The following is a 189911-nucleotide window of genomic DNA, read 5'->3' as shown; positions in this document are numbered from 1 at the left end:
CGTCTCTCGTCTCTCGTCTCCCAAAAACAAAAAAGGCCGATACCTAAGTATCAGCCTTTGTTTTAAGCCTAATTATTTTTAGTGATGCTCACGATTGTAGATGCACAGCATATCTAGATAAGCGCTAACGAGCGTTGATAGCTCAGCTTCGCTCTTAGAGCGGTTCGCTTGCACGAAGATAGAGTAGCAAATACCGTGGAACAGATTCGCCAAATGTTCCGGTTCATGTTGGTCACAAACTTCACCACGTTCGATCGCTTTGATGAACATGTTTTGCACCAATAGTTGGTTTGTACGGTTTGTGGTCACGAACAACGGCCATACTTCATCACGTGTCGATGCGCTCCACTCAAACCAAACCTTCAACCAATGGCAATCTTGACTTACTAGCTCAATCATTGCATTAGTGATGTTGGCGATGTTTTCGCGTGCATGGATATCTAAGTCGATGTTATCAGACAAGAAGTTCGAGAATTGACGAACAACGTGGTTCAGAACTTCATCCACTAAGTCTTCACGAGTAGGGAAGTAGTTAAATACTGTCGCAACAGAAACTTGAGCGATCTCTGCAATATCTGCGTGACCACCACGACCAATGCCGCGACGAGCAAACACTTCAAGAGCGATTTCCATCAGTTGCTGTTTACGTTTTAGAGGGGAAAGCCTAGTACGAGGTCTCTTTGCTATTGAGTCCATATCCATTTTCCTTGCCATTTGAGTTGATGTTTTGGGGATGATCCCCTAATTGATTATTTTAATAGTTACTTAAAGTATTGATAAGTGTAATGATGCATATGTACAAGGTCAACATCTGATGCGTAATTTATAGACAGTAATGTCATTATTGATGTTTCATTCAACTAGATAAGTTCTAAAATTAAGACTTTCATCCAAGAATTCAATGGAATGGGAAGCGGCTTTTAACCCATGGTGCGGGGTGTTACACTACACGCTGCAAGATAAGGTGATCGTTTGCGTACGACCAACCTCAACCCACAAAGAAAATTGAGCACAGTATGAAACATACAATAGAAGTGATGATTTCTGAGCAAGAAGTTCAGGAACGTATTCGTGAATTAGGCAAACAAATTACTGAACGTTACCAAGGTAGCGAAGATCTGGTAATGGTTGGTTTGCTGCGTGGTTCATTTGTATTTATGGCAGATTTGGCTCGTGCAATCGAACTGACTCACCAAGTCGACTTTATGACCGCTTCTAGCTACGGCAACACAATGGAAAGCTCTCGTGACGTGCGTATCCTGAAAGACCTAGATGACGACATCAAAGGCAAAGACGTACTGATCGTAGAAGACATCATCGACACAGGTAACACACTGAACAAGATCCGTGAAATCCTATCTCTACGCGAGCCTAAGTCTATTGCGATTTGTACACTGCTAGACAAGCCGTCACGTCGTGAAGTTGAAGTGCCAGTTGATTACGTTGGTTTTGCTATTCCTGATGAGTTCGTTGTTGGTGTGGGTATCGACTACGCTCAGAAATACCGTCACCTACCGTTCATCGGCAAAGTGGTACCTCAAGAGTAATCATTACTCTTTTGCAAAGAATACAAAAACGCCCGTTAATCACTTAACGGGCGTTTTCTTTTATTCAGTCTGGCTGATACTTCTCAACTCATCGACACAGTAGTTTGTTATCTGTGTTCAGGATAGTAGAGAGTGCTTTTTGGTAAGACGCTTCCACCGTTTCTTTCGAGTTTGAGCGAATGCCTAAGTACTCTAAGCGACCATCTTCAATCCCATATACCACGCCATGAATCTCTACGTCTTGCCCACGCTCCCATGCGTTTTGCATGATGGTCGAGTTACCCAAGTTGTAAACTTGCTCTGCAACGTTGATTTCACCAAGTTTGTCAGCTCTGTCTTCAAGCGGCATTTGGTCTAGGTAAGGGCGGTGTTTAAAGTAAAGATCACGAATGTGAAGTAGCCAGTTGTTGATGAGGCCAAGTTGAGGGTTATCAATTGCAGCGTTGACGCCGCCACAGCCGTAGTGACCACAAACAATAATGTGCTTCACTTTTAATACGTCGACCGCGTATTGCACCACAGATAGGCAGTTTAGGTCGGTGTGGATGACCTGGTTTGCAACATTTCGGTGAACAAATAACTCGCCCGAGAACAGCCCTGTTAGTCGCTCTGCAGGAACACGACTGTCTGAACAACCAATCCATAGAAAGTCGGGCTTTTGACCTTCCGCTAGTTTTGCGAAATATTCTGGGCGATCAGATTTGATTTCTTCTGACCACTTAGAGTTATTTTCGAATAATTGTTTAATTTCCGGCATCTGACATCTACTTCCCTAAAAATTAAAAAAACCAACCACTCACCAGTGCTTATAAAGCGATCAGCGCTGTAACTATACACAATGTTACAATTTCGATCCCGTTAAATATTCATTCAAGATGACTCATCTGACTAGTTCTCGCTGTGAAAATCATAAAATATGCAGACATCATTCAGTATGCGAATAAGCCTAGCGAATTCGTGGTTTTATTGTGTTTTTTTCTTTGACGAAATATTTGTTAGATTGATGGCATTTTGTCTTTTTAATGCAGGGAGCAAATTCAATGTTCGGTAGTCGCTTTAAGGATATCAACTTGAAAGGGGATCTGTTTGGTGGCGTCACCACGGCCATTATTTCACTTCCTCTTGCGTTAGCCTTTGGTGTCGCATCTGGTGCTGGCGCAGAAGCAGGCTTATGGGGTGCGATCATGGTGGGGCTTTTCGCTTCGCTGTTTGGTGGCTCAAACACCCTGATATCGGAACCAACCGGTCCTATGACAGTGATCATGACCGCCGTACTGACCAGCATGATGGCCAAGTACCCTGAAACGGGGATGGCAATGACCTTTACCGTTGTAATGATGGCGGGGGCATTCCAGATTGTGCTCGGTACATTAAAGCTCGGTAAGTACGTTACGCTGATGCCTTACAGTGTCATCTCCGGCTTTATGTCGGGTATCGGTGTCATTCTGATTATCTTGCAACTCTCGCCTCTATTAGGTCATGCCGCGCCCTCTGGTGGGGTTATCGGGACGCTATCGGCATTACCAGACACCATTTCTAACCTGAAGTTTAGCGAGTTATTTTTGGGCTTGCTGACGCTAGGTATCCTGTTTTTCTTCCCTAAGCAGTACCGTAAATACGTCCCAGCTCAGTTAGTGGCATTGGTTGCAGTCACCTTGCTTTCGGTCATCCTATTTGATGCTGAAGATATTCGCCGAATTGGTGAAATCCCAGCAGGTTTGCCGTCTTTAGTTGTGCCGCACATTGATCCGGCGATGTTTACCGAAATGGTCATTGATGCCTTAGTGCTGGGCACATTAGGTTGTATTGATACCTTGCTCACGGCTGTTATTGGTGACTCTTTGACGCGTAAAGAGCACGACTCAGACAAGGAATTGCGCGGCCAAGGCTTGGCAAACATGATTTCTGGTCTGTTTGGTGCACTGCCTGGTGCTGGCGCGACAATGGGAACCGTAACCAACATTCAAGTTGGTGCCCGCTCGCCCTTATCTGGTGTGATTCGTGCTTTGATTCTTGCGCTGGTGGTATTGGTTGCAAGTGGGTTAACCGAGCCGATTCCGATGGCGGTGCTAGCGGGTATTGCGGTGTATGTTGGCTTTAACATTCTTGACTGGAGCTTTATTCAACGCGCGCACAAGGTCAGTTTCCCGGGCATGGCCGTGATGTATGGTGTAATGCTATTAACGGTGTTTGTTGATTTGATTGTCGCCGTTGGCCTTGGTGTATTTATCTCTAACATCATCATCATTGAACGTTTGAGCCGTGAGCAAGCACGCCAAGTTAAGGCGATCAGTGATGCGGATGAAGACGATGTACCGCTGACAGACAGCGAGAGAGGATTGTTAGATAGAGCCAATGGCAAAGTATTGTTCTTCTATCTTTCTGGGCCAATGATCTTCAGCGTTTCGAAGGCGATTTCGCGTCAGCACTCCAGTATCTCGGATTACGAAGTGATGATTCTCGACCTGACGGATGTCCCTATGATTGATGTGACCGTTGGCTTGGCGCTAGAGAACGCCATTAAAGATGCTTTGGATGCAGAGTGTGAAGTTTATTTACTGTGTCCAAACCAACGTACGCGTGAGCAGTTAGAGAAATTCCACGTGATTGATTTGGTACCTGATGAGAACACCTACAAGTTCCGCTACGAAGCATTGAATGCAGCGGTAAAACATGTAGAAACCGATGAACATCAAATGCTAACCATGTAGTTTAAGTGACTTATTTAAAAGCGCTACCAGAGAGATTTGGTGGCGCTTTTTAGTAAATGGAGTCGAGGATTTATAGTTATTTCTAATTTTATAGAAAGGTTTATTTGTATTCATCGTTATTCAACGATAAACTAATTCAACTTCAGTGCAATACCGCTTTCGACTCTTAAGTCGCTATCAATGATCCCCAACGGTATTGGCATTCACGATTCATCAACAGATGGCAATTATTACGCAATGTACGCATTAGAAATTGAACAGCTTCGCAAGACCTATGCGGGCGGATTTGAAGCGTTGAAGGGCATCAGCTTACAAGTCGAAAAAGGTGACTTCTACGCGCTTCTAGGGCCGAATGGTGCAGGTAAATCAACCACTATTGGCATTATTTCTTCTTTGGTAAACAAAACCTCGGGTACGACTAAGGTTTTTGGTTACGACATCGATACGCATCTTGAATTAGCGAAGCAGAACCTAGGCTTGGTGCCGCAAGAATTCAACTTCAACCAATTTGAAACGGTTGAGCAAATTGTAATGCAGCAAGCGGGCTACTATGGCGTATCCAAAGAGCTTGCTAAAGTTCGCGCGGAAAAATACCTAACCAAGCTCGATTTGTGGGAAAAACGCAAAGAGCGCGCACGTAATTTATCCGGTGGTATGAAGCGTCGCTTGATGATTGCCCGTGCTTTGATGCATGAGCCTCAGCTGTTGATCCTTGATGAACCAACGGCGGGTGTTGATATCGAATTGCGCCGCTCTATGTGGGACTTCTTGAAAGAGATTAACCAAGAGCAGGGCATTACTATCATCCTAACAACCCACTACCTTGAAGAGGCAGAAATGCTGTGTCGCAACATCGGTATCATCAATAAAGGTGAGCTGATCGAGAACACGACGATGAAAGCGCTGCTAGGTAAACTTCGTGTTGAAACCTTTATTCTCGATGTCGAGTTTGAAGGTGAAATGCCGATGTTAGAAGGGGTAAATAGCCAGATGATGGTGAACGGCTCTTTAGAAATTGAGCTGGATAAGAGCCAAGGTTTGAATTCGGTATTTAGTCAGCTTTCTGAGCATGATGTGAAAGTGCTTTCAATGCGTAACAAAGCCAACCGTTTGGAAGAGTTGTTTGTCAGCATTGTACGTGGAGGTAACCAATAATGTATAAGTTGTATTGGACAGCTTTCTGTAGCCTGTTGACCAAAGAGATTAACCGCTTTACACGAATTTGGGTGCAAACCTTAGTTCCGCCAGCGATCACTATGACGTTGTACTTCATCATCTTCGGTAGCTTGATTGGCTCTCGTATTGGTGAGATGAACGGCTTTAGCTACATGGAATACATCGTGCCGGGTTTGATCATGATGTCGGTGATCACTAACTCGTATTCGAACGTCGCATCGTCATTCTTTAGCTCCAAATTCCAGCGCAATATCGAAGAACTACTCGTTGCACCGGTACCAAACTACATCATCATTCTTGGTTTTGTTATGGGAGGTGTGGTTCGTGGCCTGCTGGTGGGCACCATCGTTACTTTCGTGTCGCTGTTCTTTGTTGATCTGCAAGTTGACCATTGGGGCATCATTATCGCAACGGTGTTTATGACATCTGTTGTGTTCTCACTAGGTGGTTTGATCAATGCGGTTTACGCAAGAACGTTTGATGATATCTCTATCATCCCTACGTTTGTTTTAACGCCGTTGACCTACCTTGGTGGTGTATTCTATTCAATCAGCCTATTGCCTGAATTCTGGCAAGGCGTGTCTAAGCTGAATCCAATCGTCTACATGGTGAATGCGTTCCGCTACGGTTTCTTAGGTGTGTCTGATGTGGGTATCGTCACCTCATTTAGTGTTCTGACCGTATTTGTTATCGCACTTTACGCTGTGGCGCATTACCTCGTGACTAAAGGTATTGGCTTAAGAAGTTAATCCGAACAAAGTTTGAAAGAGCAGCCAGAGAGCTGCTCTTTCTTTATGCACATCGATACATTCCCATACAAATTTTCGACTTCTAACATGCTAGGTTTCATTCAACTGTTGTAAATGCATTTGATGCAAATGAGTGAAGCCATGAATATTGTCCCCTCTCCATCTTTTTCCTTTAAATTGCTTCTTCCTAAATACTGGTCTGTTTGGTTTGCCTTTGGTCTTTTGGCGCTGATCGTCAATCTACTTCCATACTCAGCCTTGCGTTTTCTGGGGCGAGGTATCGGCTCGCTTGCGATGCCGGCCATGAAACGTCGTAGAGGCATTGCCAAGCAAAACTTAAAACTCTGCTTTCCCGAATACAGCGCTCAAGAATGTGATGAGTTGGTAAAGACAAACTTTAAATACACGGGTATGGCGCTCATCGAGACGGGAATGGCTTGGTTTTGGCCTGATTGGCGAGTGAAGCGTCTAGCCAAGGTGGTCGGAAAAGAGCGTTTACTTGAGCAAGAGAGAAATGGACGAGGAGTGCTGGTGGTGTGTAGTCATCACCTTAACCTGAAAATGACGGCGCGTATTTTTAGCCAGTTTGCGAAAGGTTATGGGGTGTATCGACCGAACTCGAACCCAGTTTATGAATTCGTCCAGCATCGTGGACGCACTCGCTGTGGGCACCAAATGATTGATCGAAAAGACGTGAAATCGATGCTCAAAGTTCTGAAAAATGGTCAGCGATTGTGGTACTTACCGGATCATGATTACGGGGTAAATAATTCTGTTTTTGCACCGTTTTTTGCGGTTGAACAAGCGGCAAGTACCGTGGGTTCGAGCGTGTTGATTGATGCGACTAAGTGCGCTGTGATGTCCGGAGTGACGGTCATGAGCGGAAACCAATACACGCTTTATATCGGTCATGACCTTAGCCAGCAGTTTGAGCGACGTAATCCTGTCAAAGCGGCCAGTATTTTGAATCAAGAATTAGAAGGAATGATCAGAAGAGATATTCCAGCATGGATGTGGCTGCATAAGCGATTCAAGACGCGTCCTGAAGGGCTTGAATGTGTTTACTCATAAATCCATTCATGAGACATAAAAAAGGTCGGCGTAGTGCCGACCTTTTCGTTTATGCATTTCGCTTATTCAGCGTTTGCTGAATTCGCTTCGCTTGATTCTTCTTCTTTGGCTTCTACAACCATATCAACCGTTTGGTTGTCGATTAGGCGTGCTTTACCTAAGAATGCAGACATCAAGATCACCGCTTGAGTGGTCTCTGCAGTAATAGCTTGAAGTGTACGAGCATCACGAATGAAGATTTCATCAGGCTGTAGACCTGCTGCACGCAGTTGGTCGTTCGCATCTTCAATCACAGAAGCATAATCGTCACGGCCGCCGCGCATAGCACTGCTAATCCAACGCATAGTGCGAGCTAAAACTGGAGCACGTTGGCGCTCATCAATCGTCAGCAGACCATTACGAGAACTCATCGCTAGGCCGTCCATTTCACGTACGGTTGGTACGCCAATGATTTCGATGTCCATTGCTAGGTCATCAACCATCTTGCGAATCACAGCAAGCTGTTGGAAGTCTTTCTCACCAAAGCAAGCCACATCAGGCTGAACGATATTGAACAGCTTGTTTACGATGGTGGTAACACCACGGAAGTGACCCGGACGAGAAGCACCTTCAAGGATGGTTGATAAGCCTGGTACGTCAACAAACGTTTGTTTGTCCAAGCCTTCTGGGTAGATGATTTCTGGTGTAGGAGTGAACACCATTTCTACGCCTTCGCCACCTAGCTTGCTTAAATCTTCTTCTAGAGTGCGAGGGTAGTTATTTAAATCGTCTGCACGGTCAAACTGCATCGGGTTTACAAAGATGCTTACGACAACGACATCAGCGTATTCACGAGCTTTACGAACAAGCGTCAAGTGACCTTCGTGTAGATTGCCCATGGTTGGGACAAACGCCACTTTGCGACCTTCACGCTTAAAGGTTTTCACCTGTTCACGAATCGCTGAGATTTCCGCAAAAGTTTGCATGCATTTATCCTCTAGGCAATAGTGTGAGCTGCGTCTGGGAATGCACCGCTTTCGACATCAGCCATGTATTGAGCCACGGCTTTGCGCATATCGCCTGTTTCAGCAAGGAAGTTTTTCGAGAATTTTGGCATGTAGTTCGCCGAAATTCCAAACATATCGTGCATTACAAGAATTTGACCATCAGTCACGTTACCAGCACCGATACCAATCACAGGTACATCAAGTACTTGAGTAATACGGTCCGCCAATTCAGCTGGAACGCACTCTAGCAAAACAATTTGAGCGCCAGCTTCTTGCAGTGCCAGTGCGTCTTTCACCATGCGATCCGCTTTTTCTTGGTCGCGGCCTTGTACTTTGTAACCACCAAAGATGTTTACAGATTGAGGTGTTAGGCCTAGGTGAGCACAAACAGGAACTGCACGTTCAGTTAGCATCTTAACCGTATCAACTAACCAATCGCCGCCTTCGATTTTTACCATATTTGCACCAGCACGCATTAACGTTGCTGCGTTCTCACACGCTTGCTCTGGCGTTGCGTAGCTCATGAATGGCATATCAGCCATCAATAGGCAATTCGGGCTACCAGCGCGTACACAGCGCGTGTGATAAGCAATATCTTCAACAGTTACCGGTAATGTATCGTTTTTACCTTGCAGAACCATGCCTAGAGAGTCACCGACCAATAGAACAGGCATTTCTTGGCTTTCAAAAAGTTGGGCAAAGCTTGCATCGTATGCAGTTGAAGTAGCAAATTTACGACCTTCTTGCTTCCACTTAATCAGGTCGTTAATGGTCATTTTTTTCATTGTTTTATCCTCACTAGGAGTTGGCTATGACTGCCAAATATTGAGGCCGTTACGATCTACTTGTGCAAGTAGTGACGACACCTCGGTCCCGTCTGGGAGTTGTAAACTTGGTGCAATTTCCGCAAGAGGGTAGAGTACGAACTCGCGCTCTCTCATTCCATAGTGTGGAACTGTCAGTCTTTCGGAATCGATCACCTCATTGCCATAAAGAATCATGTCGAGGTCCAAAGTTCTTGGACCCCAGCGTTCATCTTTACGGACACGCCCTTGCTCTTGCTCAATCGCTTGGGTGCAATCGAGCAGCTCAAGAGGCGTCAAATTGGTTTTTATCGCCACAACCGCATTGATGTAATCCGGTTGGTTTTGTGGTCCCATCGGTGTACTGCTGTAAAGTGATGAAGCCTGAACAAACTCAGAGTTTGGTAATGTTTTAAGGGCTTCGATCGCTTTCTTCGCTTGGCTGACAGGATCAGCCAAGTTACTGCCTACCGCAATGTACGCTGTGATCATGACTTTGGCTTACTCTTTTTCTTGCGGTAAGTTTTACGGCGACGTTGACCGGTTTTAGGCGCTTGGCCGTCTAGGTCCGCAGCCATAGCTTGGCGCATTTCTCGGCCAGCATTTTGGAAAGTTTCCCACCACTTGGCAAGCTTCTGAGTATCACCGCCTTCAATTTCACCGCGCATTTCAAGAAAATCAAAGCCAGCTCTAAATTTGTTGAGCTCCATTAGGCGGAATGCACGTTTACCGTTGCGTCGTGGAAGGCGTAATTGCAGCTGCCAAATTTCACGAATCGTCGCTGTGTGACGGCGTGGAATGGCAATGGTACGAACTTGGTCATCAAGAATGATGTTGCTCGCTTCCATGATGGCATCGTAATGGCACAGGTTACGCTGTTCCATGAGTTTATCTGCCATGGCACATAGCGGGTACCACAGCATCGCTGCAAACATGAACGCAGGATTGATGCGCTTGCCTTCTTCGATTCGCATATCGGTCGAATCAAGCACTAAATCTAGCATTTGTTCGGTATGAGATTCGTAATCTTCAGTGAAGTGCTCAGCAATTACAGGGAACAACTGTTGGAACAGGTTGTATTCGCGCAGTAGGTGATAAGTCTCTAGACCGTGACCAGATTGAAGCATCTTCAACGATTCTTCGAAAAGACGTGCTGATGGGATATCACGCAGTAGCGGTGCCATCTCTTCAATCGGTGCTGCGGTGTCTTCTTCGATATCGAAGTCGAGTTTCACAGCGAAGCGAACAGCACGCAGCATGCGAACAGGGTCTTCACGGTAACGCGTTTCTGGATCACCGATTAGACGAACAAGGCGGTCCTCTAGATCTTCAATACCACGAGCGTAGTCGTGAATAGAGTAATCTGCGATGTTGTAGTACATCGAGTTAATCGTGAAGTCACGGCGCTCTGCATCTTCATCAATAGTGCCGTAAACATTGTCACGAAGCAGCATGCCTTCTTTTGACTGCTGGGAAACGTTCTTGTTCTTTTGCTCTTGGTGGTGACCGCGGAAGGTCGCAACTTCGATGATGTCTCGGCCAAACATAATGTGGGCAAGACGGAAGCGACGGCCAATCAAACGGCAGTTTCTAAACAGTTGTTTGATTTGCTCTGGTGTCGCGTTAGTTGCGATATCAAAGTCTTTTGGTTTTTGTCCAAGCAGTAAGTCTCGAACCCCGCCACCCACAAGAAAAGCATCGAAACCGGCACCGTTTAGTCGGTATAGCACCTTCAGTGCATTATCACTGATCTGCTTACGCGAAATGTTGTGCTCTTCACGAGTAAGTACATTGAGAGCGAGTTCTGGGATCATGGCAGATTCGCTTGTTGTATTGTCGTTTGTATTCATGTGCATCTGGCAATAACTGGGTTTAATCCAATCTTGCTTTGGTTAGTTTTTATGCCTCTAGGGCCAATTTTGCGGCTAATGATAGCCTACACAGTGCCGTTTGAGAATCACGGTGTGATCTCGATCTCCGCTGGAAGCTGTTGCAAACGCCAATTTTCGCAGCCCCAACGTAGGATTTCGTCTACGTTAGCGGTTCGAATATCGTCAGGAATATCGAATCCTAAAAACGTCATTGCATGCAGCAGAGCTGGCTTCGGATTAGCGACATCAATGGCTGTCGCATGGTTTTGTTTCGACAGTTTGTTGCCGTTAGTGTCCATCGCCAATGGTAAATGCAAGTAGCTAACTTCCGGTTGTCCAAGAATTTGGTACAAGCTGATTTGACGACCTGTGGGCTCAATTAAGTCGGCACCACGGACGACTTCAGTCACCCCTTGGTCGATATCGTCTAATACTACCGCAAGATTATAGGCAAATAATCCATCTCGACGTTTAATAATGAAATCTTCATTTACTAACGCTTCAGGAATGGTTATCAAACCATGCTTCTGATCGAGGAAGTTGGCGATGGGCTTGGTCATTTTTAGGCGAATCGCACCTTCTTTCAAGCCTTTGTCGCGGCAAGTGCCGAGATAATAACCACCATGTTCTTTTATTTGCTTACGTGTACATTGGCAATAATAAGCATCGCCATTCTCCAACCACGCATCAATTTGTGCTTGATATAAATGGTGTCGTTCACTTTGATACACCACTTCACCATCCCAGTGGAGTTGATAAGCTTGGAGCGCATTAAGAATATCTTCTGCCGCACCAGGCATTTCTCTCGGTGGGTCAAGATCTTCGATACGAACGAGCCAAGTCCCTTGATTGGCTTTTGCTTGAAAGTAGCTGCCAAGAGCGGCAACTAAGGAACCAAAATGTAATGGTCCTGAAGGGGATGGGGCAAATCGACCTACATAGCGTGTCATGCGTGTATCTCGAAAGTATTCGGGTAAAACTAGAAGTTTAGCGCTAAAAAGCTAGTCAAAACAAAAAGGGAGCCTGAGCTCCCTTTCAATAATCATAATGCGTGGTTGATTAACCTTGCATCTGTTTCTCTTTGATTTCTGCAAGTGTTTTACAGTCAATACAAAGGTCAGCAGTTGGACGCGCTTCTAGGCGACGAACACCAATCTCTACGCCACAAGATTCACAGAAGCCGAAATCGTCTTCAGTAATTTTGTCTAGAGTCTTTTCGATCTTCTTGATCAGGCGACGCTCACGGTCACGGTTACGCAGTTCTAAGCTGAACTCTTCCTCTTGAGAGGCACGGTCAACTGGATCTGGGAAGTTCGCTGCTTCGTCCTGCATGTGGTGTACAGTGCGATCGACTTCTTCCCTGAGCTGATTACGCCAAGCTGTTAAGATCTTTGTAAAGTGTTCAACCTGCTCTGGTGACATGTATTCTTCACCAGGCTTTTCCTGATATGGCTCCACACCGGCAATGGCTAGGATGCCTATCGTTTTCTTCTTTGATTCTGGCATACAGCATCTCCTACTTACACCTAGTCAACTGCATCGCAGTCAATTTAAGGCGGGTATCTATAGCAAAAAGAGGCGGTGCAGGCAATTACTGAATCGCAAACTTATCGTCAATGTGAAGACGACATCATTTTTTCTCTCAATTGATAAATTCAATAGCAGAGATTAGCTTGACTTCAGTGTTGCTCAGTTCGGCTTTGTAGCAGAGAACTTCTACTCCAGCGTCTTGTGCTTGTTTTAGTAACGTTGAATATTTCGCGTCTATATGGTGCGCCGCAGATACTTTTTCAATACCTGAATGTAAAACAGTGAATAAAAGTATGGCTCTACTTCCAGTTTGTGCCATTTCTGTGAGCTCTCGCAGGTGCTTTTGTCCTCGCGTGGTCACGGCATCAGGGAAATAACCTTGTCCCGATGAACTTTCCTCATCAAGTAGGGTGACGCTCTTCACTTCTATATAACACTTTGATTTATCACTTGCGCTGAGCAAGATATCAATTCGGCTATTTTCATTGCCGTATTTCACTTCAGTTTGAAGTTGGTCATATCCCGACAGTTCCGAAATGACATTATTTTCAATTGCTTCTACCGCTAGTTGATTGGCACGAGCAGTATTTATACAAATACGATGCCCTTGTGGCGTTTCGCTCAGTTCCCAACTGTTTGGGTATTTGCGTTTTGGGTTATCAGAAGTGGAATACCAAACTTTATTGCCCGGAGTGGCACAGCCGGTCATTGCACCGGTGTTTGCGCAGTGGATAGTACGAATTTCACCGTTATCCAATTCGATATCGGCAAGGAAGCGTTTGTAGCGTTTAAGTAGAGTCGCTGACTCTAGAGCAGGTTCGAATTGCATTTGCTTATTTAGCCAAGAGTGTTTTTATGTACAATGTGCCCAACATTACAACATAGGGTATTTCCTTTGTCACAATTGCCGATCGAAGCCGTGATGCCACAATTACTTACGGCGGTCAAACATCAACACCAAGTGATCCTCAAGGCAGCTCCTGGTGCCGGTAAATCCACTTACTTCCCACTACAACTTCTTAAAAGCCAAGCCATGACGGGCAAGATTGTAATGCTAGAGCCTCGTCGTCTTGCTGCGCGCAATATCGCACGTTATTTGGCGCAGCAGTTGGGAGAGCAAGTCGGAGAGAGTGTGGGTTACCGAGTGCGCGGCGAGACAAAAGTGAGTAAGCACACTCAACTTGAAATTGTGACGGAAGGGATCATGACGCGCATGATCCAAAGTGACCCTGAATTAAACGGCATCGACCTACTGATTTTTGATGAATTTCACGAGCGTAGCATTCACGCCGATACCGCGTTAGCGTTCAGTTTAGAAGTTCAAGAAGCACTGCGAGACGATTTAAAGCTGGTGGTGATGTCGGCAACGCTTGACCAAGATGCCTTGCAATCCTTATTACCGGAGGCGGTTTACATTGAGTCGGAAGGTCGTAGTTTTGAGGTAGAAACGCGTTATTTACCACTTGGAGCGAATGATCATTTGCCGACCTCCATGGCAAAAACGATCGAGCACTTGATGAGCAAAGAGTCTGGTTCTTTGCTTGCTTTTCTTCCCGGTGTGGCGGCGATCAAACAAGTCGAAGAGCGTTTGTCCCATCTACCTGATAACGTCGAAGTGTGCCCTCTTTATGGTCAACTCAGCTTCGCTGAACAGCAAAAAGCGATCGCTCCCGCTTCTGGAGGTAAACGCAAAGTCGTGCTCGCGACTAACATTGCTGAAACTTCTTTGACCATTGAAGGTATTCGATTAGTCGTCGATTCTGGATTAGAGCGTGTGGCGCGTTTTGATTTGAAGAATGGACTTACCCGCTTAGAGCAAGTACGAGTAGCGCAGTCGTCTGCAATTCAACGTGCTGGTCGTGCTGGGCGTATTGAAGAGGGCATTTGCGTCCGATTGTATTCGGAAAGCCAATTCAAGCAGCAACCGCAAGTTCCCCAACCAGAAATCCTGTACTCAGATTTAGCAAGCTTAGTCATGGAACTGGCATTCTGGGGAGCAGGGGATATCGCTGAGCTTAAATGGTTGAATATTCCTTCTTCAGCATCGCTTGCTCAGGCCAAACAGCTGTTGATTTCTTTAGGGTTACTTACCGAGCAAGGCCAACTTACTTCTGCAGGTAAAACGGCCCATGCTCTTGGTGTAGAGCCGCGCTCAGCAGCAATGCTGATTCAGACGCAGCAGCGCAGTGAAAAAATGCTAAATACCGCCTTGGCTGCGGTCGCCCTAATTGAAGAGCCTGAGCGCAATGTAACTAACATCGCGCATAGCCTACATCGCTGGGTAAGTGGTACACATGCAAAGAAAACGATATTGCACAAGCGATCTCAAGCGCTGGCGCACAAACTGGATACGGTATTCAGCTTACCTAATGTCGATGAGCGAGTGCTGGCACTAGTATTGAGCTTAGCTTTCCCAGATCGCATCGCGCAGCAGCGTGTAAACCAATATGGTCGTTTTACTTTGTCGAACGGGCATGGTGCTGAGTGTCGACCAGAAGAGACACTCGGTGGTTGTGATTACTTAGTTGCGATTGATTTGATGCGCTCGCATTCTAACTCAAGCCAAATTAACCTAGCTTGTGACTTAGATATCAACGCATTACAAGAAACGTTCGTGCACCTTTTCACGTCGGCTGAGCTGGTTGATTGGGATGAGAAAAAAGGCCGTTTGATTGCAGAACGCCAAATCAAACTTGGTCAACTGGTGATTAAACGCGAAGCCTTGCCGAGTCCGGGTAAAGAAAAAATGACACAAGCTTTACTCACTTATGTCTGCCGTCAGGGCTTACAGAGTCTAAACTGGACGTCGGCAGCGGAAAATTTGTTAGAACGTATTCGCTGCGCAGTGGAATGGTTACCTGAGCAAGCTTGGCCAAGTTTTGATGAGACCAGTTTGCTTAATGGCCTAGAAGAGTGGCTAGAGCCGTACATGAGCACGGTATCATCGGTGAAAGATTTGGCGAAAGTGAACCTAGTGGAAGCGTTGAACGCTCGATTAGGTTGGCCGTTGAATCAACAGATTGATGAGTGGTTGCCAGAAGATTATCGCTTACCAACAGGTTCGAAAAAGCGCATTCGTTACCAATTTGGTCATGAACCTGTGCTGTCAGTGCGTATGCAAGAAGTGTTTGGAGAGAGCACTTCTCCAACTGTGGCACAAGGTCGCAAGCGATTGGTGTTAGAGTTACTTTCTCCAGCACAACGTCCTCTTCAGGTGACAACGGATTTAGCTGCCTTTTGGGCAGGAAGCTACAAAGAAGTGCAAAAAGAGATGAAAGGCCGATATCCAAAACACGTTTGGCCTGACGATCCCGCCACTCATGTAGCGACAACAAAAACAAAAAGACAATTGAATAATGACTGATACTAAAAAGCCCGGTGCAAAAAGAGCACCAGCCAAGAAAACAACGTCAAGTAAAACGACTGCCGCTAAGAAAAGCGGTGCGAAGCGACCGAGAAAATCGCCATCGAAAAAGCCAAGTAATGGCAAGCGGTCTTGGCTTAAGGTCATTTGGTCATTTAGTTGGAAAGCGGGTGTCGCGCTTGCGGCGGTATTGCTGTTTGTCGGTATTTATCTCGATAGTGTGGTGAAAGATCGCTTTGACGGCCAGCTGTTTGATCTGCCAACTGTCGTTTATGCGCGTATCCTCAATTTGAGTCCGGGTGAGAACATTACCATCAAAGAGATGCGCAATGAGCTTGATGTATTGAACTACCGTAAGGTAAGTCAGCCTCGTTATCCGGGTGAATACTCTTCTTCTTCAACGCGTATTGAGCTTATTCGTCGTCCGTTCGAGTTTGCTGACGGTCCTGAGCCTGATCGTCACGTCATGCTGCATTTCTCAAGCAGTGGTTTACAACGCATTCAATCTCTGGAATCCAAAGGCGATCTTGGTTACCTGCGTATTGAACCTAAGATGCTAGGGATGTTGGAAAAAGATCAGAATGAACAGCGTCTGTTCTTACGTCGAGATCAATTCCCAGAAGTGCTTGTCGATGCACTGTTAGCAACTGAAGACCGTGATTTCTATCAGCATGATGGCGTTTCGCCGCTGGCGATTGGTCGTGCCCTTGTTGCTAACATCAAAGCGGGTCGTACTGTTCAAGGTGGTAGTACACTTACTCAGCAGCTTGCGAAAAACTTATTCCTGACACGTGATAAAACCTTGTGGCGAAAAGTCCGTGAGGCGTACATTGCTCTGATTCTGGACTACCGCTACAGCAAAGACCGTATTCTTGAAGCTTACCTGAATGAAGTCTACTTGGGTCAGAGCGGTGGTGATGCAATCCATGGTTTTGCTTTGGCATCACGTTACTACTTCGGTCAACCGATTCAAGAGCTTCGTATCGACCAACTCGCTATGTTGGTGGGTATGGTGAAAGGACCGTCTTACTACAATCCAATTCGTTACCCTGAGCGCACCAAAACGCGTCGTGACTTGGTATTGCGTTTGTTGATGCAACAAGACATGTTAACCGCGCAGCAATACGAACAAGCGGTAAATCGCCCGTTAGATACACAAAGTAAACCTCGTATCGCGAGTCGTCAGCCAGCGTACTTCCAACAACTGAACATTGAGCTGAAAGAAAAAGTAGGTGACAACTTCAAAGCTGAAACAGGTTTACGTTTGTTTACTTCTCTCGACCCTGTATCGCAAAGCAAGTTAGAGCAAGCGATCGCGAAGAAAGTCCCTGAGCTTGCTAAACGTGCAGGTAAAGAGCTCGAGGCTGCAGCGGTTGCGGTTGACCGTCATAGTGGCGAGATTCGCGCTATGGTCGGTGGTAAACGTGTTGGCTATGAAGGTTTTAACCGTGCTTTGAATGCAAGTCGTCCAATAGGTTCTTTGGTTAAGCCTGCGATCTATTTAACCGCGCTAGAGCAGCCAGAGAAGTACAACCTTGCAACTACGCTTCACGATACTCCGCTTAGCTTGAAAGGCAGTAAAGGCTCGGTTTGGTCGCCACGTAACTTCGACCGTAAGTTCCGTGGTGATGTGCCGCTGTACTTAGCGTTGGCGAAATCACTCAATGTGCCAACCGTGCGTTTGGGTATGGAGCTGGGTATTCCAGAAGTATCGGCTACGCTAGAGCGTTTGGGCGTGGATAAGAATGAAATTCGTCCAGTGCCTTCTATGTTCCTTGGTTCCTTCTCGTTGACGCCATTCGAAGTCGCGCAGATGTACCAGACTGTCACTAACTCAGGTAAGCGCGCCAAGTTATCGGCATTACGCTCTGTGATCGACATGGATGGTAACGTGCTTTATCAATCGCTACCTCGCTCATCTCAAGCGGTGGACCAACAAGCGGCTTGGTTGACGACTTACGCGATGAAGCAAGGTGTTGCTCAAGGTACAGGTCGATTCCTACAAAGTCAGTTCGCATGGGCTGCTCTTGCAGGCAAAACCGGTACCAGTAATGACAGCCGTGACAGTTGGTTTGTGGGTGTCGACGGCCGTGAAGTGACAACCGTTTGGCTTGGCCGCGACGATAACAAGTCGACCAAGCTAACTGGTTCAAGTGGTGCACTGCGTGTCTACGCGGAATACCTTAAACAACGCATTCCTGAGCGACTAGAGTTGCCTTGGCCAAAAGAAGTGACCACATTAGGATTCCAAAAAGCCGCTAATGGCGCGCTGGAAATGAACTGCCGCAGTGAATACAAGCTGCCAGTGTGGGACAAGTCTGGGCAAATCAAACAGCAGTGTGAGAAAAAATCTAATTGGTTGAATAACCTATTTGATTGGTAAGACCACCAAAAACGCCATCACTGACTTGTGAAGTTGTTCAAATCTTAGTAAAAGTAGGTGTTCAATATTCAGTAAAGGAAGAAGTGAATGTTCAAAAAGTCGATCTCAAACCCATGGAAGCGTTGTGTTGCGCTCTGGGTCTGTTCCTTTTTGATTGCAACGCCTTCCTTTGCTAAGCAAGTCAGTGATGACCAATCTCGTCCTAAAGTCGCCGTCGTACTGGCTGGTGGTGGGGCAAAAGGAGCCGCTCACATCGGGGTTTTGAAGGCTCTGGAAGAGATGAATATTCCCGTCGATATCATCACCGGGACTAGCATGGGTGCCTATGTTGGTGGTCTATATGCCACGGGAATGAGCGCCGATGAAATCGAAAGCTTTATCTACAGTGTCGATTGGAACAGCGGTTATCGAGACCGTGTCGACCGCAGCCAACGTCGCGTCCGCGATAAAGAATACGAAGACCGTTACCAAATCACCACTGACCTAGGTTTGAGGTTTGGTGAAGTGCGTTCGCCAACTGGCGTGGTGCAAGGCCAAAACATGTTGCGCATTCTGCGTGAAACCACAGGCAATCTTGGCCGATTTAACTCCTTTGATGATCTTGCCATTCCATACCGCTCAGTTGCGACGGATATCGTCGAGCTAGAAGAGGTCGTCCTAGATAACGGTTATCTAGTTGATGCCATGATGGCGAGTATGTCAGTGCCTGGCGCGCTTCCTCCATACGAGCTGAATGGTCATATGCTGGTGGACGGCGGGGTAGTCAATAACATGCCTGTTGATGTTGCTCGCGCAATGGGTGCCGACGTGGTGATTGCCGTTGATATTAGTACCGATTACAAAAGTGAAGAGGACTTTACTGGCTTATTTGCCGTAGCAGACCAACTCTCCAACTACCTAGTTCGCCGCAGTACTCAAGAGCAAGCCGAAACGCTAAGCGGTGATGATGTCTACATTCGTCCTGATGTTGGGCAAATGGAAACGGTAGAATTCGAAAAAATGCCAGACGCTTTTAAAGCGGGTTATGAGATCACTCGAGGACTAAAGTCAAAACTTGAAGGGCTGAGTGTATCGAATGCGGAGTACCAGAAATACATCGAGCATAAACAAGACATGCGCAAGAACCTTGAGTATGGGGATGAGCGCGTCGTCGACCAAATCGTTCTTGTGAACAATACCCACTACAGTGATGTGCTGTTGACTAACCGACTTGAGTTAGACACAGGACGCCCTCTAGAAACGGCTGAGATCGAAAAAGCGGTAGAAAATCTCTATGCACTGGATCGTTTTGAGCTGATCACTTATCACTTTGAAGAAATCGATGGGGTGAACTTACTCGTCTTTGAAGTGAACGAAAAATCTTGGGGTCCAAACTACCTAAACTTCCGCTTCTTCTTAGAAGATGATTTCAATACCGATAGTCAATATGGCATCGGCATGTCGGCCAATTTTACCAACTTGAACTCTCACGGCGCTGAGCTGACCTTTAATGTGGATATGGGGACGGATAAATTGATTGAGGCGGAGCTTTATTCTCCAGTGCTTTCGAGTCAGCAGTTGTTTGTTTCTAGCAAAGTGAATTACAACACAGAGAACAGAAACCTCTCTGATAACTTTGAAAACCCTGATATTGGATCCGTCTACGATTACCTGCCAGTGTCTTACACCGAGTTTATTACAGAGCTTGCTGCGGGTGTGCAACCTACGCTTTGGCAAGAGTTCCGAGTTGGCGGGCGCTATACCAAAGGGGCGATTGAAGCATCCACTTTTCAGTCTTTCGGTGAGCTTGATTATGAGCGTTTGGGTGTCTTTGCCAATTACCGCCTAGATACCTTGGATGATTTCGCTTTCCCAACGCACGGTATGCTGATCGATTTGGATTACTTAGTTTCTCACGATAAGACTCCAGAGGATTTTCGTCAGTTAAACCCAGACGGTAATATTGAAGATACCGTTTACGAGATTACCGCGCGTTTCAAGGGAGCAGTGACTCATAGTCGTCATACTTTAGTCGGACAAGTGGAATACAGCTTTGTTGAGAGCAAAAACTCGTCTGTGCCTTTAGACCCGCGTGAGCTTGGTGGTTTCTTGAATCTCTCAGGTATTCCACGTAACAGCCTGATTGGGCAGAACTTATTCTATACCAGCCTGGTGTATCGTTATAAATGGATGGATAACGACTTCGGGCTGTTTGAAGCACCTGTGTATTTAGGTGCATCCCTTGAACACGGTGGTGTTTGGTCAGATAACGATCTGAAGCTCAATGAAGCGCCGCTGTACAATGCCGCATCGATTTTCTTTGGAGTAGATTCTCCGATAGGACCGATCATGTTGGCATACGGTCGTACCGAGCAAGATTTAGATGCCGTGTACTTGATCGTTGGAACATCATTTAAATAACCGGGAATAGGACAGCAAGATCTCCGCATATTTAGCCATAATTTACCGGACTTTAGTCGTAAGTTGCTATGTTGGTCAAAATGATGAGATTTTAATTTAACGTTAAATTTGCTATTCTTTCGCCCACAGTTTGGCCTCTACGGCGCTGTTTCTCAATCAGAATTGAATGAAAACAAGGGCAATGGAGAGCCAAGTTTCCAAGGATGTTCACTCCTTTACTTTGAAAAATAGTAAGAAAAAAGGAGGAACCGCAATGAGAGGAAAAAGTCGTGCTTGAAGCCTACCGTAAACACGTCGAAGAGCGTGCTGCCGAAGGAGTTGTTCCTAAACCGCTAGACGCTGAACAAGTTGCTGGACTTGTTGAACTTCTGAAAAATCCCCCGCAAGGTGAAGAAGCCTTTATTCTTGACCTACTAGAGAACCGTATCCCACCGGGTGTAGATGAAGCTGCTTATGTAAAAGCAGGTTTCTTGACGGCTGTTGCTAAAAGTGAAGTGGCATCACCGCTTGTAAGCCGTGAAAAAGCCGCAGAGCTACTAGGGACGATGCAAGGCGGTTACAACATCGCGCCTCTAGTCGAGTTCCTAGATGACGATGCGCTTGCCCCAATTGCTGTAAAAGCGTTATCTCACACTCTATTGATGTTCGATGCTTTCTACGATGTAGAAGAGAAAGCCAAAGCAGGCAATGCATTCGCGAAGCAAGTTCTACAATCTTGGGCGGATGCTGAATGGTTCACATCAAAAGAGAAAGTAGCGGAAAAGATTACCGTTAAAGTCTTTAAAGTGACCGGTGAAACCAACACCGATGACTTATCTCCAGCACCAGATGCTTGGTCTCGTCCTGATATCCCAGTACACGCGAAAGCGATGCTGAAAATGGAACGTGATGGCATCGTTCCAGACCAACCAGGCAGCGTTGGTCCAATTAATCAAATCGAAGAACTGCAAAAAGATGGCATTCCACTAGCGTATGTTGGTGACGTTGTTGGTACGGGTTCTTCACGTAAATCTGCAACGAACTCTGTTCTTTGGTTCATGGGGGAAGACATCCCATTCGTACCAAACAAGCGCACAGGTGGTATCTGTCTAGGTGGTAAGATTGCTCCTATCTTCTACAACACAATGGAAGATTCTGGCGCACTACCTATCGAGTTAGACGTACAAAATATGAACATGGGCGATGTCATTGACATCTTCCCATACGAAGGCGTTGTACGTAAAAACGGCGAAGACATTTCTAGCTTTACGCTAAGCAAAGTACTACTTGATGAAGTTCGCGCGGGTGGCCGTATTCCACTGATCATCGGTCGTGGTTTAACAAGCCGTGCTCGTACTTCTCTTGGTTTAGAAGAAACCGATCTATTTGCTAAGCCAGTTGACCCTTCTGCATCTGACAAAGGCTACACGCTAGCTCAGAAAATGGTGGGTAAAGCATGTGGTGTAGAAGGCGTACGTGCAGGTCAGTACTGTGAGCCTAAGATGACAACTGTAGGTTCTCAGGACACCACAGGCCCAATGACGCGTGATGAGCTAAAAGACCTTGCGTGTCTTGGCTTTTCAGCTGATCTAGTGATGCAGTCATTCTGTCACACGTCTGCGTATCCAAAACCAGTCGACGTAAACACACACCACACGCTACCTGACTTCATCATGAACCGTGGCGGTGTATCACTTCGTCCGGGCGATGGTGTGATTCACTCGTGGCTAAACCGTATGCTTCTGCCTGATACGGTAGGTACAGGTGGTGACTCGCATACTCGTTTCCCTCTCGGTATTTCGTTCCCAGCAGGTTCAGGTCTTGTTGCGTTCGCAGCAGCGACCGGTGTTATGCCACTGGATATGCCAGAGTCAATCTTGGTGCGCTTTAAAGGCGAAATGCAGCCGGGTATCACGCTACGTGACCTTGTGCATGCCATTCCTTTATACGGCATCAAGCAAGGCCTTCTAACAGTAGAGAAAGCAGGTAAGATCAACGAATTCTCTGGTCGCGTACTAGAAATTGAAGGCGTTGAGCACCTAACTGTAGAGCAGGCATTCGAGCTGTCTGATGCGTCAGCAGAACGTTCTGCGGCAGGTTGTACCGTTAAGCTATCTCAAGCGTCTATTGAGGAATACCTAAACTCAAACATCACCATGCTGAAATGGATGATCTCGGAAGGTTACGGCGACCGTCGTACTATCGAGCGTCGTATTACTGCGATGGAAGAGTGGTTGGCAAATCCTGAGCTTATGGAAGCAGATTCAGATGCGGAATACGCTCACGTGATTGAGATTGACCTAGTTGAAATCAACGAACCAATTCTTTGTGCGCCAAACGATCCAGATGACGCTCGTCTTCTGTCTGACGTTCAAGGTACACAGATTGATGAAGTGTTCATCGGTTCTTGTATGACGAACATTGGTCACTTCCGTGCAGCGGGTAAGCTACTTGAGAAGTTCAATGGTCAATTAGACACTCGTCTATGGGTAGCGCCGCCAACGAAGATGGACCGTGACCAACTTACAGAAGAAGGTTACTACGGTATTTACGGCCGCGCTGGCGTTCGTATTGAAACTCCAGGTTGTTCGCTATGTATGGGTAACCAAGCACGAGTTGCAGACAAAGCAACAGTAATGTCGACTTCAACACGTAACTTCCCGAACCGTCTAGGTACTGGTGCAAATGTGTACCTATCTTCAGCGGAACTTGCGGCAGTGGGTGCGATTCTAGGTAAGATTCCAACTAAGGAAGAATACTTAGCGTACATGGAGCAAATTGATGCGACAGCTGCGGATACTTATCGTTACTTGAACTTCCACAAGATGGAACAGTACACCAAGAAAGCAGATAACGTGATCTTCCAAGAGCCAGCGTAATCTTAGCGAGCTCTGTGAATACTTAGTTAAGCGCCCACCTTTTGGTGGGCGCTTTTTTTTTTGGAATGCTGCGCTTCGAGATATTAGAACTACGTCATTTCCTAGACTGAGGGAATAGAAATCTCTTTTAGACAAAGTCTTGAGAGATCCCCAACTCGCTCGTGCCTCACTCTTGAGGATGACGATTAAATAGCTAAGAGTAAAACGATGTCATTCCCGAAAGCGACGAAGGAGTGCAGTCGGGAATCTCTTTTAAACAAGCCATTGAGAGAGCTCTCGTCTCCTGCTTCTCCCATCTCAAATCTCCCTGTATACTCCGCACCAAATTGATACGAAAAGGCGATCACGATGGAATTTGAATTCATCCGCAACACATTGATGGGCGAATACTATGTCAAATGCAGCATGGGGCATGAGATTGTGGGTCGTTGGTTGCAAGAAGAAATAGGCAAAGACCCAGCAAAAATTGCTCAGGTAGAAGCTTTAATTGATCAGGCATTTTCTTCACCATCTCAAGAGCATAGGTTAACTGGTGCAGAGATCAGTTTGATGATCCACGGTGATGAGGTGCTAGTGCAAGAAAACGCACTTGGCCATGAGTATGAAGTGGAAATGGAAAGCGAGTTTGATTTCTACGATGCAGAGAGTACAGCCAGCTGTGGTATAGAAGACTTTTGTGCCTTGATAGAGCAATGGAAAGACTTTTTGAACATTTAATGCACAGTTTTGGGTAGTCAGACTCGAATTGCCTTATATTTGTGAAAAGGGCGCACCGATATGGTGCGCCCTTTTTGTTTATAAGTTTGTTAATTTTACTAATTCTATATAAATCAATGAGATAAAAAGTTGGCACGCCGATTGGATTAATAAAACTGTTTCAGGATGAAAGCTGCGGAGAAGATTCAATGAAAATCATTAATGCCATTATAAAACCTTTTAAGTTAGACGATGTTCGCGAAGCATTGGCTGATGTTGGTATTGAAGGGATGACAGTATCAGAGGTTAAGGGTTTTGGTCGTCAGAAAGGCCACACGGAGCTATACCGTGGCGCTGAGTATCAAGTCGACTTTCTACCAAAAGTAAAACTAGAAATCGCAACCCACGCAGACAATGTGGAACGTGTGGTAGAAGCCATCACAAAAGCGGCGCAGACCGGAAAGATTGGTGACGGCAAAATTTTTGTTTACGACCTGAACCAAGCGGTGCGTATCCGTACTGGTGAAATGGACGCAGAAGCACTTTAAGAATTCAAGGGATTGGAGAATTATCATGGAATTAACAACAACAGTAACTGAATTACGTTACGCACTCGACACCTTTTTCTTCCTCATTTCCGGTGCGTTGGTAATGTGGATGGCAGCAGGCTTTGCCATGCTAGAAGCGGGCTTAGTTCGCTCTAAAAACACAACAGAAATTCTAACTAAAAACATCTGTCTTTACGCGATCGCTTGTACCATGTTCCTATTGGTTGGCTACAACATTATGTATGTCGATAACGGTGAAGGCGGTTGGTTACCATCATTTGGTGCATTAATTGGCACACAAGGTGAAGGTGCAGACCACTCTCTAGAGTCGGACTTCTTCTTCCAAGTAGTATTTGTAGCAACAGCAATGTCAGTGGTTTCTGGCGCAGTTGCAGAGCGTATGAAGCTTTGGTCTTTCCTAATCTTCTCAGCGGTACTGACTGCATTTATCTACCCAATGGAAGGTTACTGGACTTGGGGTGGCGGCTTCCTATCAGAAGCAGGTTTTAGTGACTTTGCGGGCTCAGGTATCGTACACATGGCCGGTGCTTCAGCAGCATTAGCAGGCGTACTATTACTGGGTGCACGTAAAGGTAAATACGGTAAAAACGGTGAAATCTACCCAATCCCAGGTTCAAACATGCCTCTCGCTACATTGGGTACGTTCATCCTTTGGTTCGGTTGGTTTGGTTTCAACGGTGGTTCTCAACTTATGGTTTCGGATTTTGAGAACGCGACTGCAGTTGGTCAAATTTTCCTAAACACAAACGCTGCAGCAGCTGCAGGTGCAATTGCCGCACTATTTGTATGTAAGACAACTTGGGGTAAAGCAGACCTGACTATGATTTTGAACGGTGCGTTAGCTGGTCTTGTTGCTATCACGGCTGACCCTCTATCTCCATCACCACTCTATGCTGTGGCGATTGGTGCGGTATCAGGCGCGCTAGTGGTATTTAGCATCATCGGTTTGGATAAGATTAAGATTGATGATCCAGTAGGTGCTATCTCAGTTCACGGTGTGTGTGGTTTCTTCGGCCTAATGGTTGTGCCACTGAGCAACGGTGATGCAACGTTTGGTGCACAGCTTCTAGGTGCGGCAGTTATCTTTGCTTGGGTATTTGGTGCAAGCCTAGTGGTATGGGCAATCCTGAAAGCGACAATTGGTATTCGTGTATCGGAAGACGAAGAGCTAGAAGGTATGGATATGCACGACTGTGGTGTTGGTGCTTACCCTGAATTTGTTACTGTTAAGTAATAAACAGTTACAAACTAAATGATTCAAAACCTGCTCCATAGAGCAGGTTTTTCATTTTGTAGAATTGTTTTCCTGCGCTACATGCATATAATTAAACCCAGTTGATAACTGTTATCATTATGATTAAGGATATGATAATGAAAAAAATGCTGACTCTTTCTGCACTTGCGTGTGCGACTCTTGCTCCAACAGCAATGGCAGCTGAAGAAGTGAACGTCTACTCTTACCGTCAACCTTTCCTAGTTGAGCCTATGTTCAACGAGTTCACTAAAGAAACTGGCATTAAAGTAAATGTTAAATTTGCTAAAAAAGGCCTAGCAGAGAAGTTGGCTCAGGAAGGCGAATACAGCCCTGCTGACGTTATCCTAACGGTTGATATCAGTCGTCTATCTGAACTGACAGACAAGAAACTTGTTCAAAAAGTTGACAGTGAAGTTCTTGAGAAGAACATTCCTGCTCAACTTCAAGATGACGGCAATGAGTGGTTTGCACTAACGACCCGTACTCGTAGCGTTTACTCTTCTCGTGACCGCGTTGGTAAGCTAGGTGGTGACTTCACTTACCTAGATCTGGCTAAGCCAGAATTCAAAGGCAAGATCTGTACTCGTAGTGGTAAGCACCCTTACAACGTTTCTCTAGTGTCTGCGATGATTGCACATCACGGTGAAGCTGAAACTAAAGAATGGCTAGAAGGCGTAAAAGCGAACCTAGCTCGTAAGCCTCAAGGTAACGATCGTGCTCAAGTTAAAGCTATCAAAGAAGGTCTATGTGACGTTTCTCTAGGTAACAGCTACTACCTAGGTAAGATGGTTAACGACAAAGAGCAAAAAGCTTGGGCGGATGCGGTATACATCAACTTCCCTAACCAAGAGACAACAGGTACGCACGTAAACATCTCTGGTATGGCGATGGCGAAGTACGCGCCAAACAAAGATAACGCACTTAAGCTTATGGAATTCCTAGCGGGTGATACTGCTCAGAGCATGTACGCTGAAGTGAACTACGAATACCCAGTGAAGCCAGGTGTTAAGCCTTCTGAGCTAGTTGCATCTTGGGGTGAGTTTAAAGCGGATACTATTTCTTTAGATGACATTGCATCACATCATGAAGCGGCAACAAAACTTCTAGATGAAGTGAAGTTTGACCTTTAATTTCATGTAGGGGGATTTAATTCCCCTTCTCTTTAATTTGTGAGATGTATTTGCAACGGCAATTGTATTTCATCAAGCCTTGTAGTTTTTAGGCAATGAAAGATAAACACTCTTTATGGAAAACCAGTAGTGGGGTACTTACCCTGCTACTGGTTTTGCCGATCTTAGCGATCTTCTATACCGCCATTGGTGAGACGGATGACTTGTTTACACATTTGATGTCGACAGTCATGCCTACCTATATCTATAACACCATCGCATTGACAACTGGTGTGATGTTTGTCTCTTTGATCTTCGGTATCCCAAGCGCTTGGTTTATGGCGATGTGCAAACTGCCAACCGAGAAATGGTTGCAGTGGGCTTTAGTTCTGCCACTTGCGATGCCGGGTTATATTATCGGTTACATATTTACGGACTGGTTTGATTTTGCCGGGCCAATTCAAATATTTTTGCGTGATATAACGGGGTGGGGCCCGGGAGAATATTGGTTCCCTGATATTCGAACCTTAGGTGGAGCGATATTAGTCTTATCTTTGGTGCTTTACCCATACGTGTACTTGCTTTGTCGTGCTGCATTTATGGAACAGAATGTCTCTCTGCTACAAAGTGCGCGTTTACTGAAATGCTCGCCTTGGGAAAGTTTTTGGCGCATCTCTTTACCGCTTGTAAGACCCTCTATCGCTGTTGGTTTGTCTCTGGTCGCGATGGAAACCATCGGTGATTTCGGAACCGTCAGCTACTTTGCTGTGAACACGCTTACGACTGCGGTTTATGATACTTGGCTTGGATATTCGAACCTCAATGCCGCAGCAAAAATATCAGCGATTATGTTGGTCGTCGTTGTTTTATTATTAAGTGCTGAACGTTACAGTCGACGTAAGCAAAAGCTGTTTCAAAGTCAGTTTAATAGCCATGAAGATTTCCGTTATGAGTTACAAGGTTGGCAAAAATGGGGTGCATTAATCTGGTGTTGGGGCCTAGTTGCAATAGCCTTCATCTTCCCATTGCTACAGTTGATTGATTACGCCATCACTTACTTTGCACAAAGCTGGACTGCTGAGTTTCGAGAGTACGCACTAAACAGCTTGGTTGTTTCCATCACGGCTGCGATTATCGGTGTGGTGATTGCTTTAACAGTGAACTTCAGTCAACGCGTTAACGGTGGCCGCTCGAGTTTAGTGTTTATGCGCTTGTCTTCGATGGGCTACGCTGTCCCTGGTACAGTATTGGCTATCGGCGTAATGGTTGCGGTGCTGTTTATGGATCACCGTGTTAACGATATTGCTAAAGCAATGGAATGGGGCAGGCCTGGGCTTATTTTCTCTGGCTCCATGTTCGCGTTGATTTTCGCGATGGTGGTGCGTTTCTCGGCTGTTGCAATTGGCAGTGTGGAAAGTAACTTAAATAAGATCTCTCCATCGTTAGACATGGCTTCCCGAACCATGGGGTGTACGCCAAATACCATGCTTTGGCGAGTGCATTTTCCTTTAGTTAAGCGTGGCGCTTTGATTGCTGGTCTTTTGGTATTTATTGAGTCGATGAAAGAGCTCAATGCTGCACTACTATTGCGACCATTTAACTTTGAAACCTTAGCGACGTATGTTTACAACTTCGCTTCGGATGAGCATTTAGAGCTTGCCGCACTTCCGGCAGTATTACTGGTTCTCGTTGGGTTGATCCCGCTTGTTGTTGTTAACCGTTCACTGGAGCAAAGTCACTGATGAGCTGCGCATTATCGATTAAAAACCTAACTTGTCAGTATGACGATCAGACTGTTCTGGAGTCGCTTTCTCTGGAAGTTGAACAAGGACAGATTGTCTGTCTGCTCGGCGCAAGTGGCTGTGGTAAGACAACGCTTTTGAAAGCCATTGCTGGGCTGCTTCCTCTGAGTTCCGGTCAAATGAGCTTGAACTGCCTGACTATTGATGATGGTAAAAATTGGCTACCACCAGAGCAGCGTAATATTGGTATGATTTTCCAAGATTACGCTTTGTTCCCACACCTAACAGTCGCTGAGAACATTGCTTTTGGCTTAAAGAACGAATCGGCGCAGCAAAAGCTGATTAAAGTCGAAGAGATGCTCGGCTTGGTTCACCTTAAAGGTTACGGCGACCGTTATCCTCACCAACTCTCTGGTGGTCAGCAGCAGCGCGTGGCGATTGCCCGTTCACTGGCTTACAAACCGGATCTTCTGTTGTTGGATGAACCATTTTCCAATATCGATACCCAAGTGCGTCATGAACTGATCCGAGAGATCCGTAAAATTTTCAAAGAGCAGGGCGTTACCGCTATCTTTGTCACCCACAGTCGTGAAGAAGCGTTTGCTTTTGCCGATAAGATGGCAGTCATGAATCATGGTGTGATCGAGCAGTATGGCACAGCCTCGGAGCTTTACTACCAACCTTCGAGTAAGTTTGTTGCTGACTTCTTAGGTGGTGGCAGCTACCTTGCAGCGAAGCGAATTTCCGACAATGAATACGAAACCCACCTTGGTGTAGTAGAAGCGAATGCTCAGCAGGAAATTCAACGCGATAGTGAGTGTGCATTACTGCTACGTCCTCAGCATGTACAAATTAAGGTTGATGAAGAGAGCGCAGTAAAAGTGCTGGAGCAGCACTTTATGGGGGATCATTGTCGTTACGTGATTGATGTCAATGGTGACCGACTGTTAGCTACCTCAGCTCAAGCATTGAATGTGGGTGATAGCGTGGCTGTAGAAGTTGAAACTCAAGGCGTATTAGCTTTCGCCTAGTTTATGAAGGCCAGATAGAAAAAGGCCCGGCGGTGATGCCGGGCAAGTGTTCTTCACCTATAGGTTATGTGCTCGAAGCGGGCACAAGGTTCAGTTATAAAGACAAGAAGTCCTTAAACTGTTGAAGAACACGTTCCGCAGTGTCCTTATCTTGCATCTCTGCAAAAATTCGTAGTAGTGGCTCGGTGCCAGAGAAACGAGCGATGATCCAACCGCCGTTCTTGAAGTAGACTTTCGCACCATCTTCATAGCTGACTTTTTCGATTTCAAACTCAAACTCAGGCAACTGCTTTTCAACATAAATCTTGTTGAACAGTACGTCTTTTTGCGCCGGTTTGAACTTGCAATCGCCTTCTGCCATGTAGGCATAGCCGTACTTGCCGTAGATCTCATCCAGCAACTCAGACAGCTTCTTGCCAGTTACTGAAATCATTTCTACCAATAGGCTTGATGCGAATACACCGTCTTTGCCTTTGATATGACCACGAATAGTCAGACCGCCAGAGCTTTCACCGCCAATCAGTGAATCGTCAGCTTCCATTTGAGAACTAATGTGCTTAAAGCCGACCGGAACCTCAAAGCATTTCTCGCCATGATCTTCTGCAACTTTATCCAACAGGTGAGTAGTTGCGATGTTACGTACCACTGAGCCTGTCCAGCCTTTGTATTCAAGTAGGTAGTAGTAAAGCAGCAGCAGTACTTCATTTGGATGAATGAAGTTACCTTTCTCGTCGATAATACCAAGACGGTCTGCGTCGCCATCGGTACCGATACCAATGTCATAGCCTTCTTGTTCTACAAGGTGCATCAAGCGGTAAAGCGTTGCTGCACTTGGTGATGGCATCAAGCCACCGAAGTCTGGGTTCTTGCCATCGTTGATTACGTCAACTTCACAACGACCGTTGATCAATACGGTCTGTAGCGCGTTTTTCGCAACACCAAACATTGGGTCGATCAACACACGTAGATTCGCCTTCTTGATCGCTTCGATGTCGATAAAGTCGATGATTGAGTCAACGAATTCGTTCATCGGGTTGATGATGTCAATCAGCTTATCTTCAACCGCTTGTTCAAAATCGACGCTTTTAACATCTTGCGCAGTTAGTGTAGCGATTTGCGATTCGATCTTTTCAGTGATGATTTCATCTGCGTCACGACCGCCTTCAATGAAGACTTTAATGCCATTGTAATCAGCAGGGTTGTGCGATGCGGTAATACATGCAGAGTACGCGCAGCCCATTTCCTTCGCTTTAAACATTACGATAGGCGTTGGGACAAATTTGTCGATAAAGCTCACCACAATGCCGTTTGCTGCTAGAACTTCAGCGAACCAACGACCAGCTTTATCGGAAAGAAAACGACGGTCATAGCCAATCACAAAGCCGCGATCAGCAACCGATTCATTATTCGTGATGTTTGCAACTGCTTGAGCGACCAAACGTACATTATCTTTAGTGAACTCCTCACCGATAAATGCACGCCAACCGCCGGTACCAAATTTGATCATGATTCGATCCTCGATAAGAGCGGCATCCCACCGCCCCTTAAATCTTTGCTAGCGAACCGGTGCACTCATCAAACTCAGTGCATCGGATAAATCAAAAGGGGAGAAGCTCTCCCCTAAAAGATGATTAACCTAGAGTAACGATAACTTCGTTTACTGAACCTTCCGCTTGAACTGGTACAGAGGCACCATTCATTGCCTCACCGTTCACAGTAATCGACTTAACGCCTTTGCTTACTGAGTCTGGGTTAACGACTTTGATGTTGTACGTTGCACCTAGCCATTGGCGAGTCACTTCGAAACCTGGCCAGTTCGTTGGGATACATGGATCGATAGTCAGACCATCAAAGCCTGTACGCACACCAAGGATAAAGTTGGTAACAGCGAAGTAAGCCCAGCCAGATGTACCTGTTAACCATGGGTGGTTTGCACGACCGTGGTCTTGGTGGTCACGACCCATAATGAACTGCACGTATGAGTAAGGTTCTGCAATACGTTTTTCGATGATGTCGTTCTGGTTGTATGGGTTTAGTGCATCGTAGAACTTCATTGCACGATCACCACGACCCAGTTTCGCTTCAGCTACCCAAGCCCATGGGTTTGGATGCGAGAAGATTGCACCGTTCTCTTTTACGCCTTGGTAAACGCGAGTTACGAAGCCGATATCATCATTCGGTGTTGCAAAAGATGGTGAGTTTAGATGCAGGCCGTATTCGGAGAACAGGTTCTCATCGACTGCGTCCATCGCTTTTTCGCCGCGCTCTTGAGATACCGCGCCAGAAAGTACTGCAAGCGTGTTTGACTCTAGATGCACTCGGCCTTCCGCTTGTTGCGCAGTACCGATCTTGTCGCCATTTTTCGTCAGACCACGGATGTACCAACCGCCTTCGTCATCCCAAAGGTGTGTTTCACACGCTTCACGAACGTTTGCTGCCATCACTGTGTATTTTTCAACGTCGGCTTCTTTGCCTAGGTATTTCGCTAGGTCGATGAACTCCTGCAGTGCCCAGAAATGTAGGAACGATACCATTGAAGATTCGCCGCCACCTAGGTTCAGACAGTCATTCCAGTCTGCACGCAGGCCTTTACAGATACCGGTTTGACCGACGTATTCAGCCGAGAAGTCTAGCGCTGCTTTCATGTGGTCATAAACGGTTGCATCACCGCCGTCTGCGTAAGGGATCACTTCGTCAAAGAAGCTGTGCTCACCGGTTTCCATTACGTACTTACAGATGGTTGGGACTAGCCATAGGTGATCATCAGAACATGTGTCTTCGATGCCGTGAATCTTATCTTCGTCAGAAGGTGTTGGAACTACTGTTGGAGATTTAGATGGTTTAACATCTGCTTTCTCTGGATCGAACCAATCTGGATCGAATAGGTGTAGACCGTAACCCGCCTTTACTTGACCGCGCAGTAGGTCAACGATACGTTTACGCGTCATTGCAGGGTTAGCGTGAGGAACTGAGATTGCATCTTGCGCTGTATCGCGGTAACCAAGACCAGTACGACCACCCACCTCGATGAACGAAGCAAAACGAGACCACACCACACAAGTTTCTGCTTGGTATAACGTCCAAGCGTTGATCATGGTGTCTAGACCTTCGTTTGGTGATTTCACTTGGAACTTGCCACAACGCTCATCCCAGTGTGCTTTGATACCCGCAAATGCATTGTCGACTTCTGCAAGGTCTTGGTACTTAGCACGTAGACGCTCACCATTGCCTTTACCGATACCTAGAATGTAAGCAAAGCGAACTTCTTCACCCGGTTGGATAGTAAATTGCTTATGTAGAGAGCCACAGTGGTTGTAACAAGTTTGCGCTGTATTGAAACACTTACCTTGTTCTACCGCTAACGGGTTTGCTTCGTCACGGTATAGGCCAAGGAAGCTGTCACGTTGACCGTCGTATGAATCTGGGTCAAATGTTGAAGCTAGGTAGTAGAAACCTTCGAAATCGTTGGTGTTGTAGTACAGGTCGTACTCAATCACGCCTTCATTGTAAGCCGTACCTGCTGAGTACAGAGACATCTGATGGTTTTGGTTATCAGATTGAATGTGGCTAAATGAGAACTCAACAAATGAGAATGCGCTGATCGTGCGTGGTTTGTCTGAGGTGTTTTTAATCACTACATCCCAGATTTCAGCGTCTTCGCCTTTTGGTACGAACAGAGTTTTCGTTGCGGTGATACCGCTGTATTCACATTTGAACTTAGAGTAAGACAAGCCGTGACGAACTTCGTAGTTTGCTTCGTCTAGGCTTTTCGCAACTGGTTGCCAAGAGATTGACCAGTAATCACCTGTCTCATCATCACGTAGGTAAACGTAGTGTCCTGGGCGATCGAATGTCGCATTTGGACGGAATTTAGTAACACGGTTGTATTCTGGAGAGTTGTAGAACGAGTAGCCCCCTGCGTTGTGCGAGATAACCGTACAGAACTTCTCAGTACCTAGGTAGTTTGTCCATGGTGCTGGTACGTCAGGGCGAGTGATGACGTATTCGCGATTCTCGTTATCGAAATAGCCGTATTTCATTTGTGTATTTCCTTTTTACTAAGCTGCGCCTGCAGCCAAAAATTTAAAAACTCTTTAAGCGTGATGCGTTGGCATCTAGCTTGGTATTACTTCCACGGTTTACGGTAATTCACTCCCTGCAAGTCGAGCAGAGGAAGGTGACCTTTCAAACGTGATAAATAGTCGGTCCAATCGCGGTGTTGTTTTTCAGTCCAACATGCTTCTGCCATGGCAGTCAGGCGAGGGAAAATCATGTAGTCCATGCGCGATGGGTTGTTGATGATTTCGCACCATAGAGCGGTTTGAATGCCCCAAATGCGTTTTCTGATTGGGTCGTCAGCAGGGACTTCTGCTAACGGCTCGTAGTTGTAAGCTTTTTCTAATGGCAGTGGGTTTGCCCAGTCCACGCCCGGTTCTTCAGGTGCGTAGTCTTGGGTCATATCTAGATAAGTAGTTTGTGCCGGTTGCAGCACCACATCAAAGCCTTGGCGAGCACAGTTCAACGCCGCTTCTTCGCTTAGCCATGAGTAGATCACCGTATCTTTACTGACCTTGTTGCCGTGTTGAGCTTCTTCCCAACCCAGCATGCGTTTACCCAGTTTGCGTAGTTTGTCTTCTGCATGACGTAGGAAGTGGCCTTGTAGTTCCTTGTAATCGGTGTATCCCAACTTCTCCATAAACGCTTGGCAAGCCGGACTTTTCGACCACACGCCGTTAGGCACTTCGTCTGCACCAATGTGGACATAAGGAGCAGGGAAGAGCGCCGCGATTTCTTCAAGTACTTTGTCGATAAACTCGTAGCTACCCGGCAGAGCAGGGTTGATGACGTTGTCGTTGTAGTGCTGAATGCTGCGATATTCCGTCGTATCCTCTGCTTCAACCAATAGGTGTGGCAGAGCCTTAATCGCGGCACGACAATGACCAGGTACATCAATTTCAGGAATGATGGTGATGCCACGTTGTGCTGCAAATTCGATGACGTCTTTGATTTCTTCTTGCGTGTAGAAGCCGCCGTAGCGTTGAGACAAATGGGTGTATTGCGGCTCGATGGTTTCATCAATTCCGCGCCACGCACCAATATCGGTAAGCTGAGGAAGAGATTTGATCTCGACACGCCAGCCTTCATCGTCAGTGAGGTGCCAATGGAACGTGTTGAACTTGTAGTGTGCCAATAAGTTGATCAGGCGTTTTACTTGCTCTACCGAGTGGAAATGGCGAGCGCAATCCAGCATCATGCCGCGGTATCGAAAACGAGGGCTGTCTTTGATAGAGCAGCACACTACTTCCATGGTGTTGGTATTCTCGTCTCGTTTTAGTAGTTGCAATAAGGTCGCACAAGCATGGGTAAAGCCAGACGAAGACCCTGCCTCAATCTTGATCGACTCTTCTGACACTTTTAACTTGTAAGCGCCTTCATCTAGCGTTGGGTTGCTTTTAAACAGGATTTTTCCGCTGTTGGATGACGAAAGCTCAAACTGATGAATACGCTGGAGTTCTTCCAGTAACCACGTTTTTGCTGAGTTGGCTAAGTCAGTATAAATTGCCACGCCAGCTTGCTCGTCAAACGTGAACGAGTGGTCGCTGACCTCAATATGATTAGGCTTTGGCAGCAACGGTTGTGCATGGGTTAAGCTTGCAGGAATCTCACTGCGTTCACGGTAAGGTGACGCTAAAACGATAGGTGTTACATCCACTTGTGCGCGCTGTGGATTTCCATCAACGACAAAGTCGATCATCGCTTCATTAAAGCCATCCGAGTAATAACGGAATGGGTTTGAACCAATACTGAATTCACAGTAATAGTGATGGTTGGCAGCCAGTACCATACCTTCCGGTTTTAGTGTGCAAAAGCTACCAATTTGAGTCAGTTGACCATTTGAAACGCTGTCTGGAAGAATGTAACGATCGAAAGCGAAAGTTAAGCTCCAGCTGTTTAGGTCTTGGTCGCTCAAGTTATGAAACGTGAGTCCAAAGCGGCAGTTTTGTTTTTGCTCAGAAAGGACCACTAAATCAACACGATATTCCATGTTCACTCCTACTCAACACTCACGGCGTAAAGGTTATGCTCTGGTTTGCCAGCAAACATAATGGCTCCTTCAATCGCATCAAATTGAGGTTCAACCACCCACTGTTGAACTGGAGGAGACAACCAGTTCAGAATTCGCTCTGCGATACTGCCCATTAGGCAGATACGAGTAGCCCCACGCTTATTCAGCGCGACTAAGAACATTTCTATATCGGCTGCGGTTTGCTTAAGCATTTCAATCGCCAGTGCATCACCCTGTTCCGCATGTTGGAAAATAACAGGAGAAAATTGACCGTAATCGCGAGGCAAAGCCTGTTTAGACCACGCCACTACGTTGTCGATGTCATTTTCAAAATGATTCATGACGTGCGCGGCAAGAGGTGTTTTTTCACGGATGCCATCTTCTGCTAGCAACACTTGTTGGATCAGACGCAACCCCATGACTGCGCCGCCACCTTGATCGGAGATTGGGAACTCACGACCACCAACGACATGTTGCTCGAGACCTTTGAGGAAAATGCCGCATGAGCCGGTTCCTGCAATCATGATTGCGCCATCTTCACCGTTATGCGCACCAATACATGCTCCGTAAGCATCGGTATTGAGTGTCATACTGGCAAATGGGTGCTCTAAAGCCATGAATGCTTGCCAAGAGGTTTTATGTTCAGCGCCCGCAAGTGCTAAGCCAACGTGCATAGAAGCAAAGTCTTGTTGAGAGAGACCGCCTTGTTGTGCCGCTGAAGCGATGGATTCAAGAATCGACGCCATCGCGACTTCTGCACCTAACATAATGTTAGCGCTGCCGCTTTTAGCTTCTCCAACGAAGTTGCCTTGCGCGTCTTTGATACGGGCGCGACAGGAAGTGCCACCGCCATCAATACCTACAAAATACATCCCCATGTTTATTGCTCCTTGAAGGCTTGAGAGTTCGCTAAAGTCGAGATGTGCTGAGCCTGACTCATTACTGCGAGTAGGTACCACGCACCATGCGGGATCCATTGTTCTCCCCAGCGCCAGTTTTGAAGCATGTCGTCTTTCTGTGCTGGTGGATTAAATGCAATGTCTTCCTCGTCTTCGAAACCGCCGGTGATGCCGTTACACACGCCACCTTTTGCATTGAAGAAACCATATTGAGGAAGGTAGTCCGGATTGTTACGACCATGACCGTCCAACATGCACATGTCGTACGGGTTCAGACCCACAATCCAGTTGATAGAATCTTGTGCGAGTTTAGAAAGCTGCTGCTTTAGAGTTTCTGACTCGATAAATGGTTGCACCAAATACGCCATGGTTGCGAGTGAACCTAAGCGAGCATTCTCACCTTGCCACCAGTAACCCGATTCATTGTTGTGTGCCACAAAGAACGCATCACGTTTTGCTTCGTCCACGCCTTTTACATATTGGCGTGGGTAACCAAATGGGTTCTTTACTCTATTGGTGATAGAGACTTCAAACTCACAAGCTTGAGTGATGATTTGTTTTGCTACTGAAGCGCACTCAGAGTCGTCTTCAATCGCCAAGTATTCGCACAGCGCGATAACAGGAAGTCCTGCTTCTGCCGCATGGAAGTAAGGGCGGCTGCCATCTTGATTGGCTGCCCAGAAATGTTGAATGTGCTCATCATTCATTTGACGAGCAGAAAGGCGGTTTGCCCACACGCGGCTTTCTTCTAGGTAGCGTGTTTCTTTGGTGGTCTTAAATAGCTCAACCGCTGCAAGTAATGCGCAGTATTCGTCGATGATGTTCTCTTCACCATCATTTAGGTATTGGGTGTTGTGCTCTTTTAAGTGCCAGTAGCCGTTTTCCGCTGCATTACGGTATTTTTGTTGGTCGAACTCACCATGACACTCTAGACGTGCTGCTGAAGCTAATGCCGCAATGCTAACGCCAGCTCCTTGTCGGTAACCGGCTTGGTAGTCATCAAACTTATGACCAAGTTGGGTTTCGTAGGCACAGATTTCACGTTGAGCTGTGTCTTTACTCCACTTGTCGAACACGGTCATGTAGAAGAAACCTTTTTCGTTTTGCATACGAACAAGGAAGTCTGCACCGAACAGGGCTTCTTCAATAAGGCGAGTAGCAGTGAATTTAGCCAGTTTGTCGTTGCCGTCTAGCAGGGACAAACCTTTCAACATGTTCCACACCACCATAGGGGTCTGCTGTGGGTTTAGGTAGTTTGCGTATGACAAATGGCTCAGATATTTGCTGACATCGCCTGAAGCGTCATACCAACCACCATGAACATCTGCGGTTTCGTCGGAATTTAGCAGTGGAGCCTGACGATCTTGCTGATCGAAAATGCCTCCGCAGCGCTGAGATTTAAAATAATGGATCACATCTGAAAGCGTGCGATCGAAAAGAATATGTTCGCCGATCTCAAAGTGAGATGAACGCAAATGGTCGAAACGAAGGTAATAGTTACCTGGAGTGTTAAACGAAGAAAAGTCGATAAGGTAGAAATGACCTTGATGCCAGTTTGCTACTTTGCCTTGCTTTTCTACCGTCAAGGTTGCAACGGTTTGATGGCTATCGGCACAAACCAACAAAGCCGTATAAGAAGACAGGCGTGGTCGGCTCGTCTGGATGATCGCTTTCTTAGGGCCCAGACGCTCGTAACCAATGTGGTTAGTCAGTAGCAGCATTCAATCTCTCCGGGAAACAATAAAATATAAAGGGAAAAAGGGGTCAGATTGATACCTGACCCTCGTTATGATTAATCTTCGAATAAGTAACAACGAACAAAGTGGTTATCAGATAGTTGCGTCACACCAGGCAGTCGCTCGCGACATTTTTCTGTGGCATGAACACAGCGTCCTGCAAATGGACAACCGACTGATTCAGGCGTCCAAAGTGGGATTTCACCTTTGTTGCCTTTCAACTTCTCGTGAATTGACTTCGATGGATCTGGCACGGCTGAAACCAGTAGTTGCGTATATGGGTGTTGAGGAGCGTGAATGATTTCCTCTGTGTCACCCCACTCAACCATGTGGCCGACGTACATAACCGCAAGATCTTCAGCAATGTAACGTGCTGTCGCGATGTCGTGAGTGATGTAAAGAAGAGACATTTGTTTCTCAAACTTCATCTCTTCCATCAGGTTAAGAACACCAGCACGGATCGATACGTCAAGCATTGATGTTGGTTCGTCAGCCAGTACCACTTCTGCACCAACTGCAATGTTACGAGCCAAGTTCACGCGCTGACGTTGACCACCAGAAAGTTGGTGCGGGAACTTTTGCGCCGTTTCTTTTGGTGGAATCAGACCAACTTGTTCTAGTAGGTCGTACACGCGCTCTTCCAACTCTTTTTTGTTGCCCGGTGATACCTTCTTGTGGATCAGCAGTGGACGAGCAATATGGTGGAAGATGTTGTGTGTCGGGTTTAGCGAGCCAAATGGGTCTTGCCATACCATTTGCACGCCTTCACGGTAAGTCATCAAATCGTGACGAGAAGTGATGTCTTGAATATCACGACCTTTGTACTCGATGATGCCATCCGTTGGTGCATACATTTTCGCAATCATTTTTGCGGTAGTAGATTTACCTGAGCCAGACTCACCTACCACTGATAAACCGCGGCTTTTGTACATTTTGAAAGATACGTCGTTGATTGCACGCATCTTAGATTGTTTGATTGAGTTACTGTTTAAAGGGAAGTCCTTAACGACATTTTTACCTTCAACCAGCAATTCGCCGAATTGTTTGCTCATAATTCTCTCCAGTGTAATTTTCTTCTTAGCTAGCGTTATTTTTTGTTGTTAAACCTTAGCTTGAGCAATCGTGTCGCCATACAAGTGGCAGTTTGAGAGACGACCAGGTTCAATTTGACGCAGCTGAGTTGGTACTCGCGTACAAGCTTCATGGACACGGTCACAACGAGCTTGGAATCGACAACCTTGAGGAACTTCTAATAGGTTCAAAGGGTTGCCTGGAATACCAGTCAATTTGGTCTTAGGACCAGTTAGTGGAGGGAAAGAGCTACCCAAACCTTTTGTGTAAGGGTGGTAAGGACTTTCCAGAATTTGTTTAGAAGGGGCAACTTCAATCAGTTCACCCGAGTACATGATGCCGATGCGGTCAGAGAACTCGACCATCAATGACAAGTCATGGGTGATGAACAGAATCGAGAAGCCAAATTCTTCTTTAAGTGCATAGATTTTTTGCAGAATCTCACGTTGAACTACCACGTCTAGCGCCGTTGTAGGTTCATCCATGATGATCATTTTCGGGTTCAAAGCCAAAGCGATAGCAATAACCAGACGCTGACGCATACCGCCAGAGAATTGGTGTGGGTAATCGCTTAGTCGGCTAGGGTGGATATCAACGATTTCCAATAGACCTTCTGCACGAACTTTGGCTTGAGCGCGAGTCATGTTGGTGTGACGCATGATTACGTCACAGAACTGCTCTTCCATCGTTAGTACTGGGTTCAAAGCGTTCATCGCACTTTGGAATACCATCGACATTTCGCTCCAGCGGAACGACTGCATACGCTCATCGCTGTATTGGAGGATATCTTCGCCATTGAAGATAACCTCACCACCAGTGATAAACGCTGGCGGCTTATGAAGGCGCATTAGCGAGAATGCAACGGTTGATTTACCACAGCCAGATTCACCTGCTAGGCCAAATACTTCGCCTGGTGCAATGTCGAAGCTGACGTTGTTACAGGCGCGGACATCGCCCGCATCTGTAATGTAGTCTACGCATAGGTTACGGATAGAAATTAGTGGTGCAGTCATGATTATTTATCTCCGCTCCATAGTGCATTTTGTGGTGCCAATTCTGGCTCACGTTCTTTCTTGTCTTGTGCTGCCATTTTCTTCCAGCGCTTCATGCCTTTGTGAGAACGAAGCTGCGGGTTAGCAATTTCATCGACTGCGAAGTTCAGTAGAGCAAGGCCAGTAACCAATAGAGTTAGTGCAATACAAGGTGCTAGAACTTCCCACCACGCGCCGATAAGCATCGCTGATGAAGTCTGTACGTTGTACAGCATGATGCCCCAACTGATGGTGTTTGCATCGCCTAGGCCTAGGAACGAAATTACCGCTTCCGTGTTGATTGCTAGCATTACTGAACCGATGAAGCTTGCACCAACGATTGGGATTAGGTTTGGCAAAATCTCAACGAAGATGATGCGAATTGGTGACTCACCCAGTACTTCTGCAGCTTTAACGAATTCTTTTTCTCGTAGTGCCATGGTTTGAGCTCGCACAACACGTGCACCCCAAGCCCAGGAAGTACCGGCGATAATCAAGGCAATGGTGAGCGGCCCTGCCTCCCCGATAAACGCAGCGAGTACGAACAGGAGTGGTAACTGTGGAATAACCAGCATGATGTTCATAGCGGCACTCAGTACGTCATCGACACGGCCGCCGAAGTAACCTGCTGAGATACCAATAACCGTTGCTAGGAAACACACGATAACACCCGCACCAAAACCCACACCCAGAGATACTCGAGCGCCATAAGCAACTTGAGACCAGATGTCACGACCCATACGAGATGTGCCTAGTACGTGGTCCGCTTTTTTCGACATAAGCAGCGTACGACGGTCATCTGCTAGGTTTTTAGCAACCCAGCCATCAGGGTTGTTTTGTGCTTGTTTTACAACAAATCCAGGGTATTCATGTGGGTTACCAGTGCGCTTATCTGGCGCGTGCTGAGTGATCAACGGAGCGGCAACGGCGACAAAGATGAATAACGAGATAATCGCCAAACCAACACGCGCGAACGCGTTACCTAAAATCAGTTTAAATAGTTCTTTCATGATTATTTGCCTCCCTTACGTAGGCGAGGGTCTAGAATCATGTACAGCATGTCAGCCATTAGGTTGAAGCATAGCATGAACATCGTCATGATGATTAGCTGACCTTGAAGTACTTGGTAGTCACGTGCGTGAATTGCGTTTAGAAGAACCGTACCTAGACCTGGGTAGTTGAAGATCATCTCGATGATTAGCTGACCACCGATTGCCATACCTAGAGACATTGAAAGTGCGGTTACACTTGGTAGTAGTGCGTTACGAGCTGCGTAGTTGAATACAACTCGGTTTTCGCTCAGACCCTTACCTTTTGCCATTGTGATGTAATCTTCAGCAAGAAGGTTGATCATGTTGTTACGCATGTTTACTAGGAAGCCACCAATCTGAACAATCGTCGCACAGAACAATGGAAGAATAGCGTGGTAACCCACGTTTTTTAGGAACTCCCAGCTTGTCCAATCTGGCACTGTACCCGGGGTGTAGGCGTAGCCTGATGGGAACCACTTAAGACCGATGGCAAAGATGAACAGCGCTAGCATCGCGATAACCATTTGTGGAATCGCTTGAATGATCAGTGTGCCCGGTGTTACGAATGCATCGTATCGGCTACCACGTTTCCAAGCTGCGAAGATACCTAGTACAGAAGCAATCGAGAACGATAGTACAACTGCAGTACCTGCTAGGAACAATGACCAACCGAATGCGCCACCTAGTAGAGAGTTAACTGAAAGCGGGTAGAACTGGATAGAAGTACCTAGCTCCCAGCTTAGAATGTTTTTGATGTACGACAGGTACTGAATGTAGATTGGACCATCTACGAAACCCAGCAGTTCTTTCATTGCTGCGATTCGCTCTGGCGTTACCTGTACTGATGCGTTAGCAAACATCATGGTAACTGGGTCACCAGGCATTGCTCGCGGAATAATGAAGTTTAACGTCGCTGCAACCAAGAGCGCGACAAGATAGAACGACAAACGTCTTAAAAAATAACCCATAACTCACACCTTACTCACCCAGATTTTTTCCCTGTTTCTGGTTTCAGGTCGCTCCTAGCGAAATTTAGAGCGAAAAATCCCCTGACGACGAGCGCCATATGTTGGTTTAGTAACAAGGGGATTTTTATAGGCGGCACACGGGATGTGTGCCGCTAGAAATGAACTTCTACTTATTTAACTGGTTTTAGGTCCAGTACGTGAAGTAGACGCTCTGGGATACCAGCCCAAATGTTTGGACGGCCCTTAGGATTTTCTTCGTTCCACCAACCAGTGAAGCGAGTTGTGTTGTATTGGTACATGTAAGCACCAGACATCACAGGGATAGTCACTTGGTCTTGAGCGATGATTTGCTGAATACCGTGAGCGATTTCTAGCTGCTCTTGCTTGTCAGCTGTCTTGTAGAAGCTGTTTAGAAGACCATCTAGCTTGTCGTTCTTGTAGAAGTGCATCGCGAAGCGAGGCATACCGTCACCAGATTGTAGTGCTGAGTTGTAAGCACTGTTCCAGTAAGTGTATGGGTCTGCACCGTGGAAGTAGTTGGTGTACGCAACGTCGTAAGTACCTTCAAGCATTGCTTGGTTGTACACAGAGAAGTCTGGTGTACGAGCACGTGCTTTGATGCCTACTTCTGCAAGTTGCTCAACAGCAAGCTGTACAGTGTTGTTGAAGTCAGTCCAACCGTTTGGAGATTGGATTAGTAGCTCGAAAGACTTACCAGATGGCGTGTCAACGAAACCGTCTTTGTTTACGTCTTTAAAGCCCGCTTTCGCTAGAAGTTTCTTAGCGCCTTCAGCGTTGTAAGAGTTGTAACCCTTGAACTTGTCGTGAGTCTTCTCGTCAGACCAAGCTTCGAATGCGTAGCCAAGACCAGATGCGAAGTCGTTCACTGTACCGCCGCCGTAGAATGCAATATCAATGATAGTTTGACGGTCAAGAGCCATAGAGAATGCGCGACGGAAGTCAACGTTAGTTAGTGCTTCGTTTTTCGCTGCATCTGGGTTCTTGAAGTTTACTACGAACGCTTGAGTACCTGCTGGCGGGTACCAGTAGTGGTGTTTAGGGCTCGCTGCTGCGTAAGTGCGGTCGATGTCTGGAACGAATGAAGAAGTCCAGTCCATTTCGCCGTTAACAATCTTACCTAGGAACTGGTCATTGTTCGCGATTTGAGGAACACGCAGACAGTCAACGTCTAGGTTCGCTGCATCCCAGTAGTTCGGGTTTTCACACTGGATGTACAGTTGAGGAGTGAAAGTGTCGATCACTGTGAATGGGCCAGAACCTACTGGGTTTTCGTTAGTGAATGTTGATGGATCTTTCACTTTGCTCCATACGTGCTTAGGTACAACTGGTACTTTAGCAATTTCGTAAGGAACGTTTGAGTTTGCTTCGCTTAGACGGAACTTAACTTGGTAATCGTTAACTTTCTCTACGCCAGTTACCCAAGAGTTGATACCAGATTGGTCTAGTTCTGGCTTCTCTTTAACTAGGTTGAAAGAGTAAACAACGTCATCAGCGGTAAACGCTTCGCCGTCAGACCATTTTACGCCTTTACGGATATCGAAAGTTACGCTCATTAGGTCGTCAGACATTTGGAAGTTTTCTGCTAGACGGAATACTGGCGTGTTGCCGTGCATTTCGTTGAAAACAACTAGTGGCTCGTAGATAAAGTCAGTAGTTGTGTGCAGGTTTGTTGCACCCAAGAAAGGGTTAAAGTTACGAACAAAAGTTGTAAACTCTTTAGGGTGGATAGTCAGTTCACTGCGCTCAGCGGCTGTAGCTACTGATGCAAAACCTGTAGTAGCCGTTGCAATAATTGCTGTTGCTAGTGCTGTTTTTTTAATATTGGCAAGCATAGCTGTTCCTTACTATTTGCTTTCATTTCACTAATGGAATTGAATGTCATCAATTGATAAACACTCTCCAAGGCCCACCTCTTCGCTCCACATTAAATTTGTTTCGCTCTAAGAGTGGCCTGTAGGCCTTAGGCAGGAGTAAGAAAACACCTTATCCACAAAATAATCAAACTCGATTCCCGTTAAAAACGTTAAAAACCGCACCAACTCCGTCATAAACGTCATTTTGTTCGTTTTTAAGCCTGATAAGGCTAAAAATTAAACGTTGATATGCGTCGCAGTTTATATCCACTTAAACTTTGTGTGTTAGTGTTTACTTACTCTTAATCTCTTTTAAATTAATGGCTTTGTGGGCTTGTAATGCTTTGGCGATCTGGCTCACACACGATTTTTTTGTTAATTAACTAGGTGAAATTTAATCTGCCGTTCTGTTGTGATTGACTTCGCAATCTCCATCAAATGTTGGCCTAATTTCCCTTGCTGAGTAAAAAATAGAGGTTTTTAACAGCAAAATTTGGCTGCTAATTATGCTTTTTTTATGAGGGAAATGAAGTGTTTTTAGAGGACTTGAGGGTAATAAATTACGTTTGTAATTATCCAGAAAGTAGCCGCTCAAATTCGTACGTAGAGGGTGTCTAGAATGGCTTTTTTGATAGCTTGCTTCCAACTCTACTTGAACTGATAAAAGATGAGCTAAGTGGGACATTGAGAATAACTGAGTAGGTATAGATTAGAGCTTGAGTGGTCGTCTTGCTATCTAAGTCATAAAGCGTGAGTTTTGTTAGAACATATAAAAAAGCCCCGCTAAATGCGGGGCTGTCATTTGTGTGTTGTGCAGCTAGCTTGTTAAAAGTCTCTGCATTTTGTCGCGCTGAGCTTCAATGTATGCTCGTTCTGGGCTCTGTTCTTTACAGTGCTCCAAGATAAACTCAATCGAGCTTAATACCGTTCTCCAACGTGGTGTTTTAGGTAATGTCTCGATACGCATGTATTTATCTAGGGTACGAGTCTGCAAGGTGCTGCGGTCTAGGTAAACGCGCCACAAGCCACTTTGCTCAGCAAACGCAAACTTGGTTTCTCCGGTAACAGATTCCCAGTATTCCAATGCATGGGTCATGGTATCGACAAGAACCTCACGCAACAGCTCTTGTTTATCTTTCTTGTTACCCAAAGCTTTATCTGCCAAGCGTGTAAACTCTCCACCAAGCTCTTTTAGCTTCTGAAGTTGGTCTTTGTCGCCATCGAATGCGTAGCATGAAAGCACTTCAACAGCCGTCTCTAGGTTGTGGATACGAGCAGCGTTAGCACCGCCGCCGACATTAAAGATGTACATCACATCCAAACCAGAGCCTTCTGGAAGTTTTAGAATGTCGGCTTCGATGTTTTGGCGAATATCTTCAATGTAGATATCAATCTTGCCACAGTAGTGAGGCTGCTTAACCGTCAGGAATTTAGGTGCGATCAATTCGTCTGCTGAAGAGCGCTTCAACTGTTCTAAGCTGCGTTTAAACAGCTTACAGGCCGCTTCATTAGCAAAGCGAATGCGTTGGTCTTCACGAAGACAAATAATAGCTTCTGGTGCAGATTCTAGCTGCTCTAGTAATCGCCCTTGGGTCTCCAACAAGCTCGCTTCGACTTCTGCACGTTGGCGCAGTTCCGACTCTAATAACTTGTTTTCGATGTGTCGCATTTCCGCTTTACTTGCCGTTAGGTGCGCCTGAATACGTGCCGCTAGCTCTTGTTTGTTGAATGGTTTTGTCAGGTAATCATTCGCGCCCGCTTCAAAGCCTCTCACTCGGTCCTCTGTTTGGCTTAATGCGGTCAGCATGATGATTGGTAGCTCTGCATGATCGTAAGTTTCACGAAGCTCGCTACACACTTGGTATCCACTCATCCCCGGCATCATGATGTCCAATAAAAGCAGTTCTGGCTTTTCTTGTTCAATCAACGCCAGCGTTTCTGGACCATCAGAAATTGTACGAACGCGATAGCCTTCCAACCTTAGGAAGCTTTCTAGAACGCGCAGGTTAACTGGTTCATCATCGGCAACGTAAAGCAATGGACCGTCTGGGTTCTCTGGCAGAGACAAGTCATCGTTGTTCTCAAAATTTGCTTCAGGGATTTGGAAGTGCCCGCGAGCAGCTAGGCTTTGTGTCGCTTGGATCTCTTCTTCACTTGCTAGCGGCAGGGTAAAGCTGAATGTGGTGCCTACCATAGGTTGGCTGCTCACATACAATGACCCGCCCATCAGCTCAATAAGTTGACGGCTGATTGATAGACCCAATCCCGCACCTTGACGGTAGTGACTCGCGTCTTGACCTGCTTGAATCAGAGGTTCGAAGATATGTTCTAGATGCTCTGCTGGGATGCCTTGACCTGTATCCACGACTTGCACTCGAACTTGATCGTCAACAACCATTGCTGAAATGACGATCTTACCTTCAGAGGTGTACTTGATGGCATTACCGATCAAATTGTACAGCACTTGTTCTAAGCGCTGAGGATCCGCTGAGACAGCTTTCAAATCTGCAGGCACTTGGTTAATGATGCGGATAGTCTTGTTACCCAATAGGTGACCGGAAAGCTCTAATACTAAGCGTGTGGCACTTGCTAAACTCACTGCTGACTTTTGGATATCCATGCTGCCATAGCGCATCTTGTGGTAATCCAATAAGTCATCAACGAGATTCGCTAGGCGTTGACCACTCTTGATGATGATGTCCAATTGATATTTCTGGCTAGCCGGAATAGCCCCATTTGCGCCAGATACCAAGGTTTCTGCAATACCAACCATGCCGTGTAATGGCGTGCGAAGTTCATGGGAGGTTGTCGCAAGGAACTCATCTTTCAGCTTATCAGCCAGCTGTAATTCTTCGTTTTGCTTTTGGATCAGCTTGATGTTGCTTTCTAACTCTTCATTTTGCTGCTTGATGGTTTGAATCTTTTCACGAATAGAGCGTTGCATACGCTCAAAGCTGATCGCAAGACGCCCAATCTCGTCTTTTCGTTCGGTGTTAAAGGTCGTTTCATCCAAATCGCCTGCAGACACTTTCTCTGCTGCCCAAGTCAGTTTTAGCAGTGGTGAAGTGATGAAGTTCGATAAGTAATGTGAGGCGATAACTACCAATACGATCGCAATTAACATCGCAATCACAAACAGTTTTTCAAGCTGGTGGACACGCGCAAAGGCTTCTTTTTCAGGAAGTTGCACGACTAGCGCCCAAGTTAGGCCACGAGTTTCAATTGGCGTAAACGCCGCAATCATCTCTTCACCTAAGCGGTTACTGTAAGTACCTACTTCAGTGTCACCGGCCAACGCTTTATCCACGATTTCTAAGCTGTTTTGGATATCTTCTTGTTTGGTATTGATGGTTCTAGGTTTGTGGTCACTACCAACGAGCAAGGTTTCAATGGATGAATCACGGTTAATTTCCGCAATAAGCTTGGTAATACCGTTATTTGGCAAACGGAACATTGCGTAACTGTGGAGGTAGCCTTGCTGAACAATAGGCGCACCTAACCAAGCAACTTGCTTTCCGTTTTCGATATCAAAGTCAGACACGACCACTGGGGTGTAATCTTCATTGACTTTTCGGCGTGCACTGACGTCTTCTGATAAACGTTTAAAGGTACGACCTAACGCCGTCTCTTTATAGCGACCGGTTAGTAGGTTTGTGCCGTAGTTGTCATCTTTATTGATGGAGTACGTGACATTGCCGTCAATGTCGACCAACAAAATATCATTGAAATCAGAACGTTTTAGCAGTTCTAAGTACGCCCAATGGTAGCGCTTGTGGAGTAGGCGGTAGCGTTCACTGCCAACATAGTTGGACGATTCCGGCAAAATCGACGTTTTGATTTGATCGCCACTGCCTTGGATGTAGCGATGCTGTGCGTTTTCTCTCGCTTCGTCAATATCGTGCCCTAAACGGCTAAATGCGTTGACCAAGCCGTAGAAGCGTCCGCCACTGGCATAGGCAAGTTCTGAACGTACGAAGCCCATCACTTCCGTTTCTTGCGCAGCGAAGTAGTCAATGATCTGCTGTTGCTTAGTATCACGAACAGAGAGTAGGTGCGATGTACTTTGCTCTTGGAGATCTTTACTGTGTGATTGCAGGAAGAAAATCGCAGTGATCGTCAGGGGCGTAATACTAAGAACCAAAAATGCGGTCATTAGCGTGCTTTGCAGGCGCTTAAATTTCTGCTTTTTGTAGAATTTAAACATGGATAAGATTACAACTCGTTAAAGGGCAGCGACCGATTGGTTGGCACTTGCCAAGGTTCTCGTTAAAAACGGGCAAGAAGTTAAATTCGATAGAATTAACAAAATTAACGAGTTTTTTTTCTTTGACAAGAAAGTTGATTGCAAAGCGTGGGTAGCGACGCAGTTTTTCTTTGAGTTGTGTAAAATTCAGCAATGGATTGCGCAGGAATTCACCTGCGCAAGGAAGTGCTACGATTTTTTAGCGTAGTAGATAGAGAATTTATTGGTCTTATTTAGCGTCTCGCAATTATTGAATGCTTTCTCAATAATTGGCGGATACTGCAAGAAACTGTTCGCCACAATGACCATTTCACCGTTGGCCGTCATATACTTTGGTGCTTGACCTAGCAGAGTTTCTGCTGCGTTGTAGTTTGTGTCTAAGCCACTGTGGAATGGTGGGTTACTGACAATAAAACGGTAGTCTTTAGCCGTGTCTGTGTAGATATCTGAGGCAAAAACACGACCTGATAACCCATTCGCTTTGAGTGTTGCTTGGCTAGAGGTAATGGCATAAGCGTTAATATCACACATCTCAATCGCAATCTCTGGGTTTGCTTGAGCCATAAATGCACCCAGCACACCAGCACCACAACCAAAGTCCAGTACCTTGCCTGAAAGTTTCGGTAAGGTTTCCAGCAGAAGACGACTGCCTAGGTCAAACTCACCATGGCTGAATACGCCAGGTAGACTCTTAACGGTAAGTGATTGTTCACCTAGTGTAATTTCGTAAGATTTAAACCAGTCGGCTTGATTGAAAGGCTTTGGCTGGTTAAGGCAAGTTCCCCAGTAAAATGAACAGCGACGAGCGGTGTCGTACTTCTTTACGGGACCATAGTCTTTGAACATCTTCTCGATGCTTTTAACACCTGAACGGTTTTCACCAACCACAACGATTTCTGTATTGATGCCTAGCTTAGCCATCAACATCGCTAGCAGATATTCCGCTTCAGCTTTAGCTTTTGGCCAGTATAAAAGGACCATGTCTGCTTGTGTTTCAACGTCAAACTCAGATCCAAAATGACTTTTCACTTTGTCAGAGGTTTGAATTTGGCGGTAGTAGCTGTAGTTGGAAGTAAACACTTCTACAGATTCGCAATGCTCCACTAACTCTAGCGGGAACAAGTCTTCAACTTCTCCTGCGACTAGAACGTGTTTTCCGTTGAAATACTCAAGTTGGCGCTGAGCAATTTGGCTAGGTGCGATGTAAGCAGACATAAATTAGGTTCATCAGAAATAATTAGGGGCAGATTTTCGCACAATCTGCCCCAAGCTTGAAGTGCTTAAGCGATGACTAGCTGTTGTCTTGTTGGTTGAGGAAGTCTTTGAACTCTTCTTCGTAGATATTAAACAGCACCATGGTCACGGCAAAGATCAATGGACCGTAGATAAGGCCAATCAAACCAAACAGATGCAGACCACCCAGCAACGAGAAAAAGATCATAAGGGTGTTCATGCCGGCGCTACCTTGCATTAGCAGCGGACGCAACAGGTTATCAATAGAGCCAACCACGACCACGCTCCACACCGTTAGGAAAATGGCCCAAGTGGTATCACCAGTTAGGAACAAGTAAGCGGCTGCCGGGATCCAAATTAACGCAGTACCAACGACCGGAATGAAAGATGCGAAGCCCATCATGGTGCCCCAGAACAGGCCAGGGAAGCCTGCAAGCCACATACCGATACCACCAGCAAAGCCTTGAGCAATCGCGGTTAAGAATGACCCCATTACAGCGGATTTCGAGACTTGTTCAATCTCGGTCAGAATTTTGTCTTCTTGGCTGCGTGAGAGGGGCAGAATATGACGCATTGCTGAAATGATCTTGTCGTGGTCACGTAACAGGAAGAACAAAACGAACAACATTAGGAAAAAATCCATTAGGAAGTTCGTTGCATCACCCAGGATTTTTGCGCTTATAGCTACAAGGTTTGAACCAAATGATGTTGCGAATTGCCCGATCTTTTCTGCGATGGCTTGTGGTTCGATTTTGTCGAAAGGTAAGTACTCATTAACCAACGCTAAACCTTTGACTACCCAAGGATGTTGGAAAATATCTTGGATGCCACCATTGGTTACCCACTTGTAGGTATTTTGCGAAAATACCGAACCTTGCTGCACGATAGCGGCAAAAACAAATAGTAATGGAATCACGATAATAAAGGTTAAAACCACACAAGAGAGCAGTGAGACCAAGTTTTTGTGATTAGGTAGTTTTCGTTCAAACCATTCATGTATTGGGAACATGAGCAGTGAAATGATAAACGCCATGACGATCGAGTTGATGTAAGGTTCGACCAACAAATAGCAGGCAAAAGCAGCGGCGAGCAGTGCAACAACTAGCACTCGATGACTCGACGTGATTTTTACATTATTCGGCATGTGATTAATCCAAATTACGGAATATTTACGTTTACGCCTTATACCACAGCGCAAAATCTTTATTACTTTGCACCGACGATTCTTTCAAGCTTATGACATAGCTGAATTGGGAAGGTGCAGTTGACCTTGTTATAATGACCACAAATCAGGTGGTTATCAATCAAGAGATGGAAAAATGGGTTGTTGTAACAGCGATAAGAAATGCCAGAGCGAAAAGAAGGCCAGACGCATTCCTTGGTTTGGGATTGTTCTTGGGATTCTTGCCATCTTAGTCATCTTTAATTGGCAAGCATAATTCAAATAATAAAAAAGGACCTCGAAGGTCCTTTTTTTGGAATTTATGTTCTGGTAAGGAACGCTTATTTTGATTCTTCTGCCAGAATTGCGAAACAACGATCCGCAGCTTCTAGTGTTGCGTCGATTTCTTTTGAACCGTGAGCAAGAGAAGTAAAGCTTGCTTCGAATGCTGATGGTGCAAGGTATACACCGTGTTTTAGCATTAGGTGGAAGAAACGCTTAAAGCGCTCGACATCGCACTTAGTCACGTCTTCGTAGCACGTTACGGTTTCTTGGTCAGTGAAGAAGAAACCAAACATGCCACCCACTTGGTTTACTACCATTGGGATGCCGTGTTTTTCAGCAAGAGCTTTGAAGCCTTCAGCAAGTTGTTTGGTTTTTGCAGCAAGACGTTTCTCGTTACCTTCTTCTTTTAGCAGGTTCAAACATGCAAAGCCTGCCGCCATTGCTACTGGGTTACCGGAAAGTGTGCCCGCTTGGTATACAGGACCTGTTGGCGCAACATATTGCATGACTTCTTTACGACCACCAAAAGCACCCACTGGCATACCGCCACCGATCACTTTACCTAGTGTCGTTAGATCTGGTTTGATGTTGTAGTGTGCTTGCGCGCCACCTAGAGCTACACGGAAGCCTGTCATTACTTCATCAAAAATCAGTAGAGCACCTTCTTGGTCACAGATTTCGCGTAGACCTTCGTGGAAGCCTTCTACTGGAGGGATACAGTTCATGTTGCCCGCTACTGGCTCAACGATGATACATGCGATTTCGCCTTTGTTTGCGGCGAATAGTTCACGTACTGAATCTAAGTCGTTGAATGTTGCCGTTAGTGTGTGCTTCGCAAAATCGGCAGGAACGCCAGGAGAACTTGGTTGACCTAGAGTTAGTGCACCTGAACCTGCTTTTACTAGCAAGCTGTCTGCGTGACCATGGTAACAGCCTTCGAACTTCATGATCTTGTCACGACCAGTAAAGCCACGAGCAAGACGGATAGCACTCATTGTTGCTTCCGTACCAGAACTTACCATGCGGATTTGTTCCATAGATGGCACTAGCTCAGATACAAGCTCGGCCATGGCAATTTCCATTTCAGTTGGCGCACCGAAACTTAGACCGCGTTGTGCAGCATCGATAACTGCTTCACGGATAACTGCGTGGTTGTGACCTAGAATCATAGGACCCCAAGAGCCAACGTAATCAATGTACGCTTTACCATCGGCATCAAAAATCAGGGCACCGTCTGCTCGTTCGATAAATAGCGGAGAACCGCCAACGCCGTTGAATGCACGAACTGGTGAGTTCACACCGCCAGGAATGGTTTGCTGAGCCTTTTGATATAGCTCTGATGATTTGGTCATGGGGTTATCCTCTTTTGATTGCTCGGACCAAGTGGAGCGCATTGTACCTAGCTAATCTCAAGTTAGAAACGTTTTGGGTAATTTATGTGTTGTCTGGCGGTGGAATCTTACATATCAGCATCTGATCTAAAGAATCGTCGGTGAATACTTGAACGAGTTGGTCAGGTATTGGATAATCGCTCTAATTAGCACAAATTTGACGTCTCGCTACAGGCTTGACGCATTACACGAGTGAGAGAGGTCTTCGTGAGCGAAGTAAACGTACCATTGTCTTTTTCTGATGCAGCAGCATCACGCGTTAAAGCGCTGATTGCGGAAGAAGAAAACCCAGCACTGAAGTTACGCGTATACATTACTGGCGGCGGCTGTAGCGGTTTCCAATATGGCTTCACATTTGATGAGAGCGTAAATGAAGGTGATACTACGATCGAAAACAGTGGCGTAACACTGGTTGTAGACCCAATGAGCCTGCAATACTTAATCGGTGGCGTGGTTGATTACACAGAAGGTTTAGAAGGAGCTCGCTTCTTCGTTAATAACCCAAATGCGACGACAACCTGTGGTTGTGGTGCATCATTCAGTGTGTAATTAATACGACAACAGGCAGCCAATCGGCTGCCTGAGTTTTACGTAGCAGGAAGTCACGTAAACGCCCCCTCGCTTTCATGATGAAGTGGGGGTAAAAATAAAAAGGACTTTATATGTCTGGAACTTCTTTCGGACGTCGTTTTGTCGAACGTCCATGGCTAGTCTCTCTAACGCTTGTTATCGCTTTGGCTGCTTGGCTCGCAATGGGTCAACTTAATGCACAAGACGAATCGGTCTCTTCTCCATCCTCTCAATCAGATGATACGCCTGTCGCAAAGGTGATGTTCAACTCTTTTGAAGCACAACCAACCAGTAAAACGATTGAACTTTACGGTCGAACTGCGCCGAATCGGCAAGCTCGTTTAGGGGCAGAAGTCGCAGGTAAGATTGTGAGCTTGAACGTGCAAAAAGGACAAAGTGTTAAACAAGGGCAGGTGATTGCCAACATTGATGAGCGCGATCTAGATATTCAACTTAAACGCGCCAAAGCAATGCTGCGTGTAAAAGAAAAAGAATTTAAAGCCGCAGAATCTTTGAAGAATAGAGGGTTGCAAGGTGAAGTTGCTTTTGCCACTGCTCAAGCGGCACTTGTCGATGCCCGAGCAAACTTAAGCAATGTTGAAACTGCACTTAAAAATACCAAAGTAAGAGCCCCTTTTGACGGCATTCTGGACCATCGATTCGTTGAAGTGGGAGATTTCGTTGGCGTCGGCGACCCAATAGCCACTGTAATTGACTTAGAGAAGTTAGTCATTGAAGCGGATGTGAGTGAACGTCATATTCAGTATTTAAAACAAGGTCAGCAAGCCGATGTTAGAACCATTGATAACATCCATCATCAAGGCACCATTCGTTATATTGGGCGCGTATCTTCAACTTCGACCAATACATTCCCTATAGAAATCGAGATTGATAATCGAGAGAGTGCGATGCCTGCGGGTGTCAGTGCTGAAGTGGTACTGTCGCTAAGTGAAGTTCTGGCAGTGAAAGTGACCGCAGCCATGTTGGCGTTAGATGAAGAAGGCAATCTTGGTATCAAAACGCTTCGTGATCAGCATGTTCACTTTGTGCCTATCCAACTGGTCAAAGCTGAGAAAGACGGTGTCTGGTTATCCGGCTTAGGAGACCAAGTTGACATCATTGTGCTTGGACAAGGCTTTGCACGTGATGGTGATTTAGTGATGGCGACAAAAGTCGACGATGCCATTGAAGCTGCGAACCAGCAATAAGGAGGCAATATGTTTGCTTTGATTGATGCTGCGTTATCGCGTGCACGTACCATGCTTACATTGTTGGTGATGATTTTGATTGCCGGAGTGATCACCTACATTACGATTCCGAAAGAGTCGAGCCCCGACATTACCATCCCTATTATCTATGTTTCGGTTAGTCACCAAGGTATTTCCCCGACCGATGCGGAGCGCTTATTGGTTCGTCCGATAGAGCAAGAGCTTCGTTCAATAGAAGGCGTTAAGGAGATGACCGCGATTGCTTCAGAGGGACATGCGTCGGTTACTCTAGAGTTCAGTGTCGGCGTTGACTTAGCTGAAGCTATGGCTGATGTTCGTGATGCGGTGGATCTTGCTAAACCTAAATTGCCTGAAGACAGTGATGAGCCAACAGTTAACGAAGTAACATTCGCATCTGAAGAGCCTGTCCTCACTCTGGTTCTGTATGGCACAGCCCCTGAGCGTACAACAGTACAAATCGCACGAGCTTTACGTGATAAGTTAGAAAGCTATCGTCAGGTATTGGAAGTCGATATTGCGGGGGATCGCGAAGATATCGTTGAGACCGTGGTCGATCCGTTATTGATGGAAAGTTACGGTTTGGATCAAGCCGATATCTACAACTTGATTGCTTTAAACAACCGAGTGGTTGCTGCTGGCTTTGTCGATACTGGTTATGGTCGCTTCTCGGTTAAAGTCCCTTCCGTATTTGATTCGTTAAAAGATGTATTAGAGCTGCCGATCAAGGTAAATGGCAAAGAGGTGATCACTTTTGGTGATGTCGCGACAGTGCGCCGAGCCTTCCGTGACCCTGAAAGTTTTGCTCGGCTAGATGGTGAACCAGCGGTGGTGCTCAATGTGAAAAAGCGTGCCGGTGAAAACATCATAGAAACGGTTGATCTCGTTAAACAAGTTCTGATTGAAGCGCAAAAGCAGACTGGTTGGCCGAATAACCTGCAAGTTAAATACACTTGGGATCAGTCTGATGACGTTAAGCTGATGCTTAGCGATCTGCAAAACAACATTCTGTCTGCAATTATTCTGGTCGTTATTGTCATCATTGCCATTCTGGGTGTTCGAACGGCACTGTTAGTTGGTATTTCTATTCCGGGCTCTTTCTTAACTGGCTTATTGGTGTTGTCGGTTTTTGGTTTGACCGTCAACATCGTGGTGCTATTCGCACTGATTATGGCTGTAGGCATGTTAGTCGATGGTGCCATTGTTGTTACGGAATTTGCTGATAGGCGGATGCAAGAGGGCACACCACGTAAAGAAGCATATAGGGATGCAGCAAAACGTATGGCATGGCCGATTACTGCTTCTACAGCAACCACTTTGGCAGCGTTTGCACCACTGCTATTTTGGCCGGATATTACTGGTGAGTTCATGAAATACTTACCATTAACTCTCATTGCAACCCTCAGTGCTTCGCTAATGATGGCATTACTTTTCGTCCCTGTGATTGGTGGAATCATTGGTAAGCCTCAAGTCGTCGATGCACAGCGTCAGCAAGAGATGGTTGACCTGCATAATGGTGAATTTGATAAAGCGACAGGCATTACCAAGCTTTATTACCAAACCCTGTCTATCGCGATCCGACATCCATTGAAAGTGTTACTCAGCGCAATTTTGCTCGCGGGTGGTGTTGGCTTTACTTACAACAAAGCTGGCTTAGGTGCGGAGTTCTTTCCTGAAGTGGATCCCGCCTTCTTTACGGTCAAAGTTCGTTCTTATGGTGATTTGTCGATCAATGAGAAAGACATCGTAATGAAAGAAATTGAGAAAGTAATGCTAGGGCATGATGAGTTTGAAAGCGTCTACACACGTACTGGTTCCGATTCAAATGATGGTGATGAGATTGGTCAAATTCAGATCACGCCGGTGGATTGGCAATATCGCCGTAAAGTCAAAGATATTATTGAGGAACTTAAGCAAACCACCAATCAATTCTCCGGTGTTGAGTTGGAATACAAATTCCCCGATGCAGGACCACCAGTTGAGCATGATCTCGTGATTGAAATGTCGGCGCAAAACTCAAGTATCGATCAATTGGACAGTGCCGCCAAAATGGTTCGTTACTGGGCTGATCGTAACCCTGCGTTAACTAACTTAAGTGATACAACGAATAAAGAAGGAATTGATTGGCAGATTGATATCCGCAGAGACGATGCTTCTCGCTTTGCGGCCGATGCAACGTTGGTTGGAAACACCGTTCAGTTTGTTACCAACGGTTTGAAGATTGGTGATTATCTTCCGGATGATGCCGATGAAGACGTCGATATCTTAGTACGTTATCCGCAAGATAAGCGTGATATTGGGCGTTTTGATCAGCTAAGAGTGAAAACGGCTGCGGGCTTAGTACCGATTACTAACTTTGCTCAAATTAAACCGGATCATAAGCAGGATACGATTCGCCGAGTTGATGGGCGCCGAGTGGTAAATATCAAAGCGGATATGGTTGAGGGGTATAACCTCGCACTGGAGCTACCAAAGATAACGGCGGAAGTGGCGCAATTGGGTTTACCTGCTGGGATTGAGTTTAAAATTCGTGGGCAAAACGAAGAGCAAGAGAACTCTTCCGCTTTCTTGCAAAATGCTTTTATGGTTGCTCTTGGTGTGATGGCGCTCATTTTGATTACTCAGTTTAATAGCTTCTATCAAGCCTTTTTGATCCTAAGTGCAGTGCTTTTCTCTACGGTCGGTGTGTTTGCTGGATTGCTGATTTTCCAAAAGCCATTCGGCATTATTATGTCGGGCATTGGGGTGATCGCACTGGCCGGGATTGTTGTGAACAACAATATTGTATTGATAGATACTTACAATCAGATGCGTAAACGAGGGCTAGAAAAGTCAGAGGCAATTTTGCGTACCGGAGTACAGCGTCTGCGACCTGTATTGTTGACCACAGTAACGACGATACTTGGCTTGCTGCCAATGGTGCTAGAGATGAACATCGACTTAGTTAACCAGAAGATTGAATTTGGTGCACCGAGTACGCAGTGGTGGTCTCAATTAGCAACTGCAGTTGCAGGTGGGCTCGCATTTGCAACCGTGTTAACTCTAGTGCTTACTCCATGTTTATTGATGCTAGGTAGAGAGCACAATATTGACGAACCTGAACCTGAAACAAAAGAGGCAGCGTAAGCTGCCTCTTAGGTATTGTCGTGAATCACGACTTATTTATTTCATTGCGAGCAACTTACTGTAGCGTTCTAGTTTTGCCATGCTCACTTTTGCGTTCGCCATGAAGGTTTGTTTTGCTTTACCCGTTAAAGATTTTGACTGCGGAAGCTTAACTGTTCTAGCGTTCTTGTGTACGCCGTTTACCAAGAATTCGTAGTGCAAGTGAGGTCCCGTAACCCGCCCAGTGCCGCCGAGCGTACCAATGGTTTGTCCTTGTTTCACTCGCTGTCCTGTCTTAACCATGCGTTTAGTTAAATGCAGGTATTTGGTAATGTAAGTGTTGCTGTGTTTGATAAACACATAGTTGCCGTTGAACTTATTGTAGGCAGACTTTTGTACCACACCATCACCAGCAGCCCAGATCGGTGTGCCAACAGGCGCAGCGTAGTCGGTGCCTCGGTGAGGACGAACCTTACCAGTGACAGGGTGTAAACGACGAGGGTTGAAATTAGACGTTACGCGACGGAAGTCCAATGGCGCACGCAAAAAGGCTTTCTTCATGGCTCGACCATTTTCATCGTAATACTTGCCGCTCTTTTCATCCAAAATTGCAGTAAAGGTATCACCTTGGTTCTTAAACACTGCAGCAATAATTTTTCCTCGCCCAATGACTTCACCTTCGACGACTTCTTCTTGGTAAAGCACACGGAAAGTATCGTTTTTACGAATATCCAATGCAAAGTCGATGTCCCAGCCAAAGATGCCTGCTAATTCCATGATTTGGTTCGCATTCAAGCCTGATGAGATGCCTGCATTCCAGAAGTTGGATTTGATGGTCGCTTCTGCGTAGTTGAATTGGTAATCGACTTCTTTCTTATCAACTTCAGAAACGTATTTGCTGCCTTGCAGTTTTATACGGAAAGTTTCGAAGGCATTGAGTGTACGTTTAAGTTGAATAAAGTCGTTGTTTTCATCAAAGCCAAACTGGAGTCTGTCGCCAGGACGAAGTCGAGTGAGTTGTTGTTTGATTTCTTTATCGGAAGTAATCAGTTCATGCAAAAGGCGAGGAGATAGACCAACGCGCTGAAACAGAACCGCAGCACTCTCACCATTTTTGACTTTATACGTTTCCCAGCGCAAAACAGAAGGGAGGTTAGAAGAAGTGCTGCGCTCGGGTGATTCTACGGAAATTGGTACCGAATAATGCTCACCAACTTTGAGTCGGCTTTGCTGCGGATCGAGGTCTTGCGGATCGGGTAAGAAAAACAGCGCGACAATGATAAGTGCACTAAAAAAACCGATCAGTACTTTGTGCAAGAGTGGTAGTCGGACAAAAATCGAATGCATGAGGTACTTGATTACTAAATTAAACGTAAAAATTGACAACTACCTAGTCTAACGTGTTTCAAAATGCATCGCTATTCAAGTAAGATGTTCAGCTATTATATTTTTGCCAAATCTGTGGGAGTGAACAAGAATGGCGAGCATTGAAGCTGCATTAGCCGAGATTAAGCGCGGTGTTGAAGAGCTGATTCCAGAAGAAGAGCTGATCGCAAAACTAAAAGAAGGTCGTCCTCTACGTATTAAATTGGGCGCCGATCCAACAGCACCTGACATTCACCTAGGCCATACGGTTATTTTCAATAAGCTTCGCTTGTTCCAAGAACTAGGTCATGAAGTGACGTTCCTAATCGGTGACTTCACTGCGATGGTTGGTGACCCAACAGGTAAGAACACAACTCGTCCACCACTAAGTCGTGAAGACGTTCTACGCAACGCTGAAACGTACAAAGAGCAAGTGTTCAAAATTCTAGATCCAGCTAAGACAAAAATTCAGTTCAACTCTGAGTGGCTATCTGAGCTTGGCGCAGAAGGCATGATTCGTCTTGCTGCGAACCAAACTGTTGCTCGTATGCTAGAACGTGACGACTTTAAAAAGCGTTACGCTGGTGGTCAACCAATCGCTATCCACGAGTTCATGTACCCGCTACTTCAAGGTTGGGACTCAGTAGCAATGGAAACGGACGTTGAACTTGGTGGTACTGACCAAAAATTCAACCTGCTAATGGGGCGTGAGCTGCAAAAATCTCACGGTCAAAAACCTCAAGTTGTACTGATGATGCCTCTTCTAGTTGGTCTAGATGGCGAGAAGAAGATGTCTAAATCTTCAGGCAACTACATTGGTATCAGTGAAGCGCCAAGCGAAATGTTTGGTAAGATCATGTCTATCTCTGACGATCTAATGTGGAGCTACTACGAGCTACTGTCTTTCCGTCCATTGGAAGAAATTGCACAGTTCAAAGCTGACGTAGAAGCAGGCAAGAACCCTCGTGATATCAAAGTACTGCTAGCAAAAGAAATCATTGCACGCTTCCACAGTGAAGCAGATGCAGATGCGGCAGAGCAAGAGTTCGTTAACCGTTTCGCGAAAAATCAAATTCCTGATGAAATGCCAGAGTTTGATTTTGAGACTGGCACGCCAGTAGCAAATCTATTGAAAGAAGCGGGTCTATGTGCTTCAACTTCTGAAGCTATGCGCATGGTTAAGCAAGGCGCAGCTAAGATCGAAGGCGAGAAAGTTGCTGATGCGAAGTTTGTTCCTGAAGCAGGCACTTACGTATTCCAAGTAGGTAAACGTAAATTCGCACGTATTACTATTAAGTAATCAATAACTGTTCAAAATGAAAGCGCCTTATAGGCGCTTTTTTTGTATTAAAATTTGGTGAATACACGCGAGATTGACTGTAAAAATGGTCGAACTTTGTTACTATATGCGCGCTGCTACGTGAGCAGCTTTATCGGAGATTTACATGAACAATACCGACCATCCTCCCAGTTGTTGGGTGAGTAAGATTAAGGGAGCGAAATAACCCGCTTCGGTATTGGCGATCTCCGCCTTACCTGAGTGGTGAGGCATCTTTTCTAATTTTTCCTTCTTGTTATTTCCCTTCATAAATTCTGAATAGACAGTGCTTTGGCATTGATGTTTTCGCGCGTCCTGCATTTGTATTTATACAAGTCGGGTGTGTAGAAAGCTTTTTGCGTGCGTTGTCGATGGTCGTTACCAATGCCAATCGGGAGATTCGCCATGACGGTAATGAACAACACTTTTATTGAAACAACACCAAACTTCTCTGAAGTGGAGATTGGTGCCGCTCGTAATGCTTTTTTGCAATACGAACAAGAGCAACAATTGCACCTACTAACGATCATGCCTATTGACGAGGCGGTTGGTATTTTGCAGCACTGCTCGGTTGGCTATGTAAATAGCCTTATCGCTCAACTTGAACAAGCTGGATATGATAAACGTGCTCGTCACTATGCTCACCAATTAGGTTTGCATATGTCGGAAGTCGATACACCAGATGGCTACTTATCGACTAGTGTGTTGGAACATGTGAAGCAGCGTATTGGTTGGATCATTGCTCTTGCCCTTTTAGGGATAGTGTCGGGTTTGATCATTGCTCAGTATGAGGACACTTTAAGTCAACTTGTATTGCTTGCCGTGTATATGCCCGTAATCGCTGCTGCTGGTGGTAATACCGGAACTCAGGCTGCGACCTTAGTCATTCGCGCTCTCGCAACGGGTGAGCTTAAGAAGCGCCAATGGTTGGAAGTGCTATGGAAAGAAAGCCGTGTCGCTCTTTTTATCGCACTAGCAATTGCTGTCGTTATGGTTGGTCGCATCATGCTATTTAGTGGCGGGCAATCTACAGGTGGCTTTGCGCTTGAGGATATCGCGTTGGCGATTGCCGTTGCGTTGTTTATTCAGGTGACCATTTCAACCACGCTAGGCGGATTACTGCCTATTATTGCTCGAGCTTGTAAACTGGACCCTGCCGTATTGGTGAGCCCAGTCTTAGCATCGATTGTCGATATCTCAGGGATGTGGATCTACTTTACTGTGGTGAACTACTTCTTAGGCATTGCCTGACTAAAGCTCACAATATCTTGGTAGAACAATGTCTCAAACTGAGTAATAGGGGCGACAACAGGTTTGTTATCGTCCCTTTTTTCTGGGAAATAGTCCGAGACAAACTGAACAAAGACCGTGTTTGGTTTACCATTCTTATCCAACCCATACCCAGCCATGTTGTAGGTTCCGTAAAGTGAACCGCTCTTCGCAATCAACTGCCCTTTAATTGGCGCCTTACGCATACTTTTGCGGTATTGCAAGGTCCCAGACTCACCAGACTTAGGCATGATTGCGATCAGGTTAAGCTCTTTCTCATGCTGCCAAATGTAACGCAAAATAGCCGCCATCGAAGTAGCTGAAATTCGGTTGTTGCGTGATAAGCCAGAGCCGTCTTCTAATCTTGCATTACGAATATCGACACCTGTATTGGCAAAGATGATCTGTTTGATGGCTTCTGTGCCATTAGTAAAACTTCCCGGTTGAACAAAAAACTTTGCGCCAAGTGTTTTAGTCAGCGTGTCAGCAATCAAGTTGTCTGAGCGTTTTAGCATCTGATCCAATAGTTGCGGCAACGGTTTAGATTTGTGTACAGCAAGCAATTTACGCTGTTTTTCTGGAGCTTTACCAATTCGGACATTCCCTTTTAATGAAATGCCGACTTGTTTAAGGAGTTTTTGCACTTTTTGGCTAGTGTAGCGTTCAGGATCTTGCACGGCGAATTTAAGAGGAAGGGGCTTGTCGCCACGGTCGACCAGACAGCCAGTTAGTTCATATTTGTTATCTGGGTTAGCAATAAGGTCTAAATCACAGTGACGGCTCTTCTGAACGCTTCTAGAGACGGTTTTTACACTGGTGCTGACATTAATTGGTTGATGTTCAGGGACATAAACTCGCGTTGAACCGTTTTTCTTGGTGTAAATGGAAGCTTGAACACAGTTGTCATTTAGAGTGATTGCGGACGCTGGCGCACTATAACAAACCCCCAAAATATCCCATGGCCAGCCTACAGCGCGGTTGTACCCAGTAAAGGCGCTATTATCTAACCAAAGATCGCCTTTAATTTGGCTTAGTCCATTTTTCTTTGCTCGCGTCAGCATCGTTTTTAGGTCTTGAGTGAGCAGTGTTGGGTCGCCAGAGAAAGTAAGTACAGCATCTGAGCTCGAGCTTTCTAATGTGGTGCGAAATGCGAAGCTATTCCCTAGTTCGAGCTTTGCCGCTAAAGCTGTGACCACTTTTAAGGTGCTGGCTGGTGGGAAATACTGATCGGTTGGGTGAATACCAGTTAGCTCGCTTTGGTCGTTGAGCTTTTCAGCAATCAAGCTGACACGAGAACCTTCTGGCAAAACCTCTTGATGAGGATAAGCCATTGATGTGAGTGGGGCGAGACTAGAAAAAAGTAATAAAGACCAAGGTAAGCGCATAGTGACAGTTCGTGAGGTTAGTTATGCAATTGAGTATATACCGAAAAATCGCAGAATTCTGGATATAAAAAATGCCCGCATAGTGCGAGCATTTTATCTTCAAGTCTTAAGACTTAATTAGAAGTCGTAACGTAGACCTAGAGCTAGCTCGTCTTCTGCATCAGCTTTAGTAGCTTTGTAGTTAGAAGCAGTAGTTGAGCCCATTGAATCGCCAGCATCAATTAGGTTGAAGTTGTACGATACGTAGCCACGGAAGTTAGGCTTGAAGTAGTAAGACGCGTCTACAGCGAAGTTGTTTGTTGAAGTTTCGCCGTCAGTTTCTGCGTTGTTGTACGTAGAAGTGAACACAGTTTGACCTAGAGTGTAAGCCCCCGCTAGTTCGTAACCTGTGTAATCTACAGTGTTCTTGAATGTTGCTTCTTTTTCACCGTCAGTGAATACACCAGCGAAGTATAGGTCGCTCATAGTGTAAGAAGCAGCAAGCATGTATTCGTTCGCGTCAGCTTGGTCTGCGTAACCAGCACCTAGGTCAAGACCAGTGTCGCCTAGAGTGTAGATTGCAGATAGAGAGTAGCCATCTTCGCCGTTGTCAGTGTACTCGCCGTTCACTTCTTCACGGTCAGCAAAACGGTAGCTAGCTTTAACAGCTAGGTTTTCGAATTGGCCTTTGTAAGAGAACATGTTGTCAGAACGGTCAGCTGCAGCTAGTTTGTCAGCAGCAGAGTTACCGTGGTAAGCCATGATATCTGTGAAGTCAGTAATAACGCCTAGCGCACCGTCGTTTTTACCGTAAGTCATTTCACCGAAAGCACCGCCTAGACCAGCGTATGCGTAACGAGTGTCTAGATTGCTGTTGCCGTCTACGCCGCCGTTTTCAGCTGTAGTGAACTCACCTTCCCAGAAACCAACACCGTATAGGTTGTCGTTGATTGCTTGAGTACCAAGGAAGTTTAGACGGATACGAGAGTTGTCCGCTACGTCGCCATCTTTCATAGATAGACGTGCTTCAGCACGGCCGCCCATTTCTAGAGAAGTGCCGTCTTGGTTGTAAAGCTCAGCTGCGTTAACGCCAGTTGCCATAGCTGCTGCAGATACAGAAAGAGCAATTAGAGTCTTTTTCATCTTATTTGTCCTAGTTAGCTGTCCATAATCATTGTTTTATGGGGGAGAGGTTATCTCTCACAAGTTGTTGTTGTGCGTATAGTTTCACTCGTGAGAATCGCCCACATTCGAAAAAGCTATGACGTAACAACTTGCCGAACATGTTTTACTGCTAAAGTTTCCTTATGAGTTAGTAAAATGATATAAATTCAACTAATGAACGGTGTTCAATTGTGTGGTTGCTTGTCTCAAGTGGTTGTATTTTAACGGTTTGTGTCAGCATGACATTAGCCTGACATTGATTTGTTTTTATCTTTCTTGAGGTTTTTTATGTAATGAACAGTGTTGTTTTTCAATAAATTGCGATGATGGTTAAATCTAAAAACAATTGATGGCGCGTTATTAACCACACAACTAGGCAGCAAAATCGAATTAAGGTGATTTCATACCCTAGTTTGTTTAAACTAATCAAAACAGAATCTTTGAACGTACTACCCAGTCACCATGATTGGGTGGGCTTTTTTTGTCCAAAGACACCTTTGGCCTTGAGGTTATATAATGGAAAAAGTTCCAATGACACTGCGTGGCGAACAATTGCTACGTACTGAGCTAGATCGTCTACTAAAGCTTCGCCCACAAATTTCAGAAGCAATCGCAGAAGCGCGTGAACTAGGCGACTTGAAGGAAAACGCAGAATACCACGCAGCTCGTGAAGAGCAGGGTATCTGTGAAGCACAAATCCGTGATATTGAATACAAGCTATCTGTAGCTCAAGTCATTGACGTAACAACGATGGACAACACTGGTAAAGTGATTTTTGGTTCAACGGTTACTCTAATTGACTGTGATACAGAAGAAGAGAAAACGTACCAAATCGTTGGTGACGATGAAGCAGATATCAAAGCCGGTCGCATTTCAATCAGTTCTCCAATCGCACGTGGTTTGATCGGTAAGATGGAAGGTGACGAAGTCGTTATTCAAACCCCAGGCGGTGCGAAAGACTTCGAAATCGATAGCGTTGAGTATATCTAATTAAAACCAGTCTGTTTTAATTAGGCTTAAATAGTAGATGCAAAAAAGGTCGCCCATGGCGACCTTTTCTTCTTCCTCTGCGCAAGTAGGGATTACTTACGTGGGATTTCGATTTTACGCTCTTCAGACTGGCGGTATAGCACAAGTACTTTACCAATTGTCTGAACTTTTTCAGCGCCCGTCTCACGTACGATAGCGTCGATGATCAGCTGTTTTGTCTCACGGTCTTCTGATGCAACTTTAATTTTGATCAGTTCGTGGTGGTCAAGAGCGATTTCAATTTCTGCTAGCACGGCTTCTGTAAGTCCATTTGCGCCCATTAGCACAACAGGTTTTAAACTGTGAGCCAGGCCTTTTAGGTGCTGCTTTTGTTTGGTGCTTAGGTTCATTACGCGGCCAATTTTCTTTAAAATAAGGGTTGAAAAAAGCTATTTTAACGCCATCTATTGCTGAAGACTATAATTTATTGAGTAATAGGTTGAGCCTATTAGAACAATAGCTCCTAATTACGCCTTGTTGGGATTAAAATGAGTAAACAAAAACATTCGGCTAGTTCTGGTCGTTGGTTGAAAGAACACTTTGATGATAAATACGCAAACGAAGCTCGTAAAAAAGGCTACCGTTCTCGTGCTTACTTCAAAATCGAAGAGATCCAAACGAAAGATAAATTGTTGAAATCTGGGATGACTGTCGTCGATTTAGGTGCAGCTCCAGGTGGATGGTCTCAATATGCTGCTAAGATAATAGGTGAAGAAGGTCAAATCATTGCATGTGACTTATTGCCTATGGATCCAATCGCTGGTGTAAGCTTCCTGCAAGGTGACTTTCGTGACGAGGCGGTTTTAGATGCTCTATTAGAAAGAATCCAACCTTCGATGGTTGACGTAGTAATGTCTGATATGGCTCCTAACATCGCTGGTAATAACTCTGTAGATCAGCCACGAGCTATGTATTTAGTTGAATTGGCTTTAGATATGTGTCGACAAGTTCTAGCACCTAATGGTAGCTTTGTCGTAAAGGTTTTCCAGGGTGAAGGCTTCGATCAATTCGTGAAAGAAGTCCGAGACATGTTTAAAGTCGTAAAAATCAGAAAACCAGACTCATCGCGAGCTCGCTCCCGAGAAGTCTTCGTTGTAGCCACTGGTTACAAAGGTTAACTATTTCGCTCGTTTAGAGCATGGTTAACACTATAGCTACAGGAAATGAACTGTAGTACCCTACCTTTAATTACAATTAGTTATCGAGAGGCTGACACCTTGAGTGACATGGCAAAAAATTTAATTCTGTGGCTTGTTATCGCTGTCGTATTGATGTCGGTATTCCAGAGCTTTGGCCCTGGAGAGAGCAATGGCAGAACCGTGGATTACACCACGTTTGTACAGGAAGTTGGCCAAGGCCAGATTCAAGAAGCAACTTTTAAAGACGGTGAGATTAGCTTTGTTCGTCGCGGCGGCGGTGCCAAAATGGTTACTTACATGCCTGTGTATGACCAAAAGCTTCTAGATGACCTAATTAATCAAAACGTGAAAGTGCAAGGTACGCCTCCTGAGGAGCAAAGCTTACTAGGCACTATTTTCATTTCTTGGTTCCCAATGATCTTACTGATTGGTGTATGGATTTTCTTCATGCGTCAGATGCAAGGCGGCGGCGGTAAAGGCGCTATGTCTTTCGGTAAGAGCAAAGCTCGTATGATGAGCGAAGAGCAGATCAAGACAACTTTTGCGGACGTTGCAGGCTGTGACGAAGCAAAAGAAGACGTAAAAGAATTGGTGGACTACCTGCGTGATCCAAGCCGCTTCCAAAAACTGGGTGGTAAGATTCCAACAGGTGTTTTAATGGTTGGTCCTCCTGGTACTGGTAAAACGCTACTAGCGAAAGCTATTGCTGGTGAAGCAAAAGTACCATTCTTTACTATCTCAGGTTCTGACTTCGTAGAAATGTTCGTAGGTGTTGGTGCTTCTCGTGTACGTGACATGTTTGAACAAGCGAAGAAAGCGGCACCTTGTATCATCTTCATCGATGAGATCGATGCGGTTGGTCGTCAACGTGGTGCAGGTGTTGGTGGTGGTCACGATGAACGTGAACAAACACTAAACCAAATGCTTGTAGAGATGGATGGTTTTGAAGGTAACGAAGGTATCATTGTTATCGCTGCGACTAACCGTCCTGACGTACTTGACCCTGCGCTGTTGCGTCCTGGCCGTTTTGACCGTCAAGTCGTTGTTGGTCTTCCAGACGTACGTGGTCGTGAGCAAATTCTTAAAGTACACATGCGCAAAGTGCCTCTAGCGGGTGATGTAGAGCCGTCTCTAATCGCACGTGGTACTCCAGGCTTCTCTGGTGCTGACTTAGCAAACTTAGTTAACGAAGCTGCTCTATTTGCTGCACGCGGCAACAAGCGCAACGTTTCTATGGTTGAGTTTGAACTGGCTAAAGACAAGATCATGATGGGTGCAGAGCGCCGTTCAATGGTGATGTCTGAGGAAGTGAAAGAATCAACAGCATACCACGAAGCGGGGCACGCAATTGTTGGTCGCTTGGTTCCTGAACACGATCCAGTTTACAAAGTGTCTATCATTCCACGTGGTCGTGCGTTGGGTGTGACTATGTACCTACCTGAGCAAGACCGTGTGAGTATGTCTCGCCAACACCTAGAATCAATGGTTTCTAGCTTGTACGGTGGCCGTCTAGCGGAAGAGCTGATCTACGGCGCTGACAAAGTATCGACAGGTGCATCGAACGATATCGAACGTGCAACAGACATCGCTCGTAAGATGGTTACGCAGTGGGGCTTCTCTGAGAAACTTGGTCCGCTACTGTATGCGGAAGAAGAAGGTGAAGTGTTCCTAGGACGTAGTGTGACTCAGACTAAACACATGTCTGATGACACAGCGAAGCTAATCGATGATGAAGTTCGTAAGATCATCGACCGTAACTACGACCGTGCGAAACAAATCTTGCAAGACAACATGGATATCATGCATGCGATGAAAGATGCGCTAATGAAGTATGAAACCATTGATGCTGGCCAGATTGATGACCTGATGGAGCGTAAGACGGACATTCGTGAGCCTGCTGGTTGGGGTGACAAACCTGCAAACAAACCAGAAGACAACGATAAGCCTCAAGCGAAACCTGAAGTAAAAGCTGAAGAGAAATCAGAAGAGGCTACAAAACCAGTAGAGCAACCTGCTTCTCAAGAAGCGACTTCAAGCGAAGCGCCAGAAAAGAAAGACTCTGAATAAAGAGTAGCCTTTGATAATAAACCCCGAGTTAAGCTCGGGGTTTTTGTATATGTTGTGATTATTAAAGCTATGATTATTAAAGCTATGATTATTAAAGCAAACAACAAATCTCTCGACCTTTCTCGCCCTCACGTCATGGCGATTCTCAATGTAACCCCTGACTCCTTCTCCGATGGCGGTAAGTTCAACTCTCTCGATCTTGCGCTTGCCCAGGCTGAGAAAATGATTGCTGCTGGCGTCAGTATTATCGATATCGGTGGCGAGTCGACGCGTCCCGGCGCCCCAGATGTTGAGCTAGAGGAAGAACTACAACGTGTCATTCCAGTTATCAAAGCCATTCGCGAAAAATACGATGTTTGGATTTCTGTCGACACCAGTAAAGCTGAAGTGATGCGTCAAGCGGTTGCTGCTGGTGCTGACCTCATTAACGATGTTCGCGCGCTTCAAGAGCCGGGGGCTCTGGAAGTGGCAGCACAAGCAAACCTACCAATTTGCTTGATGCACATGAAAGGTCAACCTAGAACGATGCAGGCAAATCCACAGTATGATGATCTGATGGAAGATGTCTCAGAATTTCTCAAAGAACGCATTGCTGCTTGTGAAGCGGTGGGTATTGATAAGTCTCAACTTATCCTAGACCCAGGTTTTGGCTTTGGCAAAACCATAGAACACAATTATCATATGCTCGCTCATCTCGATAAGTTCCATGTATTCGGTTTACCAATGCTTGCTGGTATGTCGCGTAAGTCAATGATCTTTAAGTTGTTGGATAAACCCGCAGCGGAATGTACTAATGCAAGCGTGGTCTGTGCGACTATCGCTGCAATGAAAGGTGCGCAGATCATTCGAGTTCATGACTTTGAAGAAACCATTGAAGCAATGAAGGTGGTTGAGATGACGAACAAAAATATCAAAAAGAATTAAGGAAAGTTTTATGTCTGATAAAAGACGTTATTTTGGTACTGACGGTGTGCGCGGTAAAGTTGGTCAATACCCGATTACTCCGGATTTCGTACTAAAGCTTGGCTGGGCTGCTGGTCGTGTACTAGCAAAACAAGGCACTAAGAAAGTTATCATCGGTAAAGATACGCGTATCTCTGGCTACATGCTTGAATCTGCTCTTGAAGCCGGTCTTGCAGCAGCTGGTCTGAAAGCTACCTTTACGGGGCCAATGCCAACCCCTGCGGTTGCTTACCTAACGCAAACCTTCCGTGCGGAAGCGGGTATCGTTATTTCAGCGTCTCATAACCCTTACTACGACAACGGTATTAAGTTCTTCTCATCTGAAGGTACTAAGCTTCCGGATGATATCGAGCTTGCTATTGAAGCTGAGCTAGACAAAGACATCGAATGTGTTGAATCTGCTGAACTAGGTAAAGCGACTCGTCTAAATGATGCAGCAGGTCGTTACATCGAATTTTGTAAGAGCACTTTCCCTTCTGAGTTGAGCCTTGCAAACCTAAAAATTGTTGTTGACTGTGCACACGGTGCGACTTACCACATCGCTCCTAACGTATTCAAAGAGTTAGGCGCAGAAGTTATCGCAATGGGTGTTGAGCCAAACGGCACTAACATTAACGCTGAAGTGGGTGCGACTGACGTTCGTGCATTACAAAAGCGTGTGGCAGAAGAGCAAGCTCATCTTGGCCTAGCGTTCGATGGTGATGGTGACCGTATCATCATGGTTGACCATCTAGGTAACAAGATTGATGGTGACCAAATCGCTTACATCATCGCACGTGACGCACTGCGTCGTGGTGAACTAAAAGGTGGTGTTGTTGGTACGCTAATGACCAACCTAGGCATGGAAAATGGCTTAAAGCAATTGGGTATTCCATTTGTACGTGCTGCTGTAGGTGACCGCTACGTAATGGAACAGCTACTTGCGAAAGGCTGGAAAATTGGTGCGGAAAACTCAGGTCACGTTATCTTGCTAGACAAAGTCACTACAGGTGATGCTATTGTTGCTGCGTTGCAAGTTCTTGCTTCTGTAGTTGGCAGTGATATGACACTACACGACTTGTCTCAAGGGATGACGCTTTACCCACAAGTGCTAGAAAACGTACGCTTTGCTGGTGAAAGCAACCCACTTGAAGCCCAAGCTGTACTAGACTCAGTAGCAGCGGTTGAAGCTGAGCTTGGTGACAAAGGTCGCGTACTGCTTCGCAAATCAGGTACTGAGCCTTTGCTCCGAGTTATGGTTGAGGGTGAAGATGCTGAACTTGTTCAAAGCTCTGCGCTTAAAATTGCAGATGCAGTAAAAGCAAGTTGTTAATCATTGCGTTAACCTATTTTGCGAGAGAAAAGGGCATCTTTTGCCCTTTTTTTGAGCGCTTAATGCGTTAGCACTGACTTTTTGCTAATTTTCCCTTGTCAGCGTTACTGGCTTTCGCTAGTATTGCTCCGCCTCCCGTTAGGAGGTCGCTAGCCTTGTTCATAAATAAACATCATTGTTTTTGAACGGCGCTGGCTCAACAATTTGGAACATAGGTGGAAAAAAATGTTTTCAGTTCTACTTGTGATTTACCTGTTGGCGGCGCTTGGTGTGATTGGCCTTGTGTTGATTCAACAAGGTAAAGGCGCAGATATGGGAGCCTCGTTCGGTGCAGGTGCTTCAAACACAGTGTTTGGTGCAAGCGGCTCAGGTAATTTCTTAACCCGAACAACTGCTATTTTAGCAACCGTATTTTTTATCATTAGCTTGTTACTTGGTCGTATGTCTACGCACAAGACTGAGTCACAATGGGTAGACCCAACACTAGGTCAGCCAGTTGTAGAACAAGTTAAAGATGCAGCAAGTGAAGTTCCAGCACCAGCAGGTGATGAGATTCCACAATAAGCTGTAAAGGTTTATGTAGCCGAGATGGTGAAATTGGTAGACACGCTAGCATGAGGTGCTAGTGCCTTTGGTGTGAGGGTTCGAGTCCCTCTCTCGGCACCATGAATTTACAAACTTGTAAATCACTTAGTTGAGCGTATAATGCTCAGCAAGTCGGACGCGGGGTGGAGCAGCTTGGTAGCTCGTCGGGCTCATAACCCGAAGGTCGTCGGTTCAAATCCGGCCCCCGCAACCAATCTCTTCTTTCATTGGAAAGAATGATTCGATTGGCAAGTTTGCACAGTGCTAACCACACTGTGAGTTAAGAAAAGCAAATTTTTGGCTATTCTTAATGTATCAGGGTCCAGCAGCATAAAACCCCGACTTTCGGGGTTTTTTGTTATCTGAGTTTTTGTAATTTAACTCGGATCACTGCTTGGTTTTTTGATTGGGCTCTGAGCCCTTTTTTTGTTTCTGGAGTGGTTCAAATGACTGGTTTAGAAAGACAACTTACTGAAATGCTTGAAGCTCCAGTAGAGGCATCAGGCTATGAGTTGGTTGGATTAGAATTTATTCGTGCGGGTGCGCACTCAACGTTACGTATCTACATCGACCACGAAAATGGCATCAATGTAGACGCTTGTGCAGAAGTAAGCCATCAGGTTAGCGCAGTACTAGACGTTGAAGATCCAATTTCTGTTGCTTACAGCCTAGAAGTTTCTTCTCCAGGCTTAGAAAGACCACTTTTCAAAGCAGCACATTACGAGCAATTTATTGGTCACGAGGTCAGCATCGTTTTGAAAATGGCTGTTGCAAACCGTCGTAAGTGGGCAGGTATTATCCACAGCGTAGATGGTGAGACAATTGCAGTTACTGTTGATGGGCAACAAGAAGAGTTTGCTCTAAGTAACATTTCAAAAGCTAACCTGATCCCTAAATTTTAGTTCCCTAAAAAATTTGAAGCTTAGAGGCTAAATACAATGAGTAAAGAAATTTTAGCGGTAGCAGAAGCGGTATCGAACGAAAAAGCGGTACCTCGTGAGCGTATCTTTGAAGCTCTTGAGATTGCTCTAGCAACTTCTACAAAGAAAAAATACGAAATCGAAATCGATGTACGTGTCGCTATCGACCGTAAAACGGGTGAGTTTGAAACTTTCCGCCGTTGGTTGGTTGTAGAAGATGTAGAAAACCCAACAAAAGAAATCTCTCTAGAAGCTGCACAGTATGAAGATGCAGACATTCAACTAGGTGATTTCGTAGAAGACGATATCCCATCGGTTACATTTGACCGTATTACGACTCAAACTGCTAAGCAAGTTATCGTACAAAAAGTACGTGAAGCTGAGCGTGCACAAATCGTAGAACAGTTTATCGACAACGAAGGTGACCTAATCACTGGTGTTGTTAAGAAAGTAAACCGTGAAACAGTTGTAATGGATCTAGGTAACAACGCAGAAGCGGTAATCCTACGTGATGACCAACTTCCTCGTGAAAACTTCCGTCCAGGTGACCGTGTTCGTGGTCTTCTGTACAAAGTTGCTCCAGAAGCGCGTGGTTTCCAACTGTTCATTACACGTTCTAAGCCAGAAATGCTGGCAGAACTATTCCGTGTAGAAGTACCAGAAATCGCTGAAGAAATCATCGAGCTTAAAGGTGCTGCACGTGATCCAGGTTCTCGCGCTAAGATCGCTGTTAAAACAAATGACAAACGTATCGACCCTGTAGGTGCGTGTGTTGGTATGCGTGGTGCACGTGTACAAGCAGTATCTGGTGAGCTTGGTGGTGAGCGTATCGATATCGTTCTTTGGGACGATAACCCAGCTCAATTCGTTATCAACGCAATGGCGCCAGCTGACGTTGCTTCTATCATCGTTGATGAAGATGCACACTCTATGGACATCGCAGTTGAAGCTGACAACCTAGCGCAAGCTATCGGTCGTAACGGTCAAAACGTACGTCTAGCGTCTCAACTAACTGGTTGGGAACTGAACGTAATGACTGTGGCAGATCTTCAGAAGAAACACGCTGAAGAGTCTCAAGCGTCTATCGAAAACTTCATGAAGTACCTAGACATTGAAGAAGACTTCGCTCAACTACTTGTTGAAGAAGGTTTCTCAACGCTAGAAGAAATCGCATACGTTCCAGTTAACGAACTGCTAGACGTAGACGGCCTAAACGAAGAGCTTGTTGAAGAACTTCGTAGCCGTGCGAAAGACGCACTAACTACAATTGCCCTAGCGCAAGAAGAGTCTTTTGAAGGTCTAGAGCCTGCTGAAGACCTACTAGGCCTTGAAGGTCTAGAGCGTGAGATGGCATTCAAGTTGGCAGCAAAAGGTGTAGCAACACTAGAAGATCTAGCCGACCAAGGTATCGACGATTTAGAAGGTATTGAAGGCCTAACAGAAGAACGCGCAGGTGAGCTTATCATGGCTGCACGTAACATCTGTTGGTTCGGCGAAGAAGCATAATATCAGCAAGGAGGAAGCGGCATGACACAATTAACAGTTAAAGCTCTGAGTGAAGAGATTGGTACTCCAGTCGACCGCTTAATGGAACAACTTGCTGACGCTGGCATGAACAAAGCGAGTTCTGACCATGTATCGGATGAAGAGAAGCAAAAGCTTCTCTCTCACCTGAAGAAAGAGCACGGCGATAAGTCGGGCGAATCTGAACCTACTAGACTGACGCTTCAACGTAAGACTCGTAGCACGCTAAGTGTTGCAGCAGGTGGCGGCAAAAGTAAGGATGTTCAAGTAGAAGTGCGTAAGAAGCGCACATATGTGAAGCGCAGCACTATCGAAGACGACGCAAAACGTGAGGCTGAGGAAGCAGCAAAGCGTGAAGCTGAAGAGCTTGCGAAGCGTGAGGCAGAAGAACAAGCCGAACGTGAAGCTGCAGAGAAAGCACAGCGCGAAGCCGATGAGAAAGCGAAACGTGAAGCGGATGCAAAACGTGAAGCTGAAGAAAAGGCAAAACGCGCACAAGCTGAAAAGGCTAAGAAAGACATGAATGCAAAAAATGCGGATGCTAATACGCAAGCGAAGAAAGAAGCTGACGAGCTAAAGCGTCGTCAGGAAGAAGAAGCCCAACGTAAAGCTGAGCAAGAAGCCGCGAAGCTTGTTGAAGAAGCTCGTAAACTTGCAGAAGAGAACGAAGCTCGTTGGTCTGAAGAAGAGTCTAAGAAGAAAGAACTTGAAAACTCTGACTACCACGTAACCACTTCTCGTTACGCTCGTGAAGCTGAAGATGCAGCTGACCGTAAAGAAGAAGGCGGTGCTCGTCGTAAGAAGAAGAAGCCAGCAAAAGAAGAGCAATCACGCGGTGGTCGTAACCAACGTGGTGGCAAAGGCCGTAACAAAGGCAAACTTGCTAAGCCTACTTCAATGCAACACGGTTTCGATAAGTCTGCGACTGTAGCAAAACAAGACGTAGTAATCGGTGAAACAATCGTTCTTTCTGAACTTGCTAACAAGATGTCGGTTAAAGCGACAGAAGTTATCAAAGTAATGATGAAGATGGGCGCTATGGCGACTATCAACCAAGTGATCGACCAAGAAACAGCACAGCTTGTTGCTGAAGAAATGGGTCACAAGGTAGTTCTTCGTAAAGAGAATGAACTGGAAGAAGCAGTACTATCTGATCGTGATACAAACGCAGAAGCAGTACCACGTGCTCCAGTTGTAACTATCATGGGTCACGTTGACCACGGTAAAACGTCAACACTTGACTACATCCGTCGTACACACGTTGCTTCAGGCGAAGCGGGTGGTATTACACAGCACATCGGTGCTTACCACGTTGAAACTGACAACGGCATGATCACGTTCCTTGATACTCCTGGACACGCAGCGTTTACTGCAATGCGTGCTCGTGGTGCTCAAGCGACAGATATCGTTGTTCTTGTAGTTGCAGCAGACGATGGTGTAATGCCACAAACAGTTGAAGCGATCCAGCACGCGAAAGCGGCAGGCGTTCCTCTAATTGTTGCTGTGAACAAGATCGATAAAGAAGACGCGAACCCAGACAACGTTAAGAATGAGCTAGCTCAATACGACGTAATCCCTGAGGAATGGGGCGGTGAGAACATGTTCGTTCACATCTCTGCTAAACAGGGTACAAACATCGATGGTCTTCTAGAAGCAATCCTTCTTCAGTCTGAAGTTCTTGAACTTACAGCTGTAGCTGAAGGCATGGCATCTGGTGTTGTTGTTGAATCTCGCCTAGATAAAGGTCGCGGTCCAGTTGCAACAGTACTTGTTCAATCAGGTACGCTAAACAAAGGCGACATCGTTCTTTGTGGCCAAGAATACGGTCGTGTTCGTGCAATGCGTGACGAACTAGGTCAAGAAATCACAGAAGCTGGTCCATCTATCCCTGTAGAGATCCTAGGTCTTTCAGGCGTACCATCTTCAGGTGACGAAGCAACAGTAGTACGTGACGAGCGTAAAGCGCGTGAAGTAGCAAACTACCGTGCTGGTAAGTTCCGTGAAGTGAAACTTGCTCGTCAGCAGAAATCTAAACTAGAGAACATGTTCTCTAACATGACTGCTGGTGAAGTTGCTGAACTAAACGTAGTACTGAAAGCTGACGTACAAGGCTCTGTAGAAGCAATCGCAGACTCTCTACTGAAACTATCTACTGACGAAGTTAAAGTGAACATCGTTGGTTCTGGTGTTGGTGGTATTACTGAGACTGACGCAGTTCTTGCAGAAGCTTCAAACGCAATCATCCTTGGCTTTAACGTACGTGCGGATGCATCTGCTCGCCGTGCAATTGAAGCAGCAAGCGTTGACCTACGTTACTACTCAATCATTTACCAATTGATTGACGAAGTTAAACAAGCAATGGGCGGTATGCTTGCTCCAGAATTCAAGCAAGAAATCATTGGTCTTGCTGAAGTACGTGACGTATTTAAGTCACCAAAACTGGGCGCAATCGCTGGTTGTATGGTTACTGAAGGTCTAATTAAGCGTAACAACCCAATCCGCGTTCTACGCGACAACGTTGTTATCTACGAAGGTGAGCTAGAATCACTTCGTCGCTTTAAAGATGACGTTCAAGAAGTTAAGAATGGCTACGAGTGTGGTATCGGCGTTAAGAACTACAACGACGTTCGCGTTGGCGACCAGATCGAAGTATTCGAAATCGTTGAAATCAAACGTACTCTAGACTAATTGACTAATTGACTAAAATTACTAAACGTCTGAAAGACAAATAGTAATTGGTTGTTGAATACACCATGGGGGGCTGGCTTGACCATCCCCCCATTCTTTCTATTTAAGAGAATGAATATGTCAAAAGAATTTAGCCGCACGCAGCGCGTATCACAGCAGCTGCAAAAAGAACTTGCGATGATCCTTCAACGTGAAGTTCGTGACTCTCGCCTAGGCATGGTTACGATTTCTGATGTAGAAGTATCACGCGATCTTGCTTACGCAAAAGTATTCGTTACTTTCCTATGTGTGGGTGAGCAAACGCCAGAATCATGCCTAGCAGCACTACGTGAGCACGAAGTGCACATCCGTATGATGCTTGGTAAGCGTATTCGCCTACGTCTAACGCCTGAAATTCGTTTCTACTACGACAACACACTAGTAGAAGGTATGCGTATGTCGAACCTAGTTTCTGAAGTTGTTAACGAAGATAAACGTAAACAGCAAGATTCAGGTCGCGAAGAAGATCAGGCAGGGGAAGAGTAATGGCTCGTCGTCGTAAAGGTCGTCCAATTAATGGCGTTATCTTGTTGGATAAACCAACAGGTATTTCTTCAAATGATGCACTGCAAAAAGTAAAACGTATTTTCTTTGCTGAAAAAGCGGGTCATACGGGTGCATTGGACCCACTAGCGACGGGCATGTTGCCAATCTGCTTAGGCGAAGCGACCAAGTTCTCTCAGTTCTTGTTGGATTCAGACAAGCGCTACCGCGTAATCGCAAAGTTGGGTGAGCGTACTGATACGTCTGACTCTGATGGCGAAGTGGTAGAGACGCGTCCAGTTGACGTGAACCTTGAGAAGTTAGAAGCGTGCATCGACACGTTCCGTGGTGAATCAGACCAAGTACCTTCAATGTTCTCTGCATTGAAATACCAAGGTAAGCCATTGTACGAGTACGCTCGTAAAGGCATTGAAGTGCCACGTGAATCTCGCAAGATCACCGTATACGAAATCGTGCTTCACCGTTTTGAAGGTGACGAAGTTGAGATGGAAGTACACTGCTCGAAAGGTACCTACATCCGTACTATCGTTGATGACCTAGGTGAAATGCTTGGTTGTGGTGCACACGTGACCATGCTTCGTCGTACTGGTGTTGCAAAATATCCGTACGAAAAAATGGTAACGCTAGAGCAACTTAATGAGTTGCTAGAGCAAGCGCATCGTGATGAAGTAGCACCAAAAGAGTTGCTTGATCCACTGCTGTTGCCAATGGACACTGCCGTTGAAGATTTACCTGAGGTAAACCTAAATGCAGAGCTAACCAACTTGGTACAGCATGGTATGCCAGTACAAGTGTTTGGCGCGCCAGAAGGGACGCCAATTCGCATGACTTCTGGTGAAGATAAGCTGTTTATTGGCGTTGCTGAAGTAAACGATGATGGAAAAGTGGCACCAAAACGTTTGGTGGTTTTCCGCGACGAAGAGTAACTTCATCAAGCTCTAGAAAATACCGGCTGTCATGCCGGTATTTTTATATTGCGCGGGTGAGGAAACTTCCCTATAATTCGCGCTTCGCGTAGCGGCTGAATCAGAGATTGGCTGCTACAACTTTAAACTTACTCTTATTAGGAGAGAATTATGTCTCTGAATGCAGAAACTAAAGCAGCAATCGTTGCAGAATACGCACAAGGCGAAGGCGACACAGGTTCACCAGAAGTTCAAGTAGCTCTACTTACAGCTTCTATCAACCACCTACAAGGTCACTTCAAAGCACACAAAGGCGATCACCACAGCCGTCGTGGTCTTCTACGTATGGTTTCTCGTCGTCGTAAGCTTCTAGATTACCTAAAAGGTAAAAATCTAGCTCGCTACCAAGACCTAATCAAGCGTCTAGGCCTACGTCGCTAATCAGCGACTGCATAGCAGTTTGTCTAAAAGGGGCTTTATGCCCCTTTTTTGTTGCCCGTTACTTATTTTCACTGCTATAGCTTAGCCAAATCAAACTTATGCCGTTATACTACACGCGGCTAAATCTCGTTTTGAGATTTTCACAAAGACTCATTGCATTACAGTCAACCACGTCGACCAAAAGGTCGCGACTATTAAAAGCGAATTGCACATCATGTCAGTTTGTTTTCACTAGTCGCGATTCGTAATGTCTTGAGTATCAATCAATACTCTCTGAGCAAGTCCATCGATGCGCTTAGAAACAAGGAATAACAATGTTCGAAAAACCAGTTGTTAAAACGTTCCAGTACGGTAACCACACAGTTACTCTAGAAACTGGCGTTATCGCACGTCAAGCTACGGCAGCCGTTATGGTAACTATGGACGATACAGCAGTATTCGTTTCTGTAGTTGGTAAAAAAGAAGCAGTTGAAGGTCAAGACTTCTTCCCGCTAACAGTTAACTACCAAGAGCGTACTTACGCTGCAGGTAAAATCCCTGGTGGTTTCTTCAAGCGTGAAGGTCGTCCATCTGAAGGTGAAACGCTAACGGCTCGTCTAATTGACCGTCCAATCCGTCCACTTTTCCCAGATGCATTCAAAAACGAAGTACAAGTTATCGCAACGGTAGTATCTGTTAACCCAGATGTTCAACCTGATATCGTAACTATGATCGGTACTTCTGCGGCGCTAGCTATCTCTGGTATTCCGTTCAACGGTCCTATCGGTGCTGCACGTGTTGGTCACATCGACGGTCAACTAGTACTTAACCCAAGCAACACAGAGCTAGAAGCTTCTAAGCTAGACCTAGTTGTTGCGGGTACTGAATCTGCAGTACTAATGGTTGAGTCAGAAGCTGACAACCTAACTGAAGAAGAAATGCTATCAGCGGTTGTTTACGGCCACGACCAACAACAAACAGTGATCAACGCAATCAACGAGTTTGCTGCTGAAGTAGCGACTCCTGCTTGGGATTGGGTTGCTCCAGAAGAGAACACAGCGCTTGTAAACAAGATCGCTGAACTGGCTGAAGCTAAGCTTGTTGAAGCTTACCAAATCACTGAGAAGATGGCTCGTTACGACCGCATCCACGAGATTGCTGGTGAAGTAAACGAAGTGCTACTTGCTGAAGATCCAGAAGCGAACACAAAAGAAATCCACACTATCTTCCACGAGCTAGAGAAGACAGTTGTACGTCGCAGCATCATCGCTGGTAACCCACGTATCGACGGCCGTGAAAAAGACATGGTTCGTGCGCTAGACGTACGTACTGGTGTTCTTCCTCGTACACACGGTTCATCACTATTTACACGTGGTGAAACTCAGGCTCTAGTAACTGCGACTCTAGGTACGCAGCGTGATGCTCAAATCATCGACGAGCTAACAGGTGAGCGTAAAGATCACTTCCTACTACACTACAACTTCCCTCCATACTGTGTTGGTGAAACTGGTTTTGTAGGTTCTCCTAAGCGTCGTGAAATCGGTCACGGTAAACTGGCTAAACGCGGTATCGCAGCAGTAATGCCTTCTGTTGATGAATTCCCATACACAGTACGTGTTGTATCGGAAATCACTGAATCTAACGGTTCTTCTTCAATGGCTTCTGTATGTGGTACTTCTCTTGCTCTTATGGATGCAGGTGTGCCAATCAAGTCTTCTGTTGCGGGTATCGCAATGGGTCTTGTTAAAGAAGGCGACGACTTCGTTGTTCTTTCTGACATCCTTGGTGACGAAGACCACCTAGGTGACATGGACTTTAAAGTAGCGGGTACTAACACTGGTATCACAGCACTTCAAATGGACATCAAGATCGAAGGTATCACTAAAGAGATCATGCAAATTGCGCTTAACCAAGCTCAAGGTGCACGTAAGCACATCCTATCTGTAATGGATGAAGCTATCTCTGGTGCTCGTGAAGACATCTCTGAATTCGCTCCTCGCATTCACACAATGAAGATCAGCGCAGAGAAGATCAAAGACGTTATCGGTAAAGGTGGTGCAGTTATCCGTGCTCTAACTGAAGAGACTGGTACAACTATCGAAATCGAAGACGACGGTACTATCAAGATTGCAGCAACTGAAGGTGCAGCAGCGAAAGAAGCTATCCGCCGCATCGAAGAGATCACTGCTGAAGTTGAAGTAGGTCGTATCTACACTGGTAAGGTTGCACGTCTAGCTGACTTTGGTGCATTCGTAACGGTTCTTCCAGGTAAAGATGGTCTAGTACACATCTCTCAAATCGCTGAAAAACGCGTTGAGAAAGTGTCTGACTACCTAACTGAAGGTCAAGAAGTTCAAGTTAAAGTTCTTGAAATCGACCGCCAAGGCCGTGTACGTCTAAGTATGAAAGAAGCAGTAGAGAAGCCAGCAGAAGAAGCAAACGACGCTTCTGAAGCAAAAGGCGAGTAATCTAAGTTTCGACTTTTGGTCTTTTATTAGCTTAAGAGACTGAAAGCATGCTATAAAAGGGGAGCATTTTCGCTCCCCTTTTTTTTGGCCTGTTTCGACAAGTTTAGCCTCAAGCGAAGTTATATATCCTATAGTGCATAAAGAGAAACAGACCCAGAGCGGTCCAAACAGGAGTACTAATTAGTGAAATGGTTTCAAACCGCAAGTTTATGTGTCGCTATCGCGCTGACCGGTTGTGCTAATACCTCTCAACATTCGGCACAAAAGTGGATCTATCCTCCGATGGCGGTACCGCTACAGCCAAGCGTTCAGCAAGAAGTTCAGATTGCACGTCTTTCCCAGCTTTTACAGCGTCCAGACTTGAGCGATGAAGTTCGCGCTAAGATGCACTACGAGCGTGGTAACTACTACGACAGTGTGGGCCTGCGTGATTTGGCTCGTTTGGACTTTAATCAGTCTCTACAACTGAACCCTGCTCAACCAGATATCTTCAACCTATTAGGTGTTTACTTTACCCAAGTGGGTGAATTTGATGCCGCTTACGAAGCATTTGATTCAACACTTGAGCTCGCACCACAGAATTCATACGCAGAGCGTAACCGTGCGATTGCCCTGTATTACGGCGGTCGCATCGACCTTGCTCTGGAAGACATGACTAAGCATTATGAAGAAATGCCGAGTGACCCATTCCGCGCACTGTGGCTTTACATCATTGAAGCTGAACAAAACCCAGAGCAAGCAAAAGCGAACTTGGAGAAACGTTACCAACGCGATCGAAGCGAAGAGTGGGGCTGGGTTTTAGTTGCGATCATGCTGCGTGACGTGTCTGATGATGCTGCGCTTAAAGCCATCATGGATGGTACGCGTGAAAACTACCGTCTTGCTGAACGTTTAACAGAAACTTACTTCTACCTTGGTAAGCGTTACCAACTAGAGGGTGATATTGCTGATGCGATTTCGTTGTATAAGCTAGCAATCTCTTTCAACGTTTATGAATACGTAGAACACCGTTACTCTTTCTTGGAACTGGCGCAAATCTACGATCAGTTGCAGCAAGAACAACTTGCTAAGCTCAAAGCCGAGCAACAGCAACAAGAAGAAAAATAACCATGAGCCGCTCAACTAGAGCGGCTTTTTTGTGCTTGAAGAATTTGGTGAGCTTCTCTAAAATAGTTAGCCTTGCTAACTAAATGAGCAAAACACAATGGCACTAGAAAAAAGCCTGATTGAGTTAGAACGATTTTGTGCCAAAGCGTGGCGTGTTTATTCCAAGGAAGATCCGCTTTCACATTTGAGCTTTAATGAGTTCGATTACTTACGAGTGATTCAGCTTCATCCAGAAGGTGTGCGTATTACGGACTTAGCTGAAGAGCTGCAAGTCACCAAACCTTCGGCTTCAAATATGGTGGTTCGTTTGGAGAAAAAGGGGTTGGTTAGACGCATCGCTTGTAACGAAGATGCGCGTTCAAAGCGCGTTTTGCTAACGGAAGAAGTGATAGCAGAGATGTCCCTTGAACAGGTGGTATACAAGGATATTTCTGAACAACTCGTGCGTAAACTTGATAAGCAAGAAGCACAGCAACTGAAAGCGCTACTGGATAAAGCGCTCGGAAACTAAACATACATTTTATTCTTTTATCTATTTAGTTAGCTTTGCTAACTATTGGTGGTAGTTATGCAAAACTCTATATACAAACAGTTTTGGAAATACACAATTCCGACCGTCGCAGCCATGTTGGTCAACGGCTTATACCAAGTCGTGGATGGTATCTTTATTGGTCGTTATGTGGGGGCTGATGGATTAGCCGGGATCAACGTCGCGTGGCCGATCATTGGTTCGATACTTGGTATCGGTATGATGGTGGGCGTAGGTACGGGCGCACTCGCCTCTATCAAACAAGGTGAAAAAGACAGTGAAGGTGCTAAACGCATTCTCTCAACCGGTCTTTTGCTTTTGGTTGCTTTGATGCCTGTCGTAGCGACAACCTTGTTCTTCTTCGCTGATGATTTTATTCGTTGGCAAGGAGCAGAAGGACGAGTATACGAGCTTGGTTTGCAGTACCTGCACATCTTAAGCGTGGCGTGTGTGTTCTCGCTTGGTTCAATCGCCGTGCCGTTTTTGCTGCGTAACGACGATAGCCCGAACTTAGCCACCATCTTGATGGTGATTGGTGCCGTGATCAATATCGTGCTTGATTACCTGTTTATTGCTTGGCTTGGTTGGGAGCTTGAAGGTGCAGCGATTGCGACTGCGTTAGCACAGATGGTGGTCACCATTCTTGGTGTTGGTTACTTCTTTACTTCAAGAGCGAAGATGCGTTTGACTATCAGCGACCTTAAGATGCAATTTGATGTGATCCCTAAAATCGTCATGATCGGCACATCAAGCTTCTTTATGTATGCCTATGGCTCAATGATGGTCGCTCTGCACAACGCGCTGTTTGCCCAGTACGGTAGTGCGTTGTTGATTGGTGCTTACGCTATCTTGGGTTATATCGTGACGGTCTACTATTTGATCGCGGAAGGCATCGCTAATGGTATGCAGCCTTTAGTGAGCTATAACCATGGTGCACGTAATCAAGACAATATTCGTAAGCTGTTGAAGGTCGCAATGGGCACGTCAGTACTCGGTGGCGTCGCGTTTGTTATTTTGATGAACATTTTCCCGTACGAGTTTGTCTCGGTGTTCAACAATGCCGATCAAAACCTGATTGATGCGACGGTAGTGGGGATTCGCCTCCATATGTTTGCATTGTTCTTGGATGGTTTCTTAGTGGTTGCTGCGGCGTACTACCAATCGGTGAACAAAGGCAGCAAAGCGATGTTTGTGACCATTGGTAATATGGCAATTCAATTGCCGTTCTTGTTCATCATGCCGAAACTTCTAGGCGTAACGGGTATTTGGATTGCATTCCCACTGTCTAACATCGCCTTGAGTTTAGTGGTGATGACAATGTTGTGGCGTGATGTTAAGAAGCTAATGAACGAGAGTTCAGCAGAGCCAAGTATTCAAGCGTCTTAACGACGAAAAGATGTAAAAAAAGCGAGGTTAGTACCTCGCTTTTTTATTACTTTGAAACCGTAAGCAGGGATTAGATGTTCTTCACTTCTAGACCTGCAAGTTGGTGCCAGTAACCGTTACATTGGCGGTCTTGGATCTTGCCTGGGTTGGTGCCTTTCTCGTTTGAACGGAATTGGTCTAGCTCAGAGAAGGTACTAAGGCCTAGCGGGCTTAAACGAACCACATCAACCAGACCTTCCATACTTGGTAGATCGTTGATCAGGTTGTAGCAGTAACCAGACTGAGTTTGGATGCCGTTTAAGTTAAACACTTCTTGGCCTTCTTGGCTGCTTACTTGAATACCCGTTGGGTACTTAATACAGCAAGTTTCGCAGTCGTCTTTGGCTTTGTTTTCTGCACGAGCGGTAAAGCAGCGCGCCGAGTAAGCCAGCGGCAGATAACCGTGGCTGAAAACTTCCACTTCAAACTTATTGCGAATACCGAGTTCATCACATTGAACCAAGGTATTGCTGAGCCATTCACGAGACAGCTCTACAGGCATACACCAGCGGACCATGCCTTGTTTTAGGAACAAGTTAAGGCTGTGCGCGTTGTAAGTATTAACTGCAGGACCAACGACGAATGGCACTTTATGCTCAGAAGCCAGTTGAACCGCGGACACGTCGTTAGCTTCAATCGCGAAGTCACCGTTATCGATGTACTTTTTCATGATGTTCACTTCACTTGGCGCTTCTAATAGTGCCATCGTTGATAGCACGACTTGTTTGCCAGATGCAGACAGTTCTTTCGCAATATCAAACCAATGTGCAGGTTTCATTTCACGACGTTTTGAACACACGGTTTCACCTAGGTAGATGATGTCCGCAGAGCTTGATTTCGCTTGTTCATAAAACGCTTCAACATCTTGCTTTGGCCAGAAGTACAACAACGGACCAAGTGCGTATTTCATTGAGTTATCCATCTTAACCTCTACTGCCATTTACGGTGGTAAGCACCAAGTGTGGTTTGCGTACCTTCAGATACGTTTGCCAACGCTGCATCCCAAGCTGCTTCGACTTGGTAAGCTTCTGGGTTTGCTTGGTAGCGATCAATCGCAGCACGCCACGTGCGCGTTACTTGTTCTACGTAAGCAGGGCTACGTTGGCGACCTTCAATTTTTACGGAAGCCACATTTGCGGCAAACAGCTCAGGCAACATAGAGAGGGTGTTCAAACTGGTTGGTTCTTCCAGTGCATGGTAGCGTTTTTTCTCGCCTTCAATTTCAGCTTCGAAACGACCTTTACATAAGGTTGGGTAACCCGCGTTTTCTCCCGCGCTGTAGCGATCGATCAGGATATCGTTAAGACGAGATTCCAGACCATTTTCTGTTTCTTGCCAGCGAACGTATTTCGCCGGAGAACACGCGCCAACGGTGTTTGGTGATTCGCCAGTCATGTACGAAGACAGGTAGCAACGACCTTCTGACATGATGCACAGGCTACCAAAAGCAAAGACTTCCAGCTCTACATCGCTAGTGATGTTGCGAGAAAGCTGTTTTACCTGATGGATAGACAATACGCGAGGCAGTACAACGCGTTTTACGTTGAAGTTTTGCTTGTAGAAATCTACCGCTGCAACGTTGGTCGCTGATGCTTGCACAGAAAGGTGCAGTTCGAGTTCTGGGTATTTGCGAGCAGCGTACTCAAGTACCGCAATGTCAGCCACGATAAGCGCGTCCACACCCAAGGCTGCGGCATTGTCGACCGCATTTGTCCAACGCTCGAAACCATTTGGGTGGGCAAACGTGTTTAATGCAACGTGGATCTTTTTGTTGCGGTCATGAACGTATTGCACCGCTTTTTCAAGCTTCTTGCCGTTGAAGTTCAGACCAGCAAAGTGACGAGCGTTGGTATCGTCTTTAAAGCCGATGTATACGGCGTCTGCACCGCAATCAATCGCGGTTTTTAGCGCAGGCAAGTTACCCGCAGGACACAAGAGTTCCATATGCTCACAATCATAGAGAATAAAAAGGTGCCCGCATTTTATGAAGAATTATGAATAGCGAAATTGACCTAAGTTAGGTTTAGCTCAATAAAGTTGAGATTTACCCCTTGAGAGTAAGGGGTAACACTCAGATTTTGTTGCAGTTGAGATCAGTTCTTATGACGGCGGTTTTGCGCAAACAACTCTTCAACCTCGTGTTTAGGTTGAGGGCGGTAGAAATGGAAGCCCTGAATCGAGTTACATTGCAGGTTCGAGAGTAGTGTTGCTTGTTGGTGGGTTTCCACACCTTCGGCGACCACGGTCAAATCCAATGATTTACCAAGGTTGATGATGTTCTCAATCACCGTCACCTGTTTTGGGAGCGTATCGATGTCGTTGATAAACGCGCGGTCGATTTTTAGTTCATCGATAGGGAACCGTGCTAAGTAGGAAAGGGAAGAGTAACCTGTACCGAAGTCATCGATAGACAGGGCAAAACCAAGCTTCTTGATCGCATTAAGCATTTGCAGCGTGTGTTCGCTGTCGCTCATTACCGCACTTTCTGTTAGCTCGAAGGTAATGCAGCTTGGGTCAAGTTCGGTGGTGCGCAGTAGCTTCTCCATGTAGTCGATCAGCTGTGGGTTACCAAACTGCTCTGGAGAGAGGTTGATCGCCACGCGTCCCGGTAGAATGCCTTGCAGTTTCCAGCGCTTTACTGTGTTAAACACATCGCGCATGACCACGCGGCCAAGGTGTTCAATCAAACCTGCACGTTCGGCGACGGGGATAAATGCCCCCGGGCTGATGTAACCTTCGACCGGATGCTTCCAACGTACTAGCGCCTCGGCTCCGTTAATGCTGAAGTCGCGGGCGTTAACTTTTGGTTGGTACCATACTTCCAAGCCGTTTTGCTGCAGCGCTTTTTGTAGCTCGATCTCTAACCACAAACGCATACGTGCTTCTTTGTTCATCTGATCGTTAAATTTAATCAGACGGTTACGACCACGGTCTTTTGCTTCGTACATCGCGGTATCAGCGTTTTGCAGCAGAATGCGCGCGTCTTGCCCGTCTTCTGGGTAACGAACACTACCAATAGAACACGCTAGGCGCTTACTGAAATGATGCAGATCGAAAGGTTGGTTGATCAGAGAAATAATGCGCTCAGATAAAATCTCTGCCATGCGAGTGTTTTCTGGCTCAGGCAGAATGATGCCAAATTCGTCGCCGCCTAAATGGCCAATAATTGCTTGATTTGGCAAAGAACGTTTTAGACGAGCGGAAACTTCTTGAATCACTTTGTCACCGATGTGATGGCCAAGTGAGTCATTGATATTCTTAAAGTTATCGATGTCGAGGTAGAAAACCAGCAACGGTGTCTGGCTCTTGATGAGTTGCTCTAATCGTTTCGTAAAGCCAAAGCGGTTATACAGCTTGGTCAGTGAATCAATGTGCGCATCTTCATTGGAATTAGAAGAAAGCAGCTTGGGCGCATCGTCGGCGTCTTGGATCAAAATGATTTGAGATTCACTGCCGAGAATTGCTGTGGTATCGGCATGCAATTGAACTTTACGTTCGAAGCCACAACGAGCGCTGGTCAGACACACAAAAGGTTTTTCAGAAAGTAATGTGCTGATGCGATGAGTGAAGACTTTTTTGCTGTTTTCATCGATAAACAAGCGAGTCAGTTCTTCTCCGAGTAGCTCATGAGGCGAGTTTAACCCGAGTAAACGTGCGGAGGCTGGATTGGCAGAAATGATGATGTCATCTTCCACCAACAGCAAACCGTCGGGCAGCAGCTGAGTTAGCTTAGCGAACTTGCTTTCGGACTCTTCTAACGAGCGAACCAGAATCTGTTTTTCAGACGTGTCGATGGCATGAAAGACCACAAAGCGAATTTCGTTTTCTTCATGAACGGGAGAAAGGCTGAAATGAAGGCTGGTTTCAAGATCGGTTTCGTCGAGTGTAATTTCCGCTTCAACATGATCACCTTTGAACGCGCGTTGGTAGTAGGGCGCGAGCTTCTTATAGAACTGCTCTCCCAGTACTTGGCTGTCGTTCAGACCAACGATCTCGTCGTGTCCTAAGCCTGCAATGTCACAATAGCGATCACTCACCATTCGATAATTGTGTTTCTTATCAAGAATGGCAAAAAAGAATGGGCTATTTGAGGTAAGCGTTGCAAACCAATGTTGTAATTGCTGGGAAGGCATTAAGGTGTTACCGATCTCCAATGAGCCTGATTATTCGTCCGTGTAATAAAAACGCTATTTTGATAACTATAACTTTGAACATACCGTTATTAAAGCGTTTATCCACGACTTAGCGTCAATAATACACGTAAGGTCAAAAAAACGACGTTTGAGTGAGTAAACCGCCTACTTCTAAAACAAACAGATTTATTGATACATAACAGGTACAGGTATTACTCTATTGCGTAAGATAGACAACCTTATGACAAAGTAACGGATAATTAGCGTGTTAAACAAGATTCGCAGTCAACTAGTAAAGAACGCAGCATCAATTTTGCGATCTCCAGTCCAGTTATTGCCACAAACTGTTCAGAAAAAAGCCTTGCTAGAAGGTTTAAAAATGGTGTTCAAAGAAGCCCTAGAAGATGGTGATTTTGAGTTCCTTGAAGACAAGTGGCTGAAAGTTGCGATTAAAGACTTGAACTTAGCATGGTACATCAGCTACCAAGATGAAAAATTAGTGGTAGCAGAGAAACCGGTTCAGGAAGATGTGAGTTTTAGTGGTAACCTTAACGACCTAGTACTTATTGCTGGTCGTAAAGAAGACCCTGATACACTGTTCTTCCAACGTCGTCTTTCTATTGAAGGCGATACTGAGCTTGGCTTAGAAGTGAAAAACCTGATGGACAGTGTCGACTTAGAGCAGTTACCAAAAGCGATGCAAGTTGCACTGAACCAACTGGCTGACTTTGTTCAGAAAGGGGTTCAAGCGCCTGCACAAGAAACCGGAGTAGCGAATGCTTATTCGAACTGAAGCCCCTGCGGACATTCTCACCATTGACCGCTTATTAAAACACGCTTTCCCAACAGATGCGGAAGCCAACCTAGTGATGCGTTTGCGTGAAAACGGCAAGCTCACTTTGTCTTTGGTAGCCTGTACTGATGAAGGTGAAGTGGTTGGTCATGCGCTGTTTAGCCCTGTGACGTTGAATGGTGAAGATTTATCTTGGCAAGGTCTTGCGCCTTTGGCTGTGCATGAAGACTACCGCCGCCAAGGTATTGCTGCTGAGCTAATCAAAGAAGGTTTTGATTCGCTTCGTGACTTTGGTTACCCAGTGTGTGTGGTATTAGGTGAGCCAGATTACTACGCGCGCCAAGGCTTTACCGCTGCTGAAGATATGGGCTTCGACTGTGCATGGGAAGTGCCGCAAGGTGCGTTCCGCGTAGCAGAATTGGTCGAAGGTCAGTGTGACGGACGCTCTGGTCGCATCGATTATTCTCCAGAATTTTCTGAGCTATAATCGCCAATATTGAATGACAAAGCCCGCTGTAAAAGCGGGCTTTGTTTTTGAGCTCTTAGTGAGTCGTACAGAGCAAAAGTGGTTTAATCCTGTTCTTGGACGCGTTTTTTACCCCAAACTTCGATTTTTGCCTTTTTACTCATACCAGCTGCATTCAATGTCATGTTGCCCCAGCTTTTGTATTCCATCTCTAGACGTTTGAACTTCGCATCTTCAGAACCTGGTAGTGTCCAAGCGCGTGTCGACATACCATTCGTTAGTGTTCCAACCATGGTTTTGAGCTTTTTCTCGCTACCATCCGTCATGGTTACTTTCATGTTCTTAATGCTCATGGTGCCTTGAGTACATTTGATTTTGATTTTGCTGAACTTACGGTTTTTGAACAGGCCGTTTGGTTCTACCGTGTCGGTCTCGGTTTGGAAGTTTACGGTTTTCTCGGCGATTAGCTCCCAGCCATCGTTGCTATCCTTAGCGAAAGCGGTAAAGCTGGTGGTGGCGATAAGTAACGTAATAGCGAGTGATTGGAAAAGCTTCATAACACCTCTGACTTTAAATGCGAAATTTTGATAGGATTGCCTCGTTCAAATAGGTGACAAAAGATGTCAATTAACGAGAAACAATATTTACATGAAATGGGGATCAGCACTTGGGAGCTGAGTCACCCAGAAAGGCTGGAAGGCTATCAATCGCCATTATTGGATTTGCAAAGTTCTTGTAAACTCCTATTGGTATCGCCAATGTGTCCAGAAAACGAGACAGCTTTGATGTTTGAGCGCGTATTAAAAAGCATTAAGCTCACGCTCGACGACGCACTGCACCTAGAGCCTGAGCGTTTATCCATGTTGGGTGAACATCAACTAGAGTGGGTGTGGTTCGCAGGTTGTGAAGCAGACGCTAGCATCAATGCCAAGCAACTGACTTCACCGCTATTACAAGATATTGATGGCAATAACGAACAACGCCGCGCATTGTGGCAACAAATTTGTTCGTACTCTTAACGGAGCGACCGCGTGACAATTGAAATTACGCCGATGCGTGCTGAGCACCTCGACCAAGTTTGGCAAATCGAACAACAAGCGCATTCTCACCCTTGGGCAGAATCTTTAGTTCGTGACTTATCCAGTCGCGGCGCTTGTCATCATGTGATGCTTGAAGATGCTCAAGTAGTTGGTTACTTCTATGGACAGAATATTGTCGGGGAAGTAACGCTATTGAATATTGCTATATCGCCTTCTCAACAGGGCAAAGGGTTAGGGCAAAAATTACTGGATGCATTCATCGAGCATTGTGAACAAGCCAAAGCTGAGAGTGCTTGGTTGGAAGTGCGTGAAAGTAATCACCCCGCTATCCATATTTATGAACAAGCGGGTTTCAATGAAGTGGATCGTCGTTACAACTATTACCCAGCGAAAACCGGTAATGGTAAGGAAGACGCCATTATTATGAGCTATCTGTTCTTTAACGAATAAAGCGCTTTGTAACCAACAAATTGCATCGCTCTCAGGACGCTAAGCCAGATCAACAAGCCTCGGAATTTCCGGGGCTTTTTGTTTACTCCCATCTGAAAACATGGCTTTCTCTCTTCCGAATTCATTCTTTTGACATATTTGTTGAGCTTATTTTTGTTCGCTTTATTACCATACAAGTTATAAGTTTATAAATTATATGAAACAAGATCTGAACAGGAGGAAGGATTTACGATGCCGTATCCGCAAAAATTCGACACTCCTGTCGCTCAATTGTTCGATGAGCAAAGCAGGGGAACCGTTCTTAAAGTTTTAATGTTGGTCACCTTGGCAACGTTTGTGCCACTTGGTATCAAGAATCTAATCATCGGGGAGACTTTCCTTGGTGTTGTTCTGCTTACCTTCCAACTCAGCTTCATTATTGAACTGGCGGCGCTCTTTATTCTGGGAGAAAGCAAGATAGGCTATCGCATTCCATTGTTTTTGCTCTGGTTGTCGGTGGTTCTGAGTGTGCACATCTTTGGCATCATTGCGACGTATTGGGTGTTCCCTGTGATTGTGGCGCTGGTATTTATTATTCCGACTAAAGATGCCTTGGTCACTAATGGTTGGATCATTGTTGGTTGTACGATTTCTGCTTGGCACCAACTTGAATGGAACGTGACTTTGCGTTTTGTTCTTGCTGTGATTTGCTGCGCGATCGTCGCGCATGTCGCCGTACATAAAATCCTAGAGCTGCAAGATAAATTGACGTTCCTGTCCACACGGGACTCCATGACCGGAGCGCTGAATCGTGGGCAACTAGAAGCGTTTTTACATCGAGCATTGGATGACAAACGACTAGGGAAAGCGTCGACGATCGCCGTGATCGACATCGATCACTTTAAGCAGGTCAATGATTTGTACGGGCATGATGTTGGCGACGAGGTGATCAACCAAACCGTAACCATTCTTAATGACTATTCGCGCGAGTACGATTTAGTATTTCGCTTAGGCGGGGATGAATTTCTACTCCTGTTTGAAGGACTTTCTGAGCAAACGGCGCACTTTATGATGAGCAGCATCAGCGATAAGGTTCGTTCAAAGCACTTTGCGCGCCATGCACATGTCTCGTTAAGCGTAGGTGTGGCGGAGTGTTTATTGGAAGGCGACACGCCCGATCTGTGGTTGAAACGTGCGGATATTGCTTTGTACGATGCAAAGCAAAACGGGCGTGACCAAGTTGTGGTGGCGTCAACGGCTACTGTTGAGCCAGAAGTGTTGGATTGGCAAGATGAAGTTCAGCAAGGTCACTTCCTTTAAACATGCTAGGAAAGTTGCCCCTAAAGCAATAATAAGCGAGAATACCGCGCAATATTGAATCGAATAAAGCTTGTTTGAATTTCGAACAAGACATCAGACATCAAAGAAGACCAGTTTCATGTCAAATACACCTTTTCTAGGCGAAGTTTCTAAGCGCAGAACGTTCGCTATTATTTCTCACCCGGATGCGGGTAAAACCACCATTACTGAAAAAGTACTGTTATTCGGAAACGCGATCCAAAAAGCAGGTACGGTTAAAGGTCGTGGTAACGCACAGCACGCAAAATCAGACTGGATGGAAATGGAAAAGGAACGTGGTATCTCGGTTACTACTTCTGTAATGCAGTTCCCTTACAACAATTGTCTGGTAAACCTACTTGATACTCCTGGACACGAAGACTTCTCGGAAGATACTTACCGTACTCTAACGGCAGTTGACTCTTGTCTGATGGTTATCGATGCGGCGAAAGGTGTTGAGGACCGTACTCGTAAGCTGATGGAAGTAACGCGTCTGCGTGACACGCCAATCGTAACCTTCATGAACAAACTTGACCGTGACGTTCGTGATCCAATGGAAGTGTTGGACGAAGTAGAAAATGAGTTGGGCATGATGTGTGCGCCAATCACATGGCCTATCGGTTGTGGTAAAGAGTTTAAAGGTGTTTACCACATCCACCGCGACGAAACTATTCTTTACGAATCAGGCCACGGTCATGAGATCCAAGAAGTTCGCATCATCAAAGGTCTAGACAACCCAGAGCTTGATGAGAAAGTGGGTGAAAGCCTAGCAGCAAGCGTTCGTGAAGAGCTTGAACTTGTGATGGGCGCTTGCCCTGAATTTGATCATGACGCTTTCCTTACTGGTGAACTAACGCCAGTTTACTTCGGTACTGCATTGGGTAACTTTGGTGTTGACCACATGCTAGACGGTCTGACTGAGTGGGCGCCAGCGCCGAAAACTCGTCAAGCGGTTGAGCGTGATGTTGAAGCGACAGAAGACAAGTTCTCTGGCTTCGTATTTAAGATCCAAGCAAACATGGATCCAAAACACCGTGACCGTATCGCATTCATGCGTATCGTATCGGGTACTTACACACAAGGCATGAAGATGAACCACGTTCGTCTTGGCAAGCAAGTAAGTATCTCAGATGCGGTTACCTTTATGGCGGGTGACCGTTCTCGTGCAGAACACGCTTACGCGGGTGACATCATTGGTCTACACAACCACGGTACTATCCAAATTGGTGATACGTTCACTCAAGGTGAAGCGCTGAAGTTCTCGGGTATTCCAAACTTTGCGCCAGAACTGTTCCGTCGTATCCGCCTAAAAGATCCATTGAAACAGAAGCAGCTACTGAAAGGTCTGGTTCAGCTTTCTGAAGAAGGTGCGGTACAGGTATTCCGTCCACTGCAAAACAACGATCTGATCGTTGGTGCGGTTGGTGTGCTTCAGTTTGACGTGGTTGTTGCTCGTTTGAAGTCAGAATACAACGTTGAAGCGATTTACGAAGGCGTTAATGTAGCAACAGCACGTTGGGTTGAGTGTGGCGATGCGAAGAAACTGGATGAGTTCCAACGTAAGAACCAAACTAACCTAGCACTGGATGGTGGTGATAACTTAACGTACATCGCGCCAACTATGGTTAACCTAAACCTAGCGCAAGAGCGTTTCCCTGATATCGATTTCCGTGCGACTCGTGAGCACTAATCGAATCTAACTCGCTTTACATCGCGTACTAGATCATAAGCCGCCGTTAGCTATACACTTAGCTAACGGCGGTTTTTTATTTGGTGAAACTCGGTTTTTGTTTGTTAAACAGAAGAGGTTGCAATGAACTGGTTTAAGAAAGGACTCAAGCGTTACGACGATTGGTGTAAAGAGATGGGGCTGACGCCTGATCAAAAGCGCAGTTGTGTGCCGTATAAACAAGACCCAGTTCATGAAGACGAGCCTGCTAAAAAAGCAGAGCAAGAGAAACCAAACAATGAAGCTGTTTGATACCCACTGCCATTTCGACTTTGATGTGTTTCAAGAGGATTTTGCTCTCCAAGTTGACCTCGCTCGTGAGCAAGGGGTCGAGCGTATCTTGATTCCTTCTGTCGGGCCGAGTAATTGGGCTCGTATTCAAGAGCTGGCCAATCAATACTCTCACCTTTATTACGCGCTGGGTTTTCACCCCTATTTTCTACAACCAGAGTTTGAGCAGTTTGCCCTAGAACTGGAATCGTTACTTTCCTCACCCAATCGACAATGCGTTGCGATAGGGGAGTGCGGTTTGGACTTCGCAATAGATGTGCCTGTCGAGCTTCAAGAGCAGGCACTTGAATTGCAATTCGAACTGGCAAGACGGTTCGATCTGCCCGTTATTTTACACAGCCGAAAAGCACATAATCGTCTCATCCAACTGGTCAAAGCTGCCAAGCTTCCTAAAGGTGGCGTATTGCACGCGTTCTCTGGCAGTTATCAGCAAGCAATGGAATGGATTCGATTAGGTTTTCTTATCGGAGTCGGGGGCACAATTACTTACCCACGAGCTAATAAAACTCGCGACGCGATTCAAAGAATATCACTTGAGAATATCGTTTTAGAAACGGACGCTCCGGATATGCCTATACTTGGCTATCAGGGCGAGCCTAATCACCCTTCAAAACTGATTCATGTATTGAATGAGCTCTCTCTGTTGCATACAGAAAGCAAGCAATCGATTGCCTCTCAGCTATGGGAAAATAGCAATTCTGCCTTCTTTATATGTGAATAAAATCTAAAGATGGTGTTTAAAAGCGAAAACGTTTCCCTTCTTATTGTGAGGCAACTCACAAACGGGAGTGAATCAGTGATGAATCTTATAAGAAAGTGTGAGGGTGGCATTACTTTAATTGATTCTGCATGAGTATAATTGCCCCCGCTTTATAGCTCCATTTTGTAACACGCCAATAAATAACTTATAAGGAAGTCATAAACTATGAGCCTGTTTATGAGCCTAGTCGGTATGGTAGTGCTTCTTGCTATTGCATTTGCATTCTCATCTAACCGCAAAGCTATCAACTTTAGAACTGTGGGTGGCGCATTTGCTATCCAATTCATCCTTGGTGCATTTGTTCTTTACGTACCTTGGGGCCGTGATCTACTAAACGGTTTCTCTACTGGTGTTTCTAACGTTATCAACTACGGTAACGATGGTTCATCTTTCCTATTCGGTGGTCTTGTTTCTGACAAGATGTTCGAAGTATTCGGCGGCGGCGGCTTCATCTTCGCATTCCGCGTTCTTCCTACACTGATCTTCTTCTCTGCACTGATTTCAGTTCTTTACTACATTGGCGTAATGCAGTGGGTTATCAAGATTCTTGGTGGTGCACTACAAAAAGCGCTTGGCACTTCTCGTGCGGAATCAATGTCTGCAGCAGCTAACATTTTCGTAGGTCAAACTGAAGCACCTCTAGTTGTTCGTCCATTCGTACCAAAAATGACTCAATCTGAGCTATTCGCGGTAATGTGTGGTGGTCTAGCATCTGTAGCTGGTGGTGTACTAGCAGGTTACGCTTCAATGGGTGTTCCTCTAGAGTACCTAGTAGCTGCATCATTCATGGCAGCACCAGGTGGTCTACTATTCGCTAAGATTCTTCACCCAGAGACTGACCAGCCTCACGAAGACATCGAAGAAGCAATGGACGGTGGCGACGACAAGCCAGCTAACGTAATCGACGCAGCAGCGGGCGGTGCGGCTTCTGGTCTACAACTAGCACTAAACGTTGGTGCAATGCTAATCGCGTTCGTAGGTCTTATTGCTCTTATCAACGGTATGCTAGGTGGCATCGGTGGTTGGTTCGGTATGCCTGAACTAACACTAGAACTTATCCTAGGTTACGCGTTCTCTCCACTAGCATTCCTAATCGGTGTTCCATGGGACGAAGCAGTTGTTGCTGGTTCATTCATCGGTCAGAAACTAGTAATCAACGAATTCGTTGCATACTTGAACTTCACACCTTACCTAGGTGAAGGCGCTCAAGTAGTTGCGGCAACTGGTGAAGTAATGTCTGAGAAGACAACAGCTATCATCTCATTCGCACTATGTGGCTTCGCGAACCTTTCTTCTATCGCGATTCTACTTGGTGGTCTAGGTAGCCTTGCACCAAACCGTCGTTCAGATATCGCTCGCATGGGTATTAAAGCAGTTCTTGCTGGTACGTTGTCTAACCTAATGGCAGCGACTATTGCAGGCTTCTGCCTTAGCCTTGCAGCACTTTAATTAGAATCGGTTCTTAATATATAGACGCCGTTTTAAATCATGCCCTGTAGCAAGAGATTGCTGCGGGGCATTTTTCGTTTTTCGGGCCTAAAAAATTAACCGCACGTAGGTCTACGTGAGTAGCTTACGCAGTCGGTGGAATAGGGGCTGGGAAATTTTGAGATACAAACCGTTTGCGCTCTATTTGGTGCTACAGTTTTGCGGTGAAACTCTATAATGTAGTAATCACAGGATAGCGGTTAAGGTTATTACTTAATCACTCCATGAATACTACATACTCGATGGGCAAATGATTTGCCCTCAATATCAAATCTAGCAAGAGTTTTATTGTTTGATGTGATATTAAAGACACCGCAATCATAGATTGTTGTGCCATAGGCCAAACTGGTACTGTGCGGTGACAAGGATAGCAATTGGCATATGAATTATTCGCTGTATATGCCGAGTCTTCAGGGAACCAAGTCCGTTCATTAATAGACTGTTTAGCCAATTTCTCACACTGTCTCGACTTGTTGATTATAGTTAGAGAAGTGATGTGAGGCTGAGTAGTGAATTTTTTGAATATTGATCGGAGATAGAAATGAGCGATTTAAAAGCAGCAGCGCTACGTGCACTAAAACTTATGGACCTAACTACGCTGAATGATGACGACACTGATGCAAAAGTGATCTCACTATGTCATGACGCGAAATCAGCAGTAGGCAACACAGCTGCAATCTGTATTTACCCTCGCTTTATTCCTATTGCTAAGAAGACACTTCGTGAGCAAGGTACGCCAGAAGTTCGTATCGCAACGGTAACGAACTTCCCACACGGTAACGACGATATCGAAATCGCAGTTGCTGAAACAAAAGCGGCGGTTGCTTACGGTGCAGACGAAGTAGACGTAGTTTTCCCATACCGCGCTCTAATGGCGGGTGATGAGAAAGTTGGCTTCGAACTAGTTAAGCAATGTAAAGAAGCTTGTGGTGACATTCTTCTTAAAGTGATCGTCGAAACAGGTGAACTTAAAGAAGAAGCACTAATCAAGAAAGCATCTCAAATCTGTATCGAAGCAGGTGCTGACTTCATTAAAACTTCAACTGGTAAAGTGCCAGTAAACGCAACACCAGAATACGCTCGCATGATGCTTGAAGTTATTCGTGACATGGGTGTTGCAGAAACTGTTGGTTTCAAACCTGCAGGTGGTGTGCGTACTGCTGAAGATGCAGCGGCATACCTAGCAATGGCTGACGAAATCCTAGGTGACAACTGGGTTGATGCTCGTCACTACCGTTTCGGTGCGTCTAGCCTGCTAACAAACCTACTAAATACATTAGAAGTATCGGACGAAGTCGCTGATCCAACAGCGTACTAATTCCAACAATACGTCTGAACGGTAGCACCAGCTTTGGTGCTACCAAACCTCTTCTATCCTACTTATACCATGGCTCAAAATGAGCTTGGGAGGCACTAATGTATTTACCACAAGAAATTATCCGTAAAAAACGTGACGGCGAAGTTCTAACAGCCGACGAAATCAACTTCTTTATTCAAGGCGTAGCAAACAACAGTGTATCTGAAGGTCAGATCGCCGCTTTTGCTATGACAATCTTCTTCAATGAAATGACGATGCCAGAACGTATCGCACTAACCTGTGCAATGCGTGATTCAGGTATGGTTATCGATTGGAGCCACATGAACTTTGGTGGCCCAATTGTCGATAAACACTCTACAGGTGGTGTGGGTGACGTGACTTCTCTAATGCTTGGCCCAATGGTGGCGGCATGTGGTGGTTTCGTACCTATGATCTCTGGTCGTGGTCTTGGCCATACAGGTGGTACGTTGGATAAGCTTGAGTCTATTCCGGGCTACAACATCACTCCGACAAACGACGTATTTGGTCAAGTAACCAAAGACGCAGGTGTGGCGATCATCGGTCAAACTGGTGACCTAGCGCCAGCGGATAAGCGCGTTTACGCGACTCGCGATATCACAGCGACAGTAGATAACATTTCACTGATCACGGCGTCGATTTTATCGAAGAAGCTTGCTGCAGGTCTTGAATCTCTAGTAATGGACGTAAAAGTAGGTTCTGGCGCATTCATGCCAACTTACGAAGCGTCTGAAGAGCTAGCTAAATCAATCGTTGCGGTAGCAAACGGTGCTGGCACTAAGACGACCGCTATCCTAACGGATATGAACCAAGTATTGGCATCTTCTGCGGGTAACGCAGTGGAAGTGCGCGAAGCGGTTCGTTTCCTAACAGGTGAATACCGTAACCCTCGTCTACTTGAAGTAACTATGGCTTCATGTGCTGAAATGTTAGTACTTGGCAAACTGGCTGAGAACACAGAAGACGCGCGTGCGAAACTAATGGAAGCGCTAGATAACGGCAAAGCGGCTGAGTGCTTCGGTAAGATGGTCGCTGGTCTAGGTGGTCCTGCGGACTTCGTAGAAAACTACGAAAATTACCTAGAGAAAGCGGAAATCATCAAACCAGTATACGCAACAGAAACGGGCGTTGTATCTGCGATGGATACTCGCGCTATCGGTATGGCTGTGGTTTCTATGGGCGGCGGTCGTCGCGTTGCGACAGATGAAATCGACTACGCGGTTGGTTTCGATAACTTCATCCGTCTTGGTGAAGTAGCAGATAGCGACAAACCTCTTGCGGTTATCCACGCTCGCACTGAAGAGCAGTGGGAAGAAGCAGCAAAAGCACTTCGCAGTGCAATCACTGTAGGTGGTGAGTACACACCAACTCCAGAGGTTTACCGTCAAATCCGTGCAGAAGATCTTTAATCGAATAAGTAATTACACAAGGCCTACTCAACCATAATAAGAGGCCGAGTGGGCCTAAGGAACGAGCAATGAAAAGAGCATTTATTTTAGTACTAGACTCATTCGGCATCGGCGCAGCTGCAGATGCAGAGCAATTTGGTGATGTAGGTTCAGACACACTAGGTCATATCGCTGACCAGTGTGAGCAAGGCTTAGCGGATAACGATCAGCGTAAAGGCGCACTTCGTCTTCCAAACCTATCTAAGCTTGGTCTGGCAATGGCACATAAAGAGTCAACAGGTCGCTTCGCATCTGGCCTAGACGCAGACGCTGAAATCATCGGTGCATACGGTCACGCTGCAGAGCTTTCTTCAGGTAAAGACACACCGTCTGGTCACTGGGAAATCGCAGGTGTGCCTGTTCTGTTTGATTGGGGTTACTTCACTGACAAAGCAAACAGCTTCCCGAAAGAACTGACTGATCGCATTCTTGAGCGTGCAGGTCTTGACGGTTTCCTAGGTAACTGCCACGCATCTGGTACTCAAGTTCTTGACGATCTTGGTGAAGAGCACATGAAGACTGGCAAACCAATCTTCTACACGTCTGCTGACTCTGTATTCCAAATCGCATGTCACGAAGAGACTTTCGGTCTAGACCGTCTACTAGAGCTTTGCCAAATCGCACGTGAAGAGCTAGAAGATTACAACATTGGTCGTGTTATCGCGCGCCCATTCGTTGGTGCTGGTAAAGGTCAATTTGAGCGTACTGGTAACCGTCGTGACCTTTCTGTTGAGCCACCATCAGCAACGGTTCTACAGAAACTTGTTGAAGAGAAGCAAGGCAACGTGGTTTCTATCGGTAAGATTGCTGATATCTACGCAAACTGCGGCATCACTAAGAAAGTGAAAGCGACAGGTATCCCTGCATTGTTCGAAGCAACGCTAGAGCAAATCAAAGCAGCGGGCGACAACACCATCGTATTCACTAACTTTGTAGATTTCGACTCAGCTTACGGTCACCGTCGTGACGTAGCAGGTTACGCAGCAGCACTTGAGTACTTCGATGGTCGCATCAACGAAGTGCTGGATATTATGGAAGAAGACGATGTGCTTATCCTAACGGCAGACCACGGCTGTGACCCAACATGGCCAGGTACAGACCACACTCGTGAGCACATCCCAGTGATTGTTTACGGTAAGAAAGTACCAGCAGGTTCACTAGGCCGTCGCGATAGCTTTGCAGACATCGGTCAAACATTGGCGACTTACTTCGGTACTTCTCCAATGGATTACGGTAAGAACTTCCTATAATTAGATAGGTTTTTGAAAACTAGGAGCTTGATTGCTCCTAGTTTTATGTTCGCAGCATGAAAATGTTGCTTGTCGGAAATGAGAATATTCTAGCTTAAGCCGCCGATAGCAGTGCGGATCGCTAGAGACAGGTTAAGGAAAAGAAACATGGCAACTCCACATATCAACGCAGAAATGGGTGCTTTCGCAGACGTCGTTCTAATGCCGGGTGACCCGCTACGTGCAAAGTACATCGCAGAGACTTTCCTTGAAGATGTAGTTCAAGTGTGTGACGTTCGTAATATGTTTGGTTACACAGGCACTTACAAAGGTCGTAAGATCTCAGTAATGGGCCACGGTATGGGTATCCCATCTTGTTCAATCTACGTGACTGAACTGATCAAAGACTTCGGCGTGAAGAAAGTGATCCGTGTAGGTAGCTGTGGCGCTGTGAACGAAGACATCAAAGTACGTGATGTTGTTATCGGTATGGGCGCATGTACAGACTCTAAAGTGAACCGTATTCGCTTCAAAGGTCATGACTTTGCTGCTATCGCTGACTACAAAATGGTTCGTGCAGCAGAAGAAGCAGCAAAAGCTCGCGGCGTAGACGTGAAAGTAGGTAACCTATTCTCTGCAGAGCTTTTCTACACGCCAGATCCAGAAATGTTCGACGTAATGGACAAGTACGGCATCGTAGGTGTTGAAATGGAAGCGGCTGGTATCTACGGTGTTGCAGCAGAGTACGGCGCGAAAGCTCTGACTATCTGTACTGTTTCTGACCACATCAAAACTGGCGAGCAAACGACATCTGAAGAGCGTCAAACTACGTTCAACGACATGATGCTAATCGCACTAGATTCAGTATTGCTAGGTGACGAAGAATAAGGACGAACAGTCTTCTATTCTTTTGCTTATCAGCATAAAAAAAACAGCCCGCATGTTGCGGGCTGTTTTGTTTTCGGAATTTGCTTTTCGAGTTACTTGGTTAGCAACAAGTTTTCGCCTTTCTTACGACGGATCGGTTGTCTGCGTAAAATCATGATGAACAACATGCCACACGCGAAGCTCATTAGTACCATCATGTACATGTAGCGATCACTCTTGCGGTAGTGGTGATCAGAAATAGCGGTGACTCGACCAGTTTCAAAGGTCACTCGCACAAAGCCAATCACTGCGCCATCCGACAACACTGGCTCAACGAGCTGTTGGCGGCCAATGGATGCGGTCGCGAGTGGGGTATCTAATCCCAACACCTCACGTACTGACAATGCTTCTTCACTCGATGCTAAGCGCACACCTTGTGCATCATAAATGGTTGCATCAAATACCAAGCGGTCTTGAGCAAGCTGGTTAGTGAGCTTGAGTAGACGTTCTTGGTCTTTATTGATGATCATCTCGCCGGCTGATAAGGACGCCTGCGAGATCAAAACTTTGGTCAGGGTTTCAAGCTGTTGTGCTTGTATTTTCTCATTACCCTTACTGATCACGACACTGTTTTTAATGGTGACAAAAAGCATCACACATAACAGGATCAAAGCCAGAATTCGTAGGGCATTCCTTACTGAGAACAAGGATTCACTCATGCTCTTTACTCGTCCATTCAAATCAAAACAAAGACTTGCCTTTTTAGCTTGTTAAGGTAACGTTTTAGCAAAGTCACAAGGGATTATATACATGGACGCGTCAAAAAGCTTGCCTATCAGAAGGCATACGACTCTTTTAAAACGACTACCCGAAACTCGCTTCGCGACACAGCTCGATAAAGCCAAGGCGAATTGGATTGTGTTTGGTGAACATCTTGAGCCCCGCAACTTCGAAGACATCGACTTCTTTACTGGCTTCTACAACCCGATTTTAGACACTTGGAAAGTTGGTCAATATGAAGTGGCTCTCATGGCGGGCAACCTTACACCAGAGCATGAAACCATTCTGAAAGGCCTAAATCTGGATTACGCCTCTCTGCAGGAAGTACCAGATCTTTCTGCTCCGGGTTTGATCGTGTTCGATATGGACTCAACCGCGATTCAAATCGAGTGTATTGATGAAATCGCCAAACTGGCCGGTGTTGGCGAAGAAGTTGCAGAAGTGACTGAGCGCGCCATGCAAGGTGAGTTGGATTTCGAACAAAGCTTACGTCAACGTGTGGGTAAACTGAAAGGTGCCGATGAAGCCATTCTTGAACAGGTACGTGGCCAACTACCATTTATGCCAGATTTCGAAGCGCTGATTGCAACGTTTAAAGCGCTTGGCTGGAAGACTGCCATTGCTTCGGGTGGTTTTACTTACTTCTCTGATTTCATCAAAGACAAAGTGGGATTGGACTTTGCGCAGTCTAACCAACTGGAAATCGTGGATGGTAAATTGACCGGTGAAGTACTGGGTGAGGTTGTATCAGCTCAGATAAAAGCGGATATCTTGGTTGAGCTTGCGGAAGAATACGAAATCGAACAACACAATACTGTTGCCGTCGGTGATGGCGCGAACGATTTGGTGATGATGGCTGCGGCAGGGCTAGGCGTTGCATATCACGCTAAACCTAAAGTTGAAGAGCAAGCGCAAACCGCTGTTCGATTTGCAGGTCTTGGTGGCGTGCTGTGTATCCTTTCTGGCGCTTTGGTTAAGCAGCAGAAAATCAGCTGGAAAGCGAAACCTTAGCTGGAGCTTCTTCCAAATTAACATAGAAAAACACCGCCATCTCGGCGGTGTTTTATTATTCCGTTAGCTCTAAGCGAACAATCACTTCTTCAGTAATGTCCTCAAATTCGCTGTAACCAACTAGGGCGGTCAGCTCTTTTTCTAACTTACTCGCTTGATGAACACCAAATTGGGTTAAGTCGCTCAAGTCTTGGCGTAGCAATGATGTCATCGGATCGAAGATCGGCGCCGTTGAAATACGTGTCGCGTAAAACTCGCCCATCATGCGCGCTTTCTTAATGAACTGAATACGCTCTTTGACGCTGGCGAAGTCTTGCTGCATTTTCGATTCAATAGCAGTGATCTTATTGCCGACTTTACTTACGCTAATATAAATGTCTTGGTGTCGAGCCTGTGCTCCATCAATACGCTTTATTGGGTCGGCAATTAATGTGTTTGAGCGTCCTTTAAAAAGGGGCTCTAAAGAATACTGCTGATTATGACCAAGGCGAGCATACAACTCGATATGTTTTGCCAACGGTAAGTTCACCCCAATTACGGGGGTCTTCACTGAAGAAGCGGCGTTTTTACTGATGAAGATTGGCGTGCTCAACGTTCGTGACAGCAACACACTGTGCAGTCTTTCTAGTAGCGCATTGCTTGGCAGCATCTCTTTCTGCGGGATCAGTTTGTCTTGGTTGTGCTCAATAATGCTGTTGAAGAAAGCGATCACTTTCATGGTCTTGCTTTGTTCATCAATCACCAGTTGGACACTTCGACCATCAGGGCTAACGCGAATGACACGGTAAGGCACCTCTGAAAGTGGCAACTTCTTATCGTAGAGTTGTAACTCTCTATAGTTTATCCGTACTTCTTGTCCTGAGCGCAGCGCGGTAGGTTCATCCAATCTGAGGCCTAAACCTCGCTTAGAAATATCCGCGGTAAAGCCAGCAGCTTTAGCGTTACCAGTATCAAGAACCAAAGGGGTTTTAAAACGGTAGCGTGGTTCTTTACGGCGAGATTGAGCATCGAAGTAAATGCCTTTTGGATTACCAAGGATTTTTCTTGGTTGCCTAAACTCATTCAAGGTGTTTGCAGGAACACGAGGTTTTTCGGTCAGCAAATAATCCTGGCCTGATTTTTCATCGGCAATTTCTTGCAAGATGCCAACGTGCGTCAGCTTTTGCGAGCTTTCGGCCAACTCAGAAGAAAACGCTGCAAGGTCTTCTTTCTCCTGTTGTGACAGCTCGAAAATCGAGATACGGAAAGCACGCCAACTTGCTCGTTTTGCTCCTAGGTGCCAGAACAATTGACGTTGTTCTCTGGTTGCCTCTGGGCGCAGCATTGAATAGAAGTAGGTTTTGCTCTCATGTTCATGAGTGAAGGAATACAACACGTTCGTTGCACCTTTCACGCCGGGTGCAATCAGAGAAGCCATTCTCTTTGGATTGAATAGCGAACCAAACACTTGTTGGTTACGTTCATCATGCCAGTATTGCCAAAGCTTTTGGTTGTTTGGCGTTAGCATTGCCAGTTTGAGTTCACTGCCTTCGAAAAACAGCGGTAGGTTACTGGTGTGCTTGAGTGCAATGTGCTCATAACCACGCGTGCGGGCACGGATGATTTTATCTTGATTGTCATGGCGAGCGCGTTTTGCCGCGCTGTTGAGTGCTTCGTCAATCACACGAGCAACGACATTCGTTTCCGTTAAACGAATGGTTCTTAAGTAACGAACGGCATCATTTTCGTAGCAATCGTCCACGGTTAAGACGCGATAAGTGATTGGCTTTTCTACGCCCACAACCTGAGATTTGCTAGCAAACTCAGTAAAAGTGACTTGGATGACTTCGCCCAAACTGTATTTGAAAGCGCTTGGAACCTTGAATTTTGCGCCTGAACTGGAAAGATCGATACTCAAACCGTGAATCACTTGCCCTTTAGGGCGGATGATTTCGACTTGAGATTGTACTTTTAAGCGCTTTTCTTGGCGTTTTAGGTCATAACCAAGGTGGACAGGTTCTGCCAGAAATGGGCTTTTCGGATCGGTCAGTGATTGTTCTTCACTTTTTCCATTGTTTTTACTCATCACGCGGAAGTTATTGCGCGTGTTGACCAAGGCTTCCCACATACCTTCGGTATAAGCGCCAAACTTCTTCAGGTTCTTGTGGTAAGCATTAAAAGCAACGTCATCCAACCAATGCGGGATGCCATCTAATAGGTATTCACGACATTCACCTTTCACTCGACCTCGTAAATCAATGCTCTTTTTACAAGGTGCCATGACACGGTTGAGTTCCATCTTAACTAGGATTTTGGCTGACGGCGGTTCACCCTCGGTCAATTGACCAAGGACAAAGTCAAAGTCATCAGTGCCATAAACAGGGATGAGTCGTTCTGCGAGCGAGAGAATTTCAGATTGCTGCATTATTTCTGTTAAAGTATGTCGTTATTCGAATTATATCGGCTAAGCAAAGCAAAACTTAAGTATATCAATAGTTCATGTCCGATAAGGTCAGACATGGCTGTGTTTGGTCACATTTGTTGAAAAAACCGAGTGTAGAAAAATCGAGGCATCATGGCGAAAGCAAAACGAGCGTATGTTTGTAATGATTGTGGCGCGGATTTCCCACGTTGGCAGGGGCAGTGTAATGCGTGTGGTGCATGGAATACGATTACCGAAGTTCGCATAGCGGCATCGCCAACTGTCGCGCGCAACGAGCGCTTATCTGGTTATGCAGGATCTGCAACGGAATCAAAAGTTCAAACTCTGTCTGAGATTGATCTGCAAGAAGTACCGCGATTCACCAGTGGCTTTAAAGAGCTCGACCGCGTGCTTGGTGGGGGCGTGGTGCCCGGCGCTGCTATTCTGATCGGTGGTAACCCAGGCGCAGGTAAGTCGACCTTGCTATTGCAGACCATGTGTTTACTCTCAGCGCAAATGCCAACGCTTTATGTAACGGGTGAAGAATCCCTTCAGCAGGTAGCGATGCGTGCTTCTCGTCTTGGTTTACCAAAAGAGCATCTAAAGATGTTGTCGGAGACCAATGTCGATAAAATCTGCCAAATCGCAGAGAAAGAGCAGCCTCGAATTATGGTTATCGACTCGATTCAGGTAATGCACGTATCGGATGTTCAGTCTTCTCCGGGCAGTGTGGCGCAGGTGCGTGAGTCAGCGACCGCTTTGACGCGCTACGCAAAGCAAAACAATGTTGCCGTCTTTATTGTTGGTCACGTAACAAAAGATGGTACCCTTGCAGGCCCGAAAGTGCTTGAGCATATTATTGACTGTTCTGTGCTGCTCGATGGTGGCACCGATAGTCGCTTCCGTACACTTCGCAGTCACAAAAACCGTTTCGGTGCAGTGAATGAGTTAGGTGTATTTGCCATGACGGGACAGGGACTGAAAGAGGTCAACAACCCATCGGCTATCTTCCTTTCCCGCGGTGAAGAAGAAACTTCGGGTTCTTCTGTTATGGTGGTATGGGAAGGCACGCGCCCTCTATTAGTAGAGATTCAAGCGCTGGTGGATTATTCGCAACTTGCCAACCCTCGTCGTGTTGCCGTTGGTTTGGAACAAAACCGCCTCTCTTTATTACTTGCTGTCCTGCATAAGCACGGTGGCCTTCAAATGACTGACCAAGACGTATTTGTGAATGTCGTCGGTGGCGTAAAAGTGACAGAAACCAGTGCTGACCTTGCGTTAGTTATGGCGCTTTTGTCGAGCTTCCGCGATCGCCCATTACCGAAAGATGTGGTCGTATTTGGTGAGGTTGGCTTGGCGGGTGAGATTCGCCCTGTGCCAAGTGGACAAGAACGCTTAAATGAAGCATTCAAGCATGGCTTTAAGAAAGCAATCGTCCCTGCGGCAAATATGCCTAAAGGTGGCATTCCTGGTATGCAAATCCACGGCGTGAAAAAATTATCAGAAGCGATTGAAGCATTTGATGAGTTGTAAACGCCATTTTGTGCCCCAATTTAAGGGGTAACAATAATGTTGAATCTGTCCTCATTATTATCGAATAGAGCACACAAATTGCTAAGTTTGACTATTATTTGAGGACGGAAAATTTACGTTAAAATTTTTTTTCTTCCATCCGCACGCAAGGGTATCAGTATTGACAGAATGTGATATACTCTGCGCGCACTTTATACCTTATTAACAGAGTAAGACAATGACTGATTTATCAAAATACAGAAACATTGGTATTTTTGCTCACGTAGACGCGGGTAAAACTACCTCTACAGAGCGTATCCTAAAGCTAACTGGTAAGATCCATAAGATCGGTGACACTCACGACGGTTCAACTACTACTGACTTCATGGAGCAGGAAGCTGAGCGTGGTATCACAATCCAGTCTGCAGCAACAACTTGTTTCTGGAACGATCACCGTCTAAACATCATCGATACTCCTGGACACGTTGACTTCACTATCGAAGTTTACCGTTCTCTAAAAGTACTTGACGGTGGTATCGGTGTATTCTGTGGTTCTGGTGGTGTTGAGCCTCAGTCAGAAACTAACTGGCGTTACGCTGACGAATCACACGTATCTCGTCTGATCTTCGTTAACAAACTAGACCGTATGGGCGCTGACTTCTACAAAGTTGTTGACCAAGTACAAAACGTTCTAGGTGCTACTCCACTAGTAATGACTCTACCTATCGGTATCGAAGAAGATTTCGTAGGTGTTGTTGACGTACTAAGCCAACAAGCTTACGTATGGGACGAGTCTGGCCAGCCAGAGAACTACGAAGTTCAAGACATCCCAGCTGATCTAGTTGAGAAAGCGGCTGAATACCGTGAAATGCTAATCGAAACTGCTCTAGAGCAAGACGAAGATCTAATGATGGCTTACCTAGAAGAAGGCGAAGAGCCATCTCTAGAAGACATCAAACGTTGTATCCGTAAAGGTACACGTGACCTAGCATTCTTCCCAACTTACTGTGGTTCAGCGTACAAGAACAAAGGTATCCAACTTATTCTTGACGCGGTAGTAGATTACCTACCATCACCAACAGAAGTTGATCCTCAGCCTCTAACTAACCCAGAGACTGGCGAACCAACTGGCGAAGTTGCACTTGTATCTGAAAACGAGCCGCTAAAAGCGCTTGCATTTAAGATCATGGACGACCGTTTCGGTGCTCTAACGTTTATCCGCGTTTACTCAGGCCGCATGAAGAAGGGTGACACAATCCTTAACTCTGCAACTGGTAAAACTGAGCGTATCGGCCGTATGGTTGAGATGCACGCAGACGAGCGTAACGAAATCGATTCAGCACAAGCTGGTGACATCATCGCTGTAGTTGGTATGAAGAACGTTCAAACTGGTCACACTCTATGTGATCCTAAGCACGAATGTACTCTAGAACCAATGATCTTCCCAGATCCAGTAATCTCTATCGCAGTTAAGCCTAAAGATAAAGGCGGTTCTGAGAAGATGGGTATCGCGATCGGTAAGATGGTTGCAGAAGATCCATCATTCCAAGTAGAGACTGATGAAGAGTCTGGCGAAACTATCCTACGTGGTATGGGTGAACTTCACCTAGATATCAAAGTAGATATCCTAAAACGTACTTACGGCGTTGAGCTAGAAGTAGGTGCTCCTCAAGTTGCTTACCGTGAAACAATCACTCAAGCAATCGAAGACAGCTACACGCACAAGAAGCAGTCTGGTGGTTCTGGTCAGTTCGGTAAGATCGACTACCGTATCAAACCAGGTGAAACTGGTTCAGGCTTCACGTTCAAATCAACAGTTGTTGGTGGTAACGTACCTAAAGAATTCTGGCCTGCAGTTGAGAAAGGTTTCGCATCTATGATGGAAACTGGTGTTCTAGCTGGCTTCCCAACTCTAGACGTAGAAGTTGAACTATTCGACGGTGGTTTCCACGCAGTTGACTCTTCAGCTATCGCTTACGAAATCGCTGCTAAAGGCGCATTCCGTCAGTCTATGCCTAAAGCTGGCGCGCAACTTCTTGAGCCAATCATGAAAGTTGACGTGTTCACTCCAGAAGATCACGTTGGTGACGTAATCGGTGACCTTAACCGTCGTCGTGGTATGATCAAAGATCAACAAGCTGGTACTACTGGCGTACGTATCAAGGGTGATGTACCTCTATCAGAAATGTTCGGTTACATCGGTACTCTACGTACTATGACTTCTGGCCGTGGTCAGTTCTCTATGGAGTTCTCACACTACTCGCCATGTCCAAACAACGTTGCTGAGCAAGTAATTGCTGACGTTAAAGAGCGTAACGCTAAGAAGTAATTCTTAAGTTAACTCTGTAAGACATCAAAGCCCCGCCTAGTGCGGGGCTTTTTACTGTCTGTCGGTAAACCCAATCTATGGGGCCTTCCTGCATCTATTACTGACTTTATTCTTCTTTTAACTGAATCGTTTCAAAATCTCGGACAGTACTGTGTTCGAAATCAGCAATCTCTTCTTTTATCCACTGGCTAAACAGCTGTGCTTTTTGGCGCTTTAAGTAACCGGTTGGCGCACAAAGGTAATACGCGTATTTCGGTTGTATGCCTATGTCTCCAATTCTTACCAGTTTTCCTTCTTGGATATATCGATAAGCCAAACTGTGCTTAACCAAAGCTACGCCTTGCAGTGACAAAGCGCCTTCTAAAACCAAATGTGAACCACTGTATTTGAGGGTTGGCTTCGCCGCTTTATGGCCTAGTGTATTGAGCCACAAGTTCCAGTCTAAATCCGGCCAGAGGTCTTCGATTAATTCTGCTTTATCTAAATCTTCAACGCTGTAGATGCCGTGCTCTTTTTGGTAAATCGGATGGCAAGCAGGGTAGAAAACTTCATCCATCAACCACTGTGATTCAAGGTTCGGATAGTCGCCATGCCCATAGCGAACGCAAAGGTCTATCTGACTGTCTTGAAATGACACCAACTCGTTGGTTGGCTCCATCAGTAAAGAAATATCGGGGTGACGCTGCCGAAAAGCGGTGATTCTTGGTACTAACCAATGGTGTGCAAAAGAGGGTAGCGTAGAGATGGAGAGGTGATTCGGGTTGGGATCTTGGTTAATCAATCGCACACCTTGCTGAAGGTGGTTGAATCCTCGCTCAGCTTGGGCAAAGAGTAAATCCCCCTCTGCGGTAAGGAGTATCTTTCGATGTTGGCGGACAAATAAGTCGGTACCGAGAAACTCTTCCAACTGACGTATCTGCTGACTAATCGCGGCTGGTGTGACAAATAAGTATTTGGCAGCGGCTTTAAAACTGCCTTCCTTTGCCGCGATGTAGAAGTAGTACAGCCCTTGTAACGGAGGCATACGTTCTTTCACATTAGTTTTCCTTAACTCAGTGTCAGATTCTATCGTTTGAGAATAGCAGGGTACTCACTGATTATTAAGTGGTCAATGTGAATGAATCGAGGAGGATATATGAACAATGCAACGCAAACCTGTGGCCAGTTAGCGTCGAAGCCACGCAAGAGTTTAGTTCAGTATATCTTTTCCAAGTTAGCCCTATGGAGAAAGAACTACCGTACACGACGTCATTTGTCTGAGTTACCTCGCCACCTTTTGGATGATATCGGTTACAACGAAACCGAAGTCCAAAAGGAAATTCAGAAACCGTTTTGGCGGGATTGAACTTTAGCTAAACAAAAAGCCAGCGAGTAATCTAACGCTGGCTTTGTATTCGATAGTGTCACCTTTAAGGCATGGCTTTTACTTCAACCGTTATCGTATCTTGGTATTTACCGGCTCGGGCAAAGTCGATATTGCCTAATGTCACTTCAAGTGGCACTCCCCAGCGTTTGGTATTCTCATTATTAGAGAAGGTATAAACCGATTGCTGGTTTACTAGAGCGTTGTTGAATCGCAACGTATATGGGATGGTAATGTAGGGCTCCGATTTCTGCTTCAGTTCACCATATTTTTGTTTCACCACAAGCCTGACATTTGAGTTTGAAAGAAGATCGAAATCAGAGCGATAGGTTCGGTTAGATTCTAAATCGCCAAGCTGAAAACGATAACCTGAGTTGCCAGAACGCTGTAGATTTGGTGCGTTTGGTACAGAGTTGAAAGCCACAAACGCTGGCACTTTGAGTTTCACTTTCGCATTTTTTGTCTCTTGTTTTCTGTCTAAAGAAATAGATGCTTCCAGAAGTCCGTTGTAGTTGCCAGATGCTGCTACTTTAGCCTCTGGAACCTTTATCCAGAACTTGGTTCTTTGGCTATTATCCAAGGGCAGTTGAAACCCTTTATTTGGAAAGTGACTCAATTGCCGAAAGTTTTTGTCCAGAATGGTCAGAGGCAAGTTCGTTCCAATGGAGCTTAAGTAGCTTGATTGCTTGTTGTTGACCGAGACCATTGCCATAGGAAATCGACAGCTCTGAATATCGCGTGATAACTCCAGATAAACCGGAATGTAAGCGCCTAAGTCACGTTTAAATTCAACGTTACTTCGGTCAACGTTTAGTGTCCATTTGCCACTGCATTCGGCCCAAACTGGTTGAGATAACATGGCTAAACCGAACACTGAGAGTTTGAATAAGTGTTTCATGGTTTATCCCTCTTTAATAAGTAAAGTGGGTAGATAAATCAGATTTTCATTGGTTTCTGGGACGTTCAGTTTGGCTGGGCTAAAGCCATCAATCATGATGGTGTAGCTGCCCGGTGCAACGCCTTCCACAACAAATCTACCTGATCGGTTAGTGAAAAAGTCATACGTTTTTTGTTGTCCAACTAACTGACCTTGGAAAAGTTTTAATGGCTTTTTAGGTCCGAGTTCAATCGTGCCAATAATGGTTTTCGACGCTGCTGAACCTATTTTTATTAGATGACCAGTTTGTGAACCTGGCGTGATGTTGTACTCGTGGTCGCCAAAGTCATAGCCGACAGGAGCATCCGGTACGTTGATGTAAATGCTGGATAACTGATGCCCACCCGATAATTGAACGGCATTATTAATTGTAGAAGTTGAGATTGCTTCTGCAGGATCATCAGCGACCGCATTTATTTCTACGTCTGCATCTAACGAGTCATGAACCGCGACGATGGCCACTGGACCATTGATCGGACGTGACCAAGCCAAGTTACCATCAGCTAAGGTCAGTGCTGTACTGGCTCGTAAAGACGCCGTTTGATAGCTGTCCGCATTATCAAACTCTAGGTGTGAGACTTTGGCATCGGTGATAAAGCGGTTAGCAACATAATTGCCCTCGACCGAATACGTTTGAGAATCCGCATCGCCTTCCGCTGTAAGCGCATAACCATAGCTGCCAGTGTAATCGTCGGATGGGCGTTGGAATTGCGCTCGGTAAGTATCGGGTTCGTTTGAGTAGGAGACGTTCGCATTGTACTGGCCATCAATAGAGTTCCAATCCCAGTCAGCAGAGAAGATGAAGCGAGTTTCATCAATGTTGTCATTGGGGTTTTCTTCTTTTTCTACACCAGCAGAGAGTGATAAGTTGAAAATCTGCCAAGCAATCTCAGAAGAAGCCAACCATTCGACCTCTTCTTCTTCAAAGTCACGATAATCTCCGCTCAATATTAGATTGAGATCATCCGTAATCGTGAACACGTAATTAGAAAATACGCGCAAGCCAGTGCTTGGATCTGCAAACTGCCAAGGTAAGGCAAAATACTTATCTTGGTACTCAACACCAAGGCGGAAGTTAGGTGAGCCATAGCTATCCGTTCCCCACAATTGATGGGAATAATCCAAGCTGTAGATACTGCCCGTTTCGTCATTAGGGTTGTTGTTTTGTGCAGAAGCTCGAACGCCTAAATTCCCCCAATCCGAGCCGATAGTCGCGATCACTCCGAGTTGTTGTCCCTCAGGATGATAAAGGCCATTTACACCAAGTGTTAACGTATCGCTGATACCATAGTCATAGTATCCAGATGTGATCCACTGCTCGTCATCGTATTTAAAGTTGTTGTCATCAATTGTTGAAGCCAATCCTGAGTAAAAACCAAAGTCAGAAATGCCTTCACGCAGTAAGCGGGAATTAAAAAATTGACTGTAAACGATGGTATCCGTTCTGCCTGATTGATAGCTAATGTCTAAGCGTACGTCATTCGTACCGGAAACGAGAGGTAAATCATCAAGTGTGTATCGACCAGGCGGCAATCGGATTTCAGTGAGAAAAATATCATTGATATAGATTTCGACATCGGCACTCTCATTTAGCACCAAAGGTTGTGTGCCACCATTTTGGATGTTTCGAGTTGGTTGTAAGTCTTGATACAAACGTTCAAATGCGACCCCGCCCATAGGGGTACTAGGAAGGTGCCCTGCGCTTGTTTGGGTGACATCACCAAAGGTTAGTCGCCAAGGAGTGCTAGGTTCATCAAAGAAAAGGCGAGCCTCACCGCGATACACATCAGAGTCAACATCGTTGCCGCCAGTGACGAAACCAGAGACATCAATATTTGCGCCTCGAACGCCACCAATATTGGCTCGGACTAACCATTCTCCAAGCCAAGTTTGCGTATCTTCGGCGTTAGAATCGCTGAATAACGTGTAATCTGTGCTGGCGTTCAGTGTATTTTGCATTGTCCAGAATGCACTTTCCGAATACTGGGCGGGCTCATATTTACTGCCAAAAGACAGCAAAAACTCTGCCGCCGCAGATTCATCAATGACCAGATTAATGCTTTGTTCGGAAGAGTCGAAAGTGGCATTAATGCCCATACGATCCAACTGCTCAACCGTAATGTACTCTCCGGAGAAGTCTCGTAGTGCGGTAAGTGTCTCACCATTTATCAGCTTCTCTACTGATTGAGCGAGTTGCTCTACGTTGATTGAGCCTACGGTCATGCCGTCAGAATAGGCGTCTACTTCGCCGATAGTATTCTCACCCCAAGTAACGGGAAATGGGAACAACCAACTCTGTGCAATCGCCGTTTGCATGGCCGTGACTAAGGTGAGGCATAGAATGAGATTTTTCATAAAAACCTCATTAGTCTATTGTTTTAACAGAAACTTTTTTTGGTTGCCCTAAATCACTTGGCAAAGTGTATTTCACTGTCGTGCCTGGCATTAGGTAAGCGCTTGTCTTTTTGCTTAACACTTCCCAATCGACGGTTTTGTTTGCTTTGCCACCAGAGAAGTTAAACTCCATACCGTTCATGTTTAGTACACGTTTACCATCGTTTCTGATTGAAACCTGATTGTTTTGGATGGTAGCGGTTGGAATCGACTTGCTAGATGCCGGAGAGACAAAGGCTAAGGTGGCAAACTCTAACAGCATAGAAATTGAACTGTCATCGTCATTTTCTTCGACTTGGTTTTCTAATTCGATTTGGGTAAAGACGATACGGTAGGTAACAGTTTGTTTAATCGAACCTTTTGGCATGTGGCGTACACGGAAAGTTTGAGACTTTTGCCCTGCAATTTTGGCTTGAGGAGGGAGAATAAGAAATTCATCCTCAGATGGAGTCAATACCTCTTCGCCTGTAGAGAAATCAGCTTGGTAGACATTTACTTCTAGAAGAATTGGTTCTTCTTCTACATTGGTCACTTTGTACAATCCTTGCGAGTTCCGGCCAACATCATCGAGTTCCAGATAGATCGGGCTTACCTCATATGCGAAGAGTAGAGAACTGAATAGTAAAGAAAATAGAAGAGTGGTGAACCTAGCCATAGATATTTCTCCCTAAAACAAACTTGGCTCGATAACCGAGCCAAGTTTTATTCCATCTATAAAGCATTGTATCTTTGTTACATTACAGGGCCTGATGCAGCAAGGCTCACTTTGATACGACCTTTATATTTACCTGCTCGTGCAAAGCCTGAATCTTCAGGTTTCACATAAATTGGATGTTTGTTGATTTTGTTCACCAAATGCTCGCCCACTGATGGAATTGGCGATGCCATTTGTTCCATACCATGGTGGTTTTTGGTGTTCGCAACCGTTTCTGAACCAATTTTTACTTTGTAGTTAATTTTCTCCCCCATGTTGTGCTTGGTTACGCCGCGTAATTTGTAAGCGGTTACTGAGAAGTCCAGATCAGTACCGTAGTTACACCAAGCTCGTAAGTTACCTACTAGCACTTTCTTGTTATTGAAACCGTTGTCCCACGAATCAGAATGTACTTTGTTTGCTTTACGCAGAACGTTGTTCTTAACATCTTTCTTACCAATTCGTAGTAGACAGCGTTTTGGCACTCGACCTTCGATTCGAATGGTTTTTTGGTCAGTTTTGCTCAGTGTTGTAAAGTCCACTGGGTTGTTAAACTGAACCGCAGAAGCGCCAAAAGAAAGTGAAGCGGCTGCTGCAGCTATTGCTGAAGCTAGAAGTAACTTTTTCATAACTCAATCCCTCGTTAGTAATGAATGCATATCGTTGCATCGCTCTACTAGCTTATGAGGGGAGGAGTCTCTCAACCTCACCGACAAAGGTGAGATGATGTTATTAGTTAGGGTGAAAAAGGGGTGAACTTGGTTCAACTCAATTTGATTTCACCCTGACTAATGTTCAATCAATCAATAATCCTTTTTAATTTCTTATAGTTAGCTTAGAACTGTTCTTTTGCCATTGCCATTAACTCGTAGCGAGAATGTACATCCAATTTATGCAATACGTTGGACGCATGCGTCTTGACGGTATTCACGCTCACATTTGAGTGCCTAGCTATCTGCGTATTGGAGAGGCCTTGAAGCATGAGTTTGCACACTTCACTCTCTCTTTTAGTGAGTAAGAATTTAGAGCTGAGTTCTTCAGCTGCGACGACTGGGTTTTCTGTGCCCTGCTGATAGTGATGAATGGCTTTATTTAAGATGTGACGTGGGAACCAAACATCACCATTCGCAACCGCGGAGACGGCTTTAGGTAAGAGTTCTAGCCCATGACAGATTTGGCCAGAGTAGCCTTTCTCAAGCCATTCTAGTGATGTTTGTGAACTAACGTTGACTGCTATCCATTTCTCATCTCTTTCATTCGGGGCGATACCGTAGCGTTTTGGACAAGGCATGGTCTGTACGTCGAATAAGATAATGGTGTTGATGGTGTCTTCATCCATTTGGGTGAAGCGATCGCTATTGACGAAATTGACATATGGAAAAGAAACTTTGATCAAGTCGCGAATCACCCTTGAGTATGAATTATCACGACTCAATAGGTGGACAACAAAATGCTGAGTACTGAATTCCATGGCAAATATTCCCTTAGGTCTAGATTTTAAAATTGTTATTAACCTAGTTCTCAACGCGTTGATGTATAAAGTATTTATTGAATAGACTGCTGTGCTCGATTCATATGTGTTCATAATTTGTTGAGCATGAATGCGCTCATAAATCATGTGCACTTGTATTAGAAAAGATTAGTACCATATGACTAGAATACAAATGTCGAGAAGACAATCGGTTAGGGAAATTGGCAGAAATTCTTGAAAAAGATAAGTATGAAAAGGTATGAGACAAGTCACCCCAGAAGAACTGAAAGGTCAGTCTCTGGGGTGAAGTTAGGGTGAACTGGCATCAAACTGAGGGGTTACAAGTCTTCCTCCCACACCACTAAATCGCCTTTTGGCCAGTTGTGGCCGATCTCGTGGTATTTCTGCTCAAGCACATGACGCTTAATCTTCAAGGTTGGAGTTAACACGCCATTCTCGATGCTCCATGGGTCTTTGATCATCAATACCCCTTTGATCTGTTCGTGAGATTCAAGCTCTTGGTTCATCCGATCGATCACTTTACGTGTGGTTTTTGCGTAACGCTCTTTGTCGAAGTTCGGGAAGTCATGTGGCACAACCAACAAGATTGGACCGGGTAGACCTAAACCGATCAAACACATCATCTCTACGCGACTGTATTCGAACAGTTTCTTTTCGATAGGCACAGGAGCGACGAACTTACCTTTCGATGTTTTGAAGGTGTCTTTCTTACGACCTTGAATGGTGAGGTAACCGTCGGCATCGATCGAGCCGATATCACCTGTATGTAGCCAGCCGTCCGCGTCAAACGATTCTTGGGTAGCAATGTCATTCTTGTAGTAGCCAGAGAACAAGCCTCTACCACGTACCATGATCTCATCATCGTCAGCGATTTTAAGTTCAATGCCAGGGCCTGCATTACCGACTGAGCCAATCTTATCTGCGCGGAACGGATAGTTCAGTGTGCTGTAGGCGAAGGACTCTGTCATCCCCCATGCTTCGGTGATGTTCAAGCCAACGCTTCGATACCATTCCAACAATGCTGGTGAGACAGGTGCAGAGCCACAACCAAGAACTCGTGCTTGGTCTAAGCCAAGGCCATCGGCAAGCTTTTTCTTGATCAAAGAATTGACGAAAGGAATCTTCAACAGAATGTTGAGCTTTTTCTGAGGAAGTTTGTCTTGGATACGCTGTTGGAACAACGTCCACAAGCGAGGTACAGAGATAAACAGCGTCGGACGATGCATCTTCACATCTTCGATGAAGGTATCGAGCGATTCTGGGAACGCCGTCGTCACGCCACCCATGATGGATGAGCCGAAGATGTAGACACGTTCGGTGATGTGCGCAAGTGGTAAGTAAGAGAACAATCGGTCGTTTTCTTGAATGTCGATATGGTTGATGAGTTGTTGAACTGACCAACTGAACGCACCATAGGTGAGCATTGCGCCCTTAGGTAGGCCAGACGTACCAGATGTGTAAACCAGAGACATCAGTTTGTCGTCGTAATGCTGCGGGCGTTCTTCACTCGGTTCAGCGTTAGCGATCAGCTCTTTAAACTGATACTGGCAGTTTGGCGCGGTATCGTAAGGCAGTGCGATGCTAATGATATCTGGCATCGCGTCAATCACTTGTTGCGTTGCTGCAGGGTCATCAAGCTTACCGCCGATCAGTGCTTTACTCTCACTGTGGGTGAGGCAGTACTCAATGGTATCGGCACCCGCCGTCGGGAAAATAGGCACACTAACGTAATCGCCAAGCATCATGGCTAAATCACAGATGAACCATTCTGCACAGTTTTTCGAGACTAAGGCCACTTTATCGCCTGGCTGTACACCAAGGTTACGTAAAGCGCTGACAAGCCTTAACGCTTGATCGGCAACTTCCGCATAAGTGAACTCAACGAACTGTCGGTTGATGATTTGTTTTAAGTAGACTTCATCTGGGCGTTCCGCTGCCCATTTGAGAATCATTTCATTTGGTGGTGGGAGAGCGCAAGTCTGTTCACTTAACTCGTTAGGCTGAATCATTCTCTAACTCCATGTTAATCGCAGGGTTTGTTGTTGTTAATTTAATGTTAACAATAGCATGGGTGAGGTTGTTTGGGGAAAGAAAAAGTAACAACTTGTTGTTAGGGATCACAGCTTATGACTTCTATGGACTAAAGTACGGTTTAATTGATTCTCAGAGTGTATCAATCACTCGCTTTTGATAGTGGTGATAGAGACGCATGACTTTTTCTACGTAGTTTCGAGTCTCTTCAATAGGCAGAGTTTGGGTGAGTCGAAAGTAAAGTTCGTCTTCTGTGAGTCGATTCATTTCTGAAGAAAATTGAGGCAGTGACTGAGTGTAAGATAGATAACGCATTAGGTTCGACAACCCACAGTTGTAAGCCGCAATGGCCAAAAGCATTTTGTTTTGCTCGGATCGCACCGAGTGTAAGTAATCGGTTTTGAGAATGTGTAAGTAAGCCGCCCCTGTATCTATATTAAAGTTCGGCTCGAACAACTCATTACGTGAAATTTTTCTTCCGAAGTACAGCTTTTGAGAGACTTCCAACGCACCGCCGTTTTGCATAACCTGCATTAAGCCAATGGCATCTTTGTGTGAGACCGCATTTGGGTTAAAGGCGCTTTCAGTATGAATAATTGCCAGTAGCAAGGCAGTTTCTATTTTCCATTGCGTAGCGGCTTCAGAAATCATGGGTAAATATTGTAAAGCGGCAGGAGAGGTGGGTTTGGTCACCTTATTGTAAGCTTTGGCTTTTGTCGGTCCGGTTGTGCCTCTTAGCTCCACCACTTGCGCTCCTGAGCGTCGAGATACACTTGGCATTGTTTTCAGTTTGAGCTTTTTCTCTTGGAGAGAGTGACGGTTTTGCTGGTTGAGTGTTTGCTGTTCGACCTTGGTCATTTTTGCATTGGCTTGAGGGTACACAGCCAGAGCCATCGAAGTCAGAATCCAGATGAGACCTTTCTGAGCAAGCGCGAGTTTGATTCGTTTGAAAGCCGCAGCCATAACCACTCCAGTGACTAAAAATGCTTGTGCCCTTTTCTCAGTTTATCGTGTAGCCATTGGTGATACTTACTGTAATCGGAATGAATGGGCCAGATCAAAGAGGCGTATAACTGCTTGCCAAACAAGGCAGTCTCACTTGGTGCTTTGGCCAATACATCACGATGCATGGAGTTATCAATCGTATGTTGTGGTAGGAACGCCATGCCTTTCTTCGCAATGCATAACTCCATGATGGTACTGATATCATCGAGTATCCACATATTGTTTTTGGCGACATTGGACAAGTCGATCAAATCCTCACACCCGTCTAATAAGAGTAGGCGAGACTCGGTGGGTTTTCCTTGTTGAATAAGGTCATGATGTACCACCCAATTACAGTTGACGGTAAAAAGCTCATCAATATTAAAGTCGAGTTTCGTGCGGTGGTAAGGATTACAGATGGCAATGTCGATTTGGTTGTTATTGATGTATTGGCCAAGGATTTGACTAGGTTTGGTGACAACAGTTAATTCTATTTCTGGAAAGGCTTCTGAGAACTCAATGAGGGCACTTTTGACTTCATTGTTAAACACCAGAGAATCAATGCCAACTCGCATATGGTACAGATCCGTTCTCAAAAGGGATTCGGCGATTTGGCTCAGCTCGTTGTATTTGTTGATGATGGGCGTCGCCAGTTGATAAATCTTCTTTCCTCGTTCTGTTGGTTCGACTTGCTTATTGCTCCTGTCGATAAGTAAGTAACCTAACTCCTCTTCTAAGCTCTTCACCGCACCGCTCACCGTAGACTGAGACTTACCTAATTTTCTTGCTCCACTACTAAAAGAACCATGAGTGATCACGGCATGAAAAGAGATGAGATTGTCGAAGGGAAGTTTCATCACGGTGCTTCCTCTGGTCTCTAGTCCATAAGTTTTAGCTTAATGGGTATGAAGAAGGTTGAAGTAATAATCCAGCCAAATGTGATCTGTATCACATTCTGAATTTACGGTACAAAATCTTATTTTTACCACTAAAAGAAGAGGGGGGAGCGCTAATTGACTGAACTGTAGATATAAATAATTTTTGCTACCCATTAAGGATAATCCCTAAGTGAAACGGCACGCTTGGCAGAATCGGTCTCACCGATATTGTTCATTTTTGAGACGGTGATCCGGTGTCTACGATAAAAGGGCTAAGCAATTAGTACGAAACAAGGAAAGAGGGACAAACCATGATTACTAAACTTTATGTAGACGTTACAAACTACCTAAATGAACTTAAAAATGATGAGCAGGGCGTTACTGCAATTGAGTACGGATTAATCGGCGTTGCAATGGCGGCATTCTTGATTCTTACCTTCGCTTCTGATGGATCTCTTATTACGGCATTAGATGGAGCGTTTGATGACATTGCTGCTGACTTGGATGCATTCTGAAACTAAAACAGGTTTTCCAAATATTGAATGTTGTTTTTATACATCACGTTAGCAACAGTCTGTCTTGTTGTGTCGCTTTCTGATATCAGAGAGCGAACCATCAAAAACAGTCACGTATTGGTGATTGCCGTTTTAGCGATTGCGATTGGCATTGCAGACTTTTCACTATCAAGTCTTTGGGTTTTAGGTATTTGTTGGTCTGCTTTGCTTTTCCTCCATGTAATTAGGGTACTTGGAGGAGGGGACGTAAAACTTATTGCTGCTTTTTCTTTCTCACTCCCAACTCAAAGCCTTTTAGAGGCATTGATTTTCGTCGGGATATACGGAGGGATATTGTCAGTAACCTACCTGATACTACCGCGACCATCTCACGTTACTGGAGAGGGTAAGAAATCTCAGATCGGGCTCCCCTATGGTGTTGCAATTTGTTGTGGGTTTTATACGGCACTTCTTTTGAAAACATCCGTTTAAAAAACGGGAGGGGCGTATGCGATCTCGTATCGGGATGGTTTTTGCACTATTAGCCTTACTGGTTGGAGGCATCGGACTTTACAATCATATGACTGCCCAGCCTCAGCAGCAAAACCCAACCGTATCTCAACCAAACAATTCAGATGAACCACAGGCTCATTATGTTCAGGTCTGGCGTGCGAAGAACAATCTAGAGCGCGGAACACCTATTGAAATCGATGATGTTCAAAAAGAGCAGATGTTGCTTAATATCGCTTTAGAAGAGGGGATTAACTCCGATATAAAGCTGGACTTTTCACCGTCTACTCTCCTTTCAAAAAACATTGAAGTTGGAAAAATCGTCTTCTCCGAATATCAAGTTAAAGAAAACGATCCTCGTTATATCGACCTTCTCATTACCGAAGGGAAAGAGCCGTATTCTTTACTGGTAAGTACTCGTAACTTGGTCAAAGGCTATATCCGTCCAGGCACCAATGTTGATGTGCTTTCCGTGGGCTCCCCAAAAGAAAACTTATCCGATGAAGATACCGACGCGATTGATTTTAGTGGCGTGAACGCACAATTGATTTTGAGAAACGTCAAAGTGCTCAGTGTTGGTAATACCAAAGAGCCAGTGGACTCCCGAGTTAAATCAAATGTTTCGAGTGAAGATGATCATCAAATAGTTATCGTTGTTGAAGTCGATCCGAGTGAGATCGCCAAGTTATCTATCGCGCAAAAAACGATGCATCTAGAGGTATACCGAAGCCATCGCTACAAAGAGCCTGTTTTCGCGGAAGTTCGGGATGTGATCGGCAATTATAGTGGCGTGACCGAGTTAAGAGGGTCTTCTCGTCAATCTGCCCAAGGAGAGGAGCTGTGATGAAAACAAAAAGGATATTCTCATACGCTTGGTTTTTGGTGTTTTTATGTAGTTTTTCCGCTTTCTCTGGTGATCGTTATATCACGGTCAGTGATGGTCAACACATTGAGGTGAAAGAACCGATCTCGACCGTATTTGTCAGTGACCCTGACATCGTCGACTACAACGTTGTGAATGAAAATACCGTCGTTGTTTTTGCCAAGGAGGTCGGGCAAGCCAGATTCATCATTTACGGTAAGTCGAAGAAGGTACTGCTCTCAGACCGAATTATTGTTGATATTGATCTGTCGTTGGTCCGACGCCAAATCAAGCTTCACTACCCTGAACTCAGCATCAAAGTAGAGTCGGTGGGTAATCAGGTCGCAGTGAGTGGGGTTGTTGAGTCGGAACAGCAACGTGATGATATTTATCGAATGGTTGCTACTTTGCTTGGAAGAGACAAAACGGAGAAGTGGGAAGAGACCCAAGTCCTTGAGTTTGAAAGTGATGCTTACGATGTTGAAGAGCCTCAAAGCATGATCTTTGCTCGCAATATGACGTGGGAAGGCATATTAGAACTTATTGAGGTCGCGACGGATCAACAGGTCAATGTGAAAATATCGGTCGCTCAAGTGACAGAAACGTTCGCCCAAACTGTAGGTGTGGATTGGTCTTCTGTTGGCGCGGATGTTGGTGAGTTTTTATTCCAACAATTTGATGCTGCCGATCTCACCACTTTGATCACTGCACTTGGTAATGAAAACGTTGCCCAAGTCCTCGCCGAGCCAAACCTTACCGTTATCTCAGGAGAGTCTGCCAGCTTCTTAGTTGGTGGTGAAGTCCCTGTGATTGTTACCACCAATAATAATATCAACATTACCTTTCGAGAGTTTGGTATCAAACTCGACCTTACCGCGAAAGTCCTTCATGAGGGCAAAATTCGAATGCGTCTCATGCCTGAAGTTAGCGAAGTAGAAAGATACATTCGCTCTGCTGGGCTAGAAGTGCCCCAATTTGCAACGCGAAGAGCGATGACCACGATTGAACTTGGTGATGGCGATAGTTTTGTTCTTGGTGGCTTGATGAGTAGTGCCGATTTAGAAGAGCTGCAAAAAATTCCACTGCTTGGCGATATTCCTGTTCTCGGGGCTGCGTTTCGCAAAGCCTCTACAGATAGACGACGCACGGAGTTGATCATTGTCGCGACCGTTAATCTTGTCAAACCAATGAAGAAGAAAGACATCCAAATGCCCTATATGAGCAAAACGTCGACGCTTCGCCGTTGGTTGAAAATCTCGGATAGTGAAGAAGGCAACAAAGGCAATGACCCAACCATTCAGTTGCTGTCTCAGGGAGGGTTTATTCAATGAAAACTTTATTTGTGGCAGTGCTAAGCGCGTTATTACTCTCTGGATGTGCTGAGCGTTATTTCAATGGACCAGGAGCGGAAGCGCTTATTTACCCCGAAACCCATATCTATCAGTTTACGGTGAAATCTACTCAACAAACGGAAGAAAAGTTGAACATGATTTTTGACACGGTTGACGAGATAGATTCAGGAGCAAGTTACCTTGTTGAATATCGGAGCAATAAGGGCAAAAAAGTGGTTTATAAATCACTTAAAGACAAGATGGCGTTGCGTTTGAGAGCGGATGAGTTTGTAGTGCGCCAAAACAATTCGCTGTCGAATGACATCCAACTGACGATTACTTACCACGCATTAGTGACGCACCAGTGCGCACCTTCTGAGATAGAAGAGGTGAATGTCAGTCGGAATTGCTTTTCTGAAGTAGCTCGGATGAAGCAAGTCTCACACAAGGAACGTATCGTGGAGGGATTGTGATGTTTGACTTAGGAAAATCTCTCAAAGAGAGCAAACCGCAAATCATAGAAAGTGCACATGGGCCAACAGGGTGTGTACTGCTTTACCAGAGCTTAGAATGTATGTCTTTGGTTCAAGAAATGTTCGAGTTTGAAGGGTGGAGTGCACCAACGTGCGTAAAACAGAGTTCGGTTCCCAAAGGCTTTTACTCAGAGCAAAGCGGAAATATTGTCATTCTTGAACTTACGGAGTCATCTGACATTGTCACTGATGCTCAAGCGTTAACCAATCAAATGCCGACACACAAAGGTATTATTGTCATCGGTACAGAAGACTCCATCTGCGTTTTACGTCAGCTCAAAGAGTTAGGGTTCTATTATCTTTATTGGCCAATCAACAAGCACGAGTTTGCTGATTTTGTCATGAATGTGCATCGTAATTTGCAAACTTACACAGGGGTAAGTAAACAGCGAAAAGCGAAGCGTGTTGCAGTTGTCGGAAGCAAAGGCGGGATTGGGACGTCGTTTATTGCCACTGAAATTAGTTCAAAGTTAGCCGCCAATAATATCGATAATGTTTTGGTCGACCATCAGTACAATGACAGCAATATTGATGTGCTCCTTGCTCTAGATGACTTCAAATCTCGCTCCATCGACGAATACTCTGTCCCTATCCATGAATTAGATACGGAAGGGGCATTAAGCCATCTGACCAAAGTGCGTAAAAACCTACGTTTACTTTCACTCAATAGTGACCGATCTCAGTCAGACATTTTCAGTTATAGCCAGACACTTTGTGAGTTACTGAGTCGAAACACCAACTTTATGATCGAAGACTTCTCGGGAAGTGTCGATTTTCGAGTTGACCCCAATATGTTGATTGAAAATTACGACGTGGTCGTGGTGGTTTTTGAGCCTTCGGTTTCTTCCGTCCGCAATGCTAAAGCGTTACTTGAACAGCTTGAGAATAAGCAGCTTTCAATGAGCAAGCGGATCCGGATTATTACACTTGCAAATCACCACCGACCAGAGAACACGTTTGTTATCGAACAAAATGATCTCCAGAAATATCTTGGTTCTGAAGTCAATCTTGATATGGCTTACTGCCGTTCACTGGCTCACCTTCTTATTGAAGGCAAGCGCGCGCACAAACACGATCGAAATATCAATCATGCTATCGATGATCTTACTCGTTTGATAAATGGACAATCCACTCAACATGCTAGCGGTTGGCTCGCTAGATTGGGGGTAAGATGAGTTCAAACAAAGAGATCTATACCGCTTTTCGATCACAGATTTTTGAGGCTTTAGATGTTGAAGCAATACAAAACCTTTCTCGTGTGGAAATCGAAGGGCAAATCCGAAACGCCGTCGATGTTTTAGCGACGAACTTTGATCGCCCAGTCACGACCATGATGAAGTCAAGTTTGGTCAAGAGCATGCTGGACGAACTCTTTGGTCTTGGGCCTATTCAATCGCTGGTTGATGACCGAGCGATAACCGACATCATGGTAAATGGAGCCAATAATGTCTTTTTTGAGAAGCATGGCAAATTAGAAAAGTCGGACATTACCTTCATCGATGAAGAGCAAGTTCTGACGATAGCAAAACAAATTGCTGCGCGTATCGGACGCCGTGTGGATGAGCTTTCTCCTACCGTAGATGCGCGTCTTGAGGATGGTAGTCGTGTCAACATCGTTATCCCGCCCATCGCCCTAGATGGCACTTCAATTTCTATACGTAAATTCCGCGAACAAAATATCGGGCTAGAAGAGCTTGTTGAGTTTGGTTCAATGTCGATGGACATGGCGAGGTTGTTATCAATTGCTTCCCGTTGCCGAATGAACATTCTGATCTCTGGTGGTACGGGTTCGGGTAAAACGACCTTGTTGAATTCGCTTTCACAATACATCAGTGAGGACGAGCGTATTGTGACTATTGAGGATGCGGCAGAGCTTCGTCTAGAGCAGCCCAATTTAGTTCGATTGGAGACGAGAGCAGAAAGTGTGGAACACACGGGCTTAGTGACTCAGCGTGATTTGGTTATTAATGCGCTGCGTATGCGCCCTGATCGAATCATCCTCGGTGAGTGTCGGGGCTCAGAAGCATTTGAGATGCTCCAAGCAATGAATACGGGTCACGAAGGCTCCATGTCGACACTGCATGCGAACTCGCCACGAGATGCAATATCACGCGTGGAATCCATGGTAATGATGGCAAACTTAAATCAGCCTCTCGATGCTATTCGACGCGCGATTGTGAGTGCTATTGAATTGGTGGTTCAAGTTAACCGACTGCGCGATGGTTCAAGGAAAATAACCAGCATTTCTGAAATCGTAGGGCTCGAAGGCGATAGCGTGGTGATGGAGGAAATCTTCCGCTTTCAATACGACGAAGTGGGGTATGGTGAAGCGGTAAGAGGACGCTTTATGACCGAAGGCCTTATGCAGCGCTCCGAGCTTGTTAAAAAAGCACATTTTTACGGTTTATATGAAGAGCTGATGCAAGCCTTCCAAGGAGCAAGATCATGATGTTATGGATTGCTTTTATCTTATTTGGTATTGCCGTTTTGCTTTTAACGAGTAATCGAAGAAGCAAAATAGGGAATTACTTTCCAGAGACTGAAGTCGACGAAGATATTATTGCGGCAATTAATTTGAACGCATTGATGGAACAAAAGCGTTGGCAGAGATTCAAAAATAATTTATCTCCCGCAATAAAGGTTTTAGGACCAAGAGCGAACTTTATTATATTTGTGTTTGTCGTTCTTTCTGGTTATTTAAGCTATTACATAATTTATGAAGTGTTAAATATTAAGTCAATGCTACTTTCTATTGGTGTTTTTACATTTTCAGTAGTTTGGGGCTATTACTGGTTGCAAAACAAACGTCGTTTGGATTTCGAGAAGAAATTTCCAGACGCATTGAACATTTTGATGAGTGCCGTAACCGCTGGTGAGAGTTTAATGCACGCTTTTTCTTTTGTTGGCGAAAACATGGAAGGAGAAGTCGGGCGAGAATTTAAAGAAATGGGGGATCGACTTAAGCTGGGAGAAAATGCAGAAAAGGTGTTACTTCGCTCTTGTAAAGCATTTCCTTACCCAGAATACATCTTCTTTACCATTACGATACGCGCCAATATTAACCGAGGCGGACAACTAAAAAATGTATTGGCAAGGCTAATTCGTATTTTGGTTGATGCTAGAACGTTAGAGTCGAAAAAAATGGCAATGACCTCTGAGGCTCGTATCTCCGCTAAAGTAGTCGCTGCGATACCGATCGCATTTGCATTCATGGTCAATCAAATTGATCCGAGCCACATCGACTTTATTCTTAATGACCCTCAAGGGCGAATGGTACTTTACTATGTTGTCGGTAGTGAAGTGTTAGGCTTATTCGTTGTTTGGCTTCTTGTAAAAGGAGTAAGACGATGATTTTATCGCTGAGTATTTTATTGATTATTTTTTCGTTGTCATTTTTGGTTTATGACTATTATTTTACTCGTAAAAAAGAGTTGGTACTGAGCAAGTACCTTAAATATGGCAAAAAACAACCGACGAAGAAAAAAATCGATTCCTTTATTGTTAAGTTTGGAGAAGGCAACAAAAAAGATTTAGAGCAAAAACTTCTTAATGCCGGGTACTATAATAAAGATTTAGCGAAATATTACTTCCCTTTAAAAGCGGTTCTTTTTCTTCTAGTAATTGTGTTTATATGGTTGTTAGACATGGCATTAATTAATAAGTTATTAATTTCAATTATTGCTGTTATTGGTATCATCATTGTCCCAGATCTGTTGCTCGAGATGCGAAAGCGCATGTTAGTACGAAAGGTTTCGAAAAACCTTCCTTATGTCCTAGATATTATGTCAGTTTGCGTTCAAACAGGTATGACTATTGAAGCGTCGTTTGCGTATTTAGCACAAGAGTTAAAAATCTTCGACAAAGATCTATGTTATCAAATCAATAAAACATCAGAAGCTGGCAAAGTACATGGGATAGAAAAAGCATTACATGATCTTTCTGTTCGCTTGCCTGCACCAGAAATTAACAGCTTTGTCTTAACGATTATTCAAAACCTTCACTATGGCGCATCCGTTGCGAATGTTTTAAGTGATTTAGCAGAAGATATGCGCCGGATTCAATTACTCGAAATTGAAGAGAAAATGGGTAAATTGTCAGCCAAAATGAGTGTGCCTCTGATCTTGCTGATCATGTTTCCAATCGTCATTTTTATTCTTGCTCCTGGCTTTTTACAAATCGACTTTACGAGCTTTAGAGGGGGTAAGTAATGAATAAGGCGACTTTTTTGAGTATTCCACTACTTTTGCTGTTTGGTTGCTCTTCCACAATAGAGAGTGAAGAGAGTGTGGTGCAAAACATGGAGCGTGTTGATAACCATACAGGCTTGATTAATCACTATAAAGGACATCTAGAGGAGCGACCTGAGGACGTCCAGATCATGCAGGAACTGGCGAAAGTATATTTTGATAAGGGCGATATTGAATCGGCTAAGTTTTATGCTGACCATTTGCTTAATCAAGGGGTGAAAAATAATGAGCTCCTGCAATTAAGAGGTCAGATTCATAGCCAAGATGGTGAAGATTCATTGGCTCTGAAGCGCTATAAAAGCTCGATCGAAATGGGCAACAACAGCGGAGAAATCTATGTTTTATCGGGCATCTCCTATTGCAATACCGACCAATTCTCTCAAGCAAAAAGTGCGTTCAATCAAGCTCGTCTAAAAGGCTATAACGACGTGGCGGTGAAAAACAATTTAGCCGTAGTTTATCTTGCACAACGACAGTATGACGACGTGATATCGCTATTGGTTCCTGTTTATCAAGAGAACCCAAGTAACCAGAAAGTGCGAGCGAATTTGGCTATCGCACTGTTCAAAGTAGGGGATGTCTATCAGGCGAGAGATCTACTTGAAGGAGCATTTACCGATTCTCAAGTAGCGCAAATCTCGAGGCAGTTACACCGGTAATAAGGGTGGACGGTATGGAGTATTCTCGAAGAAAGGTAAAGGGCGTAACCGTAGTTGAATTTGCATTAGGGGCCGGAGTTCTTGCTCTTGCTCTTGTCATGCTTTTTGAAATGGGATTTAGAATTTACGTAACCAACTTGGTTGAGTATGCGTTGAGGGAGTCAGTCAGAAATACAAAGGTGTTTGAAGGCGGAAACTCCTACGATAACTACAACCTAACATTGGATTCAGCGATGAAGGACGGAGGGGCATTATGGACGTCACTCGTTCCTGCTGAAAACTTTGAAGTGTCTGGTCGGTACTATTTGACATATGCCGATCTGATTTCAGGCACCAGTTACTCTGATGCCGAGATGGGAGAGGACGATCAAGGGTATGCAATCGCTGAAATTACGTTGACCTATAACTACACACCAATTTTGAACGTATTTTCTAGCGATGTTATCCCGATTACCAAAAGTACACTGATTAACCTAGAACATGAAGGTTGGGAGGAGTGATGATGAAAATACGATCCCGACAAAGAGGTGTGTTTGCCATTGAGCTATTTTTTGTTTTGATTGCTCTCATTACCATCTTTTATTTCATGACGGACATTAGTGACAAGTTATTAGCTCGTGCTCAACTTGATCGTGGGAGTTTTGCACTAGCTAATATCCTCAAAGAGCGAAGTCGTTATTACGACGAAAGATTACCATTAAACGCAAGTGATGAAACGGACATGCAAACGCTTGCGTCACGTCTACTTGATACGACACCAGGCAGCGTCGCTATCAAAATTGAAGCGTTGCACAATAAGACGACGTTAAATGCTTTTGAAAGTAACGAGTACAAAAACCTCGGCTGCGAGGCTGCGGGTTTAGATACGAAGTTAGAGTTAGCTCCTGTTGAGAATGGCGTGACTTTCTCTTTGTATCAAGTAACGCTTTGTCAGCAAGAAAACTCTTGGTTTACTCAGCTTTGGGGGAATTCAGGCGCATCCACGATGACAATCACATCCAGTTCTGTTGTGGTGGGGAGGTAACGATGAATTTCACTATTAAGCAACGAGCTCCAACTCATTCAGGTCGTAGTCAAAAAGGGATTGCGGCAATTTGGTTCGCACTGAGTTTAGTGCCTGTTTTTGGTATGACATTTTTCGCCGTAGAGGGGACGCGTTATATCCAAGAGACAAGTCGACTGAGAGACGCAGCGCAAACTGCTGCATTGGCCATTACGATAGATGACAAGTCGAACCAAGCAGATGCATTGGCGACGATGTACATCAATGACTATGTACGTGATATTTCCCATGTTGATATTCAAACGGTTAGGACGTACGAAGAGCCAACAGAAGACAACGATAATACGGAAAAAATTCAATATTCCGTGCAAGCGGTTACCACTCACAACTCGTGGTTTGCCAGTAACTTAATCCCTTCCTTTGAGACTCAGGAGAAACTTGCTGGGCAAGCTGTCGCGGCGAAATATCCTTTTTACTTAGGGGATAAAATCATTGATTTGGTTTTGGTGACAGACTTTTCTGGGTCGATGAACAACAGTTGGGATGGCGAGATTAAAATCGATCTCCTCAAAGATGCGGTTAAGCAAATTTCAAACCGCATCTTAGTTCCGCGAGAAGGCGAGAGTGAGGTACTGAATCGTATTGCCATCATTCCATTTAACCTGCGAGTACAAGAGAAGATAAATGACAACCTCTACTCTACCAGCCAGTTAAGGTACAAAGGTAGTTATCGCCAAAGCGTGTCTAATGTGAAATACGAACAAGTAAACTGGAATTACTGGTCTCCTTACACAGAAGAAGCTGTTGAAGAGTGTGCCAACAAGCGTACTGATTGCCCCAACAAGAAAAGTTGGGAGCGTGAACAAGCAAAACGAGTTGCTGATGTAGTGAATACCAACAATAACCGTTTGGAGATTCCTGACTATGTCGGTTACTCAAAATCGGTTAGACACATGTTTGACGATAAAGTCGCGAATAACAATTTGACCTTTCATTTTAGATCGAACAACAACAAGCTTTATAACTCCAGTATGACGCGGACTGGTAGTTCGGGCTTTTATACCATTCCATTGACTGCCAATAAAGCAAACCTCGACAAGATGCAAACCATGAGCTCGGGCGGGAATACCGCTGCCTATCAAGGTATGTTGCGTGGATTGCAAATCATGGAAGCAGGTCGGCCGAACGGCGGAAGCGAGGAAGAAACGGAGCAATACAATGACCGTCTAAAAATGCTGATAGTAATCAGTGACGGTATGGAGTACCCATACACGGAAATCTTGCCCGGTTTGGTGAATAAAGGCATGTGCGATAAGGCGCGTGAACACTTCCAAACTGAGAATGGCAATTTGTACATTGGCGTCATTGGGGTGAACTTCAGTGCATCTTCGCAAAGTGGTTTCCAAGATTGTGTGTTGAATCCGGATGAAGACATCATCGATGTAACAGAGACGGAAGATTTTATTAAGAAAATCGAAGAGCTAATTAAGAAAGGATCTCGTGGTAATGGTGTATCGAGACTATATGGGTGATAGATATGACCAAAGCAATACTAATAACAGGGATGCTGGTGGCAGGTTTCACGACCGTTAGTGCGAATGCCAGTGAAGTCAGTTCAAAAGTGACCGAATACTGCGGGACGTCTTATTATGAATACTCGCACTCGATTCAAGTTGGCGAGGTGACAGGGGTGGCATCGCATCGTGATGGCTACTGGCAAGTCACCGATACCAGCAATGACCCCGCACTGAAGTGGGCGCTGATGAAGAACTCATCACTGCTCACTAACCCGAATGATTGCCTGACGTATATCTCGAATTTGGGTATTGCGCAATTCAGTGGTGAAGTCACGGATAAGGGTAAATTGATTGCACGGGTTCACTTCGCGTTCGATCGTTTTAACCTCACACCGCTCGCGAGAGATGTCTTGAGCAGTGTTGCTCGTCAGCTTGCTCAAACGAACTATCAAGTCACCGTGGAAGGGCATACTGACTGGATAGGCAGCAAAGCCTACAACCAAACTTTGGGTCATAATCGAGCCAAAAGCACCGCTCGTGAGCTGCACTATTACGGGGTGAGCGAACAGAAAACCACGCTTAAATCCTTTGGTGAATCTGAACCGATTGCCACCAACAATACCTCGTCTGGTCGTTCGAAAAACCGTAGAGCAGATGTTTACATTCCAGCGGATGAACAGGAAAAGCCACCAGCAACGGAATAGGTGATAACTACTGGAACGATGGAACTAAAAACGCCCGCCTCCAATTGGAAGCGGGCGTTGTATTTTTGTCTTTGTCTTAGCGATGCGCTTACATCATGCCAGTCACAATGCCTGCCGCGACAAAGAACACAATCATCCAAAGCACCGACAAGTTAAGTTTCTTATGTAAGTAGAAGCCAGCTATCACAAGAGCGATGTCAATTGGAGCAACGACAGCGCTGCTGAATACCGGTTGGTAAAGTGCTGCTAATAGTAAACCAACGACCGATGCGTTTACGCCGTTGATTGCACCTGACACTGCAGGTTTACCAGCCAGCGCTTGCCAGTTCTTTAGCACACCAAGCAGCAATAAAAAGCCCGGTAAGAACACACCTAAGGTTGCGATTAGCGCGCCTAGGATAGGTGCATCAGACAGCTCGTAACCAATGTAAGTCGCGAAGGTAAACATCGGTCCCGGTACCGCCTGCGCTGCGGCGTAGCCCGTTAGGAACGCGTCTTGGCTTAGTTGATCGCCAACGATGTTTTGCAATAGCGGAAGTACCACGTGACCGCCACCGAACACTAAGCTACCCGCTTGGAAGAAGTCGCTAAACAATCCAAGCATTGGCAAGGTGTGAGCCACAAACGGCAAACCAACTAGAAGTACTGCGAACAGTGCCAGTGGTGCAATGGTTGGTTTAAAAGGTTCGGCAGGGGCTGCAGATTCTTTCTTAAGATATTGAGTACCAATCAAGCCCGCTACTACAAGCACCAGCATTTGAGTGGCGATGCTCGGTGCAACCAATAACGCAATCGCGGTTGCCACACACAAGCCGGCAGTTAGTTTGCTTTGACAGAAGTTTTTGTACATTCCCCAAGTCGCATCCGCCACCACAACGACCGCCAGCAACTTCAAGCCGTGAACGATGTTTTGGAACAATGCCGTATCAGTGATCTGGCTGCTTACCATCGCAAGCGCCAACATGATGATCACGGAAGGCAACGTGAAGCCAAGAAATGCCATGCATGCGCCGCCTAGGCCTCCGCGTTTGTAACCCAGAGCAAAGCCAACTTGGCTAGAACCAGGGCCCGGTAAGAATTGGCTCAAAGCCACGATCTGTGCGTATTCGCTGTCATCAATCCATTTGAGCTTTTCAACGAACGTTTGGCGGAAGTAACCGATGTGCGCCGCAGGGCCACCGAAACTGATCCAACCAAGCCAAAAAAAGGTTTTAAAAATGGTAAACATGTTGAGCCTGTTAAATCTCCAATAAAACTGCATCTACTGTAAGAAATGTACTAAGATGACTCAAATTAATAGTTTTAATTTCATCTATGAATGAAATGGGATGAGGTTTGTTCTGTGAAAGATGACATCCAGTGGCGCAATATCGATTTGAATTTGTTGGTGACCTTTTCTTACCTATATCGCTATCGCAGTGTGAGTTTGGCGGCCGAGAAAAGCTTTGTCAGTCAGTCTGCTATGAGCCATAGTTTGTCGCGCTTGCGCGTGTTGTTTGATGACCCATTGTTTGAGCGTAAAGGCCATAAGATGGATCCAACCGAGCACGCGCATCATATTGCGCCCACGGTGCATCATTTATTGGATTCGATTGCCAAAGACTTACTGACGAAGTCCGCTTTCCTGCCAGAAAACTATTCTGGCGTGTGCCGCATTGGTTTAACCGATTACGCCGAATTTATCTTCGCCCCACTGCTTTATGATGAAATCCGTAAGCGTGCGCCAGAAGCCCAAATCAGTTTTATCAACGTCAACCGCAGCAATTACGTGGCGATCACGGAGCACGATAAGTTAGATGTCATCATCGGCAGTATGCCTGTGCTCGACGATAACTTTGAGAGCCAGTACCTCTACACAGAAAAGCACGTATGTCTGTGTGATAAGCGAGTGTTGAAAGGCGAAACACAATTGTCGATTCACGCTTTTGCCAACATTGAACAAGCCCTCGTGAGCCCTGATGGTAGCTTGAGTACACAAGTAGACAAAAAGCTTGCTGAGCATGGCTTGAGCCGAAAAGTCACCGTTGCTTCACGTAACTTCCTTACGATTCGAAACTTGCTTAAACAGCGTGAGTTGGTTGCGATTGTGCCGGAGAAAATGGCGCAAGCGGAAGGGTTCTCGGACGATTTGGTGAGCGTCCAGCCGCCGATTGCGGTAGCGGATTTTGATATCGCCATGTTGTGGCATACCAGCCGTAACAACGAGGATAAAGGGATTTGGCTGCGTCAGCTGGTGGCAGAATTGATTACAGGGAGCAACGAAGACTCCCTGTAATTGACGACTGATTTCTACTCAGTGAAGAAGTCGTTGTATAGCATGTAAAGGTGCGCCGCGCTCCATGAGAAGTTTGGTGCGCCTTGTTGATCGCCCGTCAGTGGGTTGTAGTTCTCACGAATCGGGCCATCTTGCACAAGGCCGTCCGCATGCTGGAAGAAGGCCGTTGCCATCTCAATGGCGTCATCACGATAGCCATATCTGTCCATGCCTTTCAAGCCGAAGTAGAACTGATCGACCCATACGCGCCCACGCCAGTAAATATCTGGACCGAAGGCTGGGTTCGATAGCGCAGCCGTACCCAGTGGCACATACGTGTTGAACTCATTGCTGTCTTTCATCACTTTCACAACGGAATCGGCATGGGCTTGAGTCGCCGCACCATTAAACAGTGGCGACCAACCCTCAGGTCCCATACCGCGCTCGACAATCGGTTTGCCTGCACAGCCATTTGCCAGTGGTTTGTCTTCGATGCGAATGTCGTAGAAGAAGCCCGTTGACTCATCGAACATACAAGTGTTGATGTAGTTCGCCAGATGTTTAGCCTTCGCTCGGAAGTCTTTTGCTTCGTCTTCTTTGCCTAACATGTCCGCCATTTCAGCCAGATATTGATTATCGCTGTACATGTAGCTCGCTTGGTCGACGGATTCTTGTAGCAGCGAGTAACCCAGTAAGGTGCCGTCTTCAGCGCGGTTCTGCGCAAATTCCACATCCCAATCGCTGCGCTTACCGCCTTTGGCAACGTAAGCATCCAGTTGTTCTTTATCGATAAAGCCAAATACCGCTGCGTCATCGCGGCCAGATTCCCAAGAAGCGGCGGTTTGTGCTGGGCTCTCGATGTAATCGTAATTCCCCTCTGCCATCACTTTTGCCAGTGCTTTCTTACCCACGACTGTTTCATGCTCTTCGCCGCGAACCACCGTAAAGTACATTTCACCTTCTGGCGTATTGTGTGCTTTGTCTACCGCAGCGCCATATTCAGGAACGCCGTTGCCGTTGTTGTCGCGGTTACGCAGCCACCAGTTGTGGTACGCCACAAGCTTCGGATACATCTCTTCGATCCATGCCTTATCGCCAGTGGTTTTGTACACTTCCATGACCGCCCATGCAGCAAGGCTTGGTTTGGTATTACGTTCGTTCCAGTTGCCTCCGTCGCCGCCACGTTCTGGGCTTAAGTTGTAAGCCAATAGATCCGGCACATAACCCTCATCCCAAGGGCGAACAGGATCGTCTGCTTGAATTTGATAAGCGAACATTGCACGAATATTGTCTTTCGCGACATCTGGATTGAAGTGCGCCATCGCATAAGCTTGCTTCCATGTGTCCCAAGGCCACGTTTGGTTACCTGAGAACCAACGTGCTGTCACGGACGGGGTTACCGAATCGAACTTCATCGCACCTGCGACACCGCGCCAGTTACCGTTCAAGGTTTCCATCGATTTCACCGCCACGCGTTCTTGCTCTGGTGTGGCGTGTGGGTTGGTTAGACCTTTAGTTAGATAGCCTTCCCAACGCTGCTCAGAAGCCGAAAGGTAAGCTTCTGGATTTGCCAAAATATCTTGAATCTTCGCTTGTTCAGTTTGGTTTTCTTTTGCGGTTAGGACATGAGAGTAGGTGGTGTAAATCGTGGTTGAACCGTCGATTTTCGCCGTCGAAGTAAACTGATGACCATCCACCTGAGTATTCATGTTGATGGACTTATGGATTTGGTATTCAGACTCGCCAGAGGTCAGCAGATCCCACGTTGAACGCACTTTGCCAAATGTCACTTTTAAACCGTCATCCGTCGTGACGATAGTGCGGTTGTAATTTGGGTACTGCTCATCAATGGTTTTATCTGATTGGGATTTGCCTTCCTTCGCGTGGTATTTCTCAAGCAGTTGACCGTCCCATACGAGTTCAACTGGGGCGTCTGTGATGATGTTGGTTTCCAACAGAGAAGTGCGGTCAGAAGCAAAGCGCAGCGTCATCTCCACAGTGACATCATCAGAGGTTAGCTTTTGCACCAATGCGCCCGGCAAGCTGTACGCTTCCATTTCGAAGGCGACTTTTTTGCCATCTTTGTACACGCTTAACCGATCAAAATTATTGGCCATAAAGTTGATGTATTCTTCGGTCAGGAGCGCAGTGCCAGGAAAGCCACCCATACCTTCTGCATTGTCAGGCAATAAGTGTCCGTGCCATGCGCCCATATCGAAAAATGGATTAAAACGCTGGTGGTCATCAAAGTCGTAATCGCGCATGTATTCTGGAGAGCCTGTACGGTCAATTACATTCTTAAACTCGCTCGCTTGCAACGGTGTTTCAGAAGTTGTGACGGTATTACAGCCAGAGAGTGTCACCGCTGAACCAACGGCTAAAGCAATTAGGGTTTTACGTAAAGTCATGTTTGGTTCCTCGGTTTACCAGTAGAAATATTGCATTGCGAAAACTTGAGCATCGCCCGTCACGTTGTCATCCCCGACAGCAAAGCGACTATCAAATGCGGTTGCCCATGTGCCGTTGGCGTATTCCCACCAAACGCCGGCGTTGATGTAAGAAGTGATTTCATCTTCAGCGGTGTCTGATTCAAAATTGGCATAGTTGTAGGCCGCCGATAGATAGACACCCGGAGCGGCTTCGTACCATGCACTGGTCATAAAGCCTGATTCGCTACCGTCTGAGACTTGGTTGCCTTTATCGGTGTCGTGCCATACACGCGCGGCAACGTTTTTGTATTCCGCACCAATGAGGAACAGTTCACCACCGTCGTTGTTACGGACTTCTGCGCCGCCCATCAGAGTTAAGTGCTCAGCAATGTCGTATTGGATGTAACCATTGACCATGGCGTTCTTATCGATCCATTGATCAGCAAAGCGGTCGTATTTACCAAAGTTGACCCAAGAATCATCTTCCGAGAAGTCCGACTCAGGAGCGGCTGAAATGCTGTAGCGGAATTTACCTTCAAGGTTTTGAATCTTAGCGCCCAAGAACACGTCTCGCGTATTGGAAATCACGTAGCCATATTCGACCGTCGCATCGCCCCACCATTGAACGTCATCCAGAGAAGAGTCCATACGGCCAATCATAAACTCGGTGTTGCCATCGGTGCGGTAACCGGCATAGAAACGGTTGAAGCCACCCTCGAAGCCTCCCCAACCATGGCCTGTCGCCCAAGCATTGCCATCGTCATCAGCTTGAACTGTCCAGCCTTCCATATAAGCAAGGCCAAACCAGTTACCGTATTGGACAGCGAGGCCACCCTCGATGTAAGTACCGTCTGCGTAGCGGCCTTTGTTTTCGCCTTCTAACGCGACATGGCCACCAACGCCTAACTCGCCGTAAAAGTCGAAGCTGACTTCTGCGTCGGATTTTGGAGGTTGAGTAGGGCTATGGTCAGCTTGGCTTTCAGATGCATGGACATTGACAGCGGTAAGAATCAATCCGGACAAAACAGTTTTAGTAAAACAAGTCTTCATTTTAATCACTTCTTAATTGAGTAGGATTTATCGTTTGCTGACGTGGCTGAATTTATATGGGGGTGCTCTTAAGGCTTTAGGATCAGCTCGTGTGCAAACTTGGGATCAATTTTATCGATCAAATGGTATTTGATTAAATGCTCTACAGTTAAATTGTGATCGGTATTTAGTAAAGTTTTACTTGTTGTTTTTATGGATTGAGAGCGCTTATATAGGAAGAGGGAATGATGGTTTTTGCTATGTAATTACGCCCTAGAATGTGCTTGAAGTGTGGTGGTTTTTGCAGGGGATGCAGACCAAAAAGCAAAAAGAGCATCACGAAGATGCTCTTTGAATAATTGGGAATTAACGCTTATTTATGATTGCGTTACTGGCTCTTGCGCCTTTTCTTGCGTTGCTTGTTGTTTGATAGCTTGCTTCTTTTCAAAGCGAGAGATCCACCACCAAGCCAGAGCAGAGAAGACGGCCGTCATAAACACGTTGATGAAGAACGCACGTACCAAATCAACACCTGTCGGGAATGCCGATGCGGTCATGCTCACCACGAAGATGACAATCAGTACCGACACCACACTCATACCCACTTTGCGTGAACCCATGCGGAAGTCGCGCGGTGTATCGTCGTGTTTTAGACGGAATACAAAGTACGCAATCATGATGAAGATTGGCGGTAGCATCGCCGTACCTGCGGTTAGGTTGATCGCTTGGTTCATCATGTCTTGTACGGATTCTGAACCAAAGCCGTTGACGATCAGCATCACCACAACGAACGCGAATTGCCACCATGCTGCGCGTACTGGAACACCATGTTCGTTTAGCTCTGTGGTTTTCTCGCCGTACACACCTTTTGGAATTTCAGAGAAGTGAATTTTTACTGGTGCTGCAGTCCACATCATCATTGAGCCAAACATCGCGATGAACAAGATGATACCAACGAAGCGGCCAACCAATGCTGTTGAAATGTCGAAGTATTGCGCCATACCGGTAAAGATTTCTACCATGCCGCCAGCGTATGTTAAGTCTTCACGCGGAACGAACACGTTCACCAAAAGTGAGCCAATAGCGTACATCGCACCAATCAAGATGCCCGCCATGATGATCACTTTGATGAAGGCTTTTTGGCCGCCTTTTACGTCTTTCAGGTAAGCCGCTGCGGTTTCTGCACCGCCCGCTGCTTGGAAGATCCAACACATAATGCCTAGCGTTGCCCAGTTAATGGTTGGGCTCATTGCTTCTAGCGTGATTGGTTCTGCTGGCGTGTAGGTGTCGCCGCCTAATGCCATTAGCGCGCCGAGAACGTAAATGCCGAATAGTGCAAACACACCGTAAGCAACCAGCTCAGAAATTTTGCCCAACCAAGATGCGCCTTTGGTTGAAATGTGGGTCGCCGCTGCGAACAGAACAATCGAGATCACCGACGTCACCATTGGTGAGAAGGTGTATTCGTAACCAAGCATTGCGTAAGATGCGTAAGCAATCACGTTTGGTAGCAGAGACACAAACCAGAATAGGTTTACGAACCAGTATAGGAACGAACCTAGGTAAGCGGCTTTAGAGCCAAGTGGTTGTTTAAGCCAGTCGTACATGCCTGACTCAGAGTTTTTGTTCGCCGAAACGAACTCCGCAATGATGAATACAAATGGAATGAAGTAAACGATCGTCGCGAAAAGGAAGATAGGGGCAGAGCTAAGGCCAAGCTCAATGTTGTTGTTCACGATGTTACGGACGTTAAATACCGCCGCAAATGTCATCGACAGCAAGGCGAATTTGCCAATGGTGCCGCGCATAGATTCAGACATAGAGTCCTCCGATGAATCACGTCAATTCCCTTCGTAACTCAGTGATAGTGCTATTGACCGTTTTATCATCCTTGGGCGAATACTATTCGTAATCGCGTTGGATTGCTGAGGTCGACAACTGATCTGTGATCTGAATTACTTTGGGTTTATTTAATTATTTTGTTGTTAGGCCAGACGCGTTGTCTGGCCTTGCCTGTAAGCCGTTATTTATTTAGGAAATAGCCATCTTCGATAGTCACTTTGAGCACCACTTTTCTTACTCGGTTGTCACCGTGGAAGCGGTACGCTTTATCGTTATCAAAAATTGCAACTTGGCCTTCACAAAGCTCACGAGTCTCACCTTGACCGGAGAGAAATTCGCGGTCAGTTTCATCTCGATATGCTTGCTCCAGGCATAAATCGGATTTGTCGGCGAACTCCACAGTTTCGCGACCTTCTAGGTAGTAATGCACGTCGAAGTAGCGGCGGTTACCTTCAAACAGGTCGGTTTGTTTTGTGCCGTCTTCAATCATGTAAACCAGAGAGTCACCAATCGAATACATCACGCCGTCTTTGATGTTGGCGATGTTCTCAATCGCTTCCACGCAGCGGTTCCATTTACGACCGTCGCGGTACACGACTTTGAATTGTTCTAAGTTGTCTAACACGATCATGGATTACGCCTCGTTTGCTGTTTGAGTATTTGGTTGAGTGAAGAACGCATTGTCGAAATCATGGTTTGCCATGGCTTGCGCACTGCAATCACCTGCTTGAAGTGGCATCAGTGTTAGGCCATAACGGAACTCGTCCATGTACACGCGGTATGAATCAAGCACTTCGCTGCCCCATGAGTTCGAGCCCAGTCCCATCACTTGATGGTCAAGGTTGAGCGTGATGTAGCCGCTCTTCTCTAGCTCAATGGTGTGTTGCGCTTCGTGCAGGTTTTGGTTGGTGTAGAACCAAGCGCTGAAGTTGATTTCTTGCTGTGGTTTCACCAACAACCCCGTGCCGTGGCGATTCGTCAGTGATGCCCAACGAACGTGTTGGCGGTTGCCGTTGTTTTGTGGGAACGGGTAGTTCTCAAACATGTCGGCTACTGTGCTGTGGTAAACATCAATCAAGTTCGCTTGGCGGCTGTCTTGGTAGTTTTCTTCAGGGCCACGACCGTAGTAACTCACTTGGTCAAAGCTGCCGTTGATGCCCAAATCCAAGCCAATCACAGGGATTACGTGCGGGTAATCGCCATAGCGTTCTCCGCTCAGTTCCACATTCAAATGACCTTGTGCGTTGATTTGGTAGCGGTAGGTACAGCGCATGCCAAAATCGAACACAGGAGGTGCAATGATGCTGGTGGCCGTAATCGAAACCGAGTCATCCGTTGCTTCGACTTGTAGCGTGCGGAAGTGCTCTTGCATGATTTGTAAGTGCGCTGGGTGCCACAAACCTTCGTACTCTTGTTTGTGGTTATCAATCATTGGCTTGAAGAAGTTCAATCTAGGTTCTGATTGAATTAGCTCTTCACCATTGACGCGCCAAGAGGTCAGCTTGCCGTTGACTTTAGAGAAGGTCAGAGTGAAGTTGTGGCCTTCAATCACGTGCTCTAAGCGGCTTTCTGTGGTGACTAACGCTTGTGCATTGTGGCTAACAAATTCGGCTTCGCTTGCTGTGTTCTCTTTCAGTTGGAATTGGTACACCGCGATGTCGTGGTTCGCTTCGCTGTACAAAGTGCGGCTGTCTTTACGCACGGTGAAGTTGATAAAGGCTTCACGCTCGTCCAGTTCTGGCAGATTAATTGTGATTTCACGCGCGCTGTTTGCAGCAAGTTCTTCGACCTTAAACTGCACGCTGCGCAGCGTTTCACCTTCCGCTCGGACATCTGCCGTGATGGTGTAATCATCAAGGTTGGTAAACCACAATTTGTTCTCTACGGTGAAGGTGTTTGTCGTGCCTTCTACTGCTTGAATTTTCACTGGAGCGATGACTTGTTTGTACTCTTTCAAGCCCGGTCCAGGTGTTTGATCTGGGTAAATCAAACCATCCATACAGAAGTTGTAGTTATTCGGGTAATCGCCGTAATCACCGCCGTATTTGTAAAATTCTTGGCCGTTTTCATCACGTGCTAATACGCCGTGATCACACCATTCCCATACGTAGTGACCTTGAATGTGGTCGTGCGCATAGAACACGTTTTGGTATTCCGTTAGACCGCCAGGACCATTACCCATCGCGTGTGCGTATTCACAAATGATGCGTGGTTTCTCCTGTGGGTGCTCACCAAAGTGATTCATGAGCTGCGCACGTGAGTACATGGTAGAAATTACGTCGACAACTTCTGCATCACGGTCTTCTTCGTAATGCACCAAGCGGGTGTCATCAATAGCTTTGGTTGCGTCGTACATAGCGCGGATGTTGCAGCCGTAGCCGGACTCATTACCCAGTGACCACATGATGATGGAAGGGTGGTTCTTTTGCGCATGAACGTGGCGTTCTGCGCGGTCTACAAACACACTTTCCCATGCGGCATCGTTGGTGATGCGGCTTAGATCGCCAACGTTCGCGAAGCCGTGGGTTTCTACGTCGGTTTCTGCCATTACGAACAAGCCGTAAATGTCACACAGTTCGTAGAAGCGTGGGTCATTAGGGTAGTGCGCGGTGCGAACTGAGTTGATATTGTGTTGCTTCATCAAAATCAGATCTTTCTCGATGCGCTCCATGCCAACTGCACGACCTTTTAGGTGGTCGTTATCGTGGCGGTTCACACCGTGCAGCATCACGTATTGGTTGTTGATGTAGAAAAGACCATCACGCACTTTGATATCGCGGAAGCCAACGCGCTGCGGGATCACCTCAATTACATTGCCTTGTGCATCTTTTAACGTGATGAACAGTTGGTATAGGTATGGATTTTCCGCGGTCCAATGGGTTGGGTTTACTACATCAATGGCAAAGTTTGTTTGGCTGTTGTCTTGGATAGTCAGTGCATCACATTGGCCACTAGCAATCACTTTACCTTTGTCTTGTAGTGCGTATTCCAGTGTGTAACCAGATACAGCCATAGTAGACAGGTTTTCTAGCTCAACTTGGCAGCTTAAGGTGGCACTTTGGTAATCGTCGGCGAAATCAGTACGAACAGCCAGGTCTTGGACGTGAACGTGCTCTTTTCCGACAAGGTAAACATCACGGAAGATACCCGCCGTCCACCACATATCTTGGTCTTCAATGTAAGTCGAATCTGCCCATTGCATAACGCGTACAGACAATAAGTTCTCGCCTTGTTGAACGTAAAAAGAAATGTCGAACTCAGCGGTTAAGCGACTGCCTTTGCTAAAGCCAACGTAATGACCGTTTACGTAAACTTCGAAGTAAGTTTCAACGCCATCAAATTTGATGATGGTTTGTTTGTTGTCCCATTGCTGGCCAAGCGTGAAAGTGCGTTGGTATGCGCCAGTTGGGTTGTCGGTTGGGACAAACGGTACGTCGATAGGGAATGGGAAACCTTCGTCAGTGTATTGAAGGTCACCGTGGCCTTCCATTTGCCACATGTTCGGAACGGTAATGCGTCCCCAATCTTCCATTTTTTGAGAGTAAAACGCTTCAGGCACCAAAAGCGGGTTAGTGAAATAGTTGAATGTCCATTGACCACTCAGCAGTTTAAAGCGGCTGCTCAGCTCGCGTTGGAACGTTTGTGCGTTTTTAACTGAATCGTATGAGAAGAAGTAAGCACGTGGTGCCATACGGTTCTCATGTAGGTGAAGGAAGTTTTCCCAGTTGTTCACGTTTGTTCTCCCCTCGGCTTAGCTTGGTCATTTCGACGCGGTATCGTCAGCGTCGAATCTGCCCAAAAGAAATGCAGCCGATGTATTGTGAAAAGGCTTATTAGTTATCTGGGAAAGATATTAGTAAAAGTTTTACTAAAATAAATTAGTGAAAACGTTTAACTTTAACTTGATCACGTTTTAATACGTGATTGGTGAGCAAGATGTGATCAGTGTAAAGGAATAGCATCCCAAGCTTATTTGCTGGGTAAAACGAGTAAAAAATAACGGGGATTTAGAGAAAGGAAATAAAAAAGCACTGAGGATTCAGTGCTTTATAAAATAGGAGTTAAGAGGGAGAACTACTTAGTCGTGCCGCGCAGTTTGAGTTTGCTTGGTACGTGAACTTGCAATGGCAGCGCACGACCATCGCGGTATTTTTCTACCAATAAGTTTACCCCTTGTATGCCCATCATCTCTGAGTGAATTCGCACAGTAGAGAGCGGTGGGAAGGTAAAGCGCGCGGTTGGAATGTCATTCACACTGATCAGGGCAATGTCTTGTGGAATGTTCAAACCGAACTCATGGATAGCACGTAAAACCCCAATCGCAATCGAGTCTGATGCGATAAAGAGTGCTGTCGGAAAGTCGCCTTTTGCCAACATCGCTTTGGCTAAGTCGTAACCCGATAGGCTAGAAAAATCGCTGCGGTAAATGTCGTTCTCTGATACAACACCTTTTAGGTTGCCGTATTCCACAAACGCATTCTCACGAATGTCCGCCGTGTTGGGTTCGTCTTGTCCGCCAATGAAACCGATGCGCTGATAACCTTGTTCGACGAAGAAGTCGACAACTTGCTTACTGATGCGAGCAAGATCGATATCAACACTGTCGTACACGCTGTCGCTGTCTGAGAAGTCGATATAACAAATGCTGTCTGCGAGGCGCTTAGGTAGTTTATTGATGATCGCTTTGTCGGTTTTACCAACTAAAAGGATGCCGGTGATCTTTTGCGTTTCGACATCAATGACGCTGTCGTAGCAGTTGGTTAATGTAATGCCCAACCTGTCGCACTGGGTTTCAATCCCGTGACGAATCGACAAGTAGTAGGGGTCATTCACCTCTGCTTCTTGCTTGTAGTTATACAAAGCTAAAAAGTGGTGTTTTTGTTTCGCCTCTTTGGTGGCTTTTTTCGAACTGCTGGTGCGATATTCCAGCTTTTCAGCAATCTCTAAGATGCGGTGTTTGGTTTCTTCTTTTACGCTCAGAGTCGGATCGTCATTCAACACGCGTGAGACGGTTGCAAGTGAGACGCCCGCTTCTGTAGCGATATCTTTTAGTGTTGCCATGTTCACTTCCCGTTGGCAAAGCTCACTGTCCCAGTGAGATAAGCAATAATCCCACCATTGTAAACAGCTACTTATGGATGCACAAATTTTTAGTAAAACTGTGCGAGGAGTGAAATGAAGCGATCACCGCGATAAGCGGAATTTTTAAGCAAACAAAAGCCCGAACGGCTAGGACAATCCGTTCGGGCTTTGTTATTTATCATTACCACTTAACACGAGTGGTAAGGCGATAAGGTTAAACCTAAGACTTTTTACCTTTGGTTTTATCTGGGTCGACAAGCAAGTGATCAAACACATGGCGAATGAATGGTGCTCCGACTTTTGAACCACCGTTACCGTGCTCAATCACAACGGTCGCTACGTATTTTGGATGGTCGTACGGTGCAAACGCAGTGAACAACGCATGGTCAAGCAGGTGGTTAGCAAGCTTTTTCGAGTTGTAGACTTCGTCTTTACGCAAGCCAAATACCTGCGCCGTCCCCGATTTACCACCGCTGCTGTACTCTGCGCCTTTGAATGCGCGGCGACCAGAACCATGTGCGCCATTGTTTACCAAGCGCATCGCGTTGATTGGAATGTCCCAGTATTTATCTGGCACACCTTCAATTGGCGGCAGATCTTTCGGTGCAACGTCGACCTGATTTTCAAACTCTTCACCATGTTCAATCACGGCTTTAAGTAGGTGAGGTGCTTTCATTTCACCATGGTTAATAAGGAATGAAGTCGCTTTGGCGATCTGCATTGGCGTCGCTGTCCAATAACCTTGGCCAATACCGATTGGCACTGTGTCGCCCTGATACCAAGGCGTGCGGTGGCGTGCGACTTTCCACTCACGGGTCGGCATGTTCGCACTGCTCTCTTCATAAATATCGATGCCGGTTGGCAAGCCAAAGCCGAACTTGTTCATCCATTTTGAGATGCGGTCGATGCCAAGGTCAAAGGCGGTTTGGTAGAAGAAGGAGTCCACGGATTCTTCAATCGCTTTAGTGACATCAACATTACCGTGACCCCAACGTTTCCAATCTCGCCATGCTTTTGAATTCGGTTTCGAGCCCGGAATACGCCAAGACCCGTGATCGTTACGCACCGTCGTTGGCGTAATGACATGTTCCTCAAGCCCCGCCACTGCCATAAATGGTTTTACGGTTGAAGCCGGAGGGTAAACACCAAGCGTAGTGCGGTTTACCAAGGGGTGAGCAGGATCGTTCAATAGTGATCGGTACGCTTTGCTGGAAATGCCGTTCACGAATGGGTTGGGGTCATAACTTGGGCTAGATGCCATTGCGAGTACGCTGTTGTCTCGTGGGTCGAGCACCACAGCACTACCTTGGCGGTGGTCGAGCTCTTTGTAGACGTATTCTTGTAACTCGATATCAAGGTTTAGCACGATGTCTTTACCCGGAATCGGCGGTACGTATTTGATGGTGCGAATGACACGGCCGCGGCTGTTTACTTCGACTTCTTCGTAGCCCTTGGTGCCATGGAGAAGGTCTTCGTAGTAGCGCTCAACGCCCAACTTACCGATGTTTTGCGTTGCTTGATAGTTCTGCGCTTTACCTTCTTCATCAAGGCGACGTAAATCTCGGTCGTTGATGTGCGAAACGTAACCTAGGACGTGCGTCAGCTTTTCACCGTAAGGATAAAAACGCTTGAGGTCGGCAGTGACAAACACGCCATTAAACTCATGCTGATGAACAGAAAAGCGCGCGACTTGTTCGTCATTTAGCTCATTCATGATGGTGACAGAACGAAAGCGGCGAGTGTGCTTGTAGCGTTTTTTAAAAGCGTCGACTTGTTCTGGGGTGATGTCGACGTAATGACGCAACTTTTCAATCAGAGCATCCGGATCGCCTGCTTGCTCTGGGATCATGTCAAGGTTGTAAACCGGGCGGTTCTCCGCCAGCAATACGCCATTTCGGTCGTAGATCAAGCCGCGTGTTGGCGCGATAGGCAGGATTTTGATTCGGTTGTCGTTAGAGCGTGTCTGATAATCTTTAAAGTGGTTAACCTGCAAGTTGTACAGGTTCGCGACCAATCCACCCAGCAAAATAACCATGCCAAGGAAGGCAACGATGGCACGGTTCTTAAACAACCGCACTTCTTGGTTGTGGTCTCGAAATTCATTTCGCTTGCGTAGCATGAGGGCCCTTCAGATTTGTTTTTGTTCTTTGCATGCCCCGATAAAAGGAAAAGACGCGATTCGAGTCTTGTTACAAAAGGTTACATTTGGGGCGGGGCTACTGTAGCGGGCTTTATCTCTCGTTTTGTAAGAGCAATGTCAGGTATCGATTGCGGAAAATCATCTTTCTGGTTTGCGTGAATCACCGTGTTTTTTTTACATTGTGTAAACGTTTATACATGTAAGTGTCATAAATCTTTCCCATTTTTCTGCTCTAACCCAATTTTCTTTATTTTTATTGATTTTGAATCGTGATGTAATTTTGTGGAAACGTTTACACTATTTTGAGTTTGATCACGGATCTGGATCGGTTTTGATTGGTAGACTTTTAGCCAGTTAAGAGATGAGCGAATTTGCTTGGTGATCAGGCTCAACCAATTTCCAAGCATCGAGCAGCAAAAGTGGAGAAGCAAAAGTGAAAGTTCTTGTCACAGGCGGTATGGGGTACATCGGCAGTCACACATGTGTCCAGATGATTGAAGCAGGTATGGAGCCAATCATTGTCGACAACTTGTGTAATGCCAAAGTGGAAGTGTTAAGCCGCATTGAAGCGCTAACCGGTAAGCAGCCGGCTTTCTACCAAGGCGACATTCGCGATGAAGCCTTTTTGGACTCAGTATTTGCCAAGCATGACATTCAAGCTGTGATTCACTTTGCTGGCCTGAAAGCGGTGGGCGAATCTGTCGCGAAACCATTGGAATACTACGACAACAATGTAAATGGCTCATTGGTGTTGGCGCGCAGCATGCGTAAAGCAGGCGTGAAAAGCATTGTATTTAGCTCATCGGCAACGGTTTACGGCGATCCTGACATTGTGCCGATTACGGAAGACTCTCCAACGGGGGCTACCACTAACCCATACGGTCGCAGCAAGTACATGGTGGAAGAGTGCTTAAGCGATTTGTTTAATGCAGAAAACGACTGGAGCGTGACTTTGCTGCGCTACTTCAACCCAGTTGGTGCGCATCCATCGGGCACTATGGGTGAAGACCCTCAGGGCATCCCGAACAACTTGATGCCGTTTATCGCGCAAGTGGCAGTAGGCCGCCGCGAAAAACTGTCGGTATTTGGCAACGACTACCCGACGCCGGATGGCACAGGCGTGCGTGATTACATCCACGTGATGGATTTGGCTGATGGCCATATCGCAGCGCTGAAATCGGTAGGTGAAAAAGCCGGTTTGCACATTTACAACCTAGGCACGGGCAAAGGCTCTAGCGTGCTTGAGATGGTAGAAGCGTTCGCAACGGCTTGCGGTAATCCAGTGCCTTACGAACTTTGTCCTCGTCGTCCTGGTGACATTGCAGAATGCTGGGCAAGTACAGATAAAGCGGAGCGAGACCTTGGCTGGAAAGCGACGCGCAGTGTTGCGGAAATGACGGCAGATACGTGGAAGTGGCAGTCAAATAACCCACAAGGCTATTCCCCTGCGTAATTGAAGCTGCAGCGTTGTTGCCTGCACTTTCCAATTCCAATCACATAGAAAACCTATGCTCATGGATACTGGAAAGCTTGCCGCCTAGCTGCAACTCCAATTTCATTGGGGAATGCAGATGAAAGAAATTTTAAAAGTTGAGTAAGTAAGATGTCGAATGTTGAATTTAACCCAGTGGATCACCCACACCGTCGTTACAACCCCCTAACGGGTCAGTGGATTTTGGTGTCACCGCATCGTGCAAAACGTCCTTGGAGTGGTGCTGATGAGAAGCCTGCAATTGATGAGCTACCAAGCTACGACGAGAAGTGTTTCCTTTGCCCAACCAACGAGCGTATTTCTGGTGATGTAAACCCAGATTACCAAGGCACGTATGTGTTTCAAAATGACTTCGCAGCACTGATGGTGGACTCTCCAGATGCACCTGAGTCAGACAACCCGCTGTTCAAAACGCAAGGTGTGCGCGGGTTGAGCCGAGTGATTTGTTTCTCGCCTGATCACAGCAAAACTTTGCCTGAGCTACCGGTCGACAAAATCCGTGGCGTGATTGATACGTGGAATGACCAAATCGAAGAGCTGGGTAAAGACTACGTTTGGGTTCAAGCATTCGAGAACAAAGGCGAGACTATGGGTTGTTCTCAGCCTCACCCACACGGTCAAATCTGGGCAAACAGCTTTTTGCCAAACGAAATCGAGCGCAAAGAACACAACTTAAAAGCTTACTACCAAGAGCATGGCAGCAACTTGCTGGTGGATTACGTGCAAGCTGAACTTAAAGATGGTTCACGCACCGTGGTTGAGACCGAACACTGGGTTGCTGTTGTTCCTTACTGGGCGGCGTGGCCATTCGAAACCATGCTACTTCCTAAAACGCACATTCGTCGAATGAGTGAGCTAACCGATGAGCAACGTGATGACCTTGCGGTTGCAATCAAAAAGCTAACCAGCCGTTACGACAACCTATTCCAATGCTCTTTCCCTTACTCAATGGGCTGGCATTACGCGCCGTTCTTTGAAGAAGGTACCGATATCGACCATTGGCAACTGCACGCGTTGTTCTACCCGCCACTGCTACGTAGTGCAACGGTTCGTAAGTTCATGGTTGGTTATGAAATGCTGGCAGAAAGCCAACGCGACCTAACCGCAGAACAAGCAGCGCAGCGTCTGCGTGACCTAAGCGATGTGCACTACAAAGAGCAATAACGCCTCAAAGTAGACTGATAACGAATAACGGGATAGCGCGACTTTACAGATAGAAAGTTAGGCTCAACGCGCTATCCCAATATCAAATTTATAATTTAAGAGAACGTCCCTATGTCTGATCTAATCCAAAATGTGAAAACCTCTTTTGAACAAGTGCTGGGTTACGCCCCAAGCCACATTATTCAAGCGCCTGGTCGTGTAAACCTGATTGGTGAGCACACTGACTACAACGACGGTTTTGTACTGCCATGTGCGATCAACTACCAAACCGTTGTGGCGGCAGCGAAGCGTGAAGACAACCTAGTACGCGTCGTTTCTGTGGATTACGGCAACGCCGTTGATGAATTCGACATCACGCAAGAAATCACATTCCAACAAGACAAAATGTGGGCGAACTACATTCGCGGTGTGGTGAAGTGTCTTCTTGCTCGTGGTTACCAATTCTCTGGTGCGGATATTTCTGTTAGCGGTAACGTGCCTCAAGGTGCGGGTTTAAGCTCGTCGGCAGCGTTGGAAGTCGTGATTGGTCAAACGTTCAAAGTGCTGTTCAATCTTGAAATCAGCCAAGCGGAAATCGCGCTAAACGGCCAACAAGCAGAGAACGAATTCGTTGGTTGTAACTGCGGCATTATGGACCAAATGATTTCGGCAGAAGGCCGTGAAAACCACGCTATGCTGTTGGATTGTCGTAGCCTAGAAACTGAAGCGGTATCAATGCCTGAAGACATGGCGGTGGTGATCATCAACTCAAACAAAAAACGTGGCTTGGTAGACAGCGAATACAATACACGTCGTGAGCAGTGTGAAGAAGCGGCGCGCATTTTCGGTGTGAAAGCACTGCGTGATGTGACCATTGAACAGTTCAACGAGAAAGTCTCTGAGCTAGACGAAATGGTCGCAAAACGTGCTCGTCACGTAATCACAGAAAACGACCGCACGGTAGAAGCGGCGCAAGCACTTCGCGCGCACGACATGAAGCGTATGGGTGAACTGATGGCCGAGTCTCATGCTTCTATGCGTGATGATTTCGAAATCACAGTCAAAGAAATCGATACGTTAGTTGAGATGGTGAAAGAAGTGATTGGTGAGCAAGGTGGCGTGCGCATGACGGGCGGCGGCTTTGGTGGTTGTATTGTTGCAATTGTACCGCCAGCGTTGGTTGACGAAGTGAAAGCAACGGTAGAAGCGAAGTACCAAGCAGCAACGGGTCTAAAAGAATCCATCTACGTGTGCCAAGCGAAAAACGGCGCTGGTTTAGTCGAAGTACTTTAAGTGCAAAATTGCTTTAAGTTCAAAGTGCTTTAAGACGCAGTAGGAGCGAGAGATGACTGAGCCATTAACTATCACGATGACACAGCAGGCCGCCTTTGATGGCGCGCCTGCCAACGTAGTCGAACTGAAAAATAACACAGGCATGAGCGTTACCTTTATGGATATTGGCGCGACATGGCTGAGTTGTCGTTTACCTTTGGCGAATGGGGAGTTGCGTGAAGTGCTTCTCGGAGTGGGGACGATGGGGAGTTTCATGCAGCAACAGTGTTACATGGGTGTCACTGTTGGTCGCTACGCAAACCGCATCGCCAATGGTCTTTTTGAAGTGAATGGCGAAGTATTTCAAGTGTCTACTAACCAAGCGGGCAACTGTCTGCATGGTGGTGAAGAAGGTTTTGATAAACGTCGTTGGAAGATTGAGTCTCACTCAAATCAGCAAGTGACGTTCTCTTTATTGTCTGAAGATGGCGACCAAGGTTTTCCGGGCAATCTAGAAGTGCAAGTGACGTATACGCTGACTGATGATAACCAAGTGAGCATTGCGTACTTCGCTAAGACAGACAAAGCGACACCGATCAACTTGACCAACCATGCTTACTTCAATTTGTTGGGGGCAGAAGCGGACTTAGATTGTCGTTCGCATCGCTTAACCATCGTTGCAAGCCAATACTTACCAACCTCTGAGGTCGGTATTCCGCTGGGTGAATTGCAAGATGTGAAAGGTACTGGATTTGACTTTAGAAGTGAAAAACCAGTTTCAGAACACTTCTTACAAGATGAACAACAGGTTGCCGCCAAAGGGTATGACCATAGCTACCTATTCGATGCTCATCGTGATGTTTCAAAACCAGTTGCGCTGGTGGTTTCTCCTGATGAAAAAGTGCACCTGTCAGTAGTGACAAACAAGCCTGCGATGCAATTGTACACGGGCAACTGGTTAGCTGGCGCACCAAATCGCCGTGGCGGTGAATATAATGATTACGCGGGTCTGGCGTTAGAAACGCAGTTTTTACCAGATTCGCCAAACCATGCTGAGTGGGCGCAGCCAAGCTGTATTCTTGAGCCTGAACAAGAGTACCGCTTCTGCACCACTTATCAGTTTGCTTTCTAGGTAAACTGAGCATTTTCGAGCTTTTGGGTTACTGTAGGCTTTTTGCTCACAGTAGGTCAAAAGCTCATCGAAAGTTGGCAAAATAACGCTCTCTACAAACACCCCAAAAAGAAAAAGCTCTGTCACTTCGGTGGCAGAGCTTTTACTTTGTAACCTATCTTGGCACTGACTAGCGCGATATCTTAAAGGCGATCCACCGAGTTACGGCGCACTAACGTCGGGCTAAATATGATGGTGTCATCTTCCACTTGCTCATCACGTGATAACGCTAGCGCCAAACGTGCGGCACGCTCTGCCATCATTTCGATTGGGTAACGAATCGTGGTCAAACTTGGATTGACGAAGCGAGCAATTAAGCCATCGTCGAAGCCAACCATGGACACTTTTTCTGGTACGTCGATGCCGTTTTGGTCTAACGCTGCCAGCGCACCTGCTGCCATGTAGTCGTTGTACGCCACCACGCCAGTGATTGCGAGTGATTTGGTTAGCAGATTGGTCATGGCTGTTTCGCCGCCGTCACTGTTTGGCTCGCCATATTCGACATAACTTTTTGATAGCTCGATATCGTGATCTTTTAGTGCCGCTTGGTAACCTTGTAAACGCTCATCGGTATCTTCGATGTCATGGGATGAGGCGATACAAGCGATCTTTGTGTGACCATGACGAATCAAATATTCCGTCGCTAAGTACGCGCCCTTGCGGTTATCAAGAGAGATACAACGCTCTGCCAATTCTGGGATATGGCGGTTGATCAACACCATGCCTTTAACTTCTTTGGCGTAGCCGATCAGTTCTTCATCTGATAAACCTTTAGAGTGAATCACAATGGCTTCACAACGGCTGTTGATCAGAAGTTCTAGCGCTTGGCGTTCGTCTTCTGGGTTGTGGTAGCCATTACCAATCAGAATGTGTTTGCCGTTTTCACGCGCCACGTTATCTACCGATTTCACCAGTGTGCCGAAGAACGGGTCTGAGACATCACCCACAAGCACGCCCATGGTGTTGGTACTTTGGCTGACGAGTGCTCGCGCTGCTGCGTTTGGACGGTAGCCCAGTTTGCTCATTGCTTGCGTCACTGCGTCGATAGAAGATTGGCTTGCTTTCGGTGATTTATTGATCACGCGAGAGACGGTTGCGACCGATACGCCGGCTTCTTTCGCGACATCCTTGATTGTTGCCATGAGGGACCTTTCGTGGGCTAAATAACGTTAATTGGAGTATTAAACACCCATTGTGTAATAAGTGCAATCAACACCATTTTTATATTGCTATGAATTTGGTCTTACTCTATGAATTTATTGAATATATGTGATGTGTAAACGTTATCTTGGATGAGGTGTTGGTTAGGCGCATAAAAACAAAAAATCGCGGTCATTGATGTGGCCGCGATTTGTCGTTTCTATTTTCTCTTTACAGGCCACAGAAAATGGCGCTCAGAATGCTAGTTGTTGTTCATCCAATCAACCATTTGAGTTTTGTACACATCGCTGTTGCCGCCAAAGATAGCTTGTACGCCTGTACCGACTCGCACCACACCTGCTGCACCAAGAGCTTTCAATTTCGCTTCGTCTACTTTGTCTTGCTCTGCGACTTGGATGCGCAAGCGAGTGATACAAGCATCGGTGCTTAAGATATTTTGCTTGCCGCCAAACGCGCTAACCAACTCACTGGCAAACTCTGAACTGGCGTCATTGACGGCTTTGCTGCTGTCTTGATCTTCGCGGCCTGGTGTTTTCAGATCGAACGTTTTAATGAACCAAGTGAACACAACGTAGTACAGCGCAGCGTATGCCAAACCTAGTGGGATGATCATCCAACCTTTGGTCGAAATACCAAAGAAGGTCACGTAGTCGATAAGGCCAGCACTAAAGCTGTAACCATGTTTAACGCCCAGCATGATACACAGTGGGTAAGCCAGACCCGCAATGATCGCGTGAATCACGTAAAGCACAGGCGAGATGAATAAGAAGGCAAACTCGATAGGCTCAGTGATACCAGTTAGGAACGACGTTAGCGCTGCTGAGATCATGATGCCCATAACTTTGGTGCGGTTCTCTGGTTTTGCTGCACGGCCAATCGCAATTGCCGCCGCAGGAAGACCAAACATCTTGAATAGGTAACCACCCGCTAGGTTGCCCGCATTTGGGTCACCAGCGAAGAAGCGAGGGATCTCTCCATGGAATACTTGACCAGCAGCGTTCACAAACTCACCGGCTTGAAGCTGAATAATCACGTTAATCACATGGTGCAGACCAAATGGGATCAGAGCACGTTCCGCGGTGCCGTAAGCCCAGAATGCCACCAATGGGTTTTGCTCGGTTGCCCATGTGCCAAACCAATCAATACCGGAGCCAATTGGTTGCCAAATAAAGGCAATCGCAATACCCAAAAACAGCATAGAAAATGACGTGACGATCGGGACAAATCGTTTACCCGCGAAGAAGGCCAAATAAGCTGGCATCTTAATGGTGTAGAAGCGGTTAAACATATACGCACCAACTGCTCCGGAGATGATGCCGCCAAGCACACCTGTGTCGATATGATCCACACCCAGCACGCCAGCCATGACTTTTAGTGTCGCGACTAATACGTAATAACCAATACCTGCCGCAACCGCACCAACACCATCATTGTTGGTAAATGAGATAGCAACGCCAAGCGCGAAGATAAGCGGCAGGTTACCGAAGACCGCGCCCCCCGCTTCTGCCATCAATTCAGAAACTACGGGTGGAATGAACCCAAATTGCGCCGAGCCAATACCCAAAAGGATACCTGCCGCGGGCATTGAGGCTATAGGCAACATGAGCGCCTTACCGACCTTAGAAAGGTTGGCAAAAAAGTTAGCAAACATAAAAATACTCCAACTTGTTAGATAAAAATCTTGAGTGGCGCAGTCATGAATAAACTGTGGGAAGCGGGGAGATTAGCGATAGCATCGTGATTATGGTTTGCGGGGGTTGGAGCATAAACATAAAAACTGGTTGCTATCGCTAAAGCTTTATAAGTGGTGTGCTGAGCTAAAAATAGAGGGCCTTAACCAATTGAAGGGCACGGTCTCGATCGCTCAACCATAGGACTGCGTCAGAATCTAAGTGTATTTTGGGTAAAAATAAGGCATGAAAAAACAGAGTGAATTTTGTTTTTCTTGTTCCTGATAACTAAGTTTTTAGACCTTTTTACTTGAGTGAAGGCATTAAACGCTAATATAAGGAACAGAATATTTGTTTTGGAGTGCCTGTTTTGGAGAGTATTAATCTTTTCCGCTATTACGAACGTGTAGAGAGTTTTGAGCTGCGAGAGGAATACGCGGTGACGCTTGCCGAGATTGCAGACAAGATGTTCACCAGCCCAAGGCACGCCCGAGCCATTCTCAAGCAGATGAATGCGCTCAACTGGATCGCTTGGATACCCAGAGTGGGGCGTAACCAACGTTCGACCTTAATTCGTAACATCGATCGTACAGAGGTGAAGCGCTCTATTGCTCTGGAGTGGATCAAAGAGAGCAAATACGACCGGGCACTTGAGTTTCTTGACTTCGACCAAGTCGTGTTTGAGCAACTGCTAAAGCAAACTTCTGGCGCCCAAGTGACAGAAGGCAAAGTCAGTGTGCAACTCACCTATAACCGCTCTTTTGCTACGCTCAATCCAATCAAACCACAACGAAATAGCGAGCGTTTCTTAATTCGTCAAATTCACGCTTGCTTGGTTTCTATGACACCTGAAGGTGAGTTAGTCGGAAACATTGCGCATCATTGGCAAGCCGATGAAGAGTGGCGAACTTGGACGTTTTATCTTCGTCCTTCCGTTTGCTTTCATCATGGCGGTAAAGTGGATGCAGAACTAATGGTGAAGCTACTAAACCATTGGCAGCAGCTTCCATATTATCAAAATGAACTCGATCACCTTGAAGCGGTTTCTGTTGAGTCGCCTTATCGATTTTCCGTTCAACTTACTCGGCCAGACAAAGGCTTCGCTGCATTGTTGAGTGATCTAAAATACTCTTTACAGCCTGTCGAGCAACTCAATAACTTATCCTCCGACAGCATCGGCTGTGGCATTTTCTCACTGGAATCGCACACGAACAACAAACTTACCTTGGTGGCAAATGAGCGCTTTCACGGATTTCGCTCCCTCACTGATAAAGTCACCATCTGGTCGTTAAACAGTGAAAAGAAGGACGGTGCAAAGGCTTCCAATTATCCCCACGATTTACCTAAGACAGAGCAGTATTCGAAAAAGGTCATCACCAACTCTCCAGATGAAGAAGTGGATGAGCGCATCATCGATGCCAAACACACAGCATCGAAAGATCGCGTGGAAGAAGGGTGCTTGTTTATGATTTTCAATCACAATCATCCTAACTTATCGCACTCTCAGCGACGTTGGCTGAGTGATGCCTTGAGTGGTGCGAACATTTGGCAGCAATTGGAACGTAACGAAACCACCTTTGGGGCTGAGATCGCATATAACTTTTTCCCCTTCTGGCACAACGTCAAATATCTGAGAAGCGATGAAGTAGCGCTACCGAGTTCAATCCGAATCGCCTGTTATTCCCATCTTGGTATTCAACGCAGTGCGAGAGCCGCTGAGCAAATCTTGATGGAACATGGCATCAAGGTTGAAGTAAACGTTTATTCGTTTGAGGCATTTATTGAAAAAGCGTCTGGAGAGGGCTTTAGTGAAGAGATTGTTCTAAGCAGCTTTAACTTGGATGACAACCGACAAGTCTCGGCTTTACTGTTTTTCCTCAGCGATCCGATTTTGCACGCCACGATCGGATCTGGTGTCAGCGACTGGCTGGTGGCTGAGATCAACCAAATTCGACAGTTTAGCGCTCCGGAAGATTACCTCACTAAGTTAGAGCAACTTGGCTCTGTGCTGATCTATGAAGGTGTGGTTAGTCCGATGCTTCACCACCGACAAACACTTAGCTTCCAAGACATATTCAAAGGTGTAGAGATCACGGCGTGGGGTTGGCCGAAGTTGAGTGAGATTTGGTAAAGGGCAATTGTAATCAGCACGATCTTTGCTCATCAAAATGCGATCTTCACCTCTTGTATTTAAAGTACTAACTGATAATGTAGAGTTTGTTTTAGTAAAATTTTACTTGAGGTTTTAATTAATGGAAACGATCGCTTACTCAGACTTTGCAAAGCTAGAAATTCGCACCGGAAAAATCATCGAAGTGGCTCGTCACGAAAACGCAGATAAGCTTTACATCGTGCAGATCGACATCGGTGAGAAAACACTGCAAACCGTCACCAGCTTGGTGCCTTACTACACAGAAGAAGAGTTGATGGGGAAACAAGTGGTGGTGTTGTGTAATCTTGCGAAAGCTAAGATGCGTGGCGAAACCTCTGAGTGCATGTTGCTGTGTGCTGAAACCGATGATGAATCAGAAAGTGTTCTGCTAACGCCTGAACGCGCGATGCCTGCTGGTGTGAGAATCGTTTAGTATCTAGTCATATATTGTTTATATAACAATTATTTATGTTTTAGATCTCATTTTATAAATGAATCAATAGAATCATATTCACCTTTATTTATAATCTCCGCGCTTTTAAAAGCTGTCTAACAGTATGAAAAATTAGGAAATTATAATGAAAAAAGTATTGCCATTATTGGCTTTAGGTGCAGTGGTTGCTTCGGCGTCGGTTCAGGCGGAAGGTAATTGGTACATTGGTGCGGATATTTTAAATTCAGACCTTAAAGTTGAAGGTGACTCGTCAAGCTCTTCAGCTACGGGTCTTGGTATTGCGGTAGGTAAAGAGCTGCAATACTCAGAAAACTTCAAACTGGCACTAGAGGGCGAATACGTCTACTACGGTAGCTTTGAAGAAAAAGCATCTGGTTCAGGTAACTGGGCAAAAGTGACTGTTGATGGTTACGGCTTCAACCTAAATGCAAAACCGAAATACCAATTCTCTGGTACTGGTTTTTATGTTGGTGCAGTTGCAGGTCTTGGTGTGATGGGTGTAGATTTTGAGTCTAAATCAAACCTTGCAAACCTTAATGTGAAAACTGACGGTAGTGATGTTGGTTTCAACTACGGTGCAGAAGTGGGGTACGAGTTCGCTTCAGGTCTAATTATCTCTGGTGGTTACCGTGTTTCTACAGTAACGATCGATGTTGAAGGCGGTGGTGATATCGACTTTGATTTCGACAGCCTATACGCTGGTGTTGATTACAAGTTCTAATCTCACACAAACAGAACATGAATAGCAAAAGGGAGCCACTAGGCTCCCTTTTTAATTAGGTTATCAATCAACTCATAATGATGATCTTGTACGCCCGCTAAGTTGCCGTATTTGGGTTGGTGGCGGTCGTTTTCTTTCGCATGATGCCAACCAACGGTATGGCGAACGAAGTGCTCAGCAAAGGCGTGAGAGACTTCCAAGCATCCAGCGAGCACCGTATCAACATAGCTTTGCATGATGGGACTGAGTGAGCAGGGTGGTAACGGATCGTTTTTCACATAAACCCAAATGCTGTGCTCAGAGTTAAAAGTGGCCTCTGTTTCAATCTGATCAGGACGGATTTGAATGCGGTGGTAGCCACGTTCGCGTCGGTCAAACTCCGCTAGCGCTTGATCGTCGACTTCAAGCAGTACGCCATTGACTTGCCCTTCGCCTTCATTCACAACCAAGGGTGACAAGATATAGCTGTCGTCAACTTTGCCCCAATAGCGCACCAGACCATGAGCGATGACTGGGATGGCTTCTCCCGTTTGACCCGTTAACTTGCGCGAGGCGGCATTGATTAAACTGCCGTAGCCAAATATATACATCTCGATTGCTTCCCTTACTTCGACGAAATCACTGTTATCCGTTATACCTAAACACTACCAACCAAGCAACGCATGAAGCACAGGTTTTACCTCGAAAGGATAGTTTGACTTTATAACATGTATTTTTTATGCATGTTTGTGTTAATATCGAACGCGTAGAATTTTTGAACGGTATCAAATGGGTACTTAAGGGCATCACAATGCTGAATATCACCGATAAAAAAGTGGAAGAAAAAATCCCTGCATGGCTGCGATTAGGGTTTAGACCGTTTTTCCTGTTTGGCTCTATTTATGCTGTTGTTGCAATTGCGGTATGGGTATGGACGTTCCAAACCGGACAGCCAAGTGCGTTGAGTGTTCCGGCGTTGTGGTGGCACGTTCATGAAATGTTGTTTGGTTTTTCAATGGCAATAGTGGTGGGCTTTGTGCTGACTGCAGTGCAAAACTGGACGGGCATTAACGGCACGAAACACTACACCTTGTTAGCGATATTTACATTGTGGCTTGCACCGAGAATACTGCTTTGGACACCAGCACCACTTTGGTTAACCAGCAGCATTGAAGCGCTGTTTTTGCTGTTTGTGGCGTACGAAGTGGGCATTCGTGTTTACCGCGCGAAAGGTTGGCGGAATCTATTCTTTGTGCCGTTATTCTTGCTTGCCATCTTTGCTAACTTTGCCAGCTACGCAACGGTGAAAGGCATGCCGCCATTTACCTCGTCTGCGGTATGGCAAGCGATGCTTTGGTGGTTCACTCTGCTGCTTTCTGTCATGGGCGGACGAGTGATTCCATTTTTCACAGCCCGTCGCTTTAACTTCGAAAAGGCTCAGCCGCTAATGTGGTTAGATTGGCTAGCAAACCTACCTTTGGTCATGTTGTTCGTGTTGAGCTTCTTCCCTGTGACGTTTGCGGAACTTGGTCAGCCACTTATGTTGTTTGCCGGTGTGGCGCAGTTGGTTCGATTCCTGCGCTGGAAGCCTTGGCTGACACTTAGCGAGCCGTTGGTGTGGTCTTTACATGCAGCTTACTTGTGCTTGCCTTTGAGTCTGATTCTACGTGGTAGTTGGGATAATGCGTTTGCGAACCACAACTTAATACATCTGTTTGCTATCGGCGCATTGGGTGGGTTGATCTTAGCGATGATTGCTCGTGTGACCATGGGGCACACAGGTCGCATGATTTACAAAGGCCCAAACATGAGCATCGCTTTTACTGCCGTGATTGGAGCGGCATTAGCAAGAAGCTTAGGCGTGATTTTTGACCCTTCACACATGCTACTTTGGATTGATGTCAGTGCAGCCTTGTGGATTCTGGCTTTCGGTATGTTCGTATGGCGATTCGGAATGATGCTGATGAAACCAAGAGTGGATGGTCATCCCGGATAGTCACAGTTAAGATTTGATAAAGAAGGGCACAACCAACGGTGTGAGTCCTTTTTATTTGAGCTTGCTTCCGCAAATGACCCACAATTAGTAAGGTAATTGTTAAGAATGTGAAAAACGTTGAATTCTATAGTGGGATTTGAGCGTGCTAGAAGAGGCGGACTCCGCTACTCTGTAGATGTTATTGCTCGTATGCACATGAGTGATTAACTAGCCAATTGACGTTTTAGACCCATAGGTGTCTTTTCGTGTAATTACATGGCCGCTTAGTTCTATACCTCCGTGGAACTAAGCGGCGTTTTTCGTTTTGTGGCTAGGTAAAATTAGATGTTCCCTTCGCTGAAGTCTTTTTGGAAATACAGCACTTTCTGTAGGTAGCGTCTTGCTTCCCCTTTTGGATGTTGGGTGGTTAACGCATCATAAACCTGAGTCGGGTTAAGGCTGTTAAGCTCATTCATCGCGCGTTTTCGGTCACTATCGAAGGTAGAAAGCACGCCACCTGTGCCGCCGTTATAGGCTGAAATCATACTAAAGTGTTTCGAAGTAGGATGTTTTACATCTCTTAGATAGCGATTCTTCAAGATATAGAAATACGCTGCTCCGGTATCAATGTTATTGGCAGGATCGAACAAGTACTCTTTGGTTGGAATACCCGGTTTGTTTTTCACCAAATTAAACACATCAGCACCGGCGGTTTTTGGGATCACTTGCATTAAGCCGTAAGCCCCAGCATGAGAGACCGCATAAGGGTTAAAGCTACTTTCGGTTTTGATCACGGCGAAGATTAGATCTTCAGACAAGCCATATCGTTTAGCTGCATCACGTACCAAGCCTGCGTACTGGTATTCTCGCTGCTCTAGGTGATCTTTCACCATGTTGATTTCAACATAATAAGCACTGCCGCGTTTGATGGCTTTCTTCTGCAGTTTATTGTCGAGCAGGTAGTCTGCGTAGCGATTAGCGCGCCATTCCCATTCAATCGGCTTTCCATCGTGATCGAGAACTTGCCCTAGTAAGAAAGGCTTACCGCGTAATACCGCTTCCTTATCGCTAAACAACTCTGCATGAGCCGGATCGGCAGGCATGAGTAGCGTCTGTACGATGGCTTTTTGTAGCTTCTCTGTTGGCTGATATTGGGAAATCGTCGAAACATAGATCTTACCCGTTTCGAAGTCGATATGTGCTCGGGTGTTGTAACCATCAAGGTACTTCACGTAACGGTGTTTGCCTGCTTCAACGAACTCATCTTCACCCCAGCGATCTTTGGCTTTTTGAGCAATGTAAGCCAGTAACTGTTTGATGTTCTCTTCGTTCGATGCGCTTGGCGGTTTTACGTAGGGAGGAACGTAGTCATCACATGCGCATGGTGGTGTTTCTTCGGGAGCTACAGAACAACCACCGAGAAGGAGTAAGCTCAGGATTAGCGATTTCTTCATCGGATACCGATTTAATTAGAGGTGAGGGCAATTGCCGACTGAAGAAAATAATAAGTAAGAGTGCTAATCGCCTGAAATTAAAACTTTTTGTTCTTTCGATAGAAGCGTTTGATGCTGAGTATTCACCGGAAAAAAAGCCTGCGGGGTGCAGGCTTTGTATTAGGAGAGTCCAATTTAACTTACTTGTGAGAGGCTAACGACTTTCTGTTGCAGCTTCTCTTTTATATATTCTGCCAGTGCGATTTTCTCCTCTTCGTTCATGTATAAACCAAGTTTTGTACGACGCCATAAGATGTCTTCATCGGTTAGCGCCATTTCGTGATTCATCAAGTAATCAATTTCGCGTTGATATACGCCACTTGCTTGCTCTGAGAAGCAGTGACCAAGATCTTCTACGCTGTTAGTGCCTTCCATTAGGTCCCAAGTTTGTGTACCAAACTGAGTCACGTAGCGCAGCAACATCGCTTCTGATGCCCATGAGTACTTCGCATGAATCATCTTCGCAAGTTGCTCACGGCTGCAACTGAAGTTACCGCCAGGAAGGGTTTGGTTTGCCGTCCAGTCTTTCCCCATTTCAGGTAGGAACGGGGCAAGTTTCTTCATTGCTGCTTCACCAAGCTTACGGTAAGTCGTGAGCTTGCCGCCGAACACTGAAAGTAAAGGTGCGTGGTCGTATTCAGCGTCCAATTCTAGTGTGTAGTCACGTGTGATCGCTTGCGGTGAGTCAGACTCATCATCACACAACGGACGTACACCACTGTATGTCCACACCACGTCTTCGCGGCTTAGCTGGTGGACAAAGTGTTGGTTAACGATATCGATCAAGTAATCGACTTCATCTTCGGAAATCGCGACTTCACGCGGATCGCCTTTGTACTCCACATCTGTCGTACCAATGATCGAGAACTTATCTAGGTAAGGGATCATAAATACGATGCGGTTATCTTTGTTTTGTAGGATGTAGGCTTGCGGCTCGTTGTGGATACGAGGAACAACGATGTGCGAGCCTTTGATTAAACGAATGTTGCGAGGGGAGGTTTGCTCTAATCCTTCATCAAAGAACTGTTTCACCCATGGACCAGCAGCGTTAACCAGAGCTTTCGCTTTGCGTTCGAAACGTTGGTCTGTGGTGACGTCATGAATAGTGACATGCCAAATGCCGCCTTCACGGTGTGCTTTTTCTACGCGGCAGTAGTTGCGAACTTCTGCGTTATTCTCTTTAGCCGCTAGAACGTTCAATAACACCAAGCGTGCGTCATCTACCCAACAATCTGAGTATTCGAAACCGGTTTTCATTTCAGGTTTTAATAGACCTGATTTTGCTAGGTTGACGGTTTTGCTGCCTGGAAGAGTGGTTCGTTTACCCAAGTTATCGTAAAGGAACAAGCCACAGCGGATCATCCAAGCTGGGCGTAAAAATGGACGATGAGGTAAACGGAAGCGCATTGGTAGAGCCACATGAGGCGCTTTACGTAAGATCACTTCACGCTCAGCGAGCGCTTCCGAAACCAAACGAAACTCATAGTGTTCAAGGTAACGTAATCCACCGTGGATCAGTTTTGAACTTGCAGAAGAGGTTGCCGATGCGAAGTCGTTAGCTTCATACAAACCGACGCTTAAACCACGGCCAGCAGCATCTGCAGCAATACCAGCCCCGTTAATGCCGCCGCCGATCACGATCATGTCTAGAGTAGGGGATGAATTCGTCGTGGAAGCATTTTGTTGGATACTCATAAATTTGACCTCTTGGTGAGCGAACGAGCATTTTGGAACATGAGTTTATCCTAGCTTAGCTTTCGTTTTTGGTCATTATTTATTTTCGTTTATGAGCGTTTTGTGTGATTTGGGCACAAAAAAACCTCTGCCTAATTAAGACAGAGGTCATTTATGCGCGTAAATAGTGAGTGTAAACGTTATTCGGTTATGGCTCTTTCCATTTGTGTATCAACCACTTCGAGCGGAACGGCTGCTTCTTTTAGAATCGCGAGAATCTCTTCTGGTGGTTGTTTGTTAGTAAATACCATGTTCAATTGCGCGATATTGCCCAGTTTCACCATCGCATTACGACCAAACTTCGAATGGTCAACCGCAAGGAAAACGCTGCGGCTGTTATCGATAATCGCCTGTTTAACGCGAACTTCGTGGTAATCAAAGTCCAGTAGTGAGCCATCAAAATCGATACCACTGATGCCTAAAATACCGAAGTCGAGGCGGAATTGTTTGACGAAATCGAGTGTCGCTTCACCGACAATGCCGCCGTCTCGGTTGCGAACTTCACCGCCCGCTAAAATCACTTTGATTTCCGGGTTCGGTAAAAGGATGGTGGCAACATTAATGTTATTGGTCACCACACGAAGCTGTTTGTGGTTTTTATTGAGCGCTCGAGCGACGGCTTCTGGAGTAGTGCCAATATCAATAAACAAGGTTGCGCCATCTGGAATGTGTTTTACGAGTTCTTCCGCAATGACATCTTTTTCATTGAAGTTAAGCGCTTTACGCGTGTTGTATGAGGTATTCTCTGAACTGAGAGGAATGGTTGCACCACCGTGGTAGCGACGAATTTTGTTTTCATCTGCGAGGTCATTTAGGTCGCGGCGAATAGTTTGAGGACTAACATTAAATTTTTCTACCAGCTCATCCGTGCTGACATAGCCTTGTTTTTTCACCAACTCAACAATCTGTTGGTGTCTTGGTATTTGCTTCACTTAGCACTCCCTTGTGCACTGGTAATCGCCAATGCTTCAAAATCGAAAATAGAAACTTGCTCTATTGTGCTCGAATTAGCGCATTGTGAGAAGCTGTGGGAGTGTGGAATCCGCGATCGAACGCAAAAAAAGAGCGCCAATTAGGCGCTCTTTACGATTAATCAGGGGGAAACTAATCGTTTATCAGAAATTAATCGTCTTCGTCGTGAAGCTCAGACCAGGTTTGAGCACACTTAACTGCGCGCTTCCAACCTTTGTAACGACGGTTACGTTTCTCTTCATCATCATGTGGTTCGAATGTGCGATCGAGCACTGCTTTGTCTTGCAGTTCATCAATGCTATCCCAGAAACCAACCGCTAGACCAGCTAGGTAGGCTGCACCCAAAGCGGTCACTTCGGTCACTTGAGGACGATGAACTTCGGTATTAAGAACATCAGATTGGAACTGCATCAGGAAGTTGTTCGCCACTGCGCCGCCATCCACGCGAAGGTTTGCGAGTTTGATGCCAGAGTCTGCTTGCATTGCATCTAGCACATCACGAGTTTGGTAAGCGATGCCTTCCAAAGTTGCACGGATAATGTGGTTAGAGTTTACGCCACGAGTTAGACCGACAATCGTACCGCGAGCGTAAGCATCCCAATATGGTGCGCCCAGACCAGTAAACGCAGGAACAACGTAAACACCATTTGAAGTATCTACTTTGGTCGCAAAGTATTCTGAATCTTCAGCACCAGCCAGAATCTTCATTTCATCACGTAGCCATTGAATTGAAGCGCCACCCATGAACACTGCACCCTCAAGAGCGTAAGCTGGCTCGCCTTTTGGACCGCATGCTAGCGTAGTCAACAGACCATTTTTCGATGTGACCTTCTCTTGACCTGTGTTCATCAACAAGAAACAACCTGTACCGTAGGTGTTCTTCGCTTGGCCAGCTTCAACACACATCTGACCGTAAAGCGCAGCTTGTTGGTCACCTGCAATACCCGCGATTGGGATACGAGTACCGCCTTTACCACCAATGTTGGTTTGACCGTAGATTTCTGATGAGCGTTTGACTTCAGGCATCATCGACGCTGGGATACCCATCTCATCCAGCATTTTCTGATCCCAGCATAGGTCATTGATGTTGAACAGCATGGTACGAGATGCGTTAGTGTAGTCTGTTACGTGAACGCGGCCTTGGGTCATCTTCCAAACCAGCCAAGTGTCAACAGTACCGAACAGCAGTTTGCCTGCTTCAGCATCTTCACGAGCACCTTCAACATTATCTAGAATCCATTTCACTTTTGTGCCAGAGAAGTAAGGGTCTAGAACCAGACCTGTATTGTCGCGAACGTAATCTTCTAGTCCGCGCGCTTTTAATTCTTCACAAATATCGGCAGTACGGCGACATTGCCACACGATCGCGTTGTAAACCGGCTTGCCTGTTTCTTTGTTCCATACAATTGTGGTTTCACGTTGGTTGGTAATACCGATACCAACAAGTTGGTCGCTACGGATACCGGTTTTTGCAAGTGCTTCAACCAAAGTAGAGCTTTGAGTTGCCCAGATTTCCATTGGGTCATGTTCAACCCAACCAGCCTCTGGATAAATCTGAGTAAATTCTCGCTGAGCGACGCTTACGATATTCGCGTCATGATCCAGAATGACAGCACGAGAGCTTGTCGTGCCTTGGTCTAGGGCAACAATGTATTTTTGCTCAGTCATGGTAAGAATCCTTTTGTTTCGTTATTTATATTTTAGTAAATGTTCGAATGAGTTGGTTTTAAGCTTGAGCTTGTTCTGCTTCTTCTTCGGTCTCGCACTGGTTAGGGATAGTACAGCCATGACCTTGTTGTGGCAGATATGCAGCAATCGCTTTCGGGTACAACCAACCACCGAAGCAAGCACCTGCGATAGGAGCAAGAATTGGAACAATAAAGTATGGGATCTCACGAGCACCGGTCAGTGCGTAATCCCAGCCTGCAAAGTAAGCAAACAGTTTAGGACCGAAGTCACGAGCAGGGTTCATTGCAAAGCCAGTCAGTGGGCCTAAAGAACCACCGATAACCGCAATGAGGATACCGATAAGTAATGGGTTCATCGCGCCGCGAGGTGCGCCGTTGTTCTCATCACCAAGAGCAAGAATGGCAAACATTAGCACTGCAGTAATCACGAATTCCACAGCAAAAGCGCCAAAGAAAGAGAGAGAAGCATGTGGGTAAGTCGAGAAAATGCCCGCTGTCGCTAATGCGTCTTGGCTGCTACGAACGAAGTTGTGTGCGATTTCGTAATCCGTAAACAGGTTACTGTACAAGCTGTAAACCAAAGCGGCAGAGCAAAATGCACCGAGCATTTGCGCAATGATATAAGGCACTACTTTTGCCTTATCGAATCCATGGAACATCGCCAACGCGATAGTTACGGCAGGGTTGATGTGTGCACCGGATACGCCCGCAGTACAGTAAATAGCGATGGCGACGCCAAAGCCCCATACAATACTGATTTCCCATTGACCAAATTGAGCTCCGGTCAACACTAATGCAGCAACACAGCCTACGCCAAAAAAGATAAGTAATCCTGTACCGATAAACTCGGCCAAACATTCTCCGAGCAGTGAGGGGTGTTTGTTCGTTGTCATGTTAAGAGTCCTTTAATATTTATGCTTATCTAGCACGGTTCTATTGTGCATATATAAACGTTTGCGAAAACAAACGAGCGTTAAAAATGAGCGTTTGAGCATAAATTTGTTAATCAAACTCTTCGTTTTTGTTAATTGACGCATCTTTTGCTCAAAAAGGAAACTCGACAAAACGATTCAGAAGCTTCAACTTCGATTTGTCGGCCTAAAACTACCGATGTGAAAATCAATGCACAAACTGGTAAGAGGAGTTTTGTGAAGCTGCTTCGTGAATGGTGGTAAATTGCCCAGATTATTGGTTGAAAACTAACCCTAAAGAGCTAGCTAACACTAATGATGATAAGGGATTGCTGATATTTATTCGGTAGGTTGTTATTCGCCCGAAGTAGGAGTTAGATAAGACGCTGATCTGTGGATGTCGTGTCCTGTTTTGTTTTAAAAGTGATTGTTCGCGAACGTTAGAAGAAGGGTGTCGTTGTCGCATTCAATTGTTAACACAATGACATTGTTGCAACGTGACTTATTTGGGGCGGTAGAACCCAGTTTAGAGCGTCTAAGTTGCTCAAACATAAATTTTTGTCTTGAATCTGTGGTCATTTGAGCGCTTGATTCGCTTAATATTGCGATGACTTTGTTCGTTTGCGCATTTTATGTTGTATGTGAACAGTAACGAAATCTGGGGAAAGTGGAAGCACAGTCTAACTAAAAGCCTCTAATTTTCTGTATTTACTGAAATTTAATTCTTATGCAACATTTGTCACAGAAATAAAAATCGAATCTCATAGAATGCACTCACTTTCGAACGAAACTCCTTTTTGCTCGTTCGCGATTTAATACTCCCTACCATCGCTCACAATATTAATGAGGTTCCTATGTTTGGAATATTCAAACCTAAGGCGCACATCGATCGCTTATCGTCCGATAAGATCGACAGCACTTATTCTCGCTTACGTTGGCAACTCTTCATCGGCATCTTTGTCGGCTATGCCGGCTACTACCTAGTTCGCAAAAACTTTAGCTTGGCGATGCCTTACCTTATTGAACAAGGTTTTAGTCGTGGTGACCTAGGTGTTGCTTTAGCTGCCGTTTCTATTGCCTACGGTTTATCAAAATTCTTAATGGGCAGTGTTTCTGACCGCTCTAACCCTCGTTACTTCTTAAGTGGCGGTCTATTAATGTCTGCACTTGTGATGTTCTGCTTCGGCTTTATGCCTTGGGCTACGGGCAGCATTACCGCGATGTTTATTCTATTGTTCCTAAACGGTTGGTTCCAAGGTATGGGGTGGCCTGCCTGTGGCCGAACCATGGTTCACTGGTGGTCGCGCAAAGAACGTGGCGAGATCGTATCGGTTTGGAACGTGGCACATAACGTAGGTGGTGGTTTAATTGGTCCACTATTTATTCTTGGTCTTTGGGCATTTAACGACGATTGGCGCACCGCTTTCTATGTTCCTGCATTTTTTGCCACGCTCGTTGCTGTCTTTATTTGGTTCACGGTAAGAGATACACCGCAGTCTTGTGGTCTTCCGCCAATTGAAGAGTACAAAGACGATTACCCTGACGATTACGACAAGTCACACGAAAAAGAAATGACGGCGAAGGAAATTTTCTTCAAGTATGTCTTTTCTAATAAGTTGTTGTGGTCAATCGCGATTGCGAACGCGTTTGTTTACCTGATCCGCTACGGTGTGTTGGACTGGGCGCCGGTATACCTCAAAGAAGCGAAGGACTTCTCGGTTGATAAATCTTCTTGGGCTTACTTCCTATACGAGTGGGCGGGTATCCCAGGTACGCTATTGTGTGGTTGGATTTCAGACAAACTGTTTAAAGGTCGTCGTGCTCCTGCCGGTATTCTATTTATGGCGTTAGTCACCGTCGCTGTGCTGGTTTACTGGTTCAACCCAGCAGGTAACCCAGCAGTCGATATGATGGCGCTAGTTGCAATCGGCTTCTTGATTTACGGTCCGGTAATGTTAATTGGTCTGTATGCATTAGAGCTTGCTCCTAAGAAAGCGGCGGGTACGGCTGCAGGTCTAACTGGCTTATTTGGTTACTTGGGCGGTGCGGTAGCGGCAAACGCGATTCTTGGCTACACGGTAGACCACTTCGGCTGGGATGGCGGCTTTATCATCCTAATCGGTTCATGTATCACGTCTATCGTTTGTCTAACTTACGCATTTCTTGGCGAGCGTGCTCACCATGAACAAAAAGCGCGTGAGAAAGAAGCATTGGCGTCATAAAACATTAAAGGGGCGGTGGAATACTGCCCCTTCAATAAGCTAAGGAAAGAACAATGAAAACAACGTCAGTTTGCATGACGGTTCTCGCTCTGAGCATCTCAGCTGGAGCAATTGCACAACCGCTTGTTATCGCGCACCGTGGCGCATCGGGTTATCTACCAGAACATACTTTAGAAGCAAAAGCGTTAGCGTACGCGATGAAACCAGACTACATCGAACAAGATGTGGTGATGACCAAAGACGATCAACTCGTTGTATTGCATGATCATTACCTCGATCGCGTGACCGATGTAGCTGAGCGATTCCCAGACCGTGCTCGTAAAGATGGTCGTTACTACGCGATTGATTTCACGTTGGCAGAAATCAAATCATTGCGAGTCACTGAAGGCTTTAACATCGACGAGAAAGGGAACAAGGTTGCTGGTTATCCGACACGATTCCCAATGTGGAAATCGGACTTCACCGTACCTACTTTTGCCGAAGAAATTGAGCTGATTCAGGGCTTAAATAAAACGCTGGGTTATGACATCGGTATTTACCCAGAAATCAAAGCGCCGTGGTTTCATCGCCATGAAGGCAAAGACATCTCAAAAGCGGTGCTTAACGTTTTAAAACAGTACGGTTACGATTCGCAAGACGACAAAGTATACCTTCAGTGTTTTGATGCGAATGAGCTTCAGCGCATCAACAGTGAGCTCATGCCTGCAATGGACATGGATTTAAAGCTCGTTCAGCTCATGGCTTACACCGACTGGAACGAGACCATGGAGTACAAAGGCGACAAGGCAACACCATACAGTTATGACTGGATGTTTGAAGCCAATGGTATGAAGAAGGTCGCGGAATATGCGGAAGGGATCGGTCCTTGGAAGCCAATGTTGGTGGATGACAAATCAACCAAGGATAACATCATCATCAAACCTTTGATGAAAGCGGCAAAAGATGCGGGCTTGCAAGTGCACCCTTATACTTTCCGAGCGGACCCAGGGCGTATTCCTGCGTACACGGATAGCTTCGATGGCATGATGGATATCTTCTACAATCAGGTGAAAGTGGATGGTTTGTTTACTGACTTCCCTGATAAAGCGGTGAACTTTCTGAACAAATAAAGTTCTAAAAACAGAGTGTTTGAAACGCTCAGTATTACGTCACACGCCATGTCGTAACAATAGGCTCTCATTGAGCAATCATTATCCCTCAACAGTGACTCTCCTGTTGGGGGATTTTTTATATGTATAGAACGCGAGAAACACCGTTTTACTTCTCTTTCATTGTTCCCGCTGTGTATGCATCCCCGTTGTTCTTGATTTATAGATGCTAAATATTCATCCCTCTGACACGGTTACTATATAGCGGTATTGTAAATTGGTGCCCTTTGCTAATGCCATTGTGGAGAAGATTGTGTTCCAGTGGCTTAGTTTACCCTTTCAGCTTGCCGCTTAAGTCTTGCTTCACATGTCGGTTCGTAGCTCCAAATTCTTAGGCGGCTTTTTCTTTTGAACAAAGCGATCTCGACGGCAATCCGTTTGTTGATAAGCCGAGCATCAGTGCGCAATACGATCATGAATAATAAAAGACTTAATAGGACATGACATGAGACTAGTACTTGCCATTCTAATTCCTTGGCTTCAATTTTTTACTATTGGCCGTTATTGGGCGGGCGTGATCTGTTTGCTATTGCAGATTACTTTAATCGGTTGGTTGCCTGCGGCCATTTGGTCTGTCTATGCATTGGTTAATTACGAAACGGATAAGAAAATCGAGAAATTGGCCGCAGAGAAAGATGGCCCTGAGACGTTCTCAAACTATGCTCGAAAAGCGCCAGCATCGTCTGATCAAGATGGTGGTGGAGACGAGTAAGTGTTTTCGTCGAATACAAGTAAGCCTTGCTTCTCTTGGTGCTTACTTTTGAGTTGTTTTGGGTTTGCTTCTGGTGCACAGGCAGAGCTCACGATTCAAGAAGCGGTCGATTTATGGATATTAGATGGGGCAGAGTTTCGTCAGATGGTGAAATGCTCCCCGCAAGCGCAGTTGAATAATGGTGTGCAGCAAATCTATTACGATTCGTCATCTTGTGTATTGAGCGAACTGGCGACTTACGCTTTGGCTAAAGAGTGTTTTGGTGATGCGAAGGCTCAGCGCGTCAATGTTCTGGATGCCGCAGATAAATCGAAAGTGATGTCTTTTGATATCAATGCTGCCAGCTGTTCATTGTTAGAGAAAAAAGCGGGTCAAAGGAAATCAAAACCGGCGCCTCCGCCAAAGCCATCTCAACCATCGACCTCAAATTCTAAAGCTTACGTCGTTCAGCTCTACTCTGGTGTTAAGCCACCGAACAAGGTATTTGCTCAGTGTGCAACTGTACCTTTATATGAGCATCACATTCATGGCTCGTACTATTTGTTCAGTGATGTTTATTTCCATTACTCAGAAGCCAAACAATTGATGGATCACTTGCAGTACGAATGCCCTGATTTATCGGTGTGGATTCGCCCGATAAAGCGCTAGTTAAGACTGCTAATAAAAAATCCCCCAACAGTTTCCTGCTGGGGGATTTTTCGTAGGGCTAATTCACGAATGAATTAGTTGTTTTTATGCAGTTCGCTGTTCAGTTCAACCGCGCTCTTGTTTGCAAGACACTCGATTTGACCTGTTACAGAGTTACGACGGAACAGTAGGTCAGAAACACCAGCAAGATCACGGGCTTTCACTACTTCTACTTCTTGACCAGCAGAATCTAGCATGCGTACTTTAGAACCAGCAGTTACGTACAGACCTGATTCGATAGTACAACGGTCACCCATTGGGAAGCCAAGACCTGCGTTCGCGCCTAGTAGTGAGTTTTCACCGATAGAAACCACAACTTTACCGCCGCCAGATAGCGTACCCATGATAGATGCGCCGCCGCCGATGTCAGAGCCGTTACCAACCACTACGCCAGCAGAGATACGGCCTTCAACCATGCTCACGCCAGTTGTACCTGCGTTGAAGTTGATGAAGCCTTCGTGCATTACCGTTGTGCCTTCGCCAACGTGTGCGCCGAGACGTACGCGAGAAGTGTCAGCGATACGAACGCCAGTTGGTACCACGTAGTCCACCATTTTAGGGAACTTATCTACGCAATCTACGCTTAGTGCACGACCCGCTAGGCGAGCTTCGATTTGACGCTCTGCTAGTTCAGGTAGGTCGATTGGACCTTCGTTAGTCCATGCGATGTTGTGTAGTAGACCGAAGATGCCGTCTAGTACCGTGCCGTGCGGTTGAACTAGGCGGTTAGAGATAAGTTGAAGTTTTAGGAAACCTTCAGCAACGCTTTGTGGCTGTTCGTCAGTTGCAAGGATAACCAGTACAAGTGGTTGTGCTGATTCTGCTGCTTTTGCTGCGAAAGATGCGTTTGCCGCATCGCCGTTTGCTTCAAATGCTGCTGCCAGTTCTGCGCTTTGTGCTGCAGAGATCTCGATAGCTTGGTTGCCTTGCTCATAACCTGCTACTGCTGCTAGTGCGTTAACAAGCGCTTCGCTTGGGTTAAGAACTGGGTTTGGGAAAAACGCTTCGATGATTTTGCCGTCGCGGTTTTTAGTTGCCGTACCAAAGGCTAGAGAGAAGAAAGCCATAGTTGATCTCCATGTGTTGAGTCTTGTGTCTCGTCTGTTCACTGACAAGAAATAATTAAGTTGTCAGTCATCATAAAGAGAGTATTGGGGAGTTTAAAGAGGGGAAATGGAGAAAGTCCGTAGATGGATACCTTTTGTCTTTTTAGAGATATGTTTGTCTGATGAGAAATGTGTCGCAAAAGCCTTATCAGACCGATTTTGGGCAGAGACACAGTGAAGTTGGAGAAGGGGCATCGCAAAAAATAAGGGGAGGACCGAAGTCACTCCCCCTACACTGGGTTTGTTGGATTTACTGGCTTTGGATAGTAAAGCGATAAATCGATTTAGAGGCTTAGCTCACCGACCTCTACTGCAAGTGCAACCGTTGCCCCTACCATTGGATTGTTGCCCATACCGATGAAGCCCATCATTGCTACGTGTGCAGGTACTGAAGAGCTGCCCGCGAATTGTGCATCGGCGTGCATGCGACCCATAGTGTCGGTCATGCCGTAAGATGCAGGACCCGCCGCCACGTTATCTGGGTGTAGAGTACGACCAGTACCACCACCTGATGCCACAGAGAAGTAAGGCATGCCTTCACGGTTACGTTCCGCTTTGTAGATACCTGCTACAGGGTGTTGGAAGCGAGTCGGGTTGGTTGAGTTACCTGTGATGCTCACATCCACTTGTTCTTTATGCATGATAGCCACGCCTTCACGCACATCGTCTGCACCGTAGCAAAGGATCTCACCACGTGGACCTTGGGAGAAACGGCGACGCTCTACTTCCACTAACTCACCAGTTTGGTAGTTGTATTGAGTGCGTACGTAAGTGAAACCATTGATGCGTGAGATTAGGTAAGCGGCGTCTTTACCCAAACCATTTAGGATAACTTTCAACGGATTTTTACGTGATTTGTTGACGTTCAATGCGATTTTGATTGCGCCTTCTGCCGCTGCGAATGACTCATGACCGGCAAGGAAAGCGAAACAGCCACTTTCTTCATTCAATAGACGAGCCGCCAATGCGCCGTGACCGATACCCACTTGGCGTTGCTCTGCTACGCTGCCTGGTTTTGTGCAGGCTTGAAGGCCTTCACCGATGATGTTTGCAGCTTCTTCTGCTGTTTTTGCACCGCGGAAAATCGCCAAAGCGGTACCTAGAGTGTAGGCATCGGCAGCGCTTTCAAACGCGATAGGTTGAGTGTCCATCACCAGCGCTTTAGGGTCGATACCACGATCCATACAGTATTGGTAAGCCTCTTCCAGAGAAGAAAGTTGCATTTCGTCTAATGTGCGACGTACAGATTCAGTAATTGGAGTGTTCATAATCTCTTTCCTCTTGGTGGCAATTATTGTTGGCGTGGGTTGATGGTAGTTACGGCTTCGTCAAAACGACCGTAAGTCCCCGTTGCTTTGTCTGCGGCTTCTGCTGCAGACACGCCTTCGTTGATGGCTTTCATCATCTTGCCTAGGTTGAGATATTGGTAACCAATCACTTCTTTGTTTTCGTCTAGCGCGAGTTTTGTTACATAGCCTTCAGCCAACTCCATGTAACGTACGCCTTTTGCTTTAGTTGAGTAGCTAGTACCCACTTGGCTGCGTTGAGTTTGACCAAGGTCTTCCAGTGCCGCACCAATTTCCAAGCCGCCTTCAGAGAAAGCAGATTGAGTACGACCGTAAACAAATTGAAGGAAGATTTCGCGCATCGCGACGTTGATAGCATCACATACCAAGTCGGTATTCAGTGCTTCAAGAATGGTTTTTCCAGTTAGGATTTCTGCGGCCATCGCGGCTGATTGAGTCATGCCTGAACAGCCGATCGTTTCGATCAAAGCTTCTTCGATGATGCCGTTTTTGACGTTAAGGGTCAGTTTTGCTGCGCCTTGTTGAGGAGCACAAGCGCCAACGCCGTGGCTAAGACCAGAAATCGCGATAACGTCTTTTGGATTGATCATTGCGCCTTCAACAGGGATCGGTGCAGATGCATGAAGATCGCCGCTTTGAATCGGGCACATTGATTGGATTTCGTGTGAATATTGCATAATGTTTTCCCAGTGTATTTTTATTTTTTGAGAAAACAGGAGCGGGGTTGGAGAAGAGTTGAATTGCTCACTACAGAACTCTTGCTTTCACAACATCGGCGAAAGCATTTCCAACAGGGCTGACCTGTTTTCGTTTCTGTAGGAGTCATTAGCTTTAAAGCGGTTCGAATCTTTCGATTCCGGTGGCACCCCATCACCGTGCCCATTTAGAGTAGATCTAAGTCACACTAATCTGCAACATGAAATTTAGAGCAATTTGGGATATTAAATCGGTTCTTTATATTCTCAGAGATATATGGCGATAAATACAACGCATAAAAAAACGCCGCATAATGCGACGTTTTTTCTAAACAAATGAGAGGCTTATGCAGCGTCTTCTTGCTCGCTATCTTCTTCAACAGCTTCAAGCTTCTTTGCTTTTTTTGGTGCAGGTTTACGTTTTGCACCTAGAGCGTAAAGTACTTCTTCTTTGTTTTGCGCAAGGTACATTGCAAGATCTTCTTGCTTACCTTCGTCTTCTAGAAGTTCACTCTTACCTAGCAGTGAGAATAACTCGTCCGCCATATCCAGCATTTTGTCGTATGCGTCAGCTTCCGCTTTAGAGGTAAAAGTCATTTTCTCTTCTCCATTGCGTTCTACCACGTACTTGACGATTACAGCCATGGTTGGTCCTCTAAGTTAATTTGTTAAATTTTATACTGGCTTTTTATACAGTTTTTGACCAATTAAGTCTAGCGACAAGCCTCAGAATGAGAGCCGTGTACAACTAAGTGACCAGCATTTGAACTATCTGCCTTGAACTATCTCCCGTGAACGACCCATCTCGAACTAGCCATCTTTAAGATGTGGGTTCTCTGGTCGCTCCCAATCTTGGCAGAATTCAATGAATGTACGCAGGAGCGGGTTTTGATACTTCTCTTTGTGGATCAAAAGCCAGAAGCGACGCTTCATATCCAGTGGCATGTTGAGCATTTTCACACGACCATCGCGAATTGCAGGCTCTGCAGATAGGCGTGATAAACAACCTAAACCCAGCCCAGCAGATACCGAATTGATCAGCGCTTCAGTTGTATTGAGCTGAAAAGCCTCATGCCAGTGTTCTAGACGCGGAGCGATGGCGCGCATGAAGAACTCACGAGAACCAGAACCCGCCTCACGCAGAATCCATTCCGTGCCTTCGAGCTCGTTTAGGCTGATAGGTCCTTCATCGAAGTTAGGGTAGTCCGGCGGACAAATCACACACATTTCATCTTCGCTGAATTGCGTTGATTCTAGCTCTGGGTGTATGGTCTTGCCCTCAATGAGCGCGATGTCGAGTTCGTACGCGATCAACATGTCACAAATCTGGGCAGAGTTAGAGATGAATAAACTCTGCGACTGGTGATTTGTTTCATCACGAAAATCACTTAACAGGTAAGGTGCAACTTGGTTGCCGATGGTGTCACTGGCACCGATGCGAAGCAGCCCTGATAAGGTTTGGTCGCCATCGAACACACTCTCAATATCCCGAGCTCGGTTGAGGAGTTCATCCGCGAGGGGCAGAAGTTTTTGTCCTTCTTGGTTAAGAATTAAGCGGTTGTTCACCCGGTCAAATAGGTGATGACCAATTTGTTTCTCTAACTCAGACAATGCCATACTCACGGCCGCCTTAGAAAGAAACAGGCTTTCAGAAGCTGCAGTTAGCGTTTTGTGCTGAGTGATCGTAGTAAAAACTTTCAGTTGTTTAAGAGAGATATGACTAGGCATGATATTCCGTTAAGTTTATCTGAACGTTAGTTTTAAATAATTAGATATATTGGAACGAAGTGCAAGAGTAATATACACCCCATAGAAAGTTAGCCTAGATTTTGAGGTCGTAATGATTCAAAGAACAAAAGCAAAAGTAATGGGAGCACCAACCCCAATGGCGGGTCTGGCTCTTGGTATTGCGAGCTTAGGTTGGAGTTGGGAAAACTTCGCCGAATTACATGGCTATGGACAGTGGATTAGCGCAGGTATTGCAAGCGTACTGCTAGCAATCTTGGCGACTAAATTTCTTTTTCACAATCATTTGTTGAGACAAGATCTTGCGCACCCTGTGGTGGGGAGTGTCGTTCCAACTTTCGCGATGGGAACCATGGTGGTTTCAAATTCTCTAGGGCACTTTTTCCCTGTTGCAGGTGACGTGCTTTGGTTAGTGGCGGTAGCTCTACATATCGTGTTCCTAGTGAGCTTCTTGTACCACCGCGCGAAAGACTTCGAACTACACCACATGGTGCCAAGCTGGTTCGTACCACCAGTGGGTATTATCGTTGCAGACGTGTCTTTCTCAGGTAACCCAGTGCTTGCACCTATTGCACACGGTGCATTGATCTTCGGTATGGTGGCTTACGCGGTGATGTTGCCAATGATGATCTACCGTTTCATGTTCACTCATGAAATCCCAGATGCAGCAAAACCAACCATGGCAATCATGGCGGCACCAGCAAGCCTATCGTTGGCAGGTTACCTAACCGTAACGGCAACACCTTCACCAGTGATTATTGCTCTGTTGTTTGGTATCGCGGTATTGATGACAGCCATCATCTACTTAGCCTTCTTTAAATTACTAAGACTGCCATTTAGCCCAGGTTACGCAGCGTTTACCTTCCCAATGGTGATTGGTGCAACGGCTCTGTTCAAAACAGCAAACTGGATGGAAGCAAATGGTCTTGCAGCGCGCTATGTACAACAAGTTCGCGGTCTAGCAGGCATCGAATTGATTGTGGCAACGATTGTGGTGACTTACGTAGGTTTGCAATACATCAATAACTTACTAATTCAACCACGCTTGATGACAACACATCACGCATAAGTCTTACTCGTAAAGCAAAGTCTCTTGGTCTCTCTCACCAAGAGGCTTTTTTTTTGTATTGGTAGGGTGGGCTCTAAAGCCAATCTGCAGATAAAAAAATGCCACCCCAAAAGGGTGGCAGGAAAAATAGATACAATTTTAATACATCAAACTTTAGTAACCGCGGCCATTGTAGCGAGAGTTCTCATGCAGAAGATGGCAATTCGAAACTTACCTCTCTTCACTATGCCTACCTGTCTGATGGGCATGCGTTCTTTTTATCCTTTCTTATAGAAGCGTGACATTTCATCGAGAGAATCCTGAATCACGTTCACTGGCACTTGATGTTCCGTATCCACTTTAAGTTGATTATTGAGTTGTTGAGAGTGCCCACCTGGGTTTACCACTAACATGGTTTCTTTCCCTACCAGCGCATAGTTGTAATAACTGCCCGCAATGAACCAATCACGCGGAACACAATTATCAAACAGGTCTCGTCCTACGCTAAACGATTGGGTGTCGCCTTTAACGTCGAATAGCTCGTTCATTAGAGTTGGCACAATGTCATAGTGTGTGGTGCGGTAGTTGATCTGCTCTGGCTGATGATCTGGAAGATAAACGTATAACGGCACATGCACTTGAGTATCACTGTAGTTACCCGTATGGCCCCAGTAATTCATCTTATGGTCGTTAAATTCCTCACCGTGGTCGGAAGTAATCACCACAATGGTGTTCTCTAAGTCGACATTCTTCAGCACTTTTGCGATCAAACTGTCGATGAAATACAACGAGTTCTTATAGCGGTTATGATAAAGCGAGGCGTCAAAATCGTTATTCAGAAGAATATGATCGACACGTTCCCAGTAAGGCTTGAATTTAGCAAACTCAGGCTCTGGAAAACTGGTGCCATGAGCCGAATCGTAAAACAAGAAGCTAAAATACGGCTTGTCACTATCTTGCTTTTGAAACTGAATAAACTCATCGGTGATCTGCTGGTCACGTTTGATTTGTGTTTCGCCAGTTTGTTTAAGGGTGAGATCTTTCACCTTCTTAAAGACGGTGCGCGACAAAGGCGGGCTGGTTAATGGTGCTGAACCAAAAATACCCATTCGATAGCCTTGGTTTTGCAGGGTATCCATGAAGACGGGGGATTTCTGACTCGCATAAAAGCTGTCCCAGTAAGTTGCTGGCAAGCTGTAGAACAGACTAAAAATGCCCGCTTGAGTAGAATTACCACCGCTCATGTGTTGAGAGAAATTGACCGTTTTTTCGCTGAACTTGCTGACATTTGGCATGATCTCTGGTGTTGCATCACTGTAGCGCCAAGCATCAACCAGAATGAACAACACATTCGGCTGTTTAGCTTTAGGTTCTACATTTACAGGGGCGAGTGGGTAGTTCAGTGAACTGCTTTCAATGTTTTTCAGCTCCACTCGGTTTTGTGAAGCCATATTTTCATCCACCAAGTGATGACGATAGATAAACTTACGCGCCGTTAATGGGTAGTAAAGAGGCCAGTTATTCGAGAACTGGCTGACTTCGTCGTCATAGAGTGCGTTCTTATAGGCGTGGATAACCTGAGTGCTCAGCAACAAGCCAAACCAAACCGCAACAATCACGAACTTTGCTCGGCTTTGAGCCAGTTTATTGGCTAACCAAACGGTGCATGCCAAGCCAATGGCGAGCAGTGCAATGTCGCTAATAAAGATCAGCCAACTCATCCAAGAGATTTCAAATACGTCACGACCGCCTTCAAAGAACATGCGGATCAGTAGACCATTGATGTGCAGTTTGTATTGCTGGAAAACGAGGATATCGACTTTCAACATGATCAAGAGTGTGATGGCAATGGTGATCACAACGACTTTGAACATGCGTGTCGGCAAAAAGGACAGCAATAAACAACCCAGCATCAGCGGAAGAGCAATTAAACCCAACCAGCCAAATTGTGTAGCGAGTAAATAATATTTTTGCAGAAAGGTGAGCGGTTCTGCTTGGTTATTTGACAGCAAAAATGGGTAACAAGCGATCGACAGATAAAGCGCAAAGCAAGCAAAAAATGCAATCAGCCAAGCGCTATTTGAAGAAAATTTGCGCAACATAGTTTTGGTATTCCAGTGCTTTTTCATCCCTATCAAATCAAGAACAAAGTGCGGCTCAGCGTGAAATCAAGATGACTTGACTCCCGTGATTCTTCGCCTTTCACTCAATATTCAATTTGATGGGTATTGTTATAAAAATTTGCGTGAATTATAAAACAGTGTTTTTTATCATGAAATAGTTGTGACTGATGTCACGCTTTGTATTTGCGTGTAAGACGTGACTTACAAATGTCAGTTGCTGGTTATTTGCGCAGAGTTTGAGTGTTCTCTAACCTTTTGTTATTTAAGCTATCGAGATCGCTCTAGGAATAAATGTGGCTGTGCTAAGCTTGCTAGCAGTTTCCATTGGCATTCGGTGCTCCTACTTTGTTTACTGTCTATCACTCCAATCAGGTCGATGTTCTCAAATCACTTCTTGTTGAACTGATTCGCATCAATCCATTAGAAAACCCATTCGAAAAAGAGCAAATTCTGGTTCAAAGCCCGGGCATGTCTCAGTGGTTAAAAATGGAATTGGCGAAAGAGTTTGGTGTTGCGGCAAACCTAGAATTTCCGCTGCCAGCGACTTTCATTTGGGACATGTTCACCCAAGTATTGGCTGATGTGCCTAAGCGCAGTGCCTTCAACAAAGAAGCCATGACGTGGAAGTTGATGCACTTGCTTCCGGGTTTACTAAACGAAGCATCATTCGAACCTTTGGCTCGTTATCTTCAGGACGACACTGACAATTCCAAGCTGTATCAATTGGCAGAGAAAATTGCTGATATCTTCGATGGTTATTTGGTGTATCGCCCAGAATGGATTGCAAGCTGGGAAGCCGGACAAACGGTACCTGAACTTGAAGACGAACACCCATGGCAGCCAGTTTTGTGGCAAGCATTGTACGACCACACGGTTACCCTTGGGCAATCGCCTTATCATCGTGCCAATTTGTACGAACACTTCATTGATACGCTCGAAAACTTCAACGGTAACTTTGACCATCTGCCGAAGCGTCTGTTTGTGTTTGGTATCTCTTCACTGCCGCCACGTTACATGGATGCGCTCAAAGCCATTGGTGAACACATTGATGTGCACTTGATGTTTACCAACCCTTGTCGCTATTACTGGGGTGAGGTACGCGACCGTAAATTCCTAGCTCGCCTAGCAGCAAAACATCGTCAGCACGTGGTCTGGCAAGAAGACCATTCTGAAGTACAAGGTGAGAGTGAGCAGTTAAAAGGTTCACTAGAAGAAAACGTGGTGGATGAGCTGCATACCGATGTGGTGGGTAACAGCTTGTTGGCGTCGATGGGTAAACTTGGACGCGATAACATGTATCTGTTGTCGCAGCTCGAATCCCATGAGATTGAAGCTTTTGTAGATGTCGAGCGCGACAGTCTGCTTCATCAACTTCAAGCAGATATTCTTAATTTAGAAGAGCACCAAGACGACGAGCAAATCGACAGCAGTCAGCACAAACAAGTGGTGAGTTTAGGTGATAAATCTCTGAGCTTGCACTCTTGCCACAGCCCAATGCGAGAAGTGGAAGTGCTACACGATCAGCTTTTGGCAATGTTCGATGCTGATCCGACACTGAAACCGCGCGATATTATTGTCATGGTGGCAGACATCAATGCCTACAGCCCTGCGATTCAGGCGGTGTTCGGCAATGCGCCGGGTGAGCGATTTATCCCTTACTCGATTTCAGACCGAACGGCCGATCAAGAAAGCCCCATTTTGGCGGCTTTCATGCAACTTGTTAATTTACCGAATACACGTTGCTTGGCTTCTGAATTACTTGAGCTGTTAGAAACGCCGGCGATTTTGAAGCGATTCGACTTGAGCGAAGATGATTTCCTTCAAGCCAAACAATGGGTGGAAGAATCCGGCATTCGCTGGGGGCTAGATAGCCATACGGGCAGCGAATTTGAACTGCCAGAAACACGCCAAAATACATGGCAATTTGGTATCCAGCGTATGTTATTAGGTTACGCGATGCCAGAATCTGCCGGTTTGTTTGAAGCGCAAGAGGGTAGCCTCTCGCCATACAATGAAGTGCAAGGTATGGGCGCAGAACTTGCTGGTAAGTTAGCCCACTTTATCCAACAAATTAGCCAATATCGCCGCAAACTTTCCCATGTTCAGTCGATTGATGCATGGCGTGAAGCCTTGGTGGCGATGTTGGATGACTTCTTCTCCGTTGAGCTAGAAGGGGAAATGGCGCTCAAGTCGATTCGAGATACCTTAAGCCAACTGAAAGAACAGCTAACCGATGCGGCATTTGATGATGCCTTGTCGCCTTCTATTGTTAGCCAGTATCTGCAAAACAAGCTGTCAGGAACACGGGTCAGCCAGCGCTTCCTTGCCGGGCAAGTGAACTTCTGTACTTTGATGCCGATGCGCTCGATCCCATTTAGAACCGTGTGTCTGCTGGGTATGAACGATGGGGTCTACCCGCGCTCAATGCCACCAGAAGGTTTTGACTTAATGACGGGTCGTACTAAACCGGGCGACCGTTCACGCCGAGACGATGACCGTTACCTATTCTTAGAAGCCATGTTGTCTGCGCAGCAAAGTTTGTACATCAGTTACGTTGGGCGTTCTATTCAAGATAACACCGAACGAGTACCGTCTGTTCTGGTGTCTGAATTGATGGAATATTGCCATCAGAACTACTGCCTAGATGGCGATCAAGACCAGCCAGTCGATGATTCCGGAGATAAACTACTCAACGAGTTAGTGAACGTGCATGCCATGGTGCCATTTAGCCCAAGTGCATTCCAAGGTTCTCACTCAAGCTATGCCAAAGAGTGGATTCCAGCGGCGTTGACCCAAAGCAATCAATCGCAAGGTCATGCGCGTGGCGAGTTTAACCGCGCATTGGATGATTACTTACTTGGCGCAACCTTCCCAATCGAGTTGGACTTGGTGGAATTACAACGCTTCTGGCGTTTGCCAGTGCAGTATTTCTTTAACCGCCGTTTGAAAGTGATGTTCGAGCCGCCATTGCCAGTGATGGAAGACGATGAACCATTCGTGTTAGGCGGTTTGGAAAGCTATCAAATGCGTGATGAGCTACTGGAAACCTTGCTCGAAACCGCCATTACCCAACCGGCCGCAAAAGCAGATGTACTCAAGCACTTTATGAGTGAGCAACGCGCACAGGGCAAATTACCGGTTGGCGCATTTGGTGATATCGAGTTTGAAACCAACCGCGTGCAAGCGGAAGAGCTGGTGGATAAGTTGGCGTTTTTATCCGGCGCACCGCAAGACGATTTAGAAATCGACCTTACCTTCGATGTGCTTGGTGAAGGAAAAAACATCCGTCTAACCGGTTGGCTGACTCAATGCTATCAGTCTGGATTGATTCGCTACCGCAGCGGTAAAATTCGTGCGCAGGATTACCTTGCTGCATGGATCGATCTTCTTGCTATGTCTGCCTCGGGTCAGGCTAGAAAGACCCACGTTATCGGTTATGACCGCAAGGAAGGCGCGGTGCATTTAGTTTACCCAGCAATGGCAGACGCTGCGCAAGCGAAACAACTGCTTGCTGAATTAGTACGTCTGTTTTTTGAAGGCATGACCAAGCCATTACCATATTTCCCGAAAACAGCACTGGCGTGTGTCGAGGCGGGCTTTAGTCGTGGCCACTGGGCTGATGACGAAGAGAAATCGCTGAAGAAAATGGCGGACGCATTCAATGATGGTTACATGAGCCCAGGCGAAGGAAACAATGCGTATATTTCGCGTATTTGGTCTGCTTGGAATGATGAGCTTGCAGCAGAAGTTCGCACACTGACTGCATTGGTTCTTCAAGGCGCAAGATTGACGGCGATGGATGCCGATGATGAAAAGTAAGTTGGATTATTTAGATAAAGAAGAGAGTAGGGTGGCCGCCAGAAAATCATTATTTTTTGTAGGGCGTTCGCTGTACGGCCACAAGGTCAGAGGGACCATGATTCGTTTGAGTGTAGCCGCCTGAAAGGCTTGGCTTATCTCGTGAGGCGCATACTAACGGTACTCCGTAATGATAACCGTGAGTGAGATCCCACAAAGGTCTAAATATTCCAACCTATTAGACATATTAATAGAATTTTTAACGATAGATCACAGTTCGATCAGTCGATAATCCGGAGAGATTCAGCGTTATGGCGCAAATGTCAGTTCCAACTCCACTGCAAACCATGACTTTTCCACTGCATGGTGCAAGGCTAATTGAAGCATCGGCGGGCACGGGTAAAACCTTTACCATCGCGGGTTTGTATCTGCGACTCCTACTAGGGCATGGCACTGCCGATACGAAGCACCGCGTGCCGTTGACCGTGGATCAAATTCTGGTGGTGACCTTTACCGAAGCTGCAACGGCGGAGCTGCGTGATCGTATTCGTGCGCGTATTCACGACGCGAGGATCGCATTCGCTCGCGGACAAAGCTCAGATCCTGTGATTCAACCTTTATTGGAAGAAATTGAGGATCATAAGCAAGCCGCCGAGATCCTTTTGCAAGCAGAGCGCCAAATGGATGAAGCTGCGGTGTACACCATTCACGGTTTCTGCCAACGCATGCTGACGCAAAACGCATTCGAATCCGGTAGTCGTTTCAATAATGAGTTTGTGACAGACGAAAGCCATCTTAAAGCGCAAGTGGTTGCTGATTACTGGCGTCGTAACTTCTATCCTCTGCCATTCGCTTTGGCTGGAGAAGTGCGCCAACTATGGGGCTCGCCATCGGATCTGCTGTATGACATCAGCAACTACCTCACAGGCGCGCCGCTAAGTCTCTCTGTTCCTGCAATGCAGGGTAGTCTTGCCGATTTGCATGAGCAAAACTTAAAGCAAATTGATGCTTTGAAAGCCCAATGGCGTGATAGCCAAGAGGACTTCCTCGCGCTGATTTCTGATTCCGACGTCAACAAACGCAGCTACACCAAAAAGTCTCTACCGACTTGGTTAGAAGCGGTCAACATATGGGCTTCGACAGAAACCACGGGCTATGACTATCCAGATAAGCTGGAGAAGTTCGCCCAGAATGTGTTGCTTGAGAAAACCCCGAAAGGCACTGCACCACAGCATCCTGTGTTTGAGGCGATAGAAGCTTTTCTTGCCAACCCAATCAGCTTAAAAGCGCCGCTATTGGCTCATGCGATTGAGCATTGTCGCGTGATGCTGGCAAAAGCAAAAAATCAGAAACAATGGTTGTCATTCGATGACTTGCTGACTCAGCTTTCTGCCTCGATTGATACCGATGAAACCGCACTACTGACAGAGCGTATTCGCACGCTTTATCCGGTTGCGATGATCGATGAATTCCAAGATACCGACCCACTGCAATACAGCATTTTCAGTCGCATTTATTTGGATAATCCTGAGTGCGGTTTGTTTATGATCGGTGACCCGAAACAGGCGATTTACGGTTTCCGTGGAGCGGACATCTTCACTTACATCAAGGCGCGTAACCAAGTTAGTGCTCACTACACGCTTGGCACCAACTGGCGATCAAGTGCCGATATGGTATTGGCAGTGAACCAGATTTTTGCTCTGCCAGATAGTCCGTTTATTTATGACTCCGACATTCCATTCCATTCTGTGGATTACAGCCCAAGTGCCGACAAACGCGTTTGGACCATGGGTGGTCAAAAGCAACCTGCACTGACTTATTGGCTGCAAGAAGCGGAAGATAAACCATTGCCAAAAGGTGAATACCTCACCGCCATGGCAGAGGCGGCAGCGAGCCAAATTCAAACCATTTTGACCGCAGCGCAACAAGGCCAAGCGTGTTTGGTCAATGGCGAAAAGCAGAAGCCAGTTAAAGCGGGCGACATTGCAGTATTGGTGCGAACGGGTAGCGAAGGTCGCATGGTCAAACAGGCGTTAGCAGACCAAGGCATTGCTAGTGTGTATTTGTCCAACCGCGATAGTGTGTTTACCAGTTCCGTCGCACAAGACTTACAGCGTTTGCTGCAAGCGGTATTAACGCCAGAAAACGACAGAGCACTGCGCGCCAGCCTAGCATCAGAATTATTCGCTCTGGATGCTGCCAGCTTAGACGCCCTCAATAACGACGAAACCGTGTGGGAAAACGCGGTTAACGAGTTCAAAGAATACCGTAAGCTTTGGGTGCAACGTGGTGTGCTACCTATGCTGCGAGCAGTGATCAGTAAGCGCCATATTGCTGAGCGTCTGCTAGAAGAAGGGGCTAGCTCACAAAGCGAAAACGGTGAGCGAGTGCTTACCGATCTGATGCACATTGGTGAGTTACTGCAGCAAGCGAGTAACGAATTAGACAGCGACCACGGCTTGCTGCGTTGGTTGGCGCAATCCATCAGCGATGCAGAACATGGGCTGGGTGGCAGCGATGACCAAATTCAGCGTTTGGAATCAGAGCGTAACTTGGTGCAAATCGTCACCATTCACAAATCCAAAGGTCTGGAATATGACTTGGTCTTTCTGCCATTTGTGTTTGGTTACCGAGAAGCGAGTGAAGCCAAATACTACGACGCTGAGAACGACCGCACTGTACTTGATATCACGGGCAATGATGCGTCGTTAAAACAGGCAGATAAAGAGCGCCTTGCTGAAGACTTGCGCCTCATCTATGTAGCGCTAACGCGTGCCGTGTATGCCTGCTTTATTGGTGCTTCACCACTGCGCAATGGTCGCTCAACCAAAGAGCCAACCGGCGTGCATCACAGTGCGATTGGTTACTTGGTACAAAACGGTCAAGAAGGCGGCATCAACGATTTGTTTGTTGGGTTGAAGAAGCAGCAAGAGAATCTCGATAACGTCGTGATTTGTGAGCCTCCAAAGCAGTACGATGAGATGTATGTTGCGGAGCAAACTGAGTTAGAAGCGTTGACAGCTAAAGAGCTGCAAAACCCAATTGATAGAAACTGGCGCATCACCAGTTACTCGGGCTTGGTTAAGCAAGGTTCTCATCATGCTGAACATGACGCGACGATTGAAATCACCGGCTTTGATATCGACTCTTCAGAAGAGCAAGATGAGGCGGAATTGGTTGAGCCAGAACGCTCTATCTTCAACTTCCCGCGTGGCGCACGTCCGGGTACTTTTCTGCATAGCTTATTTGAGGAAATTGAGTTTACTCAACCAGCGACAACGGAAGAGAACACCCAAATCATCCTCGGCTTGATGGAAAGTGAGCAGCTTGATGAAGAGTGGCTGCCAATCCTGCAACAGTTGATTGATACCGTGTTGGCAACGCCTTTGGATAGCAAAGCACTGCTACTCAATCAGAAAGGTCCGGCGCAACGTTTGGTTGAGATGGAATTCTTACTGCCGATTGAAGTGCTGTCTGCACCAGCATTGAACCGTGTGATTCAACGTCATGATCCGCTCTCAGCCAAAGCGGGCGATCTGGGTTTCCAAACCGTACAAGGCATGTTGAAAGGCTTTATTGACTTGGTGTTTGAGCACCAAGGCAAATACTACGTCCTCGACTGGAAATCGAACCACTTAGGTGATGATGTACTCCATTACCATGGCGATGCATTGAAGTCGGCGATGGCGGATCATCGCTACGATCTGCAATACCAAATCTATGCTTTGGCGCTGCATCGTTTCTTACGCAGCAGATTGCCAAATTATGATTATGAACAGCACTTTGGCGGCGTTTATTACCTGTTCTTGCGCGGGATGGATGGGCAAAGTGATCACGGTATTTTCTCTGCCAAGCCAACTTTCGAATTTTTACAAGAAATGGATCATTTGATTGATGGTCAAGCACCTGACACACGATCCAGTGAATCGGGTCAGATGGAGTTAATTTGATGAAAACCAATGATCTTCTTTCTGAACAAAGCAGCGCAATGACAACGCCAGATCTATTGGCAACGTTAGAATCGCTAGCAAACAAAGGGGCGATTCGCCAATTGGATTTCCAGTTCGCGCGCTTTATCTATTCGCAAGTCGAGCAACAAGTGAACAGTCAAGAACTGGCATTTATTGCTGGCGTGGTCAGCAGTGAATTAGGCAAAGGACATATCTGTTTGCCTCTGTTTGATAGCCAAGGACAACCAGCAGACCTTGCCAGTAAGCTCGGTCTGTTTGGAGAGTCTGCGTTAGCGCTTAATACTCAACTGCAGGGCGTCAATTGGGTGGAGCTTCTGCAAGCGTCAGCCTTGGTCGGTGCTCAAGGTGAAGCCTTGCCAATGATGTTTGATGGCGAACGGCTCTACTTACATCGCTATTGGCACTATGAAGTGACGTTGGCAGACAAGCTCAATCAACTCAGTGCGGCTGTAAACCTTCAGCCTCAAGAGTTCACACGTTTGTCTGAGTTGCTGCATCATTTATTTGCTCGTCAGTATCACTTTTTGTTCAATGCATTAGCCAAAGCGACAGAGGCAGGAACTAGCAACCAAGTGTTACGCCAGCAATTAGTCTGTGATCATTTGGATGTGGTCACTGTAGACAGTCTCGATTGGGCAGCCATTGATGCGGCAGTCTGCCAAGCGAAACAAGTGCATGATCTGCAAGGGCTGGACAAGCTTGTACCGTTGTCAGCTTGTGTTAACTGGCAGAAGGTCGCGGCAGCGGTGGCACTGACGCGTCGTTTTGCGGTGATTTCAGGTGGTCCGGGTACGGGTAAAACCACTACGGTAACCAAACTGCTTGCCGCATTGATTGAGCAAGCAGGACAAGAGAAAAACCTTACTATCAAGCTGGTGGCGCCGACGGGTAAAGCGGCAGCACGTTTGACGGAATCTATTGGTAAAGCGATTCAAGAGTTGCCAGTAGAGCCTGAGCTTAAAGCGAAAATTCCGACTGAGTCGAGCACTTTGCATCGACTACTGGGCGCGATCCCAAACAGTGCAGAGTTTCGTCATAACAAACAAAATCCGCTGCACCTTGATATTTTAGTGGTGGATGAAGCCTCCATGGTCGATCTGCCGATGATGTACAAAGTCGTCGATGCGCTACCAAAACATGCACGTTTGATTCTCCTCGGAGATAAAGACCAGTTGGCATCGGTAGAAGCTGGCGCGGTGCTCGGTGATATCTGTTCGTTCCACGCATTTGGCTTCGGAAAAGAGCAGGCGTCTGCGGTCGCGAAGTTAACAGGCTTTGACACCTTGGCTTACAGCACCAACAGTAATGCTTCGATTGCCGATAGCCTATGTATGCTGCAAAAGAGTTACCGATTCGATGCTCGCTCCGGTATCGGTCAGCTAGCAAAAGCGGTTAATGCTGGCTCAGCCGCAAAAGTGGATGACGTTTGGAATCGTGATTTTGTTGATATCGAGCACTTTGCTCTGAGTAGCCAAAACTACAATCAGATGATGCAGACTTTGGTTGCCGAATATGGTCGTTATTTAAAACGCATCGGACAGCAAGAGATTGACCAGAAGACAGGGGAACCAGAAACACTGACCCACAAAGCTAAAGCCGTGTTGGATACCTTTAATCAATGCCGACTATTGTGTGCCATTCGTGAAGGTGATTTTGGTGTGACCGGTTTAAACCAACGCATTGAAAAAGCACTAGCTGCACGTAAGTTTATTCAAACCCAAGACGAGCTTTGGTATCACGGCAGACCTGTAATGGTCACGCGTAATGATCATGGCTTGGGATTGTATAACGGTGATATCGGCATTTGTATGCGAGACGACAGCGAAGGTGAGCCGCGCCTTAAAGTGTTCTTTGAACTGCCAGACGGCAGCGTGAAGTCGGTGCTGCCAAGCCGAGTCCCTGAGCATGAAACCGCATATGCGATGACCATTCATAAATCACAGGGCAGTGAGTTTGAATACACGCTAATGATTTTGCCGCCAGATTTCAGCCCAATCCTCACTCGCGAGCTGATCTACACAGGTATTACCCGTGCAAAGAAACGCCTTGCGATGTTCGCTGAGATGAATGTTCTCAAGCGCGGAATTAAAGTAAAAACCACCCGAGCGAGTGGGTTGGTTGAGCGACTTAGAAATTGAGTTTACTCATTCAAAAGTGAGAAGTTTTCATGAACTGAATATGTTTTTATGTGGCGGGTCGTAATCCCGCCATTTTTATGTCTGAGTAATTCGACCTGCATTGAACCCCATGCTTTTTCGACGATATTGTTTGAGCTTTGATGTCGAATGAGGTGTGACCGTGGATTTTTTCTGGCTTCTACATATCGCATTTATCGCTTTTTTTGTATCAGGTGCTGCGTTGTTTATTTGGTTTGTAGTGCTAGGAGCTTTTCTCGTCTTCTTTACACCCAAAAATGTAAAACAGTACGCTTTCAACGAGCGACATTTTTCTGAAGTTGAGCTAGCCATCAGCTCCGGTTTTCATTTTGGCTCTCTTATCTATGGCACCAGCCTCCTTGCGACCATCGCATTTCCTCGACTTGGGAAAAAGCGGGGGCTGAGCGATGTACGCAACACAAGCCCTCAATGGCTCATTAGGGTTAGCGTGGTTTATTGGTTGATACTACTAATCATTCTATTCGTTATATTCTCGACGTTATTAATTATGGCCTTTCACTGAGCATACGTACAAAAAGACCGAGCGTGATGCTCTAATGCCGATCAG

At 45.9% G+C, this 189911-nt stretch carries 149 protein-coding genes, 2 tRNA genes and 1 riboswitch; of the genes, 87 read left to right on the top strand and 64 right to left on the bottom strand.

From position 1 onward, the window contains the following. Positions 1-78: 78 nt before the first annotated feature. Positions 79-696, bottom strand: coding sequence for a transcriptional regulator OpaR (gene opaR, locus H735_RS01165; RefSeq protein WP_009707563.1), 618 nt, complete (start codon positions 694-696; stop codon positions 79-81). 320 nt (positions 697-1016) lie between these two features. Here opaR and hpt point away from each other — a divergent pair, with 320 nt between their 5' ends. Further along, positions 1017-1547: a hypoxanthine phosphoribosyltransferase gene (gene hpt / locus H735_RS01160; protein WP_005439354.1), complete on the top strand. Its 531-nt coding sequence runs from the start codon at positions 1017-1019 to the stop codon at positions 1545-1547. Positions 1548-1635: 88 nt separating this feature from the next. Here the strand turns inward: hpt and can are convergent, their stop codons facing one another. Continuing rightward, a complete protein-coding gene (gene can, locus H735_RS01155; protein WP_005439355.1) occupies positions 1636-2304 on the bottom strand; it encodes a carbonate dehydratase in 669 nt (222 codons plus the stop codon). 283 nt (positions 2305-2587) lie between these two features. On the opposite strand from can, the gene H735_RS01150 reads away from it, so the two are divergent. The 4 genes from H735_RS01150 (at position 2588) to lpxL (ending at position 7254) form a co-directional block, all read left to right on the top strand. Next, entirely contained in the window at positions 2588-4258 is a 1671-nt protein-coding gene (locus H735_RS01150) for a SulP family inorganic anion transporter (RefSeq protein ID WP_020196604.1), read from the top strand. Positions 4259-4495: 237 nt separating this feature from the next. After that, the gene (locus H735_RS01145) at positions 4496-5413 is read left to right on the top strand and encodes an ABC transporter ATP-binding protein (protein ID WP_005439357.1); all 918 of its coding nucleotides are present in this window, start codon (positions 4496-4498) and stop codon (positions 5411-5413) included. Beyond that, positions 5413-6183 carry an ABC transporter permease gene (locus H735_RS01140; RefSeq protein WP_005439358.1) on the top strand — a complete coding sequence of 257 codons (771 nt, stop codon included), beginning with the start codon at positions 5413-5415 and terminating at the stop codon, positions 6181-6183. Before H735_RS01145 ends, H735_RS01140 begins: the two co-directional genes overlap by 1 nt. Before the next feature lie 141 nt (positions 6184-6324). Continuing rightward, positions 6325-7254 carry an LpxL/LpxP family Kdo(2)-lipid IV(A) lauroyl/palmitoleoyl acyltransferase gene (gene lpxL / locus H735_RS01135; RefSeq protein WP_020196602.1) on the top strand — a complete coding sequence of 310 codons (930 nt, stop codon included), beginning with the start codon at positions 6325-6327 and terminating at the stop codon, positions 7252-7254. Between the two features lie 62 nt (positions 7255-7316). Here the strand turns inward: lpxL and panC are convergent, their stop codons facing one another. The 7 genes from panC to sfsA all read right to left on the bottom strand — a co-directional run bounded on the left by panC (position 7317) and on the right by sfsA (position 13273). Then, positions 7317-8219 carry a pantoate--beta-alanine ligase gene (gene panC, locus H735_RS01130; protein ID WP_020196601.1) on the bottom strand — a complete coding sequence of 301 codons (903 nt, stop codon included), beginning with the start codon at positions 8217-8219 and terminating at the stop codon, positions 7317-7319. Positions 8220-8230: 11 nt separating this feature from the next. Next, on the bottom strand, positions 8231-9025 hold the full coding sequence (gene panB / locus H735_RS01125; RefSeq protein WP_005439361.1) for a 3-methyl-2-oxobutanoate hydroxymethyltransferase: 795 nt from the start codon (positions 9023-9025) through the stop codon (positions 8231-8233). A gap of 24 nt (positions 9026-9049) precedes the next feature. Beyond that, positions 9050-9535, bottom strand: coding sequence for a 2-amino-4-hydroxy-6-hydroxymethyldihydropteridine diphosphokinase (gene folK / locus H735_RS01120; RefSeq protein ID WP_020196600.1), 486 nt, complete (start codon positions 9533-9535; stop codon positions 9050-9052). Further along, a complete protein-coding gene (gene pcnB / locus H735_RS01115; protein ID WP_005439387.1) occupies positions 9532-10899 on the bottom strand; it encodes a polynucleotide adenylyltransferase PcnB in 1368 nt (455 codons plus the stop codon). The genes folK and pcnB overlap by 4 nt, the downstream gene beginning before the upstream one ends. 101 nt (positions 10900-11000) lie before the next feature. Continuing rightward, positions 11001-11864, bottom strand: coding sequence for a tRNA glutamyl-Q(34) synthetase GluQRS (gene gluQRS, locus H735_RS01110; protein ID WP_020196599.1), 864 nt, complete (start codon positions 11862-11864; stop codon positions 11001-11003). Between the two features lie 109 nt (positions 11865-11973). Next, positions 11974-12420, bottom strand: coding sequence for an RNA polymerase-binding protein DksA (gene dksA, locus H735_RS01105; protein WP_005439389.1), 447 nt, complete (start codon positions 12418-12420; stop codon positions 11974-11976). Positions 12421-12556: 136 nt separating this feature from the next. Continuing rightward, positions 12557-13273, bottom strand: a complete 717-nt coding sequence (gene sfsA / locus H735_RS01100) for a DNA/RNA nuclease SfsA (RefSeq protein WP_020196598.1) — start codon at positions 13271-13273, stop codon at positions 12557-12559. Positions 13274-13339: 66 nt separating this feature from the next. Between sfsA and hrpB the strand changes: the two genes are divergently transcribed. The 10 genes from hrpB to H735_RS01050 all read left to right on the top strand — a co-directional run bounded on the left by hrpB (position 13340) and on the right by H735_RS01050 (position 29851). Beyond that, entirely contained in the window at positions 13340-15808 is a 2469-nt protein-coding gene (hrpB, locus tag H735_RS01095; protein ID WP_020196597.1) for an ATP-dependent helicase HrpB, read from the top strand. Further along, the gene (mrcB, locus tag H735_RS01090) at positions 15801-18191 is read left to right on the top strand and encodes a penicillin-binding protein 1B (RefSeq protein ID WP_020196596.1); all 2391 of its coding nucleotides are present in this window, start codon (positions 15801-15803) and stop codon (positions 18189-18191) included. Before hrpB ends, mrcB begins: the two co-directional genes overlap by 8 nt. Positions 18192-18278: 87 nt before the next feature. After that, entirely contained in the window at positions 18279-20591 is a 2313-nt protein-coding gene (locus H735_RS01085) for a patatin-like phospholipase family protein (protein WP_020196595.1), read from the top strand. A 269-nt stretch (positions 20592-20860) separates the two neighbouring features. After that, on the top strand, positions 20861-23449 hold the full coding sequence (acnB, locus tag H735_RS01080; protein ID WP_020196594.1) for a bifunctional aconitate hydratase 2/2-methylisocitrate dehydratase: 2589 nt from the start codon (positions 20861-20863) through the stop codon (positions 23447-23449). 348 nt (positions 23450-23797) lie between these two features. Beyond that, positions 23798-24166: a YacL family protein gene (locus H735_RS01075; RefSeq protein WP_005439396.1), complete on the top strand. Its 369-nt coding sequence runs from the start codon at positions 23798-23800 to the stop codon at positions 24164-24166. A gap of 188 nt (positions 24167-24354) precedes the next feature. Continuing rightward, entirely contained in the window at positions 24355-24693 is a 339-nt protein-coding gene (locus tag H735_RS01070; RefSeq protein ID WP_005439398.1) for a P-II family nitrogen regulator, read from the top strand. 25 nt (positions 24694-24718) lie between these two features. Continuing rightward, positions 24719-25948 carry an ammonium transporter gene (locus H735_RS01065; RefSeq protein ID WP_005439399.1) on the top strand — a complete coding sequence of 410 codons (1230 nt, stop codon included), beginning with the start codon at positions 24719-24721 and terminating at the stop codon, positions 25946-25948. 137 nt (positions 25949-26085) lie between these two features. After that, positions 26086-27099 carry a Fe(3+) ABC transporter substrate-binding protein gene (locus H735_RS01060; protein WP_020196592.1) on the top strand — a complete coding sequence of 338 codons (1014 nt, stop codon included), beginning with the start codon at positions 26086-26088 and terminating at the stop codon, positions 27097-27099. 95 nt (positions 27100-27194) lie between these two features. Beyond that, on the top strand, positions 27195-28820 hold the full coding sequence (locus tag H735_RS01055; protein WP_020196591.1) for an ABC transporter permease: 1626 nt from the start codon (positions 27195-27197) through the stop codon (positions 28818-28820). Next, complete coding sequence (locus H735_RS01050) at positions 28820-29851, top strand: ABC transporter ATP-binding protein (protein ID WP_020196590.1); 1032 nt, start codon at positions 28820-28822, stop codon at positions 29849-29851. Before H735_RS01055 ends, H735_RS01050 begins: the two co-directional genes overlap by 1 nt. Before the next feature lie 94 nt (positions 29852-29945). On the opposite strand, the gene H735_RS01045 is transcribed toward H735_RS01050, so the two are convergent. The 14 genes from H735_RS01045 to hemL form a co-directional block, all read right to left on the bottom strand. Beyond that, positions 29946-31358 carry a phosphoglucomutase/phosphomannomutase family protein gene (locus tag H735_RS01045; RefSeq protein WP_020196589.1) on the bottom strand — a complete coding sequence of 471 codons (1413 nt, stop codon included), beginning with the start codon at positions 31356-31358 and terminating at the stop codon, positions 29946-29948. A 124-nt stretch (positions 31359-31482) separates the two neighbouring features. Next, positions 31483-33891, bottom strand: a complete 2409-nt coding sequence (locus H735_RS01040) for a glycoside hydrolase family 94 protein (RefSeq protein ID WP_020196588.1) — start codon at positions 33889-33891, stop codon at positions 31483-31485. Between the two features lie 86 nt (positions 33892-33977). Continuing rightward, positions 33978-35897, bottom strand: coding sequence for a beta-N-acetylhexosaminidase (locus H735_RS01035; protein ID WP_020196587.1), 1920 nt, complete (start codon positions 35895-35897; stop codon positions 33978-33980). Between the two features lie 8 nt (positions 35898-35905). Next, positions 35906-36796, bottom strand: a complete 891-nt coding sequence (locus tag H735_RS01030) for a glucosamine kinase nucleotide-binding domain-containing protein (RefSeq protein WP_020196586.1) — start codon at positions 36794-36796, stop codon at positions 35906-35908. 2 nt (positions 36797-36798) lie between these two features. Next, positions 36799-38538, bottom strand: coding sequence for a glycoside hydrolase family 9 protein (locus H735_RS01025; RefSeq protein WP_020196585.1), 1740 nt, complete (start codon positions 38536-38538; stop codon positions 36799-36801). A gap of 71 nt (positions 38539-38609) precedes the next feature. Beyond that, on the bottom strand, positions 38610-39605 hold the full coding sequence (locus H735_RS01020; RefSeq protein ID WP_020196584.1) for an ABC transporter ATP-binding protein: 996 nt from the start codon (positions 39603-39605) through the stop codon (positions 38610-38612). A 48-nt stretch (positions 39606-39653) separates the two neighbouring features. After that, entirely contained in the window at positions 39654-40637 is a 984-nt protein-coding gene (locus tag H735_RS01015; protein WP_005439411.1) for an ABC transporter ATP-binding protein, read from the bottom strand. A 2-nt stretch (positions 40638-40639) separates the two neighbouring features. After that, on the bottom strand, positions 40640-41665 hold the full coding sequence (locus tag H735_RS01010) for an ABC transporter permease (RefSeq protein ID WP_005439412.1): 1026 nt from the start codon (positions 41663-41665) through the stop codon (positions 40640-40642). Positions 41666-41667: 2 nt separating this feature from the next. Beyond that, on the bottom strand, positions 41668-42654 hold the full coding sequence (locus tag H735_RS01005) for an ABC transporter permease (protein ID WP_020196583.1): 987 nt from the start codon (positions 42652-42654) through the stop codon (positions 41668-41670). Between the two features lie 170 nt (positions 42655-42824). After that, on the bottom strand, positions 42825-44507 hold the full coding sequence (locus tag H735_RS01000) for an ABC transporter substrate-binding protein (protein WP_020196582.1): 1683 nt from the start codon (positions 44505-44507) through the stop codon (positions 42825-42827). An 838-nt stretch (positions 44508-45345) separates the two neighbouring features. Beyond that, positions 45346-48732 carry a response regulator gene (locus H735_RS00995; protein ID WP_020196581.1) on the bottom strand — a complete coding sequence of 1129 codons (3387 nt, stop codon included), beginning with the start codon at positions 48730-48732 and terminating at the stop codon, positions 45346-45348. Between the two features lie 228 nt (positions 48733-48960). After that, positions 48961-49986 (bottom strand): 16S rRNA (guanine(1207)-N(2))-methyltransferase RsmC, encoded by a 1026-nt coding sequence (rsmC, locus tag H735_RS00985; RefSeq protein WP_020196579.1) that lies wholly within the window; start codon positions 49984-49986, stop codon positions 48961-48963. Between the two features lie 76 nt (positions 49987-50062). Then, on the bottom strand, positions 50063-51148 hold the full coding sequence (locus H735_RS00980) for an AI-2E family transporter (RefSeq protein ID WP_005449176.1): 1086 nt from the start codon (positions 51146-51148) through the stop codon (positions 50063-50065). Between the two features lie 359 nt (positions 51149-51507). Beyond that, positions 51508-52803, bottom strand: coding sequence for a glutamate-1-semialdehyde 2,1-aminomutase (gene hemL, locus H735_RS00975; protein ID WP_005449175.1), 1296 nt, complete (start codon positions 52801-52803; stop codon positions 51508-51510). A gap of 246 nt (positions 52804-53049) precedes the next feature. On the opposite strand from hemL, the gene erpA reads away from it, so the two are divergent. The 3 genes from erpA (at position 53050) to H735_RS00960 (ending at position 57764) form a co-directional block, all read left to right on the top strand. Beyond that, on the top strand, positions 53050-53391 hold the full coding sequence (erpA, locus tag H735_RS00970) for an iron-sulfur cluster insertion protein ErpA (protein ID WP_005449174.1): 342 nt from the start codon (positions 53050-53052) through the stop codon (positions 53389-53391). A 113-nt stretch (positions 53392-53504) separates the two neighbouring features. Then, on the top strand, positions 53505-54620 hold the full coding sequence (locus H735_RS00965; protein WP_005449173.1) for an efflux RND transporter periplasmic adaptor subunit: 1116 nt from the start codon (positions 53505-53507) through the stop codon (positions 54618-54620). A 9-nt stretch (positions 54621-54629) separates the two neighbouring features. Next, positions 54630-57764, top strand: a complete 3135-nt coding sequence (locus H735_RS00960; protein ID WP_020196578.1) for an efflux RND transporter permease subunit — start codon at positions 54630-54632, stop codon at positions 57762-57764. 36 nt (positions 57765-57800) lie between these two features. On the opposite strand, the gene H735_RS00955 is transcribed toward H735_RS00960, so the two are convergent. Next, the gene (locus H735_RS00955) at positions 57801-59090 is read right to left on the bottom strand and encodes a peptidoglycan DD-metalloendopeptidase family protein (protein ID WP_020196577.1); all 1290 of its coding nucleotides are present in this window, start codon (positions 59088-59090) and stop codon (positions 57801-57803) included. Positions 59091-59220: 130 nt separating this feature from the next. Here H735_RS00955 and tyrS point away from each other — a divergent pair, with 130 nt between their 5' ends. Continuing rightward, positions 59221-60408 (top strand): tyrosine--tRNA ligase, encoded by a 1188-nt coding sequence (gene tyrS / locus H735_RS00950; RefSeq protein WP_005449169.1) that lies wholly within the window; start codon positions 59221-59223, stop codon positions 60406-60408. Between the two features lie 423 nt (positions 60409-60831). Next, positions 60832-61677: a magnesium transporter gene (locus H735_RS00940; RefSeq protein ID WP_020196575.1), complete on the top strand. Its 846-nt coding sequence runs from the start codon at positions 60832-60834 to the stop codon at positions 61675-61677. Here H735_RS00940 and dacB read toward each other — a convergent pair. Continuing rightward, on the bottom strand, positions 61656-63080 hold the full coding sequence (dacB, locus tag H735_RS00935) for a serine-type D-Ala-D-Ala carboxypeptidase (protein WP_020196574.1): 1425 nt from the start codon (positions 63078-63080) through the stop codon (positions 61656-61658). The genes H735_RS00940 and dacB overlap by 22 nt on opposite strands. 117 nt (positions 63081-63197) lie before the next feature. After that, positions 63198-64202, bottom strand: coding sequence for a porin (locus H735_RS00930; protein WP_020196573.1), 1005 nt, complete (start codon positions 64200-64202; stop codon positions 63198-63200). A gap of 537 nt (positions 64203-64739) precedes the next feature. Here H735_RS00930 and greA point away from each other — a divergent pair. Next, positions 64740-65213 carry a transcription elongation factor GreA gene (gene greA, locus H735_RS00925; RefSeq protein ID WP_005439449.1) on the top strand — a complete coding sequence of 158 codons (474 nt, stop codon included), beginning with the start codon at positions 64740-64742 and terminating at the stop codon, positions 65211-65213. Between the two features lie 92 nt (positions 65214-65305). On the opposite strand, the gene yhbY is transcribed toward greA, so the two are convergent. Further along, positions 65306-65602 (bottom strand): ribosome assembly RNA-binding protein YhbY, encoded by a 297-nt coding sequence (gene yhbY / locus H735_RS00920; RefSeq protein ID WP_005425257.1) that lies wholly within the window; start codon positions 65600-65602, stop codon positions 65306-65308. A gap of 138 nt (positions 65603-65740) precedes the next feature. On the opposite strand from yhbY, the gene rlmE reads away from it, so the two are divergent. From rlmE to vmrA, 17 genes are all read left to right on the top strand, one after another. After that, the gene (gene rlmE, locus H735_RS00915) at positions 65741-66370 is read left to right on the top strand and encodes a 23S rRNA (uridine(2552)-2'-O)-methyltransferase RlmE (protein ID WP_005439450.1); all 630 of its coding nucleotides are present in this window, start codon (positions 65741-65743) and stop codon (positions 66368-66370) included. Between the two features lie 108 nt (positions 66371-66478). After that, a complete protein-coding gene (gene ftsH / locus H735_RS00910) occupies positions 66479-68458 on the top strand; it encodes an ATP-dependent zinc metalloprotease FtsH (protein WP_020196572.1) in 1980 nt (659 codons plus the stop codon). Between the two features lie 84 nt (positions 68459-68542). After that, positions 68543-69382 (top strand): dihydropteroate synthase, encoded by an 840-nt coding sequence (gene folP / locus H735_RS00905; protein ID WP_027726728.1) that lies wholly within the window; start codon positions 68543-68545, stop codon positions 69380-69382. 10 nt (positions 69383-69392) lie between these two features. Continuing rightward, the gene (gene glmM, locus H735_RS00900) at positions 69393-70733 is read left to right on the top strand and encodes a phosphoglucosamine mutase (RefSeq protein ID WP_020196570.1); all 1341 of its coding nucleotides are present in this window, start codon (positions 69393-69395) and stop codon (positions 70731-70733) included. A gap of 225 nt (positions 70734-70958) precedes the next feature. Further along, on the top strand, positions 70959-71297 hold the full coding sequence (gene secG, locus H735_RS00895) for a preprotein translocase subunit SecG (protein ID WP_005439454.1): 339 nt from the start codon (positions 70959-70961) through the stop codon (positions 71295-71297). An 18-nt stretch (positions 71298-71315) separates the two neighbouring features. Continuing rightward, positions 71316-71399: transfer RNA gene (locus tag H735_RS00890), tRNA-Leu, on the top strand. A gap of 56 nt (positions 71400-71455) precedes the next feature. Then, positions 71456-71532 (top strand) — tRNA-Met (locus tag H735_RS00885). Between the two features lie 232 nt (positions 71533-71764). Beyond that, positions 71765-72220, top strand: coding sequence for a ribosome maturation factor RimP (gene rimP, locus H735_RS00880; protein ID WP_005439455.1), 456 nt, complete (start codon positions 71765-71767; stop codon positions 72218-72220). A gap of 36 nt (positions 72221-72256) precedes the next feature. Then, positions 72257-73744: a transcription termination factor NusA gene (gene nusA / locus H735_RS00875; protein ID WP_005439457.1), complete on the top strand. Its 1488-nt coding sequence runs from the start codon at positions 72257-72259 to the stop codon at positions 73742-73744. 21 nt (positions 73745-73765) lie between these two features. After that, positions 73766-76450, top strand: coding sequence for a translation initiation factor IF-2 (gene infB, locus H735_RS00870; protein WP_020193887.1), 2685 nt, complete (start codon positions 73766-73768; stop codon positions 76448-76450). A gap of 117 nt (positions 76451-76567) precedes the next feature. Continuing rightward, entirely contained in the window at positions 76568-76975 is a 408-nt protein-coding gene (rbfA, locus tag H735_RS00865; protein WP_005431935.1) for a 30S ribosome-binding factor RbfA, read from the top strand. Further along, positions 76975-77919 (top strand): tRNA pseudouridine(55) synthase TruB, encoded by a 945-nt coding sequence (gene truB / locus H735_RS00860; protein WP_020193888.1) that lies wholly within the window; start codon positions 76975-76977, stop codon positions 77917-77919. The genes rbfA and truB overlap by 1 nt, the downstream gene beginning before the upstream one ends. A gap of 150 nt (positions 77920-78069) precedes the next feature. Next, positions 78070-78339: a 30S ribosomal protein S15 gene (rpsO, locus tag H735_RS00855; RefSeq protein ID WP_005380094.1), complete on the top strand. Its 270-nt coding sequence runs from the start codon at positions 78070-78072 to the stop codon at positions 78337-78339. A 314-nt stretch (positions 78340-78653) separates the two neighbouring features. Beyond that, on the top strand, positions 78654-80786 hold the full coding sequence (gene pnp / locus H735_RS00850) for a polyribonucleotide nucleotidyltransferase (RefSeq protein ID WP_020193889.1): 2133 nt from the start codon (positions 78654-78656) through the stop codon (positions 80784-80786). A gap of 183 nt (positions 80787-80969) precedes the next feature. Continuing rightward, positions 80970-81893: a lipoprotein NlpI gene (nlpI, locus tag H735_RS00845; protein WP_005439469.1), complete on the top strand. Its 924-nt coding sequence runs from the start codon at positions 80970-80972 to the stop codon at positions 81891-81893. A 97-nt stretch (positions 81894-81990) separates the two neighbouring features. Continuing rightward, positions 81991-82404: a MarR family winged helix-turn-helix transcriptional regulator gene (locus tag H735_RS00840; RefSeq protein WP_020193890.1), complete on the top strand. Its 414-nt coding sequence runs from the start codon at positions 81991-81993 to the stop codon at positions 82402-82404. Positions 82405-82461: 57 nt separating this feature from the next. Beyond that, positions 82462-83808 (top strand): sodium-coupled multidrug efflux MATE transporter VmrA, encoded by a 1347-nt coding sequence (vmrA, locus tag H735_RS00835; protein ID WP_020193891.1) that lies wholly within the window; start codon positions 82462-82464, stop codon positions 83806-83808. 70 nt (positions 83809-83878) lie between these two features. Here vmrA and H735_RS00830 read toward each other — a convergent pair whose 3' ends face one another. The 3 genes from H735_RS00830 to H735_RS00820 form a co-directional block, all read right to left on the bottom strand. Next, positions 83879-84757 (bottom strand): U32 family peptidase, encoded by an 879-nt coding sequence (locus tag H735_RS00830; RefSeq protein WP_027726521.1) that lies wholly within the window; start codon positions 84755-84757, stop codon positions 83879-83881. Between the two features lie 20 nt (positions 84758-84777). Beyond that, positions 84778-85791, bottom strand: a complete 1014-nt coding sequence (gene ubiU, locus H735_RS00825) for a ubiquinone anaerobic biosynthesis protein UbiU (RefSeq protein ID WP_005431919.1) — start codon at positions 85789-85791, stop codon at positions 84778-84780. 149 nt (positions 85792-85940) lie between these two features. Continuing rightward, the gene (locus H735_RS00820; protein WP_005439475.1) at positions 85941-87980 is read right to left on the bottom strand and encodes a sensor domain-containing protein; all 2040 of its coding nucleotides are present in this window, start codon (positions 87978-87980) and stop codon (positions 85941-85943) included. Positions 87981-88245: 265 nt separating this feature from the next. On the opposite strand from H735_RS00820, the gene ubiT reads away from it, so the two are divergent. After that, positions 88246-88773, top strand: a complete 528-nt coding sequence (ubiT, locus tag H735_RS00815; protein WP_005431915.1) for a ubiquinone anaerobic biosynthesis accessory factor UbiT — start codon at positions 88246-88248, stop codon at positions 88771-88773. Beyond that, positions 88757-89260 (top strand): GNAT family N-acetyltransferase, encoded by a 504-nt coding sequence (locus H735_RS00810; protein WP_009707522.1) that lies wholly within the window; start codon positions 88757-88759, stop codon positions 89258-89260. Before ubiT ends, H735_RS00810 begins: the two co-directional genes overlap by 17 nt. Before the next feature lie 83 nt (positions 89261-89343). On the opposite strand, the gene H735_RS00805 is transcribed toward H735_RS00810, so the two are convergent. Then, positions 89344-89796: a hypothetical protein gene (locus H735_RS00805; protein WP_005439486.1), complete on the bottom strand. Its 453-nt coding sequence runs from the start codon at positions 89794-89796 to the stop codon at positions 89344-89346. 63 nt (positions 89797-89859) lie between these two features. Here H735_RS00805 and H735_RS00800 point away from each other — a divergent pair, with 63 nt between their 5' ends. The 11 genes from H735_RS00800 to deoD all read left to right on the top strand — a co-directional run bounded on the left by H735_RS00800 (position 89860) and on the right by deoD (position 101215). Further along, on the top strand, positions 89860-90258 hold the full coding sequence (locus H735_RS00800; protein WP_005431900.1) for a DNA polymerase III subunit psi: 399 nt from the start codon (positions 89860-89862) through the stop codon (positions 90256-90258). Between the two features lie 12 nt (positions 90259-90270). Next, the gene (gene rimI, locus H735_RS00795) at positions 90271-90729 is read left to right on the top strand and encodes a ribosomal protein S18-alanine N-acetyltransferase (protein WP_020193893.1); all 459 of its coding nucleotides are present in this window, start codon (positions 90271-90273) and stop codon (positions 90727-90729) included. 231 nt (positions 90730-90960) lie between these two features. Further along, on the top strand, positions 90961-92028 hold the full coding sequence (locus H735_RS00790; RefSeq protein ID WP_020193894.1) for a GGDEF domain-containing protein: 1068 nt from the start codon (positions 90961-90963) through the stop codon (positions 92026-92028). Between the two features lie 118 nt (positions 92029-92146). Continuing rightward, the gene (gene prfC / locus H735_RS00785) at positions 92147-93736 is read left to right on the top strand and encodes a peptide chain release factor 3 (protein WP_005439503.1); all 1590 of its coding nucleotides are present in this window, start codon (positions 92147-92149) and stop codon (positions 93734-93736) included. A 123-nt stretch (positions 93737-93859) separates the two neighbouring features. After that, positions 93860-94027: a DUF5363 family protein gene (locus H735_RS31195; RefSeq protein ID WP_020193895.1), complete on the top strand. Its 168-nt coding sequence runs from the start codon at positions 93860-93862 to the stop codon at positions 94025-94027. Next, positions 94014-94787 carry a TatD family hydrolase gene (locus tag H735_RS00780; protein ID WP_020193896.1) on the top strand — a complete coding sequence of 258 codons (774 nt, stop codon included), beginning with the start codon at positions 94014-94016 and terminating at the stop codon, positions 94785-94787. The genes H735_RS31195 and H735_RS00780 overlap by 14 nt, the downstream gene beginning before the upstream one ends. Positions 94788-94991: 204 nt before the next feature. Then, entirely contained in the window at positions 94992-96275 is a 1284-nt protein-coding gene (locus H735_RS00775; protein WP_005431894.1) for a NupC/NupG family nucleoside CNT transporter, read from the top strand. A 580-nt stretch (positions 96276-96855) separates the two neighbouring features. Further along, the gene (deoC, locus tag H735_RS00770) at positions 96856-97632 is read left to right on the top strand and encodes a deoxyribose-phosphate aldolase (protein WP_020193897.1); all 777 of its coding nucleotides are present in this window, start codon (positions 96856-96858) and stop codon (positions 97630-97632) included. Between the two features lie 98 nt (positions 97633-97730). Then, a complete protein-coding gene (gene deoA, locus H735_RS00765) occupies positions 97731-99059 on the top strand; it encodes a thymidine phosphorylase (RefSeq protein WP_020193898.1) in 1329 nt (442 codons plus the stop codon). A gap of 68 nt (positions 99060-99127) precedes the next feature. Continuing rightward, entirely contained in the window at positions 99128-100348 is a 1221-nt protein-coding gene (locus H735_RS00760; protein ID WP_020193899.1) for a phosphopentomutase, read from the top strand. A gap of 147 nt (positions 100349-100495) precedes the next feature. Beyond that, entirely contained in the window at positions 100496-101215 is a 720-nt protein-coding gene (gene deoD, locus H735_RS00755; RefSeq protein ID WP_005439515.1) for a purine-nucleoside phosphorylase, read from the top strand. Between the two features lie 92 nt (positions 101216-101307). Here deoD and H735_RS00750 read toward each other — a convergent pair whose 3' ends face one another. After that, on the bottom strand, positions 101308-101913 hold the full coding sequence (locus H735_RS00750) for a YtjB family periplasmic protein (RefSeq protein ID WP_027726522.1): 606 nt from the start codon (positions 101911-101913) through the stop codon (positions 101308-101310). Positions 101914-102004: 91 nt separating this feature from the next. On the opposite strand from H735_RS00750, the gene serB reads away from it, so the two are divergent. Then, on the top strand, positions 102005-102985 hold the full coding sequence (serB, locus tag H735_RS00745) for a phosphoserine phosphatase (RefSeq protein ID WP_020193901.1): 981 nt from the start codon (positions 102005-102007) through the stop codon (positions 102983-102985). 55 nt (positions 102986-103040) lie between these two features. Here serB and H735_RS00740 read toward each other — a convergent pair whose 3' ends face one another. Next, on the bottom strand, positions 103041-105389 hold the full coding sequence (locus H735_RS00740) for a PilZ domain-containing protein (protein WP_020193902.1): 2349 nt from the start codon (positions 105387-105389) through the stop codon (positions 103041-103043). Positions 105390-105539: 150 nt separating this feature from the next. Between H735_RS00740 and radA the strand changes: the two genes are divergently transcribed. Then, a complete protein-coding gene (gene radA, locus H735_RS00735) occupies positions 105540-106919 on the top strand; it encodes a DNA repair protein RadA (RefSeq protein WP_020193903.1) in 1380 nt (459 codons plus the stop codon). Between the two features lie 217 nt (positions 106920-107136). After that, a complete protein-coding gene (gene fusA / locus H735_RS00730) occupies positions 107137-109227 on the top strand; it encodes an elongation factor G (RefSeq protein WP_005439525.1) in 2091 nt (696 codons plus the stop codon). A 106-nt stretch (positions 109228-109333) separates the two neighbouring features. On the opposite strand, the gene H735_RS00725 is transcribed toward fusA, so the two are convergent. Further along, positions 109334-110263 carry a LysR substrate-binding domain-containing protein gene (locus H735_RS00725; protein WP_020193904.1) on the bottom strand — a complete coding sequence of 310 codons (930 nt, stop codon included), beginning with the start codon at positions 110261-110263 and terminating at the stop codon, positions 109334-109336. A 99-nt stretch (positions 110264-110362) separates the two neighbouring features. Between H735_RS00725 and H735_RS00720 the strand changes: the two genes are divergently transcribed. After that, on the top strand, positions 110363-110572 hold the full coding sequence (locus H735_RS00720) for a DUF1127 domain-containing protein (protein WP_020193905.1): 210 nt from the start codon (positions 110363-110365) through the stop codon (positions 110570-110572). Positions 110573-110636: 64 nt separating this feature from the next. Here H735_RS00720 and H735_RS00715 read toward each other — a convergent pair whose 3' ends face one another. The 8 genes from H735_RS00715 to H735_RS00680 form a co-directional block, all read right to left on the bottom strand. Beyond that, positions 110637-111488: a hypothetical protein gene (locus tag H735_RS00715; RefSeq protein WP_020193906.1), complete on the bottom strand. Its 852-nt coding sequence runs from the start codon at positions 111486-111488 to the stop codon at positions 110637-110639. Between the two features lie 3 nt (positions 111489-111491). Next, positions 111492-113882 (bottom strand): fimbria/pilus outer membrane usher protein, encoded by a 2391-nt coding sequence (locus H735_RS00710; RefSeq protein WP_020193907.1) that lies wholly within the window; start codon positions 113880-113882, stop codon positions 111492-111494. A 10-nt stretch (positions 113883-113892) separates the two neighbouring features. After that, complete coding sequence (locus H735_RS00705; protein WP_020193908.1) at positions 113893-114576, bottom strand: fimbrial biogenesis chaperone; 684 nt, start codon at positions 114574-114576, stop codon at positions 113893-113895. 77 nt (positions 114577-114653) lie between these two features. Then, the gene (locus H735_RS00700) at positions 114654-115244 is read right to left on the bottom strand and encodes a hypothetical protein (RefSeq protein ID WP_020193909.1); all 591 of its coding nucleotides are present in this window, start codon (positions 115242-115244) and stop codon (positions 114654-114656) included. 206 nt (positions 115245-115450) lie between these two features. After that, positions 115451-116086, bottom strand: coding sequence for a response regulator transcription factor (locus H735_RS00695; protein WP_020193910.1), 636 nt, complete (start codon positions 116084-116086; stop codon positions 115451-115453). A gap of 338 nt (positions 116087-116424) precedes the next feature. Further along, complete coding sequence (locus H735_RS00690) at positions 116425-118116, bottom strand: AMP-binding protein (protein ID WP_020193911.1); 1692 nt, start codon at positions 118114-118116, stop codon at positions 116425-116427. Positions 118117-118270: 154 nt separating this feature from the next. Beyond that, complete coding sequence (locus tag H735_RS00685; protein ID WP_020193912.1) at positions 118271-119101, bottom strand: transglycosylase SLT domain-containing protein; 831 nt, start codon at positions 119099-119101, stop codon at positions 118271-118273. Between the two features lie 14 nt (positions 119102-119115). Next, entirely contained in the window at positions 119116-119979 is an 864-nt protein-coding gene (locus H735_RS00680; RefSeq protein ID WP_020193913.1) for a LysR family transcriptional regulator, read from the bottom strand. A gap of 332 nt (positions 119980-120311) precedes the next feature. Between H735_RS00680 and H735_RS00675 the strand changes: the two genes are divergently transcribed. Genes H735_RS00675 through H735_RS00615 form a run of 14 tightly spaced genes read left to right on the top strand, consistent with a single transcriptional unit; the run spans position 120312 to position 131860 of the window. Continuing rightward, positions 120312-120515 carry a Flp family type IVb pilin gene (locus tag H735_RS00675; RefSeq protein ID WP_020193914.1) on the top strand — a complete coding sequence of 68 codons (204 nt, stop codon included), beginning with the start codon at positions 120312-120314 and terminating at the stop codon, positions 120513-120515. A gap of 27 nt (positions 120516-120542) precedes the next feature. Beyond that, positions 120543-120986, top strand: a complete 444-nt coding sequence (locus tag H735_RS29735) for an A24 family peptidase (RefSeq protein WP_020193915.1) — start codon at positions 120543-120545, stop codon at positions 120984-120986. A gap of 16 nt (positions 120987-121002) precedes the next feature. Then, complete coding sequence (cpaB, locus tag H735_RS00670; RefSeq protein WP_020193916.1) at positions 121003-121848, top strand: Flp pilus assembly protein CpaB; 846 nt, start codon at positions 121003-121005, stop codon at positions 121846-121848. Then, positions 121848-123197, top strand: a complete 1350-nt coding sequence (locus H735_RS00665; RefSeq protein WP_020193917.1) for a type II and III secretion system protein family protein — start codon at positions 121848-121850, stop codon at positions 123195-123197. The genes cpaB and H735_RS00665 overlap by 1 nt, the downstream gene beginning before the upstream one ends. Beyond that, positions 123194-123670, top strand: coding sequence for a hypothetical protein (locus tag H735_RS00660; protein ID WP_020193918.1), 477 nt, complete (start codon positions 123194-123196; stop codon positions 123668-123670). Before H735_RS00665 ends, H735_RS00660 begins: the two co-directional genes overlap by 4 nt. Next, a complete protein-coding gene (locus H735_RS00655) occupies positions 123670-124905 on the top strand; it encodes a CpaE/TadZ family protein (protein ID WP_020193919.1) in 1236 nt (411 codons plus the stop codon). Before H735_RS00660 ends, H735_RS00655 begins: the two co-directional genes overlap by 1 nt. Further along, positions 124902-126179 (top strand): TadA family conjugal transfer-associated ATPase, encoded by a 1278-nt coding sequence (locus H735_RS00650; protein ID WP_020193920.1) that lies wholly within the window; start codon positions 124902-124904, stop codon positions 126177-126179. Before H735_RS00655 ends, H735_RS00650 begins: the two co-directional genes overlap by 4 nt. Further along, positions 126179-127081: a type II secretion system F family protein gene (locus tag H735_RS00645; protein ID WP_027726523.1), complete on the top strand. Its 903-nt coding sequence runs from the start codon at positions 126179-126181 to the stop codon at positions 127079-127081. Before H735_RS00650 ends, H735_RS00645 begins: the two co-directional genes overlap by 1 nt. Further along, positions 127078-127938, top strand: a complete 861-nt coding sequence (locus H735_RS00640; RefSeq protein ID WP_020193922.1) for a type II secretion system F family protein — start codon at positions 127078-127080, stop codon at positions 127936-127938. The genes H735_RS00645 and H735_RS00640 overlap by 4 nt, the downstream gene beginning before the upstream one ends. Then, entirely contained in the window at positions 127938-128636 is a 699-nt protein-coding gene (locus H735_RS00635) for a tetratricopeptide repeat protein (protein WP_020193923.1), read from the top strand. Before H735_RS00640 ends, H735_RS00635 begins: the two co-directional genes overlap by 1 nt. A 14-nt stretch (positions 128637-128650) precedes the next feature. Further along, the gene (locus H735_RS00630) at positions 128651-129136 is read left to right on the top strand and encodes a TadE family protein (protein WP_020193924.1); all 486 of its coding nucleotides are present in this window, start codon (positions 128651-128653) and stop codon (positions 129134-129136) included. After that, positions 129136-129660, top strand: coding sequence for a tight adherence pilus pseudopilin TadF (tadF, locus tag H735_RS00625; RefSeq protein WP_020193925.1), 525 nt, complete (start codon positions 129136-129138; stop codon positions 129658-129660). Before H735_RS00630 ends, tadF begins: the two co-directional genes overlap by 1 nt. Before the next feature lie 2 nt (positions 129661-129662). Continuing rightward, positions 129663-131171: a pilus assembly protein gene (locus H735_RS00620; protein ID WP_020193926.1), complete on the top strand. Its 1509-nt coding sequence runs from the start codon at positions 129663-129665 to the stop codon at positions 131169-131171. A 5-nt stretch (positions 131172-131176) separates the two neighbouring features. Then, entirely contained in the window at positions 131177-131860 is a 684-nt protein-coding gene (locus tag H735_RS00615) for an OmpA family protein (protein ID WP_020193927.1), read from the top strand. 88 nt (positions 131861-131948) lie between these two features. On the opposite strand, the gene chrA is transcribed toward H735_RS00615, so the two are convergent. Next, positions 131949-133088 carry a chromate efflux transporter gene (gene chrA, locus H735_RS00610; protein WP_020193928.1) on the bottom strand — a complete coding sequence of 380 codons (1140 nt, stop codon included), beginning with the start codon at positions 133086-133088 and terminating at the stop codon, positions 131949-131951. A gap of 114 nt (positions 133089-133202) precedes the next feature. On the opposite strand from chrA, the gene H735_RS00605 reads away from it, so the two are divergent. Next, entirely contained in the window at positions 133203-134135 is a 933-nt protein-coding gene (locus tag H735_RS00605; protein ID WP_027726526.1) for a LysR family transcriptional regulator, read from the top strand. A 14-nt stretch (positions 134136-134149) separates the two neighbouring features. Here the strand turns inward: H735_RS00605 and ygjK are convergent, their stop codons facing one another. The 7 genes from ygjK to mrdA form a co-directional block, all read right to left on the bottom strand. After that, positions 134150-136522, bottom strand: a complete 2373-nt coding sequence (gene ygjK / locus H735_RS00600; protein ID WP_020193930.1) for an alpha-glucosidase — start codon at positions 136520-136522, stop codon at positions 134150-134152. Positions 136523-136537: 15 nt separating this feature from the next. Further along, positions 136538-137593 carry a protein YgjJ gene (gene ygjJ, locus H735_RS00595; protein ID WP_020193931.1) on the bottom strand — a complete coding sequence of 352 codons (1056 nt, stop codon included), beginning with the start codon at positions 137591-137593 and terminating at the stop codon, positions 136538-136540. 356 nt (positions 137594-137949) lie between these two features. Beyond that, a complete protein-coding gene (locus tag H735_RS00590; RefSeq protein ID WP_020193932.1) occupies positions 137950-139392 on the bottom strand; it encodes an amino acid permease in 1443 nt (480 codons plus the stop codon). A gap of 203 nt (positions 139393-139595) precedes the next feature. Further along, the gene (locus tag H735_RS00585; protein ID WP_020193933.1) at positions 139596-140045 is read right to left on the bottom strand and encodes a beta-galactosidase subunit beta; all 450 of its coding nucleotides are present in this window, start codon (positions 140043-140045) and stop codon (positions 139596-139598) included. Positions 140046-140048: 3 nt separating this feature from the next. Next, on the bottom strand, positions 140049-143147 hold the full coding sequence (gene ebgA, locus H735_RS00580) for a beta-galactosidase subunit alpha (RefSeq protein ID WP_020193934.1): 3099 nt from the start codon (positions 143145-143147) through the stop codon (positions 140049-140051). 341 nt (positions 143148-143488) lie between these two features. After that, on the bottom strand, positions 143489-144475 hold the full coding sequence (gene ebgR, locus H735_RS00575; protein ID WP_020193935.1) for a transcriptional regulator EbgR: 987 nt from the start codon (positions 144473-144475) through the stop codon (positions 143489-143491). A 241-nt stretch (positions 144476-144716) separates the two neighbouring features. Beyond that, the gene (gene mrdA / locus H735_RS00570) at positions 144717-146615 is read right to left on the bottom strand and encodes a penicillin-binding protein 2 (RefSeq protein ID WP_020193936.1); all 1899 of its coding nucleotides are present in this window, start codon (positions 146613-146615) and stop codon (positions 144717-144719) included. A 454-nt stretch (positions 146616-147069) separates the two neighbouring features. Here mrdA and galE point away from each other — a divergent pair, with 454 nt between their 5' ends. The 4 genes from galE (at position 147070) to galM (ending at position 151675) form a co-directional block, all read left to right on the top strand. Next, positions 147070-148089, top strand: coding sequence for a UDP-glucose 4-epimerase GalE (gene galE, locus H735_RS00565; RefSeq protein WP_020193937.1), 1020 nt, complete (start codon positions 147070-147072; stop codon positions 148087-148089). 150 nt (positions 148090-148239) lie between these two features. Then, positions 148240-149292, top strand: a complete 1053-nt coding sequence (locus H735_RS00560) for a UDP-glucose--hexose-1-phosphate uridylyltransferase (protein ID WP_009707482.1) — start codon at positions 148240-148242, stop codon at positions 149290-149292. A 111-nt stretch (positions 149293-149403) separates the two neighbouring features. Next, on the top strand, positions 149404-150564 hold the full coding sequence (gene galK / locus H735_RS00555) for a galactokinase (RefSeq protein WP_012128763.1): 1161 nt from the start codon (positions 149404-149406) through the stop codon (positions 150562-150564). Positions 150565-150616: 52 nt separating this feature from the next. After that, entirely contained in the window at positions 150617-151675 is a 1059-nt protein-coding gene (galM, locus tag H735_RS00550; RefSeq protein WP_020193938.1) for a galactose-1-epimerase, read from the top strand. 182 nt (positions 151676-151857) lie between these two features. Here galM and H735_RS00545 read toward each other — a convergent pair whose 3' ends face one another. Together H735_RS00545 and ptsG are read right to left on the bottom strand one after the other, a co-directional pair. Continuing rightward, positions 151858-152856 carry a substrate-binding domain-containing protein gene (locus H735_RS00545; RefSeq protein ID WP_005427398.1) on the bottom strand — a complete coding sequence of 333 codons (999 nt, stop codon included), beginning with the start codon at positions 152854-152856 and terminating at the stop codon, positions 151858-151860. 260 nt (positions 152857-153116) lie between these two features. Then, complete coding sequence (gene ptsG / locus H735_RS00540; protein ID WP_020193939.1) at positions 153117-154526, bottom strand: PTS glucose transporter subunit IIBC; 1410 nt, start codon at positions 154524-154526, stop codon at positions 153117-153119. A 380-nt stretch (positions 154527-154906) separates the two neighbouring features. Between ptsG and H735_RS00535 the strand changes: the two genes are divergently transcribed. From H735_RS00535 to H735_RS00525, 3 genes are all read left to right on the top strand, one after another. After that, a complete protein-coding gene (locus tag H735_RS00535) occupies positions 154907-156676 on the top strand; it encodes an SgrR family transcriptional regulator (RefSeq protein ID WP_020193940.1) in 1770 nt (589 codons plus the stop codon). A gap of 121 nt (positions 156677-156797) precedes the next feature. Beyond that, the gene (locus tag H735_RS00530; RefSeq protein WP_005436572.1) at positions 156798-157130 is read left to right on the top strand and encodes a tRNA-binding protein; all 333 of its coding nucleotides are present in this window, start codon (positions 156798-156800) and stop codon (positions 157128-157130) included. Positions 157131-157275: 145 nt separating this feature from the next. Beyond that, positions 157276-157872 carry an outer membrane beta-barrel protein gene (locus tag H735_RS00525; RefSeq protein WP_005436574.1) on the top strand — a complete coding sequence of 199 codons (597 nt, stop codon included), beginning with the start codon at positions 157276-157278 and terminating at the stop codon, positions 157870-157872. 38 nt (positions 157873-157910) lie between these two features. On the opposite strand, the gene H735_RS00520 is transcribed toward H735_RS00525, so the two are convergent. Beyond that, entirely contained in the window at positions 157911-158462 is a 552-nt protein-coding gene (locus tag H735_RS00520; RefSeq protein WP_009707476.1) for a gamma-glutamylcyclotransferase family protein, read from the bottom strand. Positions 158463-158662: 200 nt separating this feature from the next. Here H735_RS00520 and H735_RS00515 point away from each other — a divergent pair, with 200 nt between their 5' ends. After that, positions 158663-159847, top strand: a complete 1185-nt coding sequence (locus tag H735_RS00515) for an NnrS family protein (protein ID WP_027726528.1) — start codon at positions 158663-158665, stop codon at positions 159845-159847. Positions 159848-160167: 320 nt separating this feature from the next. Here H735_RS00515 and mltC read toward each other — a convergent pair whose 3' ends face one another. From mltC to H735_RS00490, 5 genes are all read right to left on the bottom strand, one after another. Further along, positions 160168-161280, bottom strand: coding sequence for a membrane-bound lytic murein transglycosylase MltC (gene mltC / locus H735_RS00510; RefSeq protein WP_020193942.1), 1113 nt, complete (start codon positions 161278-161280; stop codon positions 160168-160170). Positions 161281-161454: 174 nt separating this feature from the next. Beyond that, a complete protein-coding gene (glpD, locus tag H735_RS00505) occupies positions 161455-163014 on the bottom strand; it encodes a glycerol-3-phosphate dehydrogenase (protein WP_020193943.1) in 1560 nt (519 codons plus the stop codon). A gap of 179 nt (positions 163015-163193) precedes the next feature. Further along, a complete protein-coding gene (locus tag H735_RS00500; RefSeq protein WP_005436581.1) occupies positions 163194-163985 on the bottom strand; it encodes a DeoR/GlpR family transcriptional regulator in 792 nt (263 codons plus the stop codon). Between the two features lie 190 nt (positions 163986-164175). After that, positions 164176-165693, bottom strand: coding sequence for a glycerol kinase GlpK (gene glpK / locus H735_RS00495; RefSeq protein WP_005436582.1), 1518 nt, complete (start codon positions 165691-165693; stop codon positions 164176-164178). Between the two features lie 58 nt (positions 165694-165751). Continuing rightward, positions 165752-166606 carry an MIP/aquaporin family protein gene (locus H735_RS00490; protein ID WP_005436583.1) on the bottom strand — a complete coding sequence of 285 codons (855 nt, stop codon included), beginning with the start codon at positions 166604-166606 and terminating at the stop codon, positions 165752-165754. An 872-nt stretch (positions 166607-167478) separates the two neighbouring features. Here H735_RS00490 and glpT point away from each other — a divergent pair. The 4 genes from glpT to H735_RS00470 all read left to right on the top strand — a co-directional run bounded on the left by glpT (position 167479) and on the right by H735_RS00470 (position 171354). Then, entirely contained in the window at positions 167479-168846 is a 1368-nt protein-coding gene (glpT, locus tag H735_RS00485) for a glycerol-3-phosphate transporter (RefSeq protein ID WP_005436584.1), read from the top strand. Positions 168847-168899: 53 nt separating this feature from the next. Continuing rightward, complete coding sequence (gene glpQ / locus H735_RS00480; RefSeq protein WP_005436585.1) at positions 168900-169955, top strand: glycerophosphodiester phosphodiesterase; 1056 nt, start codon at positions 168900-168902, stop codon at positions 169953-169955. Between the two features lie 484 nt (positions 169956-170439). Then, positions 170440-170706 (top strand): YqaE/Pmp3 family membrane protein, encoded by a 267-nt coding sequence (locus tag H735_RS31970; RefSeq protein WP_005436586.1) that lies wholly within the window; start codon positions 170440-170442, stop codon positions 170704-170706. Between the two features lie 48 nt (positions 170707-170754). Then, on the top strand, positions 170755-171354 hold the full coding sequence (locus tag H735_RS00470) for a hypothetical protein (RefSeq protein WP_227741518.1): 600 nt from the start codon (positions 170755-170757) through the stop codon (positions 171352-171354). A gap of 74 nt (positions 171355-171428) precedes the next feature. On the opposite strand, the gene dapD is transcribed toward H735_RS00470, so the two are convergent. The 5 genes from dapD to H735_RS00445 form a co-directional block, all read right to left on the bottom strand. Continuing rightward, positions 171429-172460: a 2,3,4,5-tetrahydropyridine-2,6-dicarboxylate N-succinyltransferase gene (gene dapD / locus H735_RS00465; RefSeq protein ID WP_005391708.1), complete on the bottom strand. Its 1032-nt coding sequence runs from the start codon at positions 172458-172460 to the stop codon at positions 171429-171431. 323 nt (positions 172461-172783) lie between these two features. Beyond that, on the bottom strand, positions 172784-173767 hold the full coding sequence (locus H735_RS00460) for a GGGtGRT protein (protein ID WP_005427312.1): 984 nt from the start codon (positions 173765-173767) through the stop codon (positions 172784-172786). 23 nt (positions 173768-173790) lie between these two features. Then, positions 173791-174483, bottom strand: a complete 693-nt coding sequence (locus H735_RS00455) for an iron-sulfur cluster assembly scaffold protein (protein ID WP_020193945.1) — start codon at positions 174481-174483, stop codon at positions 173791-173793. A 132-nt stretch (positions 174484-174615) separates the two neighbouring features. Continuing rightward, positions 174616-174690, bottom strand: a riboswitch (Fluoride riboswitch). Positions 174691-174846: 156 nt separating this feature from the next. After that, positions 174847-175146 carry a YebG family protein gene (locus H735_RS00450; RefSeq protein ID WP_005386503.1) on the bottom strand — a complete coding sequence of 100 codons (300 nt, stop codon included), beginning with the start codon at positions 175144-175146 and terminating at the stop codon, positions 174847-174849. A 165-nt stretch (positions 175147-175311) separates the two neighbouring features. Further along, positions 175312-176229, bottom strand: coding sequence for a LysR family transcriptional regulator (locus H735_RS00445; RefSeq protein WP_020193946.1), 918 nt, complete (start codon positions 176227-176229; stop codon positions 175312-175314). Between the two features lie 112 nt (positions 176230-176341). On the opposite strand from H735_RS00445, the gene H735_RS00440 reads away from it, so the two are divergent. Beyond that, a complete protein-coding gene (locus H735_RS00440) occupies positions 176342-177316 on the top strand; it encodes a TDT family transporter (RefSeq protein ID WP_020193947.1) in 975 nt (324 codons plus the stop codon). 257 nt (positions 177317-177573) lie between these two features. On the opposite strand, the gene H735_RS00435 is transcribed toward H735_RS00440, so the two are convergent. Next, a complete protein-coding gene (locus tag H735_RS00435; protein ID WP_020193948.1) occupies positions 177574-179397 on the bottom strand; it encodes a DUF3413 domain-containing protein in 1824 nt (607 codons plus the stop codon). A gap of 366 nt (positions 179398-179763) precedes the next feature. Between H735_RS00435 and recC the strand changes: the two genes are divergently transcribed. The 4 genes from recC to H735_RS00415 all read left to right on the top strand — a co-directional run bounded on the left by recC (position 179764) and on the right by H735_RS00415 (position 189866). Beyond that, the gene (gene recC, locus H735_RS00430; RefSeq protein WP_027726529.1) at positions 179764-183237 is read left to right on the top strand and encodes an exodeoxyribonuclease V subunit gamma; all 3474 of its coding nucleotides are present in this window, start codon (positions 179764-179766) and stop codon (positions 183235-183237) included. A 290-nt stretch (positions 183238-183527) separates the two neighbouring features. Further along, positions 183528-187166 (top strand): exodeoxyribonuclease V subunit beta, encoded by a 3639-nt coding sequence (recB, locus tag H735_RS00425; protein ID WP_020193951.1) that lies wholly within the window; start codon positions 183528-183530, stop codon positions 187164-187166. After that, positions 187166-189325, top strand: coding sequence for an exodeoxyribonuclease V subunit alpha (gene recD, locus H735_RS00420; RefSeq protein ID WP_020193952.1), 2160 nt, complete (start codon positions 187166-187168; stop codon positions 189323-189325). The genes recB and recD overlap by 1 nt, the downstream gene beginning before the upstream one ends. Positions 189326-189485: 160 nt before the next feature. Beyond that, a complete protein-coding gene (locus H735_RS00415; RefSeq protein WP_020193953.1) occupies positions 189486-189866 on the top strand; it encodes a hypothetical protein in 381 nt (126 codons plus the stop codon). The last annotated feature ends 45 nt before the right edge of the window (positions 189867-189911 follow it).

Origin of the sequence: Vibrio owensii CAIM 1854 = LMG 25443, assembly GCF_000817815.1 — a bacterium.
Classification (GTDB): Bacteria; Pseudomonadota; Gammaproteobacteria; order Enterobacterales; family Vibrionaceae; genus Vibrio; species Vibrio owensii.
The sequence above is the reverse complement of the archived record's forward strand: the minus strand, read 5'-3'. Positions and strand labels throughout refer to the sequence as shown.

Excerpts from the sequence above, each read along its gene's own strand:
- opaR (WP_009707563.1), bottom strand. The coding sequence starts at position 696 with ATGGACTCAATAGCAAAGAGACCTCGTACTAGGCTTTCCCCTCTAAAA.
- hpt (WP_005439354.1), top strand. The coding sequence starts at position 1,017 with ATGAAACATACAATAGAAGTGATGATTTCTGAGCAAGAAGTTCAGGAA.
- can (WP_005439355.1), bottom strand. The coding sequence starts at position 2,304 with ATGCCGGAAATTAAACAATTATTCGAAAATAACTCTAAGTGGTCAGAA.
- H735_RS01150 (WP_020196604.1), top strand. The coding sequence starts at position 2,588 with ATGTTCGGTAGTCGCTTTAAGGATATCAACTTGAAAGGGGATCTGTTT.
- H735_RS01145 (WP_005439357.1), top strand. The coding sequence starts at position 4,496 with ATGTACGCATTAGAAATTGAACAGCTTCGCAAGACCTATGCGGGCGGA.
- H735_RS01140 (WP_005439358.1), top strand. The coding sequence starts at position 5,413 with ATGTATAAGTTGTATTGGACAGCTTTCTGTAGCCTGTTGACCAAAGAG.
- lpxL (WP_020196602.1), top strand. The coding sequence starts at position 6,325 with ATGAATATTGTCCCCTCTCCATCTTTTTCCTTTAAATTGCTTCTTCCT.
- panC (WP_020196601.1), bottom strand. The coding sequence starts at position 8,219 with ATGCAAACTTTTGCGGAAATCTCAGCGATTCGTGAACAGGTGAAAACC.
- panB (WP_005439361.1), bottom strand. The coding sequence starts at position 9,025 with ATGAAAAAAATGACCATTAACGACCTGATTAAGTGGAAGCAAGAAGGT.
- folK (WP_020196600.1), bottom strand. The coding sequence starts at position 9,535 with ATGATCACAGCGTACATTGCGGTAGGCAGTAACTTGGCTGATCCTGTC.
- pcnB (WP_005439387.1), bottom strand. The coding sequence starts at position 10,899 with ATGCACATGAATACAAACGACAATACAACAAGCGAATCTGCCATGATC.
- gluQRS (WP_020196599.1), bottom strand. The coding sequence starts at position 11,864 with ATGACACGCTATGTAGGTCGATTTGCCCCATCCCCTTCAGGACCATTA.
- dksA (WP_005439389.1), bottom strand. The coding sequence starts at position 12,420 with ATGCCAGAATCAAAGAAGAAAACGATAGGCATCCTAGCCATTGCCGGT.
- sfsA (WP_020196598.1), bottom strand. The coding sequence starts at position 13,273 with ATGCAATTCGAACCTGCTCTAGAGTCAGCGACTCTACTTAAACGCTAC.
- mrcB (WP_020196596.1), top strand. The coding sequence starts at position 15,801 with ATGACTGATACTAAAAAGCCCGGTGCAAAAAGAGCACCAGCCAAGAAA.
- H735_RS01085 (WP_020196595.1), top strand. The coding sequence starts at position 18,279 with ATGTTCAAAAAGTCGATCTCAAACCCATGGAAGCGTTGTGTTGCGCTC.
- H735_RS01075 (WP_005439396.1), top strand. The coding sequence starts at position 23,798 with ATGGAATTTGAATTCATCCGCAACACATTGATGGGCGAATACTATGTC.
- H735_RS01070 (WP_005439398.1), top strand. The coding sequence starts at position 24,355 with ATGAAAATCATTAATGCCATTATAAAACCTTTTAAGTTAGACGATGTT.
- H735_RS01065 (WP_005439399.1), top strand. The coding sequence starts at position 24,719 with ATGGAATTAACAACAACAGTAACTGAATTACGTTACGCACTCGACACC.
- H735_RS01060 (WP_020196592.1), top strand. The coding sequence starts at position 26,086 with ATGAAAAAAATGCTGACTCTTTCTGCACTTGCGTGTGCGACTCTTGCT.
- H735_RS01055 (WP_020196591.1), top strand. The coding sequence starts at position 27,195 with ATGAAAGATAAACACTCTTTATGGAAAACCAGTAGTGGGGTACTTACC.
- H735_RS01050 (WP_020196590.1), top strand. The coding sequence starts at position 28,820 with ATGAGCTGCGCATTATCGATTAAAAACCTAACTTGTCAGTATGACGAT.
- H735_RS01045 (WP_020196589.1), bottom strand. The coding sequence starts at position 31,358 with ATGATCAAATTTGGTACCGGCGGTTGGCGTGCATTTATCGGTGAGGAG.
- H735_RS01040 (WP_020196588.1), bottom strand. The coding sequence starts at position 33,891 with ATGAAATACGGCTATTTCGATAACGAGAATCGCGAATACGTCATCACT.
- H735_RS01035 (WP_020196587.1), bottom strand. The coding sequence starts at position 35,897 with ATGGAATATCGTGTTGATTTAGTGGTCCTTTCTGAGCAAAAACAAAAC.
- H735_RS01030 (WP_020196586.1), bottom strand. The coding sequence starts at position 36,796 with ATGGGGATGTATTTTGTAGGTATTGATGGCGGTGGCACTTCCTGTCGC.
- H735_RS01025 (WP_020196585.1), bottom strand. The coding sequence starts at position 38,538 with ATGCTGCTACTGACTAACCACATTGGTTACGAGCGTCTGGGCCCTAAG.
- H735_RS01020 (WP_020196584.1), bottom strand. The coding sequence starts at position 39,605 with ATGAGCAAACAATTCGGCGAATTGCTGGTTGAAGGTAAAAATGTCGTT.
- H735_RS01015 (WP_005439411.1), bottom strand. The coding sequence starts at position 40,637 with ATGACTGCACCACTAATTTCTATCCGTAACCTATGCGTAGACTACATT.
- H735_RS01010 (WP_005439412.1), bottom strand. The coding sequence starts at position 41,665 with ATGAAAGAACTATTTAAACTGATTTTAGGTAACGCGTTCGCGCGTGTT.
- H735_RS01005 (WP_020196583.1), bottom strand. The coding sequence starts at position 42,654 with ATGGGTTATTTTTTAAGACGTTTGTCGTTCTATCTTGTCGCGCTCTTG.
- H735_RS01000 (WP_020196582.1), bottom strand. The coding sequence starts at position 44,507 with ATGCTTGCCAATATTAAAAAAACAGCACTAGCAACAGCAATTATTGCA.
- H735_RS00995 (WP_020196581.1), bottom strand. The coding sequence starts at position 48,732 with ATGTTTAAATTCTACAAAAAGCAGAAATTTAAGCGCCTGCAAAGCACG.
- rsmC (WP_020196579.1), bottom strand. The coding sequence starts at position 49,986 with ATGTCTGCTTACATCGCACCTAGCCAAATTGCTCAGCGCCAACTTGAG.
- H735_RS00980 (WP_005449176.1), bottom strand. The coding sequence starts at position 51,148 with ATGCCGAATAATGTAAAAATCACGTCGAGTCATCGAGTGCTAGTTGTT.
- hemL (WP_005449175.1), bottom strand. The coding sequence starts at position 52,803 with ATGACCAAATCATCAGAGCTATATCAAAAGGCTCAGCAAACCATTCCT.
- H735_RS00965 (WP_005449173.1), top strand. The coding sequence starts at position 53,505 with ATGTCTGGAACTTCTTTCGGACGTCGTTTTGTCGAACGTCCATGGCTA.
- H735_RS00960 (WP_020196578.1), top strand. The coding sequence starts at position 54,630 with ATGTTTGCTTTGATTGATGCTGCGTTATCGCGTGCACGTACCATGCTT.
- H735_RS00955 (WP_020196577.1), bottom strand. The coding sequence starts at position 59,090 with ATGCATTCGATTTTTGTCCGACTACCACTCTTGCACAAAGTACTGATC.
- tyrS (WP_005449169.1), top strand. The coding sequence starts at position 59,221 with ATGGCGAGCATTGAAGCTGCATTAGCCGAGATTAAGCGCGGTGTTGAA.
- H735_RS00940 (WP_020196575.1), top strand. The coding sequence starts at position 60,832 with ATGACGGTAATGAACAACACTTTTATTGAAACAACACCAAACTTCTCT.
- dacB (WP_020196574.1), bottom strand. The coding sequence starts at position 63,080 with ATGCGCTTACCTTGGTCTTTATTACTTTTTTCTAGTCTCGCCCCACTC.
- H735_RS00930 (WP_020196573.1), bottom strand. The coding sequence starts at position 64,202 with ATGAAAAAGACTCTAATTGCTCTTTCTGTATCTGCAGCAGCTATGGCA.
- greA (WP_005439449.1), top strand. The coding sequence starts at position 64,740 with ATGGAAAAAGTTCCAATGACACTGCGTGGCGAACAATTGCTACGTACT.
- yhbY (WP_005425257.1), bottom strand. The coding sequence starts at position 65,602 with ATGAACCTAAGCACCAAACAAAAGCAGCACCTAAAAGGCCTGGCTCAC.
- rlmE (WP_005439450.1), top strand. The coding sequence starts at position 65,741 with ATGAGTAAACAAAAACATTCGGCTAGTTCTGGTCGTTGGTTGAAAGAA.
- ftsH (WP_020196572.1), top strand. The coding sequence starts at position 66,479 with ATGGCAAAAAATTTAATTCTGTGGCTTGTTATCGCTGTCGTATTGATG.
- folP (WP_027726728.1), top strand. The coding sequence starts at position 68,543 with ATGATTATTAAAGCAAACAACAAATCTCTCGACCTTTCTCGCCCTCAC.
- glmM (WP_020196570.1), top strand. The coding sequence starts at position 69,393 with ATGTCTGATAAAAGACGTTATTTTGGTACTGACGGTGTGCGCGGTAAA.
- secG (WP_005439454.1), top strand. The coding sequence starts at position 70,959 with ATGTTTTCAGTTCTACTTGTGATTTACCTGTTGGCGGCGCTTGGTGTG.
- rimP (WP_005439455.1), top strand. The coding sequence starts at position 71,765 with ATGACTGGTTTAGAAAGACAACTTACTGAAATGCTTGAAGCTCCAGTA.
- nusA (WP_005439457.1), top strand. The coding sequence starts at position 72,257 with ATGAGTAAAGAAATTTTAGCGGTAGCAGAAGCGGTATCGAACGAAAAA.
- infB (WP_020193887.1), top strand. The coding sequence starts at position 73,766 with ATGACACAATTAACAGTTAAAGCTCTGAGTGAAGAGATTGGTACTCCA.
- rbfA (WP_005431935.1), top strand. The coding sequence starts at position 76,568 with ATGTCAAAAGAATTTAGCCGCACGCAGCGCGTATCACAGCAGCTGCAA.
- truB (WP_020193888.1), top strand. The coding sequence starts at position 76,975 with ATGGCTCGTCGTCGTAAAGGTCGTCCAATTAATGGCGTTATCTTGTTG.
- rpsO (WP_005380094.1), top strand. The coding sequence starts at position 78,070 with ATGTCTCTGAATGCAGAAACTAAAGCAGCAATCGTTGCAGAATACGCA.
- pnp (WP_020193889.1), top strand. The coding sequence starts at position 78,654 with ATGTTCGAAAAACCAGTTGTTAAAACGTTCCAGTACGGTAACCACACA.
- H735_RS00840 (WP_020193890.1), top strand. The coding sequence starts at position 81,991 with ATGGCACTAGAAAAAAGCCTGATTGAGTTAGAACGATTTTGTGCCAAA.
- vmrA (WP_020193891.1), top strand. The coding sequence starts at position 82,462 with ATGCAAAACTCTATATACAAACAGTTTTGGAAATACACAATTCCGACC.
- H735_RS00830 (WP_027726521.1), bottom strand. The coding sequence starts at position 84,757 with ATGAAATACGCACTTGGTCCGTTGTTGTACTTCTGGCCAAAGCAAGAT.
- ubiU (WP_005431919.1), bottom strand. The coding sequence starts at position 85,791 with ATGGAACTCTTGTGTCCTGCGGGTAACTTGCCTGCGCTAAAAACCGCG.
- H735_RS00820 (WP_005439475.1), bottom strand. The coding sequence starts at position 87,980 with ATGCCTTCCCAGCAATTACAACATTGGTTTGCAACGCTTACCTCAAAT.
- H735_RS00810 (WP_009707522.1), top strand. The coding sequence starts at position 88,757 with ATGCTTATTCGAACTGAAGCCCCTGCGGACATTCTCACCATTGACCGC.
- H735_RS00805 (WP_005439486.1), bottom strand. The coding sequence starts at position 89,796 with ATGAAGCTTTTCCAATCACTCGCTATTACGTTACTTATCGCCACCACC.
- H735_RS00800 (WP_005431900.1), top strand. The coding sequence starts at position 89,860 with ATGTCAATTAACGAGAAACAATATTTACATGAAATGGGGATCAGCACT.
- H735_RS00790 (WP_020193894.1), top strand. The coding sequence starts at position 90,961 with ATGCCGTATCCGCAAAAATTCGACACTCCTGTCGCTCAATTGTTCGAT.
- prfC (WP_005439503.1), top strand. The coding sequence starts at position 92,147 with ATGTCAAATACACCTTTTCTAGGCGAAGTTTCTAAGCGCAGAACGTTC.
- H735_RS31195 (WP_020193895.1), top strand. The coding sequence starts at position 93,860 with ATGAACTGGTTTAAGAAAGGACTCAAGCGTTACGACGATTGGTGTAAA.
- H735_RS00780 (WP_020193896.1), top strand. The coding sequence starts at position 94,014 with ATGAAGCTGTTTGATACCCACTGCCATTTCGACTTTGATGTGTTTCAA.
- H735_RS00775 (WP_005431894.1), top strand. The coding sequence starts at position 94,992 with ATGAGCCTGTTTATGAGCCTAGTCGGTATGGTAGTGCTTCTTGCTATT.
- deoC (WP_020193897.1), top strand. The coding sequence starts at position 96,856 with ATGAGCGATTTAAAAGCAGCAGCGCTACGTGCACTAAAACTTATGGAC.
- deoA (WP_020193898.1), top strand. The coding sequence starts at position 97,731 with ATGTATTTACCACAAGAAATTATCCGTAAAAAACGTGACGGCGAAGTT.
- H735_RS00760 (WP_020193899.1), top strand. The coding sequence starts at position 99,128 with ATGAAAAGAGCATTTATTTTAGTACTAGACTCATTCGGCATCGGCGCA.
- deoD (WP_005439515.1), top strand. The coding sequence starts at position 100,496 with ATGGCAACTCCACATATCAACGCAGAAATGGGTGCTTTCGCAGACGTC.
- H735_RS00750 (WP_027726522.1), bottom strand. The coding sequence starts at position 101,913 with ATGAGTGAATCCTTGTTCTCAGTAAGGAATGCCCTACGAATTCTGGCT.
- serB (WP_020193901.1), top strand. The coding sequence starts at position 102,005 with ATGGACGCGTCAAAAAGCTTGCCTATCAGAAGGCATACGACTCTTTTA.
- H735_RS00740 (WP_020193902.1), bottom strand. The coding sequence starts at position 105,389 with ATGCAGCAATCTGAAATTCTCTCGCTCGCAGAACGACTCATCCCTGTT.
- radA (WP_020193903.1), top strand. The coding sequence starts at position 105,540 with ATGGCGAAAGCAAAACGAGCGTATGTTTGTAATGATTGTGGCGCGGAT.
- fusA (WP_005439525.1), top strand. The coding sequence starts at position 107,137 with ATGACTGATTTATCAAAATACAGAAACATTGGTATTTTTGCTCACGTA.
- H735_RS00720 (WP_020193905.1), top strand. The coding sequence starts at position 110,363 with ATGAACAATGCAACGCAAACCTGTGGCCAGTTAGCGTCGAAGCCACGC.
- H735_RS00715 (WP_020193906.1), bottom strand. The coding sequence starts at position 111,488 with ATGAAACACTTATTCAAACTCTCAGTGTTCGGTTTAGCCATGTTATCT.
- H735_RS00710 (WP_020193907.1), bottom strand. The coding sequence starts at position 113,882 with ATGAAAAATCTCATTCTATGCCTCACCTTAGTCACGGCCATGCAAACG.
- H735_RS00705 (WP_020193908.1), bottom strand. The coding sequence starts at position 114,576 with ATGGCTAGGTTCACCACTCTTCTATTTTCTTTACTATTCAGTTCTCTA.
- H735_RS00700 (WP_020193909.1), bottom strand. The coding sequence starts at position 115,244 with ATGAAAAAGTTACTTCTAGCTTCAGCAATAGCTGCAGCAGCCGCTTCA.
- H735_RS00695 (WP_020193910.1), bottom strand. The coding sequence starts at position 116,086 with ATGGAATTCAGTACTCAGCATTTTGTTGTCCACCTATTGAGTCGTGAT.
- H735_RS00690 (WP_020193911.1), bottom strand. The coding sequence starts at position 118,116 with ATGATTCAGCCTAACGAGTTAAGTGAACAGACTTGCGCTCTCCCACCA.
- H735_RS00685 (WP_020193912.1), bottom strand. The coding sequence starts at position 119,101 with ATGGCTGCGGCTTTCAAACGAATCAAACTCGCGCTTGCTCAGAAAGGT.
- H735_RS00680 (WP_020193913.1), bottom strand. The coding sequence starts at position 119,979 with ATGAAACTTCCCTTCGACAATCTCATCTCTTTTCATGCCGTGATCACT.
- H735_RS00675 (WP_020193914.1), top strand. The coding sequence starts at position 120,312 with ATGATTACTAAACTTTATGTAGACGTTACAAACTACCTAAATGAACTT.
- H735_RS29735 (WP_020193915.1), top strand. The coding sequence starts at position 120,543 with ATGTTGTTTTTATACATCACGTTAGCAACAGTCTGTCTTGTTGTGTCG.
- cpaB (WP_020193916.1), top strand. The coding sequence starts at position 121,003 with ATGCGATCTCGTATCGGGATGGTTTTTGCACTATTAGCCTTACTGGTT.
- H735_RS00665 (WP_020193917.1), top strand. The coding sequence starts at position 121,848 with ATGAAAACAAAAAGGATATTCTCATACGCTTGGTTTTTGGTGTTTTTA.
- H735_RS00660 (WP_020193918.1), top strand. The coding sequence starts at position 123,194 with ATGAAAACTTTATTTGTGGCAGTGCTAAGCGCGTTATTACTCTCTGGA.
- H735_RS00655 (WP_020193919.1), top strand. The coding sequence starts at position 123,670 with ATGTTTGACTTAGGAAAATCTCTCAAAGAGAGCAAACCGCAAATCATA.
- H735_RS00650 (WP_020193920.1), top strand. The coding sequence starts at position 124,902 with ATGAGTTCAAACAAAGAGATCTATACCGCTTTTCGATCACAGATTTTT.
- H735_RS00645 (WP_027726523.1), top strand. The coding sequence starts at position 126,179 with ATGTTATGGATTGCTTTTATCTTATTTGGTATTGCCGTTTTGCTTTTA.
- H735_RS00640 (WP_020193922.1), top strand. The coding sequence starts at position 127,078 with ATGATTTTATCGCTGAGTATTTTATTGATTATTTTTTCGTTGTCATTT.
- H735_RS00635 (WP_020193923.1), top strand. The coding sequence starts at position 127,938 with ATGAATAAGGCGACTTTTTTGAGTATTCCACTACTTTTGCTGTTTGGT.
- H735_RS00630 (WP_020193924.1), top strand. The coding sequence starts at position 128,651 with ATGGAGTATTCTCGAAGAAAGGTAAAGGGCGTAACCGTAGTTGAATTT.
- tadF (WP_020193925.1), top strand. The coding sequence starts at position 129,136 with ATGATGAAAATACGATCCCGACAAAGAGGTGTGTTTGCCATTGAGCTA.
- H735_RS00620 (WP_020193926.1), top strand. The coding sequence starts at position 129,663 with ATGAATTTCACTATTAAGCAACGAGCTCCAACTCATTCAGGTCGTAGT.
- H735_RS00615 (WP_020193927.1), top strand. The coding sequence starts at position 131,177 with ATGACCAAAGCAATACTAATAACAGGGATGCTGGTGGCAGGTTTCACG.
- chrA (WP_020193928.1), bottom strand. The coding sequence starts at position 133,088 with ATGTTTACCATTTTTAAAACCTTTTTTTGGCTTGGTTGGATCAGTTTC.
- ygjK (WP_020193930.1), bottom strand. The coding sequence starts at position 136,522 with ATGACTTTACGTAAAACCCTAATTGCTTTAGCCGTTGGTTCAGCGGTG.
- ygjJ (WP_020193931.1), bottom strand. The coding sequence starts at position 137,593 with ATGAAGACTTGTTTTACTAAAACTGTTTTGTCCGGATTGATTCTTACC.
- H735_RS00590 (WP_020193932.1), bottom strand. The coding sequence starts at position 139,392 with ATGTCTGAATCTATGCGCGGCACCATTGGCAAATTCGCCTTGCTGTCG.
- H735_RS00585 (WP_020193933.1), bottom strand. The coding sequence starts at position 140,045 with ATGATCGTGTTAGACAACTTAGAACAATTCAAAGTCGTGTACCGCGAC.
- ebgR (WP_020193935.1), bottom strand. The coding sequence starts at position 144,475 with ATGGCAACACTAAAAGATATCGCTACAGAAGCGGGCGTCTCACTTGCA.
- mrdA (WP_020193936.1), bottom strand. The coding sequence starts at position 146,615 with ATGCTACGCAAGCGAAATGAATTTCGAGACCACAACCAAGAAGTGCGG.
- H735_RS00560 (WP_009707482.1), top strand. The coding sequence starts at position 148,240 with ATGTCGAATGTTGAATTTAACCCAGTGGATCACCCACACCGTCGTTAC.
- galK (WP_012128763.1), top strand. The coding sequence starts at position 149,404 with ATGTCTGATCTAATCCAAAATGTGAAAACCTCTTTTGAACAAGTGCTG.
- galM (WP_020193938.1), top strand. The coding sequence starts at position 150,617 with ATGACTGAGCCATTAACTATCACGATGACACAGCAGGCCGCCTTTGAT.
- H735_RS00545 (WP_005427398.1), bottom strand. The coding sequence starts at position 152,856 with ATGGCAACAATCAAGGATGTCGCGAAAGAAGCCGGCGTATCGGTCGCA.
- ptsG (WP_020193939.1), bottom strand. The coding sequence starts at position 154,526 with ATGTTTGCTAACTTTTTTGCCAACCTTTCTAAGGTCGGTAAGGCGCTC.
- H735_RS00530 (WP_005436572.1), top strand. The coding sequence starts at position 156,798 with ATGGAAACGATCGCTTACTCAGACTTTGCAAAGCTAGAAATTCGCACC.
- H735_RS00525 (WP_005436574.1), top strand. The coding sequence starts at position 157,276 with ATGAAAAAAGTATTGCCATTATTGGCTTTAGGTGCAGTGGTTGCTTCG.
- H735_RS00520 (WP_009707476.1), bottom strand. The coding sequence starts at position 158,462 with ATGTATATATTTGGCTACGGCAGTTTAATCAATGCCGCCTCGCGCAAG.
- H735_RS00515 (WP_027726528.1), top strand. The coding sequence starts at position 158,663 with ATGCTGAATATCACCGATAAAAAAGTGGAAGAAAAAATCCCTGCATGG.
- mltC (WP_020193942.1), bottom strand. The coding sequence starts at position 161,280 with ATGAAGAAATCGCTAATCCTGAGCTTACTCCTTCTCGGTGGTTGTTCT.
- glpD (WP_020193943.1), bottom strand. The coding sequence starts at position 163,014 with ATGAGTATCCAACAAAATGCTTCCACGACGAATTCATCCCCTACTCTA.
- glpK (WP_005436582.1), bottom strand. The coding sequence starts at position 165,693 with ATGACTGAGCAAAAATACATTGTTGCCCTAGACCAAGGCACGACAAGC.
- H735_RS00490 (WP_005436583.1), bottom strand. The coding sequence starts at position 166,606 with ATGACAACGAACAAACACCCCTCACTGCTCGGAGAATGTTTGGCCGAG.
- glpT (WP_005436584.1), top strand. The coding sequence starts at position 167,479 with ATGTTTGGAATATTCAAACCTAAGGCGCACATCGATCGCTTATCGTCC.
- glpQ (WP_005436585.1), top strand. The coding sequence starts at position 168,900 with ATGAAAACAACGTCAGTTTGCATGACGGTTCTCGCTCTGAGCATCTCA.
- H735_RS31970 (WP_005436586.1), top strand. The coding sequence starts at position 170,440 with ATGAGACTAGTACTTGCCATTCTAATTCCTTGGCTTCAATTTTTTACT.
- dapD (WP_005391708.1), bottom strand. The coding sequence starts at position 172,460 with ATGGCTTTCTTCTCTCTAGCCTTTGGTACGGCAACTAAAAACCGCGAC.
- H735_RS00460 (WP_005427312.1), bottom strand. The coding sequence starts at position 173,767 with ATGAACACTCCAATTACTGAATCTGTACGTCGCACATTAGACGAAATG.
- H735_RS00455 (WP_020193945.1), bottom strand. The coding sequence starts at position 174,483 with ATGCAATATTCACACGAAATCCAATCAATGTGCCCGATTCAAAGCGGC.
- H735_RS00450 (WP_005386503.1), bottom strand. The coding sequence starts at position 175,146 with ATGGCTGTAATCGTCAAGTACGTGGTAGAACGCAATGGAGAAGAGAAA.
- H735_RS00445 (WP_020193946.1), bottom strand. The coding sequence starts at position 176,229 with ATGCCTAGTCATATCTCTCTTAAACAACTGAAAGTTTTTACTACGATC.
- H735_RS00440 (WP_020193947.1), top strand. The coding sequence starts at position 176,342 with ATGATTCAAAGAACAAAAGCAAAAGTAATGGGAGCACCAACCCCAATG.
- H735_RS00435 (WP_020193948.1), bottom strand. The coding sequence starts at position 179,397 with ATGTTGCGCAAATTTTCTTCAAATAGCGCTTGGCTGATTGCATTTTTT.
- recB (WP_020193951.1), top strand. The coding sequence starts at position 183,528 with ATGGCGCAAATGTCAGTTCCAACTCCACTGCAAACCATGACTTTTCCA.
- recD (WP_020193952.1), top strand. The coding sequence starts at position 187,166 with ATGAAAACCAATGATCTTCTTTCTGAACAAAGCAGCGCAATGACAACG.